This window comes from Deinococcus maricopensis DSM 21211, from assembly GCF_000186385.1.
Classification (GTDB): domain Bacteria; phylum Deinococcota; class Deinococci; order Deinococcales; family Deinococcaceae; genus Deinococcus_B; species Deinococcus_B maricopensis.
On sequence record NC_014958.1, the window covers coordinates 2,844,907 to 3,061,092 of the forward strand.

Sequence of the window (216,186 nt, forward strand, 5' to 3'; positions counted from 1 at the left end):
CGTACGCGGCGTCGGGCGAGCAGCAGGAATCGAAGGTGTCCGTGCGTTTGTTGTCGGGCCAGAAGCGCATCATGGCGCCAATCACGTCATAGCCCTGGTCTTTGAGCAGCTGGGCGCTCACGCTGGAGTCCACGCCGCCAGACATGGCGCACAACACTCGTTTTCCGGTTCCTCCGCTCATGTCGGTCATCGCAACTGCCGAGAGTAGCAGCCGCGGGGCGCGTCAAGGGTGGGGCGGGTCACGAGCGGTGTTCCCTCCTGCGTCACGTGGCGGATCCAGCGGGGTGCGCGGGCCGCCACGTTAACGGGCGTCATGCGCCGACGAACGCTGGTGCCGTACAGCGCCCAGGAAGCGTCCGGCGACGCCTGCGTGGACCGCGAGCTGGTCGCGCTGCTCGGGCGGGGTTCGTGCTGAGCAGCGGCGACCCGGACCGCGCGTGGCGCCGCGCGAAGCGGAGGGACCACGCGCGCTGCGTGGGCGGGACACCTCGCGTGCGACGCCATTCACTTCGCCGGCGGGAACATGGGCTGACACGCCCTGCGCGCGCATGGGCGGACGTCAGCGGGGTGTTCGTCGGCGTGAGCGCCGGTTCGGTGTTGAGCACGCCAACCATCGGCACGGCGTTCCTGGGCGCATACAGCGACACTCCCGGGGCCAGCGACCTCACCAGGCTGGAGCTGGTGGCGTGCGCGCACTTCGACGGCAGGCCCGAACTGCACGTACGGCCTGCCGGTGTACGCCTGCACGGGCGGGTCGGGCTCCTGGTGCAGGGGACGAGGGGCGCCCCATCGGGGAGGGCACGCCCATCCGACCCTGACGGTTCGCGCGCACGCGGAGCCTGAAGTGTGCGCTTCTCGCTTCCGCTGGCCCTGCCGTCGCCGGCACTCGCGGCGTCCCCGTGAGGGGCCGTCCTGAACGCCCGACTTTGGGCTCCGGGTGGACGTCCCCACGCACCTTGTCCGCGCGGCACCGGAGCCGGACAACGGCGATGGTCGCCGCTGGCGCACGCCGGACGGGGAGGTGGAAGTGCGCGCGTTCGCGGCGTACGCACCGTTCGTGCTGGACCGCCTCACCGTCAACGCGAACCTCGCTGACAGTTCGAGGAGACCGGCGGGTTGCACGTCACGTCCGTGCGCAGCGACGCGTCTTCATGCTGTCCGGGTTCCTGCCGGGGGACCGCATCGTGTACCGGAGGACGTTCATAGAGTGCGCATCGCGCGGAGCCTCACGCCCGCCGTACGATAGGGCGGTGATCGCCTCCGACCTGCTGCTCGACGCCGCCGAGCGTTTTGGAACGCCCCTCTACGTGTACGACGCTGCTGAACTCGACGCGGCCGTGGGGCGGGTGCGCGCGGCGTTCGGGCACGCGCGCGTCTCGTACGCGATGAAAGCCAACTCGAATCTCACCGTCCTGCGGCGCCTGCAGGCGCGCGGCATCGGGTTCGAGTGTGTGAGCCTGGGGGAACTGCACCGCGCGCGCGAGGTGGGCGCGCGCGGCGACGACGTTCTCGTGAACGGCCCGGCGAAAAGCGCGGAAGAGTACACGCTCGGCGCGGCGCTCGGCGCGACGTTCATCGTGGACCGCGAGGAGGAGGTGGCGCTCCTCCCGCCGCGCTCCAGGGCGCTGGTGCGCGTGAACCCGGCGCTGGACGTGAGCACGCACGACCACCTCGCGACGGGCGCGGCCATCAGCAAGTTCGGCGTGCGCCTCGACGTGGCCGCGGACGTGCTGGCGGCGCTGCGCGCGGCGGGGCATGACGCGCGCGGCCTGCACGTGCACATTGGGAGTGCCATCCGGGATGCGGCGGATTTCGAGCGGGCGTTCGCGCGCCTCGCGGACCTCGCGCCGCTCACGGGGCCGCTGGAGGTGCTGGACGTGGGCGGCGGCTGGAGCCTCGACGCGGACCTGCACGGCATCGCCGCGCGGGCGCGTGAGGCAGCGTCGGCGTTTGGCGCGCAGGTGTGGGTGGAGCCGGGCCGGTACCTCGTGGCGGGCGCGGGCGCGCTGCTCACGCGCGTGGTCGGCCTGAAACGCACCGGGCGGTCCTTCGCACTCATCGACGCGGGCATGACGGAACTGCTGCGGCCCATGCTGTACGGCGCGCAGCATCCCGTGCAGGCGCTGTGGAGCGGCGCGGACGTGCAGACGTACGACCTGGCTGGCCCGGCGTGTGAGAGCGGCGACCTGCTCGCGCGGGATGTGCGCCTCCCGGAGCCGCACGTGGGCGCGGTCATCGCGGTCGGGGAGGCGGGCGCGTACGGCGCGAGCATGAGCAGCACGTACCTCACGCGCTCGCGCCCCATGGAGGTCCTCTGGGACGGCGAATGGAGCGTCATTCGCCGCCGGGAAACGCCGCAGGACCTCTGGGCGACCGAGGTGTAACCGTCCAGGGCCGAGGCGCGCCCGGTACCTCGGCCGGGCTGCTCAACCAACCTGTCGGCGGCACGGCCGTGTCCCGCTCCTCTAGCGCAAGGCGGCGACGCGGCCCAGAGGGGCGGCCTCGACCGAGGAGGCTCAGGGGCGTGAGATCGAGGTGCCCGCGCAGCAGCTTCGAGCGCCTCGGGTGCGGGCTTCCGGTGGTGCGGCTGGGAGCAGGGTGACGGTGGCCAGCACCGCTCGGAGCGCCAGCCATGCCAACTCGACCAGCACAGAGTCCGGCGATGCTTCCGGCACGTTCAGGCCTCTGTACCCGCCGGGTCTGCCCTGGTTACTTCGCCAGGCCCACGTAATCGGGCTCGGTGAACACGCCTCCCTGCGTCCGCTCGCTGATCGCGTCCTCCGGCCCGTGCAGGGGCTCGACCTCACTCGCGTACGCCTCCGCGTCGTCCTGCGGCACGTACCCCAGGGCGTCCCACCCGTCCGGCGTCATCCACGCGCGCGTGTTCCCGCTGATGCCCGCCACCGTCAGGTACGTGATGCCCGGCGCCGTCAGCCCCCGGTACACCAGTTGCGCCGCGTCACGCGGGCTCAGCCACGTGCTGAGGTGCCGACGGTCCCGCGGCCGCTCCTGGAACGAGCAGATGCGGACGTTCACGACCTCCAGGCCGTGCTTCTCCACGTACATCCGCCCGAGCGCCTCGCCGAACACCTTGCTCACGCCGTAGAACGTGTCTGGGCGCACCGGCACGTCCGGCGTGATGGGTGTGCGCGGGTGGTACCCGACCGTGTGGATGCTCGACGCGAACACCACGCGGCGCGCGCCTGCCTGACGCGCCGCCTCGTACACGTGCTGCGTGCCGTCCATGTTCACGCGGCGGATCATGTCGTACGTGTGCTCGTTCGGGATGCCGCCCAGGTGCACCACGCCGTCCACGCCCCGCAGCACCTCCAGCATCTGCGCGGCGTCCGTCAGGTCCGCCTGCATGACCTCCTCCCCTGCCCCGGCCTCGCCGAGTGGCGCGATGTCCGTGAGGCGCAGGGTGGGGCGCTCGGTGTCGGGAAACAGCGCGGGCAGCTGGGCGCGCAGCGCGCGCCCGATCTCGCCGGCCGCGCCGGTGATCAGGATGCGGTTCATGCGCGCATCATCGCACGGCGGCGTCCCTCATCAGACGGGCGGGGGCGTTCTGCTACCCTGTGGGTGCCCGCTGTTCTGCATGGATAACCAGGGGGCCGCCCGCGTTCCTCATGGAACGACTCGCGCTGAACCATGCGCCGCCCCGCCACGCGCGGGCTCGCGCACGTCAGGCCGGCGGCTTTTGGAGTTCACATGACCAGCACGCACATGCAGGAGGCCGCGCGCCTCGCCCTCGAGAACGTTACCAGCGGCCACGGCGGCCCGTTCGGCGCCGTCATCGTCAAGGACGGTGAAATCATCGCGCGCGGCGCGAACAACGTCACGGCCTCGAATGATCCGACCGCGCACGCGGAAGTCACCGCGATTCGCGCGGCCGCCGCGAAGCTCGGGCGGTTCGACCTGTCCGACTGCGAGATCTACACCAGCTGCGAGCCGTGCCCGATGTGCCTGGGCGCGATCTACTGGGCGCGGCTGCAGCGCGTGCACTACGGATGCACGCAGGCCGACGCGGACGCCATCGGGTTCAGCGACCAGTTTATTTATCAGGAGCTCGACAAACCCAAAGCGGAGCGCGCGCTGCCCATGCTGCCCGAGGGCCGCGAGGAAAGCCTCGAAGCCTTCAGGGCGTGGACGCACAGCACCGAGAAGATCGAGTACTGATCGGGGGTGCGGTCGGGGCGTAACGCCGCGCGGCGTCACGCCCCGACCGCGCTGTTCAGGCGTGAGAAGCCGGGTCGTCGCTCGCGCTGGCCGGCTCGTCCGGCGTGGCGGGCAGGGGCGGGACGGTCCAGCGGACGCTCAGGCCCAGGCCCACGACGATGAGCACCAGCCCGATCACGCCGCCCACCACGCCGGCCGTCATGATGGTCTGCCCGAGGTGCGCGCCGTCAGGATCGCCGTTGTCATTGAAGCCCATCAGGAACAGGCTGGCGCCGAGCACGTACCCTGCGCCGCACACCAGCGCCACGCCCAGCAGGGCCGTGAGACATCCGCCCAGGCGAAACGACGCGCGGGGACCATCAGCGTCTGTCATGCGGCCATTGTGCACGCTGGCCGTGACGCGGCCACGCAGATGTGCCCACCCGCGGGGAGCGCTGTCCCGGCACGCTTATGCTGGGCGCATGACGCAACTGGACGTGGGCGCGGTGTTCCTGGCGGAAACGATCACGCGGATGCAGGCCGTGCGGGACCTGGGCGCGGGGGCACTCGCGCAGCTCCGCGCGGAACAGTGGCACGCGGCCCTCGGCCCGGACGAGAACAGCGCCGCGGTCATCGTGCAGCACCTCGCGGGGAACATGCAGTCCCGCTGGGCGGGCTTCCCGGACGCAGACGGTGAGAGCGCCGCCCGGGACCGCGACGCCGAGTTCGACGATCAGGGCCTGGACGTGTCGGCGCTGCTGGCCCGCTGGGACGCGGGGTGGGCGGTGTTCCTGGCGGCTTTGGAGCGCCTGACGCCCGAGGACCTGACGCGTACGGTCACGATTCGGGGGGAGGCGCACACGGTGCTCGCGGCGGTGCAGCGGCAGGTGGCGCATTACAGCGGGCACGTGTACCAGCTGGTGTTCCTCGCGCGGCACCTGCGCGGCGCGGACTGGCGGACGCTCAGCATTCCGCGCGGCGGCAGCGCCGCGTTCAACGCGCGGATGGCCGAGCGCCACCCCGGGCGTTAGGTCGGGGTTTGCGGGGCCTCCTCGTGCGCTGCGGGGAGGCGCAGGACGCGCGTGGCGACGTTCTGGATGAGGCGGCGGTCGTGCGTGGCGAGCACGACCGTGCCGGGAAAGGCGCGCAGGGTCGCTTCGAGGGCGTCGGTGGCGCGCGCGTCGAGGTGGTTGGTGGGTTCGTCGAGCAGCAGCAGGTGCGCGCGGGTGACGCTGAGGCGCGCGAGGATCAGGCGGGTGCGCTGCCCGCCGGACAGGGCGCTCAGGGGGCGGTCCGGCTGGCCGGGCAGGCCGAGGTGCGCGGCGACCTCGTGCAGTTGGTGGCGGGTGAGGGCGGGGTTCGCGGCGAGGAGCGCGTCGGCGATGGTGGCGTGCCGTTCGAGTTCGTCGGCGTGCTGCCCGAGCGTGGCGACGCGCAGGCCCGCGCCGCGCGTGACGCTGCCCGCGTCGGGCGTGAGGTTGCCCGTGAGGAGGTGCAGCAGGGTGGTTTTGCCGCTGCCGTTCGGGCCGACCAGCGCGAGGCGGTCGCCGCGGCGGACGTGCAGGGTGAGGTCGTGCAGGACGATTTGGTCGGCGCGCGCGAACGTGACACCGCTCAGGGTGGCCACCTCGCTCGGACCGGGCGGCATGGGCGGCAGGTCCAGACGGAGCTCGCGGTGGTCCTCGTAGGGTTTCTCGACGACGTCCATGCGTTCCAGGCGGCGCTCCAGCGTGCGCGCGCGGCTGGCGAGGGTGTTGCTGACGCTCTCGGCCTTGTTCTTGGCGAGGATTTTCGCCTGGTTGCCGGCGCGGGCGGGGTTGAACCGTCCGGCGCTCTCGCCGGCGGAGTGCAGCCGGGACGCTTCCTGCGTGAGCGCGGCGCGTTTGCGTTGGGCGGCGGCGTGGTCGCGGGCCTGAGCGGCGCGCAGCGTGGCTTTGACCTGCATCGCTTCGGTGTACGGGCCGGGGTACGCGGTGAGGGTGCCGCGTTCCAGTTCGAGGGTGCGCGTGCACGTCTCGTCGAGGAACGCGCGGTCGTGGGAGGCGATGAGGCACGCGGCGGGCGTGGCGCGCAGGTACGCGGCGAGCCACGCCTGCGCGGCCGCGTCGAGGTGGTTGGTGGGTTCGTCGAGCAGCAGCAGGTCAGCGTCCGTGAGCAGCAGGCGCGCGAGCAGGGCGCGGCGGGTCTGCCCGCCGGACAGGGCGTGCGCGGGCGCGTCCGGGTCGAGGTGCAGGCCCGTGAGGACGGCACGGGCGCGCGTTTCGGCGTCGTACCCGCCGGCGGCCTGGTACGCGGCCTCAGCGTCGGCGAAGCGCGCGAGGGCGTCCGGGGTGGGGTCGGTGAGGGCCTGCGCGGCGGCGTCGAAGGTGGCGCGCGCGTCGCGGATGGCGCCGGGCAGCGCGGCGTCCAGCAGGGTGGCGCCGCTGAGGTGCTCGGCCTGTTCGAGGTACGCGGCGCGGCCGGTGACGTGCACGGTGCCCGCGTCGGGCGCGTGCAGGCCCGCGATGACGCGCAGCAGCGTGGTCTTGCCGCTGCCGTTCTCGCCGATCAATGCGGCGCGTTCCCCGGCGGGCAGGGTGAAGGTGACGTTCTGGAAGACCGGGTGGTCGCCGTGGCGTGCGGCGACACCCACAAGGTGCAGGGACATGACGGACCTCTCGGACGCGCCCGCCGCGTGCGCGGCGGTCAGAAGGGGGGTTCTGGGGGCAGTCAGAGGGTCAGGTCGGTCACGTCGGGCGGGCTCCTTGAGTGGGGCGACAGGCAACTCCCGGCACTCCGGGCAGTGTCGCCATGGTGCCACCCACGCGGCGGGCGGTCATCGGCCAGATGGCGGAGGTCAGCGGAGGCTGAGCAGCCCGGCACCCACCAGGAGCGGCCCGGCGAGCGCCGTGAGGCCGGCGGCGCTGCAGGCCATGGCGATGCCGGCGGGGAGCAGGGCGCACGCGAGGCGCACGGTGAGGTCCGGCGCGGCCATGCCCGCCCAGTCGGCCGCCCGTAGGGTCAGGGGCACCGCCGCGAGCGGCAGGGCGAGGGCCACCAGCGCGAGCGGCGTGGGCAGCAGCGCGGCGCCGCCCACCCCGGCCAGGAGGGCGCCCATCAGGGCGGCAGGCAGGGCCCGTCCGAGTCGCCCCGCGCGGGCGGGCACCGGGAGCAGCGACGGGGCGGGCCGAGGCGAGCGGCGAGGCCCGCGAGCGGCAGCGCAAGTGGGAAGACCGCCGTGAGCGGGTCGAGGTGCGGCGCGATCATCAGGGCCACCGGGATGAGTGGCGCCCACAGCAGCGGGTGCGGGGCGCGGAGGAGGTGCAAGGTGGCGCGCCACAAGGGCGCCCGCAGCGGGCCCCACTGTGCGGGCGGGGCAGGGGGCGTCCAGGCAAGGCGTGAACGTTGGCCAGGGCGGCGGCGCGGTGGGGCCCGCCGCCCGGTCTACCGGGCGGCCCATTGGGCGGCGCGGTGCGCGCCGAGCGTGAGGGCGCGCGGCACGAGCGTCCATGGCGGGTCCGCCCAGTGGGGGTGGAAGGGGAGCGCCCACGCGATGAGCATGACCGCGCTGGCGGCGACGGCGGGCGGGAGGGCCAGCGTGCCCATCAGGAACACGAGCGCCCCGAGCAGGCCCGGGCGGGCCTGGCCGGGACGTCCGGCGAGCAGGGTCAGGGCCGGTCGGGTGGCGGCCAGGGCGGGCAGGGCCAGGATGGTCCCGGCGAGGGCCGGAAACAGCGCCGCGAGGGCGACCGCGCCAGTCAGGGCGAGCAGCGTGGCGGGCGCGGCGGCCCGCAGGCGCGGCCACAGCAGCGCGGGCGTCCACGGGTGCGGTCAGCAGGTGCGCGGCGTCGCGCTCGTCGAGGTGCAGGGGCGGCCAGGGCGAGGCGGGGGTCGTGGCGAGCCAGGGTGTACCGATCACGACGCCGACCAGCGTGGGGAGGGTCGCCGGCCAGGGCAGCGCAGGTGTGAGCTGCACGGCGCTCACCAGCCCGATCAGCGCGGCCACAGCCAGGCTCAGGCCCGCGCTGACCAGGCCGGTTTCGCGGGCCCAGCGCTACCACGCGCTCGCGCACGCCGGAGGGTCATGGTCCGCACGAACCGCGCGGCGTTCACCGGGCGGCCTCACGCACTCGGCCGTCCTGCAGGTCGAGGGCGCGCACGGGCAGGCCGGTCAGGTCGTCCGTGTGCGTGGTGAGCAGCGCGGCGCGGCCCTCGGCGATCAGCGTGGCGAGGGCGGCGCGCAGGGCGTCACGGGCGGCGTCGAGAGCGTTGAAGGGTTCGTCGAGCAGCGTGACCGGCCGGGCGAGGCCGACGGTGAGTGCCAGCGCCACCTTCTGCCGCTGCCCGCGGGACAGGGCCGCCGGGCAGCGGCAGAAGGTGGTCGTGCAGGCCGAACCGCGCGAGCGCGTCCAGCAGGGGGCCTTCGGGGACGCCGTACGCGAGGGCAGTGAACCGGACGTGTTCCTGGACGGTCAGGTCGTCGTACAGGGGGGCGTCGTCGGGGACGTATGCGAAGCGCGCGCGGGCGGCGAGGGTGTGCGGGGCGTGCCGGTCGAGGGTGATGTCGCCGGCACGTTCGGTCAGGCCGGCGAGGGCGCGCAGCAGCGTGCTTTTGCCAGCGCCGTTCGGCCCGCGCAGGTGTACGAGGTCGCCGCGCTGCACGCTAAAGCTGAGGTCGTCGAGGACCGCGTATCCGTCGAGGGTGACGTGCAGGTGTTGAGCCTGGAGGAGCGCGCCCATGGAGTGCGGTCTGCCTGCTCAGGTGGGGCGGACCGCAACTTTGCCTCCACCTGAGCAGGCAGACCGCTGGAGCCTGAACCGCAGGAACCGGGGTGCCGAACGGCACCCCGGTTCCTGCGGTCGGCTGCTTACGCGCCGGTGTCGCCGAGGTCGACGTCCGCGAGGCCCACGCGGTTCAGGGCGTCCACGAACGCTTCGGGGGTCACGTGCCCGTGCGCGAGCCCGCCGGTCAGCTGGAACGGCTCGAATCGGTCGGTGCCGCGTTCCAGGGTGATCGCCTCGCCGGGCAGGGCGTGCACGTGGAAGCCGGCGCGCACGCCCGCGTCCGCGAGGGCAGCGCCGATGGCCGCCCAGGCGCTCGCCTGCGTTTGGTTGTCGTCCATGCCACGCTCCGCGAGGCGTTGGCGGCGGGCCGTCCAGGTGTGGGGGTTGCGGGCGAGCTCCGGCAGGTCGCGGGCGGTGAGGCCGCGCAGGTGCTCACGGAGGTGCTCGCGCCGCTCACGCCACTGCGGCGCCCACACCTGCGTGCCGATGTCCGCCCATTCGACGGGTTGCAGTTCCTGCCGGTGCTCCATCAGGAACTGCAGGAGCGCGTGCTCGGCGCTTTCGGTGTCCTGCAGGAGCGTGTCAGCGGGCGGGTCGGTGTCGGGCGCGCTGCGTTTCGGGAGGCGAGCGGCGGCGCGCAGGCGCTCGGTGAGGGTCGGGTGCGTGTCGAACGGGTCGCTGCTGGCGGCCTGGGCGCGCTCCTGGTGCGTTTCGAGCCACTGCGCCACGTCCGGCGTCTGCAGGTAGTGCATGAAGCCCAGGCCGAGCGGCGCGCGGTAGCCGCTGCGCAGCACCGGCACCGTTTCGGTCTGCCAGTAGTGCGCGAAGGCGGGTCCGCCGCTGTGGACGCGCTGCAGGCCGTCCATGAGGGCCTGTGGGCTGGTGACGCGCGCGGCGACGCGGTCCGCTTCGAATTCCTGCGCGCGGCTGATGGCGTACGTGAGTTTCAGGAACCCGAGGGTGTACCAGCGGAACGGGTGGCGGAGGATGTGCCCGAATTCGTTGAGTTCGTGCACGGTGCGGGCCATGCTTTTGCGCACGCGGTAGATCCACGCGCCGAGGCGGGTGTCGCCGCCGCTGTAGTGCCCGAATTCGTGCGCGAGGACTGCGCGGAACTGCGAGACCGTGAGGAGGTGCATGAGCGGCAGGCCGATGGCGAGGATGCGGCGGCGGCCGTAGTCGGCGACCCAGGCGTTCACGTCGGGCAGGAGGTACACCTCGTCGGGCATGCGCTGCCCGGTGGCGCTGGCGACGCGGCGCAGCTCCCGGAACAGTTGCGGTTGCGTGGCGGGCGTGACCTGCGGGCCGGGCGCCTGGAAGGTTTCGCGGCGCGGAATGATGCTGTAGAGGACGACGCCGCCGCCGAGCAGGCCGAACAGGGCGAGCTTCAGGTCGACGCGGTGCAGGGTCGTCCATTCCCAGTACGGGATGGACAGCAGCGCGGCGGCAATGCCGAGGGCGAGCAGGTAGAAGAGCACCATCAGCAGCAGCGCGAGGGCAATGCGGAGGCGCAGGGCGGCCGGTCGGGGGGACGAGTTCATCTTCATGCAGGGTAGGGCGTTTCCTCATGCGTCGTGCGCAGATCTGCGGACGCGCTGCAGGGCAGCGGCGCGTCGGGCGCTCACATGTGCACGTGAAAGGTGGACAGGTGACGGAGGTGCTGCGCGAGCCGCGCAGGGGTGGCGTGCGCGAACGCCCGGAACTCCCGCGTGAAGTGCGCCTGGTCCGCGAACCCCAGGTCCACGGCGAGCGCGGCGAGCGGCACGTCCGGCTGCTGCCACAGGCGGTTGTGCGCCTCCTCGAAGCGGATGAGCCGCGCGAGGACCTTGGGCGTCACGCCGACTTCCGCGCGGAACTGCCGTTCCAGGTGGCGGACGCTGACGTTCGCCGTGTCCGCCAGGTCAGTGATGCGCGCGGCGCCGAGCGAGGCGTACAGGTGCGTGGCGGCCTGCACGCCGATGCCGGGCGCGCGGGCGTTCGTGCGGGCGCGCGCGAGCAGCCACGTTTCGACGTGCCCGCGCGCGTCCTCCCACGCGCCGAGCGTGAGGAGCGCGCGGACCTGCGCGCCGAGGCGCGTGAGGGTGGGGTCGCGCGCGGGAGCGAGGGTGGGGTCGTCGCCGTCGGTCCAGCCGAGCAGCTGCTGCGCGCCCCACGGGTAGAGCTCCACGCCCAGCGCGCGCATGAAGCCCACGGACACCACGCGCAGCGGCGTGCGGTGCAGGCCCAGCACGTACGTGGGCGGGAGGCGCGTCAGGTCGTCCGCGCCGGGCGTGCCGACGTGCGCGTCGCCGCTGTAGAACGTGAGGCGCACCGTGCGTTCCGGCATGAAGTGGTGGTCCTGCGTGTGGGGCGTGTGCTGCTCCTCGACCGACCAGTACGTGCGGACGAGCCCGCGCAGGGCGGGGTGGGGCGGCGTCTCGCGGTACGGCATCCCGTTCAGCATGACGGGGGCGCCCGCCGGGCGCATCCGCCAATCCGCCCACCTCGCCCCTGCCGCGCGCTCAGCGGGCGGTGACGGTCCAGATGCCCGCGAACGCCACGAGCTGGTCGTTGCGGTTGAGTTTCGGGGCGTCCATGGCGCTGATGCTGCCGTCGAGGTACAGCGCGTCCGGGCAGCGCAGGCGGTCACGGAAGAACACCGCGAACGCGTAGAAGTTCACGGGCGCGTCGCTGATGACGAACTTCACGGTGCCGTCCGTGCACACGCCGACGCCGCTGCGCACCTTGAAGCTGGTGCTGCGCGCGTTGAATTCGGGGTGCAGGCGTCCGCCCTGCACGAGCAGCGGCCCGGACTGCGTGGCGTACGTCGGTTGCAGGTTCGCACGTTTGAACGCGCCCGTTTCGGTTACGCCCGCGCGGGCGCCCTTGAGCCAAAACACGCCGTTCGGGAGGAGCGCGAAATTCCCGCCGGACCGGGCGTTGTTGATGGGCACGAGCGTCCGGCCGTTCTCGACGTGCAGCCCCAGGGGGCGCAGGCCGGGCGCGTAGATGCCGCTGTTCGTGGCGAACAGCAGCCGTTCCCCGCGGGCCTTCAGGGCGTCACGTACGGCGCCGAAGGTGCCGTACACCTCGCCGTTCGGGCCGCGCCAGTGCAGTTGCAGCCGGTCGCGGCGGGGGTCCACGCCGACGACGGTGTACGGCGTGCCGCGGTAGGTGAGGCTCGTGAAGGTGAGGGCGTCGGCGCGGGGGGCGCAGGCGCTGAGGAGCAGCAGGGCGGGGAGGGCGGCGCGCTTCACGCGCGCATGATGGCGTGCGGGGCGGCATGAAGCGTGAGGGCCGCCCCGCGTGGGCGTTCAGGGCGTGTGGTTCTGCCCGACGGTGGCGGCGAGGAACGCGAGGATGTCCGCCTGCTCCTCGATTTTCAGGTGCGTGGGTTTCCCGGCCCCGTGCCCGGCCTGCCGGCCGACGCGCAGCAGGATGGGCGCGTGGCCCGCCTGCGCGTGCTGGAGGGCCGCCGCGAACTTGTACGAGTGCGCGGGAACGACGCGGTCGTCGTGGTCGCCGGTTGTGATGAGTGTCGGCGGGTACGCGGTGCCCGGCTGGACGTTGTGCAGGGGACTGTAGCGCCGCAGCGTCCGGTAGCCGTCGGGGTCGTCGCTGGTGCCGTAGTCGGACGCCCACGCCCACCCGATGGTGAACTGGTGGTAGCGGAGCATGTCGAGGACGCCCACCATGGGGATGGCCGCGCCGAACAGGTCCGGGCGTTGCGTGAGGCACGCGCCGACCAGCAGGCCGCCGTTGCTGCCGCCGTTGATGGCGAGGCGCGCGGGGGTGGTGACGCCGCGCTCGATCAGGTCCTCGGCGACGGCGATGAAGTCGTTGAAGACGTTCTGTTTGCGTTCGCGGGTGCCCGCCTGATGCCACGCGCGGCCGTACTCGCTGCCGCCGCGCAGGTTCGCGCTCACGTACACGCCGCCGCGTTCCACCCACGCGACGGTCTGCAGGGAGAAGCTGGGGAGCAGGCTGTGGTTGAAGCCGCCGTAGCCGTACAGGAGCGTGGGGTGCGGCGTGCCGGGCGTGAGGTCGCGGCGGCGCACCGTGAAGTACGGGACGCGGGTGCCGTCGCGGCTGCGCGCGAAGTCCTGCCGCACCTCGAACGCGGCCGGGTCGAACGCGAGCGGGATGTCCGCGAGGCCTTCCAGGGCGCCGTCTGGGACGCGCAGGTGGTGCGGGGTGGGCGGCGAGATGAAGCTGGTGAGGGTCAGGAACACGTCCGGGTCGTCGGCGGTGGCGTTGACCTCCAGCACGGACGCGAGGTCCGGGAGGTGCACTTCGCGCAGGGGCGTGCCGCGGCGGTCGTGGATGACGAGGCGGTCGCGCGCGTCGCGCAGGCTCACGGTGACGAGCGCGTCGCGGGCGACGGCGACGGTGTGGAGGGTGTCGGCGCTGGCGGCGATCACGTCGCGCCGCTCGCCGGTGCTGAGGTCCCAGGCGATCAGCCGCCCGGTGGGGGCGTCCTCGTCAGTGAGGACGTACAGCGTGGAGCCGTCCATGCCGACGACGTCGTAGCTCGCGTGGAAGTCCCCGACGAGTTCGTGGAACGCGCCGTCCGCGCCGAGGTCCCGCCACCACAGCAGGTTCTGGCGCAGCGTTCCCTTCCAGACGGACACGATCAGGCGCCCGGTGTCGCGCATGATGCGCGCCTCAAAGCCCCATTCGGGCTGGTCGGGCCGCGCGAGGAGCAGTTCGTCGTCCGCCTGGGGCGTGCCGAGGCGGTGCAGGTACAGCTTCTGGTGGAGGTTCACGCTCACGTACGCCTCGCCGCTCGCGGGCGCGTCGTAAGCGCTGTACAGGAAGCCGCTGCCGTCTGGCAGCCACGCGGCGCCGCTGAACTTGCTCCACTGCACGACGTCCGGGAGGTCCTCGCCGGTGTCGACGTCGCGGACGCGCCAGGTGAGCCAGTCGCTGCCGCCCTGCTGCGTGGCGTACGCGAGGCGCGCGCCGTCGTGGTGCACGTGCACCTGCATGAGCGCGACGGTGCCGTCGTCGCTGAGGGTATTGGCGTCCAGCACAGTGCGCCACGGCCCGCGGGGCGCGTCCGCGACCTGCAGTTCCGGCTGGTTGCGCAGCCCGTCGTTGTGCGTGCGGAAGTACCGCGCGCCGCGCCGCCAGGGCGTGCCGGGCTTCGGGAAGTCCCACAGGTCCGCGAGCCGCTCGCGGAACGCCTCGCGGTCGGGGCTGGCCGACAGGAACGCTTCGGTGTGCGCGTTCTGCGCGTCCACCCACGCGCTGATTTCTGCGTTCTCGGCGTCCTCCAGCCAGCGGTACGGGTCCGGGACGCGCTCTCCGTGGTACTCGTCGACGTGTTCGGTGCGGCGCGCGGCGGGGGCCGCGCCCGTCAGTTCCTGGTTGTTCACGCGCGCAGCATAACAGTCGGGCGCGCGCGGCCAGGGCGCGCATGGTGCCGCAGGGCCCGTTCGGGGCGCGCGGGGGCGGTAGGCTGTGGGCGTGAACAAACTGCTGATGCTGGCCCTTCTGGCCGCCGACGGCGCCCACGCCGCCTGGGTGCCCGTCAAGCCGCTGTCGGACACGCCCGTGCGCACGTTCAAGGCGCCCGCGTGGGTGATCGACCCGGCCCGTAACTACCGCGCGGTTCTGAACACCACGCGCGGGAACGTCACCCTGCAGTTCACGCCGCAGGCCGCGCCGAAGGCCGTGAACAACTTCGTGTTCCTCGCGCTGAACCACTTCTACGACGGCACGCGCTTCCACCGCGTGATCGACGGGTTCATGGCGCAGGGCGGCGACCCGAACAGCGCGGACGCCGCGAAGAAGACCGCGTGGGGTCAGGGCGGCCCGGGGTACGGGTTCTTCGTGGAGCTCGACCCGGCGCTGCGGTTCGACGCGGCGGGCGTGCTGGGCATGGCGCGTTCGCAGAGCTACTTCTCGCAGGGCAGCCAGTTCTTCATCACGCTGGCGCCCGCGACGTTCCTGAACGACCAGTACACGGTGTTCGGCCGCGTCGTGGAGGGCATGGACGTCCTTCAGAAGCTCACGCGTACCGCCACGAGCGGGCAGGGCGGTGAGACGGCCATTCAGGACGCCGTGCCGGACACGCTGAGCGGCGTGACCATCCTGGTTGAGGAGGCGGACAAGTGATCGTCGACCTGCGCAGCGATACGGTCACGACGCCCACGCCGGAGATGCGGCGCGCCATGAGCGAGGCGGTCGTCGGCGACGACGTGTACGGCGAGGACCCGACCGTCAACGAGCTGCAGGCGGAAGCGGCGCGCACCCTGGGGTTCGAGGCGGCGCTGTTCATGCCGAGCGGCAGCATGACGAACCAGGTGGCAATCGCGGTGCACACCGGGCGCGGCGAGGAGGTCATCTGCGCGGAGGGCAGCCACATCTACGAGTGGGAACTCGGGATGATGGCGGCGTTCAGCGGCGTGGTGCCGCGCTTCGTGCCGGCGCCGCTCGGCGTGCCGGACCCGGACGACGTGCGCCTCGCGGTGCGGCACAGCGTGCACCAGTCCCCGTCGGGCCTGATCAGCCTGGAGAACACGCACAACAAGGCGGGCGGGACGGTCATTCCGCTGAACGTGATGCACGCCATTCGCGGCGTTGCGGACGCGGAGGGGCTGCCGCTGCACCTGGACGGCGCGCGCGTGTTCAACGCGGCGGCGGCGCTGAACGTGGACATCGCGGAGGTCGTGCGGCCGTTCCATTCGGTGAGCGTGTGCCTCAGCAAGGGGCTGGGCGCGCCGGTGGGGAGCGTGCTGCTGGGCACGCGCGACTTCATTCGCCGCGCGCACCGTTACCGCAAGATGCTGGGCGGCGGCATGCGCCAGGCGGGGATTCTCGCGGCGGCGGGCCTGATCGCGCTGCGTGAAGGGCCGGCGCGGCTCGCGGAGGACCACCGCCGCACGCGCGAACTGGCGGTGGCGCTGCTGGACGCCGGGTACGACGTGAACCTCGCGGCGGTGCAGACGAACATCATTTACGTGAACATGCCTGAAGCGCAGCTGCAGGTGGGCGCGTGGGAGCAGCAGGGCGTGCGGGCGAGCGCGCTCGGGCCGACGAGCGTGCGGTTCGTGCTGCACCACCAGATTACGGATGAGCACCTCGCGCGCGCGATTGAGGTGCTGACGAAGCAGGTGCCGGTCGCGTGAGTGCGGAGCGTACGCCCGAGGGGTACCTGGTGCCGGACGTGCTCGCGCCGGGCCTGACGCTGGTGCTGGTGGGGACGGCGCCCAGCCAGATCAGCGCCCGGGCGCGCGCGTACTACGCGAATCCCAGCAACAAGTTCTGGGCGTCGCTGTTCCAGGCGGGCATCACGCCGCGGCAGTTCCAGCCGCGTGAGTACCCGGAGCTGCTGGCGCTGGGGGTGGGCCTCACGGACGTCGCGAAGCGGCATTCGGGTGTGGACGCGGCCCTGCCGGACGAGGCGTGGGCACCCACGGAGCTTCAGGAGAAGATCCGGACGTACGCGCCGCGGCTGGTGGCGTTCACCAGCAAGCGCGCGGCGAGCGAGGCGACGGGCGTGCCCACAGGACGCATTCCATACGGCCTGCAGGCAGGGTCGTTCGAGGGGGCGGAGCCGTGGGTGCTGCCTTCCCCCAGTCCGCTGGGGCACAATCACTTCCAGATCGGGCCGTGGGTGGCGCTCGGGGAGCGGTACCGGGCGCTCAGGGGTTCGTGAAGTACAGCTGACGGTGCCCGGCGCGGCAGTGCGCCAGGAAGCGCGCGCCGTCCCGTTCGAGTTTCGCGTCCGCGCCGCAGGCGGGGCAGCGGACCTTGAGCGGGGCGCTGCCGTGGCAGGCGCGGCAGTGCAGGGCGTAGGCGTACTTTCCGGGGGTGATCTCGACGTCCGGGCTGTCGCAGTGGCGGCAGCGGAGCGGCGTGGCGGCGGGGTGCGCCTGCGCGCGCTGCTCCTGTGAGCGGCGGACCACGCCGGTGGTGGGGGCCTCGCCGGGGGGCTGGTCGGGCATGCGTTCAGGCTAGCGCCCCCGGGCCGGGAGGGTCAGTTGTTGGCGCGTGGGCCGCTGCTCTGGGTGCCGGGCGTGAACGGGTCGGCGTCGAAGAAGGGCGCGCCGACGCTGCGGACGATGTCGAAGTAGCTCAGGGCGCCCCAGGAGGTCAGGCCGAAGCCGCGGTTCAGGCATTTCTCGCGGGCGACGCCCTGCGTGCCCGGCTGGTACCACTTGTAGCTGGGGGTGGGGACCTGCTGGCGGCACAGGGTCTGGAGGTCGTTGCGGAATTTCTCGTCGACCTGCAGGCGGCTCCAGCTGCGGAAGTCGATGACGCCGCCGTTGATGCGGTCGTAGACGATGCCGCCGGCGTACCCGGCGTCGTGGAGGTCGCAGGCGGGGCGGAAGTTCACGCCGCGCGTGGGGGCGAGGGCGTTCGTCCAGGAGTCGACGTAGCTCTGGGTGTCGGCGAAGTAGTTGACGAGGCTGCTGATGGCGCCGATGCCGGTGTCGCCGCCGCAGCCGTTGGAGTAGGCGGTGGCTTCGAAGGGGGTGTCGGGGGTGTTGTTGGGGTTGAGGTCGGCGTGGGCGAGGCCGCTGAGGGCGAGGGTGGTGAGCAGGGTGCGTCGTGTGTGCATGGGTTCCCTCCAGGAAGCATGAAGCAATTCACCTTAAACGGCCCTGTCTCCTCAGGCAACACTCATTTGACATGGTTCAGTGCGCGTCTGCCTAACGGGCGTTAGGGTCTGAAACGGGTAGACTGAAGCCGTGACGCTCACCGCCCTCGCCGTACTGCTCGCCTACCTGCTCGGCTCGCTGCCTGTCGGCGCCCTCGTCGCCCGCACGCGCGGCATCGACATCCAGAAGGTCGGCAGCGGCAACCCCGGCGCCACCAACGTCCTGCGCGCCCTCGGGTGGGGCCCCGGCCTGCTCGTCGCCGCGTTCGACATCTTCAAGGGCGCCCTCGCCGTGTACCTCGCCCACGCGCTCGGCCTCAGCGCCCTCACCGCCGCGCTGTGCGGCGTCGCCGCCGTCATCGGGCACAACTACAGCGTGTTCCTGCGCTTCCGCGGCGGCAAGGGCGTCGCCACCAGCTTCGGCACGCTCGCCGTGATCGTCCCGGTCGTCGGCCTGGGCGCGTTCGTCATCGCGATCTTCACCATGTGGCTCACCCGCTACGTCTCCGCCGGCAGCATGGTCGGCGCGGCCAGCGCCATCGTGCTCGCGTGGATCCTGCCGTTCCCGCTGTGGCTGCGCGGCATCGTCACGTTCCTCGCGCTCCTGCTGATCTGGCAGCACCGCCAGAACGTCTCGCGGCTGCACGCCGGCACCGAAAGCCGGCTCGGGCAGCGCGTCGCGTCTCCGCCCGCCGAGAAGGTCCTCCATTAAGCCAACGTCCGTAAGACAGGCCCGTTGACCCCCCACGGCACCGCGGGTAAGGTGGGGGTATGACGCTCGTCTTCACGACCACGTCCTGAGCGGGCCAGCCGACGCTGGACCCGCGCCCGCACTGTAGAGCGCGGGACTTTTTTTTGGAGGTTACACATGCGCGTAGCGATTGTCGGCGCGACCGGCGCGGTCGGCCACGAACTCCTCAGCGTCCTCGAACGCAGCCCCCTGCAGTTCACCGAGCTGCAGCTGTACGCCAGCCCCCGCAGCGCCGGCACCACCCTGCCGTTCCGCGGGCAGGACCTCACGGTGCAGGTCACGCCCGAAGGCGCCATTCCTGCCGACGTGATCCTCGCGTCCGCCGGGGCGAGCATCAGCAAGGCGCTCGCGCCCGCGTGGGTGGCGGGCGGCGCCGTCGTCATCGACAACAGCAGCGCCTTCCGTTACGACGACCACGTCCCGCTGGTCGTACCCGAAGTGAACGGCGAGGCGGCCCTCCAGCACCAGGGCATCATCGCCAACCCGAACTGCACGACCGCCATCGCGGCCGTCGCCGTGTACCCGCTGCACCGGCAGTACGGCGTGCGCCGCATGATCGTCAGCACGTACCAGGCGACGAGCGGCGCCGGCGCCAAAGGCATGGATGAACTGCTCGAAGGTACGCGCGCCGTGCTGGACGGCGCCGAGGCGACCGCGCAGGTGTTTGCGCACCCGATTCCGTTCAACGTGATTCCGCACATCGACGCGTTCCAGGCGAACGGGTACACCAAAGAGGAAATGAAGGTCGTGTGGGAGACCCGCAAGATCTTCGGCGAGCCGGACCTCGTGGTGAGCTGCACCGCGGTGCGCATCCCGACGCTGCGGACGCACAGCGAGGCGATCACGCTGGAACTGGAGCGCCCGGCCACGCCCGACGAGGCCCGCGACCTACTGCGCGGCGCGCCCGGCGTGGAAGTCCGCGACAACCCTGGCGACAAGCTCTACCCCATGCCGCTCACCGCGAGCGGGAAGTACGCCGTGGAAGTCGGCCGCATCCGCGAGAGCCTCGTGTTCCCGGGCGGGCTGGAACTGTTCGTCGCGGGCGACCAGCTGCTCAAGGGCGCAGCCCTGAACGCGGTGCAGATCGCCGAATACCTGCAGCAGCACGGCGCGCTGCCGCAGTAACCGGCCATGAGGCAGGGGGACGGGCACGCGTGCCCGTCCCCCTGCCTCATGGCTGTGCGGGTTTGCCTCGCACCGGGTTCTTCGCTCGTCCGGGTGGGCCACGGGGTACGCCGCTGCGCGTATGCCCGCGCGGGCAGGGGCGTGGTACGCTGCGCGGCATGACCGGGCAGACCTTCCTCCTCGCGCGCCCCCTCGTGCTGCGCCTGCCCGCGGCGGCCCCGCTGCCCTTCGGGGTGTAACAACCTGCGTTGGCTCCGTGCGGCGTGCGTTCACGCGGCCGTTCGTCGTTGTGCCTGAGCTGCGTGCGCGCAGTCGGGCGGGGTTCATGGTGTCACGCGGAGGCCGTACGGGTCGGCCGCCGGGGGTGGATATGCGTTGGAGTGCGTTGTGGGCGTTCACGTCGCGGGCGATGCCGAGTGAGGCGGACGTGGCCAGCCATCAGTGGTTGGTGCGCGCCGGGTTCGTGGAGCGGGTGGGCGCGGGGCTGTACGCGAGCCTGCCGCTGATGAGCCGCGTGGAGGCGCGCCTGGAAGCGCTCGTGCACGCGGAGATGCGGGCGGTGGGCGCGCAGGAGGTGCGGCTGCCGATGTTGCAGCCGGCCGCGTTGTGGGCGGCGAGTGGCCGCTGGGACGCGTACCGCGCCGAGGGGCTGATGTTCTCGCTCGCGGACCGTGCGGGCCGGGCCCTGACGCTCGCGCCGACGCATGAGGAGGCGGTGGCCTTCCTGGCGCGCGGCCTGCGGCGTGAAGCGGACCTGCCGAAGGTGGTGTATCAGGTGGGCCGGAAGTTCCGCGATGAGTTGCGTCCGCGCGGGGGGCTGCTGCGCGCGCGGGAGTTCACGATGAAGGACGCGTACAGCGTGCACGCGGACGAGGTGAGCCTGGCGGGGACGTTCGAGGCGATGAGCGGCGCGTACGCGCGGCTGCTGGGCGCGCTGGGCGTGCCGTGGCGAGCGGTGGAGGCCGACTCGGGCAGCATCGGGGGGGCGGTCAGCCGGGAATTCATGGTGCTGTCGGACATCGGGGAGGACACGGTGCTCACCGCGCCGGACGGCGTGGCGGTGAACGTGGAGCGCGCGGTGAGCCTGCCGGATGCGGCGCCGGGTGTGGGCGCGCGGGTGGACGCGTGGACGGTCACGTTCGCGGATGGGGCCGTGGTGGGCGTGCGCGTGCGCGTGCGGGCGGACCACGCGGTGAACGGCGTGAAGCTCGCGCGCGTGGTGGCGGGCCTGAGCGGGCAGGCCGTGGTGGACGCCCGCGAGGGGATCGCGGCGGTGCAGTTCGAGGTGACGGACGGGGCCTGCCCGGGCGTGGGGGTTGGCGCGGTGGCGGACGTGCGGGTCGCGCGGGCGGGCGAGCGGACAGCGCACGCGCCGCAGCAGCGGTGGGTGGCGGCGCGCGGTATCGAGGTGGGGCACGCGTTTCAGCTGGGCGCGCGGTACACGGAGGCGCTGGGGGCGCGCTTCGTGGGCGCGGACGGGTCGTCGCGGGCGCCGTTGATGGGGTGTTATGGGATCGGCGTGTCGCGGCTGGCGCAGGCGGTGGCGGAGGTGACGTGCGACGGGTGGGGCCTGAACTGGCCGGCCGTTATCGCGCCGTTCGGGGTGGTGGTGACGGTCACGAACAGTGCGGACGCGGCGCAGCGCGAGGCGGGCGAGCGGGTGTACGGGGCGTTGGTGGCGGCGGGCGTGGACGCACTGCTGGATGACCGTGCGGAGCGGGCTGGCGTGAAGTTGCGAGATGCGGAGATGATCGGCGTGCCGCTGCGGGTGACGGTGGGGCGCGACCTAGCGGCAGGAAACGTGGAGTTGTTCACACGACGCTCAAGGAGCTGTGAGGTTTTCCACGTGGACGCGGTGGTGGGGGCCGTGCAACGCTCGCTGTGATGAGCGCCGTGCTGCGGGGGTCAGGGGAGGACCGTTGGCCCGCCCCGGCCCTCCTGGCGGCCCCCGCCACCGCCGAGGCGTACGACGTGATCGGGGACGTACACGGGTGCCTGCCGGAACTGCTCGCGCTCCTGAACCAGCTCGGTTACCGCGTGGACGAGGCGCTGCGGGTGCGCGCGCCGCGCGGGCGACATCTGGTGTTCGCTGGGGACCTGGTGGACCGGGGCGTGAACACGCCCGGCGTGCTGCGGCTGGTGATGGGCGCCGTGCAGGACGGCGTGGCGTCGTGCGTACTCGGCAACCATGACGATCAGCTGCGGCGCGCGCTGGACGGCGAGACGCTGCCGAGCACGCGTGGGCGCGCGGCGGCGCTGGATCAGCTGGCGCGGGAGACCCCAGCGTTTCGGGCGCAGGTGCGCGCGTTCCTGGGTGGGTTGCCGCCGCGCCTGAGGCTGGCGGGCGGTCGATTGCTGGTGGCGCACGCGGGGGACCGCGACACGTTAGGGGAGGAGGCGCGGTCGCGGTCGAACGTGTACGGCCTGAGCCTGCCGGAACGGGACGCGTTCGGGCGGCGCCTGCGGGATGACTGGGTGGCGGCGTACCGGGGGTCGGCGTTGGTGGCGTACGGGCACACGCCGGTGCGGACGCCGCAGTGGCGGGGTCGGACGGTGAACCTGGATACCGGGTGCGCGTTCGGCGGGGCCCTGTCGGCGCTGCGCTTCCCGGAGGGGTTGACGGCCAGCGTGGCGGCGCGTTCCGGCGTGCGGTACGGGCGGCCCTGAGGCGGTGGCCTGCCCTTTGAGCGCGCGTGGCCACAGCTTCAGCCATAGGCTGGAGCCGTGGTTGCCCCTGTTCGGCTGGGCTGCCGGGGTGCGCTCGCCTGTGGTGTGGTCTTCATGCGCACCACCTGTCTAGACCGTGTGTTTGGTTTCCTGGGCGGCTTTTCCTGGTCTGTCCACTGCGGAGCGTCCTTCATCATCAGGGCTCCTCATGGAACGCTCAGCTTTCGTCTCGTAAGCTGGGGCGTCCGTCCAAGAACCTGAAGCTGCGCGTGTCTCACGCGCCGCCGCGTGTTGCCGCGCCCTGGTTCCAGTTCATCGCCCACCCTGGCGCGCGAGCGCCGGGCGGACCGGTCACGCCGCAGTGCGCGACGTGACACACCGGGTGGGTTCCCGGGGGGGAGATATGCACCAGAAAAAAGCCATCCTGTTAAGCCTCTCACTGGTCCTCGCGGCCTGCGGACAGGGCACACCCACCGCCCGCGTGCCCGAGCAGCAGAGCGGCACTGACCAGACCACGGCGAGTGGCGTCGCCACCGCCAGCGAGTGCAACACCTTCAAGCACGCGCCCATGGTCATCACGCGCATCGACTACACCCGCGAACGCGACGCCATCGACATCCTCAAGAGCTTCGAGTCGCTCGCGTTCGACCGGCAGGCGAAATACCTGCTGCTGGACGTCAGCCTCGCGGACTTCGAGCGGCTGCGGCAGACCGGTCAGGAACGCGGCTTCACCGTCCGCATCGACGAGGCGCGCACCGCCGAGCAGACCCGCGCCGCACTCGGGATGAACATGCAGGCGATCAGCAGCCAGTACCCTTGCTACCGCACCGTCGAGGAGACGTACGCAGCGGCACGCCAGATGACCGTCGACTACCCGAACCTCGCGTCGTGGACGGCCATCGGGTCCTCATGGCTCAAAACGCGCGGGCAGGGCGGGTACGACATGTACGTCCTGAAGCTCACCAACAAGAACATCACCGGCACGAAACCGAAAATGGTCGTCACCAGCGCCATCCACGCGCGCGAGTACACCACCGCCGAACTCATGACGCGTTTCGCGGAGAAACTCGTGCAGGGCTACGGCAAAGACCCGGACATCACCTGGATGCTCGACCACCAGGAGGTGCACCTGATCCTGCAGACGAACCCGGACGGCCGCAAGAAGGCCGAGGCGGGCACCCTGTGGCGCAAGAACGTGAACACCACGGCGTGCCCCACCAGCAGCACCAAGCAGGGCGTGGACCTGAACCGCAACTTCGCGTTCGGGTGGGGCGGCCCGGGGGCCGGCACGACCGCGTGCGACGAAACGTACCGCGGCCCGAGCGCCGCCAGCGAACCCGAAGTGCAGGCCGTGCAGAACTACCTCAAGGCGGTGTTCCCGGACCAGAAGGGCCCGAACCGCTCCGACGCGGCGCCCAGCACGACCAGCGGCATCTACATGGACATCCACAGCTACAGCCAGCTGGTGCTGTGGCCGTGGGGGGACACGAGCACCCTGCCGCCCAACGCCACGGCGCTGCAGACGCTCGGGCGCAAGTTCGCGTACTACAACGGCTACACGCCTGAGCAGGCGGTCGGCCTGTACCCCACGAGCGGCACCACCGACGATTACGCGTACGGGGAGCTGGGCGTCGCGGCGTACACCATCGAGCTGGGCAACGCGTTCTTCGAGTCGTGCACGTCGTTCGTGAACGACGTAATCCCGAAGAACATGCCGGCGCTGATGTTCGCGCTGAAGGCGGCGCGCGCGCCGTACCAGCTGGGGGCGGGCCCGGAGCCGCTCAAGGCGACGGCCCCGGCGAACGTGACGGCAGGTTCGTCGTTCACGCTGACGGCGACGCTGAACAACACGCAGTACAACAACAGCAACGGTGCGGAGCCGACGCGGACGGTGTCGGGCGCGTCGTACTTCATCGACACGCCGCCGTGGGCGGGCGGGACGGCGCGCGCCATGACGGCGGCGGACGGGTCGTTCAACAGCGGCGTGGAGGGCGTGACGGCGCAGGTCAGCACGGCGGGGCTCAGCAAGGGTCGGCACACGGTCTTTATTCAGGGCCGCAACACCTCCGGGTATAACGGCGTGGTGAGTGCCGTGTTCGTGAACGTGCAGTAACCGAGCAGCGCGTGGGCGGGGCGACGGGTGGCCGTCGCCCCGCGCGCTTGTGCTGTAGTGGATAGTTTCCCATTGGGGAACGACGGGTGTGCGCGTTGATGCCGGGGCGACACGAGCTACCTCCTGTATACCCTTCGCAAAATCATGCAAATCTATGTATAATTCCTCCCTATGACGCGCGCCAAGAAGGCCAAAGCCCCCGCCACCCCTGCCCTCCTCACGGACGCCACCCTCCCCGCCCCCGCCATGGCCGGACGCGACTTCCTGAGCAACCTCGACATGACCCCGCAGGAACTGCGCGCCGTTCTCGACACCGCCCACAGCATGAAACGCGGCCAGTGGCGCCAGGTGAAACCCCTCGCGGGCCTCACGCTCGCGCTGATCTTCGAGAAGGCCTCCCTGCGCACCCGCACCACCTTCGACGTCGGCATGTACCAGCTCGGCGGGCACGCCATCACCCTCACCAACCAGGAAATCGGCCTCGGCACCCGCGAACGCATCAGCGACGTCGCCCGCAACCTCGAACGCTGGGTGGACGGCGTCATGGGCCGCGTATACCTCCAGCAGACCCTGCAGGAACTCGCGCAGCACGCCCGCATTCCCGTCATCAACGGCCTGAGCGACATGCTCCACCCCGTGCAGCTCCTCGCCGACTACCAGACCATCGAGGAGCACCTCGGCGAGGTGCGCGGCAAACGCATCGTGTACATCGGCGACGGCAACAACCTCGCCAACAGCCACATCCACATGGGCGTCCTGACCGGCGCGGACGTCACCATCGTCACGCCCGTCGGGTACGAACCGAACGGCGCCGTCCTCATGGACGCCGTGAAGCAGGGCGCGCGCATCACCCTCACGAACGACCTCGCCGCCGTCGACGGCGCCGACGTGCTCTACACCGACGTGTGGATCAGCATGGGGCAGGAAGCCGAAGCAGAGCACCGCCGCCGCGCCTTCCGCGGCTACCAGGTGAACGCCGCCATGCTGGACCGCATCGCGCCGAACGGCATCTTCCTGCACTGCCTGCCCGCGCACTACGGCGAGGAGGTCGTCGAGGAAGCCACCGACCACCCCAAGAGCTGCGTGTTCAACCAGGCCGAAAACCGCCTGCACGCGCAAAAAGCGCTGCTCTACCACATCCTCGGCGGCACGCAGCCCCGCTGGTGAAGCGCAACCCTGCGCGCACCCGCGCGGCGCTCGGCGTACACTGCGGACATGCCGAGCGCCGCACGCCAGGGGGATATGCACACCTGCCCGATGGTCACCGGGAACGTCCCGCACGTCGGCGGGCCCATCAACGCCGGAAGTCCTACCGTCATGATCGAACGCCGCCCCGCCGCGCGCGTGGGGGACATGTGCGTGTGCTCCGGCCCGCCGGACACGATCATGCGCGGGAGCGCCACGGTGCGCATCAACGGTCAGCCGGCCGCGCGCATGGGCGACATGACGGCGCACGGCGGCACCATCACCATCGGGGCCGCCACCGTGATGATCGGCGGTTAACTCCGCGCAGCGCGGCGCACGACCAGCAGCGGCGCGCGCCCTGGACCGCAACCCGTGCGCCCGGCTGTGGCCCGAGCGCGTCCGCCTTGCCGCCCCGCTCAGGTTGGGAAGTCGTGCGTGTCCCGGCAATCTGGAACCGGCAATGTCTCTGGTGCCTCAGCCGGACGAGCACGCCCCTTTTTCCGCGGCCTCCCCTTCTGGTGCAGGCTGCGCAGCGCATTACGCCGCGCCCTGAGCCCCGAACAGGCGCCTGCCTCCCAACCAGCTTCCAGAGGCTTGAGCCGCTGGCCCCTACGGACAGTCACGCGCTCTTCAGCGCACACCCCCGCAGCAACCACCGCACCCCCGGGCATCGGGCGACCCCTTCACGAGGAACCATGACCATACCCAACGTTTTTATTGATGGCGAGGCCGGCACGACCGGCCTGCAGATCCGCGCGCGCCTGGAGGGCCGCACGGACCTGAACCTGCTGCGTATCGACCCGGCGCGGCGCAAGGACCCGGACGCGCGGCGCGAGCTCCTGAACGCCGCGGACCTGGCGATCCTGTGCCTGCATGACGACGTGGCCCGCGAGGCCGTGGCGGTGATCGAGAACCCGCGCACGAAGGTGCTGGATGCCAGCACGGCGCACCGCGTGGCGGACGGCTGGGTGTTCGGCTTTCCGGAGCTGACGCCCGGGCAGGCGGACGCGGTGCGCGCCGCGCCGCGCGTGAGCAACCCCGGCTGCTACAGCACGGGCGCGATCGCGCTGCTGCGGCCCCTGACGGACGCGGGGCTGCTGCCAGCGGACCACCCAGTGAGCGTGCAGGGGTTCAGCGGGTACTCCGGGGGCGGGCGGGCACTTGTGGACGCGCACGAGCTGGGCGCCGAGCACCCCATGGCGGGGCCGTTCCGGAGTTATGCGCTGGGGCTGCAGCACAAGCACCTGCCGGAAATGCAGGCGTACGCGAACCTTGCGGAGGCGCCGCTGTTCACGCCGCACGTGGGCGGGTGGCGGCAGGGCATGCTGGTGCAGGTGCCGCTGCATCTGCGGCGGCTGGGGGGCGCGACGGGCGCGGACCTGCATGGGGCGCTGAGCGCGCATTACGCGGGGCAGGCGTATGTGCGGGTCATGCCGTTCGCGGAGGGGGAACCGCCCATCCTGGATCCGGAGGCGCTGAACGACACGAACGACCTGGAGGTGTTCGTGTTCGAGAATGCGCGGCTGGGGCAGGCGCTGCTGGTGGCGCGGCTCGACAACCTGGGGAAGGGCGCGTCGGGCGCGGCGGTGCAGAATCTGGAGTTGATGCTCGGGCTCGCCTGATGCGGGCATGCGTGGGGGATGGCACAGTTGAATGTGAGCCTGAGTGGGCTTCTCAAGGTTCGTTCGACGTTGAGTAAAGGGGCGTGATGGGTCACGGTGTGGGTGCGCGCTGCCCGCACCGTAGCGTGACGGCAGTTGCGACACCTGCCGGCCATGACCGCGTCCGGCGGGTTCCGTCTGCACAGAAGGAGCTCCCTATGCGTCCCCTGAAACCCCTGATGCTCACTGCCGCCCTCCTGACCACGCCCGCCCTCGCGGGCAGCGCGGGCGCCTCGCCCCAACAGGGCCTGCTCGACGTGAACGGCGCGCAGATCCACTACGTCAGCGTCGGGAGTGGCACGCCCATGCTCCTGCTGCACGGCTACCCGCTGAGCGGGGAACTGTTCGCCCGTAACCGCGACGCCCTCGCGAACGCCGGGTACCGCGTGATCACCATCGATCACCGCGGGTACGGGCAGAGCACCGCGCCCGCCAGCGACCCCGGCAGCCTCGCGACGTACGCGCAGGACGCCCTGGCCGTGATGGACCAGCTCAACGTCCAGAAGGCCATTATCGGCGGCATGAGCATGGGCGGGCCCATCGCGTTCGAGATGTACCGCCGCGCGCCCGAGCGCTTCATGGGCCTGATCCTGATGGACACCATCGCCAACCCGGCGAGCGTCGTGGAGCAGCACCTCTGGAAGGGCATGGCGCAGAAGGCCAGCATGTACGGCTCGCAGTCGCTCGCGCCGGAACTGCTGAAGGACATGCTGACCGGCGCGACGCGCATGAACCGCCCGGCGGACGCCGCGTTCCTGACCACCATCGTGAAGGGCGCGTCCGTGGCGGCGGACGTGGCGGGCGCGAACGTGCTCGCCACGCGCCCCGACAGCCTCCCCACGCTCAGGACCATCGCGGTGCCGACGCTGATCATTGAGGGCGTGGAGGACACCGTGTACCCGCCGGAGTTCAGCATGAAGATGCAGCAGAACATCGCGGGCAGCCGCCTCGTGCTGATTCCCGGCGCGGCGCACGCCGCGAACTTCGAGAAGGCGAGCGCCACGAACGCCGCCATCATCAACTGGGCGAAGACCATCCGCTGAACCGAAGTGAGGCGCGCAGGCCCCCACCCGAGGGTGGGGGCCTGCCTGCGGTTCGGGGGTGGGGTCAGCCTTCGTAGTCGAGCGCGGCCGTGCGGTCGGTCGCGTCGAAGCGTCCGGCGGCGCGCAGCGCGAGCGTAACCACGACCGCCACGAGCAGGTTCAGCAGCAGCGCGTACACGGCGGCGTACCCGGGGACGACCGTGCCGAACACCTGCAGCGGGAAAGTGCTGGTCTTGAACCCGAGCGACGCGGCCATCCACGTGCCGCTGATCATCCCGACGGCCCAGCCGGCCAGCAGGGCGCGCGGGTCGAAGAAGCGCGTGAACGCGCCGAACACCACGGCTGGGAGGATCTGGATGATCCACACGCCGCCGAGCAGCTGCAGCTGAATGGCAAAGGTGCTGGGCAGCAGCAGGATGAACAGCAGCGCGCCGAACTTCACGACGAGACTGACGATCTTGGCGACGTTCGTTTCCTGGTGCGGCGTGCAGTTCGGGCGGATGAACTCGCGGTAGATGTTGCGCGTGAACAGGTTGCTCGCGGCGATGCTCATGATCGCGGCGGGCACGAGCGCGCCGATGCCGATGGCGGCGAACGCGACGCCCACGAACCAGTCCGGGAAGTACTGCAGGAACAGCGCGGGCACGCTGAAGTTATTCCCGTACTGCGCGAAGTACTCCGTGAAGCGCGGGTTCGCGGCGACGCCCGCCTTGATGGCCATGAAGCCGAGCAGCGCGAGGAACCCCAGCACGAGGCTGTACGCAGGTAGCAGCGCCATGTTGCGGCGCACGGTGTTGCTGCTGCTGCTGCTCAGCAGCGCCGTAACGCTGTGCGGGTACAGGAACAGCGCGAGGGCGCTGCCGATGGCGAGGGTGAGGTACGCGCTGATGCCGCCGGTGTTGCCGGGCTGCGCGGGCGCGAGCAGCAGGTTCTTGTCGGGCACGGCGTCGAAGATGGCGCCGAACCCGCCGAGTTTCGTGGGGATCACGATGACGGCCACGATGATCGTGAGGTAGATCAGGACGTCCTTGACCACGGCGATCATGGCGGGCGCGCGCAGACCGCTGCTGTACGTGTACGCCGCCAGGATGATGAACGCGATGATCAGCGGCAGTTCCCCGATGAAGCCCTTGGTTTCGAAGCCGAGCGCGCCGATGACCACCTGAATGCCCACGAGTTGCAGCGCGATGTACGGCATGGTCGCGAGGATGCCGGTCAGGGCGATGGCGAGGACCAGCCAGCGGTTCCCGTAGCGGACCTTCGCGAAGTCCGCGAGGGTGACGCTGCCGTGCCGGTGCGCGACGGCCCACAGGCGCGCGAACACCACGAACGCGAACGGGTAGATCAGGATGGTGTAGGGCACGGCGAAGAAGCCGGTGGCGCCTGCACCGAACATCAGGGCGGGCACGGCCACGAAGGTGTAGGCGGTGTACAGGTCGCCGCCCAGCAGGAACCACGTGATGAGCGTGCCGAAGCGGCGTCCGCCGAGGCCCCACTCGTCGAGGTGCGCGAGGTTCCCCCGGCGCCAGTTCGCGGCGAGGAACCCCATGATGGTGACGAGGCCGAACAGCACCAGGAAGACGATGGTGGCGGGCCAGTTCACGCGTGCCCTCCGGGCGCGTCGGTGTACGCGGCGTGGGCGTCGCCGAGGTCGCGGGTGGCGGGCGGTGTGGTGTCGAGCGGGCGGGTCTTCACGTACACGATCCAGGTGATCAGGGACGCGAGCGGCACCCAGAGCAGCTGGTACCAGTAGAAGAACGGGAAGCCGAGCAGGCGCGGCGCGTCCTGGTTGTACAGCGGGACGGGCAGCAGCGCGATCCAGGGCAGGGCGAGCAGCCACAGCCAGGCGCGATGGCGAAGGTGACGGGACGAGGACGGTTGACTCATGACTCTCCCCTTTCATGAGGTGTGGTGCGCGTGGGCGCGCCGGTGAGATTGTGAAGCGCTTTCATCTGAACCGCTGCACGGGCGGAAGTCAAGCGGGCGTGCTCGCCCGCATGCAGCGCGCCGCAAGAAGATGCAAGCGGCGTCTGTTCATCCTCGGACCAGACGCAGAGGGAACGGCGGCGCTTTACACTGCTGTGCATGAAGTTTCCTTCTGGTTTTCGCGCGGCGGCCCGCGCGGCGGGCATCAAACCGAGCGGCAAACCCGACCTGTCCTGCGTCGTGAGCGACCATGACTGCGCGTGGGCGTTCGCGGGCACCCGCAGCACCACCGCCGCCGCGTGCGTGGAACGCAACCGCGCCCGCTACGCGGACACGCAGCCGATCCGCGCGCTGCTGGTGAACGCCGGGAACGCCAACGCCGCCACCGGCGCGCAGGGCGCGCGGGACAACGCCGCCCTCGCCGACGCCCTCGGGGACATCCTGCACGTGCCCGCCGGGTCGGTGCTGACCGCCAGCACCGGCATCATCGGGCACCTGCTACCCATGCCGCGCGTGCTGAGCGGCCTGGAGCACCTGCCGGACGAGCTCAGCGACGACGTGGACGCGTTCGCGAACGCCATCATGACCACCGACACGCATCCGAAGACGGCCGAGGTGACGCTCAGCACGGGCGCGCGCATCGTCGGCTGCGCGAAGGGCAGCGGCATGATCCACCCGGACATGGCGACCATGTTCGCGTTCGCGTTCACGGACGCCCGCGTGGACCAGGGGGCGCTGCGCGCCGCGTTCCCCGCCATCGTCGCGCGGACCTTCAACGCCGTGACGGTGGACGGCGACACCAGCACGAACGACATGGCGGTCGTCCTCGCGGGCGGCGCGGCCGGCGACGTGGACACGGCGGAGTTCCTGACAGCGCTGGAAGGCGTCATGCGGACGCTCGCGCGCATGATCGCCGCGGACGGCGAGGGCGCCACGAAGCTCCTGACGGTGCGCGTGACGGGCGCGCGCACCGAAGCGGAGGCCCTCACCGCGGCGCGGACGTGCTGCGTGTCGCCGCTGCTCAAGAGCGCCGTGCACGGCAACGACCCGAACTGGGGGCGCGTCATCATGGCGGTGGGCCGCAGCGGCGCGGGCGTGGACATCGAGCGCCTCAGCGTCCACGTGCAGGGTGTGCCGGTGTTCCGTGGCGGCCCCCTCGCGTACGACGCGGCGAGTGTGTCCGCGAGCATGCGCGCCGAGGAGGTCGTGTTCGACGTGGACCTCGGCGTGGGGGACGCGCGCGGGGAAGCGTGGGGCTGCGACCTGAGCGCCGAGTACGTCAGCATCAACGCCGACTACACGACCTGAGCACCGACGCGACCCTTCACGGGCCGCTCACGGTGCAGGCGGACGGGGCGGGTACGGTGGGGCATGACGCCCTCTCGCCCCGCCTCGGCCCTCCCGCGTCCCCTGGACCTCACGTTGCCCTCGAACCGCTTCGCGCTGCTGGGCGCGGGCGCGGCGGTGCTCGCGGCGCGCACGCTTGGGCGGCCCTGGGGGCACGCGCTGCGTGCGGGGGCGGGCGCGTTCTGCGCGTGGGCGATCGCGCGGGAACTCGACCCGGACCACCCGGGCAGCGCGGGGGCAGCGCTCACCCTGGCGCTCGCGTCGGGCGTCCGTCAGCCGCCGGACGTCCTGGGGGCGTTCACGCTGCTGAGTGCGCTGCGGTTGACGGTCTGCACCGTCGGGGAGCGCGTCACCGTCGCGGACTCCGTGGCGGTGAGCGCGCAGGGCGCCCTGGCGGGAGCATTCGCGCCCGTCGGCGCGGCCCTCGCCCCCACGCTGGCCCTCGCGGGGAGTGCGGGCGCCCGTGACGCCCTGTCGCCGCCCGCATGGACAGCTGCGGCGGCGCTGGCAGGCGCGGCCCTCGGCAGGGCGGCCCGCCGCTCCCCCCAACCCGCCGGGGTGCTCGCACCGGCCCTGCTGGGCGGGGTCACGCTCGCTGCGGCGCTGCTGCCACCAGAGCAGCCCGCGTGCCGCACCGACAATGAGCAGCACCCTGTGGACGGAGGGCGTCTGCGCCTCACGCGCGCTGTTGCCGTTACCTGCGCCACGCTGGACGTCGCCTCCGGCGGTGCGCGGCGCACTGCGCCGCTGCTCGCGGCCCTGCTGGCGGTGGCGGCGCGCCGCACGGCGTCCCGGTCCTGAGGGGTACCGGAACCGCAGCATCGCGTACGGCTCGCGTGCCTCAGGCCGCCTACCGTGCGGGCATGAGCGGACTGCTGCGTCAATGGACCCTGCTGGCCTCGGCAGTGGCCACCATCGTCATGAACGCCCTCGCGAATGCCCTGCCGCTGTTTGGCCGGAACACCGGGGAGATCAGCGACGACCTGCCGAACGCGTTCACGCCCACGGGCGCGACGTTCGCCGTGTGGGGCGTGATCTTCCTGGGGCTGCTGGTGTTCGCGGTGTACCAGGCGCTTCCCGCGCAGCGTGGCGCGCGGTACGACCAGTTGTGCTGGCCGTTCCTGCTGGGGTGCGCGCTGAACGTCACGTGGCTGTTGGCGTGGCACAGCCTGCACCTGGGGTGGAGCGTCGTGGTCATGCTGGCGTTGCTGGCCGACCTGGTGTGGCTGTACGTGACGCTCGACCGTCTCGCGCTGCGGGGTGCGGAGCGGTGGGCGCTGGGTGTGCCCGGGAGCCTGTACCTCGCGTGGATCACCGTGGCGACCGTCGCGAACATCACGGCGTATCTCGTGAGCGTGGACGCGCCCGCGGCGCTGCTGGGGTGGAGTGCGCCCACATGGTCCGCGGCGCTGGTGGTGGTCGCGTCGCTGGTGGGGGCCTGGCTGCTGGCCCGGCGGCGGGACGTTCCGTTCGCGCTGGTGCTGCTGTGGGCGTTTTACGGCGTGTACGCGGCGCGGCCGGAGGTGACGACCGTACTGATTGGCGTGATCGTCGCGGTGGGCGTGCTCGGGGTGGGGGCCGTGGCGGGCGCGCGCCGCCCCCGGGCCGCGCGGTGAGGCGCGGGGGCGGTCAGTTGGCGAGGTAGCGGACGAAGTCGTTCATGCGGCCCACGCAGTCGCTGGCTTCCAGGGCGGCGGTGCTGCCGGTGATGGTGCGCAGCTTGCCGCTGTTGGACAGGTACAGCTGCATGATGCGGTACTCGCTGCCGCTGGATTTGTGTTCGTAGGCGGCGAGGACACCCCAGGTGCCGGCGCGGTCGATGGGCTGCGCGGTCACGTGGGCCATGCCCTGCGCGCTGAGGCTGTTCTGGAGTTTCACGGCGAACGCCTGCGCGTCGGTGACGTTCGTGAACAGCGGGAAGGCCTGCGTGAGCTGCGATTCCTGCAGCACGCAGGCTTCGTTGGGAGCGAGCCAGGTCTTGCCGTCGGCGCTGGACGTCCAGCCGGCGTACGGGACGAGCAGTGCGTGCGCGGGCGTGCCGAGCAGTGCCGCGAGCAGCAGGGAGCGGGTGAGGCGCATCCTCCTGACCTTAACGGCCAGAACGTGAAGAGTCTATAAAGTCCATGAGAATACCCTAAGAACCCGGGCACAAGCTTTCGGCGGCAAGGTCAGGGGTTCAGCAGGAACCGCACCAGCAGTACGCCGGCCCCCACCCCCAACGCCAGCGCGAACCACTTCAGTGGTCCGGCACTACGTCCGGTCGCGCGCTCCATCCGAAACACCCAGGCGGCCAACACCCCCATCAGCACCATCCCGCCCGCGTACCCCCACGGGGGCGGCAGCAGCAGCGTCAGGATCACCAGGGCGAGATACGCGCCCACGATCAGGGCGGGCCAGACATTCTTCATGCCGCCCACTGTAGCGTCCCTCAGGAGTTCCCCTCGACCGCCACGCGCGCCTGGGCCAGGTGGTGCCGCGCGTGCCAGTCGTGCTTCGCGATCAGCTGCCACAGGTCCTGGCGGCCCTCGGTCGGGTGCGTCAGCTCACGGGTCAGCGTTTGTGGGTTCACGGCGCGCAGCAGCGCCAGCCAGCGGACGTTCGCGACGTGCAGCAGCGCCAGGGCGTCGCGGACTGGCAGGTGCATGTCCGGCAGGGCCATCCACGCTTCCGGATCGAACGGTTGAATCTGGTACTCCTCCTGCGTCAGGCCGTACTTCAGGCGGTTCAGGCCGTGCGCGTGCGCGTCGGCGGTGTGGTGCACCAGCTGCCGGGCGTTCCAGCCGCCCTCACGGTAGGGGCGGTCCAGGCTCGCGTCTGGTGCGCCCTCGATCAGGGCGTGCCACGCCGCTTCGGTGTGCTCGAAGGCGGCAATGAACTGCCGGAGTTGCTGTGGCGTGCGCGCCTCGGCGGGCAGGGTCGGGCGCGGACCGATGGGGTAGCGGACATCCGGCAGTTCAGGCATGCCGCAGCGTACTGCGCCGCGGCCGAAGCTCCGACGGGCAAACCTGCTTTACCTTCCACACAAAAAACTCATAATCGAGCGGTGAATCACGTCTCCCCCGCGCAAGACATGCTGTTCTCCCCTATTCGCACCACCGAAGCCATGATGCACGAAGGCATCGGCTGGCGGCGGGTCTGGCCGATGCTGCTGGGCGTCCCGGCCCTGCTGACGCTGGCAGTCGCGCTCAGCACCCTCCAGGGCGGCCCGAAAGCCTCCATCCTGGGGATACTCCTGATCCTGCTGGCCGCCGTGTGTTACGGCGCCTGGGACGGCTGGAGCTACCCGAAACTCCTGGCCGCGTATGCTCGCCTTTTCGGCCTGACCGTCACCGAAGAGCACGTGCGCTTCGGCATGGCGTGGGGGACCCTGCCGGCGCTGTACGCCGCTGTGCCCTTCCTGATCGCGGCGCTGGCGCTGAGTGCCGGACCGCACGGCGCCGCGCTGTTCCTGCTGGGCGCGGGCCTCACGATCGGCCTGGTGCTGATGGCTTGGTCCGTCCTCACGGTGGTGGGGGCGCTGGCGGGCGCGCTGCAGACGACGGTCCTGCCTACGCTCGGGCTGATCCTGCTGACGAACGTCACGTTCAGCGCGTTCTACAAGCTGCTGATGATGCTGGCCGGGACGCTGCTCCCCTGAGCACACGAACAAGGCGCCCCGGTGTGACCGGGGCGCCTTGTTCATAGGGGGTTTAGAAGTCCATGCCGCCCATGTCGGGGCCGCCGGCGGGCGCGGCGGGGGCGTTCTTCTCGGGCTTGTCGCTGACGATCGCTTCCGTGGTGAGGATCAGCGCGCCGATGCTGGCGGCGTTCTGCAGCGCGGTGCGGGTGACCTTCGCGGGGTCCACGATGCCGGCGGCGACCATGTCCTCGACGAATTCGCCGGTGGCGGCGTTGAAGCCGTAGCGGGCCTTGTCGCTGTTGACGACGGCGTTCACGATGACGCTGCCTTCGAAGCCGGCGTTCGCGGCGATCTGGCGGGCGGGCTCTTCGAGCGCGCGGATCAGGATGCGCGCGCCGGTCGCTTCGTCGCCTTCGAGGCTTTCAGCGGCCTTGCGGACAGCGGGGATGATGCGCAGCAGCGTGGTGCCGCCGCCCGCGACGATGCCTTCCTCAACCGCCGAGCGGGCAGTGCTGAGGGCGTCCTCGTAGCGGTGCTTCTTCTCCTTGAGTTCCGTTTCGGTCGCGGCGCCGACACGGATCACGGCCACGCCGCCGGCGAGCTTGGCGAGACGCTCCTGGAGCTTCTCACGGGCGTAGTCGCTGTCGGTGCTGTCGAGTTCGGCCTTGATGGCGCCGACACGCTGCTCGATTTCGGTCTGGTTGCCGAGACCGTCGATGATGGTGGTGTCGTCCTTGGTGATGCGGATGCGCTTGGCGCGGCCGAGCATCTCCATGGTGGCGTTCTCGAGCTTGTAGCCGAGGTCTTCGGTGATGACGGTCCCGCCGGTGACGGCGGCAATGTCGCGCAGCATTTCCTTGCGGCGGTCGCCGAAGCCGGGGGCTTTCACGGCGGCGATGTTGAGGGTGCCGCGGAGTTTGTTCACGACGAGGGTCGCGAGCGCTTCACCTTCGACGTCTTCGGCGATGATGAGCAGGGGGCGGCCGGTCTGCGCGACCTTCTCGAGGATGGGGAGCAGTTCCTTGAGATTCTGAACCTTCTTCTCGCTGATCAGGATGTAGGGCTCTTCGAGTTGCGCCTCCATCTTGTCGGTGTTGGTCACGAAGTAGGGGTTGATGTAGCCCTTGTCGAACTGCATGCCTTCGACGACGTCAATTTCGGTGTCGAAGCCGCGGCTCTCTTCGATGGTGATGACGCCTTCCTTGCCGACCTTGTCCATCGCGGTGGCGATTTCCTGGCCGACGGCGTCGTCGTTGGCGCTGATGCCGGCGACCTTGCGGATGGCGTCGCTGTCCTCGACGGGCACGCTGAGGCTCTTGATTTCCTCGATGGCGGCCACGACGGCTTTTTCGATGCCGCGCTTCAGGGCGAGGGGGTTGGCGCCGGCGGCGACGTTGCGGAGGCCTTCTTTCACGACGGCCTGGCCGAGGACGGTGGCGGTGGTGGTGCCGTCACCGGTGATGTCGTTGGTTTTGCTGGCGACTTCCTTGAGGAGTTGCGCGCCGATGTTCTCGAGTTTGTCCTCGAGTTCCACTTCCTTGGCGACGGTGACGCCGTCCTTGGTGATGGTGGGGCTGCCGAACTTCTTCTCGATGACGACGTTGCGGCCACGGGGCCCGAGCGTCACTTTGACGGCGTTGGCGACGGCGTTGACGCCGCGTTCCAGGCTGCGGCGGGCGTTTTCATCGAACACGAGTTGTTTCGCCATGATGATGCTCCTTTGAGGTCAGACAGGTTGAGGGACGTTGTGACACGGTGACACGCACGGGTGTGGTGTCACAGGTGTGGGGTGTGGGCTTACTCGACGATCGCGAGGATGTCGCGTTCGCTGAGGATGCTGTAGTTCTTGCCTTCGAGGCTGACTTCGGTGCCGCCGTACTTCGCGAAGTAGACGGTGTCGCCGACGTTCACGTCGAGGGAGACGCGGGTGCCGTTGTCGAGGATTTTGCCGTTGCCGACGGCGACAACTTTGCCGCGCTGGCTTTTTTCTTTGGCGGTGTCGGGAACGTAGAGGCCCCCGGCGGTCTTCTGCTCGGCTTCTTCGACGATCTCCACCAGAACTCGGTCGCCTAACGGTTTCAGCATGGGTGTTCCTCCTTGAGGTTGGGTATGGGCTTGGTGATGGGGCCTGAAGGGGCACCTGCCGCGCTTCAGGTTCATCAACTCCAAGCGCAATGGTAACGGTACGCTCACTAGAGTGTCAATACCGCAAACACAAGATGTGAGTGCGGAGCGCTCAACTCAACACCATATGCGTAGGTGTGTTTTATATCATAGATATTATGTATATATGTAAGCCTAATATATATGCATGCCGCCCTTACCCCTGCTGGACCGTCCTGCCTTTGAAACCGCCCTCGACACCGCCACCCCCGCCACCCTCGCCGTCATGGACCTCGACCACTTCAAGATCCTCAACGACACCCTCGGCCACGCCGAAGGCGACCGGGTCCTGCGCACCATCGAACGCCTGCTGACCGGCAGCCTCCCCCACGGCAGCACCGTCGCCCGACTCGGGGGCGACGAATACGCCGCGCTCTTCCCCGACACCGCCCCCGAAACGGCCCTGATCCTGATGGACGAGGTCATCCGGCACTTCCACGCCAACCGCGACCCGAACTGGCCCAGCACGCTCAGCCTGTCCGTCGGCCTCGCCGCCCGCCCCGCCCACGCCAGCAGCCCCCAGGACCTCCTGCGCGCCGCCGACGCCGCCCTGTACCGCGCCAAGGTCGAAGGCCGCAACCGCGTGGCCATCTACGTCGAAAGCAAGATGGTCCTCAAAAGCAACTACTACCCGCGCCCGCAACTCGACCGCCTCGCCAAACTCGCCGCCGCCCTCGGCCGCACCGAAGCGAGCCTGCTGCGCGAAGCGCTCGACGACCTCATCGACCGCCACCGCGAAGCCCTATGAGCGCCTGAAGCGCCCTCAGCCACACGTGGCAAGCGGCGTTCGAGGAAGCCTGGACGGCGTTCCAGCACGGCAATCGGCCAGTGAGCGCCAGCATCGCGGACGCTGGCGGGCACGTCATCGCGCATGACCGCAACCGTCTTCACGAACCGCGCCGCGTGAACGGCGTCATCAGCGGATATGACCTCAAGCGCGCCGAAGTGAACGCCCTGCTCGCCCTCCGCACCCTGCCCGCAGGGCGCCAGGGCCCGCACGATGAGCAGCCTGCGGCACCTGAGCTTCGCGGCACACGCTCTGGGCAGCGCCGACCTGCACCGCACGCACCGTCAACCGCCGCAAAGCAGGTTCAGGCGACCCGCGCCGAGCCTGCACTGGTCCGCGCATGCACTCACGTCTCCCTGCTGGGGGAACTGGCGCTGAACCTGAACACCCACCACCCGTTCTGGCGCGCTTGAACGGCGCCCCTGTGGGGCTGACGCCGCAGCCACGTAAGGCCCCGCGTGAATTCGGCAACGGCCCCTGGCCGGGCTGGCTACGGTTCGCGGACGCGTGGGCCTGTAGCGTTGCACGACTTGACGAGCGTGGCGCGGGCTGCGTTCGCGTTCGGCGATCCGGGCTTCAGCACGGTCCGGTTGTCGCGCGCATCGGCGGCGGTGATGGTGACCGGCGTGAACCGGCAGCCGCACCTGGAGGCATGGGGCACCACCCCCGCCTGAAGCAGGCACCGCTGACATACGCCAGAACCCCGAGGCATGCCAAGCCGGGGCCACGGCATGCTGGGGGCATGAACCGTTCGCAGCGCGCCCATACCGCCCAGGAAACCCTGCACATTCTGGACACCGGCACGTTCACGCTGGGCGAGCGTACGGTGGATGTACGCGCCGAGCTCGTGGCGGCACGCGCCGGGACGGTCCTGTACCGTCCGCAGGACGAGGCGGTCCTGGCAACCGCGCTGCGGGACGCGCCGCGTGGGCGCACCCTCGTGGAGGTCACGAACGAGACGACGCTGGCGGGCGTCCGCGCGCTGGCGGTGGGTGCGGACGGGGAAGTTGGCGCGCTGAATTTCGCGTCCGCGAAGAACCCCGGCGGGGGCTTCATAGGCGGCAGTCAGGCGCAGGAGGAAAGCCTGGCGCGCGCTACGGGTCTGTATCACGCGCTGACAGGGCCGGTCGCGGAGGCGTACTACACCGCGAACCGAGCGTGCGGGACGGCGTTGTATACGGACCATGTGCTGTACAGCCCGGGCGTGCCGGTGTTCCGGGATGACGCGGACGCCCTGCGCGCGGACGTGGTGCGCGCGGCGTTCGTGACGGCGCCCGCCCCGAACGCCGGTGCCGTGGCGCGCAACGAACCGGAACGCGCTGGGGAGGTCACGGCGGTGCTGCGCGCGCGGGCCGCGCGGGTGCTGGGGGCGTTCGCGCGCCACGGGCACCGCCGCATTGTGCTGGGCGCGTGGGGCTGCGGGGTGTTCCGGAATGACCCGCGCGTGGTCGCCGGGGTATTCCGGGCGTTGCTGGACAACGAGGCGCGCGGCGTGTTCGAGCAGGTGCGTTTCGCGGTGCTGGACGCCGCGCCGGGCGCGCCGACGTGGCGGTCGTTCCAGGAGGTGCTGGACGGCTGAGCGGTGCGGCCCTGTTAGCCTGAGGCATGCAGCACGACGTGACCCTGACGGACGGCGAAGTCACCTTGCGGCCCCTAGTGGAGGCGGACATTCCGGCGTTGCTCGCGCTGGCGGCGCGCACGCCGGACGAGTGGCGGCATATGGGCAGCGCGCCCACCACCGAGGCGTACCACCGCGCAGCGTTGGACGCGCCGGACACCTTTCCGTTCGTGGTGACGCTGGACGGTGAGGTGGTGGGCGCGACGCGGCTTGCCGGGTGGACCGCGCAGCACCGGGGCGTGGAGATCGGGTGGTCGTGGCTAACGCCCGCGCAGATGGGCCGCGGCGTGAACCGCCGCGCGAAGCGGCTGCTGCTGGCGTACGCGTTCGAGGGGCTGGGGGCGGCGCGCGTGCAGATCAAGACGGACGTGCGGAACGCGCGTTCGCAGCGCGCCATTGAGAAGCTGGGGGCGGTGCGGGAGGGGGTGCTGCGTAACCACATGGTCCGCGCGGACGGGTCGTTGCGGGACACGGTGATGTACTCGGTGACGGTCGAGGAGTGGCCGGCAGTACGCGCGCGCCTCGCGTAACGCGGACCGCAGGTGGCCCGGGCGGCTCCGGGTCGCCTTTGTTCGTGTGTAGTGAGGCGTGGGTACGCTGCTCGGCGGCGTTTGGATGTGCGGCATCGTGGCGTTGCCTGCGAACTCAAGCGTCTTCTCATGTGCGCTGGGCGGGCCGCGTGGGACGTGCGGGGCGTGCTGGTCGGCGTGACGGTGGCTTAGCGCATGTGGGGTGGCGTGAGGGTGGCCGCGGCAACCCGCAAGGGGAATGGTGGGATCGTTCAGAAGCTCGCCATGGGGGGGCGGCAAGGTGGAGGCGCGAAAGGAGCACCACCATGACCAAGAAGCTGATGACCGCCCTGAGTGCACTCGCGCTGACTGCTGGTGTCGCCGCCGCTGAGACGAACAGCCGCAGCGGCTCGCTGGACCTGAACGCCGTGACCGGCATCGCGACCGCGCTGAGTGGCAGCGGCCAGACCTCGACTGAGAACGGCAGCAGTGCCGGGTCGCTGACGGGGGCGCTCGCCGCGACGCTGGGCGTCCATGCGAATGCCCGTGGCAGCACGCAGAGCAGCAGTACCGACAGTGGCCGTACCCGCACGTCGCAGGGCAGCCTGAACCTCGGCACTGACGCCCGCTTGAGCGCCCTGCTCGGCGCGAGCGGCCAGAGCAGCAGTCATGAAGGGCGTAGTGCTGGTGGCGTTCTGGGCGTTCTGGACAGCGCGCTTAGCCTGAACGTGAGCGCGAGCGGCCGTACCCAGAGCGGCCAGCACTGAGGTCCGTTCCTCCCTCCCCTTGAGGACCTGAGTGCCGAGCGCGCCCCCACCAACATGAGTGGGGGCGCGCTCGTGGAGCACTTCAAGCAGCGAGCCAGACGCGGGGCGTCTGGCTCGCTTTGTGGCGGAGAGGGTGGGATTCGAACCCACGGTACAGTTGCCCGTACTTCGGTTTTCGAGACCGACCCATTCAACCGCTCTGGCACCTCTCCGCGTGGGTCGCGCCGTGTGGTCACGGCACCCGGGAGTGTAGCACGTGCCCGGCGCGCCGCTCAAGGTCCATGCGGGCAGTATTGTGGCGGGCAGTGTATGCGAGTGGAGCCCCTGAGGAGTGATGTGCCGTGACCAGTGAACCGACCGCCCAGCCGCCCGGCGAGGCGCCCGCGCGCGCCCCGAAATCCACGGCGCGCAACACGCTGATCGTCATGGCGGGCACGCTCGGCTCGCGCCTGTCGGGCATCGTGCGGCAGCAGCTGATCGTGTCGTTCGGCAGCACGCTGTCGGACGCGTTCCTGCTGGCGAGCCGCGTGCCGAACCTGCTGCGTGAACTGCTCGCCGAGGGCGCGCTCGTGAACTCGTTCATTCCGGTGTACAAGTCGCTGGGCACCGAGGAGCGCCGCGCGCTCGCGCGGTCGTTCAGCGGCGCGCTGATCGCCATTAACCTGCTGCTTACGGCCATCGGCATTCTGGCGGCGCCGTGGATCGTGGACCTGCTGCTCAGCAACCACCCGAACGTGGACGTGGCCCTGACTGTGTATATGGTGCGGCTGGTCATGCCGTTCCTGATGCTGATCAGCCTGGCGAGCATCGCCATGGGGCTGCTGAACGCCGACGAGCACTTCCGCGAGTCGAGTTTCGCGCCCATTGCGTTCAACCTGGCGAGCATCGTGGTGCTGCTGCTGCTACCGAAAACGGCGACGTGGCTGGCGCTGGGGTGGCTGGTGGGCGGCCTCGCGCAGCTGGTGGTGCAGCTGCCGGCGCTGATGCGGTTCGGGCTGCTGCCCACGCCGACGCTGGAGGGCCATCCGGCGCTCGGGCGGGTCCTGCGGCAGATGGCGCCGTTCATGCTGACGACCGGCGCGCGGCAGTTCCTGAACATCTACGTGGCACGCCTGCTGTCGAACGGGCAGCTGTTCCAGTCCGGCACGACCACCGGGTATGGGAACGCGGAAACGATGTTCACCATGGCGAACGGCCTGCTGGTCGTCAGTCCGGCGCTGGCGCTGTTCCCGCGCTTCTCGCAGCTCGCCGCGGACCGTCAATGGGACGCGTTCCGGACGCTGACTGTGCAGGCGCTGCGGACCGTGACGTTCCTGAGCGCCCCCGCGAGCGCCCTGATGGTGGTGCTCGCGCCGTACCTGATCCGCATCTTCGACCTGAACGGGCGCATGTCGAGCACGACCTTCGCGGCGGGCAGCGGAATTTTGAACGGCTGGGCGCTGGCGCTGCTGCCGTGGGCGATCAACACGATCCTGCTGCGCACCTTCTACGCGCGCGAACGCACCCGCGACGCCGTCATGGTGAGCGCCGTGGGGTTCGTGGTGGAGGTCGCGCTGTACAGCCTGCTTACGCCGCACCTGAAGTTCCTGGGGTTCGGGGTGAGCACCACCATCAGCGGTGTGCTCATGGCGATCGCGCTGATGGTCCTGTACGGCCGCTTCCCGCTGGGCGCGCTGCTCGTGCACCTCGCGCGGGTCGTGCCGCTCGCCCTGGTGGCGGGCATGGTTACGTGGGCGCTCACGCGCGTGCTGCCCGCCCCCACGGGCCTGCTGCCGTCCCTGGTGACGCTCGCCGTGGCGGGCGCGGCCGGGCTGGGCACGTACCTCGCGCTCGCGGTGGCGCTGCGCGTCCCCGAGGTGAACGGCGTGCTGCGCCGCCTGCGCCGCTGAGCGCCGCAGCGGAGAGGGCGGGCCTGCTCAGGCCCGCCCTCTCCGCTTTCCCTGAACGTTCCCGCAACGCGCGCGGGCGCGGCACTGCGCATCATGCGGGCATGAAACGCGCTTTTTTGCTGGTGGCCACGCTCGCGCTCACGGCGTGCGGCGGCGGTGGAAACAAGGAGATGCAGTCGGCAGTGCTGGGGTACGGGCAGAGCGCGAACCGCAAGGAGAGCGACACGCGCAGCGCCGTGCAGGGCGGCGGGACGCTGTACACCTTCCGGAACACCGAAATCGGCGAGACGGTGCAGACGACGTGGCGCCGCGCGGACGACTGGCGCATGACCGTGCAGCAGCCGAAGTTCGACCTGAAGGCCATCGCGCCGCGCAGTGAGGACGCCGGGGACGGCTGGGTACGCGTGCAGGGTGGCGCGCTCGACGGTGTGTACGCGCAGGTGACGGGCGGCGCGGCGCTGCTGGAGACGCAACGCGCGCACCGTTAGGGCGCGCGGGTGTGATCGAGCGGGCCGAGCAGGGCGTACGCGCCGAGCAGCAGCCATTCCCGCTGGCGGTACTGCGCGCTGGCGTGTGGGGCGGGCGCGGCGTGCACGGTGGCGCGCAGGCCCTCGGCGCGGGCGAGCGCGAGGGCGCGGCGCGCGTGGACGCTATCGGTGACGAGCGTGACGGGGCCGCGCAGCAGCGCGCGGCTCAGGCGCAGGTTCTGCAGGGTGCTGCGGGCGTGCGTCTCGGCGGCGAGGGCGCTTGCGGGCACGCCGTGCGCGCGCAGGTACGCGGCGCCGACTGCCCCTTCGCTGTAACGGTCGCCCGGGCCGGTCCCACCGGACACGACGATGCGGGTGACGCCGCCCGCGCGGTACAGGCGCAGGGCGTGGTCGAGGCGCGCGCGGAACGCGGGGCTGGGTTGGCCGTTGTACTGCGCCGCGCCAAGCACCAGCAGGGTCGGGGCGGGCCGTTCGGGTTGCTGTACGGGCGCGGCGGCGGTGGCGGTCAGGAGGGCGGCAGCAAGCAGCCAGCCGAGCAGCGGCGTGCCCGTGACGCTGCCTCGGCCTCGGTCGCGCATGGTGCGCGCAATCTAGCATGAGGGGTCGCTCAAGGCCGTGTGAAGCGTGAGTGTGGGGGAGTTTCCTGCAGTGGCGTTCTTCAGGGCGTGTGCTACGCTCACGCGAAGTGCAGCCTCCATAGGCGGTGAAGACCTTATGCCCAAGACCCTCGTAATCGTTGAATCTCCCGCCAAGGCCAAGACCATTGAGAAGTACCTCGGGAAGGGGTACGTGGTCGAGTCCAGCATCGGGCACATCCGCGACCTCCCCCGGAGCGCCGCGGAAATCCCCGAGCGCTTCAAGAGCCAGGCCTGGGCGCGACTGGGCCTGAACCCGGACGAGGATTTCCGCGCGCTGTACGTCGTGGCGCCCGAAAAACGCGCGCACGTCGCGAAACTCAAGAAGCTCGCTGCCGACGCCGACGAAGTTGTCCTCGCCACCGACGATGACCGCGAAGGCGAAAGCATCGCGTGGCACCTCCTGCAGGAACTCAAACCCAAAGTCCCGGTGCGGCGCATGGTGTTCCACGAGATCACCAAGGAAGCCATCCTGAAGGCCATTCAGAGCCCGCGCACCATCGACGAGCACCTCGTGGAGGCGCAGGAGGCGCGCCGCGCCCTTGACCGCCTGTACGGGTACGAGGTGAGCCCGGTGCTGTGGCGCAAGGTCGCGCCGAAACTGTCGGCGGGCCGCGTGCAGAGCGTCGCGACGCGCATGCTGGTGGAGCGCGAGCGGGAACGCATGCGCTTCGTGAGCGCCACCTGGTGGGACATCGAGGCGCGCCTGACGACGCAGGCGAGCGAACGCTTCCCCGCGAACCTGCTGGAAGTGGACGGCGTGCGCCTCGCGGGCGGCAAGGACTTCGACGCGCTCACCGGGCAGCTCAAGCGCGGCGCGAACGTCCTGCTGCTGAACGAGGCGGACGCCACGGCGCTGGCGGCCGCCCTCACCGGGCAGCCGTACCGGGTGCTCAGCGCCGAGGAGAAGCCGTTCACGCAGCGTCCGTACCCGCCGTTCATCACGAGCACGCTGCAGCAGGAGGGCGGGCGCAAGCTGGGCTTCAGCGCAAGCCGCACCATGCGCGCCGCGCAGCGCCTGTACGAACAGGGCTTCATTACGTACATGCGCACGGACAGCACGAATCTGAGCGCCGAGGCGACCGAGGCAGCGCGCGATCAGGCCCGCAAGCTGTACGGCCCGGCGTTCGTGCCGGCCGCGCCGCGCGTGTACGCCAAGAAGGCCAAGAACGCGCAGGAGGCGCACGAGGCGATCCGCCCGGCCGGCGCGAGCTTCCGCACGCCCGACAGCGTGCGCGGCGAACTGGGCGGCAGCAGCGACGAGTGGCGCCTGTACGACCTGATCTGGAAACGCACCGTCGCGTCGCAGATGAGTGACGCGCGCGGTCGCCGGCTGCAGGTCCGCCTGGAGGGCCGCAGCGGGGACGGCCGCACGGCGCTGCTCGGCGCGAACGGCCGCACCATCGACTTCCCCGGGTTCCTGCGCGCGTACGTGGAAGGCAGCGACGACCCCGAAGCGCAGCTCGGTGACCGCGAAGTGACCCTGCCGCCCCTCAACCCGGGCGACACCGTGAACGGCGACGCCTTCAAGGCCGCCGGGCACGCCACGCAGCCGCCCGCGCGGTACACCGAGGCGAGCCTCGTGCAGGCGCTGGAGGCCGCGGGCATTGGCCGCCCGAGCACGTACGCGTCGATTCTCACGACCATTCAGGACCGCGGGTACGCCATGAAGAAAGGGCAGGCGCTCGTGCCCACCTGGACAGCGTTCGCGACCAGCGCGCTGCTGGAGGGCCACTTCGGGCGGCTGGTGGACTACGACTTCACCGCGCGCATGGAAGAGGACCTCGACGACATCGCGGGCGGGCGGCAGCAGCGCGCGCCGTACCTGCGCGGCTTCTATTACGGCGAGGGCGGCGGCCTGGGCCTCAAGGGCCTGATCGCCAGCAACATGGAGGCCATCGACCCGCGCGTCGTGGCGACCATAGAGATTCCGAAGCTGGCGGGCAGCGGCATTGAGCTGCGCGTCGGGCGGTACGGGCCGTACCTCGCGCGCGGCGAGCAGAAGGCGAACCTGCCGGACGACCTCGCGCCGGACGAGCTGACGTTCGAGAAGGCCGAGGAGCTGTTCAACCGCCCGAGCGGCGAGCGGCCCCTCGGCGCGGACCCGGACACGGGCCTGACCGTCGTGGCGCGCGCGGGCCGTTTCGGGCCGTACGTGACGCTCGGCGAGGAGAACCCGCCGGTCAAGACGGCGAGCCTGTTCCCCGGCGACGACCTGACCACCATCAACCTGGACCGCGCGCTGGAGCTGCTGAGCCTGCCGCGTCTGGTGGGCGAGAGCGAGGGCGAGGAGGTGTGGGCGCTGAACGGCAAGTTCGGGCCGTACCTGAAGCGCGGCAACGACTCGCGCAGCCTCGCGAACCACGACCAGCTGTTCACGGTGACGCTCGACGAGGCCGAGGAGTTGTTCCGGCAGCCCCGTTACGGCGCGAAACGCGCGGCGGCCGGGCCGCTCAAACGCTATGAGTACGCGGACCGCTCGGCCATCGAGCTGCGCAGCGGGCGCTTCGGGCCGTACCTGACGGACGGGGAGCGCAACGCCACCCTGCGCCGCGACGAGACGCCCGAAAGCCTCACGGACGCCGACGCCCGCTCGATCCTGGAGGAGCGCGGCAAGGAACCGAAAAAGAAACCCGGCAAGGCACCCGCGAAAGCCAAGGCGAAACCTGCCGCGAAGCCAACCAAAGCGGCGGGCAGCAACGCCAAACCCAAAGCGGGCACCGCGAAACCCGCCGCGAAGAACGCCGCCCGGAAGGCCACCGCCAAGGCCGCCGCGGCCTCACCTGCCTGGGCGGACCTGCGCGCGCACCTGGGCGTGCTCGGTGAGCAGGAACGCACGCTCGTAACCGCCACGCGCGACGCGGGCCGCAAGGTCGAGGACGTCGCCCCGGAACTCGGCTTGGACATCAAGAAGGCCAAAGGCATGGCGCTGCAGGCCAGCAAGAAGCTCAACCAGGCGTACCGCGCCGCGCAGGGGGACGCTTGATGCCCGGCACGCCCAGCGGGTCGCTGCACCTCGTGCGTCTCGCGCAGGCCACGCCGGACACGCGCGTGGCCCTGCCGGGCAGCGCGGCGCTCGCGGCGCTGCACGTGACCCGCAAGACGCCGGACGCACCGAGCGGCGCGTGGTACGTGCTGCTGGACGGGGAGCTGGTGCTGGACCTGCCGGGCGGGCAGTTCGCGCACCTGCGCGCCGGGGAGACGTACTTCGTGCCGGACGGCGCGGCGTGCACGCTCACGCCGGTAGGCGCCGCGACGATCCTGACCATCCACGACGCGTAACGTGCGCCGTCCGGCGGACGTCCGCCCCCGCCAGCCTGCGGATGGTCAGCGGGGGCGCGTCGTCTATGCTGCGGGGCATGGAACACGCCTTCAAGGTCGACCTGCGCGGCATGATCGACCTCCTCTCCAACCACCTGTACTCGGACCCGAGTGTGTTCATCCGGGAGCTGCTGCAAAACGGCGTGGACGCCATCACAGCGCGGCGCCAGCGCGGGGACAGCCTTTTCGAGCCGAGCCTGACGGCGCGCGTGCACCACGTGGACGGCGCGCTGCCCACCCTGGAGTTCGCGGACAACGGCGTCGGCCTGACCGAAGCGGAGGTGCACGAGTTCCTCGCAACCATCGGGCGGTCCTCGAAGCGCCTGGATGAGGCGCGCGACAGTTTCCTGGGGCAGTTCGGGATCGGGTTGCTGTCGTGCTTCATGGTGAGCGGCGAGATCGAGGTGCTCACGCAGAGTGCGTCCGGGGGCGCGCCGGTGCGGTGGCTCGCGCAGGCGGACGGCACGTACACCCTGGAGACGCTGCCGTCCGGCGCGGTGGGCACGCCCGGCACGACCGTGCGGCTGCGCGCCCGCGAGGACACCGACTTCTACTTCGAGTACGACGAGCTGCGTGAGGCCCTCGCGAACTACGGCCGCATCCTGCCCTATCCCATTCACGTGACGGACGGCGAACAGTACGACCACGTGAACGCGGAGCGCCTCGCGTGGCTGGACTTCGCGGACGGCGACGCCAGCAAGCGCGAGGAGGTCCTCGCGTACGCCCGCACGGCGCTGAACATGGAGGCGCTGGACGCCGTACCGCTCCGCACCGAGGACGGCAGCGTGCGCGGCGTGGCGTTCGTGCTGCCGTACAGCACGCAGTCCGGGTCGCGGCAGTGGCATCAGGTGTACCTGAAGCGCATGCTGCTCGGCCATGACGCCCGCAACCTCCTGCCGGACTGGGCGTTTTTCGTGCGGTGCCTGCTGAACGTGGACGGCCTGCACCCCACGGCGTCCCGCGAGTCGTTCTACGAGGACGACGCCCTCACGGGCGCGCGCGCGTCGCTGGACGCGCAGCTGCGCGCGTACATTGAGGGGCTCGCGCAGCAGGACCCGGCGCGGCTGGAGGCGCTGATTGCCCTGCATCACCTGCCCATCAAGGCGCTTGCGTCCGAGAACGACGAGTTCTTCCGGCTGCTCGCGCACGCGTTCGAGTTCGAGACGTCCACGGGCCGCATGAAGCTCGGCGCGTACGTGGCGCGCGAGCCGGTGATCCGCATGGTCACGAACCTCGACCAGTTCCGGCAGATCGCGCAGGTGGCAAGCGCGTACGGGCACAGCGTCATCAACGCGGTGTACACGTACGACGTGCCGTTGCTGCGCCGGTACGCGGCGCTGTTCGGGCGGGCGTTGGAGGAGGTGGACGCGCAGTCGTACGCGCTGGCGCTGGAGGACGTGAGCGCGGCGGGCCTGGAGGGTTTCGTGGCGCGCGCGAACGCGGCGCTGGAGGCGTTCGGGTGCGTGGTGAGCGTGAAGCGGTTCGAGCCGGCGGACCTGCCGGCCCTCCTGATCGTGACGGAGGAGCAGCGGCAGCGTGACGACCTCGACGCGGCCCGTGAGGTCGCCGACGAGCTGTTCACGGACCTGCTGGACGAGTACGAGGGGGCGTACGAGGAGGTGCGCGTCACGCGGCTGCACCTGAACCTGAACCACGCGCTCGTGCAGGACCTGCTGCACGTGCAGGACGCGGCGGTGTTCGGGCGGCTCGTGCAGATGCTGTACGTGCAGGCGCACCTGCTGGGGCACCACCCGATGCGCGGTCAGGAACTGGCGCTGCTGGGGGACGGCCTGTCGGACATGATGCGCTGGGGCCTGCGCGCCGCGCAGATGAACATTCTCAACTGACTCTCCGGGCGGGCCGCCTGGCGCGGCCACGCCTCCACAAGGACTTGCATGCAGACGATTGATGAACTGCTCGAACTGGCCGAGCAGCAGACCCCGCCCGAGGCCGCCATTCCCTTTCTGGAGCAGGCGGTCCGGCTCGCGGACGCGCAGCAGGACCGCGACGCCGCCTTCCGCGCGCGCGTGGAACTGGTGCGCGCCGCGAGCTTCAGCGGCTTCCCCGACAAGGCCCTGATTCATTTCGCGTGGCTGATCGGCACGTTCGACCGGCACCGCGCGCAGTTCGAGCGGCACACGTACATCGTCATGTGGATGTACAAGTGGATTCTGGCGGCCGCTATCGACAACCCGGCGTTCCCCCTCGGTCGCCTGCAGCGGCTGGAAGCGGATTTCGAGCGGCGCACCCGCGAGTACGGGTTCGGCGCGCACTATCAGGCGTACCACCGCCTGATGCTGACGAAGCAGATGGGGGACGCGGAGGGCGCGCAGGCGGCGTTCCTGGCGTGGCGGTCCCTGCCGCGCGACATGATCAGCGACTGCGAGGCGTGCGAGCAGAACAAGGTCATGGGGTACTACGCGTGGCGCGGGAACGCGGGCGCCGCCGTGAAGCTCGGGCGGGACATCATCGATCAGGGCATGAGCTGCCACAACGTGCCCACCGTGACGTACGCGAACCTGCTGCTGCCGCTGCTCGCCACGGGTGACGCGGACGGCGCGCGGCACGCGCACCGCGAGGGCCTGCGCCTGGCGCGCTCGGACCGGAACTTCATCGAGACCATCGCGGAGCACCTGCGGTACCTGCTGGTCGTCGGCGAGGTGGACGCGGCCCTGGGGGTGTGGGCGGAGCACCTGCCGCTCGCGCTGGGCGTGCGCAACCGCAATGACCTGTTCGAGTTTCTGGGGGCGAGCGCGGCCCTGTGGCGCGCCCTGGAGGGTGCAGGGACGGTGCGGGTGGCGTTGCCGCCGGCGTTCGCGCTGCGCCGTGCGGATGACACGTACGCGCCTGAGCGCCTGAGCGCGCACTTCCTGCGCGAGGCGGCAACGCTCGCGGGGCTGTTCGACGCGCGCAACGGCACGGGGCGGTACGCCGAGCGCCTGGGGCAGGTGCTCGCCCTGCGCGCCTGAAAGGCGCTCTTGAAGGGGACCTGCCTGGAGGACGGCAGCGGCCGTCCTCCCCGGGCGCGTTAGCACATGAGCGTCGCTGAGCGGACGGCACAGTCGCTTGAGGGCGCCTAGGTTGAGGGCATGACGTTCAAACATCTGCTGATGGCGTCCGCTCTGCTCGTTCCCTCCACGGCGTCCGCCGCTGTGCCCGGCTGGGTGTACCGCTCCGTGATGGTCGCGTCGGACGGAACGTTCCTGGGCACCTGCACGGGGGCGGGCGACGTGCGCAGCTTCGGGAACAGCAGCGGGCCGTACGGCAGCAAATCCAGCGCCACCAGCATCTACAACCCCAGCCCGAACGCTCGGTACGGGGGGACGTTCTCGCGTCTGAGCGCGTACCACCCGGGCACGGCGGAAGCGCCGTACCTGCTGCGTGCAGACAGCCCCCTCGGGCAGATGGTCGCCAACTCCGGGTACCGCGCGTCGGCGAGCGTGGCGGGGCAGTTGCGGACGGCGTCCGGGGTGGCGCGGGTGAGCGTCAGCTCGTTCCTGACCGGGGCGGTCCATCCGGACGAGTTGCGCGCCGCCTGCGACTGAGCGACGCGCGGAAGGCCCCGCGAGTGGGGGCGCTGGTGGACGGCGTTCGGGAACGCCGTCCACGTTGATGTTCGGTGGCCGGTCATGGCGCGGCCCGGAGGCGTCGGTGGGGTCCGTCGTCGCCGATGGGTTCGAGGTGCGGGCGGAACAGCGCGTAGGTTTCGGCGCTGTTCCGCCCGCTGTTGCGCGGGCCTGCACGCGCGCCCAGGCGACGGACGGCGGGACGCTCAGGGCGTACAGCGTGAGTGGTGGGTGCAGGGGGCGCGGCGGTGGTCGCGGTCGTGGCGGGCCCAGAAGCCGTCGTCGAGGATCATGGACAGCTTGGGGGTAGCGGCGAGCTCGACTGGCCTTCGAAGAGCCGCGGCCGGGCCGGGCGGTCCAGGGCTTCGGGGGGTGGCCCTGCTGGGGTTAGAGGGTGCGGGCCACGGTGGTGTTGCCGCGTCGAATGAAGCCGTGCAGCGCGTGGACGTGGCCGGGCATGGTCACGCTTTGGTGTGCAGCCCTGGGGATGATGTCCCTCTACAGGCAAAACATCATGCATATCCCTATTTTGAGTGTTTTACTCATCTGAGTACGTCAATCTGGGAGCACAACCCATCCTGGAGGCCCACCACATGGTTCAGTCGTTTCTGGACGCCCTGCTCGCCGCCCTTCCCTCCCCCGAGGCGTGGCTCCGCGCCCTCGCGGTCCTCGCCCTCACCCTGATCGTCCTGCTGCTGCTGCGCCTGCTCGACCGCCCCCGCTACGAACGCCTGCTGAACCGCGCGCCCGGCGGCGCCCGCACCGGCCTCTGGCTCCTGCCGGCCCTCACGCTGCTCGCCGCGCTGCCGATGTACGCCATCCTGCAACGCGTCGTCACCGCGCGCATCAGCACGGACGTGAACGCCCGCTACCTGAACCGCGCCGACCCGGACGGCGCGCCCACCACGCAGGCGGCGCCCACCGCCACGTACCTGACGACCCGCACGTACACCCGCACCCTCGTCCTGCCACCCCAGCTGGTGCGCCGCATCGGCCAGGACGGCGTGGGCGTACTCGCCCCGTACCTCACGGACCCCACCAGCGAGAACGTCCTGCGCCTCGCGGACCGCTTCCGCCGCAGCGGCAACGACGTGATCTTCACCCGCGAATCGACGCAGCTCACCGAGGAGCCCATCCGCATCGACGCGAGCAAGGTCAACGTGAACCTCGACTTCCAGATGGGTGACCTGTACCGCGCGGCGTTCAACGCCGTGTACACCTTCCAGAACCCCACCCAGGAGGAGGTCACGGCGCGTTTCCGGTTCCCGCCACCGGTGGGGAGCGGCACGCTGTCGGACTTTCGCGTCACCGTGAACGGCCAGGAACTCACGGCCGCGCAGCTCACGGGCGGCACGCAGTGGGAAGGGACGCTCGCGCCCGGTCAGACGGTCGCGGCGCGCGTCACGTACCGGCACGTGGGCGCGCGCGGCTGGAATTACGCCCTGGCGGGCCGACGCGAGCCCGTGCGGAACTTCGACCTGAGCGTCCACACCAACCGCCCCGCGAAGTTCCAGCGTTACAGCCTGTTCCCCACCGGTCAGACGCGCGACCTGGCCGGCAACAGCACCCTGCGCTGGCAGCTGCCGGACGCACTGACCGCGCAGGACGTCGCGGTGGCGTTCAGCGGCAGCAGCACCCGCGAAACGGTCGTGAAACTGTACACGTTCGCGCCGCTCGCCCTGCTGCTCGGCGCGGCGCTGGCCGTCATGACCGCGCGCCTGCGGCGCGTGTTCCTCGCCCCGCGCGCGGCGGCCCTCGCGGTTCTGGGCGTCGTGGTGGGCCTGACGCTCGGCGGCGTCCTGATGAGCTACCTGCTGTTCCCCCTTGCGGGGCTGATCGGCGGGATGGTCGCGGCGCTGCTCGCCCTGCGCGCGCTGGGCCGCGCGTACCTGTGGCCGGTGCTGGTGGCGGCCCTCGCGCCGCTCGCCTTTCTGACCGGCGGCAACGCGGGCCTGATCCTCACGCTGGGCGCGGTCGTCAGTCTGCTGCTGTTCATGGGCCCTCGGGGACGCCCAACCCCAGGGTAAAGGCGAAGCGGGCGACGGTGGTCACCGTCGCCCGCTTCGCTGAGGCGCCTCAGAGGATGTCGAAGTCCTCGGCCTCGTGGTCGAGGTCCTCGGCGCCCCCTTCGAGGTAACGCTGCTCCCACACGAGGTCGCGCAGCACCCAGCCGCTCCCGGCGAAACGCCGGCCCGCACGGATCTCGTCCAGCAGGAACGCGCGCACCGCCGAGATGTTGTTCCCAGCGCCCACGATGTCCCCGAGGTTGCGGTCCCCGTCGAGTTGCTGCGCGATGGGGTGGTTGGCGGTGTCGTCGCCGCGGCGGATGCGCAGCCCGAACCACGCAAAGCGGTCCTCGGTGTGCAGCTTCCCGGCCGCGACGGCTTCGGCGGCGCGCTGCGCCACCTCGAACAGCGGCTCGTCGGTGGTGCGGGCGACGGCGCGCACGCTCCGCGCCTCCTCGAATCCGGGGTGGTCGCCGACCAGCACGCGGCTGGGGCTGCCGATGACCTCGCATACGCGTTCCCACTCGTCCGAGAAGCGCGCCCAGTCGGCGCTGAGCTTCTGGTAGTGCTGGATGGGCGCGCCGGTCACGTCGCGGACGCTGAACGTGAACTGGCCCTGCTCGGGCACGAGCGGGCCGGAGTAGATGGCGTCCAGACCCAGCCAGTCGAGGATGCCGCCCTCGACGACTTCGCCGTTCACGAACGCGAGCGTGTACGGGATTTCCGCGTCGACGTCCAGAACGCCGGTTTTGCGGCTCACGTGAATGAGTTCAAGCACGCCGATGAGCGGCACGTCGCTGATAAGTCCCTGCATGGCTGCCTTCAGCCTACCGGAAATTCAGCCGGGCGCGCGGTCATGAGGTCCGCCCACGCGCCGCCCAGTTCCGCAGCAACGTCCGTGGCGCTCAGGCCGTACCCGTGCGTGACGGCGGCCCGCTCGCCCGCGCGCGCGTGCAGGCGCGCGCCGGCGCGCGTGGCGTCCGGGGCGCTCAGGCCCTGCCCGAGCAGCGCGGCGATCACACCGCCGAGCAGGTCGCCCATGCCGCCGCTCGCCATGCCGGGGTGCCCGCCGCGCACGACCGTGAGGCCGTCCGGGCCCGCGACGACGCTGGGGCCGCCCTTCAGGAGCACGGTGCAGGCGTAGCGTTCCTGCAGGGCGCGCGCCGCGCCGAGCGGATCGCGGGTGATGGCGGGCGTGTCGGTGCCGAGTAGGCGCGCGGCTTCGCCTGGGTGCGGCGTGAGGACCGTGCGGGCGTGCGTGACGCCGGTCAGTTCGGGCTGGAGGGCGTCCGCGTCCAGCACGGTGGGCACGTCCCACGCGAGGGCGGCGCGGGCGACGGTCAGCGCGCGCGAGCCGAGGCCCATGCCGAGCACGACCGCGTCGGGTTTCGCCTGGTCCTGCAGGTCGCGGGTGAGGTCCGCGTGGCGGCGCAGCATCAGTTCGGGCGTGAGCAGTGGCAGGTCCGCTTCGCTGTGCACGGTGATCAGGCCCGCGCCGGCGCGCAGGGCACCGACCCCCGCGATCAGCGGCGCGCCGGTCGTGCCGGGGTGCCCGCCCACCACCCACACGCGCCCGGCAGTGCCCTTGTGCGCGTCCGCGAACCGCACAGGCAGGCGGGCGGCGAGGGCCGCGTCGTCCTCGCGGGTGGCGACGGCGTGCCGCGCGGCGAACGCGGGCGGCACGCGCAGGTCTCCGTGCAGCAGGGTGCCGGCGTGGTGCGCGGCCGGGCCGAACAGCAGGGTCGGCTTGAGGCCCGCGAGGACGACCGTGTACGTGGCGCGCAGCGCGTCATCGTCCGCCTCGGCGGTGTCGGCGTTCACGCCGGTCGGCACATCAATGCTCAGCACGGGCAGGCCGCTCGCGTTCACGCGGGCGGTCAGGGCCGCGAGGGCGGGCTGCAGCGGCGGCACAAAGCCGGTGCCGAGCAGGCCGTCGATGATCAGGTCCGCGCGCCTGAGCGCTCCCGCGAGGGCAGGCGCGCTCAGGCGCGCGGTGGGTACACCCAACGCCGTGAGGCGGCGACGGTTCGCGCGCGTCAGGGGGTGCCGGGCGGGCAGCGCGAGCACGCGGGCGTCCTCGCCGAGCGCGTGCAGGTGCCGGGCGGCCACGAGGGCGTCGCCGCCGTTCGCGCCGCTCCCGGCGAGCAGCAGGACGCGCGCGCCGGGGAAGTGCGCGCGCGCGTGGTCCGCGACGGCGCGGCCCGCGTGTTCCATGGCGAGATCCAGCAGGCCGGCGCGGTCCAGGTCGGCGTCCATCGCGCGGACGCCGCCGGCGGTCAGGACGGGTTCAGGGTGGGGAGGCATGTGCCTATTAGACCGCCCGGTGCGGGCGGGCCGGCAACGAGGAAATCCTCAGGTGACGCCCACGTCGGGTGGGGCTCAGCCTTCAGCCGCCCAGGAGGTTGCGGAGCAGCAGGACGCCCACGACCGCCGCGCCCGCAATCCACACCAGACGGTTCCTGGGCAGCGCCCCGCTGAGTTTCCCGCTCTGCGCCTGCATTTCCACTCGGGTGCGCTCGCGTTCCTGCCGTCCGGCGAGGCGCTGCCCGGTCTTGAAGGACCGCAGGCTCTCCCCCATGCGTTTTTGTTTACGCAGGGCGACGGCGAGGTTGTGGTGTGCGCCCGGGTAGTCCTTGTGCAGCGCGAGGGCCGCGCGGTACTGACGCTCCGCATCGGCGTACGCGCCCGCCTCCAGGTCGAGGTTCCCGAGGTTCGTGAGGGCGCGGTAGTGGCGCGCGTCGAGGTCCAGGGCCGCCTGGAATGCGGCGCGCGCGTCGGTCACGTCGCCGCCGAGGGCGTACAGCACGCCCTGGACGTTCAGCGCTTCCGCGCGCGTCCAGGGGTTCTCGAGGGCCGGGGCGAGCCGCGCCTCGAGGTCGGCGGGGTCGGTGATGCGCGCGCCGTCCACGTCCTGCAGGGCCGTCACGGCGGCGTGCAGGGCGTCCGGGTCGGCGTGGGCCCACAGGGTCGGCGCGTCGGACGTGTCGTCCAGGTCCGCGCGGTAGCGGGTCAGGTGCGCGTGGGCCTGCAGGTACGCGCGGGCGCGCACCGCTTCCTGCAGCGCGACGAGGTCGTCGAGCGCGGCGGTGAGGGCGGCGTCGGCGCCGGCCTGCAGCGCGAGCGCGTGGGCGCGCGGCGCGTCGCGGGTGCTGAGCGGCGCGGTCCAGGCGTCGGGGGTGCTCATGCCCGGAGTATAGGGCGGCGTTCAGGCCCCCGGTTGGGGGACGCGCGGTGGAGGTTTTGCGCGGTGGGGTGGGCGCGGCGTCTGGTAGAGTGGATGCTCATGTGCCCCCGAACGGGGGCCTGGGAGGCATCGATGAGCGAGGAACTGCAGCTGCGCGAGGGCGATTCAGTGGTGTACCCGAACCACGGGGCGGGCGTGGTCCGCGCGCTCACGGAACGCACGGTGCTGGGCGTGAAGCAGGCGTACTACGAGGTGCATCTGTTCGGCAAGGACGCGCAGGTGCTCGTGCCGGTGGCGCGCGCCCGTGATCTGGGCCTGCGGCGCGCAACGCGCCGCGAGGACGTCCCCAACCTGCTCGCGGAACTCAGCACGGACATCCCGCTGCCGGAGAGCTTCCAGGCGCGGTACCGCGCGGAGCAGGAGCTGTTGCAGGCCGCGGACCTCGTGACGCTCACGCGCCTGGTGGGCACGCTGGTGCGCCGCGACGTGACGCGCGGCCTGCCGTCCAGCGAGATGGACGTGCTGATGCACGCCCGCAAGACGCTGGAAGCGGAACTGGAAGTCGCGCTGGGCGGCGGCGGGCGCGTGGCGCTCGAAGCAGCGCTCAGTGAGCTGATGGGCGCCGCGCGGCAGGTCTGACGGCATAACGCGGCGGGACGCACGCGCTCGGGGCGCGCGTCCCGCCGCGTTATGCTACGGTGACTACTTGCTCCGCGTGCCCTTCGCGGCCCTCACGGTGAGGGCCTGATCGCGCACGCCCAGCTTGAGGGTCCCCCATGACTGAAGACGCGCCCGCCCCCCTGTATTCCCCTCGTACCGTCCGTGACCTGATGCAGCGTCACGGCATTCGCGCCACCAAGAGCCTCGGGCAGAATTTCTTGGTGGACGGGAACGTCCTGCGGTCCATAGCCGACGCGGGCGGCGCGGCGTCCGGCGTGAGCGTCCTGGAGGTCGGGCCGGGCTTGGGCGTCCTGACGCGCGAGGTGGCGGAGCGCGGCGCGCACGTCGTGACGCTCGAAAAGGACGAGCGGCTGCGGCCGGTGCTGGCCGAGACGCTCGCAGGCCTGGACGTGGAAGTCGTGTGGGGGGACGCGCTGAAATTCGATTACGACCGCCTGCCGGACGGCACGCGCGTGATCGCGAACCTGCCGTACTACATCAGCACGGCGCTGCTCAGCAAGTTCATGGCTTCGGCGCGTATCGTCTCGGCGACGGTGCTGGTGCAGCGTGAGGTGGCGGAGCGTCTGGCGGCGAAGCCCGGCGAGGACGCGTACGGGTTCATGAGCGCGCTGGCGGCGCTGCATGGCCGCGTGCGGATCGTGCGGGACGTGCCGAAGGGCGCGTTCATTCCCGCGCCGGACGTGACCAGCAGCGTCGTGCGCCTGGACTTCACAGGCTTCGAGGACAGCGGGCAGAAGCCGGACGCGCGCCTGATCCGCCTGATGGAGGCCGCGCTGCATCACCGCCGCAAGACCATGCGCAACAACCTGCGCATGGCGGGGTTCGATGCAGGCGCGGTGGAACAGGCGCTGGAGACTGTGGGGTTGCGCGCGGACGTGCGCGCGGAGGACGTGGCGTTGCGGGACATGCACCGCTTCGCGCAGGCGCTGGGCGTGTTAGCATGAAGCACCTACGCACGCACACTCAGGGCCCGATGTTGGCGGGACCCAGGAGGTTTTGACGTGAAGTTTTTCGTGATTGGCGACGTGACGGTGGACCACCTGTACCACCTGGACCGCCTGCCCCGGGCAGGCGAGGAGGTCGCGCCGACGCACGCGAGCATGCAGCCGGGCGGCGCGGGCGGCACCATCAGCGTGACGCTCGCGCGCCTGGGGCACACCGTGACGCTCGCGGCGCGCGTCGGGCAGGACCCGTTCGCGGAGTACGCGCTCGCGCAGGTGCAGGAGAGCGGCGTGTCCCAGACAGCCGTGCAGCGCGACCCGGACCACCTGACGAGCACCATCACCGTGATGCAGACGCCCGACGGGCGCCGCGCCATGATCAGCAGCGGCGCCGCGAACCGCCAGCTGGACGCCGCGAAGCTCAAGAAAAAGGACGTGGAGGGCGCAAACGCGCTGGTCGTCAGCGCGTACAGCCTGATCAGCGGCCCGCAGCGCGAGTACGCGCTGAAAGCCATCGGGTACGCGAAGAAGGCTGAAGTGCCGGTCTTCATCGATCTGGGCACGGGCGCCGTGAACGCCGCCGGGAAACGCCTGCTGGACAGCGTGCTCAGCGCGGACTACATCCTGCTCAACCAGCATGAGCTGCTCGCCATGACGGAAACCACGTCGATCAGCGCGGCCCTCACGGAACTCGGGCGTCTCGGCGCGCGTCAGGTCGTCGTGAAGGTCGGCGCGATGGGCAGCATCGTGTGGACGCCCGAGGAGACGGACCTCGTGGACGCCGTGAATACCGGCGAGGACGTCGTGGATTCCACGGGCGCCGGGGACACGTTCGTGGCGGCGTTCGCGCACGCCATCCTGGCCGGGGAGCCGCTGGCGAACGCCGCGCGCTTCGCGAACGCCGCCGGGGCGCTCGCCGCGACGACGGTGGGCGCGCAGACGCGGCCGATCACGCAGCAGGACCTCGCGGCCCTGACGCGCTGAACGGCGTCGCGCCTGCTTGGCGGGTTTTTGCTACACTACCGGAGTTGCACGCTGGCGACGCGCGGCGTCATGCCGAGAACGGACGGGCCGGAACACGCCCACCCACACGGCCGCCAGCGCGCCTGCCCGGCCTGAGGATCACCCCAGCGACCGGCGCGCTGCGAAGCACCACGGAGGAAACCACAATGGAACTGAAAGCGATCGCCCGCACGGGCCAAGAGAAGCTGAGCGAGGGCTACATGCCCGCCGTCGCGTACCACCAGGGCACGAACGTCATGTTCGCCATCGAGCGCAAGGCGTTCGACCGTGCGTTCCGCCAGCAGGGCAAGACCGGCCTGTTCGACATCGCCATCGAAGGCGGCGAAACCTTCCCCGCGCTCGTGAAGGCCGTGCAGATGGACAAGCGTAAGCGCGAAGCCATCCACGCGGACTTCCTGATGGTCACGTACGGTGAGCCCGTCCAGGTGGACGTGCCCGTGCACACCACCGGCAAGAGCCAGGGCGAAATCATGGGCGGCCTCGTGGACGTCGTCGTGCACAACCTCAGCGTCATCGCGCCCGGCCCGCGCCGCATCCCCACGGAAATCGCCGTGGACGTGACCAAGCTGAACATCGGTGACCACGTCAAGGCCGGCGACATCGCCCTGCCCGACGGCGTGAAGCTCGCGTCCGACGCGGACCTGACGGTCATCAGCGTGCTGCCCCCGCGCCTCAGCGAAGGCGAAGCGGCCGCCGAGCAGCAGGCCGCCCAGGTGGCGGGCCTCGTCGCCGCCGGCGAAATCAGCGCCGAAGCGGCCGAAGCCGTCCTGGAAGGCGACGCGACCCTCGAAGACGTCAAGCCCACCAGCGAAGAAACCGCCGCGGAGTAAACCTCTGCGCAACGAGGGGCGGGCGCGTGTGCGCCCGCCCCTCGTTCGTCTGTTCAGCGCTGCGGGCCCGCAGCATCAGCGCAGCAGGCCCGCAGCGGCGTTGATGGTAAGCGCCACGAGGACCGTGCCGAACAGGTAACTGACCAGCGCGTGCCGCAGCAGCAGGCGACGCATCGGCCGGGACGTCACGTCCGTGTCGGACACCTGGAAGGTCATCCCGATGGTGAACGCCAGGTACAGGAACTCCAGGTACGTGACGTGCCCGTCCGTGCCGGGAAAATCGATGCCGCCCTCCGGCGCGGTGAAGTACGCGTGCGCGTACCGCAGGGCGTACACCGTGTGCACCAGCGCCCACGAGAGCGCGACCGTGCCGACGCCCGCAGCGGTGAGCAGGGCCGCGAGCGTCGGCGCGCGCGCCTCCAGGGTGCCCGCGCGGGCCAGTGCGAACCCCACACCGACCAGACTCGCCACGCTGCCCGCCACGACCAGCGCCGCCGACACGGCGCGCGAATCGTCCTCGCTCGTGGCGATGGCGCGCGTGAGGGCCGTGTCGGCGCGGCGCATCACGTGCAGCGCGCTCAGCAGGAACGTCAAAGCCAGGGCGTCCCACGCGACCAGTGCGCGTAGCTCCCACGGCACGCGCGGCAGCAGCGCGCACAGCAGCCATGCACCCAGGCCGGCCAGCAGGGCCAGCGCGAGGCGCGTCTTGGCGGGCGCTTCGCCCAGTCGCCAGTGCATGCCGCTCAGCTTAGCGGGCGGCACGCGCATGCGCGTGCCGCCCGCTAAGTTCAGGGCTCAGGTCAGTACTGGCGCCCGAAAATGACGCGCTTGCCGTACGCGCTGGGCTTGCCGGTATGCACGCAGACGCCCTCTTCCGCCTCGCCGAACAGGTCGCCGTCCATGGGGACGTTGCGGATCGTCGCCTTGGTGTCTTCCTTGATCTGGCGTTCGCTGTCGGCGTCGCCGCAGTGGAACGCACGCACCCACTTGCCCGCGTCGATCGCGGCCTTGAAGTCCTCGTACGTGTCCACCGTGACGGTGTGCTCCTGCATGAACGCGCGCGCGCGGTCATACAGGAACTGCTGGATGCCCGAGAGGCGCGCGGCCATGCCGCTGATCGCCTCGTGGCGTGGCAGCGTCTCCTTCTCGTCACCGGTGCGGTTCTTGACGACGACGACGCCGCTCTCAAGGTCGCGCGGGCCGAGCTCCATGCGGACGGGCACGCCCTTGAGTTCCCAGTCGTTGTACTTGAAGCCGTTCGTGACGCCGTCGCGCTTGTCGACCTTTACGCGCACGCCCTGCGCGCGCAGTTCCCCCGCGAGCGCTTCGGCCTCGGCGATCATCTGGTCGACGTTGTCCTTGCGGAACACCGGGATGATGACGACCTGGTGCGGCGCGATTTCCGGCGGGAGCATCAGGCCCTTGTCGTCGCCGTGCGTCATGATGAGCGCGCCGATGATGCGGCTGCTGATGGCCCAGCTGGTCGTGTGCGCGTACTCCTCACGCTGCTCGCGCGTCTGGAATTTCACGTCAAACGCGCGGCTGAAGTTCTGCCCGAGGTAGTGGCTGGTGCCGCTCTGCAGCGCCTTGCCGTCGCGCATCATGCCCTCGATGCTGTACGTGGCGACCGCCCCGGCGAAGCGCTCACTGGCGCTCTTCTCGCCGCGCACCACCGGCAGCGCGAGCACGTCGCGGCAGAAGCGGTGGTAGAGGTTCAGCATCGCCATGACTTCCGCGCGCGCCTCGGCCTCGTCGGCGTGCGCGGTGTGCCCCTCGTGCCAGTAGAACTCGCTGGTGCGCAGGAACGGCTTGGTACGCAGTTCCGCGCGGAACACGCTGCCCCACTGGTAATGCAGGAACGGCAGGTCACGGTAGCTGTTGAGCCACTGCGACCACATGTGCCCGATGATGGTCTCGCTGGTCGGGCGCATGACGTACGGCTCGGCGAGGACTTCGGTGCCGATCTTGTTCACGGTGAACAGTTCCGGCGCGAAGCCTTCCACGTGGTCCGCTTCCTTGGTGATGAAGCTCATGGGGATCAGGGTGGGGAACACGAGGCTCTCGTGGCCGGTCGCCTTGAACTCGTCGTCGAGCCAGCGCTGGATGCGTTCCCAGATGGCGCTGCCGTACGGCTTCATGACCATCGCGCCCGCGACGGGGCTGTGGTCCGCGAGGTCCGCCTTGCGGACGACTTCGTTGTACCACTCGTTGAAATCGACGCTCTGAGGCGTCACGCCGAATTGCTGCGCTTTCTTGTCCTGCGTCATCACGTCAGGATAGCCGTTCGGACTGGGTGCTGCGTGACCGTCTGCCCCCCGACTTCAGGACGCGCGCATGCGCCGCTCAGACGCCGCGCCTACCGTGAGCGCAGGAGGACGAACCATGACGCAGAACAGCGACCAGAACAGCCTGAACCAGATTGACGACCGCCTGATGCAGGAATTGCGCGAACGCATCACCGAGCACCTGCAGGTGAAGGACGTGAACGGCGAGCACGTCGGCACGGTCGACCACCTCGAAGGGGACCGCATCAAGCTGACGCGCACGGACAGCCGCGACGGGCAGCACCACTACATTGACCTGTCGGACGTGCGCAGCGCGGACGACGTGGCCGTGTACCTCGACAAGGCGCGTGACCAGCTTCACCTCGCCTGACCGAACGACCACCTGAAAGGGACCGGGGCGCCCGGTCCCTTTCATCCTGCCGGGGCGGAGGTGCGCCGACGCCCAATGCCCTGCCCGAACAGCGCGACGTTCAGGGTCATCATCACGAACGCGAACACCGGCAACCCCAGCAGCGCCGCGATGCCCACGTGCATGGCGAGCGTGCCCGCCAGCCACACGGGCCTCGTGGCGCGCGGCCAGATGAACAGCACGTACCCGAGTTCCAGCGCCAGGGTCCCCCACGCCACCAGCGTCGCCAGCCACGGCACCTGCGCCAGCCACGTCGTGTCAAGCATCTGCAGCTGCGGCGTCTGCAGCGCGCGCCAGATGGCCTCGCCCGTCCACCACTGCTCCCCCTGCGCCTTGTGCCACCCGGCCGAGAAGTACGTCCACGCCAGCTGCGCCTGCGCGGCGCGCCACACGACCGCCGCGCCCAGCGACGGCCCGTCCGCGCGCGTGAAGGCGCTCAGCGCCGTGTGGAACAGGGCGACTTTCGCGTACAGGTCCACACCGTACGCGTTGAAGGCGCTGCTGTTTACGAGCGCCAGGTGCGTGAGCATCGCCACGGGACCGTTCAGGCGCGGCGCCCAGTTCAGCAGCAGCGCCAGCAGGGCGAGCAGATACGCGCCGTACGTGACGTTCACGAGCGCCTCGGGGGTCACGCCGAGCGGCGCGAGCCGCACCGCGAGGCCACCGAGGCGCGGCAGCCACGCGTCCAGCTGCAGGTCGTTGATGACCCACGGCAGCAGGCCGTGGTTGCCGTACAGCGCCTGAATCTGCGGCAGGTCGATCAGGCCCTTGATGAGCAGCGTTGCCGCGACGATCCGGCGGACGTTCAGGAGCTTGCGTGGAGCGTCGGGCACGTCGAACGCGCGTTCCAGGCGCACACGCAGGGCAGGCAGGTGGGCAGTCAGCGTCATCGGGCGTCTCCTTTGAGGGTGAAGGTCGCGTCGTAGAAGTCGTGCGTGCGGGTGCGGGCACCGGTGCGGGCCGCGCGCATGGACGGCACCAGGTGATCCGTGAGGACCACGCGTACGCGCACGGCGTCCGGCGCGTCGTTCAGGGCGTACGTGGCGAGCGTCCGGGCGAGCAGGTCGTAGGTGCGGAGCTTTTGCGTGGCCAGCATCAGGGTGCTGACGTGACTGTCGAACTCGCTGTGCCCGAACCCGAACGTGCGGGTGCGCGTGCGGCCCTGCGCGTCCGTGACCTGCAGGCGCGCGCTGATCTGGTCCGGGATGCTGGGCGAGAAGAACCCGTACGTTTCCCCGGCGCCGCTCACGTTGCGGTACGCGCCGATCAGGGCGCCGGCGACGTTCGGGGGCGCGGGGACGCCCGTGACGGCCCCGATGGCACTCAGGGTCACGTGGAGGGCGAGGTAGGCGCCCAGCAGGGCGCCCGGGCGGAGCAGGGCAGGCGGGGCGCGGCGGGGCGTGGCAAGCATGCAGACCTCCTGGGTGGGGAGGCCCGCCCACAGGGCGGGCCTGGACGTGTCAGCGGACGTCGAGTCGGTACAGGTTCTGGTCCACGCCGCGCAGGACGTTCTGAATGCGGTCGAAGGCGTCCTTGGAGAAGAAGTTCTTGAGGGTGATGCTCTCGTGCACCGCCGCCGAAATGCCGGGGTTGGTGAGGCTGACGCCGGCGCGGCGCGCCGAGAGCTGCACGTTCGCCATGGACAGGGCGCCGCGCGTGACCATGGCGGTCCGGCCGTTCGCGGCGGGGAGGTTCGCGCTGAACCGGACGCTCTTCTGGTTGCCTTCCTTGAGGATGTCGAGGATTTTCTGCGCGGCGGCGGGGTCCTGGATGCTGAGGAACATCTCGCGTCCGGCGCCCTGCGCGAACGCAGCGAGGCTGCCGGTGGCGGCGAGGGCAAGGAGGGCGGCGGTCAGGGTTTTGTGCGTGCGGTTCATGGTGAGCTCCTTGGTGCCCTGAGGAACGGGTCTGCGTGGAGGCCGGAGTTGGGCGAGCCCCGGGCGGGCGCGGCGGGTGGTTGCGGGCGGCGCGGTCGTGTGCGGTGCGGGCCGGGGGGCGCCCCGGTGATCACCTCCTTTCGTTGTGCGCTTACGGTAGTTGGGGGGGCGTGCCACGCCCGTGACCCGGCGGGCGCGTGGGCGTGACCCGGCATGAACGCGCCCGCAGAAAGGCCGCGCCGGAGCGTCCGGCGCGGCCTTTCTGCGGTGATGTGGTGGGAAGCATGACGGAGGCGCCAGCGGTGGCGCTTCGTGGAGTGCGGCGTGGCTTTTGAAGGTCCGCTTGGTCCGAAGGGACCGCGGCGAGGGCTTATTGCACGCGGCAGATGTAGGTCACGCTGGCGGGTGCGGGCGTGCCGAGCTGGTCGAGGGTGCAGCTGGCGGTGCGGCCTCGCACGCGGTTCAGTGCCGCAGCGCGCGCAGGGAACATGGCGCTCAGGCCGACCGTACTGGTCTTGCCGAATGCCGGGACGACGAAGCTGAGCGTACGGGTGGCGGCGCGCACCTGCCTGACGCTGAGGCCGCGGAAGGTCAGGCGGAACGTCTGGCCGGGGTCAATGGGCACGACGGTGGGGTCGCCGCTCACGCCGCCCTGCGGGACGATGATGGCGCCGTTGCCGCACGGCCCGAAGGGCTTGGCGATTCGGGCGAGGCCGCCGCAGTCCACGTTCAGGGTGGTGGGCGCGGCGTGCACGGGGAGGGTGGCGGCGAGCAGGGTGGCGAGGGCGGCAAGGGTGTGGCGTGCGTTCATGAAGTCCTCCGGTGGGTTGGGACGGCCGTGGCGTGCGGCGGGGCGGGTGGGGTGGTCATGCGGGCGTGCAGTGCGTCGCGCTCGGCGGCGTACGGGCCGCCCGGGTGGGCGGCACTGAGGGCGCGCAGCAGCTGGAGGGCTTCGGGGGCGGGGACGCGTCCGGTGCGCAGCAGCGCCTGCGCGTCCGCGAGGTGCTCGGGGGGGGCATTCTGCGCGCGGAGTTGCCCGGCGAGGTACAGGGCGCGCACGGGGGGGAGGTGCAGGCCGGGGCACTCGCCGGGCGGTACGGCGGGGTGCAGTTCGGCCAAGAGCGTCCAGGCGCGCCCGCGGTCCTCGGCGTCGCCGGCGCTGGGGTCGTCGAGCAGCGCGCGCAGGTGCGCGGCGGCGCGAGTGGTGTGACCGCGCGCGATCTCAAGTTCGGCGTGCTGGACAGTCCATTGGGCGCGCAGGGCCGGGTGCTGCGGGAGGTGCGTCTGGGCGGCGCGCAGGTGCGCTTCGGCGAGGTCGTCGTCAGGGAGCGTGAGGGCCAGGCGGGCGAGCAGCAGATGCGCGAGCGTTTCGAGGTCCGGCAGGGCGTGATGAACGGCGAGCTGGAGCTGTTCGTGCGCGTGCGCGTGCGCGGCGTGCAGGTCGCCGCGCGCCGTATGCAGGAACGCCAGGTGGTGCAGGAAGTGCGCCTCCAGCCGGGGGTTTTGCGGCGCGCGGGCAAGCGCGAGGCCGCCTTGCAGGTACGGTTCGGCGGCGTCCAGGTCGTAGGCGTCCAGGTGGAGTTTGCTGAGGTTCAGCAGGACGCTGCGTTCCAGCAGGCGGTGGCCGGTGTCGCGCGCGAGCGTGAGGGCGCACTCGAGGTGCGCGGCGCAGGCGTCGGGGTCGCCGCGCGCAGCGGCGAGTTGCGAGGCGACGTTGTGCGCCATGAGCAGGCCCGTGCGGGCGCCCGCGCGTTCCAGGTGGGTGAGCGCCTGCCGGACGTGCGCGTGTCCGGTCGGGTGGTCGCCGAGCGCGAGGGCGCACGCGGCCAGGGAGTTGTGCAGGCGGCCCGTGAGTTCCGGGGGGAGGTCGGCGTGGGCGTTCAGCGCGGCGGTGAGGAGCGCGCGGGCGCGTTCGGGGTGGCCGGCGCGCAGGTGGGCGTTGCCGCCGTGCAGGTGCGCCCAGCCCTGTTGTTCAGGGGTGGCGTAGGGGTCGTTCAGGGTGGCGTGGGCGTGCGCGAGGGCGTCGGGGTACGCGGCGCACTGGAAGGCGTATTCGGCGAGGGCGAGGTGCACGGCGGCGGTTTCAGCGGGGGTGGCGTGTGCCTGCGCGGCCTGCAGGTCAGCGTGCCAGGCGGCGCGGTCGTCGAGGGCGAGGTGCACGCGGGCGCGGTGGAGGTGCAGGTGCGTGCGGGTGGTGCCGGTCAGCGGTCCGGTGAGGGCCCGCTCGAAGTGCGTGAGGGCCTGCGGGTACGCAAAGACGTGCAGGGCGGCCTCGGCGGCCTGCATGTGCCAGGGAGCGGCCTGCGCGTCCAGGCCGGCGGCGTCGAGGTGGTGGGCGATGCGGTCGGGGGGGCCACCGTGGTCGGTGAGAGCCTGGGCGGTGCGGCGGTGCAGGAGGCGGGTGCGTTCGGGGGTGAGGCCCTGCTGGATGGCGCGGCGGGTGAGGTCGTGCATGAAGCGGCCCAGGCCGTCGTGGGTGGTGAGGAGCGCGGCAGCCTGGGCGCGTTCGAGGGCGTCGAGGGCGGTCCAGTCGTCGAGGGCGGTGACGTGCTGAATGACGTCCACGGGGAAGGGGTCGCCGTGGGTGGCGGCGGCGTCGAGGACGCGCCGGGTGGCGGCGTCGAGGCGGGCGAGGCGGGCGCGGATGGCTTCGCGCACGCCGGTGGCGAGCGGCAGGGCGCCGGCGTCGGTGCGGGTGAGCGCGCCGCGTTCCTGCAGGTCACGCAGGGTTTCGAGGGTGAACAGGGGGTTCCCGCCGGACGCGGCGTGCAGGGTGTGGGCGAGGTCGTCGGGGAGGTGGGGGGTGAGGGCGTGCAGGAGCGCGCGGGTGCCGCCTTCACTGAGGGGCGTGAGGGGGAGGTGCAGGGTGAGGCCGGCGCGGTCGAGGGTGTGCAGGGCGGCGCGGGCGGGGGCGTTGTCGCTCAGTTCGTCGGGGCGGGCGGTGGCGAGGATGCGGGCGTGGTGCTGGGGGGCGCGGCGGGTGAGGTCGCCGAGCAGTTCGGCGGCGGTGGGGTCGAGGTGGTGGAGGTCGTCGAGCAGGAGGGCGCCGCCGTGCGCGGCGCACAGCAGCGCGCGTGTGACGCCTTCGAGGAAGCGGGCGCGGTCTTCGGGGCGCGGTGGGGCGGGTGGGCGGCCGGGGAACAGGTCCGGGAGCAGGCGCGCGAGTTCGGCGGTCCAGGGTTCCGGCAGGGTGCGCTGCAGGTGGGGGGCGTGGGCGCGGAGGGCGTCGGCGACGGTAGCGAGGGGGGTGGCGGTGCGGGCGGCGTCGCCGTGGATGGTGACGAGGGGGGTGGTGCCGCGCAGGTGCTCGTGGGCGAGACGGGTTTTGCCGATGCCGCCCTCGCCGAGGATCAGGGTGAGGGGAGCGGCGGCGTCAGTGAGGGCGCGCAGTTCGCGTTCACGGCCCACGAGGGGGGCGTTGCGGGGAGTGGGGTGCCGGGCGGGGAGGGTGGGCGCGGCGGTGGGGGCGTCGTCGGTGGCGATGCGCCGGGCAAGGGCGCGCGTTTCGGGGAGGGGTTCGAGGTGCAGTTCCGCGCGGAGGTGCGCACGGAAGCGGTCGTAGTGCGCGAGGGCGGCGGCGCGGTCGCCGAGATGGTGGTGGAGGCGCATGACGTGCCGGTGGTGCGTTTCGGCGAGGGGGTCGTCGTGCAGGGCGGTGAGGTGCGCGTGGAGGGCGCCGCGCAGGTCGCCGTGGTCCTCAAGGGCGTGAGCGTAGGTCTCGAGGAGCGTGGCGCGCTGTTGCTGGAGCAGGGCGCGGCGGGCGTCGAGCCACGCGGCGAATTCCGGTTCGGCGCTGAAGTCGAGGGTGCCGAGCAGCGGGCCGCGGTACAGGGCGAGCGCGGTGGGGGCGTCGGGCGCGGCGCTGAAGGCGTGGACGTCGGTGTGCATGGGCACCTGGAAGGTCACGGGGTCGTCGGCGCCGTGCAGGAGGGGGGCGAGGGGGGTGGCGCGCAGGCGGTAGAGTTCGCGGCGCAGGTTCATGCGGGCGCTGTCCTCGTCGAGATCGCTCCAGAGGAGGCCGGCGAGGTGGGCGCGGCGTTGTGGGCCGTCGAGGGCGATGAGGGTGAGGGCCGCGAGGGCTTTACGGCGGCGCAGGGGCACGGCCTGGTCCGCGATCCGCGCGTGCGGTTCTCCGAGCAGCAGCAGTTCGACCATGGGGTTCCCGGGGTGGAGGTGGGTTTATGGTACGCCTGTGGGGGGCGTGGGTGGAGGGGTGGAAGGTCACGCGAGGGCGGGGCGACTGGCTGGAAGCGTTCCCATCCTGGGGTAGCATGAAGTGTGCTGACCCCGGACTTCCGCGAGGAACTGCGCCTCGCCTTCGACGACGACCGCGACGCCGACGCGTTCCTGCTGCGCCTCGACCGCTACTGGCCGGACCTCACCGCCGCGCTCGGCACCGTCTACCCGGACGCCCTGGCGGACCTGGAACGCACCCTCGCCACCCGCATGGTCATGAGCTACCACGAGCGGCCCGTGGACCTCAAACGCCTCGACCACGCCCGCCTGCTGCAGGGCGACTGGCTGCAGCACCCCAGCACCACCGGGTACGTCGCGTACACCGACCGCTTCGCCGGCACCCTGAAGGGCGTCCACGAGCACCTCGACTATCTCAGCGACTTGGGCGTCACGTACCTGCACCTCATGCCGCTGCTCAAACCCCGGCCGGGTGAGAACGACGGCGGGTACGCCGTCATGGATTACAGGGCGGTGCGCGGCGACCTGGGCACCATGCAGGACCTCGCGGCGCTGACCAGAGCGCTGCGTGAACGCGGCATCAGCCTGTGCCTGGACCTCGTGCTCAACCACGTGGCCCGCGAGCACAGCTGGGCGCAGAAGGCGCGCAGCGGCAACAGGAAGTACCGTCAGTACTTCCACCTCTACGCGGACCGCACCGTGCCCGACCAGTACGAACAGACCCTGCCGGAGGTGTTTCCGGATTTCGCGCCCGGCAACTTCACCTGGGATGACGACGCGCAGTCGTGGGTGTGGACGACCTTCAACGCGTACCAGTGGGATCTGAACTGGGCGAACCCGGACGTGTTCGTGGAGTTCTGCGACATCCTGATGTACCTCGCGAACCGCGGCGTGGAGATCTTCCGGCTGGACGCCATCGCCTTCCTGTGGAAGCGCCTGGGCACCGACTGCCAGAATCAGCCGGAAGTGCACGCGATCACGCAGGCGCTGCGCGCCGTGATGCGCATCGTCGCGCCCGCCGTCGCGTTCAAGGCCGAGGCGATCGTCGCGCCGCACCAGCTCATTCATTACCTGGGGCGCGGCGAGCATTACGGGAAGGTCAGCGACCTCGCCTACCACAACAGCCTGATGGTGCAGATCTGGTCGAGCCTCGCGTCCCGCGACGTGACGCTGCTGGAGCGGGCGCTCGCGCACTTCCCGGAAAAGCCCGCCACGACCACCTGGGCGACGTACCTGCGCTGCCACGACGACATCGGCTGGGCCATCGCGGACGCGGACGCGCTCGCGGTGGGCCTGAGCGGCGACGGGCACCGCCGGTTCCTGTCGGACTTCTACAGCGGCGAGTTCCCGGGCACGTTCGCGCGCGGGCTGGTGTTCCAGCACAACCCGCGCACCGGGGACCGGCGCGTCAGCGGCTCCGCAGCCAGCCTCGCCGGGCTGGAACGCGCCCTGGAGGACGGCGACGCGCGCGAGATGCATCTGAGCCTCGCGCGCCTGCGGCTCGGGCACGCCGTCGTCCTCGGGTTCGGGGGTGTACCGCTGCTGTACATGGGAGACGAACTCGCCATGCTCAACGACTACAGCTTCCAGGACGTGCCGGAGCACGCCGCCGACAACCGCTGGGTGCACCGCCCGCGCATGGACTGGGCGCGCGCGCAGCGCCGCGCGGACCTGGGTACGCCCGAGGGGCGCATGTACACCGCGCTCGCGCACCTGCTGCGCGCGCGGCGCAGCCTCCCGCAGCTGCACGCGGGCGTCGAGTCGCGCGTGCGCCACAACCCGAACCCGCACGTGCTGATCCTCACGCGTGAACATCCGGTGGGGCGGCTGGTGCAGGTGTACAACTTCAGCGAGGCGCCGCAGACGCTCGACGCGCGCGTGTTCGAGCCGTACGGCTGGCCGGTCGCGGTGGACCGCATCACGGGCCTGCGCCTGCCGCTCGGCGCGGACGAGGTGGAAATCGCGCCGTACGCACACCTGTGGCTCACGGCGCCCTGAGCCCTCTCCCCCACCCCGCCGCGCGGGCCTAGCGGAGGGGTTTCAGGGTGAACGGCAGGGCGCGGCCCAGGCGGGGGTAGCGGTCGGCGCGCGCCGGGTTGCCCGGCCCGGTCAGCACCGTGAGCGGCCCGGGTTCGTGCGCGTCCAAGCGCAGCAGCGCGAGGCGGCCGGTGCTGTACGCGCCCAGGTCGAGGTACACCTGCCGGTCCAGCATGGCGGGCGCGTACACCGGGGTGTGCCCGTGCACGCTGTACGCGACGCCTGCGGGGAGCGTGAACGGCCCGTCGAACGGCCGCAGCCACAGCGCCGCCACGGTGGGACTCGGGTAGTCCCGGTGCGCTTTGGGCGGCGTGGCATGCACGACCATGACGCTCGGCCCGGCCGGCACGTCGTCATGAATCTGGCCGTCCGCATCGACGTACACGAGGCGCTTCAGGGCGTCGAGGTACCGAGCGAGACCCTCCGGGAAGTTCTCCAGCCCGAACCCGCCCGCTTCGCGGCGGACGCTTTCGCCGCCGTTCGTCGTCCACCACGACAGGCCTTCCAGCGCGCGGCGGTAGTCGTTCATGTCGCGCGACGCCTGATACGCGCGGTAGTTTTTGAGGCCCGTGAACGCCATCTGCTCGTGGTTGCCCATCAGCAGGGTCGCGCGGCCCTGCGCGTGCAGGTCCAGCAGGAACTCGGCGCATTCGAGGCTGCGCGGGCCGCGGTCGATGGCGTCGCCGAGGCTCACGAGGTGCGCGTCGTCTGGCAGTTCGCGCAGCGCGGCGAGCAGCAGGTCCGCGCGGCCGTGCAGGTCCGGCAGGACGTAGACGGGGCGGGTCATGCGTCCCCGTCGTGTTCGTCGCTGAAGTCGAGCAGCGTCTGCTTGCTGCGCTCGCGCAGCGCCTGCGCGCCGCCGGGCAGCGGCTCGAACTGCACGCCGTTGCCGGTGGGCGTCGCGCGGTACGCGGCGCCGGGGCGGGCGCCGGGCAGCCAGTGCAGGGGGAGTTCGGTGGTGAAGCCGTCTTCGAGTTCCACTTCGGCGAGGTGCGCGTCGGCGTCAATGGCGTCCACGACCAGCAGGGTCGCGCGTCGGGCCGGGTCGGTCATTCGGGCAGTGTAGCGCCCACACGTGAGGCGCGCGGCTGAGCGCGGCGTTCTGAGGTTCGTGAAGAGAGCGGTGAGAGCCATGAGCGTTTTCCTCATGCGCGCGCGCTACCTTGCGCGCATGACGCGGAGCGACGCGCACGAAGCCCAATACACCCGCAAGCTCGCGCTGGCGATCCTGAGCACCCTGCAGCAGAAAGGCGTGCTGAGCGCCGCCGAAGTGGACGCCATTCTGGTCGCGGCCCGCCGCGCCGCCGAGGACGCCACCCGCGCGAGCACGCCGCCCGCCGCGCCCGCACCGGACTTCTCGCAGGCGTGGGCGCAGCGCCGCCCGGCCCGCCCACAGCCTGCCGAGGCGCCCACCAGCACCCGCTCGGCCTCGCCGGTGAACGATCCCGCCGTACCGGAGGCGCCCCGCCCTGCGGCACCGGAAGTGCCCCGCGAGGTCAAGCTCGCCGCGCTGGCCGGGGCGGCGGGCGCCGCCCCGGCCAGCGCGGACGACGCGCCCGCGCCGCCCCTGCTGGACATCACGCTGTAGACGTCAACGTCAGTGGGCCAGCCAGCGGCGGGCGGCGTGCGTGATGCGGGGCATCACCACGTACGTCATTAGCATGACCACCGCCACCGCCAGGATCAGCAGCCGCACCGCCAGCGGCAGGTGCGCGAGCTGCGCGCCGATCAGCAGGTTGAGCAGCAGCTGCAGCGGGTACAGCGCAGCGACCGTCAGGACCACCATCTTCCAGCGGGGCGGCTGGCGCAGCGCGGGCGCGGAGGGCGGCGTGAACCAGAACTCCAGGCCCGGCTGGTGCTCGATGCGCGTCTCGCCGTCGAGCAGCGGGTGCAGGCGCTCCAGCCATTCCGCGCGCGTCGTGCTGGTTTCCCAGTCGGCGGCGTGACGGACATTGTCGAAGCGCACGACGAGGGTGTACTCCCCGTCGGGCGTCTGGGGGCGGATCACGCCGGTCCCCACGTGGCCGGGCGCGCGCGACAGCAGCAAGATGAGTTCCGTGATCATCGTTTCGAACGCCTCCACGCGGCCGGGGCGCACCCGGCGGCGCACGACGATGGTGACAGGATCGCGTTCCGTTTCCGTCATCAGCACGCCCCATAATGGCGCGGTACGCTGCGCTTATGCACCCTGACCTTTCCAGCGCGCTCGCCGGCGCCGTCCACGCGAACATTGCCACGAACGATGCGGTGTGCGCGGCCCTCACGCCCGCCATGATGGACGCCGTCACGCCCGGCGGGGGGTACACCGTCGCGCAGCACCTCGCGCACATGGCAGCGTCCACGAAACACTGGCTGGCGGAACTGGACGACGCGGCGGGCGCGCCCCTGCCGGACCTGTACGACCTCGCGCCGGACGGCACGCCCGTCGTGCACACCGACCCGGTCCGCGCGGGCGTGGTGCTGCGTGAGACGTGGCAGGCCACGCTGGACGCCGTGACACGCGCGCCGGACCGGGGGGCGCTGCCGCACCCGAGCGCCACGCAGTTCCTGATGCACATGCTGGTGCACGACGCGCACCACCGCGGGCAGCTGCTGCTGGCCCTGAAGGCCGCCGGGCACCCCCTGCCGGATGACGCGGCGATGTGGCGCGACTCCTGGCGGGGAGGGGCATGAAGGCCAGCGGCGACGCGTTTCGCGCGCGCGTGCTCGCCGCGGTGCAGGGCATTCCGAGTGGGCGCGTCATGACGTACGGCAGCGTCGCGGTGCTCGCCGGGCATCCCGGCGCGGCCCGGCAGGTCGGGTTCGTGCTGCGCGGCCTGCCGGACGCGGCGGACGCGGACGTGCCCTGGCAACGGGTCGTGAACGCCTCCGGGGGGATCAGCACGTACCGCGTGGGCGCGGGGGAGTTGCAGCGCGCCCTGCTGGAGGCCGAGGGCGTGGCGTTCAGCGCAGCGGGCCGCTGTGACCTGCGCGTGTACGGTTGGTGGCCGCCGGACGCGCCCGGCTGACCCGGTCCGGGCGGCGTGGAGCGCGAAAAGGCAGGCCGGACGCGGTCGCGTCCGGCCTGCTGTGCCGGGAGGGGGCGCGGGGCGCGCGCTGAACCTCGGCCTTTACTTGCTCATCGGGTAGTAGTAGTTGCCGCTGAACAGGGGGTTGTTGATGCGGCCCTTCACCCAGTCGCGCTGCACGGCGTACGAGGTCGTCTGGTACAGGGGCACCAGGACGGCGTCGTCGTAGGCCATCTGCGCGATCTCGTTGTACAGCGTGGTGCGGCGGTCGTTGTCGGTTTCCGCGACGGCCTGCGTGATCAGCTTGTCGAACTCGGCGTTCTTGAAGCCGATGTTCTGGGGGTAGTTGCCGTTGCTTTCGTAGAACGGCTGCGCGAAGTTGTGCGGGTCGGCGTAGTCGGCCTGCCAGCCGCCGAACCACACGGTCATGCGGTGCGCGGCAGCGTCGGCGAGGATGCTGCTGAACTGCGCTTCGCGCACGTCCACGTGGAATTTCGGGTTGATCGCCTCAATGTTGAGCTTGAGGATCTCGGCGGCCTTCTGGCGGTTGGCGTTGCCGCTGTTGTAGAACACCGGCACCGTGAAGCCCGCGTCCCACAGCTTGCCGCCCCACGCCTTCTTGAACAGGTCGGTGGCGGCGTCACGGTCGAACTCGTACTTGAGGGGGCTGTTCTCGTCGTAGGCGGGGAGGCCCTTGACGAGGATGCTGTTCATCTGGATGCCCGCGCCGAGCAGCTGATCCTTGATGTAGCCCTGGTAGTCGAAGCTCTGCGCGAAGGCCTTGCGGACGTTGGCGTCGCTGAAGAAGTTGGCGGGAATGCCCTTCTCGTCCAGCTTGCCGCTGCCGGTGTAGCCGGTGCCCTGGATGTTGAAGTTCATCAGCATCAGGCCGACGTTGAGGGTCGGGATGTTGTCCGTGACGGTGACGTCCTTGAGTTCCTGGAAGCTGGCGAGCTGGTTGCGGGGGTAGGCGCCGACGCTGATCATGTCGGCGTCGCCGGCCTTGAGGGTCTGCACGGCCGTGGACGGCTCGTTGACGCTCTTCACGACGACGGTGGCGAGCTTGGGCTTCTCGCGCCAGTAGTTGTCGTTGCGGGCCATGATGACCTGCTGGCCCTTGTCGTAGCGCTGCACGACGAACGGGCCGCTGCTGACCGGGGGCTTGTCGAGGAACTTGCTGTCGCTGAGGGGCTTGCCGATCCAGGCTTCCCAGTTGTTGCCGGTGCCGTCCCATTCGCCGGCGGCGACGGCGGCCTTCTTGCTGTAGATGGTCGCGGCGGTGTGCGCGAGCACAGACGTGAACGGCGCGAACGGCTTGGGCAGGTTGATGACGACGGTGTCCGCGTCGGGCGTCTGAATGGCCTGATCCAGCTGCTGGAAGCCGACAGGGCCGCCCTTCGTGATGGGCGCGGCGTTGCCGACGATGGGTTCGAGCAGCAGCGCGGCGGGGCCGTCGTCGGCGCTGGTGATCATCTGGCGCATCAGGCTGTATTTGACGTCTTCGCTGGTGACGTCGCTGCCGTCGCTGAATTTCGCGTCGGGGTTGAGCTTGATGGTGTAGGTTTTGCCGCCGTCGCTGATCTGCGGGAGGTCCGCGGCGAGCAGCGGGTCAAAGTCAGTGGCGCTGTCGCCCTGCGGGAAGTACAGGGTTTCCGCGGCGTTCTGCAGGATTTCACCGCAGGCGGTGTCGTAGCAGTGGACGGGGTCGAAGCCGCTCCAGTCACCGATGGTGAGGTTGACGAGCGTATCGGCGTTTTTCACGCCCTGGCCGCAAGCACCGAGCAGCAGGCTCAGGGCGACCGTTCCAAGAAGCAGGGGGGACTTCTTTTGAATTTTCACCGAACCAATATGCAGTAGGGTATGCAGGGAGAAGGTGAATGAGCGTACTTTGCTGTCATTTGTAAAAGTCGTTCATACCCAAATCTCATGAACACGAACTGATCTGACCTGAGGACCGCATGAGGTTCCCACAGCGGGGGCCTGGGCAGGCCCCCGCTGTGGGAACCTCAGACCGGCAGCCGCCGCAGCAGGTTCGCGGTCTCCACCACCGCCAGCACGGCCTCCACGCCCTTGTTCCCGGCTTTGGTGCCTGCGCGCTCAATGGCCTGCTCGATGGTGTCCGTCGTCAGCACACCGAACGCAAGGGGCACCCCCGTTTGCAACATCGCGTTCATGATGCCGTTCGCAGCGCCGCCCGCCACGAAGTCGTAATGGTCCGTCGCCCCGCGAATCACGGCGCCCAGGCACACCACGCCGTCATACGCGCCGCTCTGCGCTAGGCGCTGCGCCACCAGCGGCACCTCGAACGACCCGGGCACGACCACGTGCGTCAGGTCCTCCTCGCGCCCGCCATGCTGAACGAACGCCGTCACAGCGCCCTCCACCAGCCGGTCCACCAGGAAATGGTTCCAGCGGGTGCTGACCACCGCCAGTTTCAGGTCAGTGGCGATCAGGTTCGCTTCAATACGTTTCATGTGACTCCTCCAGAGGTTAAGCGTGCCCGCCGAGCGGGCGCGACCGGGCGCCGACCTTTTCGGCGCCCGCGTTGGCTTTACAGCAGGTGCCCGAGCTTGCGGGCTTTCGTGCCCAGGTACACCGCGTTATGCGCGGAGTGCCCCGCGTGCACCGGCACGCGCTCCACCACCTCCACGCCCGCGGCACGCAGGCCGGACAGCTTGCGCGGGTTGTTCGTCAGCAGGCGCGCGACCGGCACGCCCAGCAGGCGCAGCACCTCTGCGCCCGTCGTGAAGTCCCGCGCGTCCGCAGGGAAGCCGAGGCGTTCGTTGGCCTCCACAGTGTCCGCGCCGGCGTCCTGCAGCGCGTACGCACGGATCTTGTTCAGCAGGCCGATACCGCGTCCCTCCTGCCGCAGGTACACCAACACGCCCCGGCCCTCCGCCGCGATGGCCGCGAGGGCCGCGTCGCGCTGCGCGCCGCAGTCGCACCGCAGGGAGTGCAGCGCGTCGCCCGTCAGGCACTCACTGTGCAGGCGCACCAGGGGCGGCGGCCCCGTGACGTCACCCATGACGAGCGCCACGTGCTCTGCGCCGGTCCGCGCGTCCTCGAAGCCCACCAGGCGGAACTCGCCGTACGCGGTCGGCAGCGCGGCGGACGCGGCCACCCGCAGCGTCAGCGGTGCGTCCGCGTCAACCGCGGGGTCGTGCGCCTCGCGGTACGCGATGAGCTCCGCGATGCTGCCGATCAGCAGGCCGTGCGCCGCCGCGAACCGCTGCAGGTCCGGGAGGCGCTGCATGGTGCCGTCCTCGTGCAGGACCTCGCAGATCACGCCGACCGGCGCGAACCCGGCGAGGCGCGCCAGGTCGCACGCGGCCTCGGTGTGGCCGGGGCGGCGCAGCACGCCGCCGTCGCGCGCCACCAGCGGGAAGATGTGCCCGGGGCGGCGGAAGTCGCCGGGCGTGGCCGCGTCGTCTGCGAGGGCCGCGATGGTCGCCGCGCGGTCGAACGCGCTGATGCCGGTGCTGTTGCTCACGTGATCCACACTCACCGTGAACGCCGTGCCGTGCGGGTCGGTGCCCGCGCGGACCATGGCGGGCAGGCGCAGACGCTCGGCGCGGTCCGCGCCGAGCGTCACGCAGATCAGGCCGCGGCCGTGCCGCGCCATGAAGTTCACCCACGCGGGCGTGCAGGTCTGCGCGGGCATCAGCAGGTCGCCCTCGTTCTCGCGGCCCTCGTCGTCCACGACAATGACGGGGCGGCCCGCGCGGAGTGCCCCGAGCAGGTCCGGGATGCGCGCGAGACTCATGCGCGTCCCCCCGGCGCGTCGGCGTGCAGGCTCGGCGCGAACGCGATGAGCCGCTCGACGTACTTCGCAAGCTGGTCCGCTTCGAGGTTCACGCGTGCGCCCGGCGTCCAGTCCCGCGCGGCCGTGACGTCCAGGGTGTGCGGCACGAGCCACAGCGTGAACTCGTTCGCCTGGAGGTCCGCGCGGCTGCCCGCAGGGCCGCCCACATCCACGACCGTGAGGCTCACGCCGTCCACGGTGACGCTCCCTTTCGGCACGAAGTACCGCGCGAGCCGCTCGGGCGCGCGGACGATCAGGGTGTACGCGCCGGGCTGCGCGTCGAGCGCGCAGATCTCGCCGACGCCGTCTACGTGGCCACTCACGATGTGCCCGCCGAAGCGGGCGTCGGCGCGCATGGCGCGTTCCAGGTTCACGAGCGCGCCTGGCGTCCAGCGCGGCGCGGTCTTCGCGAGGGTTTCTTGGCTGAGGTCGACGGTGAAACCCGCGTCGCTCCAGCCGGTGACGGTCAGGCACGCGCCGTTCACGGCGACGCTCTCCCCCAGCGTCAGGTCCGTCCAGGGGGCGTCCGGGGTGAGGGTGAGGGTCAGGTGGCCTTCGTTGGGTTCGGCGCGCGTGATGCGGCCGGTCGTTTCCACAATGCCAGTGAACATGGTTATTCCTCCGCCCGCGCGTCCACGCGGGGAATGGCCGTCAGGAAGCCTTCGATCAGCACGTCCGTGCCGACGCGTGTGGCCTGCACGTCGTGCAGGGCGCGGGGGGCGTGCGCGGCCGGGCTGGTCAGAGCGGGCAGGCCCGCGCCGAGCAGCGTCGGTGCGATGAACGCGCGCACCTCGTCGATCAGGTCCGCCGCGTAGAGCGCGGACGCGAGGCGCGCGCCGCCCTCCAGCAGCAGACTAGTGACGCCCAGGGCGCCGAGGCCCTGCAGGGCCTCGTGCAGTGTGGGAGCGCGCAGGACGTGCGCGCCCGCCGCCTCGTGCGCGTCGGTGCGGGCGTCCGGGCCGGTCACGAGGACCGTGCCGGGCCGCAGGGCGCGGGCGGTGGTGGGCGTGCGGGCGTGGCGGTCGAACACGATGGGGCGCGGGTCACGCCCGCCGGGCACGCCGCGCGTCGTGAGGTGCGGGTCGTCCGCGAGGACCGTGCCGACGCCGACGGCGATGGCGTCGAATTCGTTGCGCCAGGTGTGCACGAGCGCGCGCGCGTCGGGGCCGCTGACCGGCAGGGGGCGCGCGTCGTCCGCGCTGATTTTGCCGTCGAGGGTGGCGGCGTACTTGTACACCACCCAGGGTCGCCCGCGCGTGATGAGGCTGCGGAAGCCGGCCTGCTGGCGCACGGCGGCGTCCGCGAGCGGCCCGACGTGCACGTCGAGGCCGTGCGTGCGCAGCCGCGCCACGCCGCGCCCGGCCACCACGGGGTTCGGGTCGAGGGCCGCGACGACGACGCGCGCGACGCCCGCGCGAATCAGGGCGTCCGCGCAGGGTGGGGTGCGGCCGGTGTGGCTGCACGGTTCGAGCGTGACGTACGCGGTGGCGCCGCGCGCACGCACACCGGCGTCCTGCAGCGCGAAGACTTCCGCGTGCCCCTGGCCGGCGCGCGGGTGGAAGCCGCGCCCGACGACCTCGCCGCCCGCGACGATGACGCACCCGACGGGCGGGTTGGGGGCGGTGCGGCCCAGGCCGAGCGCGGCCTGCTGGAGCGCCTGGTGCATGAAGTGCACGTCTGGGGGCGCGGCGGGCGGCCCGTGGTGGTCGGGCGCGTGAGGCCCGACTGACCCGGACACGCCCCGGTGGGGAATGTCGAACGGTGGGTACAGTGATGTCGCCGCCCGCTGGGGTGCGGGTCGGCTCCCTCCTTCTTCCATCCGGACTGCGCTCCAGCGGGCGGGCACGCCGCGGAGTGCGGGTGCGCGCGCGTTGTGGCTTCACCGTCGGCCTCAGGGTTTCACTGAGTCGGGCCTGGTCGTGGTGCAGTTTGACCGGGCTTCGCAGGCTGACGCCCGCACGCGGGCGATCACTGCCGGTGGGGAGTTTCACCCCGCCCCGAAAGAGGACTGGCACGTAACGTGCCGCAGAGACGCTACCACGTGGGCGGCGGGGGCATTCGTGATGTTCAGACCAGGTTCACGCTTGGCACCGGTTCCATAACGGCGGCGTAAGATGAGCGCGCAACCATGAAACGATTCGCGACGCTGCTGACGTTCGCGCTGACCGCCCAGGCGGTCGCGCTGACCGGCCCGGCCTTCCCGGCTGTGCCTGCCCTTCCCGCCCTGATCGCTCAGGCCGCCGCGACCCTCACGCCGGCGCTGCCCATCGCGCAAAACGTCCTGCGCGTCCGCTACGTCCGCCCGGACGGGCAATACACCGGCTGGGGCCTGCACGTCTGGGAGGACACCACCGCCGCCGTCGAGTGGGCCAAACCCCTCGCGCCCACCGGCATCGACGCGAACGGCGCGTACTGGGACGTCCCACTCAAAGCAGGTGCCGCGAAGGTCGGCTTCATCGTGCACAACGGCGACGAGAAGGACCCCGGCGCGGACCTGTTCGCGGACCCCGGCCAGGGCCGCGAGGTGCTCGTCCGCAGCGGCGTGGCGGACTTCACGTACGTCACATCGGACGCGCCCGTGCCGGACGGCGTGGCCCGCCTGCACTACCACCGCCCGGACGGGCAGTACGACGGGTGGGGCCTGCACGCCTGGGAGGACACCACCGCCACCGTCGAGTGGAGCAAACCCCTCCCCCCCACCGGCACGGACGCGTTCGGCGCGTACTGGGACGTGCCGCTCAAGGCGGACTGGGCGAAACTTTCATTCATCGTGCACAAGGGCGACGAGAAGGACCCCGGCGCGGACATGCGCCTGGAGCGCACCGCCGGGAACCAGGGGTGGATCGTGAGCGGACAGGACCAGGTGTACACGCAGAAACCCGACGTGACCGTGCGGCAGATCGGCGACCTCACGAAGCAGCAGGCGCACTGGCTCACCCGGGACCTGATCGCCGTGAAACCCGAACTGGTCGCGGATGGCGCCATCGTGAACCTGCATTACAGCCTCACCGGCGACCTGAAGCTCACCGCGGCGGGCGTGCAGGGCGGCCAGACCCTCCCCCTGATTCCCGTGCCGGGCGGCCTGAGCGCCGCCCTCAAGGCGAAGTACCCGCACCTCGCCGCGTACGCGCTCGTGCAGGTCCGCCCGGAAGAGGCCGCGCAGGTCCCCGGCGCGCTGCGCGGCCAGCTGGCCGTGAGCAGCACGCGCCTCGACGACACGCTCGTGGACGCCACCGGCGTGCAGACGTACGGCGCGCTCGACGACCTCGACACGTACACGGGTCCGCTCGGCGCGCAGTGGCAGGGGAACAAGCCGACGTTGCGGTTGTGGGCGCCCACCGCGCAGGCCGTGAAGCTGCACGTGTGGCTGGACGGGCAGGAGCGGGTGCTGCCCATGGTGGCGGGCGCGCAGGGCGTGTGGAGCATCGCCGGGGACGCCACCTGGAACGGCGCGTCGTACGTGTACGAGGTGAAGGTCTTCGCGCCCAGCACCGGCAAGGTCGAGACGAACCTCGTCACGGACCCGTACTCGCTGGCGCTCACGCGCGGCAGCGCCCGCTCGGTCCTCGTGGACCTGAACGACCCGGCGCTGAAACCGCCGGGCTGGGACGCGCTGAGAAAGCCTGCGCTGGCAAGCGCGTCGGACCTGAGCTTCTACGAGCTGCACCTGCGGGACTTCAGCGTGGACGACGCGACCGTACCCGCCGCGCAGCGCGGCACGTACCTCGCGTTCACGCAGGCGGGCAGCGCCGGCATGCGGCACCTGCGGGCCCTCGCGGACGCCGGCCTGAAGGCCGTGCACCTGCTGCCCACCTTCGACATCGCCACCATCAGCGAGGACAAAGCCGCCTGGAAGACCCCCGGTGACCTCAGCCGCCTCGCGCCGAACAGCGACGCGCAGCAGGCCGCCGTGAACGCCGTGAAGGAACAGGATGCGTACAACTGGGGGTACGACCCGTACCACTACATGGTCCCTGAAGGCAGCTACGCCGTGAACCCCGACGCGCGCACGCGGGAGTACCGGCAGATGGTCATGGCGCTGAACGGCGCCGGGCTGCGCGTTGTTCAGGACGTCGTGTTCAACCACACGAACGCGTCCGGGCAGGCGGAACGCAGCGTCCTGGACCGCATCGTGCCCGGCTACTACCATCGCCTCGACCTGAACGGCGCCGTCACGAACAGCACCTGCTGCAGCAACACCGCCACCGAACACAACATGATGCGCAGACTCATGGTCGACACGCTCGTGCTGTACGCCCGGCAGTACAAGATCGACGCCTTCCGCTTCGACCTGATGGGCCACCACATGGTGGAGGACCTGCGCGCCGTGCGCGCGGCCCTCGACGCCCTCACTGTCCAGAAGGACGGCGTGGACGGCCGCAGCGTCTACGTGTACGGCGAAGGCTGGGACTTCGGGGAGGTCGCGCAGAACGCGCGCGGCGCGAACGCCACGCAGCGGAACCTGTACGGCCTGGGCATTGGCACCTTCAACGACCGCATCCGCGACGCGATTCGCGGCGGCAGCCCCTTCGGCGGCCTGCAGGACCAGGGCTTCGCGACGGGCCTCGTGTCGCTCCCGAACGGCCAGCCGCAGAACACCGACAAGGCGCGGCTGCTGCGCCTCACGGACCAGATCAAGGTCGGCCTGAGCGGCAACCTGCGCGACTTCACGTTCACGGACTCCGCCGGGAAGAAGGTCACGGGCGCGGGCGTGGACTACAACGGCCAGCCCACCGGGTACGCCGCCAGCCCCCGCGAGGCAATCAACTACGCCTCCGCGCACGACAACCAGACGTTGTTCGACGGCGTGCTCCTGAAAGCCCCCGTGAACGCCACCACCGCGCAGCGCGTCCGCATGCAGAACCTCGCGCACAGCCTCGTGCTGCTCGGTCAGGGCCTCCCGTTCAGCCAGGCGGGCGACGACCTGCTGCGCAGCAAGAGCTTCGATACGGACAGCTACAACAGCGGCGACTGGTTCAACATGATCGACTGGACCGGCCGCGACAACGGCTTCGGGCGGGGCCTACCACCCGCCGAGAAGAACGCCGCCCAGTGGGACCTGTACCGCCCGCTGCTCGGCAACGCCGCCCTGAAGCCCACCCAGGCGGACGCGCAACGCGCCGCCGACCACTACCGCGAGATGCTCCGCGTGCGCTACAGCACGCCGCTGTTCCGCCTGCCGACCGCGCAGGCCGTGCAGCAGGCCCTGACATTCCTGAACGCCGACCCGGGCGTGATCGTCATGAAGCTCAGCGGCAGCCAGGGCCCGTACCGCAACGTCGTCGTCGTGTTCAACGGCACCGGCACCGCCACGAACGTGCGCGACGCGGCGCTGAACGGCCTGAAGCTCGATCTGCACCCCGCGCTGCAGAAGAGCAGCGACGCCCTCGTGCGGACCAGTAAGGCCTCGAACGGCACCCTGAGCGTACCGGCCCTCACCACAGCCGTGTTCGTCGGGAAGTAACGGACCAGGGGAGCGCAGCGGCCAGCGCTCCCCTTCCCCGCCCGTTGAGGGCTGCGCCACAGCGCCCATCCCAGCGGGGCCCGATTCCCCTGAGACTGGGGCTACTTCACTTTCGGGAGGTGCTGCACGGAGAACCACCCGGTGCCGTCCGCGTCGATGCGGGTCCCCCCTTCCCACCGTTCGCCGTCCTCACTTTCGAAGATCGCGTGAGCGGTAAAGGACGTGTCGCGCTGCAAGCGCTCACAGGGATCCTGCACGCGTCCCGAGGACAGGTCGTCCGCGTCGGGCGTCGGGTGCGCCGCGCCGGTCATGGTCTGGCCGTCCAGCGTCCACGTGCCTTTGATGCCGGTAAGGTCCTTCATGCCCGTGAGTGTAGGCGGCGGCGCGCGCCGGTAACAGGGCGGGCCGCGGATCGCAAGGGCAGATGAAGCCCCGGGCAGCCCAAGAACTTCAGGCGGTCATCACTGGCCTGACGTGGTGGGTCGCGTGCGGAGCACCTGCAGCACCCAGGTGCGCGCGGCGGCGTGCAGGGCGTCCTCGTCGCCGTCCGCGAAGGTGAGGTGCGCGAGCGGCTGCTGGCGTCGCCCCAGAGTGACGTGGTGGACCTTGCCGTGCACGTGCCGCTCGCAGCTGAAGTAATCCTCGGTGCTCAGCAGCACGAGGCGGCATTCGTACCGGTCGCCGGGCAGGGGGCGCGGCACGGAGTGGTTCGCGGGAAAGTCGCACGCCCGCAGCTGCGCGGTGAGGTCCGCGAACAGCGCCGTGACGGCCCGGTCGAGGGCGGCGCGGGCGTCCGCATGCGCGATGTCGTGCCGGGCCTGCTGGCGGTTCAGGGTAAGGGCCGCCTGCTCGCGTTGTTCGCGCAGGGCCCGCAGCTGCCCCTCAAAATCCGTCATGCGCTCAAGCTACCGGACGCTTTCTTGCCATTTCCTGAATGAACGCCGCAGCGCGCTTTACGTTTCGGGGCGGCGCGCGCGACGATGAACGTCACGCATGCGGCCCCTCATGTCCCCTCTTCCCTCTCGCCAGTTCAGGGGGCGCGCGTGGCAGTGAAACGCGACCCGCCGGTGACGCCGCCCGGGTTTCTGGCGACGCATGACCTGAAAGAACGCGGGTGGACGCCGCGCCTGATTCGCGAGTTCCTGGGCGCGCACGACGCGGAGCGCCCGAACGGCCTGAAGATGGGCCGGCGGCGTCTGCCGCCCGTAAAGCTGTACGCGGAGGAGCGCGTGCTGGACGCGGAGCGTGAGGAGGCGTTTCTGGTGGCGCAGGCGCGCGCGATGGACGCGCGCGAGCGGGCGGAGCGGGCCATGCGGACGCGCCGCGCGAACCGCGAGCGCGCACTCGAGGAGGCGGCAGCCTCATGGCACCCGCAGGTGGACGCGCGTCCCCTGCGCAAGGGCGCGGTGCGGCAGGCGCGGGCGGCGCACGCGGACACGCTGGACGCCGCGCAGCGCCGCCTGGAGCGGACGTTGACGCGCGTGACGCCCGCCGAGAGCAAGCAGTTGCGGGCGCTGCTGAGCCGACGGCTGGACGCGGCGCTCGCGGCAGCGTACCCGTGGTTTCCGGTGCCGACGGTGGACACGGGCGCCGCGCGGCCCATCGAGGACCCCTGGGCGGACTGGGACTAAAGTGCGTTTGTTAACGTCGACGAGCAGCTGATATTGAGAGTTTTCCGCAGTAACCTTCGCGCGTGAGTTTACGGTGGATGCCGCTATTGATCAAACCAGACCACGAGTCGGACATGCTGCGGCTGATATGCCTCGGCGAGGGTTGTCATCAGGGCGAACAGAACGTTCCACCCTGAGCGGGCGTTTGCGTCAGGCAAGGGTTGAAGCTGGCATTCATCCCAACGGAACCAGGTCGGCCGCTCTACCTTGACCCACTCCTTCACCTCAGCCGCAACGTGTGGGGAGATATCCTCTGGAAGCCCACGACCAGCAAATGCTGTTGGAGTCCCTATTGACCGAACTCCGAACCACGTGTCGAACAGGGCGTAATCCCGGTCCATGAATGGACTCCCCACAATCACGGCATCCCAGCAGCCGTCGTCGGGGTCATAGACCTCCACCCAACCATGTGCATCAGTGGCCATCATTGACCGCCTGACGGAAGGGTATTCCGGTCCAGCAGGACAGCTGATGCCGACCAGCGAAGAGGTCGGGATTTCAAGGCCAGGAAGCGCTGGGAAAATCTCGCGCCAACCGACGGAGCATCAAGCGAATCATGGCCAGATACACCAACACCTCAGTGGTTGCTGGAAGAGCCTCGTAATCCTTGGACAACCGACGGCATTTTCCGAGCCATGCGAACGTCCGCTCCACCACCCAGCGGCGGGGCAAGACGTGAAACGTCTTGCTGGGATCCACGTCCTCAACCAAGTCTGGTGTGTAGCGTTTGGCCTGTCGCCACCAGGGGTAAACAACTTCGACCAGTAACCCTGCGCTGTCTTTTGCCCATCTGAGAAAGCCGCCGGTCTAACCCTGGTCCGCCCAGATCTTCTCCAGCTTCGGGTACGTCTGCCTGACCCCGTCAAGGAGAAGTTTGCCGCCTTCACGATCCTGGACATCTGCGGGATGCACGACGACCTTGAGCACAAGGCCCAATGTGTCCACCAGGATGTGGCGCTTGCGTCCACTCACCTTCTTGGCGCCATCAAAACCCCGGGTGCCGCCTGCTTCCGTCGTTTTGGCACTTTGACTGTCGATGATCCCTGCGGTGGGCTGTGAATCACGGCCAGCAGCGATGCGAACGTGTTCCCGCAGCACATCGTGGATATGCTTGAATACGCCGCGCAGGCGCCACTTTCGATACTGCGCGTACACCGTGGTCCAGAGCGGAAAGTTGAGCGGCAGAAGTCGCCAGGCACAGCCCGTCTTCAGCACGTACAGCATGGCATTCACGAGCACTCGCGGCGAATGGACGCGCTGGCGTCCGGTGGGTCTTGGGCCAGGCATTAAGGGTTCCAGCAACCCCCATTCCAGGTCCGTCAGATCTGAACTGTACCCCGCACTCGTCATGCCTCACAGTAGGATGAAAAGCACGTCTGACACATGTTTAACACGTTTACACACGCACTTTAGCCCGACGTAACGGACTCTTGCTGTACGAGCGGTATCGATACGCGCCCAACAGGCTTCCCTGTCACCTCAGCAACTCGAAAAAGTATGGGCCTCCTTCAGCTTCTGGGACCCTCCAACCTTTCAGCTGCATCCAGCGCTGGTGAACCGCGAACACGTCGTGTGCAGTCCCTGGCACAAACTCGTGCCAGCGGGCTTCTTGCCGGTGGGGGTAGAAAAGCAGGCTCAGCATCGCGCCATGAAGAGCGATTTCAACGCCTTGTTCATCATCGTCAACTTCGGGGTACGCCGCCCGTACAGCTCGAAGTGCTTCCCAAGAAGCGCCTGACACAGCCTCAAACTCTTCGGCGTCGATGAACACTTCCGATGCGATGGCATTAAGGCAGCCCTTGATGAGTTGACGATCTTCGGGCGAGAGTCGCTCGTGCGCCATAATGCAATCCTACGCAGGGCTTCATAAGTTAGCGAGCGACTGATGTGTTTAAAGAGTGTGAAGCCGGGCGGGGGTCAGGGCGCGCAGGGCGGGCAGCCCGAGGAGCGCGCCGACGCCGAGCAGCGCGAGCGTGATGGGCCAGCCGAGTTCGGTGCGCAGCAGCGGTGTGAGGGCGACGGTGACGGCGGTGAGCAGGAAGCCGAGGGCCATCTGGGCGGTGAGGGCCGTGCCGACGAGCGCGGGGGGGCGTGCTCGCCGACGAGGGCGCTGTACTGCGCGCTGTCCGCGATGATCCAGAAGCCCCAGATGAGCGCGACGATCAGGATGAGTGTGGTGGGGGCGTGCGCGGCGGTGAGCGCGGCGAGGCTCAGGGCGCTCCCGCCGGACAGGGCGAGGCTGAGGGTGATGAGGCGCGCGCGGCCCCAGCGGTCCGCGAGGACGCCGCCGACCACGCAGCCGAACGCGCCCACGCCAATGACGGCGAAGGTGGCGAGCGCGGCGGCGCCGGCGGTCAGGTGGCGGGTTTCGCGGAGGTACACGCCGAACCACGCCCACATGGCGTACAGCTCCCACATGTGCGCGAGGTAGCCGAGCGTGGCGAGGCGCACGGCGCGGGGCCGCAGGGCGCTGAGGGCGTCGCGCGCGGTGACGGGCGCGCCGGGCGTGCGGTGCGGCCCTTCGGGGGTGCGGGCGGCGAGCAGGCCCCCGGCAGCGGCCATGACGGTGGTGGCGAGGATGACGGTGCGGGCATCGGCGCCGCCGAGGGCGTTGACGAGGTGCGGGATGGCGCCGCCGAGCGTGAGGGCGCCCACGAGCGTGCCGAGCGCGAAGCCGCGTCCGCGCGTGGCGTACCAGGCGGTCATGGCTTTGAGCGCGGGCGGGTACACGAGCGCCAGGGCCGCGCCGGTGAGGGCGCGGGCGGTGAACAGCACGGCGGTGTGGTCGCTGAGCAGCAGGGCGTTGCAGGCGGCGGCGCCGAGGGCGCCCAGCAGGATGAGTGTGCGCGGCGCCACGCGGTCCGCGAGGCTCAGGCCGGCGCTGAGGGTCGCGCCGAGCACGAAGCCGAGCTGCACGGCGACGGTGAGCCACGCGCTGGCGGCGTCGCCGAGGGCGTGCTGCGCGCGGAGGTGCGGGAGGATCGCGGCGGCGCTGAACCAGGGGCTGAGGGTGAGGACGATGGCGAGCGCGAGGCGCGCCAGGGCGGACGCCGCCGGGGACATGGGGGTCAGCATACGGCGCCGTTCCGGTCGGAGTTACGTTCGTGGGGCGTGGGCGCGCGGTACGGTGGGCGGCATGACGGATTCCACGATGCGTGCGCTCGTTGTCGAGCAGCTTGGCGGCCCTGAAGTTCTGCAACTCCGTGACGTGCCCGTGCCGCAGCCCGGCGCGGGTCAGGTGCGCGTGAAGGTGGAGGCTGTGGGCATCAACTTCGCGGATGTGCTGGCGGTGCGCGGGGAGTACCTGACGCGCACGCGCCTTCCGATGACGCCCGGCATGGAGTTCGCGGGGTCGGTGGACGCGCTTGGCGAGGGCGTGATGGGCTTCAGCGTGGGGCAGCGCGTGGCGGTGCTGGGCGGCGTGGGCGGCCTGGCGGAGTTCGCGGTGGTGCCGGCGGGCGCGTTGTTGCCGGTGCCGGAGAGCCTGAGCGCGCCGGAGGCGGCGGCGTTCCCGGTGTCGTATCTGACGGCGTTTTTCGCGCTGAGCACCCTCGGGTATAGCCGCGCGGGTGAGTGGGTGGTCGTGCAGGCGGCGGCGGGCGCGCTGGGCACCGCGAGCGTACAGCTCGCCAAGAGCATGGGCCTGAACGTGATCGCGTTGGCGAGCAGCGACGAGAAGCTGCAGGTCGCGCGTGACCTGGGCGCGGACGTGACGTTCACGTCGGACACGGCGGACCTGGTGGACCGCGTGCGCGAGGCGACGGGCGGGCGCGGCGCGAACCTGGTGCTGGAGGTCGTGGGCGGCAAGGGCTTCCAGGGCAGCCTGGATATGCTGGCGCCGCGTGGGCGCGTGATCGTGATCGGCGCGGCGAGCCGTGAGCCGTCCACGCTGCGTCCGGTGGAGCTGATGAAGCGGAACCTGACTGTGACGGGCCTGTGGCTCACGAGCCTGATGCAGGATCCGGAGGCGGCGCGCGAGGCGGTGGCGTTCCTGACGCCGCTGCTGGCGAGCGGGCAGGTGCGCCCGCAGGTGGGGCCGACGTACGCGCTCGCGGAGACGGGGCAGGCGTTCGAGGACCTGCTGGGGCGCCGCACGACCGGCAAGGTGATTATCGAGCCGCAGCGCTGAGCGGCGCCGCGTGAGGCTGGCGCCACCCAACGGTGGCACCGGCCGGTTACGGGTCCGGCCGGCGCGGACTGGAGGCCACGTGGGCTGCGAGGTCCGCAATGACGTGGCGGTGGCTGGGGTGCGGTTCGACGCGGCCAGTCATGACGACGACCAGTTCGAGGTCGGGGAACACCGCGAGGTACTGACCGCCGTAGCCGGTGGCGTAGAGGCCAGGGGGTTCCGGGGGGCCGGGCAGCCACCAGAGCCAGCCGTAGCGCGGCAGGCCCTCCATGAAGGCGTAGCCTTCGACCCACGGGCGGGTCATGTGCTTGATCCAGCGTGCCGGCACGAGGGTGTGGCCCTGCCACTGGCCTTCCTGCAGGACCAGCTGGCCGAGGCGCAGCAGTTCGCGGGGCGTGAGGTGCAGCATGCCCGACGCCCACACGCGGCCCTGCGGGTCCCTGGGCCAGGGCCGTGCGGGGATGCCGAGGGGTGAGAGCAGCGTGTCCTGCAGGACACGTTCGAGCGGCTGTCCGGTCACTCGGGCGAGCAGCGTGCCGAGCAGGTGCACGCCGGCGTTCGAGTAGTGGAATTCGGTGCCGGGCTCTGTTCGGAGCGTCTGCGTGAGCGTGAAGTGCACGGGGTCGGCGTTCAGGAACCAGGCGTCGTCGTAGGCCGGGTTGGTGATTTCCGAGGGGAGGCCGGACGTCATGGTCAGCAGGTGCCGCACCGTCACCGCGTGCCAGCGGGGGTCGGTGAGGGTGCGCTGGGCGTCAGGCCAGTCCTGCAGGATGGGCTGGTCGAGGTGCAGCAGGCCGCGCCGCACGACCACGCCGGTCAGCAGCGACACCAGGCTTTTGGTGATGGACTGCGTGTCCTGCGCCTCGTGCGCCTGGATGCCGAAGTACCGCTCGAAGGCCAGCTGGCCGTGCCGGGCGACGAGCAGGCTGGTGGCGTGCGGCCGTTGCGCCGTGAGGTGCCGTTCGGCCTGCTCCAGCCGTTGGGGGTCCAGGCCCACGGTGTGGGGCGGCACGACGGGCAGGTCATGCGGGTGGCCTTGGTGGGTCATGCGCGCCTCCCTGAATACCGGACGGCCACAGCGCCCGGTGTGCTGGGGGGCGCTGTGGCGTCCTGATGTGGTTCAGCTCTTGAAGCCGTGCGGGTGGGTGCGGTGCCAGTCCCAGGCGGTGCGGATGATTTCGCGCAGGTCCGTGAACTGCGGCGTCCAGTGGAGTTCCTGCTGGATGCGGTGGCTGTCGGCGACGAGGCTGGGGGGGTCGCCGGCGCGGCGGGGGGCGATTTCGCGTTTGAGGGGCGTGCCGAGTACGTCGTCGACGGCGTCGAGGACCTGGCGGACGCTGAAGCCGTGGCCGAGGCCGACGTTGTAGGCGTTGCTGGGGGCGCCGTCCAGCAGGGCTTTCACGGCGAGGACGTGCGCGTCGGCGAGGTCGGCGACGTGGATGTAGTCGCGGATGCAGGTGCCGTCCGGGGTGGGGTAGTCCTCGCCGAAGATCATCATTTTCTCGCGCTGGCCGAGGGCGGTGAGCAGCGCGAGTTCGATCAGGTGCGTTTTGTTGGGGTGGTCCTCGCCGATCTGGCCGCCGGGTTGCGCGCCGCACACGTTGAAGTAGCGGAGTTTGATGTGGCGGATGCCGTGCGCGCGGTCGAAGGCGTTCAGCATGTGTTCGGTCATGAGTTTTGTTTCGCCGTACACGCTGGTGGGCGCCTTGGGGGCGTCTTCGGGGATGGGCGTGCTCTGCGCGTCGCCGTACACGGCGGCGGTGCTGCTGAACACGATGGGGGCCTTGACGGTTTCGGCGTTGGCTTGCAGGAGGTTGAGGCTGCCGGTGACGTTGTTGCGGTAGTAGCGGGCGGGCTCCTTCATGCTCTCGCCGACCTCGATGAGTGCCGCGAAGTGCACGATGGCGTCCGGGCGGACGCGCGCGAGGGTGTCTTTGACGGCGCTGTAGTCGAGCAGGTCGACCTGCGCGAGGGTGGCGCCGTCCGGGAGGGCTTCGGCGTGGCCGCTGCTGAGGTTGTCGAGGACAGTGACGGTGTACCCGGCGCGTTGCAGCGCGCGGACGGTGTGGCTGCCGATGTAGCCGGCGCCGCCGGTCACGAGGAGGTTCATGCGGTCACTTTAACCGCCTGTGCGGGGGGCGGGGCCGGTGGTCAAGCGAAGTTCAAGGTGGGTGGGGAGCGTGGGGGGGCTGGGGGCGGGGTCGCCGTGCAGCAGGGCGAGCAGCAGTTCCCCGGCGGCGCGGCCTTTCGCGGCGTGGTCCTGGTGGACGGTGCTGAGGCCGGCGAGGGCGGCGCCGGGCACGTCGTCGAAGCCGAGGAGGCTGAGGTCCTCGGGGACGCGCAGGCCGAGGGCGCGGGCGGCGCTGAGGGCGCCGAGGGCGATCTGGTCGCTCATGCACAGCAGCGCCGTGGGGCGGTCGGGGGCGCTCAGGAGGGCGTGCGCGGCGGCGGCGCCGCCTTTGGGGGTGTTGCGGGGGGCGCGGTGCACGCCAAGGGGGAGGTGCTGGGCGTAGCCGCGCAGGCGTTCGCGGGTGGGGTGGGAGTCGGTGGCGTCCTCGCCGGGGAAGGCGAGGACGGCGGCGCGGGTGTGCCCGAGGGTGCGGAGGTGGGCGCTGGCGGCGGCGGCGCCGCCGGCGTCGTCGATGCGGACGGTGGGGTGGTCGTCGCCGAGGCCGTCGTGGTCCACGAGGACGAGGGGGGTGGGGCGGTTGAGGGCGGCCTGCATGGCGGGGTCGCCGGCAGCGCAGTACAGGATGAAGCCGTCGACGGCGGCGGTCATAACGGCCCGCGCGTCGTTGGGGGCGGGCAGGAGGGTGAGGTTGAGGCGTTCGGTCTGGACGGCGCCGGCGACGCCCTGGAGGAAGAGACCGGCGGCGGGGTCGGCGAAGGCGTACTGGAGGTCGTCGCCGTACAGGACACCGATGTTGCCGGTGCGGCCGCGGCGGAGGTTGCGGGCGGCGGGGTCCGGGCCGGTGTAGCCGAGGGCGTGGGCGGTGTCGAGGACGCGCTGGCGGGTCTGGGGGTTGATCTGGTCGGGTCGGTTGTAGGCGTTGCTGACGGTGGCGACGCTCACGCCGAGCGTGCGGGCGACATCCTTGAGGGTGGCGCGCTTCGGGCGGGCGGGCGGCATGGGTTCATGCTACGGGATGGGGTGGTGTAGGGAACACTCGTGGGGGTTGTCGCCTCCTACAATCTGAAACGATTCAGTCGTGACCGAGGCCCCCATGACCCACACCACCCACCCAACCCCCGCCCTCCACGCGCACCACGCCACCTGGCTGGTGTTCTTCCTGTGCGGCGTCCTATATGCCTCCTGGGTCGTGCACATCCCCGCCGTGAGCGCCCGCCTGCACCTCACCCCCGCCCTGCTGGGCAGCCTGCTGCTGCTCATCGCTGTCGGCAGCCTGCTCAGCATGACCCTGGCCGGGCACCTCACCGCCCGCCACGGCAGCGCCGCCACCACCCGCGCCTTCGCGCTGATCAGCGCCTTGTTGCTTCTGCCCCCGCTGATCGCCCCGGACGCCGTGACGCTCGGTCTGGCGCTGTTCGCGTTCGGCTTCGCGAACGGCGGGCTGGACGTCGCCATGAACGCACAGGGCGTCACCGTCGAACGCACCCTGCAGCGCCCCACGCTCAGCGGCTACCACGCCGGGTACAGCCTCGGGAACCTGGCAGGCGCCGGCCTCGGCAGTCTCCTGATCAGCGCGGGCGTCACCGCCGTCCCCCACGCGCTCAGCGTGAGCGTCGTCATGCTCGCGCTGGCACTGCTCACCGGCCCTCGCCTGCTGCGCCACGACCAGCGCAGCGCGGACGCCGCCCAGCAAGGCCCGGCCGCGCGCCTCTCCCCCGCCCTGCTGCTCACCGGGCTGCTGTGCCTGCTCGGCATGCTCGGCGAGGGCGCCATGGCCGACTGGAGCGGCCTGTACTACCAGCAGGTCCTGCACGCACCCGCCGCGCTCACGGGCCTGGGCTTCATTGCCTTCACGTGCACCATGACGCTCGGCCGCGTGTTCGGGGATCGCCTGCGCGCGCAGCTCGGCGACCTGACGGTCGTGCGCGGCGGCGCGCTCATCGCCGGGGTGGGCCTCGGCGCGGCCCTGCTGACCCGCGACCCGGTCCTGACCGCCCTGGGCTTCGCGGCGTTCGGGGTGGGCGCCGCGAACGTCGTCCCCGCGCTGTACGGCGCGGCCGGGCACGTCGGCGGCGGGCCGGGCATCGCGCGCGTCGCCACGCTCGGGTACCTGGGGTTCCTGGCGGGCCCGCCGCTGCTGGGCTTCGTGGCGCAGGGGACCAGCCTGCCGGTCGCGCTGGCGCTGGTGGCGGGCGCGGCGCTGATCATCGCGGGCCTGTCGGGCCGCGCCCTGCAACCCGCAGCGTAAACCGAAGGGGCGGGGCGCCAAACTCGGCACCCCGCCCGCCCTGCCCCCGGCCCTCAGCGGGGTTCTTGCGTGCGGAACGCCAGCAGTCCTAGCGCCGTGAAGCCCACGAACGTCACGGCGGTGAGCAGCAGCGCCGGGGTGTGCAGGGTCGGCGCGCCGCTGCCCAGCGCCAGCGGGTAGGACCACGGCAGGAACTTCCACGCGACCGCGTTGCTCAGGGCGTACGCGGCGCCCGCCGAGCCGACCAGCGCCGACCCGATGGTGATGGGCCAGCGGAAACGCCACGAGAGCCCGATGGCGAGCGCCGCCATCGGCAGGGCCCCCAGGCCCGCCCAGCCGGCACTCCGCGCGAACTGCTTGAGGGCGGCGCCGTCCAGGATGCCCGCCAGGCCCGCGACCAGCGCGTACGCGCCGACCAGCACGGCGGTGCCGAGCGCGAGCAGCGCGAGCAGCGCCGCGAGCTTCGACAGGTACACGCTCGCCCGCGACACGGGCTGCGTCAGCACGTGCTTCAGGTGCCCGTCCTCCAGCGCGACCACCTGCGCGCCGAGGATGGCCGTGCCGAGCGGCAGGGCCGTCGCCACCCACAGCCCCAGCATCAGCTGGGACAAGCGCTCCAGCCGCGCGGCGTCCGCCACATGCCCGAGCCGCAGCGCCAGGAACCCCATCACGCCGATCAGCAGCGGCACACCCACGGCGAGCAGCAGCGTCGGCGTGCGCCGCAGCTTCAGCGGTTCGACCATCAGGGCCCTCAGCATGCGCGGGCCTCCGGGGCGCGCACGAGGTTCAGGAACAGCTCCTCCAGGGTGTGCGTGGTGGCGGCCAGTCGGGACACGCGGTGTCCGGCCCGCACCAGCGCCTCGTTCACGTCGGCGCTCACGCGCGGGTCCGGCAGGACCACGTCCGCGCCGTCCACGCGGGCCGCGTGCCCGAGCTGCGCGAGGTGCACGGCCGCCTCGGACGGCTGGTCGGTCGTGACGCGCAGTTCCGGGTGGGCCTGCGCGCGCAGGTCCGCGAGGGTCCCCTCGAAGCGGGTCGTGCCGTCCGCGACGATGCCGACGTGCGTGGCGACCTGCTCGATCTCTGCGAGCAGGTGGCTGGACAGCATGACGGTCAGGCCCCGTTCGGGCAGCGCGCGAATCAGGTCGCGGACCTCGCGGATGCCCTGCGGGTCGAGGCCGTTGGTGGGCTCGTCGAGCAGCAGGAATTCCGGGCGGCCCAGCAGCGCCGCGGCGATGCTCAGGCGACCGCGCATGCCGAGGCTGTACCCGCGGACGGGCCGGTCGGCGGCGTCCGTCAGGCCGACCAGCGCGAGCACCTCCGGGAGTTCGCGGGCGTCCGCGCCGCGCAGGCGCCGCGTGACCTCCAGGTTCTCGCGGCCCGTGAGGTGCGGGTACGCGCTCGGGGCCTCCACGAGCGCGCCCACGCGGGCCAGGGCGGCGCGGTGCAGCGGCTCGCCGAACAGGCGCACCGTGCCGCTGTTCGGGCGGGTCAGGCCCAGCATGGCGCGAATCGCGGTGGTCTTCCCGGCGCCGTTCGGGCCGAGGAAGCCGTAGATCTGGCCGCGCCCGACCGTGAGGGTCAGGTCGCGCAGGGCGTGCACGCGGCCGTAGCGTTTGGTCAGGTGGCTGACCGTGAGGACGTCGTTCATGCCTGCACGGTACGGCGCGGGGGACGCGCGCAGCGTCCCCCTTTGGATGCATGGGCTTTACCGGGTGCCCGGGTCAGTGTTCCACGTGGATGTGCGGGAGGCGGCGGTCCAGCCAGGGGGGCAGCCACCAGTTCCAGCGGCCCGCGAGCTTCAAGAAGGCGGGCACGAGCACGAGGCGCACGACGGTGGCGTCCAGCAGCACCGCGACCGCGAGGCCCAGGCCGATGCTTTTGTTCGCCACGACGCGCCCCACGATGAACGCGCAGAACACGATGAACATGATCAGCGCTGCGGACGTGATGATGCGCGCGGTGCGGCCCACGGCCAGCACGACCGCCTCGTCGTTCGGGACGCCGCGCAGCACCTCCTCATGCACGCGTGAGAGCAGGAAGATCTCGTAGTCCATGCTCAGGCCGAACATCACGGCGAACAGGATGAGTGGCAGGGTGCTGTCGAGCACGCCCACGTCCTGCGGGATGCCGAGCGGCCCGGCAAGCACGCCGCCCTGCACGACGAGCGTCACGACGCCGTACGCCGCGCCGACCGTCAGGGAGTTCATCAGCAGGCTCTTGAGCGGCACCAGCAGGCTGCGGAAGGCGAGCATCAGCAGCACGAACGTCCCAGCGAACACCGTGAGGATCGCGGCGGGAATGGCGTTCGTGATGGCGCGGCTGAATTCGCGCTCGCCGATGGGCGCGCCGCCCAGCAGCGCGCGCACACCCGCGCCCCGCAGGGCCGCGCGGAGCTTCGCTTGGAACGGGTCGATCTGGTCGGCGCGCAGGTACCGCTCGGGCAGGACGGTCACGCGCAGGTAACGGCGGTCGTCGCTGACGGACCGGCGCGTGAGCGTGGCGAGCGCCTCCAGGCTGCTGCCGAGGGTGGTGCCGGTGCGCAGTTGCTCGGGCGTGACGAACGGACTCACGACGGTGTGCACGCCTGGCACGGCCCGCAGGCGGTCCACGGCAGCCCGGAAGGTCGCGCGCGTGTCCGGACCGTACCGCTGGCCCGCGCCGAGGTCGATGATCACCTCGAACGAGGAGAGCACGCCGCCCGCACCGAGCGTCTGCACGTCCTTCAGGGCCGCGCGGGACTCCACGTTCTCCGTGAGGCCCCACGCGCCCGCGTACCCGGTGCGCATGTTCAGGGCGGGCGCGGCCAGCAGCAGCAGCAGCGCGGTGCTGGCCACCACGGCGAGCCACGGGCGGGCCGTGACGCGCCGCGCGAACACCGTCCACGCGGCGCTCACGCCGGCGTGCTGCGCGAAGGGCGCGCGCAGCAGCCGCGGGCTGTTCACGCGCTCCCCCAGCAGGGCCAGCAGGGCGGGCAGCGCGGTCACGCTCGCCAGGACGGTCAGCAGCACTGCGAGCACCCCGCCGATGCCCATGCTGCGCACGAACGCGATGGGCGGCACGATCAGGGCCGCCATGGCCACCGCGACGGTCAGGCCGCTGAACATCACGCTGCGTCCGGCGGTGAGGGCGGTGCGGTACGCGGCGGCGCGCGCGTCGTGGTCACGGGCGAGTTCCTCGCGGTATCGGTTCACCATCAGCAGGGCGTAGTCGATGCCCGCCCCGAGGCCCAGCAGCGTGATGACGCTCTGCGCGAAGGTGCTCACGTCCGTCAGGAACGTCAGGCCGTACAGGCATCCGAGCGCCACGGTGATGCTCAGCACGCCGATCACGAGCGGCAGGCCCGTGGCGACGAGCGCGCCGAACACCAGCAGAAGCACCACGCCCGTGAGTGGCAGCGCCGCGAATTCACTGCGTTTCGTGTCGTTTTCCGCGAGGGCGGTGAAGTCGTCCGCGATGGCCTGACCGCCGGTCACGCGGACGCCCAGCAGCGGGGGGGCGCGCTCGGCGAGCGCGCGAATGCGCGCCAGGGTCTCGCTCGCGCCGTCCCCCACCGGAATGAACGCGACGCTGAGGGTGCGGCGCTGGTCCGGGCTGACGGTCGGGTACACGCTCTGTGCGTCGTACGGCACGACGCGGGCCACGCCCTGCACGCCCTCCACAGCGCGCATGAACGCCGTGTACACGCGCCGGAAAGTGGGGTCGCTGGTGGGCACGGCGCTGCGCGTGACGAGCAGGACGCTGTTGGTGCTGCCCTCGCCGAAGCGCTCGGCGAGCAGGTTCGTCACGCGGGTGCTTTCGGCGTTCGGGAGGCTGCCGGGCGTGGCCGTCAGGCGGGCGGGCGTGCGCGCGGCGAACGGCGCGCTGAGGGCCGCCACGAGCGCCCACAGGATCAGCACGGCCCACGCGTGGCGGGTCACGAACCGGGCCAGGGTCTGCATGCCTGCAGTAGAGCACGCACCCGGACGTGCGCATGTCCCCGCGAAGGTACGCTGAGGGCATGCTGGACCTCGTGCCTGCCGCGCGCGCCTTCGCGCTGCCGTACTACGCCGAGCCGCACCGCGCGTACCACACGGCGGCGCACGTGGAGGCGATGCTCGAAGCCCTGCGCGTCCGGCGCGCCCTTACGCCCACGCTGGAGCTGGCCGCGTGGGGCCACGACCTCATCTACGACCCGCGCGCCACAGACAATGAGGCGCGCAGCGCGGACGTGTTCGGCGCGTGGCTCACCGCGAATGGCGCGCCCGCGCCGCTGGCCGAGGAGGTGCGCGCGCTGATTCTCGCCACGACGCATGACGCGCCGCCGTGTTCGCTCGCGGCGGCATTGTTCGTGGACGCGGACCTGAGTGTGTTCGGCGCGGACGAGCAGGCGTTCTGGGCGTACGAGCGGCACATCCGTCAGGAGTACGTGCAAGTGCCGTGGCTGGTGTACCGCACGGCGCGTATGCGGGTGCTGCGGCAGTTTCTGGACCGCGAGCCGCTGTACCGCACGCCCGCCTTCGCGGACCTGGAGGTGCCCGCGCGGGTGCACCTGCGGGCCGCGCTGGGGGCGCTGCGGCGCCGCTGGCGGGCGTAAACGAAGGCAGGCACCCGTGCGGGGTGCCTGCTGGGGCCGTGCAGGGTCAGTCGGCGGCGGTGCCGTGCTGGCCGAGCGCGGTGGCTTTCTTGGCTTCCTCGGCTTCCGCTTCGAGTTTCGCCTTGATCTTCTTCAGGACGAAGGAGCTTTCGCGTTCGCGCTGGTCGAGGACGCCGCGGATGAAGCGGATGTCTTCCTTCACGCCGGGGATGACGATCTGCTCGAGTGCGTTCACGCGGCGGCTGGTCTTCTTGATTTCCTCGCCGATGCGGCGCAGTTTCGTTTCGGTCGCGGCGACCTTCACGAGCGCCTGCATGACGCGGCCGAAGTCCTCGGCGGCCTGGATGGTGCGCGTGCCGACCGTGATGGGGCTGAAGCTCGCGGTGTTCTCGCGTTCCGGAACCTGAATTTTCGGGACCTTCACGCCGTAGATACTCTCGATCTGCATGTTGACCGCGTACTCGCCGCTCTGCGCGAGGCTGAGGCTCTCGACGGCCTCGGGGGAATCCCAGGCTTTCGCGGAGAACAGGCTCACGTACGCGCCCTTGCTGACGCTCGCGAGTTCCTCGCGGGCGGCGAGGGCGTCGCGGACGAGCGCGAAGAACTCACCGATCAGGGCGTCGCGTTTGCGTTTGAGCAGGTCGGCGCCGCTGTTCGCGGTTTTCAGGTTCGCTTTGCTGGCGAGCAGTGCGGTGCGGGTGGGGCTGATATCTGCCATGTGTTCACCTCCCTGCGGGGTGGGCTGAGGGCCTACCGATTCACGGTACACCCTCGCGGTGCGGCCCGCGTGAGCGGGCCGCGAAGGTCAGATGCGGTTACCGCGCCACATTTCGTCCATCTTCGTACCGTAGTACTTGTCGATGGCGTCGCGGCCGATACGGGTGAGCTGGCTCTGCGGGAGTTTGCTGAGGATGCCCCACGCGACCGTCAGGCTGTCGTCAATGCTGCGGTCCGCGTTGCCCTGGCCGATGAAGTACTGCTCGAAGTCCTCGGCGAAGCGCAGGTACAGCTTGTCGGTTTCGGTGAGGGCGTCCTCACCGGTGATGGCGACGAGCTTGCGCAGCTCCAGGCCGTTCGCGTACGCGGCGAACAGCTGGTCGGAAACGTTCTTGTGGTCCGCGCGGGTCTTGCCCTTGCCGATGCCGTTGCCCTGAAGGCGGCTGAGGCTCGGGAGGGGGTTGATGGGCGGGTTCACGCCTTTGGCGTTCAGCGCGCGGTCCACCACGATCTGACCTTCGGTGATGTAACCGGTCAGGTCGGGGATGGGGTGCGTGATGTCGTCGTCGGGCATGGACAGGATGGGGATCTGCGTGACCGAACCGGGCTTGCCTTCGATGACGCCGGCGCGCTCGTACAGCGACGCCAGGTCGGTGTACATGTAGCCGGGGAAGCCGCGGCGGCCAGGGATCTCTTCGCGCGCGCCGCCGATTTCGCGGAGCGCCTCGCAGTAGTTCGTCAGGTCGGTCAGGATGACCAGCACGTGGTAGCCGTGCTCGAACGCGAGGTACTCGGCGGTGGTGAGCGCCATGCGGGGGGTGAGCAGACGCTCGACGGCGGGGTCGTCGGCCTTGTTCAGGAAGAGGACCGAGCGGGCGAGCGCGCCGGTGCGCTCAAACTCCTGCGTGAAGAAGCTGACTTCACGCTGGGTCAGGCCCATCGCGGCGAACACGACGGCGAAGTCGCCTTCGTGACCGGGCACCTTCGCCTGGCGGGCGATCTGCGCGGCGAGTTCGTTGTGCGGGAGGCCGGAGCCGCTGAAGATCGGGAGTTTCTGGCCGCGGATCAGCGACGTGTTCACGTCGATGGTGCTGATGCCGGTCTGGATGAACTCCTCGGGCTTGGCGCGCGCGGCGGGGTTCATGGCCTGGCCGTTGATGCTGACGCGCTTTTCCGCGACGACGTTGGGGAGGCCGTCGATGGGGCGGCCGAGACCGTCGAAGCGGCGGCCGATCATTTCCTTGCTGACGCCGAGGCGCGCGACGTCCTCGACGAGGCTGACGCTGGCGGTGGCGAGGTCGAGACCGCGGGTTTCTTCGAACACCTGGATGACGGCGTTCTGCTCGCTGACTTCGATGACCTGACCGCCGCGGGTGCGGCCGTTGCCGTCGCGGATTTCGACGATGGCGCCGTACGCGAGGTCGGCGGCGGCGTTCACGAACAGCAGCGGTCCGCTGATGTACGCGACGTCGTTGTATTCCTTCTTGAGGAGGGTCACGCTTTCACGCCCTTAAAGGTGGTGTCGAGTTCGTCCATGACGCCGTTCCCGTAGGCCTCGAATTCCGCTTCGCTGACGTAGCGGGCGCGGCTGAGTTTCTCGATGACGGGGTTCTGGATGATCTCGTCGATGGTCGCGCCGCCACGGAGGGCCGCGTCGGCTTCGTCGTAGAACTTCAGCATCATTTTCATGAGGCCGTAGTTCTTCGGCATGCTGGCGCTGGCGTCGACGGGGTCGAAGCCGTTCTGCTGCAGGAAGTCCTGGCGGAGCATACGGCCCGCTTCGATGATGAGACGCTCGTTGTCCTGCAGGGCGTCGGGGCCGACGAGCTGCACGACTTCCTGCAGGCTCGCTTCCTGCTGGAGGATGTTGCCGATGCGGGCGCGCAGTTCCGGGAAGTCCGGGCCGACGTTCTCGCGGTACCAGCTGTCCAGGATCGGCGTGAACAGGCTGTAGGAGCCGTTCCAGTTGATGGCCGGGAAGTGGCGGCGGCGCGCGAGGCCGGCGTCGAGGCGCCAGAATGCGCCGGTGATGCGCAGCGTGGCCTGCGTGACGGGCTCGGACATGTCGCCGCCGGCGGGGCTGACCGCGCCGATCACGGACACGGCGCCGTCTTCGCCGGCGAGGGTGCGCACGGCACCGGCACGCTCGTAGAACGCCGCGAGTTTCGCCGCGAGGTACGGCGGGTAGCCTTCTTCGGCGGGCATTTCTTCGAGGCGGCTGGAGATTTCGCGGAGCGCTTCGGCCCAGCGGCTGGTGCTGTCCGCCATCAGGGAGACGCTGTAGCCCTGGTCGCGGAAGTACTCGGCGAGGGTGACGCCCGTGTACACCGAAGCTTCACGCGCGGCCACCGGCATGTTGCTGGTGTTGGCGATCAGGATGGTGCGGTGCATCAGGGGGCCGCCGGTCTTGGGGTCCTCGAGTTCCGGGAACTCGACGAGCACGTCCGTCATTTCGTTGCCGCGCTCGCCGCAGCCGACGTACACGACGATGTCGGCGTTGCCGTACTTCGCGACGGACTGCTGCGTCACCGTCTTGCCCGAGCCGAAGGGGCCGGGGATCGCGGCGGCGCCGCCCATCACGAGGGGGAACAGCACGTCGAGGATGCGCATGCCCGTGAGGAACGGGAGGCTGGGGTCCTTCTTGAGCGCCACGGGGCGGGGCGCGCGGACGGGCCAGTAGTGCGCGAGGCGCAGTTTGGTGCCGTCCTCGAGTTCCGCGATGGTGTCGTCGATGGTGTACTGCCCGGCGTCGGCGACCCAGCGGAGCTTGCCGCTCACGTCGGGGGGCGTCAGGATCTTGTGCGTGAAGCTGAACTCGGGCACGGTGCCGAGGATGCTGCTGCCGCTGACGGTGTCGCCGGCGCGGACGCTGGGCGTGAAGGCCCATTTCGCTTCGCGGTTCAGGCTGCTGACTTCGATGCCGCGCGCGATGAAGTCACCGGAGGCCGCGCGGATCTTGTCGAGGGGACGCTGAATGCCGTCGTAGATGCCGTTGAGCATGCCCGGCCCGAGCTCGACGCTCAGGGGCAGGCCGGTGGTTTCGACAGGTTCACCGACGGTGAGGCCGCTGGTGTCTTCGTACACCTGCACGAAGGCCGTGTCGCCGTCGAGGCGAATGATTTCGCCGACGAGGCGCTCGGTGCCTACGCGCACGATGTCGTACATCTTCGCGCCGTACATGCCCTTCGCGATACACGTGGGGCCTGCGATGCGCTCGATGACGCCTTGTTTCGTGGTTTGCGTCATTGCTGCTCCTTGGGGAGTGTTGAGAGAGGTGCGGGGCGGGGGCGTGCAGCCGTGGGGTCGCATGGCCCTCCGCCCCTCATACCTTGTTTACAGCTTGATGTCGAAGCCGATGGTGTCGCGCACCAGCTTGCCCATGTACGCCTTGGCGTCCACGGTGTTGCTGCTGAACGCGTCCGCGAGGCTGGGGATCGGCAGGATGATCGGGAGGTCCCGGCCGCGCATGGCGCGCGCCACGGCGGTCTGGGGGTCGGCGATCAGGCCGGTGTCCACGGCGACGAGGCCGTAACCGCCGCTGGTAACGAGCGTTTCGAGTTCGCGCACGGCGGTTTCGGGAGTCGCTTCGATCACCTGCACGCCGGCCAGGCGGTAGCCGGTGGCGGTTTCGCTGTCGGCCAGCACGGCGACTTTGTGCTGAGGGGCGGTCATGCGCGCTCCAGTTCCGCGCGGATCTGCTCGGTGGGCACGCCGTAGAATTTGGCGCGGCCGATCAGGCGCAGCTTGGCGATTTCCTGTTCCTTGCGGCGCAGGAAGTCGATGGCCACACCCACGCCGAGCGGGTCGCCGGCGGAGGCGTCCGTGGCGGCGCGGTCGAGTACGCGGCGCGCGGCCAGTTCGGAGCCTTCGAGGGTGGGCGCTTCGAGGATGGCGGTCATGTCACCGGCGGCGTTGTCGCCGCCCGCGAGGCGCGCGAAGCCCTGCGTGTCGATGTCGCTGCCGCCGGGCACGAACAGCGCGGGGTTAAGGCTGCCGCCGCGCAGGCTGCGGGCGGTGAGGGCGTTGGTGACGTCCACTTCGCGTGACAGGTAGCGGCGGAGGCTGGTGTTGCGGCTGACGCGCAGCGCGTGCCGGTAGTACCCCTGGTCGAGGGTGACTTCCAGGTCGAGTGAGCGGGAGCCGGCGGCGTACGCGGCCACGGCGTCCTTGAACGCCCGCGCGAGCGGGTGGCCGCTGAGCGCGATGGCCTGCGCGGCGGACGCGAGGTCACCGCTCTGCACGGCGGCCTGCAGGGTGCTGGGCTTGAGGCTGCCGCCGGGCACGAGGCTGCCGAGGATGTCGTCCTGGCTGCGCCCGGCGATGATGCCGCGCGCGACGGTCTTGAGGTTCACCAGGTCCCACTTCATGAGCAGGACGCTGATTTCCGCGCGAGCGTCGCCGTCGGCCATGCGCAGCACCTTGTTGGCGGTCTCGAAGAGGTTGCGGGACAGCGCGGCGTCGAGTTCCGGCAGGCCGGCGTCCGGCGCGGTGGCGCCGACGAGGTCGCCGCTGATGGGCGTCTCGCTGAGCACGCGCAGGAACTCGGCGTAGGTGCCGCTGGCGGCGGCGCTGTCGAGGGCGCGCCCGTCGAGCAACTTGGTGCGCATCACCTTGAGGCGCGCGTTGATGAAGTCGTAGTCGTCGGGCATGGCCGTCCTTACTCCGCCATCATCCGGGCGATTTGCGGGGAGAGGGCGGCGCGCACGCGCTCCAGGCGACCTTCGAGCGTGTTGCTGATGCCGCTCTTGCCACCGCGACCGACGACGCGCACGCCGCCGCGAATGGCGGGGTTCTCGCGCACGTCGATGCCGGGGGCGACCTCGCGGGCGATGTGCGCCTCGGCGGGGTTCACTTCGAGGGCTTCGGCGTCGGGGATGGCCTGGCGGGCTTCGCTGATGAGGCGCGCGAGGATCTCGCGGTACTCGGGCACCTGCGTGACGTTGCGCAGCTCCTGCTGGGCAATGTCGAACGCCTGCGCGAGGCCGCTTTCGTTGGCGTTGAGACGCGCGGCGGCGAGTTCCAGGTCCGCGGCGCTGCGCGCGCGGGTCAGTTCAGCCTGACGCTGCGTTTCGAGGGCGCGGGTGCGGCTCTCGACAAGAGCCTGCGCGCGCTCCTGCGCTTCGCGGAGAATCGCCTGGGCGCGTTCGCGCCCTTCGGCGCGGACGCGCTCGATTTCCGCGCGCGCTTCGTTTTCGAGAAGGGCGTCGAGGGCCATATCAGCGAAGGATGAACAGCGCGAGGAAGCCGAAGATGACGAGCGTTTCGGGGATCAGGAAGTACAGCAGCAGGCTGCCGGCCTTGCTGGGGTCTTCGGCGACGGCGCCGACGAGGCTGCTACCGATGCGCGCCTGGGCGATGCCGGTGCCGACGGCGCCGAGGCCGAGGGCGAGGCCGGCGCCGACGGCGCGGAGGCCCTGGTACAGGGAGTCGTTGTCAGCGGTGGCGGCTTCCTGGGCGAGACCGCTGGTCGCAAGAGCGAAAACGAGGGACGCGAGGACGATCTTGTTGTATTTGGTCATGTCAGGACTCCTTGGACTTATTTACCTTGCCCGCTCACGGGGCTGAGGCGGCGGAGGGGGTTGTAAGCGGGGCTGGTCTCGGCGTTGAAGCCGGTCGGGTTGAGGAACTCGACCATGTGAAGACGCAGCGGTTGGACGATGTGGCCGATCAGGGTCAGGGCGAGCACGAAGAAGTGCAGCAGGACGCCCAGAATGATGCCGATCAGCACGCCGAGAATCCCGAGGCTCTCGCCGAGGCTCCAGCCGAGGTCGGTGCAGAGTTTCGCGAGGATCGCGCTGACCAGACCGACGGCGAAGATACGGGAGTAGCTCATCACGGCGCCGCCCTGGGACAGCAGCTCGATGGGGAGCATCGGGAAGTGCTTGATCACGCGGATCCAGCCGACGATGAACAGCAGGAAGCCGACGTACATCAGCAGGACCAGCGGGTTCCCGAAGTTCGTGAACTGCGAGAAGTCCTTGCCGGCGCGGGTGGCGAACGCCATGGCGATCAGGGCGCCGACGCCGCCGAACAGCGCGAGGCCTTCCCAGGTGTGCACGGGGTCGCGGTGGCGCAGGCCCTGCGCGATGCGGATGCCCCAGCCCCAGAGGACCTGGACGATGCCGAACAGCAGGGAGAACACGAGGGCCACGTTGCTGAAGTAGCTGGTCTCGAGGCGCGGGAAGAGGATGGGGATCACGCCGTGGTGCGCTTCGGCGGCGGCTTCGGCGCGGATGCCGGTCCAGCCCCAGAGGCTGTTGACGATCTCCGGGTTGACGTAGAAGAGCCCGGCGTGTTCGAGGAGGGTGCCGAAGAATTCACCGGTGAGGAGGCCCCACAGGATGGTCCAGGCGGCCATCACGTTGGTGACGAAGCCGAGGTTCCGCAGGGTTTCGGGCGGCACGTACGCGCCGAAGAAGCTGAGGTCCCAGCCTTCGTTGCGCTTGGCCTTGCCGAGCAGCCACATGCCGAACGCGAGGAACAGCAGGCCGTAGCCGATGTCGGCCATGATGATGCCGAAGAACAACGGGAAGAACACGGCGATGACCCAGGTGGGGTCGAAGGTGCCGTACTTCGGGAGGCTCATGAGGCCCATGACAACTTGGAAGGGGCGCACGTAGCTGTTGTTCTTGAGCTGGACGGGCACGCTTTCGCCGTGGTGCTCGTCGGCGTCGCTGAGCTGGTAGCTCACGCCGTTGCCGAACGTGGCGAGCGCGGCCTGCATGTCCTTAACGCGGTCGGCGGGCACGTAGCCCTGGAGGACCATGCTGTACTTGCCGCGGGCGCTGACGGCCTGCACGTCGTGGATGGCGACGCGGTCCGCGAGGGCGTCGCGAATGGCGTACAGGGTGGGGGCGTGCGTGTCGGCGAGGCGAGCGCGTTCGTTGTCGAGGTCGCGCAGCGCGGCCGGCGTTTCGCGTTCGATGCGCTCGAATTCCCGCGCGGCGTCCGCGAGGGTGAGGCGGTCGAAGCGGCCGGGGAGGCGCAGTTCGCCGACGCGGGCCTTGCCGAGCGCGGCGCGGGCACGGTCGCGGTCCGCGAGCGGCACGACGACCAAGCCGACGACGTTGTTGCCAACGGTGCGGGTGTCGAGCGCGTAGCGGTCCTTGAGGTCGGCGTTGAGCGCCGCGTTCAGGTCGTTCAGGCCGGCGTCGCCGACCTGCATGGTGAACGGAATGACGGCGAGTCGGCGGCTGCGGTCCACGCCGCCCGCGAGGGTGGCGAGGGCCTGCGTAACCTGACCGTAGGTGCCGGCAGCGTCGAGGTCGCTCGTCAGTTCCGCGCGGCGTTTCGCGAGGATGCTGGCGGGGCCGGCGACGTTCTCAAGGTGCGTGCCCCAGTCGCGCTCGTCGGGGAGCGCGCCGTGGGGGACGCGGTGCGTGCCGAGTTCCGTGAGGGTCGTTTCGGCGCGGGCAAGGAGGCGTTCGGTGTGCTTGCGCTCGTCGGCCTCGGCGCCCTGGAGGGGGCCGGTGCTGAGGCGCCCCTGCTCCTGCACCTGCACGGGCACAATGTGCAGCACGCCCGCCGCCTGGAGGGCGCTGATGATCGCTTTATCGTCGCGTTTGCGAGCGGCGATCACGACCTGCTGCATTTTGTTGATCACGGAAGCACCGCCCTCAGGATGGTTTCGACGGCCTGCCCGACCTTCTGTTGGTTGCGGGCGGTGGCGGTCTGCACGTCACTCTGGGCTTGCGTCGCGGCCTGCTGGCGGATCTGGGCGGTTTCCTCGCTCAGACGCTGTGCGTGCTGGGCCGTCATCTGTCGGGCCTGTTCTTCGGCGTCGCGCATGATGCGCGCTGCTTCTGCTTCGGCCGCTTCGATCTCGCGTGCCGCTTCCTGACGGGCCTGCTCGATTTGCTGGTCGAGGGCCTGTTCGCGGCTGGCGAGTTCGCTTAACACTCGGCTGGCGTCCAAATTCCTCCTCCTTTCCTCCCCCTCCGTGACACGCGGCACCTCGGGCCTCTGGGGTCTGAGGTGCACATTGGTCTGTCTGGAAGGCTTGATGAAAGCCCGACGTACGTTAGGTCAAGCTCGCGCAAATAGTACCATAGGCGTCCATACGCGCAGGCAGGGACAATTACCCCTGCCGGTGAGGCGTAGATGTCAGGGAACGCGCACCCAGGCGCGCCGCACCGCCCCTTTTTGGGCAGAAAACAACGCCGCCCCGGGCCAGGGGACGGCGTCACGCTCACTTCAAGGAGGGTCAGGTCGGTGCTGTGGGGGTCTCACCTCGCTTTGTGGAATGAGGGCGGATTGGAAACCCGGGTAGGGTACGGAGCGAGGTTGAGTCAGTCGCCGCCGAGCAGCACAGGCGTGCCGAGCGGACTTTCGGCTTCGCGGTAGCCTTCTTCCTGGTGCGCGACCAGGTCGACGCCGAGCGTTTCCTGACGTTCCGTGATGCGCAGGCCGCCCATCAGCGCGCCGACGAGTTTGAGCAGCAGGAAACTGCCGATGCCCGCGAGGGCGACGGTGATGAGCACGCCGAGCGCCTGCACGCCGAGCTGGCTCCAGCGTCCGTCGATGACGCCGCTGCCGAGGTCGTTGACGGTCTTGGTGGCGAACACGCCGGTGAGCAGGGCCCCCACGATGCCGGCCACGCCGTGGCAGGCGAATACGTCGAGGGCGTCGTCGGTGATGAAGCGGTGTTTGAGCTGTACCGCCCAGAAGCTGGCGGTGGCGCCGAGCACGCCGATGAGGATGCTCGCGAGGGGGCTGACGAAGCCGCAGGCGGGGGTGATGGCGACCAGGCCGACGATGGCGCCGGTGGCGGCACCCACGGCGGTGGGACGCTGGCCGCGGATGACTTCCCAGAACAGCCACGCGAGGATCGCGGCGGCGGTGGCGGTGTTGGTGGTGAGCAGGGCGTTCGCGGCGACGCCGTTGGCGCCGAGGGCGCTGCCGGCGTTGAAGCCGAACCAGCCGAACCACAGCAGGCCCGCGCCGAGCAGCACGAACGGGACGTTGTGCGGCACGGTGGCGCGGCGGGTCAGGCCGAGGCGGGGGCCGACGACGATCGCGGCAACGAGGGCGCTGACGCCCGCGGCGATGTGGATGACGGTGCCGCCCGCAAAGTCGAGCGCACCGAGCTTGAAGAGGTAGCCGTCGCTGCTCCACACCATGTGCGCGAGGGGACTGTAGATCAGCAGAGTCCACAGCGCGGCGAACAGCACGAACGCGCCGAACTTCATGCGGTCCACGACGGCACCGCTGATCAGGGCCGGGGCGATGATGGCGAACATCGCCTGGAACGCCACGAACAGCGGGGTGGGGATGGTGCCGGTGAGCTGCCCCAGGGTGCCGTTCAGGCCGACGTTGGCGAAGCTGCCGATGAGGGCATTGCCGCCGGCGCCGAACGCGAGGCTATACCCGAGGAGCACCCACAGCACGCCGACGATGGCGATGGCGACGAAGCTCATCATCATGGTGTTCAGGACGCTTTTGGCGCGCACCAGACCGCCGTAGAAGAACGCGAGGCCGGGCGTCATGAGGAGCACGAGGGCGGCGCTGATGAGCATGAAGGCGGTGTCGCCCGTGTCGAGTTTGGGGGTGCCCTGCGCGGCGGCGGTGGTGGCGGCGGCGAGGACAAGGGTGGCAAGCGGTGCTCTGGTCATGGTGGTCTCCCCTGGGTCCTTCAGGCGGGTGTGAGGCGCGTTTCGTTGACGGGCGTGAGGGCGGCGCTGCCCCGCTCGCCGGTGCGGATGCGGATGACCTCTTCGATGGGGGTGACGAAGATCTTGCCGTCGCCGACCTCGCCGGTGTGGGCGCTGCGCAGGATCGCTTCGATGGCGACGTGCACGAAGGGGTCGCTGACGGCCATCTTGAATTCGACCTTGTCGCGGAATTCGACCATGACGCGCGTGCCCCGGTAGTGCTCGACGACTTCCTGCTCGCCGCCGTGGCCGCTCACGCGGGTGAGGGTGAGGCCGCTGATGCCAGCCTGGAACAGGGCTTCTTTGACCTGTTGGACCCGTTCGGGTCGGACGATGGCGGTGATGAGTTTCAAGACTGCCTCCCTGGTGAGCGGTGCGCGCTGTCCAAGATGAACAGCTCTTGCTGCACACCGTAAGGCCAGATACTCGGGAAGTCAATGCTTTTTGTGCAATTTGTTCATACTTTTTTAGACGCTTTGCAATTTCTGATTTGCGTGGTGATCCAACAGCCCGCCCTGCAGGTCCCGGAACAGCGGAAGGGCGGCCATTTGGCCGCCCTTCCGCTAATTCATGCCAGCTTTCGCCGTCGCCGGCGCGCCCACCACCGTGACGCCCACCACACGAGCGCCACCAGCAGCAGCACCCCCAGCACCGGCACGAACACCGCCAGCACACTCACCAGCAGCGACGACACGTCCTCCAGAAACGACACCACCGGATTCGCGAGGCCGCCCGTCGTCGCCGTCGCCACTGGCCGTACGGCTGTCCGCGTGGCCTGCACGCCGCCCGCCACCATGAACCCGAGCACCATCGACAGCGCCGGCGGCACGTCCACCAGATGGTTCTGCGACGCGAACAGCAACGCGCCCGCCCCGGCATTCACCACGCCGCCCACCAGATGCAGCGCGTGATCCACGCCCGGCACCTTGTCCCCCACGAAATCCAGCGCGCCCAGCACCGCCACGATCAGCAGCACCCACGGGTTCGACAGCCACGCCACCGGATCCTGCAGGTGCACCACATTCAGGCGGTCCAGCAGTCCCATCAGCAGCAACGGCACGTACGCATTCAGGCCCGCTGCGCCCGACAGGCCGAACGCCGACAGCAGATTCGAGATCACCTCCACCAGCCCACCTCCTCTTCCCTCTTCTATGCGAGCCTGGGGTGGAGCGGAGCGCGGGAAGCTTCAGGGAACTTCACGCTCCGCCCCACCCCACGGGCACGCCCGAAGGTCAGGCGGGGTCGACGGGGGCCGCCGGGGCCGGTTCGGGTTTCGGGCGCAGGTCCGTGCCGTTGAACCGCGCCTGCGCCTCCAGCAGCCCCAACGTCGCCCACGCCTCCACCGCGTTCGCGCCGAGACGCACGAGTTCATCGACGGTGGTCCGCTCCTCGTCCCGCCATTTGCTCAGCACCCAGCCCGCCGGGTCCCATCCGGTCGGCGGGCGGGAAATGCCAAGCTTCAGGCGCGGGAAGGCGTCCGTGCCGAGTCGCGTGATGATGTCGCGCACGCCGTTCTGGCCGCCGTGGCGTCCGCCCAGGCGGAACTTCATCAGGCCGAACGGACTGTCGAGGTCATCCTGCACGACCAGCAGGTGCGCGCCGTCCAATTTGTAAAACGTCATGAGCGGCGCGACCGCACGGCCGGAGCTGTTCATGAACGTCTGCGGCTTCACGAGCAGTACCTTCTCCGTGCCGAGCCGCACCTCGGTGACTTCGGCGTCCCGGTCCTTACGCCAGGTCGCGCCCGCGCGGCGCGCCACTTCATCCACGACCAACCAGCCGACGTTGTGGCGCGTGAGAGCGTACTGCGCGCCTGGGTTGCCCAGGCCCACCACCACGCGCACGCTCAGGCCTCCAGCGCGTTCAGCACCTCGCGCCAGCGGGCGTCCGCGTCGCGGACCTTGCTGTCCTCGCGGAAGCGGTCGTACTCGCGGCGGAAGTCCGCGAAGCGCGCGTCCGTCTGCCCGAACAGCAGCCCGAGGGCAGTGCGGACGTCCTGAATGTGCCGGGTGGTGAGCGGTTCCTTGCTGTCGATCACCTCGTCGAGCGTTGCCATCAGGCCCGACAGGGGCCGCAGCCACTGGAAGTGCGGATCGTTCAGCACGAGGTTGTACAGCGTGAACGCCCCATCAATCTTGCCGTTCAGGAACTCGTAGTCGCTTTTCGCGTGTTCGAGCAGCGCGGCGTGCAGGTGGCGCAGCGCCTTGGCGAGGCCGGTGAGGCGCACACGAATCGGGTCGGACGCGGTCATGCGCGCAGTGTAGCGCCCGTCGGGCGTGCGGACGGTGGGCGCGCTACGCTGTGGCGTCATGGAGTACCGCACCTTCCACGAACCGGATTTTGACGCGCTGCAGGCGCTGGAGGCGCGCGTGCTGCGCGCCGAGGACCCGAATTTCGACGCGCTCGCCGAGCGTGAACGCGAGGGGCGCGTGCGCACCAGCCTCGCGGCCCTGAAGTTCTTCGAACGCAGCGAGCACAGTTTCGCCGCAGCCGAAGGCGGCACGCTGCACGGCGTGATCCTGGCGCAGAGCGTGTGGCAGGGCGACCGGCCCATCGTGCTGGTCGCGCGCGCGCTCATCGCGCCGGACGCCCCGGCGGACACCGCCGCGGGCCTGCTGCGCGCCTGCGTGAAAAGTGCGTACGACGCGGCGGTGTACGAGGTGCATTTCCCGCTCACGGACGGCCTGGAGGACGCCGCGCGCGCGGACGGCGCGTACGTGACCGGGCAGTACGCGGTGCGGCACCTGGGCACCCGCGCGGAAACGGCGCCCGGGGCACGCCTGGGCGGCGCACCGAACGCGGGCGCTTGAGGGGACCCTCATCCTCCCGGGCGGAATCGCGCTACGCTGCTGGGCATGAAGGCTTCTCGTGTGTTGATTGGGGTGCGCGGCATGGACCGCGAGGCGGGGCAGCGGGTCGCAGCGGCCCTGGAAGCGATGAACGGCGTGAGCCGCGCCACGCCCGATGACGGGCAGGTCGAGGTGCACTACGACCCCAGTCTGCTGACCGTGATGGACCTGATCCGCGCGGTCCGCAAGCAGGGCTTCCTGGCAGGCATGCTCTAACCGTGGCGCTCGGCTACGTGGGGACCCTGACGCTGCGGCTGGAGATGCCGTGGGTGGGGAGCCTGAAGGAGAAGCGGGCGCTGGTGCGGCCCATCGTGGAGCGCGTGAAAAGCCGCTTTCCGGTGAGTGTCGCGCGCCTGGACGGCCTGGACGCCCATGACTGGGAGGTCGTGGGCGTCGTGACCGTCTCGAACGACGCCGCGTGGGTCGAGGAGACGCTGCGGCACGTCGCGGACTTCTTCGCGGAGCAGGGTGAGTACCGCGTGACCGCCGAGGACACCGACGTGTTCCCGCTCGGACACGACGAAGACTGACCCCACGTCGAGAACGGCGCCCCCGGATCACCCGGGGGCGCCTTCTTGTGTTCGCGGCGTTATTTGTTGAGGGCGCCGAACCCGGCGGGGCGTTGCAGCAGGCGCCAGTTCAGAACGCTGTTGCCGCTGAACTCAATGGCGCTGGGGCTGGGGTTGTCGCAGTTGTACTTCGCGTTGGTTTTGCGCATGATCGGCCACACCACCATGGCGGCGCGCCCGGCGATGTCGCGCAGCGGAATCGGGCCGAAGGTGCGCGAGTCGAGGCTGCCCTGCTCGGTGCGGTTGTCGCCCATCATGAAGTACTGCCCGGCAGGCACCGTGAATTCCTTTTGGGTTTTCATGTACGCGTAGCGGTTGCCGCTCTGCGCGTTGTTGGCGATGTCGCTCTGGGTGTCCCAGCAGCCCTGCGCCTGCCAGTAGTCGGTGGTGAACGACTGGTCGATGCGGGTGTTGTTCACGTACAGGTTGCCGCCGTCCATGCGGACGCGATCGCCGGGCAGGGCCACCAGGCGTTTGATCAGGAACGGCCGGTACTGCCACAGGCCCACGAAGCTGCGCACTTCATCTTCGGCGGCGCGGGGAGGTTTGAAGATCAGGATGTCGCCGCGTTTGAAGTTCCCGACGCCGACCTTGTGCAGCCACGTCTCGTACTTCGGCACGAGGACGCGTTCGCCGTTGCGGAGGTTCGGCATCATGCTGGTGCCGTCCACGCCGACGAGCGTCGCCACGAACTGCGTGATGACGACGGCGAACACGATGGGTTCGAGCAGTTCTTTCCAGAGTCGCTTCAGAAAGGACTGCGGGGGTTTTTGAACTTGGGTCATGACGCTCCTTACGCTCGGCAGCATAGCGTTTCTCCGGGAATGCCCGTGAGGTGGGCGTGGCGAGGGGGCGCGCGCGTGGTATAGGCTGAGGTGATGCCGCTCGCGGGAACGCTCGTGGAAGGACGCTACCGTCTGGTGCGGCCCGTTGGTCATGGCGCGAGCAGCGTCGTGTACTTCGCGGTGGGGACAGACGGGTTGCCGTACGCCGTGAAGGTTTTCCCGGCGGAACTCATGGCGCGTGCGGAGCGGGAGTTGTCGCACAGCCCGGCGCTCACGCACGCGCGGATCACGCCGGTGCTGACGCGCACGGAAGTGCAGGGCCTGCCGGCCCTGGTGCTGGGGTTCGCGCGCGGGCGGGTGCTGTTCGATCGGTACACGCGGCGCCCGGCGCTCACGCAGGAGCGCCGGGCGTTCCTGTTGACGCTCGCGCACGTGCTGGAGGCGCTCGGCCACCTGCACGCGCAGGGCATCGTGCACCGGGACGTGAAGCCGGAAAACATCATCGTGGACACGGACGGCAGCGCGAAGGTGGTGGATTTCGACCTGAGCGGGCCGATCAATGAGGCGTTCAGCACGCCGCTGCGTATCGGCACGGCGGCGTTCCAGTCGCCGGAGGCGGTGCGCGGCGAGCCGCTCGGGCCGGAAAGTGACCTGTACGGCGTGGGGGTGCTGCTGCACTGGGGCATGTACGGCGCGCTGCTGGATGAGGAGGGGGCCGGGCCGCTGCCGGAGACGCGCGATCCGCTCGAGGGGTTGCGGCGGACGCTGCTGGAACCGGACCGGTTCGCGCGGCCATCGCGGGCCCTGGACGTGCGGCGGCAGCTGCTGAGCCTGGCGAGCCTGCCGTACTGAGCGTCCCTGGTGGTTGCGGCAGCAGCGCCGCCCCCACGAGTGGGGGCGGCGCTGCTGTGGGGGTCAGAACGGCGCTTCGGCGGTGGCACGCTCCTGGGCGCGGTCGTTGTTGCGTGCGCCGGTGCCGACGGTGGCTTTGTTGGGGTCGACGTAGGCTTCGATGACTTTGCCGTTGCCGCGGAAGCTGATCAGGGTGACGTACTGCACGCCGCCTTCTTCGCCTTCCTTGAGGTGGGGCGGGTCGGTGGGGCGAGCGCCGCGGCTGTACTTGACGATTTTGGGCAGCTTGAGTTTTTTGGTGTCGACTTCGTCGAGTTCGCGGCGTTTGTAGCTCTGGCCCTTGTACATGACGGCCTGTTCGCCGTCGGCGTTGGTGTAGGGGCGGGCGCCGATGAGGGTCCAGTCGAAGTTGTCGGCCATGGCGAGGGGGAGGCTGAGGCCGCCGGCGGGGATGTCTCCGCTGGTCCAGCCGCCTTTGCCGTATTTGCGTAGGGTGTTGAGGATGTCGCGGTCGTCCTGAACGTCGACGCTGATGCTGGTGCCGAGGGGGCCGGTGAGGTGCAGGGTGGGCATGATGTTCTCCTTTTCTGGGTGGCCGTCTCACCACCCATCGGTTTTACGTAAATAGCGTAACACATTTTGGGGCGGTATGCGTCGCCTCCCCTCCGCCCGGTCTGGCACCACCCCGCGCTCGGTGTTACTGTGGTCAAGGCAGCCCCGCTGCCGCATCCGCCACCACACACGGGCCACGTGAGGCCCGTAAGGACATCCACCGCGTCGCGTGAGACGCGCACCTCCCGCCACGTGCGGCGGGATTGGAGCCCGGACATGATGCATACCCCCCAACGCGCGAGCGCCCACCCCGGCCGCACGCCGTCCACCCACGCCCGCACGGAGCGCGCATGAGCGCCCCCGTCGAGCGCGGCGAACTCCGCTACGAAGGCAAAGCCAAACGCGTCTACGCCACCCCCGACCCGCAACAGTACGTCGTGGAGTACAAGGACGACGCCACCGCCTTCAACGGCCAGAAACGCGACCAGATCCTCGGGAAGGGCAGCGTCAACAACGCCATCACCAGCGCCCTGTACCCGCACCTCGAACGCGCCGGCGTGCCCACGCACTTCATCGCGCAGCTCAGCGAACGCGAACAGCTCGTCCGCGCCGTCGAGATCATCCCCGTCGAAGTCGTGGTCCGCAACGTCGCCGCCGGCAGCTTCAGCAAACGCCTCGGCATCACCGAAGGCACGCTGCTCGCGCGCCCCATCGTCGAGTACTACTACAAGAGCGACGTACTCGGCGACCCCCTCATCAACACCGACACCGCCATCAGCATGGGCTGGGCCACCGACGAGGACCTCAGCACCATCAAGGCCCTCGCCCTCAAGGTGAACGCCTTCCTGACGCCGTACTTCCTCGCGCGGGACATCCGCCTGATCGACTTCAAACTCGAATTCGGCAAGACGCACGACGGTCAGATCGTCCTCGCCGACGAAATCAGCCCCGACACGTGCCGGTTCTGGGACGCCGTCAGCGGTGAGCGCCTCGACAAGGACCGCTTCCGCCGCGACCTCGGCAACGTCGAAGGCGCGTACCAGGAAATGCTCGCGCGCGTCACCCGCGAACAGGCGTAACCCCACCCGGCGGGCGCGCCACCCCGGCACGCCCCCGCCCACCGAAGGCAGGCCCCCATGCAGTACAAGGCGAAAGTCTACGTCACCCTCAAACCCAGCATCCTTGACCCGCAGGGCCGCACCGTCGAACGCGCCCTCACGCACCTGAACCACCAGAACGTCGAGGGCGTGCGCATCGGCAAGTACATCGAACTGACCCTCGAAGGGGAACGCGCCGACGTCGAAGCGCAGCTGCGCGACATCAGCGTGAACGTCCTCAGCAACCCCATCATGGAAGACGTGCGCTTCGAACTCGAAGAGCAAGCGGTGGAGCAGTCCGCGTGAAGACCGCCGTGATTCAGTTCCCGGGCAGCAACTGCGACGCCGACGCGCTGCACGCCGCCGGGAACGTCATCGGGCAGGACGCCACCTTCGTGTGGCACACCGACACGCAACTCCCGGACGTCGACGTCGTCCTCGTACCCGGCGGCTTCAGCTACGGCGACCACCTGCGCAGCGGCGCCATCGCCGCGCGCAGCCCCATCATGACCGCCATCCGCGCCTTCGCGGATGCCGGCGGGTACGTGATCGGCATCTGCAACGGCTTCCAGATCCTCACCGAAGCCGGTCTGCTGCCCGGCGCGCTCACCCGCAACGGCCACCTGCACTTCACGTGCCAGCCCGTGCGCCTGCGCGTCGAACGCACCAACACGCCGTTCACGAGCGCGTACACCAGCGGGCAGACCGTCACGATCCCCGTCGCGCACGGCGAAGGGAACTACTACGCGGACGCCAACACCCTCGACCGCCTCGAAGGCGAAGGGCAGGTCGTGTTCCGCTACGTGGACAACCCCAACGGCAGCCTGAACGACATCGCCGGCATCGTCAACGACCGCCGCAACGTGCTCGGCATGATGCCGCACCCGGAACGCGCCGTGGAGCACCTGCTCGGCAGCGCCGACGGCCTCGGCGTGTTCCAGAGCCTGCTCAGCCGCGTCGGAGCCTGACCACCCGTGAGCGCCGCCACCCGCGACTTCCTGACGTGCCTGCTGCACGCGGAATTCGCGGCGCTCACGGCGGCGCTCTCCGGCGTGCCCGAAGGGCACTTCGGGCACGCTGACGATGGGCCGCGCAGCGCCGCCTGGCACGCCGTAAGCGCCCTGCACAGCGCCCACGCTGCCCTCGCGCTGCTCGGCGCGCCCACCGTCCTCCCACCCACGCCCCACGGGCCCGCCGCCACGCTCGACGCGCTGCAGCGCACCTCAGCGCTGCTGCTCCACGCCCTGCGCGCCGCCGACGACACGCGCTTCGCGCCGGAACGCACCGGCGACGCGCGCACCGTGAACGGCCTCGCGGCGTTCCTGCGCGCGCTCACGCACCACCGAGGGCAAGTGGCCCTCATGCACAAGGAGAACCCCCATGACGCAAGCGACCTCGCTGCGCGATCAGGCCAGCACGTTCGGCCTCACCACTGAAGAATTCGACCTGCTCGTGAGCAGCATCGGGCGCGACCCGAACGCCCTGGAAGCCGCCATCGTCGGCGCCATGTGGAGCGAACACTGCGGGTACAAGAACTCCCGCCCGCTGTTCCGCGTGTTCCCCACCACCGGCCCGCAGGTCCTGCAGGGCCCCGGCGAGAACGCCGGCGTCGTGGACATCGGCGACGGCCTCGCCGTGGCGTTCAAGATGGAAAGCCACAACCACCCGTCAGCGGTCGAGCCGGTGCAGGGCGCCGCGACCGGCGTGGGCGGCATCCTGCGGGACATCTTCGCCATGGGCGCGCGCCCGTTCGCGGTGCTCGACAGCCTCCGCTTCGGGAACCCCGACAGCGCCCGCACGAAATTCCTCGTGCACGGCGTCGTCGAAGGCATCGCGCATTACGGCAACGCCATCGGCGTGCCCACGGTCGGCGGCGAGGTGACGTTCCACCCCAGCTACCAGGAGAACCCGCTCGTGAACGTCATGGCGCTCGGCCTGCTCCGCCACGAGGACCTCGCCAAAGGCACCATGGGCGAGGTCGGCAACAAGATCGTGTACGTCGGCAGCAAAACCGGCCGTGACGGCCTCGGCGGCGCCGTGTTCGCCAGCGCGGACCTCAGCGACGCGTCGCAGGCGGACCGCCCGGCCGTGCAGGTCGGCGACCCGTTCATGGAAAAGCTCCTGCTCGAAGCCACCCTCGAAGCGATCGAGGCGGGCCTCGTCGCGGGCGTGCAGGACATGGGCGCCGCCGGCCTCGTGAGCAGCACCTGCGAGATGGCGTACCGCGCGAACCTCGGCGTCACCATGGACCTCGACGCCGTCCCCACCCGCGAAGCCGGCATGGTCCCCATGGAACTGTGCCTCAGCGAATCGCAGGAACGCATGGTGCTCGTGCCCGTCCCCGGCAAGGAACAGGCCCTGTTCGACCTGCTCGCCAAATGGGAACTGGACGTCGTCGAAATCGGCGAGGTCGAAGCGCACGACCGCTACCGCCTCACGTGGCGCGGCGAGGTCGTATGCGACCTGCCCGTCGCGCTGCTGAACGAAGCGCCCAAGTACACCCGCGAAGGCGTCGAAAGCGAAGAGATCAAAGCCAAACGCGAACAGGACCTCAGCGGCATCCCCATCCCCGAGGACCTCGAAGGCACGCTGCTGCAGCTCCTATCGCACCCCACCATCGCCAGCAAACGCCCCATCTACGAGCGCTTCGACCATCAGGTCATGACGAACACCGTCGTCGTGCCCGGCACCGCCGACGCCGCCGTCCTGCGCGTCAAGGGCACCCGCAAAGGCGTCGCCGCCACCAGCGACTGCAACCCCCGCTACGTGTACCTCGACCCGTACACCGGCGCCGCCGCCGCCGTCGCCGAAGCCGCCCGCAACCTCGCGTGCGTCGGCGCCACCCCCCTCGCCATCACCGACAACCTCAACTTCGGCAACCCCCACCGCCTCGACGTGTACTACCAGCTGCAACAGGCCACGCAGGGCATCGCCGACGCCTGCCGCGCCCTGAACACCCCCGTCACCGGCGGGAACGTCAGCCTCTACAACCAGTACGTCGAAGAAGGCCGCACCGTCGCCATCCACCCCACCCCCACCATCGGCATGGTCGGCGTCCTCCCCGACATCGGCCTGCGCGCCACCCAGGCGCTCGCCGAAGGGCAGGCCATCTACCTGCTCGGCCACCACGCGAACACCATCGGCGCCAGCCAGTACCTCGAAACCATCCACGGCCTCGAAGCGGGCCGCGTCCCCACCCTCGACCTCACCCTCGAACAGAAGGTCATCGACGGCGTCCTCGCGCTCATCCGCGCCGGACACACCAAAACCGCGCACGACTGCGCCGAAGGCGGCCTCGCCGTCGCCCTCGCCGAAATGTGCATCAGCGGCCAGACCGGCGCGACCGTCCTCCTCGAAGACGACGCCCGCCCCGACGCCCTCCTGTACGGCGAAGCGCACGCCCGCATCCTCACCGGCGTCCCCTACGCGCACGCCGACGCCGCCGAAACGCTCCTGAACGAACTCGGCGTGCCCTTCACGCGCCTCGGCGACACCGGTGGTAACACGCTGAACATTGCCGTCACCGCCGACGGTCCACAATTGAGCGTGAACCTCGACACGCTCCAACGCGCCCACGCGGCGCCCCTCCGGGAGATCCTCGCGTGACCGAACTCTGGCCCCTCGAGTCCCTGGAACTCGAAGACAAGCCCCGCGAGGAATGCGGCGTGTTCGGCATGTACAGCGCCACCCCCGTCGACCTCGCCTGGATGACGTACCTCGGCCTGTTCGCCCTGCAGCACCGCGGGCAGGAAGCCGCCGGCATCTGCGTCAGCGACGGCGAGAAATTCCACGTCGAAAAGGACCTCGGACTCGTCACGCAGGTCTTCGACGAACGCAAACTCGACACCGTCCGCCTCGCGAACGCCCGCGTCTCCATCGGCCACGTCCGCTACAGCACCACCGGCAGCAACCTCCGCTTCAACGCGCAACCCCTCACCACCCGCACCAACAAAGGCGTCCTCGGCCTCGCCCACAACGGCAACTTCGTGAACGCCCTCGAAGTCCGCAAAGGCCTCCTCGACGAAGGCGCCCTGTTCCAAACCACCAACGACAGCGAAGTGATGCTCAACCTCATCGCCCGCCAGGCGAAAGAGGACCTCATCACCGCCACCGCCAACGCTATGCGCGAACTGCGCGGCGGGTACGCCTGCGTCCTCATGAGCCGCACGCAACTCGTCGGCTTCCGCGACCCCAACGGCGTGCGCCCCCTCGTCATCGGCCAACGCGACGACGGCGCGTGGGTCATGGCGAGCGAACCGTCCGCACTGTACGCCGTCGGCGCGCGCCTCATCCGCGACGTCCAACCCGGCGAGCTCGTCTGGGCGGACCGCGACGGCCTGCACTCCATGATGGTGCACGCCGCACGCCACACCCCCTGCGCGTTCGAATGGATCTACTTCGCCCGCCCCGACAGCACCCTCGACGGCGTCAGCATCCACGAAAGCCGCGTGCGCATGGGCGAACAACTCGCCCGCGAACGCCCCGTCGAAGCGGACATCGTCGTGCCCGTCCCTGACAGCGGCATCGGCGCCGCCATCGGCTACGCCCGCGCGAGCGGCATCCCCTTCGACTACGGCCTGTACAAGAACCCCTACGCAGGCCGCACCTTCATCGCACCCACCCAGGAAGCGCGCGAACTGAAGGTCAAGATGAAGCTCTCCCCCACCAGCGCCGTGCGCGGCAAACGCGTCATCCTGATCGACGACAGCATCGTGCGCGGCACCACCAGCCGCCAGATCGTGAACCTCCTGCGCGAAGCGGGCGCCACCGAAGTGCACTTCCGCGTGAGCAGCCCGCCCATCACGCAGCCGTGCTTCTACGGCATCGACACGGCCGCCCGCAAGGAACTCGTGGCGAGCACACACACCATCGAGGAGATCCGCGAGCTGATCGGCGCGGACACGCTGAGCTTCATCAGCGAACGCGGCCTGGAAGCCGCCATTCAGGGCCCCGGCGTGTGCCTTGCGTGCTTCAACGGCGACTACCCCGCCGGTACGCCCCTCCTGAACGACGTGGACAAGCTCGCGCTCGAAGTCTGAGCGGCTGTTCCGGGCAGCGCAGGTGTAAAGCCTGCGCTGCTTTGTTGATGCACTTACCGGACTCGCGCGATGTGTTTTTTACTGTTTGCGACTCTTTCGAGCTTTCCTTCACGCATCAATAGGCCAATGAGACTGTACGAAAGGTAATCCTTTGAACCTCCACCATAGTCACTTCTGAGGCCAAGCAAGCTCGCGGCTTCCGCATTGGTCACGCCTTGCTCGTTCGCTTGAGCAAGTTCAAGCAGAGCTTCTTTGAGTAAGGCCAGGCCAATTTGGGCTTTCTCTTTGACGCCTGATGGAACAACGAGTGACCCACGCGCTTTTCTGGCTAAGCCAGAAGGCATGACGGTATTCGTTAATAGGCCGCCAGATGCCTGCGTCCCAAAAGCAGCAATCAATTCCGCTTCAAGCCTGAGCGCCTGCAACTCCGTGAGATCGTCAATGAGGCGGACCACCAGTACCTCTTTTCCCGCCGCTTGAATTTCCTGAATCCGCTGACCTTTAAGTGAGTTATCGACATTCACCAAATGGGCGTAAGATCTCGTCCCTGTGCCTTTACCGATATAAAACGGTAAGGCTGGCGAGCTGGTCGGATCTTTCAACGCGTATACGTAATACCCTTTGGCTTCAGTCATTGCCTCTGCAGCCTAAACCGCTTCAGCATCAGAGCAGCGGGCGTTGCTGTGTCCATTGAGCCAGGAGCGCCACGACCCTTGCCGGATCTGAGAGCCGATAGGCTGCTTTTGTTTCCCCCTCGCCGACTTTGATGGTGGTGCCGTTCATTTCGCGGAGCGCCTTGAAGCCTTCCTCGTCGGTCACATCGTCACCAATGAATACAGGCAGGTGGCTGGGTGCTTCCTGCGCAAGCCTCCGCACGGCTTTGCCTTTGCCGAAGCCGCCAGGACGGAACTCGCGGACTTTTTTGCCGGTCATCATCTCCCAGCCGTCGGGGAGCTTGAGGCGCGCGAGCTGCCGCTCCACGTTCGCCTGCTGCGCCTCGGGGACTTCGCGGTAGTGGACGGCGAGCGTCCAACCTTTGTCCTCCACGCGCACGCCGGTCGTGCCCGGCAGCTGCGCGCGGAGGGCGTCCAGCGCGGCGGTGTCGGGAGGCTGGAGGGACTCGCCGGGCCATTCCATGCCGTGCAGGCCGATGACGGGGAGGTCGGGGAGGTTCAGGAACGCATGGACCTGCTGTGCGCGGCGGCCCGTGACGATGGCGGCGCGGTGCTGTCCGCCGTTCAGGAGGGCGTGGAGGGCTTCGCGCGCGCCGGGTTCCGGCCACGCGTCCTCGGGGCGGGCGACGATGGGCGCGAGGGTACCGTCGTAGTCGAGGATGACGAGCAGGGGGCGCGTGCCGAGCGTGAGGAGGTCGGGGGGGAGGGTCATGCGCCTCCGTGGTCTTGAAGCTTGAGTTCGTGCAGGAAGGTGTCCGTCCAGGCGTGCAGGTCGCTGTCCCGCAGGTGCTCGCGCAGGCGCGTGAGGCGGGCTTTTTTCTCGTCGAGGGGCATCTGGAGGGCGGTGCGCATGGCGTCGGAGAGGTTCTCGGGGCTGTAGGGGTTTACCTGGATGGCTTCGGGCATTTCGTCGGCGGCGCCGGCGAAGCGGGAGAGGATGAGGGCGCCGTCGCGGGCGCACGCGGCGAATTCTTTGGCGACGAGGTTCAGGCCGTCGCGGAGGGGGGTGACGAGCATGGCGTCGGCGGCGCGGTAGTGGGCGACGAGTTCGTCGCGGGGGACGCCGCGGTAGATGTACTGGATGGGGGACCAGCCGCCCTGGGTGTGTTTGCCGTTGATGCGGCCCACGAGGCCTTCGACCTGGTTGCGGAGCTGGCGGTAGGAGTCGACGCGTTCGCGGCTGGGCACGGCGATCTGGAGGAGCGTGACGCGGCCGCGCGTTTCGGGGTGGCGGTCGAGGAACAGGTCGAACGCTTCGAGGCGTTCGGGGATGCCTTTGGTGTAGTCGAGGCGGTCGACGCCGAGGAGGATCTGCGTCTGGAGGGTGCGGCGGATGCGGTCGGCGGTGTCTTCGACTTCGGGGCTGGTGGCGAGGTGTTCGTAGGCGTCGACTTCGATGCCGATGGGGCGGTCGACGATGCGGGCGGCGCGGCCCTTCCAGTGGACGAGGTCGCCGGAGGTGTCGGCGCGCAGGGCGCGGCGGCAGGTGTTCTGGAAGTGCGCGACGTAGTCGGGGGTGTGCATGCCGATGAGGTCGGCGCCGAGGATGCCGTCGAGGATGTCGAGGTCCCAGGGGAGCGTGCGGAACACTTCGACGCTGGGCCAGGGGATGTGCCAGAAGAAGCCGATGCGGGCGTTCGGGAGGGCGTCGCGGATCATGCGGGGCACGAGGGCGAGCTGGTAGTCATGCACCCAGATGAGGTCGCCGTCCTGGTAGGCGGCGATGGCGGCGTCGGCGAAGCGGCGGTTGACGTTCACGTAGGCGCGCCAGGCGCTCGCGTGGTACTGGGTGCGTTCGATGAAGTAGTGACTGATGGGCCAGAGGGCGCGGTTGGAGAAGCCGTAGTAGTAGTCGCGGACTTCGGCGTCGCTGAGGCGGATGCGTTTGAGGCGGTAACGGGGCTGTTCGGTGGGGAGGTCGACGTCGGTGACGTCGGGGTGTTGTTCGCCCCAGGCGATCCAGGTGCCGCCGGCGTGCTGCAGGGCCGGGTCGAGGGCGGCGGTGAGGCCGCCGATGGACGGCGTCCATTGGAGTTCGCCGTTGTCGTTGCGGGTGGGGGCGTAGGGTTCGCGGTTGGAGAGGACGATCAGGCCCATGCGGTGTCCTTTCGTGGGGTGGGGCGTATCCTGCGGGGATGACGCCTTCTCGTTCTCAGGTTCGGCCGGGTCTTACGGTGGACATCGTGCAGAAGCAGGATCAGCCCACCGGGCGCCTCACGCGCGGTGTGGTCGCGCAGTTGCTGACGCGCAGTCCCAGTCATCCGCACGGCATCAAGGTGCGGCTGACGTCCGGTCAGGTGGGGCGCGTGCAGCGCGTGGTGACGAGTGAGGATTCGTCCGCGTGAGGGCGGGGCGGCGCATGTGGCGCCGCCCCGCGTGCCGTGACGTTCAGCGCTCGTCGGTGGGTTCGGTGGGTTGGGTGTCGCCGGTGACGGCGGCGTCGTTGCCTTCGCCGGGTTGGTAGGCGTCGCTGCCGTATCCGTAGCGGTTGTCGTCGGGGGTGCGGCGGTCGTCGTGCGTGTCGGGCCGGGTGTCCTGGGTGTCGTTCGTGTCGGTCATGGTGGGCCTCCTGTGCCCCACAGCGTGCCGCGTTCGGGCGTGGCGTGGGTGATGCGCACCTGAACGTGCGTTAGGACGCGCGTTGGTTGGGCGTTAAGGGCCGCTGGGGGTGCGCTCATGCGGGGTTGGCGCGTGCGGGCCTACGGTGCGGGGTGAAGGAGGCCCTCATGCCGAAAGCCTGGAGCAACAAGGACGAGCGTCAGTACGAGCATGTGCTGCAAAGCGAACTGGACCGCGGGGAGTCCCGGGACCGCGCGGAGGAGATCGCGGGGCGCACGGTGAACAAGCACCGGCGCGAGGAGGGGCGGACGCCGAACGCGCGGACGCAGGGCACCGGGAACCCGAACCTGGCGTTGGAGGACCTCACGCGTGACGAGTTGTACAACCGCGCGCGTGAGCAGGGCATTGGTGGGCGCAGCAAGATGACGAAAGCGGAGCTGGTGCGCGCGCTGCAGTCCTGAAGCGTGCGCGCGAGGAGGGCGGCCCTGGTGGGCCGCCCTCCTGTGGTGGGGTGCTCAGCTGCGGTGGCTGCCGGTGGTCGTGGCGGTGGTGGTGCTGGGTTCGGTGGTGGTGCCGACGCCGGAGGTGACGCCGGTGCTGTTGCTGCCGGTGTCGTCGTGGCGGTTGTCGGTGCTCATGCCGCCCTGGCTGCTCTGGCCGCCCATGGTCATGCTGCCCTGCAGCCCGCCGGATTGGCCCATGCTGCCCATCTGGCTCATGCCCTGCTGCTGGACGCGGATCTGGTTGTGGACGTCGCGGACGCCGCGGACGCGTTCGGCGCAGTCTTCGGCCATGCGTTTCTGCTGGCGGTCGGTGACGGTGCCGGTGAGGGTCACCTCGCCGTTCTGGACCATGACCTCGATGTCGCTGGCGTCGATGCCGTGGTCGTCTTCGAGGGCGTCGCTGACCATTTCGCGGATGCGGTCGTCGCTGCGCTGGTAGCCTTTGGGGCCTTTGCCGCGGTGGCTGATGCCGCTCATGCCCATACCGCCCATGCTGCTCATGCCCGTCTGGCGGTCCTGGCCGTAGCCGCCCATGCCGTACCCGCCGCCCTGCATGCCCATCTGCCGTCCGTCCTGGCTGCCCATCTGGCGGTCGTCGCCGATGCTGGAATAGAAGCCGTCGTGGCTGCTGTAGCCGCCGCCGCCGCCCATGCGGCCCGACATTCGGCTGGGGTTCATGTCGCGGTCGGTGCCCATGCCGAGGTTGCTCTGGCCGTAGGCGAAGCTGCGGTCGTCGCGGTAGCCGGTGTTGCGCTGGTACATGCCGCTGCCGTGCAGGCTGTCGCTCCCCATCTGGCGGTCGTCGCGGCCGTAGCCGTAGGCTTCGCTGCCGCTCATGCCCATGCCGCCGCGCATGCTGCGTTCGTCGTAGCGCTCACGCATGTCGTCGCGGCCGTACCCGCCCTGCTGGGCATAGCCGCCCTGGGGCATGTCCATGCCGCGGCCCTGGCTCATCTGGTCGTGGGCGCGCTCGCCCATGCCCATCATCTGGCGGTCCTGGCCGTACCCGCCGCCTTGCATGCCCATCTGCCGCCCGTCCTGGCCGGTGCTGATGAGGTACCGCTCGTCGCGGCGGTCGTGCTGGTAGCCCTGCATGTAGCGGTCATCGCGTCGGTTGGTCATGGTGGTGCCTCCTTCTTGAATGAACGTACGTTCGTTGGCCGTCTCTCCAGTCATACCGCCGGTGTGCGCGGGTCAGATGATAGGCAGCTTCAAGGCGTGCCGGGCGTCACCTCATGAGGGGTCCGGTACGCTGAGCGGGATGACGAACCTGTACCAGCTGGAAGCGGCGTACCACGAACGCGTGTGGGGCGGGCAGCGCCTGCGCGCGCAACCACACGGCACACCCATCGGGGAGGCGTGGGTGGTGGCCGAGGGCGGACGCGTGGCCGGCACGGACCGGACCGTCGCGGACTTCGCGCGCGACGAAGGCGCGGCGTTCCTCGGGTCGGACGTGGCCGCGCGGTACGGCGCGCGGTTCCCGCTGCTGATCAAGCTGCTGGACTGCGCGGACTGGCTGTCCGTGCAGGTCCACCCGGACGACGAGCAGGCGGCGCGTCTGGTGGGCGAGGGGGCGTTCGGGAAGACCGAGGCGTGGCACTTCCTGGAGGTCGCGCCGGGCGCGCGCATTCTCGCGGGCGTGCGGGAGGGAACCAGCCCGGCGGCGCTCGCGGACGCCATTCGGTCGGGGACGGTGCTGGACGTCGCGCAGGCCGTGGACGTGCGGGCCGGCGACTCGGTGTTCATCCCGGCGGGCACGCTGCACGCGCTCGGGCCGGGCATGCTGCTGTACGAGGTGCAGCAGACGTCAGACACGACGTACCGCGTGTACGACTGGGATCGCCCGGCGAGCGCGGGGCGGGCGCTGCACGTGGAGGAGTCCGTGGCGGTCACGGACGCGGCGGCGCGCGCGCAGGTGACGCCCACCCCGGGGGACGCGCCGGGCGTTCACACGGTCGTGACCTGCCCGTACTTCACGCTGGACGTGCTGCGCGTCCCGGCTGCCGGGCAGTCCGAGGATACGCGCGGCCGCAGCTTCCACGCGCTCACGGTCACGAGCGGCGAGGTGGAGGTGCGCGCGCACGGGGAGACCGTGACGCTGCGCCGCCTGGAGACGGTGCTGGTGGCGGGCGGGGCGGGCGCGTATACGCTGCGCGCGCTGGACGGGACTGCGGAGGTCCTGCGGGCGTTCGTGCCCACGGCCTGCTGAGCGCCGCGCGGGGTCAGGTGCGGCCGCGGGAGTGGCCGGTCGTGACCCCGCCCGCGATCAGGTGCGCGGCGCGCAGCGGCTCCGGAATGTGCCCGTGCACGGTCAGGGCCCGCAGGGCGCCGTCCGCTTCGGCCAGGGTCAGGCCGACGCGCTGCACGTACGCGCCGGCGCACGGCTCCATCGGCCCGAGCGCCTCGATCAGGCGCCACTTGCGCGGCCCACCGGGCACGTGCGTGAGCAGCGCGTCGCGCACGCGTTCCAGGCGGGGCGCGCGGCGCGCGACGATGAGCACGGGCAGGCCCGTCGCGGCGCTCAGGGCGGGCGCGTCAATGACGTTGAATCCGGCGAGGGCCACGCCCTGCAGCAGGATCAGGTGCAGGTGCGCGCGCTGAGGCGTGCCGTTCACGAGGCGCGTGAGTTCGCGGGTGGCGTTCGCGCCGTCGCGGCGGACGCGGCCGCTCAGGACGGCGTGCAGGTGCGTGTGCGCGTACACCGTCCCGATGATGCGGACGTCGCCGCGGTGTTCGGGCGGGAACGGCGCGTCGTCGAACGCGATCGCGTGCGTGAGGGCGCGGGTCATGCTGACGTTCTACTGCGTGCCGCGCGCGCGCCGGACGGCGTGCGCGCCCGGCGGTGTTCCTGCGTGAGGAACAAAGGTGGTTCGCGCCGGGGGTATTCATCAGATACGCGCGGTATGCTATTGGGCGCGATGGACGATTCCCAGCACAGCACGGTGATGTCCGGCGGGAACGCCGCTTTCGTGGAGTCGCTCTACGAAGCGTACCTGTCTGACCCCCAGAGCGTGGACGCCGAGTGGCGCACGTATTTCGACGAGTTGAGAGGCGGCGCGCGCGACACGCCGCACACCCCTGTTCAGCAGGCCTTCCTGGAGATCGGTCGCCGCCGCGCGCCCGTCGTGGTGCAGGCCTCCGGCGGCGTGAACGCCGCGCAGCAAGCCGCGGGCGCGCTGATCACGGCGTACCGCGTGTACGGCCACATCAGCGCGAACACCAACCCCCTGAAATGGCGCGGCCTGCCGGTCGTGCCGGAACTCACCCCCGAGTACTACGGCCTGACGAGCGCCGACCTGAATGAACGCGTTCAGGACGGGCACTTCAAGGGCACGCTCGGTGAGGTCATCGATCAGCTGCGCCGCACGTACTGCGGCGCGATCGGCTTCGAGTACAACTACCTGCCTTCCCGCGAGCGCGAGTGGTTCCAGGAGCGCGTGGAGCGCAACAAGGGCCGTGGGGCGTTCACGGGGCCGGAGCGGCAGCGCATCATGGCGAAGCTGAATGCCGCCGAGGGCCTGGAAACGTACCTGCACAAGCGCTACGTCGGGCAGAAGCGCTTTTCGCTGGAGGGCAGCGAGGCGTTCATTCCGCTGATGGACCGCCTGATTCAGCGCGGCGGCGAACTCGGCGTGAAAGAAACCGTCATCGGCATGGCGCACCGTGGGCGCCTGAACGTGCTGGTCAACATCTTCGGCAAGAAACCCGCGGACCTGTTCGCGGAGTTCGAAGGCAAGAAGGTCCTCAGCGACGATCCGGACATCGCCGGCGACGTGAAGTACCACATGGGCTTCAGCAGTGACGTGCGCACGCCCGGCGGGCCCATGCACCTCGCGCTGGCGTTCAACCCGTCGCACCTCGAGATCGTCTCGCCGGTCGTGCACGGCAGCGTCCGCGCACGCCAGGACCGCCGCGGCGACACGGAGCGCCGTCAGGTGCTGCCCATCACCGTGCACGGCGACGCGGCCGTGAGCGGCCAGGGCGTCGTCATGGAAACGCTGAACCTGTCGCGCCTGCGCGGCTTCACGACGGGCGGCGCGGTGCGCATCGTCATCAACAACCAGATCGGCTTCACCATCAGCGACCCGCGCGACACCCGCAGCAGCCGCTACTGCACGGACGTCGCGAAGATCGCGAACGCGCCGGTGCTGCACGTAAACGGCGACGACCCCGAAGCGGTCGTGTTCGCCGGGGACCTCGCGCTGGAGTACCGCCAGACGTTCGGCAAGGACGTGTTCATCGACCTGATCAGCTACCGCCGTCACGGGCACAACGAGGGCGACGACCCCACCATGACGCAGCCGATCATGTACCGCGAGATCAAGGACCACACGACCACGCGCGCGCTGTACGCCGCGCAACTGGAACGCGAGGGGGTCCTGCCGGCCGGTGAAGGCGACGCGATGGTGTCGCGCTTCCGTGACCGCCTCGACGCGGGCGACACCGTCGTCGAGGAAATGGAGAACCTCGAGCAGAGCAAGCTCGCCGCGGACTGGCGCGCGTACAAGAACACGCACTGGACCGAGGACGCCCCCACCGGCGTGAGCGAGGAGACGCTCACGCAGCTCGGCGCGAAGCTCGCCAGCGTGCCCGAAGGCTTCAAGCTGCACCGCGTGATCGAACGCGTTCTGAAGACGCGCGGCGACATGGCGAGCGGCAACACCCCGCTCGACTGGGGCATGGGCGAAATGCTCGCGTACGCCACGCTGCTCGTCGAGGGGTACCACGTGCGCCTCGTCGGTCAGGACTCCGGCCGTGGGACGTTCGTGCACCGCCACGCCGTCCTGCACGATCAGGCCGCGCAGGACCCCATGAACGAGGAGTACATGGCGCTCGGGCACCTCGCGCCCGAGCAGGGCCGCGTCGAGGTCATCGACAGCACCCTGTCCGAGGAAGCCGTCATGGCGTACGAGTACGGGTACAGCACCAGCGAACCGCTCGCGCTCGTCGCGTGGGAAGCGCAGTTCGGCGACTTCGCGAACGGTGCGCAGGCCGTCATCGACCAGTTCATCAGCGCCGGCGAGAACAAGTGGCAGCGCCTCAGCGGCCTGACGCTGCTCCTCCCGCACGGGTACGAGGGTGCCGGCCCGGAGCACAGCAGCGCCCGCCTGGAGCGCTACCTGCAGCTGTGCGCGCAGGGCAACATGCAGGTGGTCGTGCCGAGCAGCGCCGCGCAGATCTTCCACCTGCTGCGCCGTCAGGTTGTCCGCCCGTACCGCAAGCCCCTGATCGTCATGACACCCAAGAGCCTGCTGCGCAACAAGCTCGCGGCGAGCCCCCTGTCGGAGCTCACGCACGGTAGCTTCCGCGACGTGATCGGCGACGACACCGTGACCGGCGCGCGACGCGTGATCATCAGCAGCGGCAAGCTGCACTGGGAACTGTTCGAGGCGCGCAACGAAGCGGGCCTGGACAACGTCGCCCTGATCCGCCTGGAGCAGCTGTACCCCTTCCCCGCCGACGCGCTGCGCGCGGAACTCGCGCAGCACCCGAGCGCGCAGGTCGTGTGGGCGCAGGAGGAACCCCGCAACCAGGGCGCGTGGCTGATGATTCAGGATGACCTGCGCGGCGTCCTCGCCGACGGCCAGACCCTCACGGTCGCGTCGCGTCCGCGCAGCGCCAGCACCGCCGTCGGATACATGCACCGCCACGTGCAGGAGCAGAAGGCCCTGATTCAGGCGGCGCTCGGCGCGCGTGAACCGCAGGCCGCTCAGGAAGCCGTCACGACCGCCATCAAGAACGCGCAAGCCCAAAGCTGAAGTCCCCGTCGGCCCCGCGCGCACGCGGGGCCGACTCCTGCCCTCTGGAGGAACCTATGCCCGTAGACATCAAAGTGCCCGTGTTCGCCGAATCCGTCAGCGAAGGGACCCTGCTCACTTGGCACAAGAAGCCCGGCGACGCCGTGAAGCGCGATGAGGTCATCGCGGAAATCGAGACGGACAAGGTCGTCCTCGAAGTGACCGTCCCGCAGGACGGCGTGCTCGTCAGCGCCCTGAAGAACGAAGGCGACACCGTTCTCAGCGAGGAAGTGCTCGGCGTGATCGGCGAGGCGGGTGCCGCCCAGGCGACGCCGGCCGCGAGTGTGGACGCGGACCGCACGGGCGGCCCGGTCGCCAGTGCCGAGAGCGGCAGCGCGGTCGCGACGGCCGCGTCGAACGACGCGCTGTCCCCGGCCGTGCGCAAGATCGTCGCCGAGCACAACCTCGACGCCGGCAGCATCCCCGCGACCGGCCCGAAAGGCAACATCACGAAGGCTGACGCGGCCGCGGTCGCCGCGCAGGGCGGCCTGACGTACCAGGGCCCGCAGGCGGCGGCGCAGCCCGCCAGCATGCCCAGCGCGCCCACGCACACCGCCCCGGCGACGCCCGCCCCGGCTGTCAGCGTCCCGCAAGGCGAGCGCCCGGAGCAGCGCGTCCCCATGACGCGCATCCGCCAGCGCATCGCGGAACGCCTGAAGGACGTGCAGAACACCGCCGCGATCCTCACGACGTTCAACGAAGTGAACATGAAACCCGCGATGGACCTGCGCAAGAAGTACCAGGACCAGTTTGTCGCGAAGCACGGCACGAAACTCGGCTTCATGAGCCTGTTCGTGCGCGCCGCCACCGAGGCGCTCAAGCAGTTCCCGGTCGTCAACGCCAGCGTTGAAGGCAAGGACATCATCTACCACGGGTACTACGATCTCGGCATCGCTGTCGCGTCCGACCGTGGCCTGGTGGTGCCGGTCCTGCGCGACACGGACCACATGAGCCTCGCGGACATCGAGAAGGCCATCGCGGGCTTCGCGCAGAAGGCCAAGGCCGGCAAGCTCACCATGGACGACATGAGCGGCGGCACGTTCAGCATCACCAACGGCGGCACCTTCGGCTCCATGATGAGCACGCCCATCATCAACCAGCCGCAGAGCGCCATTCTCGGGATGCACAACATCATCGAGCGGCCCATCGCGCAGAACGGCCAGGTCGTCATCGCGCCGATGATGTACATCGCGCTCAGCTACGACCACCGCATCATCGACGGGAAGGAAGCCGTGCAGTTCCTGGTGACCATCAAGAACCTGCTGGAAGACCCCGCCCGCATGCTGCTCGACATCTGACCACTTGCCCGCGGAAGCGGCCCGCCCCCTGGGGGCGGGCCGCTTCGCCGTTCTGCCGACGCGCCATCACCCCGGAGCCGCTACGGTTGGGGAATGCCGAACGCCCTCCACCTCATGAACGCTGGCGGCCTGCTGGAGGCGCCCCTGGAAGCGGCGCTGCGCGCCGCCGCGACCGAGGCGCTGCACCGACACGCCGAGCACCTCGCCCTTGACGGCGTGGACGTCGCCATGTACGTCAGTGAGCGGACGATTCCCGAGACGGGCGTACTCGGGTACGCCCCCTTTGGTCATTACGTGGAGGTCATGCTCTCCCCCGACAACGCCAACTTCGAGCGCCTCTGGCGCACCGAGGTGCCGGCGACCCTCGCGCACGAACTGCATCATGCGCGGCGCTGGCGCGGCCCCGGGTACGGTCACACCCTCCTGGAGGCGCTGGTGTCCGAAGGACTCGCGCAGCACCACGAAGCCACCGAACGCGGCCACGCGCCCATGTACGCCTGCATCCACGCGGACCTCGAATCCCTGTGGGCGCAGGCGCAGGAAGGCCTGCACCGCCCCCATGACCATGCCGCCTGGTTCTTCGGGACGGCGCACCTCCCCCGCTGGGCCGGGTACGCGCTCGGGTACGAGCTGGTGCGCCGCTACTTCCAGCAGCACGGCGGGAACGCCGTCACGCACGTGGACGCTCCCGCCGGACGCTTCAGTGCCTGCTGGGCTTAGATCTCCTGAAGGGGCCGCTCAGCCAGCCACGCCGGCAGATGACCCGGCTCGTACGTCTCGAAGTACAGGCGCGTCAGCGGCACCAGCGGGTACGACTGCAGCGGCCCTTCCTCCTGGCGGCGGTCCACGATGCAGGCAATCGCCAGGCACCGCGCGCCATACGCCTCGGCGGCCCGCACGGCCTTCAGGACGCTCCCGCCCGTCGTCAGGACGTCCTCCACGGCCACGAACGTCTCCCCGGGCTTCACGGTGAACGCCTCACGGATCTTCATGCCGCCCTGCCCGTCCTTCTCCGCGAAGATCGCGCGGGTGTCCAGGTGGCGGGCCACCTCGTACGCGAGGGTCACGCCGCCCATGGCCGGGCCGATCACGAAGTCCGGCGTGACGCCCGCAGCGCGCAGCGCGTCCGCGAGGCCGCGCCCGAACTGCTCCGTGAACTTCGGGTACTGCATGACGGTCGTGGATTGCAGGAACATTGGCGAGTGACGGCCCGACGCGAGCAGGAAATGCCCCTCGTGCAGCGCGCCCGCCTCCCGGTACAGCGAAAGAACGTCCATGCCCGCAGTCTACCCGCGCCGCCAGATGTTACCGAAACGGGAACGCGCCGCTTTGGCGTCCACGCGCGGGCGGTACACTCGGAACCGTATGGACGCATTCGATGTACTCGTGATCGGTGGTGGCCCGGCGGGCTACGTGGCCGCAATCCGCGCGGCGCAACTCGGCTTCAAAACGGCGTGCGTGGACGCCTTCGAACGAAACGGCAAGGCGTCCCTGGGCGGCACGTGCCTCAACGTCGGCTGCATTCCCAGCAAAGCTATGTTGGACAGCAGCGAGAAATTCGAGATGATCACCCACGAAGCGGACGAACACGGCATCGTCGTCGACGGCGCGCGCGTGGACCTGAACAAGATGCTTGCCCGCAAGGACGCCGTCGTGGACAAGCTCACGGGCGGCATTCAGTTCCTGTTCAAGAAGAACAAGATCAAGAGCTACCACGGGTACGGTCGCCTCGTGCGCCGCGAAGGCGACGCGTGGATCGTGGACGCCGCCGGTGAGGAAGTCAGCGCGAAGAACGTCATCGTCGCGACGGGCAGCAACCCGCGCGCGCTGCCGCTCGCGCCGTTCGGCGGACACATCGTCGAGAACAGCGGCGCGCTCGCCCTCACCGAAGTGCCGCAGCGGCTCGGCGTGATCGGCGCTGGCGTGATCGGCGTGGAGCTCGGCAGCGTCTGGCGCCGCCTGGGCGCGCAGGTCACCGTTCTCGAGGCGCTGCCTGGTTTCCTGCTGCCCGCCGACGACGCGGTCAGCAAGGAAGCCCTCAAGCACCTCAAGAAGCAGGGCCTCGACTTCCACTTCAGCGTGAACGTCAAGGACGTGCAGCAGAGCGACGCGGGCGTCACCGTCACGTACGAGGAGAATGGCCAGAGCGTCACCGCGCAGTTCGACAAGCTCATCGTCTCCATCGGTCGCGTGCCGAACACGCAGGGTCTGGGCGCGCAGGATGTCGGCCTGACGCTCGACGAGCGCGGCTTCGTGAAGATTGACGATCACTATCGCACGAACCTCCCGGGCGTGTATGCCATCGGTGACGTGGTGGGCGGCGCCATGCTCGCCCACAAGGCCGAGGACGAAGGCGTCGCCGTCGCGGAAATCATCGCGGGGCAGGCCGGGCACGTGAACTACGACGCGATCCCCTGGGTGATTTACACCAGCCCGGAAATCGCGTGGGTGGGCCTCACGGAGCAGGGTGCCAAAGCGCAGGGTCTCGAGGTGCGCACCGGGCAGTTCCCGTTCGCCGCGAACGGCCGCGCGCTCGGCCACAACGACTCGCGCGGTTTCGTGAAGGTCGTCGCGGACGCCAAGTCTGACAAGATTCTCGGCGTGCACATGGTGGGCCCGAACGTCAGCGAACTGATCGCCGAGGCCGTGAGTGTCATGGAGTTCGGCGGGAGCGCCGAGGACCTGGCGCGCACCGTGCACGCGCACCCGACGCTCAGCGAGGCCGTCAAGGAAGCGGCGCTCGCGGTGGACAAGCGGGCGCTGCACGCCTAAATGAGTGTCAACAGCGAGGGTATTCTCGGACACTCTCGCTGTTGACACTGTCTTTATGTTCCACTATTATTTCTCGCGTGCCTGAAACACGGCACACCCTGAAAGGGCAGCAAGCGGCGCAAGCCAAACGCTGAAAAGGTGTGGCCCCATCGTCTAACGGTTAGGACACTACCCTTTCAAGGTAGCGATACGGGTTCGAATCCCGTTGGGGTCACCACCGAAACCGCTCAAGCTTTACCGCTTGAGCGGTTCTCTTTTGCCACCTCTGCAGAAGTCTCGTTTTCAAAGGCCAAGAAGTCGAATAAAAAGGCTGATTTTGAACGACTGATTATCAAACGTATCTATTTAAGATTTACAGCAAGAGCGGCTCTTAAATACTCTCGAAATCAAATTCAATATTTAGATTTTATAAACTTTTACACCCGCCTGCCCACTTATGATCGGCCTAGATGAAGGCCATTATTCCAGCGGCTGGTTACGGGACGCGCATGCGTCCCCTCACTTTTACGCGCCCGAAGCCCGTGCTGAACGTGGCGGGCAAACCGATTATCGTGCACGCCATCGAGACGCTCCGGGCCGCCGGCATCACGGACATCGGCATTGTCGTCTCCGACCTCACGCGACCGGCACTCGAGCAGGCCGTCGAAGACATTGCCGGTGTTACGGTCGAGTTTATTGAGCAGCCGGAGATGCTGGGGCTCGGCAATGCCGTGTTCATGGCGCGCGACTGGGTGGCGGGCGACGACGTGTGCGTATACCTCGGGGACAACCTGTTCGAGGATGGCGTGAGTGCGTACGTGAATGCCTTTCACGCGGAGCGGCCGGACGCGGTCATTGCCCTGGTCGAGGTGGAGAACCCCACAGCGTTCGGGGTGGCAGAACTGGATGGAAAGCGCATTACGCGTCTTGTTGAGAAGCCGAAGAACCCGCCGAGCAATCTGGCGGTGGCGGGCGTGTACTGCTTCTCGAGCGCGATTTTTGAGCAGCTGGCGACGCTGAAGCCTTCGGCGCGCGGTGAGTACGAGATCACGGACGCCATCCAGGGGTTGATTGATTCGGGCCAGACGGTGCTGGGGCAGACGGTCGTGGGGTGGTGGAAGGATACAGGGCAGCCGCGTGACCTGATTGACGCGAACCGCCTGTTGCTGGAGAAGCTGGAGGAGCGGATTGAGGGGACCGTGGAGGACTCGCGCGTGAGCGGGCGGGTGTGCATTGCGCCGACGGCGCGGGTGACGCGCTGCAAGATCGTCGGGCCGGCCATGATTGGCGAGGGCGTGGTGCTGGAGGATACGTATGTGGGGCCGTTCACGACGATCGGCGCGAATTCGGTGGTGCGGAGTTCCGAGGTGGAGCACAGCATCATTGAGCAGTCGTGTGTGATCGAGAACGTGGAGACGCGCCTGCAGGATTGCCTGATTGGGTTGCGGGCGGTGGTGCGTGGTGGGCGCCGGGTGCCGCGGACGCTGAAACTGACGCTGTCGGATGCGAGCATTGTGGAGTTGACCTGATGGCCTCTTCACTCGGGAGCGGCTGTTACATTACTTGAGCGTGGTTGTATTAAGCTTGGGGTATGAAGAACCCGTACGCTGAGTGGTTCGAGCAGCTTCGCGCGGAGTACGGGGAGCAGCTCAAGCAGGTGCCGCTCCCGGATGGACTGCCGGAGCACCTCCGCGACCTGATGGCCCGCGACGATCAGGAAGCCATTCAATTCATGCTGAAACTCGCTTGGCAGCTGGGCGCGCAGGTCGGGTACGCCGCCGCGCAACGTCAGGAGCAGACGCAAGCCGTTCCGAAACGCACCACCGCCGTTCAGGCGTGACCCGGGGAGCCCAGGCGGCTCCCCTTTTCGTGCGTGGGAAGTGTGAGGCGAATGGTGCGCGGTGCCGCGCCAGCCGGTATAACCGGGGGACTATGGCCCTTCTGGATCGGCTCGGACGTCCCCTGCGGGATCTGCGCATCAGCGTGACGGACCGCTGCAACCTGCGGTGCACGTACTGCATGCCGCGGGAAGTGTTCGGCGCGGATTACGCCTTCCTTCCGCGCGCGGAGCTGCTGACCTTCGAGGAGATCGAGCGGCTGGCGCGTGTGTTTGTGGAGGCTGGCGTGCGAAAGTTGCGCGTCACCGGCGGGGAGCCCCTGCTGCGCCGGGACCTGCCGGACCTGCTGGAGCGGCTGGTCCGCCTGCCGGGCGTGGAGGACGTGGCCTTGACGACGAACGGGGTGCTGCTGCCGCGGCTGGCGGGGGCCTTGTACCAGGCGGGGTTGCGGCGCGTGACGGTCAGCCTGGACGCCCTGGACCCCGTGGTCTTCGGGCAGATGAACGGTATGGGCACCGCGCCGGAAGCGGTGCTGGCGGGCATCGAGGCGGCGGCGGCGGCCGGGTTGCGCGTGAAGGTGAACACGGTGGTGCAGCGCGGCGTGAACGACGATCAGCTGGAGGCGTTGTGGGCGCACTTCCGGGGGCGGCACGTGCTGCGCTTCATCGAGTTCATGGATGTCGGGAACCACAACGGCTGGGATCTGTCGCAGGTGGTGCCGTCAGCAGAAGTGCTGACGCGGCTGGGGGGTACGTTCACGCCGGTGGCGCCCACGCACCGCGGGGAGGTGGCGTCGCGGTACGCGGACGCGGAAGGCCGGGAGCTGGGCCTGATTTCAAGTGTGACGGGGGCGTTCTGTGGGTCGTGTTCGCGGGTACGCCTGTCGGCGGTGGGGGTGGTGTACACCTGCCTGTTCGCGTCGGGTGGAGTGGATCTGCGGGGACCGCTGCGGGCCGGCGAGGACGACGCGGCCTTGTTGGAGCGCGTCGTGAGCGTGTGGTCGGCGCGCACCGACCGGTATTCGGAGGAGCGCGCCGCGGGCGGCGAACGGACGGGTAAAGTGGAGATGTCGCACATCGGGGGGTGAGGGTGGTGTACTTACACCACGCCCGAAACTGGCGTCCGAAGTACACGAAATGCTTTACGATGCCTTCATCTGGCGGTGGCGGGGCGCGTGAGCCTCGCCGTCAGACCACCGCACGCCACCGCCACAGGCCGCGCAGGACCCCGCCGGAGACGCTCACCGGCGCTGCGCGCGCCGCCCTGGAGGTGCCATGGCCAAGTACCCGCTGATCAAAACGACCCTCAAAGACCGCCTGCTGGGCGGCCACTACCCGGAGGGTCTGCCGCTGCCCAGCGAGCCGCAGCTCGCCCGCGAATTCGAGGTGTCCCGCATGACCGCGCGGCGCGCCATCGACGAACTGGAACGCGAAGGGTACGTGTACCGCGTGCAGGGCGCCGGCACCTTCCCGACCGGCAAACGCTTCCGCCAGGGCATGTTCCGCGTGCGCCCCTTCAAGGAGTGGGCGCGCCACCCGGACCACCGCACCACCGTCCTGCGCGCCATGGAAATTCAGGCGACGCCGGAAATCGGCATTGTCCTGCAGGTGCAGCCGGGCGACCCGGTAGCGTTCGTGCACCGCCTGCGCACCGCCGGGGACGAGCCGCTGGTAATCGAGAAGCGGTACATCAACACGCAGCTCGCGCCGGATCTGCTGGGGCATAACCTCGCGGCCGAAAGCATTCACGAGGTCATGGTCAGCATGGGCGTGGTCCTCACGCGCGTGGAGCAGACGCTGGAAGCCGTGAACCTCCGCCAGGAGGAAGCGGACCTGCTGCGCGTGCCGGTGGGCACCGCGTCGTTCCTGCTGCGCCGCACGACGTACAGCGGCACGAAGCGCGTGTCGTACGTGAACTACTGGGTGCGTGGCGACCGGTACGCCTTCCAGGACAGCTTCGAGCCCTGAGCGCATGATTTTGGGCTCAGTCCAAGTACAATACAGGTCCATGGACTCCACGTCGCAGCGCGAACGTCAGAAGGAGCGGCGCCGCGCCCGCATCTATACCGTCGCCATCGAGCTGTTCAAGAGTGGTGGCTTTCAGGCCACCACCGCCACCGATATCGCCAAGGCCAGCAACGTCTCGCGCGGGACCTTCTTCAACTACTACCCGTACAAGGAAGCGGTGCTGCTCGACTACGGCGCCGAAATCATGGAGCGCCTCCGCGATCATGCCGAGGCGCGGCTCGCGCAGAACGCGCCCTCGCTGACGGTCCTGCAGGAAGTGTGGGACCAGCTGGCGCAGGAAACCGCGCAGGAACGCGACCTGATTCCGCCGCTCGCGTACGAACTGCTCAACCCGGACCCGGAGCGCGCGCGCACCGCGTACCAGGCGCTGCCACTCAGCAAGGTCATCGAGCTGATCCTGCGGCCCATGCAGCAGGGCGGGCAGCTGCGCGCGGACCTGAGCCTGCAACGCATGTGCAACCTGATCGCGGACACATACCTGATGGTGGCGCTGCGCTGGAGTGCATACGGCGCGGAACCGACCGTGCAGAGCCTGCAGGACGACATGCGGCGCACGCTGAGCTTCCTGCTCGAAGGCGTGCTGCGCCGCTGAGTCCCGGCGTGCGGTAGACTCCGGGGCGACACGCGCCGGTGGGCGCGCAGCGAAGGAGTACCGTGGCCCCACGCGAGATTTACGTCAACCAGGGCGGGCACCGCTGGCCGTTCAGCAAGGGCCTGGTGGTGGAAAGTGTCGTTACGGCCGGCGGCACGCCCGAAGCGGCGGCGGCCGTCGCACGCGCCGTCGAGCAGCACCTGCTCGACGTGAACCTGCGGGACGTCACGACGCGGCAACTCAAGGAGGCGATGGTGTCGCAGGCGGGCGCGCTGCTCGGCGACGCCCTCTCGGACCGGTTGCGTGCCCAGACGGCCGCGTTCGAGGACATCATCGTGGAGGGCGAGGCAGGCACCCTGCCGTTCTCGCGCGGCATCCTCGCGCGCAGCCTGGAAGACACCGGCCTGGCACCGCGTGAGGCGTACAGCGTCGCGAGCCGCATCGACCAGCACCTGCGGGAGCGGGGCATCACCCATTTCGCCGCGAGTGACATCGACGACCTGATCGAACGGGCGCTCAGCGAGCGGTACGGGGAGCACCTGCGCCTCACCTACCGGTTCCTGCGACAGAACCGCGGGCGGCTCGGCGTGCTGGAAACGGGCGGCAGCACGCCCGTACCATTCAGCAAAGGCATCCTGACGCAGTCGCTGCTCGCGGCGGGCGTCGCGCCGGACTACGCCCGCAAGGTCGCGCGGGCCGCGCAAGCGAGATTGCGCGGCACCGAGGACCGCCTCGTGACGCGCGCCCATGTGAGCGACGTCACCGAGGAGCTGCTGCGGCAGGAAATCGGCCCGCAAGTCGCAGACCGGTACCGGCTGCTGCGCGTCGTGCGCCGCCCGCCCAAACCCCTGGCGATCCTGCTGGGCGGCGTGAGCGGCACCGGCAAGAGCTTCCTCGCGGCGGAACTGGCGTACCGACTGGGCATCACGCGCATCATCAGCACCGACTCGGTGCGCGAGGTGATGCGCGCCATGGTGAGCCCCGCACTGGTCCCGACACTGCACATGAGCAGCTTCGACGCGTGGGAGGCGCTCCTCGACCCCGCCGAGCCGCACCCGGCGCACCCCAGCAAGGCGCAGCTGCTGGCGGGGTTCCGGGAGCAGGCGCAACAGGTGTCGGTGGGCGTGGGCGCCGTCGTGCGCCGCAGCCTGGAAGAGAACGCCAGCCTGGTGCTGGAAGGCGTGCACCTCGCGCCGGGGTACCTGCGCGCCAGCGACTTCGAGGGCGCCATCGTGATTCCCATGCTGGTGACCGTGCCGGACGAGGCCGAGCACCGACGGCACTTCCAGGCGCGGGACCGGGAGACGACGCAGACGCGCCCGATGAGCCGGTACCTGCGGTACTTCCGGGAGATCCGGCAGATGCAGACGTACCTCACGGACCTCGCCGGGCACGTGGGCGTCCCCACCCTGAACGGCCTGTCGCTCGACGAGGCGGCGGACCAGGCGATGGAAGTCATCATGAGCCGCGTCGTGACAGCCCTCCCGCCCGAGCAGCGCGCGGCCTTCACGAACGTCTGAGTGACCGGGGGCACGCCTGACCGAGGAGTGGCTGGATCTCGTGGATGCCTCGTGGATGCGGGCGACCGCGTGGTGGGCCGGGTCCGAATGGAGGACGCTTAGGCGCAGCCGCGGCCAGTACGGGTCATCAACACGTTCCTGGTGAACGCGCGCGGTGAACAGTGGATTCCTCGCCGCACCCTGCACAAACGCCGCTTTCCGGGGTGCCTGGACGTGAGCGTCGGCGGGCACGTCATGAGCGGCGAGTCGTACGTGGCGGCGTTCTCGCCGTTCGAGCAGACGCTCAGCGCGTTCATGCGGGTGTACGAGGTCCGCTGCGACGAGGCACCGGCCTTCAACCCCGAGGACTTCACGGAGGGGACCTGGCTGACGCCGCAGGCCCTGGTGGCGCGCATTGATGCAGGCGACCCGGCCAAGGGGGACTTGCGGGAGCTCACGCGCCTGCTGTACCTGAACGGCTGAACGTGCCCGTCCGGGAGGGGGCGCTCAGTCGCCGAGGTAGCGGCGCAGTTCGTCGATGCCGTGCGTGTTGCCGATGACGGCGATCTTGTCGTGCGGGAGGACGTCGTGTTCGGCGCGCGGGGTGATTTCGATGTTGCCGGCGCGGTTTAGGGCGATGACCTGCACGCCGAAGCGGTTGGTGAGGTTCAGGTCGCGCAGGGTGCCGCGCAGGCGCTCGTTCGCCTCGATCTCCACGATGGCGTAGTTGCTGCCGAGGTCGAGGGTGTCCACGAGGTTCGGCGTGGCGATCTGCCGCGCGAGGCGCACGCCCATGTCGTGCTCGGGGCGGATGACGAGGTCCGCGCCGAGCTTCTCCAGGACGCGGCGGGCGGTGTCGTCGATGGCTTTGCACACCACGTACGGCGCGCCGAGGCTCTTGGCGTTCAGCGTGGCGAGGATGCTCGACTGGATGTCCGTGCCGATGGCGATGATGACCACGTCGAAGTCGGACACGCCGATGGAGCGCAGTGCGCGCTCGTCGGTGGCGTCGAGGATGGCGGCGTGCGTCACGAGGTTCATGACGCCCTCGACGTGTTCTTCCTCGACGTCCACGGCGACGACTTCATGGCCGATTTCGTAGAGGGTGGTGGCGACGGCGGTGCCGAAGCGGCCCAGGCCGATCACGAGGCATTGTTTGACTTTCACGAGGGGTTCTCCTTGCTTACCCGAGCAGGATGTCCCGTTCGGGCGGGTAGCGGACGGTATCGCGGGACGCGCGGGCGCTCAGGGACGTGGCGAGCATGAGCGGGCCGACGCGCCCGAGGTACATCAGGACGATGAGCAGCAGGTGCCCAGCGGCGTTCAGGTGCGGGGTGGTGTTCATGCTGAGCCCGGCGGTGCTGAGGGCGCTGACCGTTTCGAACAGGGCGTTCATGGGCGGCACGGAGGGGTTCGTGAGCAGCAGCAGGAGCAGCGCGGCGTGCAGCACGCCGATGCCGAGCAGGGCGATGGTCATGGCGCGCGTGATGAGGTCACGGTCGAGGCGGCGGTGATGCGTGACCGGCTCGCCGCGCCCCCGCGCGTAATTCCACACACCCCTCAGGACGACGTAGAAGGTGGTGGTCTTGATGCCGCCGCCGGTCGAGCCGGGGTTCGCGCCGATGAACATCAGCAGGGTGGTGAGGAGCAGCGTGGCGGGCCGCATCGCGTCGTACGGCAGGGTGTGCAGACCGGACGTGCGCGGCGTGACGCCCTGGAAGACGCTGGCGGTGAGCTTCCCGAGGGGGCTGAGGGGACCGAGCGTGCGCGGGTTGGTCCACTCGGTGAGGGCGAACCCGGCGATGCCGACGAGCAGCAGGGCGGCGGTGACGCTCAGGGCGATCTTGACGTGCACGCCGAGGCGGTGCTCGCGTGGGTTGCGCAAGTGCGCGACGACGCTCAGCTGCACCAGGAAGCCGAGGCCGCCGAGGATGATCAAGGCGCTGAGCACCAGCGTGACGAACGGGTCAGTGGCGTACCGCGCGAGGTTATCGGGGTACAGCGCGAACCCGGCGTTGTTGAAGGCGTTGATGGCGTGGAAGGCGGCGCTGTACAGGCCGCGCCCGGCACCCTGTTCGGGCGCGAAGCGCGCCCACAGCAGCAGCGTGCCGAGCAGCTCGATGGCGAGGGTCGTGAGCAGGATGCGCCGGATGAGCGGCAGGACCCCGCCGACGTCCAGGGCGCTGAAGTGCTGCGCGAGGCGCACGCGGTCCGTGAAGTACAGGCGGCGTCCGGCGAGCAGGGCCAGCAGCGTGCCGAACGTGATGATGCCGAGCCCGCCGATCTGCACGAGCAGCAGCAGCACGACCTGCCCGAAGGGGCTGAGGCTGGTGCCGGGGTCGACCACGGCGAGGCCCGTGACGGACAGGGCGCTGGTCGCCATGAACGCGGCCTGCAGGGGCGTGAGGGCGTGGCCGGGCGTGTGCGCGAACGGCAGGCTGAGTAGCAGCGCGCCGATGAGGATGCCCAGCGCGAACGTCGCGGCGACCAGTTGCGGGGCGGTGAGGCGCAGGGGGGGACGTCGGGCCATAGGGAGATCGGTTGATTCTACAGCGGCGCTCATGGCTGTGGGGGGCGCGAGCGGTATACTGGCTGGTCATGCCGAAGCGTCCTTCTGCCAAATCCGCGCCGCGCCGCGCCCCGTCCCGTTCTTCCAGTTCCACTGCCGGGGCGTCCACCGCGGACCGCGAGGGGCAGCTGCGCGCGGAGGCGCACCGAGTGGCGGCGCGTCTGGCACGCGGCGCGCGCCCGCGACGCCCTCACGCCGACGATGACGGCACGGGCGCCGAAGAGCGGCCCGCGCGTGGCCGTGAGCCCGTCGGGAAGCGCAGTGAGCGCCCCAAGCGCCTGTCGCACCTGAAGGCCCGGCAGTACGAGGTGGAGGTGCTGCGCGGCCTGGAGTCGTACGCGGCGGCGGAACTATCGACCGTTCCGGATGTCCGGGACGTGCGCGGCCTGCGCTTCTGGTTTGGCGGGGAAACGGCGCGTCTCACGCGTCTGCGCAGCGCCGTGGCGGTGTATCAGGTGCGGCGCTTCGACGTGCCGCGCCCCAAGGCGCTGCTGGGGCATCAGCAGCTGGTGCAGCTCGCGGAGTACCTCGCGGGCGTGGCGCGCGAGGGGGGCCACGCGAGCTTCCGCTTCAGTGCGGCGGGCCGCGACAGTGAGGTGTTCACGCGCCTCGCTGCGGAACTCAGCACGCTGCTGGCCCTCCCGTACGACGCGAATGAAGGGGAGCTGCTGGTGCGGTTCGTCCGCGCCGAGGACGCCGACGCGTGGGACGTGCTGGCGCGCGTGACGCCCCGCCCGCTGAGCGCCCGGCCGTGGCGCGCGTGCAACCGCGCGGGCGGCCTGAACGCGACCATCGCCCACGCGATGCTGCGCGTGGGCGGCCTGAGTGAACGCGACCGGATCTTCAACCCGATGTGCGGCTCGGGCACGCTGCTGATCGAACGCGCCGGCATGATGCCCGCCGAGGCGCTCGTCGGCGTGGACATCGACGAGGAGGCGGTGGACTGCGCGCGCGAGAACATCCGCGCGGCGCGCCGCGACATCGAGGTGGCGCACGTGGACGCTCTCGCGACGGGCCTGCCGGCGCGCAGCTTCGACCTGATCCTCGTGGACCTGCCGTGGGGTGACGCGATCGGGTCGCACACCAGCAACGAGACGCTGTACCCGGCGTTCCTGGCGGAAATGCACCGCCTGACCAGCAAGCACGGCCGCATGGTGGTACTCACGCACGAGCTGCGGCTGTTTGAGCGGACGCTCGCGGATCAGGACCGCTGGCGGGGCCGCGAGGCGTTCCAGGCGTACAGCGGCGGGCACCACCCGCGCGCGTACCTGCTGTCCCGCGCCTGAGCGGCGCGGCCCACATCCAAACGGCGCGCACGTGCGTATCACTGTGTAGGCCGGGCGCTCCTCGGCCCGGAGGAGGAACTACGCATGCCCAACCTCGGTTTTCCGGAAATTCTGCTGATCCTGGTGATCGCCCTGTTGGTGTTCGGCCCGAAGAAACTCCCGGAGCTCGGCAAGAGCCTCGGGCAGGGCGTCCGCTCGTTCCGTCAGGGCACGCAGGGCCTCAAGGACGAACTCGACGCCAGCTTCAAGGACACCGCTGCGCCGAACGCCACCACGGTCGTGACGGCTGCGCCCGCGGCGGAAGCGAGCGAAACGCGCGCGTGATCGGCGGGGCCCGCGCGTGACGTGGTAGCTTCCCGTGTGAGGGAGGCCACACACGCATGACGCCCACGGACGAGCAGCTGATCGCCGCCATCGCAGCGCGCGACGAGGACGCGCTGCTGGAACTGCACCGAAGGTACGCCCGGTATGTCTACGCCATGGCCCGCCGCATGCTCGGCCCGAACGGTGAGCACGAAGAAGCCGTTCAGGACGTTTTCATGAGCATCTGGCGGGCCGCGGAACGGTTCGACGCACGCCTCGCGAGCGCTAAGACGTGGCTCGTGACCATCGCGCAGCGCCGCATGTTGCAGACGCTGCGCGACCGCAGCCCCGAGACGTACGCCATTGAGGACTGGGACGCGCCGTCCGCGCAACCGGACCTGGAAGACCGGGTGATGCTGGACGGCGCCGTTCAGACCCTCGATGCGGAAAGCCAGCAGTTGATTGACCTGGCGTTCTACCGCGGGTACTCGCACAGTGAAGTGGCGGCCCTGACCGGCAAGCCGCTCGGGACGGTGAAGACGCGTATCCGGCAGGCGCTCACCGCACTCCGCTCGCAGTTGGAGCGTGGCCGGGGAGGTGAAGTGAAGTGAGCGTGGACCGCGATACTCTGGATTTATACGTACTGGGCGCCCTGGATGACGCCGAAACGGCGCGCGTGGAAGCGTACCTGCTGGCGCACCCGGACGTGCTGCGTGAGGTGCGCGCGGAGCGTGAGGCGCTCGCGCAGGCGGCGCTCGTGCAGGCCGCGCCCGTCCCGGCAGGGGCGGAGGAGCGGCTGCTCGCCCGGTTGCGGGCGCAGCCGGGCGTGACAACGCCCGACCCGATCAGGCCGCCGGCCACGGTGCCGGCGGCCCGACCCGCCGCCCCGAGGGCGCGTGCGCCGCGGCGCAGTGCCCCGTGGGGTGCGGTGCTGCTCGCCGTGGCGGCGGTGGGGGTCGGCATTGTGGTGCTGCCGGGCGTCCGCGACTGGAGCGCGGCGCAGACGTACGCTTCGGCGCGGCGCACGCCCGGCGCGCAGAGCGAGGTGCTGCTCGGCGCGAGCGGGACGCGCGTCGGGGAGCTGACGCGCATGCCGGACGGGCGCATTCTGGTGCTGATGGACCGCGCGCCCACCCAGGACCACTCGTACCAGGCGTGGCGTATCGAAGGCACGCAGGTGACGTCGCTCGGGGTATTCGACGGTCGGCTGTTCGCCACGGACGACCGTGTGCAGGGCCGGGCGACGTTCGGCCTGACGGTCGAGCCGCGCGGCGGTCGGCCCACCCCGACCCTGCCGCCACTCAGCACCACCACCCTGTCCTGAGCGGCAAGCGGGGGCGCCTGGCGCCCCCGCTTTGCTTGCAGGCCGCCTCAGCGGGTGTGCTCGTGCGCGTGCAGGGCTGCGCCGACGATGCCCGCCGCATTCTTGAGCGTGGCGGGCTGGACGGGCGTGCGCAGGTCCAGGTGGTCCTGCCACTTGTCGGCCTTCTTGCTGACCCCGCCGCCCACGATGAACAGGTCAGGGCTAAACAGCATCTCCAGATAGCCCATGAACGCCCCGGCGCGTTTCGCCCAGGCCTTCCAGCCGAGTTCGTCTCGTTCGCGCGCGCGGTCCGACGCCCACGCTTCGGCCTCGTGCCCATTGAACTCCATGTGCCCGAATTCCGTGTTGGGCAGCAGGGTGCCGTGCTGGATGACGGCGCTGCCGATGCCGGTGCCGAAGGTCAGCAGGATCACCACGCCGGTCACGTCCTTGCCGGCGCCGAAGCGCGCTTCGGCGAGGCCGGCGGCGTCCGCGTCGTTCAGGACCTGCACGGGCGTGCCGGTCGCGTCCGCGAGGAGTTTCGCGGCGTCGAGACCCACCCAGTCCTTGCTGACGTTCGCGGCGGTGAGGGTCGTGCCGCGGCGAACGACGCCCGGGAAGGTGCAGCCGACCGGGCCGTCCCACCCGAAGTGCCGCTGAATTTCGGTGATGACGCGCGCGACGTCGTCGGGGTCGGCACCTTCGGGGGTGGGGATGCGGTGGCGCTCCGCGAGGAGCTGCCCGGTGGTGACGTCCACGGGCGCGCCCTTGATGCCGCTCCCGCCGATGTCGATACCCAGGATCTGCTGAGGGTCCGTCATGCGCGCATGATACGGGCCGGACCTGTGCGCGCCGCGTTCCCTGAAGCGCCCCTGAAGACCCACAAAAAAACCGGAGCCGAAGCTCCGGTTCCGGGCACAGGGTGCCTTAGGCCGCGTGGGCGCCTTTGGCGGTTTCCACGAGGGTGGCGAACGTTTCGGGTTCGCGCGCGGCGAGGTCCGCGAGGATCTTGCGGTCCAGGCCCACGCCGGCCTTCTTGAGGCCGCTGATGAAGGTGCTGTAGTTCATGCCGTGCAGGCGGGCGCCGGCGTTGATACGCTGGATCCACAGGCGACGGAAGTCACGCTTCTTGTTGCGACGGTCACGGTACTCGTACGTGGCGGCGTTGAGCAGCGTCTGGAAGGCGTTCTTGTACTGCTTGCTGCGTGAGCCCCAGAAGCCCTTGGCGCGCTTGAGGACTTTCTTGTGACGGCGACGACGAACAATCCCGGTTTTGACGCGCGGCATCTTACTTCCCCTTCGGCAGCATGGCCTTCATGCGTGCCCATTCACTCTTGGCGAGAACGAAGCCCTGGCCTTTGCCGCGGATTTCGTCACCGGACTTGCCCGTGTTCTGGTGGCGTTTGCCACTCTTGAACGCCATCACTTTGCCGGTCGCCGTGATCTTGATGCGGCGCGTGGCGCTCTTTTTGGTCTTCTGCTTCGGCATGATGCTCCTTTAGCCCGGCGAACACCCACGCGGGTGGGGTTGCCGTCTGGGGGTTCGGGCCGCACACGCTGGTGCTGTTCACTGCCCGGCCCCGCTTGGCCAAGATAAAAGTGTACAGGATGCAGCGCGCGCACGCTAGGGGTGCATGCAGAAGCGGCCCGCAGGTGCGGGCCGCTCGGGGGCGCTGCCGGTTACGCCTGGGTGGGCGCGGCGTCGACGTCCACGTCGCTGGTGGCCGGGACGCCAGCGGCCGCGTCGGTTTTCTTGATCGCGCCGGGTTTGGGCACCATGATCATGTTCATGTCCATGCCCATCATGCTGGGGGTGCTTTCGGGCGCGCCGATGTCCGCGAGGGTTTCCGCGACGCGGTGCAGGATGCGCTCACCGAGCTCCGGGTGCGTGCGCTCACGGCCGCGGAACATGATGGTGACCTTGACCTTGTGGCCTTCCTGCAGGAAGCGGCGCACGTGGTTCGTCTTGGTCTTGAAGTCGTTGTCGTCGATCTTGACGCGGAACTTGATCGCCTTGACTTCGTGGGCGCGGGCACGCTTGCGGTTTTCCTTCTCGTTCTGCTGCTGCTCGTAGCGGAAGCGACCGTAGTCCATCAGCTTGCAGACCGGGGGGACGGCCGTCGGCCCGACCATGACCAGATCCAGGCTCTTCTGGCGCGCCATCGCCATCGCTTCGCGCGTGTCGATAATGCCAACCTGGCCGCCTTCGTCATCGATAAGGCGGACTTGTCGGACCCGGATCTGCTCGTTGATTTTGAGATCTTTCGCTATGCTCATCACCTCCGCGCGCCCCGGCGCACGCTGGCGCTCGGGACGGCATCGCCACAAAGGGCTTGACAGGTCAGTCTACCACGTGTACGGCCCGTTCCTGAGCGTGTGCGTGTTCGGCATGCCTTTAGACGCGGGACCTGCCGTACGCTTGGGCGCATGACGCTGCCCCTGTCGCCCGTGTTCGGCCCGCAGACCGCCCGTGACCTCGACCGTGAGGTGCTGCTCACCGACGGCCTGGGCGGCTTCTCGATGAGCAGCCTGGCAGGCGCGCCCACCCGCTCGTACAGCGGCCTCGCGGTCAGCCACCAACCGCCCGTGGACCGGCGGGTGATGTTCATCACGCCGCTGGAGACGCTCGACGTGGCAGGCCGCACCGCGACCCTGCACGCGTTCGAGGTGGCGCCCGGCACGCTGGAGGGCGACGGCCTGCACACCCTGGAGAGTGTGGTGCTGCAGGGGCTGCTGCCCCTGCGGACGCAGGTGGCGCACGGTGTGCGGGTGCAGCGGCGCGCCTTTATGCCCCGGCACGCAGGGACGCTGGTGCTGCTGTACGACGTGGACGCCCGCGAGGAGGTGACCCTGACGCTCGGCGGCCTGTTCACGGACCGCGACATGCACGCCGTCTGCCCTCAGGCGCCGACCTTGACGTTCAGCGTGCAGGGCCCCCACGCGACCATCCAGGGCACCCATACCCTCCAGATGCACGTGCACGCGCCGGGCGGAACCGTGACGGCGCTCTTCCCCGCCCCGTACACGCAGCGGCTGCATTACCGGCAGGAGGCGGCACGCGGCGAGGCGGACACGGACCGCGCGCTGGGCGCCACGCTGTTCCAGGTGACCCTGCCCGCCGGCGGGGGCCGCGTGGCCCTCGTCGTGGACGGCCTGGAGGAGGGGGCCCTCGACCCGTGGGGCGCGTGGGAGGCGGAGGTGTCCCGCCGCTCGGGCCTCGTGCGGACCGCGCAGGCCACCACCGGCCTGCGCGACGAGGACACGGCGCACCTGACCCTCGCCGCCGACGCGTACCTCGTGCGCCGCGCGTCGGTGGACAGCGTGTCGGTCATCGCCGGGTACCCGTGGTTCGCGGACTGGGGGCGGGACAGCATGATCGCGCTGAGCGGGCTGCTGCTCACGACCGGGCGCTTCACGGAGGCGCGCGGCCTGCTGGAGACGTTCCTACGCTACGCGCAGCGTGGCCTCGTCCCGAACAACTTCTACGATGACGGAAGTGGCGCCGGGTACAACACCGTAGACGGCTCGCTGTGGCTGTTTCAGGCGTTCGAGCGGTACGTGCACGCAAGCGGCGACGAGGCGTTCGCGCGGGCGCACCTGCCCGCACTGCGGGCCATCTTGCAGCACCACGTGGACGGCACGGACTTCGGGATTGGCGTGGACGCGCGCGACGGGCTGCTGCGGGCAGGGGCGCCGCGCGTGCAGCTCACGTGGATGGACGTACGCATCGAGGACTGGGTGGTGACGCCACGCCACGGTAAGCCGGTGGAAATCAACGCGTTGTGGATCGGCGCGCTGGCCGTGGAGGGGCGCCTGAGTGCCCGGCTCGGGGAGGCGGCGCAGTTCGGGACGGCGCTCACACGGGCGCAGGCGAGTTTCGCGGCGTTCTGGAACGCGGACGCCGGGTTCCCGTACGACGTGCTGCACGATGACGGCACCGCAGACGCCGCGATCCGCCCGAATGCGCTGCTCGCGCTGGCGCTGCCGGACACGCCCGCCACCGCCGAACAGCTGGACGCGGCGCTGCGCGTGGCAGAGACGCACCTGCTGACGCCACTGGGGCTGCGGACACTCTCGCCGGAAGACGCGGCGTACCGCGGCGCGTACGGCGGGCACCGCCTGGTGCGTGACGCCGCATACCACCAGGGAACGGTGTGGCCGTGGCCGCTGGGGGCGTACGTGACCCTGCTGCTCCGGCGTGGTGACGTGGTGCGCGCGCGGTGGGCGCTGGCGGGACTGCGCGCGCACCTGTGGGAGGCGGGCGTGGGCGGCGTGTCGGAGGTGTTCGCGGGCACGACGCTGGCGCCGGGCGGCTGCCCGTTCCAGGCGTGGAGCGTGGCGGAGGTGCTGCGGGCCCACGTGGCGGTGTCCAGACACTAATGTCCGGGAGATGTCTGACGCGGGGCGCCTGGAACCTTTTCCAGGGCGCCCTTATTTGCTTGACGCTCCCCGCTCGCGCTCGTAGCATAAGCGTCATGACTACACTTACCCTGCCGCCTCAGGCCGCCCAGGTCGGCCTCGCCGTGGACGTCGCCGCGTTCGCGATGCACGGCGGGGAACTGCGCGTCCTGCTCGTCCAGCGCGGCACGCTCCCCCACGCCCAAACCTGGGCACTTCCCGGCGGCTTCGTCCACGAAGGCGAAGAACTCCACGACGCAGCCCTGCGCGAACTCCGCGAGGAAACCACCATCAACCTCGAACCGCGCCACCTCGAGCAGTTCTTCACCTTCGGCGCCGTCCAACGCGACCCGCGCGGCCGCATCGTCAGCGTCGCCCACATGGCGGTCCTCCCGCACGGCACCGTCCGCGTCACCAGCGGCGGCAACACCATCGGCGCCGACTGGTTCCCCGCGCACACCCCCCCACCCCTCGCGTTCGACCACGCGGACATCCTCACGCGCGCCCTCAACCGCCTGCGCACCCGCCTGGAGTACGCGCACCTCGCCCTCGAATTCCTCCCGGAAACATTCACCCTTCCGGAACTCCAGGAAGTGCACGAGGCGATCCTGAACCGCAAACTCGACAAGCGGAACTTCCGCAAACGCCTGCTCGCGCAGGGCGTCCTGCTCGCCAGTGGCGAGCGCCGCAACGGCGTCGGACGGCCCGCGCAGCTGTACCGCCGCGCCAAAGGTGTCCGCGTTCCCACGAACCTGTAAGACCGAAGCGCGGGGAGTCCTGACGGGTCAGGACTCCCCGCGGGTTAGAGATTGAGGACACCACGCGCAGCGGTTCGGAGCGTCAGCGTCAACAACAGTCCATTTGGACGCCGCCGACCGTTTGTCCGCAGGCTCTTAGTCCGCCGCGCTCAGCAGGGCGTGCAGTGCCGCGGCGTCTGCCGGGGCGTGCGCGCCGATGTCATTGTCGAAGTACACGTACACGTCCTGCGGACCTCGTGGGGCCTCACCGGTGATGCCCGGCAGGGTGCCGGAGGGCTCCCCGCGCTGCCACGCGCGCAGACGCTGAGCCCACACCGCCAGTTCCTCGGGGGTGTACCCGCTGCTGTACAGCGCTGAGGCGCCGTGCAGGCGCACGTACATGAAGTCGGTTGTGCTCTCCTCCACCAGCGGGTACAGGCCGGCTGCGTCCGCGACGGCGAGCGCGACCCCGTGCCGACGGAGTTGCGCGGTGAACTCCTCGGTCAGGAAGCTCTCGTGCCGCACCTCCAGTGCGTGTCGCAGGGGCCGGTCCTCCGGGGTGGGCGCGTCCGTCGTGTCGAAACGGTCGGCGGTCTGCGAGAGCGCCGCGGCTTGCGTGGTGCGGCGCGGCAGGCGCGTCAGGAACGCCTCGATCACGTCCGGGTGGTACGTGAGCCTTGGCGGGAGCTGCCACACGAACGGCCCGAGTTTCGCGCCGAGCATCAGCACGCCCGACGCGTAGAAGTTCGCGAGGGCGTCCTCGACGTTGCGCAGCTTGCGCATGTGCGTGATGAAGCGGCTGCCTTTCACGGCGAACACGAAGTCGTCCGGCGTTTCCTGCGCCCAGCGCGCGTACGTGGCCGGGGACTGCAGGCGGTAGAAGGACGCGTTGATTTCCAGCGTCCCGAACGTCCGCGCTGCAAACGCAAGTTCCTCGCGCTGGCGCAGGCCCGGCGGGTAGAACGGGCCGCGCCACGAACGGTACGCCCAGCCGGACGTACCGACGTGCACGCGGCCCCGCGGGAGGGTTATGGGCGCTCCGCCGTGTCGGCGGGAACGACGTTCGCGCTGTCCGCCGGGAAGTCCCGGAGGTGCTGCGCGCGGGCGGCTTCGGCCTGCGCCATGTCGCTGAACGTCATGGGCTGGCCCTGCGCGTCGGTGAGGCGGAACTGGTGCGTGGGGCTCTGGGGGTCTTCGGTGGGGCGGCTGACCATCACGACGTAGCTCATGCGCCGAGTGTTCAGGACGGCGCGCGCGGGTGGCTGAGAATTCCCTCAATGTGCCCAGCGGATACCGCGCAGAAGGTGGGCGCTGACGCGCCCACCTTCTGGGAATTCCTGATGGGTTTTACTCGACGGTGACGCTCTTGGCGAGGTTGCGGGGCTTGTCGACGTCCTTGCCGAGCGCGGTGGCGGTGTGGTACGCGAGGAGCTGCATGGCGACGGCGTTCACGATGGGGCTGACCATTTCGTGCGCGTGCGGGACGTAGATGACGTCGTCGGCGTGGCGGGCGTTCTCGGTGTCGCCGTCGCTGAGGATCGCGATGACCTTGCCGCTGCGGGCGCGGACTTCCTGCACGTTGCTGATGGTCTTTTCCAGCAGGAAGCTTTCGGTGGCGACCACGACGACGGGCAGGTGCTCGTCGATGAGGGCGATGGGGCCGTGCTTCATCTCGCCGGCGGCGTACGCCTCGGCGTGGATGTAGCTGATCTCCTTGAGTTTCAGCGCGCCCTCGAAGGCGGTGGGGGCGTTCACGCCGCGCCCGAGGAACAGGTAGTCGCGGGCGCCGCTGTACTTCTCGGCGATCTGCTTGATCTTCTCGACGCGTTCGGGTGCGAGGGCTTCCTCGACGAGGCGCGGGAGTTCGCGGGTGGCGTGCAGCAGCTCACGGCCGAGGTCCTCGCCGAGCGTGCCGCGCGCGCGCCCGAGCCACAGGGCGAGCAGCATGAAAGCGCTGACCATGCTGGTGTACGCCTTGGTGCTGGCCACGCCAATTTCCGGGCCAGCGTGGATGTACAGGGTGTCGTCGAGTTCGCGGGTCATGCTGCTGCCCTTGGCGTTGATGACGCCGAGGGTTTTCGCGCCGAACTTCTTGGCTTCGCGCAGCGCTTCAAGCGTGTCGATGGTCTCGCCGCTCTGGCTGACGACGATGGCGAGGGTGTCCTCGCTGACGAGCGGGGAGCGGTAGCGGTACTCGCTGGCGACGTCCACTTCGACAGGCACGCGCGCGAGCTGCTCGATCAGGTACTCGCCCACCAGGCCGGCATAGTACGCGGTGCCGCACGCGATGATGCTGATGCGCTTGAAGCTGGCGGGGTTGAGGTTGATGTCGAGGTTCACCTCGCCGGTTTCGTCGTGCAGGCGACCGATCAGGGTGTTGGTGAGCGCGACGGGCTGCTCGTAGATCTCCTTGAGCATGTAGGTGTCGTACCCGCCCTTCTCGGCGGCTTCGGCGTCCCAGTCGATGCGTTCCACCTGGCGTTGGACGGCGTTGCCCTGCAGGTCGGTGACGCGGTAGCCGTCGTCGTTGAGGACGACCATGTCGCCGTCGTGCAGGAAGACCATGTTGCGGGTGTAGGCGAGCAGCGCGGGCACGTCGCTGGCGAGGAACATTTCGCCTTCGCCGACGCCCATCACGAGCGGGCTGACGGTGCGGGCCGCGACGATCTCGCGGTGGTCGACGTGCGTGACGACGATGCCGTACGCGCCGCGCACGTCGCCGAGCGCCTGGCGGACCGCTTCGTACAGGTTGCCGCTTAGCTGCGCGTACTTCTCCTCGATGAGGTGCGCGAGGACTTCACTGTCGGTTTCGCTGAGGAAGGTGTGGCCGCGGCTCATCAGGGCTTCTTTGAGCTGCAGGTAGTTCTCGATGATGCCGTTGTGGATGATGACGAGGCGGCCGTCCTCGGTGGCGTGCGGGTGGGCGTTGGTGTCGTTGGGGAGGCCGTGCGTGGCCCAGCGGGTGTGGCCGATGCCGAGCGTGCCGGTGAGCGGCGTGCCTTCCAGTTCGGTGCTGAGGTTGGCGAGCTTGCCGGCCTTCTTGCGCACCTGGATGCCGTTGTCGGTGCAGACGGCGACGCCGGCGCTGTCGTAGCCGCGGTATTCGAGTTTGGCGAGGCCGCTGATCAGGACGTCCTGGGCGTTGCGCTGACCGATGTATCCAACAATTCCGCACATAGTGTTCTCTCCGTGAGCGTGGGGCCGGGGCGGCGCGTGGGAGCGCCGCTCCAGGTGGGGGTGGGCGGAAGGACCTTGCCGCGACGCGACGAGGGCGTGGCGGCGGCCGTGGGGCCTTCAGCCGGGGCTGGACTGTACCCGCGGTGGTCCGCAGGGGAGGGTGGCGGCCCTTAATGGTGTGCCGTGTGGCGCGTTATGCGCGCGTTGCCGCGCGGGTTATGGCGTCACTTGAGCCGTGTGGGCTCGGGGAGGGTCCGGCGTGACCCTGGAGGCATCCGCAGATCGCTTCGCTCACCTCCACCTCGTATCCCGAATGCGCCGCGTGTGGGCGTCGGGCCTTGCGCTCCCCCTGTCTGGTGTTTGTGTGTGCCTGACACCTCCTTGCGTGCCGAGTGTATCACGCTATGCCCGTGAGTACGGTGTGTAACACACTCACTCATCGGGGCCTCATTCATGCTGCCGCACCCACCACACCCCCGCATGAAGCGCGGTTCATGCAACCTTGGCGCTCCTCTCGCGCGCCGCCCGAACAATAGAAGCCCAAGTCCCCACCCCTAGGAGGCACCACCGTGATTACACGCGCCGATATCGACCGCATCAAGGCCCTCCCCGAAGACGCCATGGTCCTCATGGCCGTCATCAACGACAACCCCGCCAACCCCGACAACGCTGCGAACGGCCTCACCACGCGCGTCAAGGTCGAGATGCAGGACGCCGGCGTGCCGCCCACCGTCATGAACCAGATCCTCGAGGACCTCGGGCGTTCCCGCAGCACCTACGGCAAAAGCGCCTTCTACCTCGTCGGCCATGACCAGTTCGAACGCTTCGAACTGCAGGTCGACCTGCCCGAACGCTTCCATTACGGCCGCCCCCTGCTCCCCATGCTCGACGACCTGCTCGAACGCATGCCCAGCGTCGGCGTGCTCGCCGTCGACCGCGAATGGGCGCGCTTCTTCATGGTCCGCCAGGGTGAAATCATCGAAGTGCGCCGCGACGAAAACGTCCGCCTCGACGACGGCGACCGCTGGGACACCATGGTATCCGGCACCCGCCACGTCCCCGGCGCGCCCGGCGCCGGCGGCGCCGGACGTGGCCAGCCCGGCAGCGGCCCGCGCAGCGACAGCGGCACCGACCTGTTCGAAAAACGCGAAAGTGCCGCGCAGCAACGCTTCTACAACCAGATGGCCGACCAGCTCACGCGCCACATGCGCGCCCTCGGCCTTAAGCACCTCGTGCTCGTCGGCCCCGTGCAGCGCCTCGCCGAATTCCGCGCGGAAATCGCCAGCACCGCCCCGTACGAGGTCATCGGCGAAACGAACGTCAGCGGCGGCGCCAGCTGGGCCGACCCGCAGCAGATCCTCGAACGCGTCATGAACATCATCGAGGACCACCAGGTCAAAGAAGAAGCGCGCCTGCTCAGCGACATCCAGGAAAAAGGCATCATGGAAGTCGAAACGGTCCTCGACATGGTCCAGCAATCCCGCCTGCACCTGATCGTCGTCCCGGAAAGCGGCGAGCAGATGCACGTCTACCGCAGCCACAACCGCGAAGTCCCCTACTTCACCAGCAAAAAGGACGTCGCCTCCAGCCCCCTCGACGGCAGCCTCATGGAACGCGTCACCCTTGAGGAAGTCCTCCCGGACCTCGAAACCCTGTACGGCGTCACCGTTCGCCGTGTGCACGGCGACTTCGCCGACCGGCTCGTGCAGGAATACGGCGGTCTCGCCGGCCTTCCCCGCTACTGACCCCTCAGGGAGGCCGCGCGGCTTCCCCGCACGGACCGGCACGCGCCGGTCCGTGCGCCTGCATGTCCCGCCCAGTTACTCCCCTCCGGACGTCCCGCGCGGCCAGTTCGGCGCGCGCTTCTCCAGGAACGCCGCCACGCCCTCTTTCAGGTCGCTGGTGGTCCGCGTCCAGGCGTTCACGCCCACCGCGTACCGCAGGCCCTCCGCGAGGCCCATACCCGGCACGAGCGCCAGCATCTCCTTCGTGGTGGCCAGCGCCGTCGCGCTGTTCGACGCGATTTCCTCCGCGACCTCCAGCGCCCGCGTCAACGCCGCGCCGTCCTCCACCACCTCGTTCACGAGCCCCACCCGCCACGCCTCACGCGCGTCCACCAGCCGGCCGGTCAGCAGCAGCTCGCGCGCGTGCTTCTCGCCGACCACGCGCAGCAGGAACACCATCACGATGGCCGCCACGAACCCCAGCTTCACCTCCGTGTACCCGAACTTCGCGCTCGCCCCCGCAACGACCACGTCACACGCACTCGCGAGGCCCGCGCCGCCCGCCACCGCCGCGCCCTCCACCGCCGCCACCACCGGCTTGCGCGACGTGTACAGCGCGGACAGCAGGTCCGCGAGCGCCTGCGAGTCGGCCTTGTTCGCCTCGCTGCTCGCCGCACCCAGCGTCTGCAGCGCCCGCAGATCCGCACCCGCACTGAACGCCCGCCCCGCTCCGGTCAGCACGACCGCGCGCACATCCGGGTCAGCCTCCGCAGCGCGCACCTCCGCATGCAACGCCGAAACCACGTCGGCACTCAGGGCATTCCGGACGTCCGGGCGGTTCAGGGTCAGCAGCAGCACCGCGCCGCGCCGCGTCACCAGCACAGGAGACATGTCAGCAGTCATGCCGAACACGCTACCCGAACGGACGCCCGTTTGCCGAGCGCCCCCTAAAGAAAACACCGTCCCCACACGCAACCACCCGCCGAATCGACTTTGCTACATTGACCCATTGGAGGAACGCCATGCCGACCTACCTGTACAAGAACCTCGAAACGGGCGAAATCTACGAGCTGCAACAAAGCATGCGGGACGACCCGCACACCACCCACCCCGACACCGGCGCGCCCATCAAACGCGTCCTCGCGCGCCCCGGCATCGCCTTCAAGGGCAGCGGCTTCTACGTGAACGACTCCCGCCCCGCCAAGAGCGACAGCGGCAGCAAAGGCAGCGAGTAGCATGCGCGCGCGCGTCCTGATGCTCACCGCGCTGCTCGGCGCCATCGGCATCGGCGGCTACTACACGGGCCGCGTCACCGCCGCCCGCGCCCTCGTCACCCCCGACGAAATCAACACCGTCGAAGTGACGCAGGCCGCCGTGAAAGCCGTCGTCCGCATCGACGCGCGCAAAGCCAAAGCCCAACTGCAACCCGGCGACGACCCCATCGAAACCGGCACCGGGTTCTTCTACAAAAAAGACCTCATCGTCACCAACTTCCACGTCGTCCAGTACCAGGAAAGCATCACCGTCACCCTGTACGACGGCCGCACCGCCACCGCCAAGATCGAAGGCGTCGACCCGGGCATCGACATCGCCATCCTGCGCGTCAAGGGCATCACCGCGCCCAAAACCCTCCCGTTCGGCGAGAGCGCCAGCCTGATCCCCGGGCAGAAACTCATCGTCATCGGCACACCCCTGCGCTACCAGAACTTCATCAGCACCGGCGTGTACAGCACCAACGCCAACAGCCGCAACGTCCCCCGCAACGACAACCTCGGCGAAGAAGTCGCCCAGTACCTCCTCACCACCGCCAACATCCAGGGCGGCAACAGCGGCGGGCCCGTACTCGACTCGCGCGGCGCCGTCGTGGGCATCGCCGACGCCAACGCCAGCTCCAGCGACCTGGTCATCGGCGTGATCGGCATCGCGCTGCCCGGCGACCTCGTCAAGCAGTCCCTCACGGACCTGGAGCGCGTGGGTGTGCCCCAGCGGGGCACGCTCGGCGTGACCCTCGTGGACCTCGCGGACCTCGACCCGGCCCTGCGGCGCCTCGCCGGCCTCACCAGCAGCGAGGGGGCGCTGGTCGACGAAGTGCCCGCCGGCACCACCGGGGCGCGCGCAGGCCTGCGCGGCAGCCTGCGCAACACCAGCGGGCAGTTCGTGACGCTCGGCGACGTCATCCTCGCGGTGGATGGCAAGCGCGCGCGCAGTCGCTACGACGTCATTCGGTTGATCGCCGCGAAACGCCCTGGGCAGACGGTCACGCTCAAGCTCTGGCGCAACAAGAAAGAAGTCACCATCAAAGCCACGCTGCAAAAACGGACGCTGTAAACCTCTTGAAAATTAGGCCCGCTAAAAAGCGGGCCTAATTTTTCACATATGCATAAACAATATTAAATTTTCCAGATTCACGATTTATATAAATACCTTCATATGTTATATTATCAGCGTCATTATTTTCTCCAGCAAATATATACTCCCCTTGACCAAAATTAATTTTATCTTGGAATCTCTTCAGACCAAAAGGGATTTTTTCAAGATTTTCAGAAGTCAGATAACTATTTTCTGATTTAAACCGAGCAAGCTGAGATTCAGACAGCATGAATATCATAACTGTCGCCAGACCATCCGCGTACTTTTGTTTCACGGGAATATTTTCTGGAACCACCAAAGGGCTACCAGCCTCCTCCAGAAGAGACCGCAAGTCCATATGCGGGCCTGGCGTGTCTTTCATCTGGTTTGAAATTTTACAGGAAGTCACAAGGGTTATAATACCAACCAAATAAAGAGTCTTTTTCATCGTACGCCCCTGACACGCTCTTCAGTATTACCGCGAGTCGTCAAAGTATTAATTCGAGGCCCTTGAAAACTTGTTGCTGGTTTCTGAGAACCTATTTTCCACAACGACATAAAGTCAGCAATGGGTTCACTTTGTCCATAAACTGTGTACTCTCTAGCAATGCCAGCTTTGTGCATCAGACCCATCGACTCATCTGTAATAGTTTTTCCAAAGATGGTTACTGCTTTTCCCTTGTCCCAATTATAAACATCATGAATATGCACCCTGTATTTCACTTTCAGAATATCTTTACCTCTTTGATAGACTTCACCCTGTAGCCAGTAGGTGTAGCCTCCAATCGCATAGAACCAATCTTTGCTGTCACCTGACCCAATGTATGCATCGGTAAACTTCGCACTCGTGAAACTGATGGACGCCCCAGGCTTCATGAACGCGATACGTGGCCCAACAGCCAGAACTTCGGCATCGCGTTTTTCGAGAACAGCGGCCCGAAGGACTTTGCAGTCTTTCATCATTGAACTGACATCAACTTCAAGGGGCTTGCCCGAATTATTCAGATAATGCCGCATATGCCGAGCTGCATTCGGCATACCCATCCCTGCAGCAACGCTCGCAGCCGCGTACCAGCCTTCCTTGGCCAGCCGTAACTTCATAGTTGGCGATTGACTCCCGTAAGCTCCTGACCCATCGGCCTGCCTCTGAATTCCTCCGCCTCCCGCTGAAGGTCCCCTTCCGGGGCGTTGGAGCCCTTGCCTGAACGCTGAGCCATTCGCCGCCAGCTGGGCACCCATGGTCTGGGCTTCCTGTTCAAGCCCCGCGTCTGGGTCGAGGCCGGGCGCGACGCGGCCTTGCGCCTGTTGCACGGTGTGCGTCGCTTCGTGCGCCAGCAGCTCCAGGCCCGAGGGGCTGTGCGGGTCGTACCGCCCGTTCTGGAAGTAGATGTCCTGCCCGCTCGTGAACGCCACCGCGTTCACCGACTTACTCAGTGTGTCCGCTTCCCCGTCCGTGTGCACCCGCACGCGGCTCAGGTCCGCGTTCAGGCCCGCTTCCAGGTGTCGCTGCACGCTCGCCGGCAGCGCCTCCCCGCCCCCGGATCTCGCTTGCACGCGCTGCGTGACGCTCCGGAGATGTGCTTCGGTCTGGCGCTGAATGGCCTGATCCAGGTGGCGTTGCAGCTGCGCGTGCTGCACCAGTCGGGCGTGGTGTTCGAGCGACTGTGCGTGTTTGTGCGCCTGGGCGCGCTGGAGGCTCATGGCGTGCTGGAGTGCGGCGGCGTCCGGGGTGCGCTGCAGGATGTGGGTGTAGGCGGCGTCCGCGTCGGCGCCCTGCTGGGCCGCGCGCTGCAGCACTTCGGCGGCGTGGTGCGCGCGTTCGGTGAGGGGAACGTAGCGGGCGTGGCGTTGCAGGGCGGCCAGGGCGGTGTGCTGGGCCGTTTCGGTGAGCGCCTGGCGCTGAATGGGCGTGAGGGCGGGCGGAGTCGGGTCGGGGGCTGGGGTGCGGCGCTGCAGGGTGGCCAGGGGTTGTGGCGTGAGTCCGTGCGCTGCGAGGGTGGTCATGGACGCGCGCACGGAGGCGCGCTGGACCGCCACGTCGGCGCTGAGGCGTTGGAGGGCCTGCGTGTCGGCCTGAAGCAGGGCGCTGGCGTGCAGGGCGGGTTGCGCGGTCTGGCGCTGTACGGGATGGGTGGTGCGCGCCTCGGTGAGCGTGAGGCGAGCGGGTGCGGGTGCAGGCGCGCTCCATCGGGGGACGTGCGTCTCATGGAGGCGCTGCACGGGGCGGACCGTCAGGGGGGCGGTGGGGGTGGGTTTGCGGCGGTGGTCGTGCACGTTAGCCTCGGCGTTCACAGTAGGGGGTGGTGCGTGCGCACGCGCGCGAAGTTGCGGCACGCGTGAGGTTTCATGGTGCCTTCGGGGTGGGGGCGGGGTATCATGCGCGCTGCATGTACGTGGTCGTCGAGGGGCCCATCGGGGTCGGGAAAACCAGTTTGTCGCGGCGGCTCGCGGCGCGGTACGGTGCGCGCCTGAACCTGGAGATCGTGGAGGAGAATCCGTTCCTGGCGCGGTTTTATGAACAGCCGGACGCGTACGCGTTTCAGGTGCAGGTGTTTTTCTTGTTGTCGCGGTTTAAGCAGCTGGCGGGGATCGCGCAGGGGGAGTTGTTCGCGGAGGACGTTGTCAGCGATTACCTGTTCGACAAGGATTTTATTTTCGCGGCGATGAACCTGCGCGACGATGAGTTCGCGTTGTATCAGGACCTGTACACACACCTGCGGCCGCGGTTGCCGCAGCCGGACCTGGTGGTGTACCTGCGCGCGGATACGGACGTGTTGTTGTCGCGCATTGCGATGCGCGGGCGGCCGTTCGAGGCGGACATGCAGGCGGCGTACCTCGCGGACCTGACGGGGCGGTACGACGAGTACTTCCGGACGTACGGCGGGAAGCTGCTGCAACTGGAGGCCGCGGAGTTCGATTTCGTGGGGAACGCAGAGCATGAGCGGGAGGTGCTCGCGCGGGTGGATGCGGCGCTCGGGATCAGCAGCGCTGCGGATTGAGCGCGGCGTCGGCGGTGGGGTGACGCGTTGCGGGCGCGTGGTGGTGGGGTGCGGGCCGAGCTGGCCCGGTGGTGGTGAGGCATGTACCTGGCAGTGAGCGGCAACATCGGCAGTGGGAAGAGCACCCTTACGGGCATGCTCGCGGAGAAGTACGGCTTGAACGCCGTGTATGAGCCGTTCGAGGAGAACCCGTACCTGCAGGATTTTTATGGGGACATGCGGCGGTTCGCGTTTCACAGTCAGGTGTTCTTCTTGTCGAAGCGGCTGGAGCAGCACCTGCGGGTGGTGAATGGCGCGCCGCACGTGATTCAGGACCGGACGGTGTTCGAGGACGCGAACATTTTCGCGCGGAACCTGCATGCGGGCGGGCACATGGATGACCGGGACTGGCGGACGTACCTGGGGTTGTTCGAGGGGATTTTGCCGGCGCTGCGCACGCCGGACCTGCTGGTGCACATTGATGCGTCGCTGCCGACGTTGCGCGCTCGGATCGGTCGGCGTGGGCGGACGTACGAGCAGGCAATTCCGGACGCGTACCTGGGGGGCCTGAACGATCTGTACGGCCAGTGGGTGGAGGGGTACACGCATTCGCCGGTGGTGCGCGTGCCGGGCGATGAGCTGGATTTCGTGGCGGACGCGGACGCGTTCGCGTGGGTGTGCGAGCGGATCGAGGCGCACGGGTTCGGGACGCCGCTGCTGCGTTGAGCGGCGCTTGACCTGGGTCATGGCGCCGCTCGGGCCGTGCGGGCATGCTCGGCGCATGGCGTATGTGATTACGGATCGGTGTGCGGGCGTGCGGGACGGGGCGTGCCGGGAGGTGTGCCCGAAGGACTGCATTCATGATGCGGGCGCGCAGTTCGTGATTGACCCGGAGGAGTGCATTGATTGCGGGGCGTGCGTGGTGGCCTGTCCGGTGGGGGCGATTGCGCATGAGGATGATCTGGTGGGTGCAGAGGGGGTGTTTGCGCAGGTCAACCGGGCGTTTTTCGGGCGGTGAGGGCGCGTGGCAGGATGAGGCGTGACGACCGAGCGTGCCCGGAATCTGCTGCGGCTGACGGGGGTGTTCGGTTCGGCGGGCGTCGCGGAGCTGGAGGTGCTGGCGGCTGCCGGGCGGTTCCGACGGTTGGGCCGGGGGGAGGCGTTGTTCCGGGAGGGGGACGGCGCCACGGCCCTATACGTGGTGGAGGGCGGTTGGTTGAGCGTGTCGAAGTTCAGTGGGGCGCGGGAGGTGGCGCTGCACGTGGTGGGGCCGCGTCAGGTGGTGTCGGGCGTGAGCGTGTTCGTGCCTGGCGCGACCGTGTCGGCCACGGCGGTGGCGCTGGAGGACGCGGCGGTGTTCGCGGTGGACGCGCAGGTAGTGCGGCGCACGTGTTTCGCGTCGCCGGTGCTGGCGGAGGCGGTCATCGCGTACTTCGCGCGGCGCCACGCGGAGGTGCTGGGGCGGCTGGAGCAGTTGGTGTTTCAGGACCTGAATGCGCGCCTGGCGGGGCATCTGCTGGCGCACGCTCCGGAAGGGGCGGCGTACGCGCTGCCGAGCAATTCGGCGCTCGCGGCACAGTTGGGGACGGTGCCGGAGTTGGTGAGTCGCAAGCTGGGGGAGTTCTACCGGCGGGGGTTCATTGCGTTGCAGCGCCGGAGCGTGCGGGTGGTGGACGCGGACGCGTTGCGGCGCCTGCTCCCTTGACGGGCGGGCGCCCGCTACAGTCAGGGCATGAAGCTGCATGACCTCGCTGCCGAGCTGAACCTCACGCCTCCCGCTGAGAATCCGGATGTGACGGGGGTGACGCATCACGCCGGGTGGGTGAGGCCGGGGTTCGCGTTCGTGGCCGTGCGGGGCGCGCGCGTGGACGGGCACGCGTTCATGGCGGAGGCCGCGGCGAACGGCGCGGTGTGCGTGTTCGGTGAGGGCCTGCCGGACGGCGTGCCGAGCCCGCTGCCGTACGTGCGCGTGCCGGGCGCGCGGGCGGCGCTGGCGGACGCGGCAGCGGCCCTGGCGGGGCACCCGAGCCGCGCGCTGCGCGTGGTGGGCATTACGGGCACGGACGGGAAGACGACGACCAGCTGGATCACGCGGCACCTGCTGCGCGCGGCGGGCGTGCGGACAGGGTTGCTGAGCACCGTGGGGTACGAGCTGCCGGACGGGGCGCTGCGGCACTTCCCGGCGCATTTCACGACGCCGGAGGCGCCGGAGGTGCAGTCGACCCTTTCGGAGATCGGTGCGAGCGGCGGCGAGGCGGTGGTGCTGGAGGCGAGCAGCCACGCGCTTGCGCTGGACCGCGTGCGCGCCGTGGACTGGGACGTGGCGGTCTGGACGCACCTGACGAGCGAGCACCTGGATTTCCACGGGACGGTGGAGCAGTACTTCGCGGACAAGGCGCGGCTGGTGGAGCGCGCGCGCTTCTCGGTGCTGAACGCGGATGACCCGTGGACGGCGCAGCTCCGGCCGCGCGCGGCGGCGTACGTGACGTACGGTGTGGAGGACGTCGCGGACTGGCGGGCGGGCGACATTGAGGAGCGCAGCACGGGCCTGCATTTCCACGTGCTGTCGCCGCTCGGGGAGTTCGACGCGCACCTGCCGATGGTGGGGCGGTTCAACGTGCACAACGCGCTCGCGGCGATGGCGGCGGCGGCGCACCTGGGGTCGGGCGTGGACGCGCTCGTGGCGGGGCTGGCGTCGTTCCGGGGCGTGCCGGGGCGCATGGAGCTGGTGCCGGGCGGGGACGCGGGCGTGCGCGTGGTGGTGGATTTCGCGCATACGCCGCCGAGCCTGGAAAAGGCGTTGGAGGCGTTGCGGTCCACGACGCGGGGGCGCCTGATCGTGCTGCTCGGGTCGGCGGGCGGGCCGCGCGATCCGGGGAAGCGCGCGCCGCTGGGGGAGGTCGCCACGCGCCTGGCGGATACGGCGATCTTTACGGAGGAGGATCACCGGGACACGCCGCTGGACGACATCCTGCAGGAGATGGCGCGGGGCGCGCGCGAGGCGGGGCGGGGGAATTTCGAGCTGGTGCCGGACCGGCGCGACGCGATTCGCCGGGCGGTGGCGTTGGCGCGGCCTGGGGATACGGTGCTGCTGGCCGGGAAGGGCCCGGAGGACACGCTGGAGCGGGGCGCGGAGACGCTGCCGTGGGATGAGGTGGCGGAGGCGCGCGCGGCGCTGGCGGTGCGCGCATGAAGGTGCTGGTGCTGATGGATTTCACGGCGCCGGCGCGGCTGGCGCTGGCGTTCGTGCGGGCGCGGATGCCGCATGCGCGGGTGCGGCTGGTGCACGTGCTGGAGCGCAGTGGGTTGTCGGCGGCGTTCAGTACGCCGTCGGCGGGGATCGGGGGGAGCGGCGAGGCGCTGGACGCGACGTTGAGTGCGCGGCTCGCGGAGGTGCAGGCGGAGTTGCGGCAGTTGGGCGGCGGTGAGGTGATCGAGGGGGAGCCGGTGGAGGTGGCGCTGCGGATGGCGCAGGCGCGCGAGGTGGACCTGATCGTGGTGGGGCGGGATTCGCCGGGGTTGCTGTCGCGGATGGTGGCGCCGAGTGTGGTGGAGCGGCTGGTGAAGGCGTCGCCGGTGCCGGTGCTGGTGATTCCGGGGGAGGGCGCGTGATTTCGCGGGCGTCGGCGGAGCATTACACCTGGGGTGGGGATTGCGACGGGTGGCATCTGGTGCGGACGGCGGCGCTGAGCGTGATTCAGGAGCGGATGCCGCCGGGGCGTGCGGAGGTGCGGCATGCGCACGGGCAGGCGCGGCAGTTCTTTTTCGTGCTGTCGGGGGTGCTGACGCTGGAGGTGGATGGGGTGGTGCACGTGCTGGGGGTGCAGGAGGGGGTGGAGGTGCCGCCGGGGGCGGCGCATCAGGCGCGGAACGTGTCGGCGGGGCCGGTGGAGTTCTTGGTGACGTCGCAGCCGCCGGCGCATGGGGACCGGGTGGTGCTGGCGGAACCGCCTTCATCCTGAATCGTTTCAGATTCTGTTAGGCTGAACAGCATGAGCGAGCTCAAGTGGTGGCAGCGCGGCGTCATCTACCAGATCTACCCCCGGTCCTACCAGGACAGCAACGGCGACGGCGTCGGCGACCTGCGCGGCATCACCGCCCGCCTGGACTACCTCGCCACCCTCGGCATCGAGGCCGTGTGGCTCTCCCCCATCTTCACCAGCCCCATGAAGGACTTCGGCTACGACGTCGCTGACTACTGCAACGTCGACCCGCTGTTCGGCACACTGGACGACTTCGACGACCTCGTCCGCGCCGCCCACGACCGAGGCCTCAAGGTCATGCTCGACTTCGTCCCGAACCACAGCAGCGACGAGCACCCCTGGTTCCTGGAATCCCGCTCGTCCCGCACCAGCGCGCGCCGCGACTGGTACATCTGGCGCGATCCCGCCCCGGACGGCGGCCCGCCCAACAACTGGAAGTCCTTCTTCGGCGGGGACGCCTGGACGTACGACGACACGACCGGGCAGTACTACCTGCACCAGTTCCTGACCGGCCAGCCGGAACTCAACTGGGCCAACCCGGACGTGCGCCGCGCCATGAGCGACGTCCTGCGTTTCTGGATGCGGCGCGGCGTGGACGGTTTCCGCGTGGACGTCATCTGGCTGCTCGCCAAGGACCCCACCTTCGCGAACGAACCCCTCAACCCGGACTGGCAGCCGGGCCAGCTGGACCACGGGCAGCTGGTGCACACCGGCACGCAGGACCTGCCGCTCACGCACGCGTACATCCGCGAACTGCGCGCCGCCCTCGACGAGTTCGAGGACCGCATGATGGTCGGCGAGATCTACCTTCCTATCGAGCGGCTCGTCACGTACTACGGCAGCGGCGAGGGCGCGGAGTGTCACCTGCCGTTCAACTTCCACCTCATCAACACGCCGTGGACGGCGGGCGCGGTGCGGCGCCTCGTGGACGAGTACGACGCGGCCGTGAGCGCCGTGGGCGGCTGGCCCAACTGGGTGCTCGGCAACCACGACCAGCACCGCTTCCGCAGCCGCGTCGGCGACGCGCAGTACCGCGTGGCGCAGACCCTGCTGCTCACGCTGCGCGGCACGCCCACCGTGTACTACGGCGACGAGATCGGCATGCGCGACGTGCCCGTGCCGCTCGAGCAGCAGCGTGACCCGCAGGGCCTGCAGCAGCCGGACGTGCCCGGCGCGAGCCGCGACCCGGAACGCACGCCCATGCAGTGGGACGACCAGCCGAACGCGGGGTTCAGCAGCGCGCAGCCGTGGCTGCCCGTCGCGGAAGACGCGCCCATCGTGAACGTCGCCGCGCAGGCGCAGGCCGAGGGCAGCGACCTGCAGTACTTCCGGGCGCTCACGCGCCTGCGCGCGCAGCGTCCCGCCCTGCACGCGGGCACGTACCGCCCGGTGGACACGCCGTTCGAGGACGTGTTCGCGTACCTGCGCGAGCACGAGGGCGACCGGGTGCTGGTGCTGCTGAACTTCGGCGGGGCGCGCCGCACACTGGACCTCGGCGCGCTCGGCACGGCGCGCACCCTGCTGAGCAGCGACGCCGCCACGGACGTGACGCTCGCGGACCTGGAGCTGCGCCCGCACGAGGCGCGCGTGCTCGACCTGGCCTGAGGGTCCGGGGGTCGGGGCGCGGGACGTCGTTCCCGCGCCCCGACCCCGTTCAGGCGGGCGGGTCGCCGAGTGTGCGGGCGCGCAGGGCCGCCTCGGTGCGGTTGCGGACCTGCAGTTTCGCGAGGACGCTGCTGATGTGGTTCTTGACGGTGCTATCGCTGATGCCGAGCTGCGCGGCAATGCGTTTGTTGCTGTCGCCGCGCGCGATCAGCGCGAGCACCTCGTGCTCGCGGGGCGTGAGCGGTTCCTGCGGCTCCTGCGGGCGCTGCGCGAGCAGCCGCAGGTACTTCGCGGCGACGGTCGGCTGAATGAAGCGCTCGCCGCGCGCGACGAGGCGGATGACGCGCGCGAGTTCGTCGGCATCGACGTCCTTGAGCAGGAACGCGGCGGCGCCCGCGCGCAGCGCGTCAAGCACGTAGTCCTCGCGGTCGAAGGTCGTGAGGATCAGCACGCGCCCGGCGAGGCCGTCGGCGACGAGCGCCTCGGTGACCTGCACGCCGGTCAGGCCGGGCATCTGGATGTCCATGAGGATCACGTCCGGCTGGAGGCGGCGGGCGGCGTCGAGCGCCTCGGGGCCGCTGGCGGCTTCGGCAGTGACGTCCAGGTCGTCTTCGGTGCTGAGCAGGGCGCGCAGGCCCTGACGCATCAGGGGCTGATCCTCGGCGAGCAGGATGCGGATCGGTTCAGGCATGCGGGACCTCCGGGGGTGGGGTGAGGGGCGGGTGGGCGCTGAGCGGCACGCGGGCGGTCACGCGGGTGCCGCCGCCCGGTGCGCCCGCAACGTCGAGGGTGCCGCCGAGGGCGCGCAGGCGCTCGCGCATGCCGGTCAGGCCGTAATGGCCGGCAGGGGCGGGCGTGCCGGTCAGGCCGACGCCATCGTCCTCGACAGTGAGCGTGAGGGTGCCGGCAGTGACGTCCGCGCGGACGGTGACGTGCGTGGCGCGCGCGTGCCGGGCGGCGTTGTGCAGCGCCTCGGCGAGGACGGGACGCAGCGCCGTGATGGTCTGCGGCGCGAGGGGCACGTCCGGGACGTCCACGGTGACGTGCCATCCGGCATGTTCCGCCTGCGTGCGGGCGAGCGCGCCCGCCATGTCGGGCAGGGACGCGTCCGGGGTGCTGCGCAGGTCGTCGAGGGCGTCGCGCAGGTCCCGCATAGCGGTGCGGGTGAGCGTCTGCGCGTCACCGAGCAGGGTGGCGGCGCGCTCCGGGTGACGGGAGGTGAGGCGGCGCGCGGCTTCCAGCTGCACCGTGAGGGTGCTGAGGGCGTGCCCGAGGGTGTCGTGCAGGTCCCGCGCGAGCCGTTCGCGTTCGCGCAGGCGGGACAGTTCGGCGTCCTGCTGCGCGCGTTCGGCGAGCTGCGCGTTCGCGTGCGCGAGCGCGGCTTCGCGCTCCCGCAGGCGCGTGAACGCGAAGCCGGTGCTGAGAATCGCGAAGAAGCCGACGCCGCCGATCAGGTCCGAGAAGCTGATCGGGAAGCGGTAGTGGTCCAGCGCGATGAGCATCAGCGCGGACAGCGGCACCGCCAGGACGCGCAGCCACGCGGGCGGCAGGCGGCCGCCGAGCAGCGCGAGGGCGACCATGACGGCGGCGAGGGCGGCGCTGGCGGCGAGGTGCGCGAGCAGCAGCAGGCACGCGACGCTCAGCGCCACGAACGCGGCGGTGCGCGCGTCTGCGCGGCCGTTCACGCGGGCGAGCGCCGCGAACAGCACGGCGGTCACGGCGAGCAGCGTGAGGGTCGTGCGGACCGGCAGGTCGGGCGTGAGGGCGATGCTGAGGGCCACAGCGGCGCCCAGCAGCCACAAGCGCTGCTGGGCGAAGGGGAGCGGGACGCGCACGTTCCGGAGTTTACGCGGCGCGCAGCTGCTGGACACGGCGGTACATGCTGTAGCCGCGCATGAACAGCACCGTGAGACTGAACGCGAGGAGCGCCGTGGTGGCGTGCGTGAGCAGGCCGGCCGGGTGGTTCAGGACGTACGTGCGCAGGGCGACGCGCACCGCGAGGCTGACGACCAGCACGGCGAGCGTGAGGGGGCTGCCGCGCACCCAGGCGACGTTCAGGCGTTCGGGGTCGAGGCGGACTGTCTGCGTGCGGGCCGTGAGTTCACCGACGACGGCGCCGCCGGCCACGCCGAGCAGCGCCAGCAGCACGGACACCGCCGAGGCGCTCAGGTCGGCCCACAGGGCGTTCACGGTGAGCAGCAGAAGCACGGCGGGCAGCAGCCACCAGCGGTCCACGCGGCGCTGCCGCTCACCGAGGGTGCGGGAGGCGATCAGCAGGCCGATCAGGACGGTGAACACCAGGACTTGCGGGGTGAGTTGGGCGTGGAGTTCGTTCATGCCTTCACGGTAGGCGCGCGACCCACCTGGCCGCGCGGGCCGGGTGGGGGGTGGGCGTCTGGGAAAAAAGGCCTATGCGCGGCCGGGCCGGACGGGGCGCGCGCCGCGCGGGCCGCGCCGGGCACGCTGAGGGCGTTCAGGGCGGCCCGCACGGCGCCGCCAGAGGAGGAACGCATATGGGTCTGATGGAAGCGGCTTTGTTTCTGGCGTTGATGGTGTACATGATCGTGTCGCAGGTGGGGCGTCGCCCGTGGACGACGGCGCGCGCCGTGCGGCCCATGCTGATCGTGGCGGTCCTGGCGGCGTTCACGCTGCACGGCGTGCATCTGGGCGGCGGGAACGGCCTGCTCGCCGCGTGGGGGGTGCTGCTGGGCGCGGTGTTCGGGGTGGGCGCGGCGGCGTGCATGCGCTTGGAAGGGCCGGCAGGGGCGCGGGTGACGGTGGCGGGGTGGCCGTACGCGCTGGTGTGGGTGGTGAGCATGGGTGGCCGGGTGGCGTTCGGGCTGCTCGCGCAGGGCGCGTGGCAGGACGCGGTGGTGCAGTTCAGCGTGGCGCACGGCGTGACGGACGCAGGCGCGTGGCGCACGGCGTTCCTGCTGATGAGCGTCACGGAGATCGTGGTGCGCACGCTGCTGGTGCAGCGGCGGGCCGCGCCGGTGCGGGCCTGGCAGCACGCCTGAACGCGCGGGCCGCGTTATGGTACGGGCCGTGAAGGTGGACGCGCGGACGGACGTACTGATCATCGGCGGGGGCGTGGCGGGGCTGTATGCGGCCCTGCGCGCCCGCGCGCTTGGCCTGCACGTGACGCTCGCGTGCAAGGGGGCCCTGACGGGCGGCAGCACGTACTGGGCGCAGGGTGGCGTGGCCGCGCCGCTCGGCCCGTGGGACGAGGCGGCGCACGCGCGCGACACGCTGGCGGCGGGGCGGGGGCTGTGCGAGCCGCGCGTGGTGGACGTGTTCGTGCGGGAGGCGCAGGCGCACGTGGACGCGGTGCGGGCGCTGGGTGTGCCGTTCGCGGAGGACCTGGCCCGCGAGGGCGGGCACGGTCTCGCGCGGGTGCGGCACGCGTTCGGGGACGGCACGGGCCGGGCGGTGAGTGAGGTGCTGGCCGCGCGGGCGCACGCGGCGGGCGTGGAGGTGCTGGAGGGCGCGTTCGCGCGGGCGTTGCTGCTGGGCGCGTCGGGGCGCGTGGTGGGCGCGGAGTTCCTGGTGGGCGGGGGCGTCCGGGCGGTGCAGGCGGGCGGCGTGCTGCTTGCCACGGGCGGGTTCGGGCGCGTGTACCCGGTGACGACGGCGCCGCCGGAGGGCACGGGGGACGGGGTGGCGCTCGCGGCGCGGGCGGGCGCGCAGGTGCGCGACGTGGAGTTCGTGCAGTTCCACCCGACGGTGGTCGTGTCGGGCGGTGAGGGGCTGCTGGTGACGGAGGCGGCGCGCGGCGCGGGCGGCGTGCTGCGCAACGCGTTCGGGGAGCGGTTCATGCTGGCGTACGACGCGGCGGGCGAGCTGGCGCCGCGGGACGTGGTGGCGCGCGCGATTGCGCGGGAGCGCGCGCGCACGGGGGACGTGACGCTGGACGTGTCGCATCTGGGCGAGGCGGCGGTGCGGGCGCGCTTCCCGGGGGTGCACGCGCGGTTGCTGCGCGAGGGGCTGGATGTGTCGCGCGTGCCGGTGCCGGTGCAGCCGGCGGTGCATTACACGATGGGCGGGGTGCGTACGGACGTGCGGGCGTTTACGGGGGTGCCGGGGTTGTTCGCGGCGGGCGAGGTGGCGTCGAGTGGTCTGCACGGCGCGAATCGCCTGGCGAGCAACAGTTTGTCGGAGGGGCTGGTGTTTGGCGCGCGGGCGGTGGCGGCCATGGCGGGCGACGTGACGTTTGAGGTGCCGGCGCGCCGCACGGACGCGCCGGGCCTGGGGGCGGAGGGGGCCGCGCGGGTGCGGGCGCTGGTGGCGGCGCATGCGGGCCTGGAGCGTTCGGGTGAGGCGTTGCGGGGCGCGCTGGCGGCGCTGCCGGCCGTGGAGGGTGAGGCCGGGGACCGCGCGGCGGCCGAGGGGGGGAACCTGCTGGAGGTGGCGCGGTTCCTGCTGCGTGGGGCGCTGGCACGTGAGGAGTCGCGTGGGGCGCACGTGCGTCTGGAGTTTCCGGCGGCGGACGGGGTGGCGCGGCATGTGGTGCAGGGGACGGCGCGGGTGTGGGCCGAGCCGGTGGAGGGGCTGGCAAGCGCCGTGGAGTGAGCGGCTGGGCGGCCGGCGTGGGGTGGTTTTGGCTGGTGGGTGGGTCGGGCAGATGCGCGTGCGGGCTGGGGGTGAGGGTGCTACGATGCCGTTCGTGTCCACTCAGTTCGTGAAACGATTCACACCCGGAGCAGTGCGGTGCTGAGCCTCGACGACCGGCTGCGCGCCGCCCTCGCCGAAGACCTCGGCCGCGGCGACGCCACCACCCGCGCCACCATCCCCGCCGAGCAGAGCGGTCACGCAACCTTCCTGCTCAAACAGGACGGCGTCCTCAGCGGCCTGCCCGCCGCCGCGCGCGCCTTCACCCTGCTTGACGCGCGCACACAGGTCACCTGGCACGCCCACGAAGGCGAAATGCACCCACGCGGCACCGTCCTCGGCGAAGTGCGCGGCCCGCTCCACGCCCTGCTCGGCGCCGAACGCGTCGCCCTGAACCTCCTGCAGCGCGCGAGCGGCGTCGCCACTTTCACGCGCGCGCACGTCGACGCGCTCGCCGGCACGCGCACCCGCCTGCTCGACACCCGCAAGACCACCCCGCTGTGGCGCGACCTCGAAAAGCAGGCCACGCGGCACGGCGGCGCCGTGAACCACCGCGCCGGCCTCGACGACGGCATCCTGATCAAGGACAACCACATCGCCGCGGTAGGCAGTGTGCGCGCCGCCGTACAGCGCGCCCGCGAAAGCGCGTACCTGCTGAAAGTCGAGTGCGAGGTCACTGACCTGAACGGCCTGCGCGAGGCCCTCGACGCGGGCGCGGACCGCGTCCTGCTCGACAACATGCGTGACGACCTGATCGCGCAGGCCGTGGCTGTCCGTGACGAGTGCGCGCCGCACGTCACCCTGGAAGCCAGCGGCAACATGACCCTGGCGCGCCTGCCGCGCGTCGCCGCCACCGGCGTGGACTACGTCTCGGTCGGGGGCCTCACGCACTCTGCGCCGAGCCTCGACATCAGCCTCGAACTGCACCCCACGGAGGGCCTCGCATGAGCATCATCCCCCCTCAGCAACACGAGCACCTGCTGCAACTCCGCCCGCTCCCCACCGAGGCGGAACTGCTGGACGGCATTGAGCGCCTGCGCCGCGAACGCAACGCCGTGATCCTCGCGCACAACTACCAGCGTCCCGAGGTGCAGCAGATCGCGGATTTCGTGGGTGACAGTCTGGGCCTCGCGCGGCAGGCGGCGCGCACCAGCGCGGACGTGATCGTGTTCGCGGGCGTGCACTTCATGGCGGAAAGCGCCGCGATCCTCAACCCGGGCAAGACGGTGCTGCTGCCGGATCTGCGCGCCGGGTGCAGCCTCGCGGACACCCTGACCGCCCAGGGCGTCCGCGACTGGAAGGCCGCGAACCCGGGCGGGCTGGTGGTCGTGTACGTGAACACCACCGCGGACGTGAAGGCCGAAGCGGACTACTGCGTCACGAGCGGCAACGCCGTGCAGATCGTGCGGTCCCTGCCCGAAGGCGTGCCGGTCCTGTTCGCGCCGGACAAGTACCTCGCGGCGCACGTGGCGCGCGAGACGGGCCGTCCCATGGACATCTGGGACGGGGCGTGCCACGTGCACGCCGCGATCCGACCGGAGGACGTGGCGGCGCAGCAGGCGGCGCACCCGGGCGCGGAACTGCTGGTGCACCCGGAGTGCGGCTGCAGCACGCGCGTGCTGCGGGACGTGCCGGACCTGCAGCTGTACAGCACCGAGGGGATGGTGACGCGCGCGCAGCAGAGCGACGCGGAGACGTTCATCGTCGTGACGGAGTTGGGCATGGTGCACCGCCTTGAGCGCGAGGTGCCGGGCAAGGCGTTCGTGCCGGTGGCGCGCACGGCCTGCTGCGAATACATGAAGATGATCACGCTGGAGAACATTCACGACAGCCTGCGGGACCTGTCGGGGCGCGTGAGCGTGCCGGAGGACGTGCGCGTGCGGGCGCTGCGGCCTATTGAGCGGATGATCGCCATCGGCTGACCGCCGCATGGGAAACGTGTGAATGATCCGTAGCGGCGCGCTCCCGGGGCGCGCCGCTACGCTGAAGCATGTTCCTTGAGGTGGTGCTGGTGTTGGGGTGGCTGCTGTTCTGCGTGCTGGCGGCGGTGGCGCTGGGCGCGTGGTATCGGCGCCAGGAGCGGCTGGACGTGCGTTCGCCGAACCTGACGGGCGCGGCGCGGCAGGAGGACCTGAGCACGCGCGTGCGGTAAGGGCCGTGCGGGAACGGCACCACCGCGCGGCGCTCCGGGGAGTCCGGAGCGCCGCGCGGTGGTGCGGGGTGGGTCAGCGGGGGTGCAGAACGCGGATGCGTCCGCCGTGGCGGGTGAGGGCCTCGTGGAGTGCCTGTTCGTTGGCGTTGCGGCGCACGTCGATGTCGAGCAGCACGGCGTCGGGGTCGGCGCGGGGTTCGCGGGCGCGGCGGGCCCGGTCGAGGGCGGCGCCGAGCAGGCCGCCGAGGGTGCCGCCGAGGAGAGCGGCGAGGGTGACGGTGCGCCCGAGGTGGGCGAGGAGGGTGTCCACGCCCTGGAAGGGGCCGATGCCGAGGAGCATGGCGCCGATCAGGCCGAGCAGGGCGCCGAGCGCCACGCCGAGGGCGGCGTCGGTGCGGGCGGCGTGGTGGACGCGGCACAGCAGACAGAGGTGGGTGCGGGTGACGCCGTGGGCGCGCAGGTCGCGCACGGCAGCTTCGGCGTGTTCCCGGTCGTCGAACACGGCGGCGATGTGCATGCAACTGCCTCCAGTGGTGGATTTTCCATCATTGTTGGCGGCGCGCGCGAGGTTGAAGGTGCATGGGCCACTGAGTGAAGGTGTGCTGATGGTGAGGGCGTCATGTGGCGTTCAGGGGCGTTTTTTGGCGGGCAGGATGGAGGGTTTGGCGCTGGTGCGCTGGTGGTGGAGGGTGGCGAGGGTGGTGGTGAGGCCAGCGCTGATGGTGAAGAGTTCGGGGCTGAGCTGGCCGGTGAGCAGGTAGCGGACGATCAGGGCGGCGCTGCACAGCGCGCTGAGCAGCAGGGCGAGGGGGAGCGGGTCGATTCGGCGCATGGGTGGTCCTCCTGATTACGAATCTATCCGTAATGCAGACCTTCTCCATGAATACTCTCTATGGCATTTCTTGAATTTACGGATGCTAGAGTAAATCGAGCATGCTCTCTACGGACGCACCCCTAACCACCTCGCCTCCACTCACCCCATGATGCCCACCATGCCTCCAACCCCCCGCCCCCGAGGCCGCACCACCACCCGCCCCATCCCCCACTGGGCCAGCGTCCTGCGTGCCCGCCGCACCGCCCTCGGCCTCGCCCAGGACGAACTCGCCGCCCGCAGCGCCGGCCTGCTCTCACAGGGCACCGTCAGCAACCTCGAAGTCGGCAAGGTCCACCTCGGCGACCTCGCCCTCACCCGCGCCGCCGCCCTCGCCCGCGCCCTCGACTGGACGCTCACCGACCTGCAAACCCACACCGGCCTCGACCTCGGCGTCACCCCCATCGCCCCCCTCAGCCGCCGCACCGCCGACGTCTACCCCCTCCAGGCCGCCCTCACCCCGCAACGCCCAGGCCTGCCCCTCACCACCGAATTCATCGAGGACGGCGCCCCCACCCAACTGCTCATCGTGCGCGCCGACACCGACGAACTCGACGGCCTGAGCGGCGCCAGCATCCGCCCCGGCGAACACGCCTACCTCGACCTGCACGACACCGACCCCCGCCCCGGCTACGTCTACGCCATCGAACACGCCGGGCACGCCCACCTGCGCCGCTACCAACGCACCCCCCTCGGGGACGCCTGGACCGCCGAGAACCGCGCCCGCCACGCCGACCTGCCCGCCCACCACGCCCGCGTCATCGGACGCGTCACGCGCGTCACCAGCCGCCGCGAACCCACCGCACAGGAGTAACCCCGCGCATGCACGCTACGCTCACCCACCACCGGCGCGCCGCCCCCAGCACCGCCACCATCCTCGGGTTCATCAGCGCGGGCGTCCCGCTCGACGCCACCCCCTTCGAACGCCTCGGGCGCCTCACCGTGCCCCGCGCGTACCGCCGTCCCGGCATGTTCGCGTTCGCCGTCACCGGCGACAGCATGACCGCGCCCGGCGGCGCCGGCCTCCCGCACGGCGCGTACGTCCTCGTGGACACGCACGACCTCATCACGCAGACCGGCCACGTGTACGCCTTCTGCCTGCCCGGCGGCGAGTACGTCGCCAAGCGCCTGCGCCTGCACCGCGGGCGGCCCGCCATGTACAGCGACAACCCCACCTACCCGCCCGCGCCCCTCACGCCCGACGTGCGCCGCGTGGGCCGCATCTACGCCACCACCCTCGACGGCGACACCTACCAGCCGGTCGGCTACCGCCCCTGGAACGACTGACGCGGGCCGAGGTCGCCCCCGCCCGCGTCCGTTGGGCGGCCCACCACCGCGGGCCGCCCCAGAGGGCTCAGAGCACCAGGTCCGCTTCGGTGGTCAGGAAATCCACCGCGCCCGAACCGATCTCGTAGAAGCCGCCCACCACGCGAATCTGCCCGCGCTTCTCGGCGTCGACGACCACGTCCTGCGTCCGCAGGCGCCCCACCTGATGGCGGACGTTGTTCAGCACCGCCTCGCGCATGCGCGCTTTGGTGTCGCGGATGTCCGGCAGGCCCACCACGCTCGGGCGGATCTGCCCGATCAGGTGCTGCAGCGCCGCCGGTTCACGCGCGATGTCCTCGTCCGGCAGCATCGCGGAGCGCACCGCCCCGCAGCCCTCGTGGCCCAGCACCATCACGAGGTGGATGTTCAGGTGCAGGATCGCGTACTCCAGGCTCGCGAGCGCCGAGTGGTCCACGACGTTCCCGGCGAGGCGCACCACGAACAGGTCCCCGAAGCCCTGGTCGAACACCAGCTCGACCGGGACGCGCGAGTCGCTGCACGCCAGCACCGCCGCGAACGGCGTCTGACCCATGATCTGCGCGCGGCGCTCGTTGGCGCCCAGGTCGGGCCGCACGGACTGCCCGCTGAAGAACCGGGCGTTGCCGGTCTTGAGGGCCCGGATGGCCGCTTCGGTGTTGTCGACAGTGTTCGGGCGGAGGCGGGCGATGTCCTCCATGCTGGCACCGCGGCGGATGGCGTCAAGGACGCGCATTTCGAAATCATGAGGGTCCGTCACGGCGTTCAGCGTACCAAGAGAACCGCCCCGCAGCGTAGCGGGGCGGTTCTCTGTGGGTTCAGCGGACGTCGACGAGTTCGACGTCGAAGATCAGCGTGGCGTTGGGCGGAATCGCGCCGGGCACGCCGCCCGCGCCGTACCCGAGGTGCGGGGGGATCGTGAGGCGGGCGTGGTCGCCGACGCGCAGCTGCGCGATGCCCTGGTCCCAGCCGGGGATGACGTACCCGACGCCGAGCGGGAACTCGATGGGCTCGCCGCGGTCACGGCTGCTGTCGAACTTGGTGCCGTCCTGCAGCATGCCGACGTAGTGCACGCGGACCATCTTGCCTTTTTCGGCCTGGACGCCCTGCCCGTGCTGGGTCTTCTCAACCTGGAGTTCTTGCATGCGCTCAGCGTAGCAGGCGCCGCAAGTTCGCGCGTGCGGGGGGCGTGGGTGTGCAAGAGTGCGCGGCGTGGCGTGGACGGGTCGGTTGTGGCTGGTGGGCGCGGCAGGGTTGAGCCTGCCGCTGCTGGGGAGTGCGGTGGCGGGGTTCGTGCAGCGGACGCCGTGGCTGATGGAGTTCGCACTGGGCGTGGCGCTGCTGGCGCTGGGGCTGACGCTCAGCCGGGCGCCGCGCGCGGTGGCGTGGCGGTACGGGCTGCTGGTCGTGTCGCTCGGTGCGGGGCTGGAAGGCGCGCTGCTGCGTCAGGGATGGGCGCCGCTGCCGCTGCTGGTGGGGGCCCTGGCGGCGGCGTCCATGTGGGTGCCGCCGCGTACCCGCGCGGCGTGAGCGCGCTCAGCGCGCGGGCGTGAGGTCGCGCAACAGTAGGTCCGGGAGGCGCGTGACCTGCCCGTCCCGCACGGTGTCCGTCCACGCCTGATTGCCGACGCGGACCTCGACGCGGCCGACGGGGAGGCGCAGGAACCCGTACTCGCCGTTGCCGTCGGTGCGGGTCGTGGCGATCACGCGGCCGTCCACGAGCGCGCGGACGGTCTGACCGCCGAGCATGGCCGCGCCGACGATGCGGCCCGACAGGGCCCGCACGGCGGGCGGCGTGGCCGTCCAGGGTGTGAACGGCCCGAGCGCGGAGGTAAGAGCGGCCCGGACAGCCTCGAACGGGGCGGGGGCACCGTCGCCGGCACTGGTGTCGGTGGGCGTGCGGTAGCTGTACCCGACCCAGCCGAGCCCGGCCTGCAGGGTCCGTTTTGCCTGCGCGGCGCTCGCGGCGGGCGGGTTGAGGTACAGGGCGGCGCCGGCGGCGGCGAGGGTGTCGGTGTCGCGCGCGACGCGGGCGGTGAAGGTGTTCCAGCCGTCGAACCAGGCCGCGTAGCCGGCACGCGCGTCGGCTTTGTAGTTCATGGGGACGTTGAGGTCCAGTAGGCCGTTCCCCAGCCAGGTGGGCCAGTCCTGCAGGACCTCGGTGTACGCGCGCGTGCGGCGGAAGTCCGCGACGGTGCTGGGCGGCGCGCCGTAGGTGATGGTGGCCGCGCTGACCCAAGCGTTCGGTTTGAGGCTCTTGACGCCGAGGGTGATGCGGCGCACGAGGTTCGTGACCTGCTCGCGGCGCCACGCGGCCCACGCGGAGTCATTGGGGGCGGGCGGGGTGCGCGCGCCGGTTTCGGCGCGGTAGCGGGCGACGCTGGTGGCGTTGTAGCCCCAGCCGGGGCCGTCCGGGGAGCGGATGCGGTCGAGTTGCACGCCGTCCACGTCGTACTGACGCACGAGGCTGACGATGGCGTCGGTCATGAAGGTGGCGGCGTCGGGGTGGGCCGGGTCGAGCCAGGCGTCGTCGCCGGCGCGCCAGGTGCCGTTCTGGCGGTGCTGCAGCCAGTCGTTGCGGCCGGTGGCGGTCGGGCCGTGCTGCGCGAAGACGTGCTGGGGGCTGGTGTTGGGGGTCTGGGCGTGCCAGGCGCCCGTGACGCTGACCCAGGCGATGACTTTGAGGTCGTTGGCGTGCGCGCTGCGGGTGAGGGCGGCGAGCGGGTCGAAGTCAGGGGTGAGGGTGACGTCCGTGACGGTGGGGACGCTGGCGCGGGTGCACAGGCAGTCGGCGCGGCGGATGGCCTGCACGAACAGGGTGTTGACGCCGAGGGCGCGGGCTTGGGTGACGGTGCGTTCGACCTGGGCGGGGGTGCTGAGGCCGGGGCCGAAGGCGTCGATCCAGAGGCCGCGCAGGGTGGGGCTGCCGGGGGGGGTGGGGGTGGCCGCGCCGGCGGGGGTGGCGAGCGCGAGGGCGGCGAGCAGCAGGGGGCGTTTCACGGTTGGCGTTCAGGGTAGCGCAGGTGCCTGACGGGTCGCTGTGAGGAAGGTGGGGGCGCGTGTGGGGTGGGTGGGGTGGGGGCCTCGCTACACTCCTGACATGACGCGTCTGGCAAAGATGTTCGTTTTCAGTTATACTTGGACGAGGTGGTTACGCTGATAGCAGAAATTATGAGTGTGGGCACGGAGCTGCTGCTCGGAGAGATTCTCGACAGCAACGCCGCGTACCTCGCTCAGGAACTCAAGGCCCACGGCGTGACCCTGCACCGCAAAGTCACCGTCGGCGACAACCTCGAGCGCCTGCGCGAAGCCATCCTGACCGCCCTTGACCGCGCGGACCTCGTCATCCTCGGCGGCGGCCTCGGCCCCACCGACGACGACCTCACGCGCGAAGCCATCGCTGCCGCCCTTGGCGAACACCCCACCGAGGACCCGGACCTGCTCGCCTGGCTGCGCGGCCTCTTCGAAAGCCGTGGCCGCATCATGCCGGACCTCAACCGCAAACAGGCCTGGCTCATCCCCTCGAGCGAGGCGCTCCCCAACCCCATCGGCACCGCGCCCGGCTGGTTCGTGCGCGTGCCCGGCCACGCCACGCCCCGCTTCATCGTGGCCATGCCCGGGCCGCCCCGCGAAATGAAACGCATGTGGCGCGAGCAGGTGCTCCCGCGCCTGAACCTGCCTGCACGCGCCCTGTTCCACACCACGCTGCACACCAGCGGCATCGGTGAAGGCAACGTCGCGGAACTGCTCGGCGACCTTACGCGCGCCTCGAACCCCAGCGTCGCCACGTACGCCCGCCGCTTCGGCGTGGACGTCCGCGTCGCCGCCAGCGCCAGTACGACCGAAGCTGCCCGCGCACTCGCGGAGCCCGTGCTGAGCGTCGTGCAAGACAAACTGGCGCGCTTCACGTGGGGCACCGACGACCAGACCCTCGCCGGCGTGCTGCACGCCGCGCTCGGGGAACGCACCGTCGCGGCCATCGAAGCCGGCTCGGGCGGCGCGCTCGCCCTGCACCTCGCCGACACGCCCGCCTTCCGGGGCGGGCTCGTCACCCGGGACCACGCGCAGCTGATCGAAGCGGGCCTCACGCCCGTGACGCTCGGCGAGCACGGCCCCGTCAGCGAGCAGGCCGCGCGCGAGCTCGCGCGGACCGCGCGTGCCCGCTTCGGCAGCAACTTCGGCGTGGCCGTCACGGTCGCCACTGGCAGCAGCGAGGACGGCCCGGCTTGCCCCGGCACCGCCTTCGTCGCCGTGGACACTGAGGGTGACACCCACACGGCCCGCTTCGACTGGCTCGGCGAACCCGACCACCTGCGCGACCGCGCCGCCATCCTCGCCCTCACCACGCTGCTGCGCGCCGCCCGCGCGGAGGTGCCCGCATGACCGGCCGCCCCCGCACCCCCCGCCCGGCCCCTCGCCGACCGAACGGCCCGAACGTGCAGGGCGACGGCACCCTCCGCCTGTTCTTCGGCCTGAAGGTGCCCCGCGAGATCGCCGACGAGCTCGCCCTGGCCCAACGGGACCTGCGCGGCAACTGGCGCGCCGTCCGCCCCGACCAGCTGCACGTCACCCTCGCGTTCCTGCCAAACGTGCCGCCCGAGCGCCTCACGGACCTCAAGCGGCTCGGCACGCACCTCGCCGCGAACCTCCCACCCGTGCAGCTGCGCCTGCGCGGCACCGGGTACTTCCCGAACGAGGGCAGCCCCCGCGTGTGGTTCGTGAAGGTGGACGCCCCGGAACTCACGACGCTCGCCGCGGACCTCCGCACAGGCCTCGCGGACCTTGGCGTGAACACCGACGACCTGCCGTTCAAGGCGCACGTCACGCTCGCGCGCAAAAAAGGCCCCGCGCCGCGCCTCGCCCCGAAAACCTTCGACCTCGCCTGGGACGCCGGCGCGTTCAGCCTCGTGCAGAGCACCCTGCGCAAAACCGGGCCGATCTACGAAACCCTGAGCATCTTCAAATTCCGCGGCGAACCGCCCGCGCCCCACAGCGACCCGGCCCCCACGGAAGTCCCAACGCCCGCCGCAGACCCCGACCCCCCCACGCCAACGGAGGCGAACCATGGATAACGACAAAATGAAGGCCATTCAAACCGCGATGAGCCAGATCGAGAAGCAATTCGGCAAGGGCAGCATCATGAAGCTCGGCGCCGAAAGCAAACTCGACGTGCAGGCCGTCAGCACCGGTAGCCTCTCGCTCGACCTCGCGCTCGGCGTGGGCGGCATCCCCAAGGGCCGCATCACCGAAATCTACGGCCCGGAATCCGGCGGGAAGACCACCCTCGCGCTCAGCATCATCGCGCAGTCCCAGAAGGCCGGCGGCACCTGCGCCTTCATTGACGCCGAACACGCCCTCGACCCCGTGTACGCCCGCGCGCTCGGCGTGAACACCGACGAACTGCTCGTGTCCCAGCCGGACAACGGCGAGCAGGCGCTCGAAATCATGGAACTGCTCGTCCGCAGCGGCGCCATTGACGTCGTCGTCGTCGACAGCGTCGCCGCCCTCACGCCCCGCGCGGAAATCGAAGGCGAAATGGGCGACAGCCTCCCCGGCCTGCAGGCCCGCCTGATGAGCCAGGCGCTGCGCAAACTCACCGCGGTCCTCAGCAAGACCGGCACCGCCGCCATCTTCATCAACCAGGTCCGCGAGAAGATCGGCGTGATGTACGGCAACCCCGAAACCACCACGGGTGGCCGCGCGCTGAAGTTCTACTCCAGCGTCCGCCTGGACGTCCGCAAGATCGGCCAGCCCACCAAGGTCGGCAACGACGCCGTCGCCAACACCGTGAAGGTCAAGACCGTCAAGAACAAGGTCGCCGCGCCCTTCAAGGAAGTCGAACTGGCCCTCGTGTACGGCAAGGGCTTCGACCAGCTCAGCGACCTCGTCACGCTCGCCAGCGACATGGACATCATCAAGAAGGCCGGCAGCTTCTACAGCTACGGTGACGAACGCATCGGCCAGGGCAAGGAAAAAGCCATCGCCTACATCGCCGAACGCCCCGAAATGGAACGCGAAATCCGCGAGCGCGTTCTGAACGCCATCCGCGAAGGCCGCGACAACGCGACCCTCACGAACGCGCCCGCCGCCGAAGCGACCGCCGAAGCCTAAACCCAACCCTTACCGATCGCGCGCGGCCCCCGGCTGCGCGCGGCCTTTTTTCGCCCCGCGAGAGGGCCGGTGTACACTAAGCGTGGGCGCCAACAATCACCAGGCGGCACCCGCAGGACAGCGTTGATTTTCAGGCGCGCTCCGCTGACCGGCGAGCGCGCCGTAACGAACCGAAAGGAGCCTCAATGAGTGCAACGATCTACGTGTTGATCGGGCTCCTGATCGGTGTGGCGGTCGGGGGCTTCGTATTTTTCACGCTGGGCAGACGCCAGCGGGCCGCGCTGGATGACGCCCAGCAGCGGGCCGCGCGCGCGGAAGCGGACCAGATCCGCGCCGACGCCGAAACGCACGCACGCCGCGTGCGCGAAGAAGCGAACAGCGAAGCCGAACGTCTGCGCGAAGTCGCGCAGCGCATGCAACTCGACGCCGCACGCCGCTCTCAGGAAGCCGAACGTCAGGAAGCACACGCGAACGCGCAACGCGACGCCGCCGTGCAACAAACCCAGCGCGAACGCGAGGCGCTGCTCGCCGACCGCGCCGAAACCAAACGCGAACGCGACGAACTCAAACGCGAAATCGAACGCCTCAACCGCCGCGCCGAACAGCTCGACGCGCGCGGCGAGAAACTCGACGCGCTCGAAGAGAAACTCGAACGCGAACAGGAACGCGTCCTCGACGAACTCGCCAGCATCGCCGAACGCGCACGCCAGGTGGACGTGCGTCTCATGGAAGTCGCCGGTCTCACCCCCGAAGCGGCGCGCGACCTGATCCTCGGCCGCCTCGACGCGGAACTCGAAGAGGAAAAGGCCGTGCGCGTGCGCGCCAGCATCGAGAAGGCCAGCGCCGAAGCGAAACGCACCGCGCGCAGCATCATCGCGCAGGCCATCCAGCGCAGCGCCAGCGAAACCAGCGCCGCCATGAGCGTCTCGGTGGTGCCCATCCCCTCCGACGCCATGAAAGGCCGCCTGATCGGCCGCGAAGGCCGCAACATCCGCGCGTTCGAAGCGCTCACCGGCGTGGACCTCATCATTGACGACACGCCCGAAGCGGTGATCCTCAGCAGCTTCAACCCGGTGCGCCGCGAAGTCGCGCGGCACGTCCTCGAAGGCCTCGTCGCGGACGGCCGCATCCACCCCACCCGCATCGAGGAAATGGTCCACAAGGCCCAGGACGACATGAAGGCGTTCATGCACAACCAGGGTGAGGAAGCCGCGCACGAAGCCGGCGTCCTTGGCGTGAAGCCCGGCCTGGTGCAGCTCCTGGGCCGCATGTACTTCCGCACCAGCTACGGCCAGAACGTCCTCAAGCACAGCGTGCAGGTTGCGCACCTCACTGGCATCATGGCCGCCGAACTGGGCCTGGACGACGCCATGGCGCGCCGCGCCGGCCTGATGCACGACGTCGGCAAAAGCATCGACCGCGAGATCGAGGGCACGCACGTTGAGATCGGCGTCAGCCTCGCGAAACGCTTCGGCGAGCCGTTCGAAGTCATTGACGCCATCGCGCACCACCACGACCCGGAAAACGGCGAGACGCTCTACAGCGTCCTCGTGGCCGCCGCGGACGCCATCAGCGCCGCCCGCCCCGGCGCACGCCGCGAGGAACTCGAAAGTTACATCAAACGCCTCGAGCAGCTGGAAAGCATCGCCGTGAGCTTCCCCGGCGTCAACCAGGCGTACGCCATCCAGGCGGGCCGCGAGGTGCGCGTCATCGTGCAGCCGGAAAAGGTCACGGACGCGCAGTCCACGCTGCTCGCCCGCGAAATCGCCGGCCGCATCGAGCAGGACATGGAGTACCCCGGCCAGGTGCAGGTCACGGTCGTGCGCGAAAGCCGCGCCGTCGAATACGCGAAGTAAAACCCGGAGTGACGTGCGCGGGGGCCCTGACGAACGCAGGGCCCCCGCGCACGTCAGGTTCCGCTGGTCTTGAGGCGCTCTTCAGATGCCTGCACAGCGCACACTGCGCAGCGAAACCCGTCAGCGATCCGACAAAGCGGCGAGCGCCCGCCGCGTACAACGGGAGGCAGGAGGTCACTTATGAAAACGTCATCCCTGCTGTACGCCGCTGGTTTCGCGTCCATCCTGCTGTCCGCCGTGAACTTCGCGCGCGGCAAGACCACGTCCGACTCCGGCAACGAACGGAACGGCATCTTCGTGGGGCACTGGGCACCGACCTTCTTCATTCTGGGGAAGGTCATGGAAGACCGCGAGGCGCGCGGCGACGAGCAGCCCCTGCACCTGTAAGGACCGAGGGCAGGGGCGGGGGTTCGGCCCCCGCCCCTGCCCCTTGCTGAGGCACATTGCCGGTGCGCGCAGCAAGGCCAACGCAGGTCTTTGAAGACAAGCCCTTGAGGGTCACAGCCGGGCCGAGCAGCTGCCCGGTTCCTCAACGGGTTAGCGGGCGAGGGCGTGGGCGTCCAGGACGGGCGCAGTGGCGAGTGCCTGCACGGCAGCGGTGAGGAGCGCGTCGTCCCCGCGGGCGAGGCGGGCGTAATCCTCGCTGACCGCCACGTCCGGCGTGAGGCTGGACGGGTACGGCGTGCCGTCGGGTTTCACGTAGTGCTGCACGGTGAGTTGCAGGGCGGCGTCGCCGGGCAGGCGGAACAGGCGGGTGGCGCTGTTGCCAACGCCGGCGGTGCGTTCGCCGATCAGGGTGGCGCGGTGCGCGTACTGGTTCTCGAACGCGAAGAATTCACTGCAGGAGGCGCTGCCTTCGTTCACGGCGATGACGAGCGGCCCGGTCCACAAGGCGGCGTCGTCGACGAGGCGGTCGCGGGCGCGGCCACTGCGGCGCAGGCCGTCGCTGACGGTGATGCTGGTGTCGCCGTCAGGCGTGCGGGTCACGCGCGTGAAGGTGGGCACGAAAGCGCTGACGGCGCCGTCGCATTCGCCGAGGTCGCCGCCGCCGTTGCCGCGCAGGTCCACGATCATGCCGGTGGCGTTGCGCGTCTGCGCGTCGCGGACGAGGTCGTGGACGGTCTGGGCGACGCTGCCGCCACTGAGGAAGGTGGGGATGCGCAGGACAGCGACGCTGCCGCGCCACTCGAGGTGCGGGAGGTCGACGGTGCTGCTTTCGCGGGCGCGCAGCGTGACGGTGAAGTTCCGCGCGAGACGGCGCACGCCGAGGGTGATGGTGGCGGCGCTGGAACGGGCTTCGCGCAGGGCGTCGTAGGTGTACCCGTTGCCGTTGATGGTGGTGAGCACGTCGCCGCGTTGCAGGCCGGCGTCGGCGGCGGCGCTGCCGGGGATGACTTCGAGGACGAGGCGGCTCTGCCCTTCAAGGGGGGCGAGTTTCACGCCGTACTGCAAGCGGTCCCCGCCGGTGGCGCTGGCAATGAAGTCGCGGTAGTCGTCGGGGTCCTGGAAGGCGCTGTGTTCGTCGCCGAGCGCGATGAGTTCGCGGTCGAGGATGGGGTAGGCGGTGCTGGCGGGGCAGGTGTCGGGGGTGGGGGCACACGCGCGGGCCAGATCGTCGTCAGCGGCGCGTGCGAGGGCGCTGCGGTCGGCGGTGCTGAGCCCGCCGTAGTCGCGGGCGAGGTGGTCGTGGGCGGCGTCAAGAAGGTCCTGCGCAGGCGAGGCGTGGGCCACGGCGAACGTCAGGAGCGCGACCAGAATCATGGGGGCGCGTCGCATATGGGTGCTCTTTATTGTGCGCCTCGTGGGTGGGAGAACGGTGTGATGACGCGCGCATTGCCGGGCGCGCCCGAGGCCGGAAAGGGCGGAGGCCGCCCCGTGTGGGGCGGCCTCCGCTGCGGTGGAGCGTTAGCGGCTGCGCGGGTCGATGGCGTCGCGCAGGCTGTCGCCGATGAGGTTCCAGCTGAGGCTGAACAGGATCAGGGCGACGCCGGGGTACAGGTACGTGAAGGCGTACTCCGGGCGGGTGATCCAGTTCTTGCTGAGGTTGATCAGCTGCCCCCAGTCGGGGAAGCCGGACGGCGCACCGACGCCGATGAAGCTGAGCGCGGCGAAGCTCACGACGATGCTGCCGATGTCGTTGGTGACGACGACGAGCAGGCTGCCGAGGCTGTTGGGGATGACGTGCTTCATGATCAGGCGCAGGTCGCGCGCGCCGATCGCGCGGGCCGCTTCGACGTACTCGAGGCGTTTGATTTTGAGGATTTCGGAGCGGATCAGGCGGGCGTACGTGCCCCAACCGACAGCGGCGAAGGCGAGCATCAGCACCCACAGTTCACGGCCGAGGACGGTGGCGAGCACGATCAGCAGCAGGATGCTGGGGAACGAGAAGATGATGTCCGTGAAGCGCATCATGATGGTGTCCACCCAGCCGCCGTAGAAGCCGGCGATGGTGCCGACGAGCAGGCCGACGATCAGGCTGATGGCGACGATCACGATGCTGATGACGAACGCGGTGCGCGCGCCCCAGACGACACCGAACTTGATGTCGTAGCCGTTTTCGCTGAGGCCGAACTTGTGGGTGGCGTTGGGTTTGGTGGGTTCGCTGCTGTACCCTTCGCTGGCCATGCGTTCGGGGATCGTGAAGGTGGTGCGGACGTTGCCCTGGTCTTTGGGCATGGGGGCCAGCACGGGCGCGAACAGGGCCATCAGGGCGAACAGCACCGCGAGGACCAGGCCGAACACGCCGAGGGGGTTGCGGGAGAACTTCTTCCAGACTTTCATCAGTCGTACCTCACGCGCGGGTCGACCAGGCCGTACAGCAGGTCCACGATGGTGTTGCTGATGACCGTGATGGCCGCGATGATCAGCGCGTACCCGATGACGCCGTTCGTGTCGAGGAGTTGCGCGGCGCGGGCACTCCAGGCGCCCACGCCGGGGTAGTTGAACACCGTTTCGGTGATGGTGACGCCGCCGAGCAGCGAGAAGAACAGGATGCCCGCCAGGGTGATGACGGGAATCAGGACGTTGCGCAGCGCGTGCTTGTTGATGACGCGGCGGTCCGCGAGGCCTTTGGCGCGCGCGGTGCGGACGTAGTCCTGGCTGAGCTGCTCGATCATGTTGGCGCGGGTGACGCGCACCAGCTGGGCGCTGCTGATCAGGGTGAGCACCGCGACGGGCATGATCATGTGCTTCAGGAGGTCGCCGACGACGTTCCACTGGCCCTGGCCGATGCTGCGGAACAGCAGGAAGCCGTCCACGCTGGGCAGGGAGTAGCTGAGGGCGTCGCTGATGCGGCCGGGCGGGAACCACTGCAGCGTGCCGTAGAAGTACGCGAGCATGAAGATGCCGAGCACGAAGCTGGGCAGCGCCGAGCCGAGGATGGCGAGCAGGCGCGCGAGCTGGTCCGGCCAGCGGTTGCGGTACACGCCGGCGAGGATGCCGAGCACCACGCCGAACAGCACGATGGGGATGATGGCCACCACCACGAGTTCCACGGTGGCGGGGAAGTACTGCCCGAGCGCGGCCGTGACGGGTTCGCGGGCGCTGGTGCTGTAGCCCAGGTCGCCGTGCAGCACCTTACCGAACCACTGGATGAACTGCACGTAGAACGGTGCGTCGAGGTGGTAGCGCTGGACAATCTCGGGAATCTGGTTGAGCTGCTTTTCGTTGGTGATGTAGGCGGTCGCGCGCTGATCGGGTTTGAGCAGCATCGTGAGCGCGAAAACCAGGAGGCTGATGCCCGCCAGGGTGACGGGCAGTTGCAGCAACCTGCGCAAGATGAACGTGAACATGACCTCCTCCAGAGGCGTCAGGACGGGCCCCCGTCGGGGGCCAGTTTGAGACGCTGTACGTGCGAAGTCTAAACGCTTCACACGACGCCTGTATGAACCTATCCGCTTCGGGAGGTTTCAGCAAGCAGGCGGGGGGGTGGGGCCCGCTCGGGGCCCTCAGGGGCGCGGGGACGACGCCGCTTGGCGTCGTCCCCGCGCGCGGGACCGCAAGGTTTACTTGCTGGTGTAGTAGTAGTAGTCGCCGCTGTACAGGGGGTTCAGGACGCGGCCCTTCACCCAGTCACGCTGCACGGTGTAGCTGATGCCCTGCCAGAGGGGCACTTCGGCGACGTCGTTGAAGCCGATCTGCTCGATCTGCTTGTACAGCGCGGTGCGCTTGGCCGGGTCGGTGGTGGCGACGGCCTGGTTGATGAGGGCGTCCACGCGGGCGTTCTTGTACCCGGTGTTCTGCGGGTAGTTGCCGGTGCTCGCGAGGAACGGCTGCGCGAAGTTGTGCGGGTCGGCGTAGTCGGCCTGCCAGCCGAGCATCCACACGGTCATGCGCTTGGCGGCGGCGTCGGCGAGGATGCTGCTGAACTGCGCTTCACGCACGTCCACGTGGAATTTCGGGTTGATCGCCTCGATGTTGCGCTTGAGGATCTCGGCCGCCTTCTGGCGGTTGGCGTTGCCGCTGTTGTAGAACACCGGCACCGTGAAGCCCGCGTCCCACAGCTTGCCGCCCCACGCCTTCTTGAAGTAGTTCGTCGCGGCGGTGCGGTCGAACTTGTACTTCAGGCTGTTGGTGTAGCCGGCGAGGCCCTTGACGAGCACGGTGTTGGTCTGCGTGCCGGCGCCGAGCAGCTGGTCCTTGATGAAGGTCTGGTAGTCGAAGCTGGCGGCGAAGCCGCGGCGGACGTTGACGTCGCTGAAGAAGTTGGCGGGGATGCCCTTCTCGTCCATCTTGGCGCTGCCGAGGTAGTTGGTGCCCTTGATGTTGAAGTTCATGAACATCGCCTGGAGCACGAGGGTGCTGACGTTGTCGATGACCTTCACGCCGGGGAGGCCCTGGAAGTTCTTGATCTGGTTGCGGGGGTACGCGCCCACGCCGATCTGGTCGGCGTCGCCGGTGCGCAGCATCTGGACCGCCGTGGCGGGCTCATCGACGCGCTTCAGGACGACGACGTTGAGCTTCGCGGGGGCGCGCCAGTACTTCGCGTTCTTGGCGAGCACGACCTGCTGGCCCTTGTCGTAGCGCTGCAGGACGAACGGGCCGCTGCCGAGCGGGGTGACGTTCGCGTATTTGCTCTCGCCGAGGGGAGCGTTGTTGAACTTCGCCCAGCTGGCCTTGGTGCCGTCCCATTCGCCGGCGGCCACAGCGGCTTTCTTGCTGTAGATGCTGGCGGCGTTGTGCGCGAGGGCGCTCACGAACGGCGCGAAGGGCTTGGCGAGGTTGAAGATGACGGTGTCGTTGCCGCGCGTCTGGATGGCTTTGTCGACGCGGTCGAACGCGGCCGCGTCGTCCTTCTTGAGGGGGGCGGCGTCGCCGAGGAGCGGCTCGAGCAGCAGCGCGGCGGGGCCGTCGTCGGTGCTCATGAGGACCTGGCGGGCGATGCTGTACTTCACGTCGGCGGCGGTGACGGGGCTGCCGTCGCTGAAGCGCGCCTTGGTGTTCAGCTTGATGGTGTAGGTCTTGCCACCGTTGCTGATGGTGGGCATGCTCGCGGCCAGCAGGGGGGCAAACTGGGTGGAGCTGGTGCCTTTCGGGAAGTACAGGGTTTCTAGGGTGTTCTGGAGGACCTCGGCGCAGGCCGTGTCGTAGCAGTGCGCGGGGTCGAAGCTGCTCCAGTCACTGATGCTGACGTTGATCAGCGTCCCGGGGTTCTTGGTCTGGGCCATGGCGGCGCCGGCGAGCATCAGACCGACGAGAAGGGCGGTTTTCTTCATGCATTCCTCCTGGGGTACTGCACTTGAGTTATAGACAGGCTGAATATTAACACAGCCTTGGTGTAATTCCAGTGGTTTTCCGATGAGGATTAACGCGGATGAAGGTGGGCGCGGTCCAGCGCGGCATGCGGCATACTGCGGCGCGTGAGTGACGGCGCGAAAGTACGGATTCTGCTGCTTGCGGGTGGGCAGAGCGGCGAGCATGAAGTGAGCCTGTCGAGCGCGCGCGGCGTGCTGGCGGCCCTGCCCAAGGACCGGTTCGAGGTGACGCCGCTGGTGATCAGCAAGGAGGGGCGCTGGCTGCCGCCCGCCGACACGACCCGCGCGCTCGAGGCGGGCGTCGCCGAGACCGGCGGGGACCTGATGCTGCGCGGCGTGGCGGACGCCGCGTCGTTCGACGTGGTGTTCCCGCTGCTGCACGGCCCGAACGGCGAGGACGGCACCGTGCAGGGCCTGCTGACGCTCGCGGGCATTCCGTTCGTCGGGTCGGGCGTGCTGGGCAGCGCGGCGAGCATGGACAAGGCCATGACGAAGCAGGTGCTGGCCGCGCACGGCATCCCGCAGGTGCCGTGGCGTCTGCTGACGCGCGCGCAGGTCCGCCGCGACCCCGCTGCGGCGCTTACCGCCGCGCGCGAACTGGGTTTCCCGCTGTTCGTGAAGCCCGCGAACATGGGCTCCAGCGTCGGCATCAGCAAGGTCCGCGGCGAGGACGAACTGGACGGCGCGCTGCGCGAGGCGTTCGCGCACGACCGCCGGGTGGTGCTGGAAGCCATGACGCAGGGCAAACCGCGCGAGCTGGAAGTCGGCATCCTCGGGAACGACGCGCCCATGGCGAGCCCCGTGGGCGAGTTGCGCTTCGACGCGGATTTTTATGACTACGAAACGAAATACACCGAGGGCCGCGCGACCATGCACATCCCCGCGGACGTGCCGCACGCCGTGGCGGAACAGGTCCGCACGTACGCCCTCGCGGCGTTCCGCGCGCTGGACTGCGCGGGCCTGGCGCGCATCGACTTCTTCTACGAGGCGGCGACGGGGCAGGTGTACCTGAACGAGGTGAACACCATGCCGGGCTTCACGCCGACCAGCATGTACCCGAACCTGTGGGCGGCAGCGGGCCTCAGCTACGCGGACCTCGTGACGCGCCTCGTGGAACTCGCCACCGAGGACCGCTGAGCGCCGGGACATTCTCACGGGCCGCGGGGCGGTAGAACAACAGGCGTGACTGCCACGCCTCCCGCCCCGACCGCCCCACGCACCCTGCCGACGTTCCTGATGGGGTTCGCGCTGGGCGTGGCGGTGTTCCTGCTCATCCGCCTGCTGGGCGGCCTGAACCCCGACCTGTGCCGGGGGCGCACCACGACCGCACTGCTCGCGCCGCTGCTGCTCGGCCCAGGCGGGCTGGGATTCACGGCGACCGTCTGGAACCGGCCGCGCTGGCGCGCGGTGGGTCTGGGCGTGGTCGTCGCGAGCCTGTTCCCCGCGTTGTTCTTCAGCGCGCGGGACCTGTCGTCGCTGCGCGGCGCGGGCTGCGCGGGCGGGTACGTCGTGTACGCCGAGGGGGGTGGGCGCGGCACCGGCGAGATCACGATGCGCGCCGGTGAGACGCGCACCCTCACCGTGCGCGCGTCCGGCCTGAACGTCCCGGCGGGCACGCTGCTCACCCGCGCCGAGCGCCTCACGCCCGGCGGGGACGTGACGCTCAACACGCCCGCGCCGGGCCGCACCCGCCCGAACGAGCCGCTGACGTTCACGCTGCGCGCCGCGCCGAACGCGCAACTGCAGACGCACACGCTCACGTTCACGTTCACCGCGCCGGGCGGCCGCGCCGCGACCGGGGACCTCACCGTGAACGTCGACGCGGCGGGCCGCTGAACGCGGGACGCTTCGCCCACGGGCGGGCCGCTATGCTGCGCGCATGAGCGTGTCCCAGCCGCCCGTGGGCGATCAGGTGGAGAAGTCCGCGCAGGTCCGCGCGATGTTCGCGAGCATCGCCGGACGGTACGACCTGCTGAACCGCGTCCTGAGCCTCGGCGTGGACCGCGCGTGGCGCCGCGCGGCCACGCACGAGGCGCTGCTGCACACGCCGAGCCGCATTCTGGACGTGGCGACCGGCACGGCAGACTTCGCGCTGGAGCTCAAGCGCGGCGCGCCCGGCGCCGAGGTGGTCGGCTGCGACTTCGTGCCGGAGATGCTCGCCATCGGGCGGGAGAAGGCGCGCGCGCAGCACCTCGACGTCCGCCTGGAGGAAGGCGACGCGCTGAACCTCCCCTATGCGGACGCGAGCTTCGACGTGGTCACGTGCGCGTTCGGGTTCCGGAACTTCTCGGATTACGGGCGGGGCCTCGCGGAGTTCTGGCGGGTGCTGCGGCCCGGCGGGCGCCTGGTGCTGCTGGAGTTCCCGCCGCCCGGGCGTGGGCTGTTCGGGGCGTTGTTCCGCTTCTATTTCCGTCAGGTGCTGCCGCGCATCGGTGGGCTCGTGAGCGGCAATGCCGGCGCGTACACGTACCTGCCGGAGAGCGTACTGGCGTTCCCCGCGCCCGCGCAGCTGGCCCTGATGATGCACGCGGCGGGCTTCCGCACGCGTTACCGCACCCTCACGTTCGGCATTGCGGCGCTGCACGTCGGCGACAAGCGCTAGGGCGGGTACGATGCGGGCATGACCGATGCCCTTCCCCTCCCCTTCTCGCCACTGGTGAGCGCCGACTGGCTGGTGGCGCACCTGAACGACCCGCGCGTGCGGGTGCTGGACGCCCGCTTCGAGCTGATGAACCCCGAGGCGGGCGCCGCCGCGTACCGTGCCGGGCACCTCCCAGGCGCCGTGTACGCCGGGCTGAGCGATGTGCTGAGCGGCCCGAAGACGCCCAGCGGGGCGGGCGGACGGCACCCCCTGCCGGATCCGGAGGTGCTCGCCGCGTGGCTGGGCGCGCACTGTGTCCGCAACGACAGCGTCGTGGTCGCGTACGACGATCCGACCAGCGGGCACGGGTTCTACGCGGCGCGCGCGTGGTGGTTGCTGCGCTGGCTCGGGCACGACCGCGTGTTCGTGCTGGACGGCGGCCTGCCCGCGTACCTCCGCGCGGGCGGCCCCCTGACCACCGAGGTGCCCTCGCCCGCGCCGACCACCTTCACGCCGCACGTCCGTGCCGACCTGGTCGCGTCCGCCGACGAGGTCGGCGCGCGCGGTGCCGGTGCGCTGCTGGTCGACTCGCGCGCGCCCGCCCGCTACCGCGGCGACACGGAACCCCTTGACCGCCGCGCGGGGCACATCCCCGGCGCCCTCAACCGTGACTGGAGCGGCGCGCTCCGCGAAGACGGCACCTGGCGCACGCCCGAGGAGCAGGCGGCGCGCCTGGACGTGGGTGACGCGCCCGTGACCTTCTACTGCGGCAGCGGCGTGAGCGCCACCCCGAACCTGCTCGCGCTGGAACTCGCAGGGCGTCCGCTCGGGCCGGGGAACCGCCTGTACAGCGGCTCGTGGAGCGACTGGGTGAGCGATGAGGGGCGTCCCGTCGAAACGGGCGGGTGAGACGCTAGACTCGCCCTTGATGTTTGGACCTACCACACCGAGGTCGCGCCCGCAGCCGGGCCACGTGTACGACGTGGCCGTGGTCGGCGCGGGCCTTGCGGGCACGGAACTGACGTGGCGCCTCGCGCGCGCGGGCGCGGACGTGCTGCTCGTCTCGCAGGCCCTCGACCACCTCGGGAACCTGTACCAGCCGACGGTGGACGCGGCGCTGTTCCCACCGGAAAGCGTGTTCGCGCAGGTGGCGCGCCGCCTCGCCCCGGACGCGGACGGCGCGCCCCTGGACGGCTGGCACTTCCACCGCGTCCTGAAAGCGGAACTTGAGGCGACGAGCGGCATTCACCTGCTGCAGTCCTGCGTGCGCGGCGTGACCTGCACGGACGCCGGCTTCACGCTCGCCACGTGGGAAGGGCCGAGCCTGCATGCGCGCACGCTGGTGCTCGCCGCCGGGTCGTTCCTGCGCGCGCGCCTCAGGCTCGGCGCGTTCGAGGAGGAGGCCGGGCGGCTCAGCGAGGTCGCGTACGATTTCCTCGCGGACGACCTCACGGCGCAGGGCGTGCCACTGGCCGAACGCGAGGACGCCGCCCACAGCGCCAGCGGAGCGCCCGCGTACACCGTGCGCTACTCGACGTTCACCGCCGGTGACCTCGACGGGTTCGCGTTCACCCGCTGGCCGGGCGCGTTCGCGGTGGGCCGCTGTACGCCCGGCGAACACACGTACGCCTCCGTCCTCACCGACGCCGCCCGCCTCGCGGATCACCTCACGAAGGAGCGCGCATGATCCTCCGCCTCAGTGACTTTCAATTCCCGGACGCACCCGCACGCCTCTACCCCGACACGCCGGACCGCGACTGGTACCTGGAGGTGGGCTTCGGGGACGGGCGCTTCTGGCCGCACCTCGCGCCCACCCTCGACTTCCCGAACTACCTCGGCGTGGAGATCAGCGGCGTCAGCCTGCTGAAGGCGCACCGCCGCCTGCGCGACGCGCGCATCGAGAACGCGCACGTCACGAAGCTGCTCGCACTGCCGCTCGTGCAGGGCGTCATCCCTCCGGAGAGCCTCACGGGCATCATCGTGAATTTTCCCGACCCGTGGCCGAAAGCCGGGCACGAGGAGCACCGCCTGCTGCGCGCGCCGTTCCTGACGCTCGCCGCGAACCGCCTGAAGCTGGGCGGCGCGGTGTGGTTCACGACGGACCACGACGAGTACTTCGAGTTCGCGTGCGCGCAGGCGCGCGACACGGGCCTGTTCGAGTTGGACTTCACGGCGCCGCCCGCGAGCGCGCTCGAAACGAAATACGCGCTGAAGTGGCGTGAGCTGGGGCTGGGCGTGAACCACGTCCGCTTCCGGAAGATCAAGCACCCGGACGCGCCCGCGTTCGACATTCACCCCTACCCGGCCGAGGAGGCCCACGTGCCGCACGCCATCCTGACCCTGCCCGACACCCTGGACCTGAACGCCTTCGAGAAGTTCACCGCCCGCGACCCGCGCGGCGCGTACACCGTGATCCTGCTGGAGGCGTACCGCAGCGTGCGCCGCGACGAGTTCACGTTCCTCGCGCACGTCGTCGAGGACGAGCTGACGCAGGAGGTGCTCGTGAACGTGACGCGCCGCGCGGACGGCTCGTCGCTGGTGCGGCTGGGGCGGTTCGGCGGGCCGATCATCACGACGGGCGTGAAGGCCGCCGTGGCGACCGTGACGGCGTGGCTGGAGGAGCGCGGCGGCGTGGTGACGCACCGAGGCTACTGAAACTGCGAATGCCTGGAGGGGAGGCGACCCGCACGGGTCGCCTCCCCTCTTTGGGGATTGGGGGGGCGCGCGTTCAGGGCGGGCCTTCAGGCCACGCCGGGCGAGCGTGTAAGGCCACCCTCTGGGTACTGTGCGGTTGAGGCTCGCGCGGCTGACGTGCGCGCAGGGCTCCGGCGGGGTTGAGCGCGCGGGCCATAGGACCCGCGTCCTCACGTGAGCAAAGGGATGTGAGATTTCCCCTTTCATGAGAGAAACCCTGGGCGCGCATCTGGCTAGGCGTCGTCCAGGGCGTAAGCCAGGCTGCCCAGGGATCGCGGGCGGCGCATAGTCCTCATCTGGGCTTCAGGTTCTGTTGATCTGCCCTGCTGGCACGCGATCTACGGTGAACGCACCATCACGCCCTTCACCCCCTCACGTCCAGGAGACTTTCATGCGCCGAACCCTGCTGTGCCTTGCTCTCGCCTGCGCCGCGCCTGCGGCCGCGCAGGACGCGTTCCTGAATATGTTCAACAGTGCCAGTCAGGCGGCGCTGAAGGGCGTGGGGGGCAGCATCACGGCGGCGCCCAAAGCGCCTGCCGCGCCCGCCACAGTCAAGACGCTGGACTTCAAGTCGTCGCCGCAGGTGAGCCAGCAGGTCCGGGAGTTGTTCATCAAGACGCTCGTGGACGCCGGCAAGAAGAACGGCAAGGTCACGCCGCAACTCGAAGCGCAGCTGCGCGCGGAGTTCAACAAGATCGACATCGTGAAAACGTACGCGCAGGCGCTGGAGCCCAAGGGGTTCCGCATGAACAACCTCGCCACCGGCGTCGCGGTGTGGCTCATCACGAGCTTCGAGATCCTGAATGACGGGCGGGAGTACACGGACGCGCAGAACCGCAAGGTGTACGACCAGCTCGCGTCGGCCATGAGCGCGTCGCCGGACGTGGCGCGCATGAAGGACGCCGACAAGCAGAAGATGACCGAGTTGCTGCTGTGGATGACGGCGTTCCAGCTCAATGACCTCGCGCAGGCGCAGGCGGGCGTGGAGGGGTACTCCGTGGAGGCCGTGCAGGCGCAGGCGCGCGACCTGCTGCAGACGTTCCGCCTTGACCCGGCGCAACTGGCGATCACGGATCAGGGGCTCACGCGCCGGGGGCAGTGAGGGCATGCGGGGCGGGCGCGCGCTCGGACTGATCCTGCTGTGTTCGGCGGCGCTGGCCGCGTCGGACGTGACGGTGCCGAGCGGGTGGCAGCGGCAGCTGCAGGGGCAGGCGACGCTCCTGAAGCCGGCGGACCTGCGGAACGGCGAGGTGTACACCGTGCTGGTGTTCCCGCCGCAGCCGCTGAACGGTCAGGGCGTGCAGGAGTGGACGCAGCGCGTCATCAACGCGGGCCTGCCGCAGTACGGGAAACTGCTGGAGCCGGGCGCGCTTACGTACCAGGCGCCGCTGTGGGTCAGCACGAACATCGTGTCGTACAACGGGCAGACGCTCGCCGTGTCGTTCGTGGCGTTTCCGGCCGGGCAGGACCAGGGGCAGCTCGTGACGCTCCTGTCCAGCGTGAATACGGAACTCACGGGCCGCTACAGCAAGGCGGTCGGGCAGGTCATCGGGACTCTCGCGGCCAGCACCCGGGCGGTGCAGGCGGACGCGCCGAGCCTCCCGGCGGGCGCGCGTCCGGGCGGCTCGTTGCAGCTGGGCACGTACGCGTGCACGGTGGGCATTCGCGGCGAAAGCAAACGCGACACGTACAGCCTGAGTCTGTACGGCAACCAGGAGTGGCGGCAGGAAGTGGGCGGGAAGGAGCAGCGCGCGAACGCGTACCGGTACGACGCGGCAAGCGGCCGGCTGGACGTAGACTCCAGCTTGTGGATGTACAACGCGCAGTACGACGATGACTTCTCGGTGTTCTACCGGGACGCGGGGGGGCGGGGCGTCATTTACGCGGAGGATGATTACGGCCTGGGCGTGCGGGTGACGACGTGCCAGTACGTGGGCGAGAACAAGCGGCCCTCCCCGGCGGACGTGAAGGCGAAAGCGGAGGCCGCAGCGGCGGAGGCGGCGCGCTTCAAGTGGGTGACGGCGCCGGGCAAAGGCGTGCAGGGATCGCAGATTGAGGGGCTCCTGCATACGGGCCGCAACGAGTACACCGCGATGGGGCTGCAGTTCAAGGAGTCGTGGACGCTGCTGCTGAAGGACGGCTGGGCGTACGACGGGTTGCGGGTGCCGCCGGCGGACCTGGACGTGGCGGCGTCGCGGAAGAACGAGCCGGGCCGCTGGCGGAAGTGGCGGCGGCAGGGCAAGGACGTGGTGGCCCTGGACGCCCGGACGAACAAGTGGCTCCCCGTGGAGGGCTCGCGGGTGCTGCCGGCCACGCCGGGGGAGCGCCTGGAGCGCCGCGTGGAGTACACGAGCGCGTACACGCTGGGCGGTGGAGGGTTCGGGAGTTACATCTCGTCGGACGCGTTTCACTTCTCCCGGGATGGCACGTTCGAGCGCAGCCGGTCCTCGTTCGGGGGGACGGGCGTGGTGCAGGCCACGAACGGGTTCGTGGGGAGCGCCAGTGCGACCAGCGGCAAGACGGGCTGCAGCGCGTCGAGCGGGTTCAGCAGCCAGACGAACGGCGCGGGCGTGGCGGGCGGCAGCGCGCGCGAGGACGCGAGTTGCGGCAGTGATTTCGAGGGGACGTACAGCCTGAACGGGTACACGGCGGAGTTCCGGTACCGCAGCGGCCGCGTGGAGCGGAAGCTGTTCTTCTTCTGGGACGTGAAGAAGACGTACATGTTGATCGGCGAGCGGTCGTACAGCGCCGGGGACGATTAACGCAGGGGGGCGCGGCGTGGCCGTGCCCCCCTGCCGTGCCGGGGTGTTACAGGCGGGTGCTGGCGTACGCGCTGGCGATGAGCGCGGCGGCGCGGGCGTTGTTCTTGACGAGGGCGATGTTCGCTTCGAGGCTGCGACCGCCGGTGATTTCGACGATGCGGCCGAGCAGGTACGGGGTGGTGTCCTTGCCGGTGACGCCCTGGGCGTCCATGTCACGCAGGGCCTGCTCAATGTGGGGGTTGATGTCCGAGGCGGGAATTTCGGCGCCTTCGGGGATGGGGTTGGCGACAAGCATCCCGCCGGGCAGGCCGAGGGCCTGCTGGGCGTGCATGGCGCGCGCGACCTCTTCGGGGGTGGCGAGCGTGAGCGGCGACGCGTAACCGCTGGCGCGGGAGTAGAACGCAGGGAATTCGCGCGCGCCGAGCGTGATGACGGGGACGCCCTGCGTTTCGAGGTACTCGAGGGTGAGGGGAATGTCGAGGATGCTCTTCACGCCGGCGCTCACGACCGTGACGGCGGTGCGGGCGAGTTCGGTGAGGTCGGCGCTGATGTCGAAGGTCTGCGAGGCGCCCCGGTGGACGCCGCCGGTGCCGCCGGTGGCGAACACGCGGATGCCGGCGAGGTGCGCGAGGCGCATGGTGGTGGCGACGGTGGTGGCGCCGTGCGCGCGGGTGGCGACGGTGACGGGCAGGTCGCGGGTGCTGATTTTGGTGACGGTCTTGTCGGTGCCGAGCAGTTCGAGTTCGCGGTCGTTCAGGCCGGCCTTGAGTTCGCCGGCGATGACGGCGATGGTGGCGGGGACGGCGCCGGCGTCGCGGATGACCTGCTCGACTTCGCGGGCGGTCTGGACGTTCTGCGGGTACGGCATGCCGTGGCTGATGATGGTGCTTTCGAGCGCCACGACGGGGCGGCCGGTCTGGAGGGCGTCGAGCACTTCGGGGGTGTACTGGACGAGGGGGTTGGCGGTCGTGGTCATGCGGTCTCCTGGGTGTGCGCGTCGAGCAGGTCGGCGGTGAGGTCGGGGCGGACGGTGTGGTCGGACTGGATGGTGAGGGCCGCGAGGGCGTGGCCGGCGCGGGCGGCGGTGTGTGGATCGTCGCCGCGCAGGGTGGCGTACAGGTACCCGGCGAGCATGGCGTCGCCGGCGCCGGTCACGTCGCGCACCTGGGTGGGGGTGGCGGCGTGGTGGCGGGCGTCGCCGTCGGCGCTGAGCAGGCTGCCGGCTTCGCCGAGGCGGACCCACACGACGCGCACGCCGCGGGCGTGCAGGTCCTGCACGGCGGCGTGCAGGCCGTCGTCGGTGCGGGTGTCGCGGTCGGTGAGCGCGGCGAGTTCGTCGCGGTTGGGGGTGACGGCGTGCACGGGCAGCCCTTCGGCGAGGAGGGCGCGCAGGCGCGCGGCTTTGGGCACGCTGACCGGTTCAACGTACAGCGGCGTGTGACTGGCCTGCGCGGTGCGGGCGGCGTGCAGGAGGGTGTCCTGGGGGACGTTGCAGTCGACGATGACGGCGGAGGCGCGGTCGATGAGGGCGCGTCGGGTGCGGATCACGTCGGGGGTGAGGGCGTCGACGGCGCGCATGGAGGCGACGGCGAGGATCAGTTCGCCGTGCGGGTCGAGGATGGCGCTGTAGGTGCCGGTGGGGTCGTCGGTGCGGACGATGGGGCTGACGTCGACGCCGCTGGCGCGGGTGGCGTCAAGGAGACGGGCGCCGGTGTCGTCGTGGCCGATGGCGCTGAGCAGGCCGGTGGGGACGCCGAGGCGCGCGAGGTTCTCGGCGATGTTGCGGGCGACGCCGCCGGGCGCGGCGGTGGTGGTGCCGGGGTTGCTGGTGCCGGGCACGGCGGGGGCGTGGAGGCGGCTTTTGAGGTCGAGGTTCGCGCCGCCGATGACGAGGACGCTGCCTTCGGGGCGCAGGACGTAACCGCGACCGAGGATGTGGCCTTTTTCGCGCAGGCGGGTGAGGTGGACGTTGACGGCCGCGCGGGTGTTGCCGGTGAGGCGCGCGAGGTCTTCGGGCGTGGCGAGGGGGTGCTCGCGCAGGAGGCGCAGCAGTTCCCGTTCGCGGTCAGTCAGGCTCATCTGTTAATTAGAGTAAGCTGACGTTGCTGGAATTACAAGACCTGTTCCTCAGTCCACCGCGCGAGCGTCTCCTCCGCCGTCCGCGCATGCAACTCCTCGATCAGCTGCCCGGCGTGCGTCGTCACGCCCAACCCCGCCGCGCGCGCCTCCGCCCACGTCGCCAGCAGCGCCCGCGCCGCCTCCGCCTCCTGGGCGCTCACACCGAACGCCGCATTCGCGGCCCGCACCTGCTCCGGGTGAATGACCGTCTTCCCATCAAACCCCAGGTCCCGGCCCTGCACGCACTCCCGCGCGAACCCCGCTGCGTCCCGCACATCGTTGAACACGGCGTCCAGCGCCACCACACCGTTCGCGCGCGCCGCCAGCACCACCTGCGACAGTGCGTGCAGCAGCGGCCAGCGGTCCGGGTGTGGACGCGTCCGCAGGTCCCGCGCCAGGTCGTTCGCGCCCGCCAGCAGACCCGCCACGCCCGGCACGCCCGCAAGCGCGTCAGCATTCAGCACGCCGCGCGGCGTCTCGATCATCAGCCATAGCGGCAGGCCCAGGTGCAGGGACCGCACGCTCGCCGCGTCCTCCGCTTTCGGCAGCACGATGCCCGCCGGGGCGCACTTCAGGGCCGTTTCGAAGTCCGCGTCGAAGTGCCGCGACGTCAGGCCGTTCACGCGCAGCAGCACCGGCGCCCGCCACGCCCCCACGCGCAGGGCGTCCACGGCGTTCATGCGCGCTTCCGCCTTGCGGTCCTCGGCGACCGCGTCCTCCAGGTCCAGGATGATCAGGTCCGCCGGCAGCGTCCGCGCCTTCTCCAGCGCCCGTGGCTTGTCGGCGGGGACGTACAGGGCACTGCGGGCCCGCATCACGCGCGCCTCCGGCGGGCAGCACTCGACGCGAACAGGAACGGCAGCAACACAAGCAGGAACTTCAGGACGCGTTTCATGCGCTCAGGCTAAACCACGCCAAGAGGCCCGCGCGGGGCGGGCCTCCTGTGGACGGGGTGCGGACGGCGCCGCTCACGGCAGGGTCAGGCGCAGTTCGTCCCGGCTCAGGCGGGGTTTCGCCTCGCCGGTGCGCGCGCGCTTCTGCACTTCGCGCAGCGTGTCGTTCGGCGTGGCACGGATGCCGTGGCGCGCGAAGCTCTGCGCGAGGCTCGCGGCGTCACGCGCGAGAAGCTGCGCGAAGTTCGGGTTGCTGCGGTCGGACGTTTGCGGGAAGTCGATGATAATCACGGTGTTCTCCCACCAAAGGAGGTTGTAGGTGCTGTAGTCGCCGTGCACGAGGCCGAGGCGCAGGAGGTCGGCGAGGCCGTCCAGGCTCTGGTTCCAGGCGTCGCGGGCCTGATCCGGGGTGAGGTGCGCCTCGCTGAGGCGCGGAGCGGGCGCGTCTTCATTGCCGATGAAGCGCATAACGACGCAACTTCCGGCTTCGGCGTACGCCGTCGGGTCCGGGCCGATCATGGGTTCGGGCACGTTCACGCCACTCGCCCACAGGTGCCACAGCATGCCCCACTCGCCCATGACCCACATGCCCTGCTGCGCTTCGAGGCCGCGCACGCTGCGCTGCTGAATCGCCTTTTCGATGCGGGCGTCACCGATGTAACGGCCCGCGCGGTAGATGCCGTCGTTCTTGAACGACCGCGCCTGAAGGTCCCGGTAACGCTTCACGGCCACGAGACCGCCCGGTCCGCGCCCGAGGTACACGGTCGCCTCCTTGCCGCTCTTCAGCTCGCCGAGCAGCTCGGTGACGTACCCGCGCGCCTGCAGGTTCGCGATGGACGGGTCAACGGACGCGTCATCGCTGTCCGGGTCCACGTTGAGGTCAGTGAACCGGACGCGGCCCTGCGGTTTCCGGCGCTCCTTGCGGGCGCGGCGCGGCGCGGGGCCGCCGTCGTCATGGTCATCTAGATAGTGGTGGGCGCTCAGAGGGCACCCGCCAATCCGGGGTGATCAACTACTGGTCCGAGAATCTCGGAGGGATGGTGCATGAACACTCCTGTATGCGAGAGACGAAACGGGAAGGGCGTTCAGGTGGTTCTCAATCACGTTTTTGGTCATGCTCCATCACCTCCTCAGGTGCCCGCAGCGTAGCAGCTTCCGTGCTGCGGTGCACAAACATGAAGCCTCTTAGGCCAACATGCCTACGCAAAACCACAGGTAGGGGCCGCGCAACGCCAAAGCTGCGCGGCCCCCATCCACACCCGTTACTTCACGGTTTTGCTGAGCAGGCTGTTCGTGTAGAAGTCCGTGGCCTTCACGCCCGCCGGCACCTGCTTACTCTTCTGCAGGAACGCGATGGCTTTCGTCCACGTAGCCGGGTCACTGAACCCCACCGCGTTCGCGCGCGTAAACGCGCTCGTCATCAGCGGCGTGCTCGCCTTCAACACGTCCAGCGTGCCGCCGCCCGACCCGATGAAGCTCGCACTGTCGCGGAACGCCCGCGCCGGGTCGCGCACCGTCAACGCCACCCCCTGCTGCGCGGCGCGCGTCACCTTGCGGCCCAGAAACCCCTGCAGGTTCTTCTCGGTGGTGATCAGCCCCACACCCACCATCGGGTACGCCGCGTTCACGCTCAGCGTGTTCACCTTCTGCCCGTTCGCGCGCAACTGCAGCGGCTCGTTGTTCACGAACCCCACCGCCGCGTCCACACGCCCGGAACGGACCGCGTCCAGCTGCGTGAACCCGATCTGCGCCAGCTTCACGTCCCGCTCCGTCAGGTTGTTCGCGTCCAGCAGCGCCTGGAACGCGAAGTAGCTGCTGCCGAACGCGCCAGGAATGCCGACCGTCTTCCCGCGCAGGTCGGCAGGCTTCGTGATGCCTTTCGCGCCCAGGCTGAACACCGTGACGGGCACGCGCTGGTACATTGCCATCACGTACTTCACGGGCGCGCCCTGCGCGTGCGCCAGAATCGCGTCCTCCGCGTCCCCCACCACGAAATCGATCTTGCCCTGCAGCAGCAGCGGCATCAGTTCGGACACGTACCCGTGCTTGAAGGTGACGTTCAGGCCCTCACGCCGGAAATACCCTTCCTTCTGCGCGGCGTAGAACGGCGCGAACTGGACGTTCGGGAGGTACCCCAGGCCGATGGTGACGTTCTGCTGCGCGCTTGCCGTCCCGGCGAGCAGCGCGGCAAGAAGAAGCGTGCGTTTCATGCGCTCAGGATAGGGGGCGCGCCCGCACCCAAGTGCAAGGCCTCTCCTGTTTGCTGCCGGCCCCGTCCTCACCACCCCTCAAGGCGCCGCGCCGCTTCGTACGCCGCGATGCCCGCCGCCACCGACAGGTTCAGGCTCCGCCCACCCGCCGGCTGCGGAATGCGCGCCGCCTGCAGCCCCGAAAGCAGCCAGTCCGGCAGGCCCCGCGACTCCGGCCCGAACAGCAGGTACATGCCGCGCGACACGGGCGCCGTCGTGTGAATGTGCGTCGCGCGCGTGCTGAACGCCGTCACGTGCGCGCCCGCCGGGAGGGACGCCTGGAAGTGCGTCCAGCTGGCGTGCTCGTGCAACGTCACGCCACTGAGGTAATCCATCACGGCGCGGCGGAACTCCCGGTCCTGCAGGTGAAAGCCGTACGGACGGATCAGGTGCAGGTGCGCGCCCAGCACCGCGCACGTCCGCGCGACGTTCCCGACGTTCCCGGCCTTCTCGGGCGTGTACAGCACGAGGTGCAGCAACGGAGCGGCCTCAGCGGGCGGGGCACCCTCAGGCATCGTCGCCCTGCACGCGCGTCAGCAGCACCGTTACGCGCACCTGCACGTGATCCGGCGCGAGCCCCTCACTCGTCTTGAAGCTCACGCCCACCTCCGAGAACGCCAGCCCCAGCAGCTCCGCCACGCGCCGCGCGATCTCCGTGCGGCGCGACCCGAGCTTCGGGCGGTCCAGCGTCACGACCAATGCGACGTTCGCCGGGACGTACCCCCGCTCGCGCACCAGCGTCAGGCAGCGCGCCAGAATCACCCGTGAATCCAGGTCGCGGTTCTCCTCGCTGGTGTCTGGGAAGTACTGCCCGATGTCTCCCAACGCCACCGCCGACAGCAACGCGTCCGCGACGGCGTGCAGCACGGCGTCGCCGTCGCTGTGCGCGACCGCGCCGCGCGGCGCGTCCTCAATCTCGACGCCTCCCAGAATGAGCGGACGCCCGCCCTCCAGGCGGTGCGCGTCTTCCCCGAATCCAATGCGATACGGCAACATGCCCGCAGGATACGCAACTCGACCCTCGCCGACAGGACCGCCGACCCCGCACCAACCTGGTCGGCGCTGCGGCAGGACGCCGGCCACCCCTACCGCGCGGCCGTCACTCGCCCTCCTGCGCCTGAACGCGCCGCACTTCCCCTTCGGGAATGGCCCGCTCCTCGTGGTCCTTCTCGAACAGCTCCCGCCGCGCGCGCAGTCGCGTTTCCGGCGGCAGGCTCCCCATGTCCTCCCGGCCCGCACTGAACCGCTGGAACAGCACCAGCGCGCCTGCCACGAGCGCGAGCGCTCCCCCGAACATCAGCGTGTCGAGCGGCTTCTCCCACGTCACGAAATGCTCCAGGAACGTCACGCCCAGAATCACGATCACGACGCTCACGACCTTGTGCTCCAGGTCGCTCAGGCTCTCCACGCCCAGCGCCGACGTGAGGTTCAGCGGCGCGATAAACAGGCTGTACAGCCCCACGCCAATCAGGTAGAACACCACGGCCTTGAGCATGATGCTCACGATCTCCAGCGACTGCACCGCCACCGCCTGCCCACCCAGGTCCCCACGCAGCACGTCCGACCACGTCTCGTAGATGGTGTACGCCGCTTGCAACGTGCCCTGCAGGAACAGACTCAGGGCCACCAGCAGCACCGACACCACCGCGAGAAGCACGATGAACCGCGTCCGCCCGATCGCCTGACTGAGCACGGTGCCAGTGGCGGGCGAGCGCGCGTCCCGCGCGGGATCCTTGGGGTCAGGCATGCGCCCATGATGGACGGCGCGCGCCCGCAGGCGCCTTCACGGTTTCTGTCAGGACGCCGTGCCCGCCCCGCCCGCCTGCACCTGAAAGTGCGCGGGGCGGGCGCGCGCCGCGTAATGCAGGCGCGCGCCCGCCAGGGCAATCAGCGCCGCCGGACTGGCATGCACCGTGACACTCCCGAACGTGTACGACGCGTCCCCCGGCTGAGCCGTGACGGGCGCGCACGCGAGGTGCAGTTCATCCGACGTGCGTTCCGACCGGAGTTCCGCATGGACACGCAGTCGCCCCCCGAGCGCGCGAATGCACGCACGCGCCGCAGGCGTGAGCAGGAATGGAGGCATGCCGCTGAGCATACGGCCCGCCCCGCGCGCCCGCGTTAAACAAACCTCAACGCAGCGCCACTCAGAACCACGGCTTCTTGCCGACCAGGTACTCCCGCTGGAAGTCCGCATCGGACTTCGTGAGGTACAGCACGCCCTCCACCAGACCGATCACCGCAATGGCCGTGGACACCAGCCCCATCAGCGGCACCAGCAGAATCGCCCCGAACCCCAGCGTGAGCAGCGACAGGAAGAACGTCACGAACCACCCACCGAGGTTCACGAGCAGCATGATCAGGCCCGCGGTGTTCGCGCCGATAAAGAACTTGTGCACGCCGAAGCTGCCCAGGATGATGCCCAGCACGCCCGCAATGACCCGCTTGTTCGCCACGTCATTCACAACCACCGGGTCATGCGTGGGCTCACCAGGCTGCACGTTCGCCCAGGTCACGCCCGGCGGGGGCGTACCCGGCGCGCCGGCGCTGCGGCTGGCACGCGCGGCAGCGTCCGCCCAGGTGTCCGCCGGGGCCTTGCCGAGATGCACACGGTTCGGCTCGTGCGCCTGGGGTTCCGGGGTGAAATCGCGTTCGGGATCGTTCGTCATCTGAGGGTCTCCTTGACAGGCGAGGAAGAAAAGGGCTTACCAGGGAGTACGCACGTGAGCGCGTCCTGGTTCCCCGCGCATACCCGCAGTGTGCGCCACGCCGCGCGCGGGCGCATCCACCAAAAGAAGCGGGCGGCGCCCGGCGCCGCCCGTCTCCCCCGCCGCGCATCACTGCGTCTGGATGTTCACCTGTTTGTTCGCGTTCAGCTGCACGTTCGCTTCCCCGCGGTACGTCTTCCCCGCGCCCGTGATGGTCGCGCGCAGCGTGTACGTGCCAGCCGGCAGGTTCAGGGTGTATGGCAGGCGCTTGTCGCCGGACTTCAATTGCCCCTTGAAGGTGTTCACGACCGTGCTGCCGCTGAAGGCCTGCACCGTGACGTCGTACGTGTTGGGGACGGGGTCCGGCGCAGGGGTTGCCGTCGCAGCCGCACGGACAGCGGCGCCTGCGTTCAGGAGCGCGCCGCCCGATACGGTGGTCGCGGTGCTTTTCAGGAGCTGCCGGGTCTGGGTGGCGGTGAGGTTCGGGTTGATGCCGCGCATCAGCGCCGCAACGCCGCTGACCAGCGGTGCGGACTCGCTGGTGCCCGCCCAGTAGGCGTAGCCGCCGCCGGTGGTGAGCGACACGATCAGGTCATCCGACTCGCCCTGGCACGTGCCGACGGTGCTGTTCCCGCCGGGCGCAATCAGGTCCAGCTGGCGTGGCCGGGTGGCGGTCGGCCGCGCACTGAAGCAGGAGAGGGTGCCGTTCCGTGCAGCAGCACCGACCGCGATGACCTCAGGATACGCAGCGGGGTAGTACACGCCGTCACCAGGCGTATTTCCGGCAGACGCGACCACCGTGACGTTCGCCGCCACTGCCGCCTGAATGGCCTGGTGCATCAGGGGGTCTGGGTCACTCGCCCCAGGGCCACCCAGGCTCATGTTGATGACTTTTGCGCCCTGCTGCACCGCGTACTCAATCCCCTGCCGAACGGTGACTGTGGAGGCGTCCGCGCCGCCGAACACCTTGACCGGAAGGATGTTGCGTCCTGTCCAGGTGAGGCCTGCCATGCCGCGCGCGTTGTTGGTGGCCGCGCCGATCAGGCCGACGCTGGCGGTGCCGTGACCGCCCGTGTCTTCGGGGGTGTTGTCGATGGTGCAGTTGCTGAGGTCGTTGCTCCCACAGAAGTCCCGTCCGGGCAGGAGGCGTCCTGTGAGGTCCGGGTGGGTGGCGTCAACGCCGGTGTCCAGAACGGCCACGATCGGCCCGGTGGGGGCCTGCCCCTTCGCGTCGAAGGCGTCCCAGGCGTTCTGCGCGTTGATGCGCAGCAGGTACGGCTGATCGTCCGGGTACCCCGGGTCGTTGGGGACCGCGAGGGCGTGGTAGAGGTAGTTCGGCTGGGTCTGGAGGCCAGCGGCGGTGAGGCGCGCGGCGAAGGCCGGGTCGGTTTCGCCGCCGGGCGTGAAGGCGAGCGTGAGGGTGTCGTCGAGGCGTTGTGTCCGCACACCACTCAGGACGGTCAACGACTGGGCACCCAGCGTGCTGCCCGTCGTGACGAGCACCTGACCGGGGACGTGCGGCGCGTCCCAGTTGGCGCTGCTCGCGAGCCCCAGGGTCGTGAGGGCCACGCCGCCGGGCGCGATGACCTCACCGCTGACGGTGTACGTGGGCGCGGGGCCGGGCCCGGGCGTGGGGACTCCGCCGCCGTTGTCACAGGCGGCGAGCAGGGCGGTCAGGGCCAGCAGGGGCAGCGCGCGCTTCATAGCACACTTGTAGCGCATGAGGCTGACGCGCACCTGAGGGAACGAGTGGCACCTGAGCAGCGACCTTCATGAGGAATAACGGGCGGGCCCTTGTGAGCCCGCCCGCGCCGGGGAGGAATTTACTTGAGCAGGAGTTCGCCGAGGTCGCGGGTGCCCGCGTTGGGGTCGAGGGTGAATTCCGTTTCGACGGTAGGGCCTTCGTCCACCTCTCCGATGATGCGGTTGCCGTTGCGGTCGTGGCCGACGAGCGCGCGGTACGTCCCTTCGGGCAGGTAGGCGGTGAAGCGCCCGGCGTCGTCGAGAACGGGGGTGTAGGCGTGGCCGTCCGCGCGGGTGAAGCGCACCCCGAAGGTGTTGCTGACGATGGGCGCGCCGAGCGCGGCGGCGGCGTTGATGACGCCGTACCCGTACTGATCGTCGTGGCCTTTGGGGCCGAGGTCGGTGGCGGTGCTCTTCAGGCGCGCGAGGGTGTCGTCGCGGCCGGTGGTGACGCCTTTGCTGAGCAGCAGGGCGGCGAGGGCGCTGACCTGCGGCGTGGCCTGGCTGGTGCCAGACTCGGCCTCGTAGGAGGGGAGATTATCGCGGTAGTTCCAGGAGGTGCTGAAGACGCTGTCGATGAACGGCTGGCCGTTCAGGGTGCCGCCGTTGTAGGTGGTGGGGTTGAGGATGGGGTCGGTGCCGCCGGGGGCGCTGAGCTGCACCTGCGGGTAGGCGTTGCTGTACGAGGCGCGTTCGAGGACGTTGCCGGCCGTGAGGGTGACGCTGGCGACGGCGATGGCGCCGTCGCAGGCGGCGGGGTAGTAGGCGCTGGTGTTGCCGTCATTGCCGCTGGCGGCGAACACGAGTACGCCGCGCGCGGCGGCGGCGCTGACGGCCTCGCACATGGGGCGGGCGTTTTCGGCGCTGATGGGCCCGCCGAGCGACAGGTTGATGACCTGCGCGGGGTGCGGGTTGGTGTACGTCTGGCCGTTCAGGGTGACGCTTTCACCGGCGGCGTAGCGGATGCCGAGGGCGACGTCCGCTTCGGTGCCGTCGCCGCGGGAGTCGAGGACGCGCACGGGGAGGACCTTCACGGGGGCGGTGCCGGTGGCGCCGGCGACGCCGCTGTCGCTGCAGGTGGCGCAAGGTTTCTGGAAGGTGCCCCAGCGTGCGGCAATGATGCCGGTGACGTGCGTGCCGTGGCTGCCGCTGGTGCGGTTGGTGTCGCCGGCGTCGGTAGGGTCGGTGTCGGGGCCGTCGCCGTCGCCGTTGTCGTAGGTGACGTTGCCGTCCTTGTCGGTGGTGTAGTTGAGGACGTCGAGGGCGCCTTCGCCGGGGCCGTACTGGCGGCCCACGAGGTCCGGGTGGTTGAAGTGCGTGCCGCTGTCGAGGACGGCGACGGTGACGTCATGGCTGTACGGCGTGGTGTCCATGTCGCGCCAGACGGCGCCGTAACCGACCGCGCGGTACGCCCATTGCAGCGGCGCGTACTGGTCGGTGGGGATGACGGGCTGCGCGACATTGAGGGCGTGCAGGACGGCGTTCGGGACGGCGTACTCGACGTTGGGGTCGGCGCGCAGGGCCTTGAGGGTGGCGTTCACGTCGCTCACGCGCAGGACGGCGAGGCGGCCGGCGCCGCTGGCGTTCCGGCCGGCCGCCTGGATGGCCTGCGCGGCGAGGGCGCTGGTCCGGTACTTCACGATGATGCCGCGCGCGCTGGCTGGCTGGCCGGCGTTGACGGTCCGGGTGACGCGCGCGTCAGGGGCAGTGACGTTCAGGGGGGCGCTCGTCTGGTCGGTGGCGCGGCCAGTGACTTTCAGGAGGTCCGCGTTGACCTTGACGGTGACGGTGCCTTCCTGCGTGCCGTTCTGCCAGTGCACGTCGAAGCTGCCGGTGAGGTTCGGCTGGTTCGCGAGGGTGGGCGTCATGGCGGCGCGGTCCACGTCGAGTTTGAACTGTACGTAGCCGGTGCCGCTCGTGGGCGTGAAGTGCAGCCACGCGGGGGCGTCCTCGACGTTCCAGGTGCCGCGGTTCAGGCGCAGGAAGTCCACGCTGCTGCGCGTGCCGAGATTGAGAGTTTCGTTCTGGAGGGCGGCGCCGGGCGTGCTGCCAGGCGCGCCGCACGCGGCCAGTGACAATCCCAGGCCGAGGGACAACAAAGCGCGTTTCATGTGCTCTCAGCATGCCGTATTCGCATGGAGAATCTGTGAGGGGGATGAACGCGCGCGGGCGCTCGGGCGTGTGCTGCGTCACGGGCCCGAGCGGGAACGCTGCCAGAATGGAGCGTGCCGAGCGGAAACGTCCATAACCTCATCAACACTGCCGCCTACGCCGCCCTGTTCGCCGCCACGGCGCTCGCCCAGCATGCCGGGTACGTGCACGTGACGCCCGTGCAGGGCCTCGCATTCACCGCCGGGTACGCCGCCGGAACGTTCCTGCTCTCTCCGGACCTGGACCTCGCCGAAGGGCGCGTGAACAGCAAGCGGTACTGGGGCATCCTGGGGTTCTTGTGGGTGCCGTACGGGATGCTGTTCAGTCACCGCGGCCTGAGTCACACGTGGCTGATCGGGCCGCTCACGCGCCTCGCGTACCTCGGGGTCATCGTGGCGCTGGTGGTGGGCCTCGTGGCGTTCCTGGTGCCGGACCTGCGCCTGCCGGGCCTGCCGTCGTCGCTGGACTGGAAGGGCCTGCTGCCGCTGCTGGCCGGGTACTACCTGAGCCAGTGGATGCACCTGATCGCGGACGGCGTGCGCCCAGACCATGACCTGCGGCACGCGCGCAAAACGGCCCGCAGGACCTTCAAGCGCCTACGTTGACGTTCACACGGCGTTCACAGACGCTCCCCGCGCGCTTCACGCGTGCGGGCCTACCTTCAGGGCGTGCCCGACACCGTGCGGGCCGACCAGGAGGAACTGTATGGACGTCATCATCAACAACCCCGCGGATGCCGCCACGCCCGTGTATACGCCCTACGCTGCGGCGCCCGCCCCGTACGGGTATGGTGGGCCCACCGGTCCCGGCTGGGGCCATCACGGCGGTGGGGGCTTCTGGGTGGTGTTCGCCGTGATTGCCGTGGTCGTGATCGCGCGTGCCCGTCGCCGCGCGTGGATGGGCGGGGGCGGGCCGGGCCGGGACCGTGGCGCGCCGTGGCGCCGCGCGGCGCGCCACATGCCGGGTGCGCTGTTCGGGGAGCACGCGCTGAACATCGCTCGGGAGCGCCTGGCGCGCGGGGAGATCAGCGCGAGCGAGTACGCGACCATCCGGGACACCCTGCGGCAGGAGGAGCCCGAGCGGCCTGCGGACGTCGACACGGACCGCGCCTGAGCGCCCGCAGGCCGCATCATGAACGCATGACGCACACGGTCCTGATTGTCGAGGACGAGGTCCGCCTCGCGGACACGCTCGAAGCGTACCTGCGCCGCGACGGGTACCGCACCGAGCGGGCCACGAACGGCCGCGCCGCGCTGGAGCTCTGGCGGGCGGCGCGGCCGGACCTGATCCTGCTGGACCTGATGCTGCCGGAAGTGAGCGGCCTGGACGTCGCCCGCCAGGTGCGCGCGGCGGGCGACACGCCCATCATCATGCTCACCGCCCTCGACGAGGAGGTGGACCGCCTGGTCGGCTTGGGCCTCGGGGCGGACGATTACGTCGTGAAGCCGTACAGTCCGCGTGAGGTGGTCGCGCGGGTTCGAGCGGTGCTGCGCCGCGCGGGCGGCGCGCCGGCCACGCCGACCGTGCTGCGCGCCGGACCACTCACGCTGGACCTCGCGGCGTTCGAGGCGCACTGCGACGGCGTGCGCCTCGACGTGACGGCCGCGGAGCTGCGCCTGCTCGCGGCGCTCGCGCAGCCGCCCGGCGTGGTGCGGACGCGCGCAGAGCTGCTCGCCGCGCTCGGCGCGTGGGAGCGCGGCACGGACGAACGCACCGTGGACGCGCACATCAAAAACGTGCGCCGCAAACTCGGCGCGTGCGGCGCGGCGCTCGAAACGGTCCGCAGCGTCGGCTACCGCCTGCGGGACGCGCATGAGTGAGCGCCGCGCGCGGCGCCGCGCCGCGCTGAGGGCCGCGCGCGCCCGCTGGGGTGACGACCTGCCCCGGCACCGGCGCCGGGGGTTGCGCGCGCGCCTCACGCGGCAATTCGCGTTCGTGGCGTTCGTGGCGGTGATGCTCACGTCCTTCCTGACCGTGAACACGACCCTGCGCGTGCTGGAACGCACCGAGGCGAGCGCCAGCACCGCGCCGCTGACGGGCAGCGTGAGCGGCCACGCGCACGGCACGTCAATGATGCGGCTGGATCAGGGGGTCGTTCGCGCCGCGCGCCGTGAGGTGACGCGCAGCGCGGCCGTCGCCGCCGTGCTGTGCGCGGTGCTCGCGTCCCTCGCGGCGCGCGGCGTCACGCGGTCCCTCACGCGGCCCCTGCAGCGCCTGGGCGACGCGGCGGCGCGCGTGGAGGCGGGTGAACGGGACGTGACGCTCCCCGTGCCGTTCGCCCGGGATGAGTTGCGGGACGTGACGGTCGCGTTCAACCACCTGACCGCGGGGCTGGCGCGGCAGGAGGCGTGGCGCCGCGCGCTCGTCGCGGACATCGCGCACGACCTGCGCACGCCGCTCGCGGTGCTCCGCGCGGACATCGAGGCGATGCAGGACGGCGTGACGCCCACGGACGCGGCGGGCCTCGCGCGCCTGCACGGGGAGGTGCTGCACCTCGCCCGGCTCGTCACGGACCTGCGCACGCTGACGCTCGCGGAAGGCGGCGCGCTCAGTCTGCAGGTGGCGCCGCTCGACGCCGCCGCGCTGACGACAGACGTCGCCGCGGCGTACAGCGCGCGGGCGCACGCGGCGGGCCTGGACCTGCACGTGGACGCGCCCGCGCCCGCGTTCGTCCGCGCGGACCCGGATCGCCTGCGGCAGATCCTGCATAACCTCCTCGACAATGCCGCGCGGTACGCCGCGCCCGGCCGGGTGGACCTGCGCGTGCGCGCACTCGACCTGCGCGCGCACCTGCACGTGCGCGACCACGGTCCGGGCTTCCGGGAGGAGGACCTCGCGCGGGCGTTCGAGCGCTTCTACCGTGCGGACGCCAGCCGGACGCGCAGCGCGGACGGCCACGCCGGCAGCGGCCTGGGCCTCGCCATCGCGCGCGCGCTCGCGCAGGCGCAGGGCGGTACGCTCGACGCGCGCAACCACCCAGATGGCGGCGCGGAATTCACCGTGACGTTCCCTCTGACCGCCGCGCCCCGCTGAAGGGCCTCGGGGTGCCGCCCGAGCCCCGAGGGCGTGACGCTCAGGCGGGCCCTTTGGCGGTGACGACCATCACGCGGCTGTCGTTCGTGAACGGTCCGCCCTCGAAGCTGCCGGCCACGCGAATCTGCGTGAAGCCGGTGGCGCGCAGCATCCACTCCACCTCGTACCGCGTGTAGTACCGCTGCGTGAGCGTGCGGTGCGTGCGGCGCACCACGCCGTCCGCGCCGGTCGTGTCCACGAAGTACTGCGTGGTCACGTGCTGCTGCGCCTCATGCACCTGCTGGTACACCAGCACGTCCGTCCGCGCGTCCCCGACCGTGAAGGTCTCCCCTTCGTGCCGCACGACGCCCTGCGGGCCGAAGTGCGGCGTATACAGGTCGAACGCGAACGTCCCGCCCGGCTGCACGTGGCGGGCGATGGCGTTCAGGGCATCCGCCTGCTCCTGGACGCTGTACAGGTGCATCAGGGCGTTGAAGGGGGCGATGACCAGCGGGAACCGCGCGCCCAGGTCGAAGTCGCGCATGTCGCCGGGCACGAGCGTCACGTCCACGCGGGAGCGCTGCGCCCGTTCCTGCGCGCGCCGCCGCATGGCGTCGCTGGGTTCCAGGCCGGTGACGTTCACGCCGCGCCGCGCGAGGTACACGCTCACGCGGCCGGTGCCCGCGCCCAGCTCCAGCACCGGGCCGCCGCTGGCGTCCGCCAGGCGGGCGTAATGGTGCAGGTCGTCGCGGTACAGGTCGTACTGGTGGTCGTACAGGTCGGCGAGGTCGTCGTAGTTCACGCGTTCACCTCGGCGCCGTAGCGGCGGCGGACTTCGTCGAGGCTGATGACGCTGAGTTTCGGCTGGGGCGCTTTCGCGCGCGTCGTGCCGTACGCGCCGCGCAGCACGCGCGCCCACGCGCCGAGGCGGCGCTCCATGCCCTGCGGCACGTCCACCGTCTCGAAGCCGACGCCGCGCAGGACCGGGTGCAGGGCGCTCAGGCAGTACAGCGCGTCCGCGCGCGCCCAGGTGGGGTTCACTTCGAGGGCGCGCGCAAGCTCCCGCAGGGCCTCGCGCGTCTGGGTGCCGGCGCGGCGCAGGCCGGCGTCCACGAGGCGGGCGTTGTGCACATGGAACTCGAGCTGCGGTGAGCCGGACGGCACGCGCGTGCCGTCCGGGAGGGTCACGTCCGGCAGAGGGAAGGAGCTCACGCCAACGCGCAGGAAGCTGTCGCGGTGCCCGGTGATGGGGCGCGCGCCGCTCACGCGGTCGTACGCGCGGTCCAGGGCGCGCGCGGCGCGGCGCAGCAGATCGGGGCCGCGCAGCACGCGCGCGCCCGGCAGGTCCCGCAGGGCCATGAGGGTGTACCCACGTTCGCGCAGCGCGGCCAGCAGGCCCGGCAAGGCCGGCACGGTCGTGCGCGCGCCCGGACCGGCGTCGTGCAGGACGATGACGCCGCCGTGGTCGATGCGGCGCAGGACGCGGCGCTGCACGTCTTCGGGGGTGGTACGGTCATCCCAGTCGTAGGCCGTGACGGTCCAGTGCGCGCCCCGCAGGCCGGCGCGGCGCATGCCGATGACGGTGGCGAGCGTGTACGCGCCGTGCGGCGGGCGGTAATGCACGGGCGCGCTGCCGGTGACGCGGGCGATGCGCGCGGCGGCGCGGGCCGGGTCGAGCATCATGTTCCAGGGCGTGCGCAGCCACGCGTGCCGGTGGCGTCCACCGTGGACGGCCACCTCGTGCCCTTCAGCCTGCATGCGCTCGATCAGGTCCGGGTGCGCTTCGGCGCACCCGTCCAGCACGAAGAACGTGGCGTGCGCGCCGGCGTCCCGGAGCGCGTCGAGCACCTGCGGGGTGGTGGCGGGGTCGGGCCCGTCATCGAAGGTGAGGGCAGCCGTGCGGCGCGCGGCGCTGCCATGACGGACCACGCCGAGGTTGAGCCACTGCACCAGCAGGTACGGCAGGCCGATGTACGCCAGCAGCGCGGCGGCGAGTTTGGGGGAGCGTCTGAGCAAGGCGGGACCTCCGGGCGCGTACCCTCAGGGCATGCGCGAACCCCTCCAAGATACCGTCTCGGCCCTGCGCGACCTGCTGCCTTTGCCCGTGCGCGCCGAGCGCGCGCAGGTGTGAAACGGCGAGCCCTGCAAGGCGGACCCGTGGAGCGCGCACTGGACCACGTGCAGGTCGCGGCCGCGCGCATCCTTGGGGGCGCGCGGCCGGTGCGCTGGCGGACGGCGCGCGGGTGCTGCAGGGGTGGGGCTGGCCGAACTGACCTCGTGGGGCATTCAGCCAAGGTGACGTTTCAGGCCGTCGAGCAGGACGCGCGCGGCGGCCTGCGCGGCGTCAGGCTGCGCGATGCGGCGCGCGCAGTGGCCCATGTGCGCCCGCGCGGCCGGGTCGTGCACGAGCGTGGACAGGGCCGCGTGCAGCTGCGTTTCGCTGCGCGCCCACACGCCCGCGCCGTGCTGCTCCAGCAGGCGCGCGTTGTGTTCCTCCTGGCCGGGAATCGGCTCGAACACGACGGTGGGCTTGCCGAGCGCGAGGGTTTCCGCGACCGTCAGGCCGCCCGCCTTGCCGACAACGATGTCGGACGCGGCGAGCAACTCCGGGAAGTTCGGGGTGTACGGCAGGTGGTGGATGGTGGCGCCGCCGATGCGTTCCACGCCGGGCCGGTCGTTGCTGGCGAGAATTAGGGCCTGCACGCGCGTGCCGAGGTTCCCGAACACGCGCGCGAGCGTCTGAAACGCGCGGTACGTGCCGGTCGCGCCGCCGCTCACCAGGATCAGCGGCTGGTCCGGGTGCAGGCCGAACTGGGCGCGCAGGGCGCGCGGGTCGTGGCCGTACAGCGCCCCGAAGCGCGGCAGGATCGGAATGCCCGTGACGAAGATGCGCTCCTCGGGGACGCCCCAGTGCATGAGTTCGGCCTTGCCGCTGTCGCGGGCGACGAGCAGCAGGTCCGCTTCGGTGCGCGCCCAGTGGTGGTGCGCGCGGTAGTCGGTGACGATCAGGGCGTTCAGGTACGTGCGTCCGGTGCGGCGCCGTGCGGTGTCGCTAAGCGCAGCGGTGGTCGGGAAGCTGCACACCACGAGGTGCGGTTCGATGCGCGCGAGGTCGCGTTTCATGCCGCCGAGGCCCAGCCAGTGGAAGGTGTTCGTGATGGCTTTCGGTTCGCGTTCGCTGTCGGTCCAGTTGTAGAACCGGCGGTACGTTTCGGGGCTGTGCTTGAGCCAGTAGCTGTAGAGTCCAAGCGTGATCAGGCGCTCGTGCGGGCGCATGTACGCGATGAAGTCGCCGCTTTCCGGGTGGACGCGCGGGTCGAGGGCGCGCATCGCGTCGGCGATGGCGCGGTTCGCCTGGTGGTGCCCGCCGCCGAAGCTCGCGCCGAGCATGAGCGTGCGGAGTTCCGGCAGGTCGGCGTACGTCATGCGCGGCGCAGCAGCGTGAGGCCGAGCGCGGCGAACACGAGGTTCGCGAGCCACACGCCGAGTTCCGGCAGGGCCGGGAGCATGTTGGCGACGGCGATGCCCACGAAGAACAGCAGGTAGTACGCGACGGCGATCAGCAGGGCGATGCCGAGGCTGGTGCCGAGCGTGCGTCCGTACCGCAGCGCGAACGGGAGCGCGGCGAGGACCAGCACGAGGTTCCCGATGGGCAGCGCGAGCTTGCGGTTCAGGTCCACGCGCGCGGCCTGCCGGTCGGCGGCCTTCACACCCGGCGCGGTGAGTTTCGTGATGAGCTGCGGCCAGCCTTCGCTGTCCGCGCCGATGGCGTCCGCGTACCGCGCGAGCGTCTCCTTGCGGGACAGGCCGGTGTCGAGCGTCAGGGTGGCGTCCTTGTTGGGGGGGGTGTTCACGGCGGTGAAGACGTCCCCGATGGCGCTACGCAGTTTGCTGGGGTCGTCGCTGACCGCTTCGAGGTCGCGGACGGCGGCGAAGTTCACGCGGTACACGGCGTAATCGCGCAGTTGCAGCTGGTTGTTCTCGAAGGTGCCGTCGCGCGCGAACACGAGCGTGCCCAGTTCGGCGTTGTCCTTGTCCCACTGCTGCACGCGCACGCCGGTCATGCGGCGCGTGGCGCTGTCGTACCCGCCGAGGTACAGGGTGAGGCCGCCGCCGAGGTCGGTGGTGCGTCCGCTCAGGGTGGTGAGGCCGCCGCCGGTGAGGGTATCCCAGTACAGGCCGCGCGCCTCGACGTTCAGGCGCGGCGCGACCCACAGGCTCAGCCACACGGCGAGCACCGCAACGAGCGCGGCGATGACGGTGGCGGGACGTGCGACGCGGCCCAGGCTGATGCCGCCGGACTGCACGGCGATCAGTTCCCGTTCGGTGGCGAGGCGCCCGAACGCCACGACGACCATCAGGACGACGCCCATCGGCAGGACCTTCACGAGCGTGTCCGGCACCTGCGCGCCGATCCACTGCAGGATCAGGCCGGGCGGGACGTTCTTCAACCACTGGCTGCTCACGAAGAAGTACCCGAAGCTCAGGATGGCCGTGAACAGGGCGGTACCAGCCAGCAGGGGCGGCAGCAGTTCACGCGTGACGTACCGGGTGAGGATCAAGCCGCTCAGCCTTTCGCGACGGCGAACAGGATCTGCGCTTCCGCGGCGACCTCGCCGTCCACTTCGGCGCGCACGGTCGCCTTGCCGAGGCCGCGGCGCAGGAACTCCAGTTTCGCGTGCAGGTGCAGCGTGTCGCCGGGCACGACCTTGCGTTTGAAGCGCGCGCCCTCAATGCCGGCGAGGTACCCGACCGTGCCGGGTTCCAGCTGCTCGTGCAGGGTGAACATGCTGGCCTGCGCGAGCGCCTCGATGATCAGCACGCCGGGCATCACGGGCTCGCCGGGGAAGTGCCCGACGAAGAACGGCTCGTTCATGGTGACGTTCTTGATGGCGTGCGCCTCGCCGCCGCCGCTGCTGAGCACGCGGTCCACCAGCAGGAACGGGGGGCGGTGCGGGAGGATCTTCAGGACGTCTTGGATGTTCAGGGTTCCGCTCATGGGGGGCCTCCGGTGTGACGCAGGCCGGGCGTGAGCACCCGGCCTGCGCGCGTTCGCTGCGCTCAGCGGCGCAGGTAGTTGTCGCTGCTGATCAGGTGGTGGCGCAGCACGTGAATCATTTCGAGCGCCATGCCGGTGCCGATGGCCACCGCTTCCGTGGCGTTCTCCGCGACGGCGACGGGAATGCCGGTCGCCTGGCGGAGCGTCTCGTCGAAGTTGCGCAGCAGGCTGCCGCCGCCGGTCATGACGACGCCGCGGTCCATGATGTCGCTCACGAGTTCCGGCGGCGTGGCTTCCAGCACGCGCTTGACGCCCTCCACGATCTTGGACAGCGGCTCGGCGAGGGCGTCCACGATCTCCTGCGTCTGCAGCGTGATGGTT

The 216,186-nt window shown here is 70.1% G+C and carries 230 protein-coding genes, 2 tRNA genes, 1 pseudogene and 1 riboswitch (2 of these 234 cut by a window edge); of the genes and pseudogenes, 115 read left to right on the plus strand and 118 right to left on the minus strand.

Going from position 1 to position 216,186, the window contains the following annotated elements:
• Positions 1-190, minus strand: the start of a protein-coding gene (gene mnmA, locus DEIMA_RS13350) for a tRNA 2-thiouridine(34) synthase MnmA (RefSeq protein WP_013557795.1). The gene continues 971 nt to the left of window position 1, outside the view; the window shows 190 of its 1,161 coding nt (coding positions 1-190); its start codon is at positions 188-190; its stop codon lies beyond the left edge, outside the window.
• 961 nt (positions 191-1,151) lie between these two features.
• Here mnmA and lysA point away from each other — a divergent pair.
• Positions 1,152-2,384, plus strand: a complete 1,233-nt coding sequence (gene lysA / locus DEIMA_RS13355; RefSeq protein WP_013557797.1) for a diaminopimelate decarboxylase — start codon at positions 1,152-1,154, stop codon at positions 2,382-2,384.
• Between the two features lie 325 nt (positions 2,385-2,709).
• Here the strand turns inward: lysA and DEIMA_RS13360 are convergent, their stop codons facing one another.
• Positions 2,710-3,516: an NAD-dependent epimerase/dehydratase family protein gene (locus DEIMA_RS13360; RefSeq protein ID WP_013557798.1), complete on the minus strand. Its 807-nt coding sequence runs from the start codon at positions 3,514-3,516 to the stop codon at positions 2,710-2,712.
• Positions 3,517-3,708: 192 nt separating this feature from the next.
• Between DEIMA_RS13360 and DEIMA_RS13365 the strand changes: the two genes are divergently transcribed.
• A complete protein-coding gene (locus tag DEIMA_RS13365; RefSeq protein WP_013557799.1) occupies positions 3,709-4,176 on the plus strand; it encodes a nucleoside deaminase in 468 nt (155 codons plus the stop codon).
• A 55-nt stretch (positions 4,177-4,231) separates the two neighbouring features.
• On the opposite strand, the gene DEIMA_RS13370 is transcribed toward DEIMA_RS13365, so the two are convergent.
• Positions 4,232-4,549 carry a hypothetical protein gene (locus DEIMA_RS13370; protein WP_013557800.1) on the minus strand — a complete coding sequence of 106 codons (318 nt, stop codon included), beginning with the start codon at positions 4,547-4,549 and terminating at the stop codon, positions 4,232-4,234.
• Positions 4,550-4,637: 88 nt separating this feature from the next.
• On the opposite strand from DEIMA_RS13370, the gene DEIMA_RS13375 reads away from it, so the two are divergent.
• Positions 4,638-5,186, plus strand: a complete 549-nt coding sequence (locus DEIMA_RS13375) for a DUF1572 family protein (RefSeq protein ID WP_013557801.1) — start codon at positions 4,638-4,640, stop codon at positions 5,184-5,186.
• Here DEIMA_RS13375 and DEIMA_RS13380 read toward each other — a convergent pair.
• The 10 genes from DEIMA_RS13380 to DEIMA_RS13415 form a co-directional block, all read right to left on the minus strand.
• Entirely contained in the window at positions 5,183-6,802 is a 1,620-nt protein-coding gene (locus DEIMA_RS13380) for an ABC-F family ATP-binding cassette domain-containing protein (protein ID WP_013557802.1), read from the minus strand. The two genes, DEIMA_RS13375 and DEIMA_RS13380, sit on opposite strands and share 4 nt — an antisense overlap.
• A gap of 189 nt (positions 6,803-6,991) precedes the next feature.
• Positions 6,992-7,252 carry a hypothetical protein gene (locus DEIMA_RS13385; RefSeq protein WP_013557803.1) on the minus strand — a complete coding sequence of 87 codons (261 nt, stop codon included), beginning with the start codon at positions 7,250-7,252 and terminating at the stop codon, positions 6,992-6,994.
• Positions 7,252-7,461, minus strand: coding sequence for a hypothetical protein (locus tag DEIMA_RS13390; RefSeq protein WP_148234965.1), 210 nt, complete (start codon positions 7,459-7,461; stop codon positions 7,252-7,254). The genes DEIMA_RS13385 and DEIMA_RS13390 overlap by 1 nt, the downstream gene beginning before the upstream one ends.
• Positions 7,462-7,578: 117 nt before the next feature.
• Positions 7,579-7,749, minus strand: a complete 171-nt coding sequence (locus DEIMA_RS18315) for a hypothetical protein (RefSeq protein ID WP_169311943.1) — start codon at positions 7,747-7,749, stop codon at positions 7,579-7,581.
• Positions 7,750-8,243: 494 nt separating this feature from the next.
• A complete protein-coding gene (locus DEIMA_RS18425) occupies positions 8,244-8,465 on the minus strand; it encodes a hypothetical protein (protein ID WP_052303318.1) in 222 nt (73 codons plus the stop codon).
• Positions 8,383-8,874: an ATP-binding cassette domain-containing protein gene (locus DEIMA_RS18970; RefSeq protein WP_076736888.1), complete on the minus strand. Its 492-nt coding sequence runs from the start codon at positions 8,872-8,874 to the stop codon at positions 8,383-8,385. The genes DEIMA_RS18425 and DEIMA_RS18970 overlap by 83 nt, the downstream gene beginning before the upstream one ends.
• A gap of 128 nt (positions 8,875-9,002) precedes the next feature.
• The gene (locus DEIMA_RS13400) at positions 9,003-10,460 is read right to left on the minus strand and encodes a M48 family metallopeptidase (RefSeq protein ID WP_043816769.1); all 1,458 of its coding nucleotides are present in this window, start codon (positions 10,458-10,460) and stop codon (positions 9,003-9,005) included.
• A gap of 80 nt (positions 10,461-10,540) precedes the next feature.
• Positions 10,541-11,362 (minus strand): AraC family transcriptional regulator, encoded by an 822-nt coding sequence (locus DEIMA_RS13405; RefSeq protein WP_169311944.1) that lies wholly within the window; start codon positions 11,360-11,362, stop codon positions 10,541-10,543.
• Positions 11,363-11,420: 58 nt separating this feature from the next.
• On the minus strand, positions 11,421-12,155 hold the full coding sequence (locus DEIMA_RS13410) for a phosphodiester glycosidase family protein (protein WP_013557808.1): 735 nt from the start codon (positions 12,153-12,155) through the stop codon (positions 11,421-11,423).
• Between the two features lie 57 nt (positions 12,156-12,212).
• Positions 12,213-14,276: a prolyl oligopeptidase family serine peptidase gene (locus DEIMA_RS13415; protein ID WP_013557809.1), complete on the minus strand. Its 2,064-nt coding sequence runs from the start codon at positions 14,274-14,276 to the stop codon at positions 12,213-12,215.
• 91 nt (positions 14,277-14,367) lie between these two features.
• Between DEIMA_RS13415 and DEIMA_RS13420 the strand changes: the two genes are divergently transcribed.
• Genes DEIMA_RS13420 through DEIMA_RS13430 form a run of 3 tightly spaced genes read left to right on the plus strand, consistent with a single transcriptional unit; the run spans position 14,368 to position 16,561 of the window.
• The gene (locus DEIMA_RS13420; RefSeq protein WP_342622107.1) at positions 14,368-15,018 is read left to right on the plus strand and encodes a peptidylprolyl isomerase; all 651 of its coding nucleotides are present in this window, start codon (positions 14,368-14,370) and stop codon (positions 15,016-15,018) included.
• Positions 15,015-16,031 carry a threonine aldolase family protein gene (locus tag DEIMA_RS13425; protein ID WP_013557811.1) on the plus strand — a complete coding sequence of 339 codons (1,017 nt, stop codon included), beginning with the start codon at positions 15,015-15,017 and terminating at the stop codon, positions 16,029-16,031. Before DEIMA_RS13420 ends, DEIMA_RS13425 begins: the two co-directional genes overlap by 4 nt.
• Positions 16,028-16,561, plus strand: coding sequence for a mismatch-specific DNA-glycosylase (locus tag DEIMA_RS13430; protein ID WP_013557812.1), 534 nt, complete (start codon positions 16,028-16,030; stop codon positions 16,559-16,561). Before DEIMA_RS13425 ends, DEIMA_RS13430 begins: the two co-directional genes overlap by 4 nt.
• Here DEIMA_RS13430 and DEIMA_RS13435 read toward each other — a convergent pair.
• The gene (locus DEIMA_RS13435; protein ID WP_043816773.1) at positions 16,548-16,850 is read right to left on the minus strand and encodes a eukaryotic translation initiation factor eIF-2-beta/eIF-5 family protein; all 303 of its coding nucleotides are present in this window, start codon (positions 16,848-16,850) and stop codon (positions 16,548-16,550) included. The genes DEIMA_RS13430 and DEIMA_RS13435 overlap by 14 nt on opposite strands.
• Before the next feature lie 32 nt (positions 16,851-16,882).
• Positions 16,883-17,467, minus strand: coding sequence for a hypothetical protein (locus DEIMA_RS13440; protein ID WP_013557813.1), 585 nt, complete (start codon positions 17,465-17,467; stop codon positions 16,883-16,885).
• Between the two features lie 130 nt (positions 17,468-17,597).
• On the opposite strand from DEIMA_RS13440, the gene plsY reads away from it, so the two are divergent.
• The 9 genes from plsY to DEIMA_RS13485 all read left to right on the plus strand — a co-directional run bounded on the left by plsY (position 17,598) and on the right by DEIMA_RS13485 (position 28,051).
• Positions 17,598-18,218 carry a glycerol-3-phosphate 1-O-acyltransferase PlsY gene (gene plsY / locus DEIMA_RS13445; RefSeq protein WP_013557814.1) on the plus strand — a complete coding sequence of 207 codons (621 nt, stop codon included), beginning with the start codon at positions 17,598-17,600 and terminating at the stop codon, positions 18,216-18,218.
• Positions 18,219-18,374: 156 nt separating this feature from the next.
• A complete protein-coding gene (locus tag DEIMA_RS13450; protein WP_013557815.1) occupies positions 18,375-19,382 on the plus strand; it encodes an aspartate-semialdehyde dehydrogenase in 1,008 nt (335 codons plus the stop codon).
• 370 nt (positions 19,383-19,752) lie between these two features.
• Positions 19,753-21,267 (plus strand): aminoacyl--tRNA ligase-related protein, encoded by a 1,515-nt coding sequence (locus DEIMA_RS13455; RefSeq protein WP_013557816.1) that lies wholly within the window; start codon positions 19,753-19,755, stop codon positions 21,265-21,267.
• Positions 21,267-22,049: a metallophosphoesterase gene (locus DEIMA_RS13460; RefSeq protein WP_013557817.1), complete on the plus strand. Its 783-nt coding sequence runs from the start codon at positions 21,267-21,269 to the stop codon at positions 22,047-22,049. Before DEIMA_RS13455 ends, DEIMA_RS13460 begins: the two co-directional genes overlap by 1 nt.
• Positions 22,050-22,452: 403 nt before the next feature.
• A complete protein-coding gene (locus tag DEIMA_RS13465) occupies positions 22,453-24,162 on the plus strand; it encodes a M14 family metallopeptidase (protein WP_013557818.1) in 1,710 nt (569 codons plus the stop codon).
• 171 nt (positions 24,163-24,333) lie between these two features.
• Positions 24,334-25,329, plus strand: a complete 996-nt coding sequence (gene argF, locus DEIMA_RS13470) for an ornithine carbamoyltransferase (RefSeq protein ID WP_013557819.1) — start codon at positions 24,334-24,336, stop codon at positions 25,327-25,329.
• Positions 25,330-25,377: 48 nt separating this feature from the next.
• A complete protein-coding gene (locus tag DEIMA_RS13475) occupies positions 25,378-25,665 on the plus strand; it encodes a PAAR domain-containing protein (protein WP_013557820.1) in 288 nt (95 codons plus the stop codon).
• Between the two features lie 377 nt (positions 25,666-26,042).
• On the plus strand, positions 26,043-26,969 hold the full coding sequence (gene argC, locus DEIMA_RS13480) for an N-acetyl-gamma-glutamyl-phosphate reductase (protein WP_013557821.1): 927 nt from the start codon (positions 26,043-26,045) through the stop codon (positions 26,967-26,969).
• A 197-nt stretch (positions 26,970-27,166) separates the two neighbouring features.
• Positions 27,167-28,051: an alpha/beta fold hydrolase gene (locus DEIMA_RS13485; protein WP_013557822.1), complete on the plus strand. Its 885-nt coding sequence runs from the start codon at positions 27,167-27,169 to the stop codon at positions 28,049-28,051.
• A 64-nt stretch (positions 28,052-28,115) separates the two neighbouring features.
• Here the strand turns inward: DEIMA_RS13485 and mctP are convergent, their stop codons facing one another.
• Together mctP and DEIMA_RS13495 are read right to left on the minus strand one after the other, a co-directional pair.
• Positions 28,116-29,654 (minus strand): monocarboxylate uptake permease MctP, encoded by a 1,539-nt coding sequence (mctP, locus tag DEIMA_RS13490; protein WP_013557823.1) that lies wholly within the window; start codon positions 29,652-29,654, stop codon positions 28,116-28,118.
• Positions 29,651-29,938 (minus strand): DUF3311 domain-containing protein, encoded by a 288-nt coding sequence (locus DEIMA_RS13495; protein ID WP_013557824.1) that lies wholly within the window; start codon positions 29,936-29,938, stop codon positions 29,651-29,653. The genes mctP and DEIMA_RS13495 overlap by 4 nt, the downstream gene beginning before the upstream one ends.
• 198 nt (positions 29,939-30,136) lie before the next feature.
• On the opposite strand from DEIMA_RS13495, the gene argJ reads away from it, so the two are divergent.
• The 3 genes from argJ to DEIMA_RS13510 all read left to right on the plus strand — a co-directional run bounded on the left by argJ (position 30,137) and on the right by DEIMA_RS13510 (position 32,940).
• Positions 30,137-31,285, plus strand: a complete 1,149-nt coding sequence (gene argJ / locus DEIMA_RS13500; protein ID WP_013557825.1) for a bifunctional glutamate N-acetyltransferase/amino-acid acetyltransferase ArgJ — start codon at positions 30,137-30,139, stop codon at positions 31,283-31,285.
• 63 nt (positions 31,286-31,348) lie between these two features.
• Positions 31,349-32,125 carry a hypothetical protein gene (locus tag DEIMA_RS13505; RefSeq protein ID WP_013557826.1) on the plus strand — a complete coding sequence of 259 codons (777 nt, stop codon included), beginning with the start codon at positions 31,349-31,351 and terminating at the stop codon, positions 32,123-32,125.
• A 62-nt stretch (positions 32,126-32,187) separates the two neighbouring features.
• Positions 32,188-32,940: a hypothetical protein gene (locus tag DEIMA_RS13510; protein WP_013557827.1), complete on the plus strand. Its 753-nt coding sequence runs from the start codon at positions 32,188-32,190 to the stop codon at positions 32,938-32,940.
• 13 nt (positions 32,941-32,953) lie between these two features.
• On the opposite strand, the gene DEIMA_RS13515 is transcribed toward DEIMA_RS13510, so the two are convergent.
• The 3 genes from DEIMA_RS13515 to DEIMA_RS13525 all read right to left on the minus strand — a co-directional run bounded on the left by DEIMA_RS13515 (position 32,954) and on the right by DEIMA_RS13525 (position 34,286).
• On the minus strand, positions 32,954-33,403 hold the full coding sequence (locus DEIMA_RS13515; RefSeq protein ID WP_013557828.1) for a hypothetical protein: 450 nt from the start codon (positions 33,401-33,403) through the stop codon (positions 32,954-32,956).
• An 89-nt stretch (positions 33,404-33,492) separates the two neighbouring features.
• Positions 33,493-33,732 carry a hypothetical protein gene (locus DEIMA_RS13520; RefSeq protein WP_013557829.1) on the minus strand — a complete coding sequence of 80 codons (240 nt, stop codon included), beginning with the start codon at positions 33,730-33,732 and terminating at the stop codon, positions 33,493-33,495.
• A 20-nt stretch (positions 33,733-33,752) separates the two neighbouring features.
• On the minus strand, positions 33,753-34,286 hold the full coding sequence (locus DEIMA_RS13525; RefSeq protein ID WP_013557830.1) for a DinB family protein: 534 nt from the start codon (positions 34,284-34,286) through the stop codon (positions 33,753-33,755).
• Between the two features lie 81 nt (positions 34,287-34,367).
• Between DEIMA_RS13525 and DEIMA_RS13530 the strand changes: the two genes are divergently transcribed.
• Positions 34,368-34,961 (plus strand): hypothetical protein, encoded by a 594-nt coding sequence (locus DEIMA_RS13530; protein WP_148234967.1) that lies wholly within the window; start codon positions 34,368-34,370, stop codon positions 34,959-34,961.
• A 52-nt stretch (positions 34,962-35,013) separates the two neighbouring features.
• Here DEIMA_RS13530 and groL read toward each other — a convergent pair whose 3' ends face one another.
• Both groL and groES read right to left on the minus strand, forming a co-directional pair.
• On the minus strand, positions 35,014-36,651 hold the full coding sequence (groL, locus tag DEIMA_RS13535) for a chaperonin GroEL (protein ID WP_013557832.1): 1,638 nt from the start codon (positions 36,649-36,651) through the stop codon (positions 35,014-35,016).
• A gap of 89 nt (positions 36,652-36,740) precedes the next feature.
• Positions 36,741-37,028 (minus strand): co-chaperone GroES, encoded by a 288-nt coding sequence (gene groES, locus DEIMA_RS13540; RefSeq protein WP_013557833.1) that lies wholly within the window; start codon positions 37,026-37,028, stop codon positions 36,741-36,743.
• Positions 37,029-37,254: 226 nt separating this feature from the next.
• Here groES and DEIMA_RS13545 point away from each other — a divergent pair, with 226 nt between their 5' ends.
• From DEIMA_RS13545 to DEIMA_RS13565, 6 genes are all read left to right on the plus strand, one after another.
• Positions 37,255-37,854 (plus strand): GGDEF domain-containing protein, encoded by a 600-nt coding sequence (locus tag DEIMA_RS13545; protein ID WP_013557834.1) that lies wholly within the window; start codon positions 37,255-37,257, stop codon positions 37,852-37,854.
• Between the two features lie 80 nt (positions 37,855-37,934).
• Complete coding sequence (locus DEIMA_RS13550) at positions 37,935-38,306, plus strand: hypothetical protein (protein WP_043816775.1); 372 nt, start codon at positions 37,935-37,937, stop codon at positions 38,304-38,306.
• A 108-nt stretch (positions 38,307-38,414) separates the two neighbouring features.
• On the plus strand, positions 38,415-38,567 hold the full coding sequence (locus DEIMA_RS18330; protein ID WP_169311945.1) for a hypothetical protein: 153 nt from the start codon (positions 38,415-38,417) through the stop codon (positions 38,565-38,567).
• 68 nt (positions 38,568-38,635) lie between these two features.
• Positions 38,636-39,472, plus strand: a complete 837-nt coding sequence (locus DEIMA_RS13555) for a TIGR02452 family protein (RefSeq protein WP_013557835.1) — start codon at positions 38,636-38,638, stop codon at positions 39,470-39,472.
• A 26-nt stretch (positions 39,473-39,498) separates the two neighbouring features.
• A complete protein-coding gene (locus tag DEIMA_RS13560) occupies positions 39,499-40,041 on the plus strand; it encodes a GNAT family N-acetyltransferase (RefSeq protein WP_013557836.1) in 543 nt (180 codons plus the stop codon).
• A gap of 305 nt (positions 40,042-40,346) precedes the next feature.
• Positions 40,347-40,787, plus strand: coding sequence for a hypothetical protein (locus DEIMA_RS13565; protein WP_013557837.1), 441 nt, complete (start codon positions 40,347-40,349; stop codon positions 40,785-40,787).
• Positions 40,788-40,909: 122 nt separating this feature from the next.
• On the opposite strand, the gene DEIMA_RS13570 is transcribed toward DEIMA_RS13565, so the two are convergent.
• A tRNA-Ser gene (locus DEIMA_RS13570) sits at positions 40,910-40,999 on the minus strand.
• 129 nt (positions 41,000-41,128) lie between these two features.
• Between DEIMA_RS13570 and murJ the strand changes: the two genes are divergently transcribed.
• Together murJ and DEIMA_RS13580 are read left to right on the plus strand one after the other, a co-directional pair.
• On the plus strand, positions 41,129-42,676 hold the full coding sequence (murJ, locus tag DEIMA_RS13575; RefSeq protein ID WP_013557838.1) for a murein biosynthesis integral membrane protein MurJ: 1,548 nt from the start codon (positions 41,129-41,131) through the stop codon (positions 42,674-42,676).
• A 101-nt stretch (positions 42,677-42,777) separates the two neighbouring features.
• A complete protein-coding gene (locus DEIMA_RS13580; protein WP_013557839.1) occupies positions 42,778-43,164 on the plus strand; it encodes a hypothetical protein in 387 nt (128 codons plus the stop codon).
• Here DEIMA_RS13580 and DEIMA_RS13585 read toward each other — a convergent pair.
• Positions 43,161-43,742, minus strand: a complete 582-nt coding sequence (locus DEIMA_RS13585; RefSeq protein WP_013557840.1) for a YdcF family protein — start codon at positions 43,740-43,742, stop codon at positions 43,161-43,163. The genes DEIMA_RS13580 and DEIMA_RS13585 overlap by 4 nt on opposite strands.
• Positions 43,743-43,878: 136 nt before the next feature.
• On the opposite strand from DEIMA_RS13585, the gene topA reads away from it, so the two are divergent.
• The 6 genes from topA to DEIMA_RS13615 all read left to right on the plus strand — a co-directional run bounded on the left by topA (position 43,879) and on the right by DEIMA_RS13615 (position 52,713).
• The gene (gene topA, locus DEIMA_RS13590; RefSeq protein WP_013557841.1) at positions 43,879-46,785 is read left to right on the plus strand and encodes a type I DNA topoisomerase; all 2,907 of its coding nucleotides are present in this window, start codon (positions 43,879-43,881) and stop codon (positions 46,783-46,785) included.
• Entirely contained in the window at positions 46,785-47,081 is a 297-nt protein-coding gene (locus tag DEIMA_RS13595; protein ID WP_013557842.1) for a cupin domain-containing protein, read from the plus strand. The genes topA and DEIMA_RS13595 overlap by 1 nt, the downstream gene beginning before the upstream one ends.
• Before the next feature lie 77 nt (positions 47,082-47,158).
• Positions 47,159-48,967, plus strand: a complete 1,809-nt coding sequence (locus DEIMA_RS13600; protein WP_043816778.1) for an HSP90 family protein — start codon at positions 47,159-47,161, stop codon at positions 48,965-48,967.
• Between the two features lie 48 nt (positions 48,968-49,015).
• Positions 49,016-50,089, plus strand: a complete 1,074-nt coding sequence (locus tag DEIMA_RS13605) for a hypothetical protein (protein ID WP_013557844.1) — start codon at positions 49,016-49,018, stop codon at positions 50,087-50,089.
• Positions 50,090-50,209: 120 nt separating this feature from the next.
• Positions 50,210-50,665 carry a hypothetical protein gene (locus DEIMA_RS13610; protein WP_013557845.1) on the plus strand — a complete coding sequence of 152 codons (456 nt, stop codon included), beginning with the start codon at positions 50,210-50,212 and terminating at the stop codon, positions 50,663-50,665.
• A gap of 614 nt (positions 50,666-51,279) precedes the next feature.
• Positions 51,280-52,713 carry a hypothetical protein gene (locus tag DEIMA_RS13615; protein WP_013557846.1) on the plus strand — a complete coding sequence of 478 codons (1,434 nt, stop codon included), beginning with the start codon at positions 51,280-51,282 and terminating at the stop codon, positions 52,711-52,713.
• Positions 52,714-52,762: 49 nt separating this feature from the next.
• On the opposite strand, the gene DEIMA_RS13620 is transcribed toward DEIMA_RS13615, so the two are convergent.
• The 3 genes from DEIMA_RS13620 to DEIMA_RS13630 all read right to left on the minus strand — a co-directional run bounded on the left by DEIMA_RS13620 (position 52,763) and on the right by DEIMA_RS13630 (position 55,876).
• A complete protein-coding gene (locus tag DEIMA_RS13620; RefSeq protein WP_013557847.1) occupies positions 52,763-53,506 on the minus strand; it encodes a DUF4388 domain-containing protein in 744 nt (247 codons plus the stop codon).
• Positions 53,507-53,514: 8 nt separating this feature from the next.
• Positions 53,515-54,996 carry a bifunctional ADP-dependent NAD(P)H-hydrate dehydratase/NAD(P)H-hydrate epimerase gene (locus DEIMA_RS13625; protein ID WP_013557848.1) on the minus strand — a complete coding sequence of 494 codons (1,482 nt, stop codon included), beginning with the start codon at positions 54,994-54,996 and terminating at the stop codon, positions 53,515-53,517.
• 82 nt (positions 54,997-55,078) lie between these two features.
• Positions 55,079-55,876, minus strand: a complete 798-nt coding sequence (locus DEIMA_RS13630; RefSeq protein ID WP_013557849.1) for a tetratricopeptide repeat protein — start codon at positions 55,874-55,876, stop codon at positions 55,079-55,081.
• Between the two features lie 132 nt (positions 55,877-56,008).
• Between DEIMA_RS13630 and DEIMA_RS13635 the strand changes: the two genes are divergently transcribed.
• From DEIMA_RS13635 to DEIMA_RS13650, 4 genes are all read left to right on the plus strand, one after another.
• On the plus strand, positions 56,009-56,515 hold the full coding sequence (locus tag DEIMA_RS13635) for a CarD family transcriptional regulator (protein ID WP_013557850.1): 507 nt from the start codon (positions 56,009-56,011) through the stop codon (positions 56,513-56,515).
• A 137-nt stretch (positions 56,516-56,652) separates the two neighbouring features.
• Entirely contained in the window at positions 56,653-57,501 is an 849-nt protein-coding gene (rsmA, locus tag DEIMA_RS13640) for a 16S rRNA (adenine(1518)-N(6)/adenine(1519)-N(6))-dimethyltransferase RsmA (RefSeq protein ID WP_013557851.1), read from the plus strand.
• A gap of 57 nt (positions 57,502-57,558) precedes the next feature.
• Positions 57,559-58,482 carry a carbohydrate kinase family protein gene (locus DEIMA_RS13645; protein ID WP_013557852.1) on the plus strand — a complete coding sequence of 308 codons (924 nt, stop codon included), beginning with the start codon at positions 57,559-57,561 and terminating at the stop codon, positions 58,480-58,482.
• A gap of 185 nt (positions 58,483-58,667) precedes the next feature.
• The gene (locus tag DEIMA_RS13650; RefSeq protein ID WP_013557853.1) at positions 58,668-59,351 is read left to right on the plus strand and encodes a 50S ribosomal protein L25/general stress protein Ctc; all 684 of its coding nucleotides are present in this window, start codon (positions 58,668-58,670) and stop codon (positions 59,349-59,351) included.
• 75 nt (positions 59,352-59,426) lie between these two features.
• On the opposite strand, the gene DEIMA_RS13655 is transcribed toward DEIMA_RS13650, so the two are convergent.
• Positions 59,427-60,089 carry a DUF1345 domain-containing protein gene (locus DEIMA_RS13655; protein WP_043816779.1) on the minus strand — a complete coding sequence of 221 codons (663 nt, stop codon included), beginning with the start codon at positions 60,087-60,089 and terminating at the stop codon, positions 59,427-59,429.
• 62 nt (positions 60,090-60,151) lie between these two features.
• A complete protein-coding gene (gene proS, locus DEIMA_RS13660; protein ID WP_013557855.1) occupies positions 60,152-61,618 on the minus strand; it encodes a proline--tRNA ligase in 1,467 nt (488 codons plus the stop codon).
• Between the two features lie 115 nt (positions 61,619-61,733).
• On the opposite strand from proS, the gene DEIMA_RS13665 reads away from it, so the two are divergent.
• A complete protein-coding gene (locus DEIMA_RS13665) occupies positions 61,734-62,006 on the plus strand; it encodes a DUF2171 domain-containing protein (protein ID WP_013557856.1) in 273 nt (90 codons plus the stop codon).
• Between the two features lie 41 nt (positions 62,007-62,047).
• On the opposite strand, the gene DEIMA_RS13670 is transcribed toward DEIMA_RS13665, so the two are convergent.
• The 5 genes from DEIMA_RS13670 to DEIMA_RS18335 form a co-directional block, all read right to left on the minus strand.
• Positions 62,048-62,935 carry an HTTM domain-containing protein gene (locus DEIMA_RS13670; RefSeq protein WP_013557857.1) on the minus strand — a complete coding sequence of 296 codons (888 nt, stop codon included), beginning with the start codon at positions 62,933-62,935 and terminating at the stop codon, positions 62,048-62,050.
• Positions 62,932-63,456, minus strand: coding sequence for a hypothetical protein (locus DEIMA_RS13675; protein ID WP_013557858.1), 525 nt, complete (start codon positions 63,454-63,456; stop codon positions 62,932-62,934). Before DEIMA_RS13675 ends, DEIMA_RS13670 begins: the two co-directional genes overlap by 4 nt.
• 49 nt (positions 63,457-63,505) lie before the next feature.
• The gene (locus DEIMA_RS13680) at positions 63,506-63,922 is read right to left on the minus strand and encodes a hypothetical protein (protein WP_013557859.1); all 417 of its coding nucleotides are present in this window, start codon (positions 63,920-63,922) and stop codon (positions 63,506-63,508) included.
• A gap of 370 nt (positions 63,923-64,292) precedes the next feature.
• On the minus strand, positions 64,293-64,733 hold the full coding sequence (locus tag DEIMA_RS13685) for a hypothetical protein (RefSeq protein WP_013557860.1): 441 nt from the start codon (positions 64,731-64,733) through the stop codon (positions 64,293-64,295).
• Positions 64,730-68,077 (minus strand): ATP-binding protein, encoded by a 3,348-nt coding sequence (locus tag DEIMA_RS18335; protein ID WP_013557861.1) that lies wholly within the window; start codon positions 68,075-68,077, stop codon positions 64,730-64,732. Before DEIMA_RS18335 ends, DEIMA_RS13685 begins: the two co-directional genes overlap by 4 nt.
• Positions 68,078-68,200: 123 nt before the next feature.
• On the opposite strand from DEIMA_RS18335, the gene DEIMA_RS13695 reads away from it, so the two are divergent.
• Positions 68,201-70,114 (plus strand): amylosucrase, encoded by a 1,914-nt coding sequence (locus DEIMA_RS13695; protein ID WP_013557862.1) that lies wholly within the window; start codon positions 68,201-68,203, stop codon positions 70,112-70,114.
• A gap of 28 nt (positions 70,115-70,142) precedes the next feature.
• Here the strand turns inward: DEIMA_RS13695 and DEIMA_RS13700 are convergent, their stop codons facing one another.
• Positions 70,143-70,940, minus strand: a complete 798-nt coding sequence (locus DEIMA_RS13700) for a metallophosphoesterase (protein WP_013557863.1) — start codon at positions 70,938-70,940, stop codon at positions 70,143-70,145.
• Positions 70,937-71,206, minus strand: coding sequence for a hypothetical protein (locus tag DEIMA_RS13705; RefSeq protein ID WP_013557864.1), 270 nt, complete (start codon positions 71,204-71,206; stop codon positions 70,937-70,939). The genes DEIMA_RS13700 and DEIMA_RS13705 overlap by 4 nt, the downstream gene beginning before the upstream one ends.
• A 118-nt stretch (positions 71,207-71,324) precedes the next feature.
• Between DEIMA_RS13705 and DEIMA_RS17995 the strand changes: the two genes are divergently transcribed.
• Entirely contained in the window at positions 71,325-71,741 is a 417-nt protein-coding gene (locus DEIMA_RS17995) for a hypothetical protein (RefSeq protein WP_043816780.1), read from the plus strand.
• Positions 71,742-71,750: 9 nt separating this feature from the next.
• Here DEIMA_RS17995 and DEIMA_RS13715 read toward each other — a convergent pair whose 3' ends face one another.
• Positions 71,751-72,299 (minus strand): antibiotic biosynthesis monooxygenase, encoded by a 549-nt coding sequence (locus tag DEIMA_RS13715; RefSeq protein WP_013557866.1) that lies wholly within the window; start codon positions 72,297-72,299, stop codon positions 71,751-71,753.
• A 35-nt stretch (positions 72,300-72,334) separates the two neighbouring features.
• On the opposite strand from DEIMA_RS13715, the gene DEIMA_RS13720 reads away from it, so the two are divergent.
• Complete coding sequence (locus DEIMA_RS13720; RefSeq protein WP_013557867.1) at positions 72,335-72,826, plus strand: DinB family protein; 492 nt, start codon at positions 72,335-72,337, stop codon at positions 72,824-72,826.
• Entirely contained in the window at positions 72,823-73,161 is a 339-nt protein-coding gene (locus tag DEIMA_RS13725) for an MGMT family protein (RefSeq protein ID WP_013557868.1), read from the plus strand. Before DEIMA_RS13720 ends, DEIMA_RS13725 begins: the two co-directional genes overlap by 4 nt.
• Before the next feature lie 102 nt (positions 73,162-73,263).
• Here DEIMA_RS13725 and DEIMA_RS13730 read toward each other — a convergent pair whose 3' ends face one another.
• The 5 genes from DEIMA_RS13730 to ribD form a co-directional block, all read right to left on the minus strand.
• Positions 73,264-75,000, minus strand: a complete 1,737-nt coding sequence (locus DEIMA_RS13730; protein ID WP_013557869.1) for an ABC transporter substrate-binding protein — start codon at positions 74,998-75,000, stop codon at positions 73,264-73,266.
• Between the two features lie 167 nt (positions 75,001-75,167).
• The gene (gene ribH, locus DEIMA_RS13735; RefSeq protein ID WP_013557870.1) at positions 75,168-75,635 is read right to left on the minus strand and encodes a 6,7-dimethyl-8-ribityllumazine synthase; all 468 of its coding nucleotides are present in this window, start codon (positions 75,633-75,635) and stop codon (positions 75,168-75,170) included.
• 77 nt (positions 75,636-75,712) lie between these two features.
• Positions 75,713-76,924 carry a bifunctional 3,4-dihydroxy-2-butanone-4-phosphate synthase/GTP cyclohydrolase II gene (locus DEIMA_RS13740; protein ID WP_013557871.1) on the minus strand — a complete coding sequence of 404 codons (1,212 nt, stop codon included), beginning with the start codon at positions 76,922-76,924 and terminating at the stop codon, positions 75,713-75,715.
• On the minus strand, positions 76,921-77,574 hold the full coding sequence (locus DEIMA_RS13745) for a riboflavin synthase (protein ID WP_013557872.1): 654 nt from the start codon (positions 77,572-77,574) through the stop codon (positions 76,921-76,923). The genes DEIMA_RS13740 and DEIMA_RS13745 overlap by 4 nt, the downstream gene beginning before the upstream one ends.
• Before the next feature lie 2 nt (positions 77,575-77,576).
• Positions 77,577-78,629, minus strand: coding sequence for a bifunctional diaminohydroxyphosphoribosylaminopyrimidine deaminase/5-amino-6-(5-phosphoribosylamino)uracil reductase RibD (gene ribD / locus DEIMA_RS13750; RefSeq protein ID WP_043816783.1), 1,053 nt, complete (start codon positions 78,627-78,629; stop codon positions 77,577-77,579).
• A 137-nt stretch (positions 78,630-78,766) separates the two neighbouring features.
• A riboswitch (FMN riboswitch) is annotated at positions 78,767-78,972 on the minus strand.
• Positions 78,973-79,091: 119 nt separating this feature from the next.
• Between ribD and pulA the strand changes: the two genes are divergently transcribed.
• On the plus strand, positions 79,092-82,427 hold the full coding sequence (gene pulA / locus DEIMA_RS13755; protein WP_013557874.1) for a pullulanase-type alpha-1,6-glucosidase: 3,336 nt from the start codon (positions 79,092-79,094) through the stop codon (positions 82,425-82,427).
• Positions 82,428-82,528: 101 nt separating this feature from the next.
• Here pulA and DEIMA_RS13760 read toward each other — a convergent pair whose 3' ends face one another.
• On the minus strand, positions 82,529-82,789 hold the full coding sequence (locus DEIMA_RS13760) for a hypothetical protein (protein WP_013557875.1): 261 nt from the start codon (positions 82,787-82,789) through the stop codon (positions 82,529-82,531).
• A gap of 99 nt (positions 82,790-82,888) precedes the next feature.
• Complete coding sequence (locus tag DEIMA_RS13765) at positions 82,889-83,323, minus strand: hypothetical protein (RefSeq protein ID WP_013557876.1); 435 nt, start codon at positions 83,321-83,323, stop codon at positions 82,889-82,891.
• A gap of 147 nt (positions 83,324-83,470) precedes the next feature.
• Between DEIMA_RS13765 and DEIMA_RS13770 the strand changes: the two genes are divergently transcribed.
• Positions 83,471-84,058: a hypothetical protein gene (locus DEIMA_RS13770; protein WP_013557877.1), complete on the plus strand. Its 588-nt coding sequence runs from the start codon at positions 83,471-83,473 to the stop codon at positions 84,056-84,058.
• A 537-nt stretch (positions 84,059-84,595) separates the two neighbouring features.
• Here the strand turns inward: DEIMA_RS13770 and DEIMA_RS13775 are convergent.
• The 3 genes and pseudogenes from DEIMA_RS13775 to DEIMA_RS13780 form a co-directional block, all read right to left on the minus strand.
• Positions 84,596-85,447, minus strand: a pseudogene (locus DEIMA_RS13775) (IS5 family transposase).
• Between the two features lie 124 nt (positions 85,448-85,571).
• A complete protein-coding gene (locus DEIMA_RS18000; protein WP_148234968.1) occupies positions 85,572-85,940 on the minus strand; it encodes a hypothetical protein in 369 nt (122 codons plus the stop codon).
• A 74-nt stretch (positions 85,941-86,014) separates the two neighbouring features.
• Positions 86,015-87,160: an MFS transporter gene (locus DEIMA_RS13780; protein ID WP_169311946.1), complete on the minus strand. Its 1,146-nt coding sequence runs from the start codon at positions 87,158-87,160 to the stop codon at positions 86,015-86,017.
• A gap of 73 nt (positions 87,161-87,233) precedes the next feature.
• Between DEIMA_RS13780 and DEIMA_RS13785 the strand changes: the two genes are divergently transcribed.
• Positions 87,234-88,226, plus strand: coding sequence for an NADPH:quinone oxidoreductase family protein (locus DEIMA_RS13785; protein ID WP_013557879.1), 993 nt, complete (start codon positions 87,234-87,236; stop codon positions 88,224-88,226).
• Between the two features lie 46 nt (positions 88,227-88,272).
• Here the strand turns inward: DEIMA_RS13785 and DEIMA_RS13790 are convergent, their stop codons facing one another.
• From DEIMA_RS13790 to DEIMA_RS13800, 3 genes are all read right to left on the minus strand, one after another.
• On the minus strand, positions 88,273-89,274 hold the full coding sequence (locus DEIMA_RS13790; RefSeq protein WP_013557880.1) for a serine hydrolase domain-containing protein: 1,002 nt from the start codon (positions 89,272-89,274) through the stop codon (positions 88,273-88,275).
• A 72-nt stretch (positions 89,275-89,346) separates the two neighbouring features.
• Positions 89,347-90,336: a UDP-glucose 4-epimerase GalE gene (gene galE, locus DEIMA_RS13795; RefSeq protein WP_013557881.1), complete on the minus strand. Its 990-nt coding sequence runs from the start codon at positions 90,334-90,336 to the stop codon at positions 89,347-89,349.
• A 9-nt stretch (positions 90,337-90,345) separates the two neighbouring features.
• The gene (locus DEIMA_RS13800; protein ID WP_013557882.1) at positions 90,346-91,356 is read right to left on the minus strand and encodes a LacI family DNA-binding transcriptional regulator; all 1,011 of its coding nucleotides are present in this window, start codon (positions 91,354-91,356) and stop codon (positions 90,346-90,348) included.
• A gap of 94 nt (positions 91,357-91,450) precedes the next feature.
• On the opposite strand from DEIMA_RS13800, the gene DEIMA_RS13805 reads away from it, so the two are divergent.
• Positions 91,451-92,605, plus strand: coding sequence for an MFS transporter (locus tag DEIMA_RS13805; protein ID WP_013557883.1), 1,155 nt, complete (start codon positions 91,451-91,453; stop codon positions 92,603-92,605).
• Positions 92,606-92,658: 53 nt separating this feature from the next.
• On the opposite strand, the gene DEIMA_RS17040 is transcribed toward DEIMA_RS13805, so the two are convergent.
• From DEIMA_RS17040 to DEIMA_RS13820, 3 genes are all read right to left on the minus strand, one after another.
• Positions 92,659-93,363, minus strand: coding sequence for an ABC transporter permease (locus DEIMA_RS17040; RefSeq protein WP_013557884.1), 705 nt, complete (start codon positions 93,361-93,363; stop codon positions 92,659-92,661).
• Complete coding sequence (locus tag DEIMA_RS13815) at positions 93,357-94,256, minus strand: ABC transporter ATP-binding protein (RefSeq protein WP_013557885.1); 900 nt, start codon at positions 94,254-94,256, stop codon at positions 93,357-93,359. Before DEIMA_RS13815 ends, DEIMA_RS17040 begins: the two co-directional genes overlap by 7 nt.
• A gap of 73 nt (positions 94,257-94,329) precedes the next feature.
• Positions 94,330-96,546 (minus strand): MMPL family transporter, encoded by a 2,217-nt coding sequence (locus DEIMA_RS13820; protein WP_013557886.1) that lies wholly within the window; start codon positions 96,544-96,546, stop codon positions 94,330-94,332.
• A gap of 59 nt (positions 96,547-96,605) precedes the next feature.
• On the opposite strand from DEIMA_RS13820, the gene DEIMA_RS13825 reads away from it, so the two are divergent.
• Positions 96,606-97,181 carry an HD domain-containing protein gene (locus DEIMA_RS13825; protein WP_013557887.1) on the plus strand — a complete coding sequence of 192 codons (576 nt, stop codon included), beginning with the start codon at positions 96,606-96,608 and terminating at the stop codon, positions 97,179-97,181.
• A 46-nt stretch (positions 97,182-97,227) separates the two neighbouring features.
• Here the strand turns inward: DEIMA_RS13825 and DEIMA_RS13830 are convergent, their stop codons facing one another.
• The 14 genes from DEIMA_RS13830 to DEIMA_RS13895 all read right to left on the minus strand — a co-directional run bounded on the left by DEIMA_RS13830 (position 97,228) and on the right by DEIMA_RS13895 (position 109,799).
• Positions 97,228-97,899 (minus strand): V-type ATP synthase subunit D, encoded by a 672-nt coding sequence (locus DEIMA_RS13830; protein WP_013557888.1) that lies wholly within the window; start codon positions 97,897-97,899, stop codon positions 97,228-97,230.
• An 87-nt stretch (positions 97,900-97,986) separates the two neighbouring features.
• Positions 97,987-99,396 carry a V-type ATP synthase subunit B gene (locus DEIMA_RS13835; protein ID WP_013557889.1) on the minus strand — a complete coding sequence of 470 codons (1,410 nt, stop codon included), beginning with the start codon at positions 99,394-99,396 and terminating at the stop codon, positions 97,987-97,989.
• Entirely contained in the window at positions 99,393-101,144 is a 1,752-nt protein-coding gene (locus DEIMA_RS13840; RefSeq protein ID WP_013557890.1) for a V-type ATP synthase subunit A, read from the minus strand. Before DEIMA_RS13840 ends, DEIMA_RS13835 begins: the two co-directional genes overlap by 4 nt.
• Positions 101,145-101,231: 87 nt before the next feature.
• Entirely contained in the window at positions 101,232-101,570 is a 339-nt protein-coding gene (locus tag DEIMA_RS13845; RefSeq protein ID WP_013557891.1) for a V-type ATP synthase subunit F, read from the minus strand.
• Positions 101,567-102,547 (minus strand): V0D/AC39 family V-type ATPase subunit, encoded by a 981-nt coding sequence (locus DEIMA_RS13850; protein ID WP_013557892.1) that lies wholly within the window; start codon positions 102,545-102,547, stop codon positions 101,567-101,569. The genes DEIMA_RS13845 and DEIMA_RS13850 overlap by 4 nt, the downstream gene beginning before the upstream one ends.
• Positions 102,548-102,555: 8 nt before the next feature.
• Positions 102,556-103,113, minus strand: a complete 558-nt coding sequence (locus DEIMA_RS13855) for a V-type ATP synthase subunit E (RefSeq protein ID WP_013557893.1) — start codon at positions 103,111-103,113, stop codon at positions 102,556-102,558.
• 1 nt (position 103,114) lies between these two features.
• Positions 103,115-103,417, minus strand: a complete 303-nt coding sequence (locus DEIMA_RS13860) for an ATP synthase subunit K (RefSeq protein WP_013557894.1) — start codon at positions 103,415-103,417, stop codon at positions 103,115-103,117.
• Between the two features lie 17 nt (positions 103,418-103,434).
• Entirely contained in the window at positions 103,435-105,489 is a 2,055-nt protein-coding gene (locus tag DEIMA_RS13865; RefSeq protein WP_013557895.1) for a V-type ATP synthase subunit I, read from the minus strand.
• A gap of 8 nt (positions 105,490-105,497) precedes the next feature.
• The gene (locus tag DEIMA_RS13870) at positions 105,498-105,812 is read right to left on the minus strand and encodes a V-type ATPase subunit subunit G family protein (protein ID WP_013557896.1); all 315 of its coding nucleotides are present in this window, start codon (positions 105,810-105,812) and stop codon (positions 105,498-105,500) included.
• Between the two features lie 374 nt (positions 105,813-106,186).
• Positions 106,187-107,509, minus strand: coding sequence for an ammonium transporter (locus tag DEIMA_RS13875; protein WP_013557897.1), 1,323 nt, complete (start codon positions 107,507-107,509; stop codon positions 106,187-106,189).
• A gap of 20 nt (positions 107,510-107,529) precedes the next feature.
• A complete protein-coding gene (locus DEIMA_RS13880; RefSeq protein WP_013557898.1) occupies positions 107,530-107,901 on the minus strand; it encodes a P-II family nitrogen regulator in 372 nt (123 codons plus the stop codon).
• Between the two features lie 215 nt (positions 107,902-108,116).
• A complete protein-coding gene (locus tag DEIMA_RS13885) occupies positions 108,117-108,674 on the minus strand; it encodes a DUF4126 domain-containing protein (protein WP_013557899.1) in 558 nt (185 codons plus the stop codon).
• Positions 108,675-108,780: 106 nt separating this feature from the next.
• Positions 108,781-109,392 carry an aminoacyl-tRNA hydrolase gene (gene pth, locus DEIMA_RS13890; RefSeq protein ID WP_013557900.1) on the minus strand — a complete coding sequence of 204 codons (612 nt, stop codon included), beginning with the start codon at positions 109,390-109,392 and terminating at the stop codon, positions 108,781-108,783.
• Positions 109,393-109,394: 2 nt separating this feature from the next.
• Positions 109,395-109,799 carry a hypothetical protein gene (locus DEIMA_RS13895; RefSeq protein ID WP_013557901.1) on the minus strand — a complete coding sequence of 135 codons (405 nt, stop codon included), beginning with the start codon at positions 109,797-109,799 and terminating at the stop codon, positions 109,395-109,397.
• Between the two features lie 58 nt (positions 109,800-109,857).
• Here DEIMA_RS13895 and DEIMA_RS13900 point away from each other — a divergent pair, with 58 nt between their 5' ends.
• Genes DEIMA_RS13900 through DEIMA_RS13910 form a run of 3 tightly spaced genes read left to right on the plus strand, consistent with a single transcriptional unit; the run spans position 109,858 to position 110,927 of the window.
• Positions 109,858-110,358 (plus strand): DUF1999 domain-containing protein, encoded by a 501-nt coding sequence (locus DEIMA_RS13900; RefSeq protein WP_013557902.1) that lies wholly within the window; start codon positions 109,858-109,860, stop codon positions 110,356-110,358.
• Positions 110,359-110,403: 45 nt separating this feature from the next.
• On the plus strand, positions 110,404-110,613 hold the full coding sequence (locus DEIMA_RS13905; RefSeq protein WP_013557903.1) for a heavy-metal-associated domain-containing protein: 210 nt from the start codon (positions 110,404-110,406) through the stop codon (positions 110,611-110,613).
• Between the two features lie 2 nt (positions 110,614-110,615).
• Positions 110,616-110,927 (plus strand): DUF503 domain-containing protein, encoded by a 312-nt coding sequence (locus DEIMA_RS13910; protein ID WP_013557904.1) that lies wholly within the window; start codon positions 110,616-110,618, stop codon positions 110,925-110,927.
• A gap of 59 nt (positions 110,928-110,986) precedes the next feature.
• Here DEIMA_RS13910 and lepB read toward each other — a convergent pair whose 3' ends face one another.
• Positions 110,987-111,751, minus strand: a complete 765-nt coding sequence (lepB, locus tag DEIMA_RS13915) for a signal peptidase I (RefSeq protein WP_013557905.1) — start codon at positions 111,749-111,751, stop codon at positions 110,987-110,989.
• 93 nt (positions 111,752-111,844) lie between these two features.
• Here lepB and DEIMA_RS13920 point away from each other — a divergent pair, with 93 nt between their 5' ends.
• On the plus strand, positions 111,845-112,603 hold the full coding sequence (locus tag DEIMA_RS13920; RefSeq protein ID WP_013557906.1) for a serine/threonine-protein kinase: 759 nt from the start codon (positions 111,845-111,847) through the stop codon (positions 112,601-112,603).
• Between the two features lie 63 nt (positions 112,604-112,666).
• On the opposite strand, the gene DEIMA_RS13925 is transcribed toward DEIMA_RS13920, so the two are convergent.
• Positions 112,667-113,176, minus strand: coding sequence for a single-stranded DNA-binding protein (locus DEIMA_RS13925; RefSeq protein ID WP_013557907.1), 510 nt, complete (start codon positions 113,174-113,176; stop codon positions 112,667-112,669).
• A 329-nt stretch (positions 113,177-113,505) separates the two neighbouring features.
• On the opposite strand from DEIMA_RS13925, the gene purC reads away from it, so the two are divergent.
• The 6 genes from purC to purF are packed head-to-tail and all read left to right on the plus strand — an operon-like array spanning position 113,506 to position 119,291.
• A complete protein-coding gene (gene purC, locus DEIMA_RS13930) occupies positions 113,506-114,234 on the plus strand; it encodes a phosphoribosylaminoimidazolesuccinocarboxamide synthase (RefSeq protein ID WP_013557908.1) in 729 nt (242 codons plus the stop codon).
• Between the two features lie 57 nt (positions 114,235-114,291).
• Positions 114,292-114,558 (plus strand): phosphoribosylformylglycinamidine synthase subunit PurS, encoded by a 267-nt coding sequence (gene purS, locus DEIMA_RS13935; RefSeq protein ID WP_013557909.1) that lies wholly within the window; start codon positions 114,292-114,294, stop codon positions 114,556-114,558.
• Positions 114,555-115,220: a phosphoribosylformylglycinamidine synthase subunit PurQ gene (gene purQ / locus DEIMA_RS13940; protein WP_013557910.1), complete on the plus strand. Its 666-nt coding sequence runs from the start codon at positions 114,555-114,557 to the stop codon at positions 115,218-115,220. The genes purS and purQ overlap by 4 nt, the downstream gene beginning before the upstream one ends.
• Positions 115,221-115,226: 6 nt before the next feature.
• A complete protein-coding gene (locus tag DEIMA_RS13945) occupies positions 115,227-115,688 on the plus strand; it encodes a hypothetical protein (protein ID WP_013557911.1) in 462 nt (153 codons plus the stop codon).
• The gene (purL, locus tag DEIMA_RS13950; RefSeq protein WP_013557912.1) at positions 115,633-117,858 is read left to right on the plus strand and encodes a phosphoribosylformylglycinamidine synthase subunit PurL; all 2,226 of its coding nucleotides are present in this window, start codon (positions 115,633-115,635) and stop codon (positions 117,856-117,858) included. The genes DEIMA_RS13945 and purL overlap by 56 nt, the downstream gene beginning before the upstream one ends.
• Positions 117,855-119,291 carry an amidophosphoribosyltransferase gene (purF, locus tag DEIMA_RS13955; RefSeq protein ID WP_013557913.1) on the plus strand — a complete coding sequence of 479 codons (1,437 nt, stop codon included), beginning with the start codon at positions 117,855-117,857 and terminating at the stop codon, positions 119,289-119,291. Before purL ends, purF begins: the two co-directional genes overlap by 4 nt.
• Positions 119,292-119,344: 53 nt before the next feature.
• Here purF and DEIMA_RS17390 read toward each other — a convergent pair whose 3' ends face one another.
• Genes DEIMA_RS17390 through DEIMA_RS13965 form a run of 3 tightly spaced genes read right to left on the minus strand, consistent with a single transcriptional unit; the run spans position 119,345 to position 122,062 of the window.
• The gene (locus tag DEIMA_RS17390) at positions 119,345-119,926 is read right to left on the minus strand and encodes a GIY-YIG nuclease family protein (RefSeq protein WP_076736889.1); all 582 of its coding nucleotides are present in this window, start codon (positions 119,924-119,926) and stop codon (positions 119,345-119,347) included.
• 28 nt (positions 119,927-119,954) lie between these two features.
• On the minus strand, positions 119,955-120,677 hold the full coding sequence (gene otsB / locus DEIMA_RS13960; RefSeq protein ID WP_013557914.1) for a trehalose-phosphatase: 723 nt from the start codon (positions 120,675-120,677) through the stop codon (positions 119,955-119,957).
• Complete coding sequence (locus DEIMA_RS13965) at positions 120,674-122,062, minus strand: alpha,alpha-trehalose-phosphate synthase (UDP-forming) (RefSeq protein WP_013557915.1); 1,389 nt, start codon at positions 122,060-122,062, stop codon at positions 120,674-120,676. Before DEIMA_RS13965 ends, otsB begins: the two co-directional genes overlap by 4 nt.
• 38 nt (positions 122,063-122,100) lie before the next feature.
• Here DEIMA_RS13965 and DEIMA_RS13970 point away from each other — a divergent pair, with 38 nt between their 5' ends.
• Positions 122,101-122,310, plus strand: coding sequence for a YwbE family protein (locus DEIMA_RS13970; protein ID WP_013557916.1), 210 nt, complete (start codon positions 122,101-122,103; stop codon positions 122,308-122,310).
• A 43-nt stretch (positions 122,311-122,353) separates the two neighbouring features.
• Here the strand turns inward: DEIMA_RS13970 and DEIMA_RS18340 are convergent, their stop codons facing one another.
• Complete coding sequence (locus tag DEIMA_RS18340) at positions 122,354-122,524, minus strand: hypothetical protein (protein ID WP_013557917.1); 171 nt, start codon at positions 122,522-122,524, stop codon at positions 122,354-122,356.
• Positions 122,525-122,691: 167 nt separating this feature from the next.
• Between DEIMA_RS18340 and DEIMA_RS13975 the strand changes: the two genes are divergently transcribed.
• Positions 122,692-122,985, plus strand: a complete 294-nt coding sequence (locus tag DEIMA_RS13975; protein WP_013557918.1) for a hypothetical protein — start codon at positions 122,692-122,694, stop codon at positions 122,983-122,985.
• Between the two features lie 54 nt (positions 122,986-123,039).
• Here DEIMA_RS13975 and DEIMA_RS13980 read toward each other — a convergent pair whose 3' ends face one another.
• Positions 123,040-124,149, minus strand: a complete 1,110-nt coding sequence (locus DEIMA_RS13980; protein ID WP_013557919.1) for a BON domain-containing protein — start codon at positions 124,147-124,149, stop codon at positions 123,040-123,042.
• Positions 124,150-124,288: 139 nt separating this feature from the next.
• On the opposite strand from DEIMA_RS13980, the gene DEIMA_RS13985 reads away from it, so the two are divergent.
• A complete protein-coding gene (locus DEIMA_RS13985; RefSeq protein ID WP_013557920.1) occupies positions 124,289-125,236 on the plus strand; it encodes a type I phosphomannose isomerase catalytic subunit in 948 nt (315 codons plus the stop codon).
• Positions 125,237-125,249: 13 nt separating this feature from the next.
• Here DEIMA_RS13985 and DEIMA_RS13990 read toward each other — a convergent pair whose 3' ends face one another.
• Entirely contained in the window at positions 125,250-125,816 is a 567-nt protein-coding gene (locus DEIMA_RS13990) for an endonuclease dU (RefSeq protein WP_013557921.1), read from the minus strand.
• Between the two features lie 129 nt (positions 125,817-125,945).
• Here DEIMA_RS13990 and DEIMA_RS13995 point away from each other — a divergent pair, with 129 nt between their 5' ends.
• The 3 genes from DEIMA_RS13995 to DEIMA_RS14005 all read left to right on the plus strand — a co-directional run bounded on the left by DEIMA_RS13995 (position 125,946) and on the right by DEIMA_RS14005 (position 130,843).
• Positions 125,946-128,786, plus strand: a complete 2,841-nt coding sequence (locus tag DEIMA_RS13995; RefSeq protein ID WP_148234971.1) for a 2-oxoglutarate dehydrogenase E1 component — start codon at positions 125,946-125,948, stop codon at positions 128,784-128,786.
• A gap of 56 nt (positions 128,787-128,842) precedes the next feature.
• Positions 128,843-130,123, plus strand: a complete 1,281-nt coding sequence (gene odhB / locus DEIMA_RS14000; protein WP_013557923.1) for a 2-oxoglutarate dehydrogenase complex dihydrolipoyllysine-residue succinyltransferase — start codon at positions 128,843-128,845, stop codon at positions 130,121-130,123.
• A gap of 93 nt (positions 130,124-130,216) precedes the next feature.
• On the plus strand, positions 130,217-130,843 hold the full coding sequence (locus DEIMA_RS14005) for a DUF2268 domain-containing putative Zn-dependent protease (protein ID WP_013557924.1): 627 nt from the start codon (positions 130,217-130,219) through the stop codon (positions 130,841-130,843).
• On the opposite strand, the gene pyrE is transcribed toward DEIMA_RS14005, so the two are convergent.
• A complete protein-coding gene (gene pyrE / locus DEIMA_RS14010) occupies positions 130,840-131,400 on the minus strand; it encodes an orotate phosphoribosyltransferase (protein ID WP_013557925.1) in 561 nt (186 codons plus the stop codon). The two genes, DEIMA_RS14005 and pyrE, sit on opposite strands and share 4 nt — an antisense overlap.
• Positions 131,401-131,488: 88 nt before the next feature.
• Here pyrE and lpdA point away from each other — a divergent pair, with 88 nt between their 5' ends.
• The 9 genes from lpdA (at position 131,489) to DEIMA_RS14055 (ending at position 139,313) form a co-directional block, all read left to right on the plus strand.
• A complete protein-coding gene (gene lpdA / locus DEIMA_RS14015; protein ID WP_013557926.1) occupies positions 131,489-132,895 on the plus strand; it encodes a dihydrolipoyl dehydrogenase in 1,407 nt (468 codons plus the stop codon).
• A gap of 142 nt (positions 132,896-133,037) precedes the next feature.
• Positions 133,038-133,112: transfer RNA gene (locus DEIMA_RS14020), tRNA-Glu, on the plus strand.
• Between the two features lie 232 nt (positions 133,113-133,344).
• Positions 133,345-134,403, plus strand: coding sequence for a glucose-1-phosphate thymidylyltransferase (locus DEIMA_RS14025; protein ID WP_013557927.1), 1,059 nt, complete (start codon positions 133,345-133,347; stop codon positions 134,401-134,403).
• A 62-nt stretch (positions 134,404-134,465) separates the two neighbouring features.
• Positions 134,466-134,714 (plus strand): hypothetical protein, encoded by a 249-nt coding sequence (locus DEIMA_RS14030; RefSeq protein WP_013557928.1) that lies wholly within the window; start codon positions 134,466-134,468, stop codon positions 134,712-134,714.
• 92 nt (positions 134,715-134,806) lie between these two features.
• Positions 134,807-135,799, plus strand: coding sequence for a GTP 3',8-cyclase MoaA (gene moaA / locus DEIMA_RS14035; protein WP_013557929.1), 993 nt, complete (start codon positions 134,807-134,809; stop codon positions 135,797-135,799).
• Between the two features lie 187 nt (positions 135,800-135,986).
• Positions 135,987-136,679, plus strand: a complete 693-nt coding sequence (locus DEIMA_RS14040) for a GntR family transcriptional regulator (protein WP_013557930.1) — start codon at positions 135,987-135,989, stop codon at positions 136,677-136,679.
• A gap of 40 nt (positions 136,680-136,719) precedes the next feature.
• A complete protein-coding gene (locus DEIMA_RS14045; RefSeq protein ID WP_013557931.1) occupies positions 136,720-137,331 on the plus strand; it encodes a TetR/AcrR family transcriptional regulator in 612 nt (203 codons plus the stop codon).
• A 62-nt stretch (positions 137,332-137,393) separates the two neighbouring features.
• On the plus strand, positions 137,394-138,851 hold the full coding sequence (locus tag DEIMA_RS14050) for a 2-phosphoglycerate kinase (protein ID WP_013557932.1): 1,458 nt from the start codon (positions 137,394-137,396) through the stop codon (positions 138,849-138,851).
• A 141-nt stretch (positions 138,852-138,992) separates the two neighbouring features.
• A complete protein-coding gene (locus DEIMA_RS14055; protein WP_013557933.1) occupies positions 138,993-139,313 on the plus strand; it encodes an NUDIX hydrolase in 321 nt (106 codons plus the stop codon).
• A 24-nt stretch (positions 139,314-139,337) separates the two neighbouring features.
• Here the strand turns inward: DEIMA_RS14055 and DEIMA_RS14060 are convergent, their stop codons facing one another.
• Together DEIMA_RS14060 and DEIMA_RS14065 are read right to left on the minus strand one after the other, a co-directional pair.
• Complete coding sequence (locus DEIMA_RS14060; protein WP_013557934.1) at positions 139,338-139,997, minus strand: potassium channel family protein; 660 nt, start codon at positions 139,995-139,997, stop codon at positions 139,338-139,340.
• Positions 139,998-140,013: 16 nt separating this feature from the next.
• Entirely contained in the window at positions 140,014-141,360 is a 1,347-nt protein-coding gene (locus DEIMA_RS14065; protein ID WP_013557935.1) for a TrkH family potassium uptake protein, read from the minus strand.
• A 188-nt stretch (positions 141,361-141,548) separates the two neighbouring features.
• Here DEIMA_RS14065 and DEIMA_RS14070 point away from each other — a divergent pair, with 188 nt between their 5' ends.
• From DEIMA_RS14070 to DEIMA_RS17045, 4 genes are all read left to right on the plus strand, one after another.
• Positions 141,549-142,685 (plus strand): methyltransferase domain-containing protein, encoded by a 1,137-nt coding sequence (locus DEIMA_RS14070; protein WP_013557936.1) that lies wholly within the window; start codon positions 141,549-141,551, stop codon positions 142,683-142,685.
• A gap of 84 nt (positions 142,686-142,769) precedes the next feature.
• Positions 142,770-143,009, plus strand: coding sequence for a twin-arginine translocase TatA/TatE family subunit (gene tatA, locus DEIMA_RS14075; protein ID WP_013557937.1), 240 nt, complete (start codon positions 142,770-142,772; stop codon positions 143,007-143,009).
• 56 nt (positions 143,010-143,065) lie between these two features.
• On the plus strand, positions 143,066-143,599 hold the full coding sequence (locus DEIMA_RS14080; RefSeq protein WP_013557938.1) for an RNA polymerase sigma factor: 534 nt from the start codon (positions 143,066-143,068) through the stop codon (positions 143,597-143,599).
• A gap of 2 nt (positions 143,600-143,601) precedes the next feature.
• Entirely contained in the window at positions 143,602-144,312 is a 711-nt protein-coding gene (locus tag DEIMA_RS17045) for an anti-sigma factor (protein ID WP_169311947.1), read from the plus strand.
• A gap of 47 nt (positions 144,313-144,359) precedes the next feature.
• Here DEIMA_RS17045 and ppgK read toward each other — a convergent pair whose 3' ends face one another.
• From ppgK to infC, 4 genes are all read right to left on the minus strand, one after another.
• Positions 144,360-145,112 (minus strand): polyphosphate--glucose phosphotransferase, encoded by a 753-nt coding sequence (gene ppgK, locus DEIMA_RS14090; RefSeq protein ID WP_013557940.1) that lies wholly within the window; start codon positions 145,110-145,112, stop codon positions 144,360-144,362.
• Positions 145,113-145,218: 106 nt separating this feature from the next.
• The gene (gene rplT / locus DEIMA_RS14095; protein ID WP_013557941.1) at positions 145,219-145,578 is read right to left on the minus strand and encodes a 50S ribosomal protein L20; all 360 of its coding nucleotides are present in this window, start codon (positions 145,576-145,578) and stop codon (positions 145,219-145,221) included.
• A gap of 1 nt (position 145,579) precedes the next feature.
• Positions 145,580-145,780: a 50S ribosomal protein L35 gene (rpmI, locus tag DEIMA_RS14100; protein ID WP_013557942.1), complete on the minus strand. Its 201-nt coding sequence runs from the start codon at positions 145,778-145,780 to the stop codon at positions 145,580-145,582.
• A gap of 191 nt (positions 145,781-145,971) precedes the next feature.
• Entirely contained in the window at positions 145,972-146,571 is a 600-nt protein-coding gene (gene infC, locus DEIMA_RS14105; protein ID WP_043816788.1) for a translation initiation factor IF-3, read from the minus strand.
• A gap of 147 nt (positions 146,572-146,718) precedes the next feature.
• On the opposite strand from infC, the gene DEIMA_RS14110 reads away from it, so the two are divergent.
• On the plus strand, positions 146,719-148,671 hold the full coding sequence (locus DEIMA_RS14110) for an amylo-alpha-1,6-glucosidase (protein WP_013557944.1): 1,953 nt from the start codon (positions 146,719-146,721) through the stop codon (positions 148,669-148,671).
• 95 nt (positions 148,672-148,766) lie between these two features.
• On the plus strand, positions 148,767-149,447 hold the full coding sequence (locus DEIMA_RS14115) for an NUDIX hydrolase (RefSeq protein WP_013557945.1): 681 nt from the start codon (positions 148,767-148,769) through the stop codon (positions 149,445-149,447).
• Positions 149,448-149,582: 135 nt separating this feature from the next.
• Here the strand turns inward: DEIMA_RS14115 and DEIMA_RS14120 are convergent, their stop codons facing one another.
• From DEIMA_RS14120 to glmS, 3 genes are all read right to left on the minus strand, one after another.
• Positions 149,583-150,437, minus strand: coding sequence for a DUF72 domain-containing protein (locus tag DEIMA_RS14120; protein WP_013557946.1), 855 nt, complete (start codon positions 150,435-150,437; stop codon positions 149,583-149,585).
• Between the two features lie 17 nt (positions 150,438-150,454).
• Entirely contained in the window at positions 150,455-150,655 is a 201-nt protein-coding gene (locus DEIMA_RS18345; RefSeq protein ID WP_013557947.1) for a hypothetical protein, read from the minus strand.
• A gap of 118 nt (positions 150,656-150,773) precedes the next feature.
• Positions 150,774-152,603 (minus strand): glutamine--fructose-6-phosphate transaminase (isomerizing), encoded by a 1,830-nt coding sequence (gene glmS, locus DEIMA_RS14125; protein WP_013557948.1) that lies wholly within the window; start codon positions 152,601-152,603, stop codon positions 150,774-150,776.
• A 569-nt stretch (positions 152,604-153,172) separates the two neighbouring features.
• Between glmS and DEIMA_RS14130 the strand changes: the two genes are divergently transcribed.
• On the plus strand, positions 153,173-154,348 hold the full coding sequence (locus DEIMA_RS14130; RefSeq protein WP_013557949.1) for a VLRF1 family aeRF1-type release factor: 1,176 nt from the start codon (positions 153,173-153,175) through the stop codon (positions 154,346-154,348).
• A 75-nt stretch (positions 154,349-154,423) separates the two neighbouring features.
• Here DEIMA_RS14130 and DEIMA_RS14135 read toward each other — a convergent pair whose 3' ends face one another.
• The gene (locus DEIMA_RS14135) at positions 154,424-155,230 is read right to left on the minus strand and encodes an enoyl-CoA hydratase/isomerase family protein (RefSeq protein ID WP_013557950.1); all 807 of its coding nucleotides are present in this window, start codon (positions 155,228-155,230) and stop codon (positions 154,424-154,426) included.
• Between the two features lie 119 nt (positions 155,231-155,349).
• Between DEIMA_RS14135 and DEIMA_RS14140 the strand changes: the two genes are divergently transcribed.
• Positions 155,350-155,562, plus strand: coding sequence for an FmdB family zinc ribbon protein (locus DEIMA_RS14140; protein ID WP_013557951.1), 213 nt, complete (start codon positions 155,350-155,352; stop codon positions 155,560-155,562).
• 1 nt (position 155,563) lies between these two features.
• Positions 155,564-156,655: a S1C family serine protease gene (locus tag DEIMA_RS14145; RefSeq protein ID WP_013557952.1), complete on the plus strand. Its 1,092-nt coding sequence runs from the start codon at positions 155,564-155,566 to the stop codon at positions 156,653-156,655.
• A 34-nt stretch (positions 156,656-156,689) separates the two neighbouring features.
• On the opposite strand, the gene DEIMA_RS18005 is transcribed toward DEIMA_RS14145, so the two are convergent.
• Entirely contained in the window at positions 156,690-157,058 is a 369-nt protein-coding gene (locus DEIMA_RS18005; RefSeq protein WP_148234974.1) for a hypothetical protein, read from the minus strand.
• A 62-nt stretch (positions 157,059-157,120) separates the two neighbouring features.
• A complete protein-coding gene (locus DEIMA_RS17395; protein WP_425358183.1) occupies positions 157,121-158,314 on the minus strand; it encodes an eCIS core domain-containing protein in 1,194 nt (397 codons plus the stop codon).
• On the opposite strand from DEIMA_RS17395, the gene DEIMA_RS18730 reads away from it, so the two are divergent.
• The 9 genes from DEIMA_RS18730 (at position 158,252) to DEIMA_RS14190 (ending at position 165,242) form a co-directional block, all read left to right on the plus strand.
• On the plus strand, positions 158,252-159,016 hold the full coding sequence (locus DEIMA_RS18730; RefSeq protein WP_245528326.1) for a hypothetical protein: 765 nt from the start codon (positions 158,252-158,254) through the stop codon (positions 159,014-159,016). The two genes, DEIMA_RS17395 and DEIMA_RS18730, sit on opposite strands and share 63 nt — an antisense overlap.
• A 47-nt stretch (positions 159,017-159,063) precedes the next feature.
• On the plus strand, positions 159,064-159,675 hold the full coding sequence (locus tag DEIMA_RS14155) for a deoxynucleoside kinase (RefSeq protein ID WP_013557954.1): 612 nt from the start codon (positions 159,064-159,066) through the stop codon (positions 159,673-159,675).
• An 81-nt stretch (positions 159,676-159,756) separates the two neighbouring features.
• The gene (locus DEIMA_RS14160; protein ID WP_013557955.1) at positions 159,757-160,380 is read left to right on the plus strand and encodes a deoxynucleoside kinase; all 624 of its coding nucleotides are present in this window, start codon (positions 159,757-159,759) and stop codon (positions 160,378-160,380) included.
• A 55-nt stretch (positions 160,381-160,435) separates the two neighbouring features.
• Entirely contained in the window at positions 160,436-160,672 is a 237-nt protein-coding gene (locus tag DEIMA_RS14165) for a 4Fe-4S dicluster domain-containing protein (RefSeq protein ID WP_013557956.1), read from the plus strand.
• A 21-nt stretch (positions 160,673-160,693) separates the two neighbouring features.
• Positions 160,694-161,359 (plus strand): Crp/Fnr family transcriptional regulator, encoded by a 666-nt coding sequence (locus DEIMA_RS14170; protein WP_013557957.1) that lies wholly within the window; start codon positions 160,694-160,696, stop codon positions 161,357-161,359.
• A 27-nt stretch (positions 161,360-161,386) separates the two neighbouring features.
• The gene (locus tag DEIMA_RS14175; RefSeq protein WP_013557958.1) at positions 161,387-162,847 is read left to right on the plus strand and encodes a UDP-N-acetylmuramoyl-L-alanyl-D-glutamate--2,6-diaminopimelate ligase; all 1,461 of its coding nucleotides are present in this window, start codon (positions 161,387-161,389) and stop codon (positions 162,845-162,847) included.
• Entirely contained in the window at positions 162,844-163,266 is a 423-nt protein-coding gene (locus tag DEIMA_RS14180) for a universal stress protein (RefSeq protein WP_013557959.1), read from the plus strand. The genes DEIMA_RS14175 and DEIMA_RS14180 overlap by 4 nt, the downstream gene beginning before the upstream one ends.
• Positions 163,263-163,616, plus strand: coding sequence for a cupin domain-containing protein (locus DEIMA_RS14185; protein ID WP_013557960.1), 354 nt, complete (start codon positions 163,263-163,265; stop codon positions 163,614-163,616). Before DEIMA_RS14180 ends, DEIMA_RS14185 begins: the two co-directional genes overlap by 4 nt.
• Before the next feature lie 30 nt (positions 163,617-163,646).
• The gene (locus tag DEIMA_RS14190) at positions 163,647-165,242 is read left to right on the plus strand and encodes an alpha-amylase family glycosyl hydrolase (RefSeq protein ID WP_013557961.1); all 1,596 of its coding nucleotides are present in this window, start codon (positions 163,647-163,649) and stop codon (positions 165,240-165,242) included.
• 49 nt (positions 165,243-165,291) lie between these two features.
• Here DEIMA_RS14190 and DEIMA_RS14195 read toward each other — a convergent pair whose 3' ends face one another.
• The 3 genes from DEIMA_RS14195 to DEIMA_RS14205 are packed head-to-tail and all read right to left on the minus strand — an operon-like array spanning position 165,292 to position 167,579.
• Positions 165,292-165,933, minus strand: a complete 642-nt coding sequence (locus tag DEIMA_RS14195) for a response regulator (RefSeq protein ID WP_013557962.1) — start codon at positions 165,931-165,933, stop codon at positions 165,292-165,294.
• The gene (locus tag DEIMA_RS17050) at positions 165,926-167,077 is read right to left on the minus strand and encodes a sensor histidine kinase (RefSeq protein ID WP_013557963.1); all 1,152 of its coding nucleotides are present in this window, start codon (positions 167,075-167,077) and stop codon (positions 165,926-165,928) included. The genes DEIMA_RS14195 and DEIMA_RS17050 overlap by 8 nt, the downstream gene beginning before the upstream one ends.
• Positions 167,078-167,087: 10 nt before the next feature.
• Complete coding sequence (locus DEIMA_RS14205) at positions 167,088-167,579, minus strand: DUF1453 family protein (protein WP_013557964.1); 492 nt, start codon at positions 167,577-167,579, stop codon at positions 167,088-167,090.
• Between the two features lie 176 nt (positions 167,580-167,755).
• On the opposite strand from DEIMA_RS14205, the gene DEIMA_RS17055 reads away from it, so the two are divergent.
• The 5 genes from DEIMA_RS17055 (at position 167,756) to DEIMA_RS18350 (ending at position 172,002) form a co-directional block, all read left to right on the plus strand.
• Positions 167,756-168,259, plus strand: a complete 504-nt coding sequence (locus tag DEIMA_RS17055) for a hypothetical protein (protein WP_013557965.1) — start codon at positions 167,756-167,758, stop codon at positions 168,257-168,259.
• Positions 168,260-168,287: 28 nt separating this feature from the next.
• The gene (locus DEIMA_RS14215; RefSeq protein ID WP_280985073.1) at positions 168,288-169,811 is read left to right on the plus strand and encodes an L-aspartate oxidase; all 1,524 of its coding nucleotides are present in this window, start codon (positions 168,288-168,290) and stop codon (positions 169,809-169,811) included.
• 138 nt (positions 169,812-169,949) lie between these two features.
• Complete coding sequence (gene nadC, locus DEIMA_RS14220; RefSeq protein WP_013557967.1) at positions 169,950-170,798, plus strand: carboxylating nicotinate-nucleotide diphosphorylase; 849 nt, start codon at positions 169,950-169,952, stop codon at positions 170,796-170,798.
• Complete coding sequence (nadA, locus tag DEIMA_RS14225; protein ID WP_013557968.1) at positions 170,795-171,772, plus strand: quinolinate synthase NadA; 978 nt, start codon at positions 170,795-170,797, stop codon at positions 171,770-171,772. Before nadC ends, nadA begins: the two co-directional genes overlap by 4 nt.
• 68 nt (positions 171,773-171,840) lie before the next feature.
• Positions 171,841-172,002 (plus strand): hypothetical protein, encoded by a 162-nt coding sequence (locus DEIMA_RS18350; RefSeq protein WP_013557969.1) that lies wholly within the window; start codon positions 171,841-171,843, stop codon positions 172,000-172,002.
• Positions 172,003-172,075: 73 nt separating this feature from the next.
• On the opposite strand, the gene DEIMA_RS18355 is transcribed toward DEIMA_RS18350, so the two are convergent.
• Together DEIMA_RS18355 and DEIMA_RS14235 are read right to left on the minus strand one after the other, a co-directional pair.
• Complete coding sequence (locus DEIMA_RS18355) at positions 172,076-172,519, minus strand: hypothetical protein (RefSeq protein WP_013557970.1); 444 nt, start codon at positions 172,517-172,519, stop codon at positions 172,076-172,078.
• A 111-nt stretch (positions 172,520-172,630) separates the two neighbouring features.
• Positions 172,631-172,834 carry a hypothetical protein gene (locus DEIMA_RS14235; protein WP_013557971.1) on the minus strand — a complete coding sequence of 68 codons (204 nt, stop codon included), beginning with the start codon at positions 172,832-172,834 and terminating at the stop codon, positions 172,631-172,633.
• Positions 172,835-172,994: 160 nt separating this feature from the next.
• On the opposite strand from DEIMA_RS14235, the gene DEIMA_RS14240 reads away from it, so the two are divergent.
• Both DEIMA_RS14240 and DEIMA_RS17060 read left to right on the plus strand, forming a co-directional pair.
• Positions 172,995-173,687: a helix-turn-helix domain-containing protein gene (locus tag DEIMA_RS14240; RefSeq protein ID WP_169311948.1), complete on the plus strand. Its 693-nt coding sequence runs from the start codon at positions 172,995-172,997 to the stop codon at positions 173,685-173,687.
• Positions 173,688-173,695: 8 nt separating this feature from the next.
• Entirely contained in the window at positions 173,696-174,160 is a 465-nt protein-coding gene (locus tag DEIMA_RS17060) for a S24 family peptidase (RefSeq protein WP_013557973.1), read from the plus strand.
• A gap of 67 nt (positions 174,161-174,227) precedes the next feature.
• Here DEIMA_RS17060 and DEIMA_RS14250 read toward each other — a convergent pair whose 3' ends face one another.
• The gene (locus DEIMA_RS14250; RefSeq protein WP_013557974.1) at positions 174,228-174,911 is read right to left on the minus strand and encodes a carbonic anhydrase; all 684 of its coding nucleotides are present in this window, start codon (positions 174,909-174,911) and stop codon (positions 174,228-174,230) included.
• Positions 174,912-174,993: 82 nt separating this feature from the next.
• Positions 174,994-175,320 (minus strand): FKBP-type peptidyl-prolyl cis-trans isomerase, encoded by a 327-nt coding sequence (locus DEIMA_RS14255; RefSeq protein ID WP_013557975.1) that lies wholly within the window; start codon positions 175,318-175,320, stop codon positions 174,994-174,996.
• Between the two features lie 67 nt (positions 175,321-175,387).
• Here DEIMA_RS14255 and DEIMA_RS14260 point away from each other — a divergent pair, with 67 nt between their 5' ends.
• Entirely contained in the window at positions 175,388-175,705 is a 318-nt protein-coding gene (locus tag DEIMA_RS14260; RefSeq protein ID WP_013557976.1) for a hypothetical protein, read from the plus strand.
• 6 nt (positions 175,706-175,711) lie between these two features.
• Here DEIMA_RS14260 and DEIMA_RS14265 read toward each other — a convergent pair whose 3' ends face one another.
• Positions 175,712-177,175 carry a glycoside hydrolase family 10-like protein gene (locus tag DEIMA_RS14265; RefSeq protein WP_013557977.1) on the minus strand — a complete coding sequence of 488 codons (1,464 nt, stop codon included), beginning with the start codon at positions 177,173-177,175 and terminating at the stop codon, positions 175,712-175,714.
• A gap of 171 nt (positions 177,176-177,346) precedes the next feature.
• Here DEIMA_RS14265 and DEIMA_RS14270 point away from each other — a divergent pair, with 171 nt between their 5' ends.
• The 5 genes from DEIMA_RS14270 to DEIMA_RS14290 all read left to right on the plus strand — a co-directional run bounded on the left by DEIMA_RS14270 (position 177,347) and on the right by DEIMA_RS14290 (position 182,529).
• Complete coding sequence (locus tag DEIMA_RS14270; RefSeq protein WP_013557978.1) at positions 177,347-178,558, plus strand: CinA family nicotinamide mononucleotide deamidase-related protein; 1,212 nt, start codon at positions 177,347-177,349, stop codon at positions 178,556-178,558.
• The gene (gene thpR, locus DEIMA_RS14275; RefSeq protein ID WP_013557979.1) at positions 178,555-179,247 is read left to right on the plus strand and encodes an RNA 2',3'-cyclic phosphodiesterase; all 693 of its coding nucleotides are present in this window, start codon (positions 178,555-178,557) and stop codon (positions 179,245-179,247) included. Before DEIMA_RS14270 ends, thpR begins: the two co-directional genes overlap by 4 nt.
• Positions 179,240-180,286, plus strand: a complete 1,047-nt coding sequence (gene recA / locus DEIMA_RS14280) for a recombinase RecA (RefSeq protein WP_013557980.1) — start codon at positions 179,240-179,242, stop codon at positions 180,284-180,286. Before thpR ends, recA begins: the two co-directional genes overlap by 8 nt.
• Before the next feature lie 185 nt (positions 180,287-180,471).
• Complete coding sequence (gene rny / locus DEIMA_RS14285; protein ID WP_013557981.1) at positions 180,472-182,142, plus strand: ribonuclease Y; 1,671 nt, start codon at positions 180,472-180,474, stop codon at positions 182,140-182,142.
• A gap of 180 nt (positions 182,143-182,322) precedes the next feature.
• Positions 182,323-182,529 (plus strand): hypothetical protein, encoded by a 207-nt coding sequence (locus DEIMA_RS14290; protein ID WP_013557982.1) that lies wholly within the window; start codon positions 182,323-182,325, stop codon positions 182,527-182,529.
• A 150-nt stretch (positions 182,530-182,679) separates the two neighbouring features.
• Here the strand turns inward: DEIMA_RS14290 and DEIMA_RS14295 are convergent, their stop codons facing one another.
• From DEIMA_RS14295 to DEIMA_RS14310, 4 genes are all read right to left on the minus strand, one after another.
• Positions 182,680-183,918, minus strand: coding sequence for a S41 family peptidase (locus DEIMA_RS14295; protein WP_013557983.1), 1,239 nt, complete (start codon positions 183,916-183,918; stop codon positions 182,680-182,682).
• A gap of 129 nt (positions 183,919-184,047) precedes the next feature.
• Positions 184,048-184,923 (minus strand): ABC transporter permease, encoded by an 876-nt coding sequence (locus DEIMA_RS14300; protein ID WP_013557984.1) that lies wholly within the window; start codon positions 184,921-184,923, stop codon positions 184,048-184,050.
• Entirely contained in the window at positions 184,923-185,933 is a 1,011-nt protein-coding gene (locus DEIMA_RS14305) for an ABC transporter permease (RefSeq protein ID WP_013557985.1), read from the minus strand. Before DEIMA_RS14305 ends, DEIMA_RS14300 begins: the two co-directional genes overlap by 1 nt.
• Before the next feature lie 213 nt (positions 185,934-186,146).
• A complete protein-coding gene (locus DEIMA_RS14310) occupies positions 186,147-187,856 on the minus strand; it encodes an ABC transporter substrate-binding protein (protein ID WP_013557986.1) in 1,710 nt (569 codons plus the stop codon).
• A gap of 144 nt (positions 187,857-188,000) precedes the next feature.
• Here DEIMA_RS14310 and DEIMA_RS14315 point away from each other — a divergent pair, with 144 nt between their 5' ends.
• The 8 genes from DEIMA_RS14315 to DEIMA_RS14350 all read left to right on the plus strand — a co-directional run bounded on the left by DEIMA_RS14315 (position 188,001) and on the right by DEIMA_RS14350 (position 195,932).
• Positions 188,001-189,032 (plus strand): D-alanine--D-alanine ligase family protein, encoded by a 1,032-nt coding sequence (locus DEIMA_RS14315; RefSeq protein ID WP_013557987.1) that lies wholly within the window; start codon positions 188,001-188,003, stop codon positions 189,030-189,032.
• Between the two features lie 45 nt (positions 189,033-189,077).
• Positions 189,078-189,731: a hypothetical protein gene (locus DEIMA_RS17065; RefSeq protein WP_148234975.1), complete on the plus strand. Its 654-nt coding sequence runs from the start codon at positions 189,078-189,080 to the stop codon at positions 189,729-189,731.
• 43 nt (positions 189,732-189,774) lie between these two features.
• A complete protein-coding gene (gene ubiE / locus DEIMA_RS14325) occupies positions 189,775-190,497 on the plus strand; it encodes a bifunctional demethylmenaquinone methyltransferase/2-methoxy-6-polyprenyl-1,4-benzoquinol methylase UbiE (protein WP_013557989.1) in 723 nt (240 codons plus the stop codon).
• Positions 190,498-190,515: 18 nt separating this feature from the next.
• Positions 190,516-191,385: a sulfurtransferase gene (locus DEIMA_RS14330; RefSeq protein WP_013557990.1), complete on the plus strand. Its 870-nt coding sequence runs from the start codon at positions 190,516-190,518 to the stop codon at positions 191,383-191,385.
• Positions 191,386-191,404: 19 nt separating this feature from the next.
• Positions 191,405-192,163, plus strand: coding sequence for an FAD-dependent oxidoreductase (locus tag DEIMA_RS14335; RefSeq protein WP_013557991.1), 759 nt, complete (start codon positions 191,405-191,407; stop codon positions 192,161-192,163).
• Complete coding sequence (gene trmB / locus DEIMA_RS14340) at positions 192,160-193,131, plus strand: tRNA (guanine(46)-N(7))-methyltransferase TrmB (protein WP_013557992.1); 972 nt, start codon at positions 192,160-192,162, stop codon at positions 193,129-193,131. The genes DEIMA_RS14335 and trmB overlap by 4 nt, the downstream gene beginning before the upstream one ends.
• A 430-nt stretch (positions 193,132-193,561) precedes the next feature.
• Complete coding sequence (locus DEIMA_RS14345; protein ID WP_013557993.1) at positions 193,562-194,272, plus strand: DUF6683 family protein; 711 nt, start codon at positions 193,562-193,564, stop codon at positions 194,270-194,272.
• A 4-nt stretch (positions 194,273-194,276) separates the two neighbouring features.
• Positions 194,277-195,932 (plus strand): hypothetical protein, encoded by a 1,656-nt coding sequence (locus tag DEIMA_RS14350; RefSeq protein WP_013557994.1) that lies wholly within the window; start codon positions 194,277-194,279, stop codon positions 195,930-195,932.
• 46 nt (positions 195,933-195,978) lie between these two features.
• Here DEIMA_RS14350 and DEIMA_RS14355 read toward each other — a convergent pair whose 3' ends face one another.
• The 12 genes from DEIMA_RS14355 to DEIMA_RS14410 form a co-directional block, all read right to left on the minus strand.
• The gene (locus tag DEIMA_RS14355) at positions 195,979-196,908 is read right to left on the minus strand and encodes a pseudouridine-5'-phosphate glycosidase (RefSeq protein WP_013557995.1); all 930 of its coding nucleotides are present in this window, start codon (positions 196,906-196,908) and stop codon (positions 195,979-195,981) included.
• A complete protein-coding gene (locus DEIMA_RS14360; protein ID WP_013557996.1) occupies positions 196,905-198,011 on the minus strand; it encodes a PfkB family carbohydrate kinase in 1,107 nt (368 codons plus the stop codon). The genes DEIMA_RS14355 and DEIMA_RS14360 overlap by 4 nt, the downstream gene beginning before the upstream one ends.
• Positions 198,012-198,043: 32 nt before the next feature.
• On the minus strand, positions 198,044-198,865 hold the full coding sequence (locus DEIMA_RS14365; protein WP_013557997.1) for an HpcH/HpaI aldolase/citrate lyase family protein: 822 nt from the start codon (positions 198,863-198,865) through the stop codon (positions 198,044-198,046).
• Between the two features lie 153 nt (positions 198,866-199,018).
• Positions 199,019-199,816, minus strand: coding sequence for an RIO1 family regulatory kinase/ATPase domain-containing protein (locus tag DEIMA_RS14370; RefSeq protein ID WP_013557998.1), 798 nt, complete (start codon positions 199,814-199,816; stop codon positions 199,019-199,021).
• 389 nt (positions 199,817-200,205) lie between these two features.
• A complete protein-coding gene (locus tag DEIMA_RS14375; RefSeq protein ID WP_013557999.1) occupies positions 200,206-201,153 on the minus strand; it encodes an ABC transporter substrate-binding protein in 948 nt (315 codons plus the stop codon).
• 68 nt (positions 201,154-201,221) lie between these two features.
• Positions 201,222-201,707, minus strand: coding sequence for a TrmH family RNA methyltransferase (locus DEIMA_RS14380; RefSeq protein ID WP_043816798.1), 486 nt, complete (start codon positions 201,705-201,707; stop codon positions 201,222-201,224).
• Complete coding sequence (ispF, locus tag DEIMA_RS14385; protein WP_013558001.1) at positions 201,700-202,188, minus strand: 2-C-methyl-D-erythritol 2,4-cyclodiphosphate synthase; 489 nt, start codon at positions 202,186-202,188, stop codon at positions 201,700-201,702. The genes DEIMA_RS14380 and ispF overlap by 8 nt, the downstream gene beginning before the upstream one ends.
• Before the next feature lie 103 nt (positions 202,189-202,291).
• Positions 202,292-202,939, minus strand: coding sequence for a YqhA family protein (locus tag DEIMA_RS14390; protein WP_013558002.1), 648 nt, complete (start codon positions 202,937-202,939; stop codon positions 202,292-202,294).
• 48 nt (positions 202,940-202,987) lie between these two features.
• Complete coding sequence (locus DEIMA_RS14395; RefSeq protein WP_043816800.1) at positions 202,988-203,278, minus strand: hypothetical protein; 291 nt, start codon at positions 203,276-203,278, stop codon at positions 202,988-202,990.
• Between the two features lie 61 nt (positions 203,279-203,339).
• Positions 203,340-203,861, minus strand: a complete 522-nt coding sequence (locus DEIMA_RS17600; RefSeq protein WP_013558004.1) for a TM2 domain-containing protein — start codon at positions 203,859-203,861, stop codon at positions 203,340-203,342.
• 168 nt (positions 203,862-204,029) lie between these two features.
• A complete protein-coding gene (locus DEIMA_RS14405; RefSeq protein WP_076736892.1) occupies positions 204,030-205,604 on the minus strand; it encodes a S8 family serine peptidase in 1,575 nt (524 codons plus the stop codon).
• A 119-nt stretch (positions 205,605-205,723) separates the two neighbouring features.
• The gene (locus DEIMA_RS14410) at positions 205,724-207,754 is read right to left on the minus strand and encodes a S8 family serine peptidase (RefSeq protein ID WP_013558006.1); all 2,031 of its coding nucleotides are present in this window, start codon (positions 207,752-207,754) and stop codon (positions 205,724-205,726) included.
• Between the two features lie 114 nt (positions 207,755-207,868).
• On the opposite strand from DEIMA_RS14410, the gene DEIMA_RS14415 reads away from it, so the two are divergent.
• From DEIMA_RS14415 to DEIMA_RS14430, 4 genes are all read left to right on the plus strand, one after another.
• A complete protein-coding gene (locus tag DEIMA_RS14415; protein ID WP_013558007.1) occupies positions 207,869-208,399 on the plus strand; it encodes a metal-binding protein in 531 nt (176 codons plus the stop codon).
• A gap of 100 nt (positions 208,400-208,499) precedes the next feature.
• On the plus strand, positions 208,500-208,907 hold the full coding sequence (locus DEIMA_RS14420) for an SHOCT domain-containing protein (RefSeq protein ID WP_013558008.1): 408 nt from the start codon (positions 208,500-208,502) through the stop codon (positions 208,905-208,907).
• Between the two features lie 26 nt (positions 208,908-208,933).
• Positions 208,934-209,614, plus strand: a complete 681-nt coding sequence (locus tag DEIMA_RS14425; protein WP_013558009.1) for a response regulator transcription factor — start codon at positions 208,934-208,936, stop codon at positions 209,612-209,614.
• Positions 209,607-210,827: a sensor histidine kinase gene (locus DEIMA_RS14430; RefSeq protein WP_013558010.1), complete on the plus strand. Its 1,221-nt coding sequence runs from the start codon at positions 209,607-209,609 to the stop codon at positions 210,825-210,827. The genes DEIMA_RS14425 and DEIMA_RS14430 overlap by 8 nt, the downstream gene beginning before the upstream one ends.
• Positions 210,828-210,867: 40 nt before the next feature.
• On the opposite strand, the gene DEIMA_RS14435 is transcribed toward DEIMA_RS14430, so the two are convergent.
• The 6 genes from DEIMA_RS14435 to mreB all read right to left on the minus strand — a co-directional run.
• A complete protein-coding gene (locus DEIMA_RS14435; RefSeq protein WP_013558011.1) occupies positions 210,868-211,608 on the minus strand; it encodes a class I SAM-dependent methyltransferase in 741 nt (246 codons plus the stop codon).
• The gene (locus DEIMA_RS14440) at positions 211,605-212,822 is read right to left on the minus strand and encodes a polysaccharide deacetylase family protein (protein ID WP_013558012.1); all 1,218 of its coding nucleotides are present in this window, start codon (positions 212,820-212,822) and stop codon (positions 211,605-211,607) included. The genes DEIMA_RS14435 and DEIMA_RS14440 overlap by 4 nt, the downstream gene beginning before the upstream one ends.
• A gap of 270 nt (positions 212,823-213,092) precedes the next feature.
• Positions 213,093-214,232: an MGDG synthase family glycosyltransferase gene (locus DEIMA_RS14445; protein WP_013558013.1), complete on the minus strand. Its 1,140-nt coding sequence runs from the start codon at positions 214,230-214,232 to the stop codon at positions 213,093-213,095.
• A complete protein-coding gene (locus DEIMA_RS14450; protein ID WP_013558014.1) occupies positions 214,229-215,368 on the minus strand; it encodes an LptF/LptG family permease in 1,140 nt (379 codons plus the stop codon). Before DEIMA_RS14450 ends, DEIMA_RS14445 begins: the two co-directional genes overlap by 4 nt.
• 5 nt (positions 215,369-215,373) lie before the next feature.
• Complete coding sequence (fabZ, locus tag DEIMA_RS14455) at positions 215,374-215,805, minus strand: 3-hydroxyacyl-ACP dehydratase FabZ (RefSeq protein ID WP_013558015.1); 432 nt, start codon at positions 215,803-215,805, stop codon at positions 215,374-215,376.
• 62 nt (positions 215,806-215,867) lie between these two features.
• On the minus strand, positions 215,868-216,186 hold the 3' portion of the coding sequence (mreB, locus tag DEIMA_RS14460; protein ID WP_425358184.1) for a rod shape-determining protein. It continues 731 nt past the right edge of the window; the window shows 319 of its 1,050 coding nt (coding positions 732-1,050); its start codon lies beyond the right edge, outside the window; its stop codon occupies positions 215,868-215,870.

What these genes read in the sequence shown, in the direction of transcription:
- lysA (WP_013557797.1), top strand. Translation starts at nt 1,152, where the DNA reads ATGCTGTCCGGGTTCCTGCCGGGGGACCGCATCGTGTACCGGAGGACG.
- DEIMA_RS13360 (WP_013557798.1), bottom strand. Translation starts at nt 3,516, where the DNA reads ATGAACCGCATCCTGATCACCGGCGCGGCCGGCGAGATCGGGCGCGCG.
- DEIMA_RS13365 (WP_013557799.1), top strand. Translation starts at nt 3,709, where the DNA reads ATGACCAGCACGCACATGCAGGAGGCCGCGCGCCTCGCCCTCGAGAAC.
- DEIMA_RS13370 (WP_013557800.1), bottom strand. Translation starts at nt 4,549, where the DNA reads ATGACAGACGCTGATGGTCCCCGCGCGTCGTTTCGCCTGGGCGGATGT.
- DEIMA_RS13375 (WP_013557801.1), top strand. Translation starts at nt 4,638, where the DNA reads ATGACGCAACTGGACGTGGGCGCGGTGTTCCTGGCGGAAACGATCACG.
- DEIMA_RS13380 (WP_013557802.1), bottom strand. Translation starts at nt 6,802, where the DNA reads ATGTCCCTGCACCTTGTGGGTGTCGCCGCACGCCACGGCGACCACCCG.
- DEIMA_RS13385 (WP_013557803.1), bottom strand. Translation starts at nt 7,252, where the DNA reads ATGGGCGCCCTCCTGGCCGGGGTGGGCGGCGCCGCGCTGCTGCCCACG.
- DEIMA_RS18970 (WP_076736888.1), bottom strand. Translation starts at nt 8,874, where the DNA reads ATGGGCGCGCTCCTCCAGGCTCAACACCTGCACGTCACCCTCGACGGA.
- DEIMA_RS13400 (WP_043816769.1), bottom strand. Translation starts at nt 10,460, where the DNA reads ATGAACTCGTCCCCCCGACCGGCCGCCCTGCGCCTCCGCATTGCCCTC.
- DEIMA_RS13405 (WP_169311944.1), bottom strand. Translation starts at nt 11,362, where the DNA reads ATGCTGAACGGGATGCCGTACCGCGAGACGCCGCCCCACCCCGCCCTG.
- DEIMA_RS13435 (WP_043816773.1), bottom strand. Translation starts at nt 16,850, where the DNA reads ATGCCCGACCAGCCCCCCGGCGAGGCCCCCACCACCGGCGTGGTCCGC.
- DEIMA_RS13440 (WP_013557813.1), bottom strand. Translation starts at nt 17,467, where the DNA reads ATGCACACACGACGCACCCTGCTCACCACCCTCGCCCTCAGCGGCCTC.
- DEIMA_RS13450 (WP_013557815.1), top strand. Translation starts at nt 18,375, where the DNA reads ATGCGCGTAGCGATTGTCGGCGCGACCGGCGCGGTCGGCCACGAACTC.
- DEIMA_RS13455 (WP_013557816.1), top strand. Translation starts at nt 19,753, where the DNA reads ATGCGTTGGAGTGCGTTGTGGGCGTTCACGTCGCGGGCGATGCCGAGT.
- DEIMA_RS13460 (WP_013557817.1), top strand. Translation starts at nt 21,267, where the DNA reads ATGAGCGCCGTGCTGCGGGGGTCAGGGGAGGACCGTTGGCCCGCCCCG.
- DEIMA_RS13465 (WP_013557818.1), top strand. Translation starts at nt 22,453, where the DNA reads ATGCACCAGAAAAAAGCCATCCTGTTAAGCCTCTCACTGGTCCTCGCG.
- argF (WP_013557819.1), top strand. Translation starts at nt 24,334, where the DNA reads ATGACGCGCGCCAAGAAGGCCAAAGCCCCCGCCACCCCTGCCCTCCTC.
- DEIMA_RS13475 (WP_013557820.1), top strand. Translation starts at nt 25,378, where the DNA reads ATGCCGAGCGCCGCACGCCAGGGGGATATGCACACCTGCCCGATGGTC.
- argC (WP_013557821.1), top strand. Translation starts at nt 26,043, where the DNA reads ATGACCATACCCAACGTTTTTATTGATGGCGAGGCCGGCACGACCGGC.
- DEIMA_RS13485 (WP_013557822.1), top strand. Translation starts at nt 27,167, where the DNA reads ATGCGTCCCCTGAAACCCCTGATGCTCACTGCCGCCCTCCTGACCACG.
- DEIMA_RS13495 (WP_013557824.1), bottom strand. Translation starts at nt 29,938, where the DNA reads ATGAGTCAACCGTCCTCGTCCCGTCACCTTCGCCATCGCGCCTGGCTG.
- argJ (WP_013557825.1), top strand. Translation starts at nt 30,137, where the DNA reads ATGAAGTTTCCTTCTGGTTTTCGCGCGGCGGCCCGCGCGGCGGGCATC.
- DEIMA_RS13505 (WP_013557826.1), top strand. Translation starts at nt 31,349, where the DNA reads ATGACGCCCTCTCGCCCCGCCTCGGCCCTCCCGCGTCCCCTGGACCTC.
- DEIMA_RS13510 (WP_013557827.1), top strand. Translation starts at nt 32,188, where the DNA reads ATGAGCGGACTGCTGCGTCAATGGACCCTGCTGGCCTCGGCAGTGGCC.
- DEIMA_RS13515 (WP_013557828.1), bottom strand. Translation starts at nt 33,403, where the DNA reads ATGCGCCTCACCCGCTCCCTGCTGCTCGCGGCACTGCTCGGCACGCCC.
- DEIMA_RS13520 (WP_013557829.1), bottom strand. Translation starts at nt 33,732, where the DNA reads ATGAAGAATGTCTGGCCCGCCCTGATCGTGGGCGCGTATCTCGCCCTG.
- DEIMA_RS13525 (WP_013557830.1), bottom strand. Translation starts at nt 34,286, where the DNA reads ATGCCTGAACTGCCGGATGTCCGCTACCCCATCGGTCCGCGCCCGACC.
- groL (WP_013557832.1), bottom strand. Translation starts at nt 36,651, where the DNA reads ATGGCGAAACAACTCGTGTTCGATGAAAACGCCCGCCGCAGCCTGGAA.
- groES (WP_013557833.1), bottom strand. Translation starts at nt 37,028, where the DNA reads ATGCTGAAACCGTTAGGCGACCGAGTTCTGGTGGAGATCGTCGAAGAA.
- DEIMA_RS13545 (WP_013557834.1), top strand. Translation starts at nt 37,255, where the DNA reads ATGCCGCCCTTACCCCTGCTGGACCGTCCTGCCTTTGAAACCGCCCTC.
- DEIMA_RS13555 (WP_013557835.1), top strand. Translation starts at nt 38,636, where the DNA reads ATGAACCGTTCGCAGCGCGCCCATACCGCCCAGGAAACCCTGCACATT.
- DEIMA_RS13560 (WP_013557836.1), top strand. Translation starts at nt 39,499, where the DNA reads ATGCAGCACGACGTGACCCTGACGGACGGCGAAGTCACCTTGCGGCCC.
- DEIMA_RS13565 (WP_013557837.1), top strand. Translation starts at nt 40,347, where the DNA reads ATGACCAAGAAGCTGATGACCGCCCTGAGTGCACTCGCGCTGACTGCT.
- DEIMA_RS13580 (WP_013557839.1), top strand. Translation starts at nt 42,778, where the DNA reads ATGAAACGCGCTTTTTTGCTGGTGGCCACGCTCGCGCTCACGGCGTGC.
- DEIMA_RS13585 (WP_013557840.1), bottom strand. Translation starts at nt 43,742, where the DNA reads ATGCGCGACCGAGGCCGAGGCAGCGTCACGGGCACGCCGCTGCTCGGC.
- topA (WP_013557841.1), top strand. Translation starts at nt 43,879, where the DNA reads ATGCCCAAGACCCTCGTAATCGTTGAATCTCCCGCCAAGGCCAAGACC.
- DEIMA_RS13595 (WP_013557842.1), top strand. Translation starts at nt 46,785, where the DNA reads ATGCCCGGCACGCCCAGCGGGTCGCTGCACCTCGTGCGTCTCGCGCAG.
- DEIMA_RS13600 (WP_043816778.1), top strand. Translation starts at nt 47,159, where the DNA reads ATGGAACACGCCTTCAAGGTCGACCTGCGCGGCATGATCGACCTCCTC.
- DEIMA_RS13605 (WP_013557844.1), top strand. Translation starts at nt 49,016, where the DNA reads ATGCAGACGATTGATGAACTGCTCGAACTGGCCGAGCAGCAGACCCCG.
- DEIMA_RS13610 (WP_013557845.1), top strand. Translation starts at nt 50,210, where the DNA reads ATGACGTTCAAACATCTGCTGATGGCGTCCGCTCTGCTCGTTCCCTCC.
- DEIMA_RS13615 (WP_013557846.1), top strand. Translation starts at nt 51,280, where the DNA reads ATGGTTCAGTCGTTTCTGGACGCCCTGCTCGCCGCCCTTCCCTCCCCC.
- DEIMA_RS13620 (WP_013557847.1), bottom strand. Translation starts at nt 53,506, where the DNA reads ATGCAGGGACTTATCAGCGACGTGCCGCTCATCGGCGTGCTTGAACTC.
- DEIMA_RS13625 (WP_013557848.1), bottom strand. Translation starts at nt 54,996, where the DNA reads ATGCCTCCCCACCCTGAACCCGTCCTGACCGCCGGCGGCGTCCGCGCG.
- DEIMA_RS13630 (WP_013557849.1), bottom strand. Translation starts at nt 55,876, where the DNA reads ATGAGCACCCCCGACGCCTGGACCGCGCCGCTCAGCACCCGCGACGCG.
- DEIMA_RS13635 (WP_013557850.1), top strand. Translation starts at nt 56,009, where the DNA reads ATGAGCGAGGAACTGCAGCTGCGCGAGGGCGATTCAGTGGTGTACCCG.
- rsmA (WP_013557851.1), top strand. Translation starts at nt 56,653, where the DNA reads ATGACTGAAGACGCGCCCGCCCCCCTGTATTCCCCTCGTACCGTCCGT.
- DEIMA_RS13650 (WP_013557853.1), top strand. Translation starts at nt 58,668, where the DNA reads ATGGAACTGAAAGCGATCGCCCGCACGGGCCAAGAGAAGCTGAGCGAG.
- DEIMA_RS13655 (WP_043816779.1), bottom strand. Translation starts at nt 60,089, where the DNA reads ATGCACTGGCGACTGGGCGAAGCGCCCGCCAAGACGCGCCTCGCGCTG.
- proS (WP_013557855.1), bottom strand. Translation starts at nt 61,618, where the DNA reads ATGACGCAGGACAAGAAAGCGCAGCAATTCGGCGTGACGCCTCAGAGC.
- DEIMA_RS13665 (WP_013557856.1), top strand. Translation starts at nt 61,734, where the DNA reads ATGACGCAGAACAGCGACCAGAACAGCCTGAACCAGATTGACGACCGC.
- DEIMA_RS13670 (WP_013557857.1), bottom strand. Translation starts at nt 62,935, where the DNA reads ATGACGCTGACTGCCCACCTGCCTGCCCTGCGTGTGCGCCTGGAACGC.
- DEIMA_RS13675 (WP_013557858.1), bottom strand. Translation starts at nt 63,456, where the DNA reads ATGCTTGCCACGCCCCGCCGCGCCCCGCCTGCCCTGCTCCGCCCGGGC.
- DEIMA_RS13680 (WP_013557859.1), bottom strand. Translation starts at nt 63,922, where the DNA reads ATGAACCGCACGCACAAAACCCTGACCGCCGCCCTCCTTGCCCTCGCC.
- DEIMA_RS13685 (WP_013557860.1), bottom strand. Translation starts at nt 64,733, where the DNA reads ATGAACGCACGCCACACCCTTGCCGCCCTCGCCACCCTGCTCGCCGCC.
- DEIMA_RS18335 (WP_013557861.1), bottom strand. Translation starts at nt 68,077, where the DNA reads ATGGTCGAACTGCTGCTGCTCGGAGAACCGCACGCGCGGATCGCGGAC.
- DEIMA_RS13700 (WP_013557863.1), bottom strand. Translation starts at nt 70,940, where the DNA reads ATGACCCGCCCCGTCTACGTCCTGCCGGACCTGCACGGCCGCGCGGAC.
- DEIMA_RS13705 (WP_013557864.1), bottom strand. Translation starts at nt 71,206, where the DNA reads ATGACCGACCCGGCCCGACGCGCGACCCTGCTGGTCGTGGACGCCATT.
- DEIMA_RS17995 (WP_043816780.1), top strand. Translation starts at nt 71,325, where the DNA reads ATGACGCGGAGCGACGCGCACGAAGCCCAATACACCCGCAAGCTCGCG.
- DEIMA_RS13715 (WP_013557866.1), bottom strand. Translation starts at nt 72,299, where the DNA reads ATGACGGAAACGGAACGCGATCCTGTCACCATCGTCGTGCGCCGCCGG.
- DEIMA_RS13720 (WP_013557867.1), top strand. Translation starts at nt 72,335, where the DNA reads ATGCACCCTGACCTTTCCAGCGCGCTCGCCGGCGCCGTCCACGCGAAC.
- DEIMA_RS13725 (WP_013557868.1), top strand. Translation starts at nt 72,823, where the DNA reads ATGAAGGCCAGCGGCGACGCGTTTCGCGCGCGCGTGCTCGCCGCGGTG.
- ribH (WP_013557870.1), bottom strand. Translation starts at nt 75,635, where the DNA reads ATGAAACGTATTGAAGCGAACCTGATCGCCACTGACCTGAAACTGGCG.
- DEIMA_RS13740 (WP_013557871.1), bottom strand. Translation starts at nt 76,924, where the DNA reads ATGAGTCTCGCGCGCATCCCGGACCTGCTCGGGGCACTCCGCGCGGGC.
- DEIMA_RS13745 (WP_013557872.1), bottom strand. Translation starts at nt 77,574, where the DNA reads ATGTTCACTGGCATTGTGGAAACGACCGGCCGCATCACGCGCGCCGAA.
- ribD (WP_043816783.1), bottom strand. Translation starts at nt 78,629, where the DNA reads ATGCACCAGGCGCTCCAGCAGGCCGCGCTCGGCCTGGGCCGCACCGCC.
- pulA (WP_013557874.1), top strand. Translation starts at nt 79,092, where the DNA reads ATGAAACGATTCGCGACGCTGCTGACGTTCGCGCTGACCGCCCAGGCG.
- DEIMA_RS13760 (WP_013557875.1), bottom strand. Translation starts at nt 82,789, where the DNA reads ATGAAGGACCTTACCGGCATCAAAGGCACGTGGACGCTGGACGGCCAG.
- DEIMA_RS13765 (WP_013557876.1), bottom strand. Translation starts at nt 83,323, where the DNA reads ATGACGGATTTTGAGGGGCAGCTGCGGGCCCTGCGCGAACAACGCGAG.
- DEIMA_RS18000 (WP_148234968.1), bottom strand. Translation starts at nt 85,940, where the DNA reads ATGGCGCACGAGCGACTCTCGCCCGAAGATCGTCAACTCATCAAGGGC.
- DEIMA_RS13780 (WP_169311946.1), bottom strand. Translation starts at nt 87,160, where the DNA reads ATGTCCCCGGCGGCGTCCGCCCTGGCGCGCCTCGCGCTCGCCATCGTC.
- DEIMA_RS13785 (WP_013557879.1), top strand. Translation starts at nt 87,234, where the DNA reads ATGACGGATTCCACGATGCGTGCGCTCGTTGTCGAGCAGCTTGGCGGC.
- DEIMA_RS13790 (WP_013557880.1), bottom strand. Translation starts at nt 89,274, where the DNA reads ATGACCCACCAAGGCCACCCGCATGACCTGCCCGTCGTGCCGCCCCAC.
- galE (WP_013557881.1), bottom strand. Translation starts at nt 90,336, where the DNA reads ATGAACCTCCTCGTGACCGGCGGCGCCGGCTACATCGGCAGCCACACC.
- DEIMA_RS13800 (WP_013557882.1), bottom strand. Translation starts at nt 91,356, where the DNA reads ATGCCGCCCGCCCGCCCGAAGCGCGCCACCCTCAAGGATGTCGCCCGC.
- DEIMA_RS13805 (WP_013557883.1), top strand. Translation starts at nt 91,451, where the DNA reads ATGACCCACACCACCCACCCAACCCCCGCCCTCCACGCGCACCACGCC.
- DEIMA_RS17040 (WP_013557884.1), bottom strand. Translation starts at nt 93,363, where the DNA reads ATGCTGAGGGCCCTGATGGTCGAACCGCTGAAGCTGCGGCGCACGCCG.
- DEIMA_RS13815 (WP_013557885.1), bottom strand. Translation starts at nt 94,256, where the DNA reads ATGAACGACGTCCTCACGGTCAGCCACCTGACCAAACGCTACGGCCGC.
- DEIMA_RS13820 (WP_013557886.1), bottom strand. Translation starts at nt 96,546, where the DNA reads ATGCAGACCCTGGCCCGGTTCGTGACCCGCCACGCGTGGGCCGTGCTG.
- DEIMA_RS13825 (WP_013557887.1), top strand. Translation starts at nt 96,606, where the DNA reads ATGCTGGACCTCGTGCCTGCCGCGCGCGCCTTCGCGCTGCCGTACTAC.
- DEIMA_RS13830 (WP_013557888.1), bottom strand. Translation starts at nt 97,899, where the DNA reads ATGGCAGATATCAGCCCCACCCGCACCGCACTGCTCGCCAGCAAAGCG.
- DEIMA_RS13840 (WP_013557890.1), bottom strand. Translation starts at nt 101,144, where the DNA reads ATGACGCAAACCACGAAACAAGGCGTCATCGAGCGCATCGCAGGCCCC.
- DEIMA_RS13845 (WP_013557891.1), bottom strand. Translation starts at nt 101,570, where the DNA reads ATGACCGCCCCTCAGCACAAAGTCGCCGTGCTGGCCGACAGCGAAACC.
- DEIMA_RS13850 (WP_013557892.1), bottom strand. Translation starts at nt 102,547, where the DNA reads ATGCCCGACGACTACGACTTCATCAACGCGCGCCTCAAGGTGATGCGC.
- DEIMA_RS13855 (WP_013557893.1), bottom strand. Translation starts at nt 103,113, where the DNA reads ATGGCCCTCGACGCCCTTCTCGAAAACGAAGCGCGCGCGGAAATCGAG.
- DEIMA_RS13860 (WP_013557894.1), bottom strand. Translation starts at nt 103,417, where the DNA reads ATGACCAAATACAACAAGATCGTCCTCGCGTCCCTCGTTTTCGCTCTT.
- DEIMA_RS13865 (WP_013557895.1), bottom strand. Translation starts at nt 105,489, where the DNA reads ATGCAGCAGGTCGTGATCGCCGCTCGCAAACGCGACGATAAAGCGATC.
- DEIMA_RS13875 (WP_013557897.1), bottom strand. Translation starts at nt 107,509, where the DNA reads ATGACCAGAGCACCGCTTGCCACCCTTGTCCTCGCCGCCGCCACCACC.
- DEIMA_RS13895 (WP_013557901.1), bottom strand. Translation starts at nt 109,799, where the DNA reads ATGACCGCGTCCGACCCGATTCGTGTGCGCCTCACCGGCCTCGCCAAG.
- DEIMA_RS13900 (WP_013557902.1), top strand. Translation starts at nt 109,858, where the DNA reads ATGGAGTACCGCACCTTCCACGAACCGGATTTTGACGCGCTGCAGGCG.
- DEIMA_RS13905 (WP_013557903.1), top strand. Translation starts at nt 110,404, where the DNA reads ATGAAGGCTTCTCGTGTGTTGATTGGGGTGCGCGGCATGGACCGCGAG.
- lepB (WP_013557905.1), bottom strand. Translation starts at nt 111,751, where the DNA reads ATGACCCAAGTTCAAAAACCCCCGCAGTCCTTTCTGAAGCGACTCTGG.
- DEIMA_RS13920 (WP_013557906.1), top strand. Translation starts at nt 111,845, where the DNA reads ATGCCGCTCGCGGGAACGCTCGTGGAAGGACGCTACCGTCTGGTGCGG.
- DEIMA_RS13925 (WP_013557907.1), bottom strand. Translation starts at nt 113,176, where the DNA reads ATGCCCACCCTGCACCTCACCGGCCCCCTCGGCACCAGCATCAGCGTC.
- purC (WP_013557908.1), top strand. Translation starts at nt 113,506, where the DNA reads ATGAGCGCCCCCGTCGAGCGCGGCGAACTCCGCTACGAAGGCAAAGCC.
- purS (WP_013557909.1), top strand. Translation starts at nt 114,292, where the DNA reads ATGCAGTACAAGGCGAAAGTCTACGTCACCCTCAAACCCAGCATCCTT.
- purL (WP_013557912.1), top strand. Translation starts at nt 115,633, where the DNA reads ATGACGCAAGCGACCTCGCTGCGCGATCAGGCCAGCACGTTCGGCCTC.
- DEIMA_RS17390 (WP_076736889.1), bottom strand. Translation starts at nt 119,926, where the DNA reads ATGACTGAAGCCAAAGGGTATTACGTATACGCGTTGAAAGATCCGACC.
- otsB (WP_013557914.1), bottom strand. Translation starts at nt 120,677, where the DNA reads ATGACCCTCCCCCCCGACCTCCTCACGCTCGGCACGCGCCCCCTGCTC.
- DEIMA_RS13965 (WP_013557915.1), bottom strand. Translation starts at nt 122,062, where the DNA reads ATGGGCCTGATCGTCCTCTCCAACCGCGAACCCTACGCCCCCACCCGC.
- DEIMA_RS13970 (WP_013557916.1), top strand. Translation starts at nt 122,101, where the DNA reads ATGACGCCTTCTCGTTCTCAGGTTCGGCCGGGTCTTACGGTGGACATC.
- DEIMA_RS18340 (WP_013557917.1), bottom strand. Translation starts at nt 122,524, where the DNA reads ATGACCGACACGAACGACACCCAGGACACCCGGCCCGACACGCACGAC.
- DEIMA_RS13975 (WP_013557918.1), top strand. Translation starts at nt 122,692, where the DNA reads ATGCCGAAAGCCTGGAGCAACAAGGACGAGCGTCAGTACGAGCATGTG.
- DEIMA_RS13980 (WP_013557919.1), bottom strand. Translation starts at nt 124,149, where the DNA reads ATGACCAACCGACGCGATGACCGCTACATGCAGGGCTACCAGCACGAC.
- DEIMA_RS13985 (WP_013557920.1), top strand. Translation starts at nt 124,289, where the DNA reads ATGACGAACCTGTACCAGCTGGAAGCGGCGTACCACGAACGCGTGTGG.
- DEIMA_RS13990 (WP_013557921.1), bottom strand. Translation starts at nt 125,816, where the DNA reads ATGACCCGCGCCCTCACGCACGCGATCGCGTTCGACGACGCGCCGTTC.
- DEIMA_RS13995 (WP_148234971.1), top strand. Translation starts at nt 125,946, where the DNA reads ATGGACGATTCCCAGCACAGCACGGTGATGTCCGGCGGGAACGCCGCT.
- odhB (WP_013557923.1), top strand. Translation starts at nt 128,843, where the DNA reads ATGCCCGTAGACATCAAAGTGCCCGTGTTCGCCGAATCCGTCAGCGAA.
- DEIMA_RS14005 (WP_013557924.1), top strand. Translation starts at nt 130,217, where the DNA reads ATGCCGAACGCCCTCCACCTCATGAACGCTGGCGGCCTGCTGGAGGCG.
- pyrE (WP_013557925.1), bottom strand. Translation starts at nt 131,400, where the DNA reads ATGGACGTTCTTTCGCTGTACCGGGAGGCGGGCGCGCTGCACGAGGGG.
- lpdA (WP_013557926.1), top strand. Translation starts at nt 131,489, where the DNA reads ATGGACGCATTCGATGTACTCGTGATCGGTGGTGGCCCGGCGGGCTAC.
- DEIMA_RS14025 (WP_013557927.1), top strand. Translation starts at nt 133,345, where the DNA reads ATGAAGGCCATTATTCCAGCGGCTGGTTACGGGACGCGCATGCGTCCC.
- DEIMA_RS14030 (WP_013557928.1), top strand. Translation starts at nt 134,466, where the DNA reads ATGAAGAACCCGTACGCTGAGTGGTTCGAGCAGCTTCGCGCGGAGTAC.
- moaA (WP_013557929.1), top strand. Translation starts at nt 134,807, where the DNA reads ATGGCCCTTCTGGATCGGCTCGGACGTCCCCTGCGGGATCTGCGCATC.
- DEIMA_RS14040 (WP_013557930.1), top strand. Translation starts at nt 135,987, where the DNA reads ATGGCCAAGTACCCGCTGATCAAAACGACCCTCAAAGACCGCCTGCTG.
- DEIMA_RS14045 (WP_013557931.1), top strand. Translation starts at nt 136,720, where the DNA reads ATGGACTCCACGTCGCAGCGCGAACGTCAGAAGGAGCGGCGCCGCGCC.
- DEIMA_RS14065 (WP_013557935.1), bottom strand. Translation starts at nt 141,360, where the DNA reads ATGGCCCGACGTCCCCCCCTGCGCCTCACCGCCCCGCAACTGGTCGCC.
- tatA (WP_013557937.1), top strand. Translation starts at nt 142,770, where the DNA reads ATGCCCAACCTCGGTTTTCCGGAAATTCTGCTGATCCTGGTGATCGCC.
- DEIMA_RS14080 (WP_013557938.1), top strand. Translation starts at nt 143,066, where the DNA reads ATGACGCCCACGGACGAGCAGCTGATCGCCGCCATCGCAGCGCGCGAC.
- ppgK (WP_013557940.1), bottom strand. Translation starts at nt 145,112, where the DNA reads ATGACGGACCCTCAGCAGATCCTGGGTATCGACATCGGCGGGAGCGGC.
- rplT (WP_013557941.1), bottom strand. Translation starts at nt 145,578, where the DNA reads ATGCCGCGCGTCAAAACCGGGATTGTTCGTCGTCGCCGTCACAAGAAA.
- rpmI (WP_013557942.1), bottom strand. Translation starts at nt 145,780, where the DNA reads ATGCCGAAGCAGAAGACCAAAAAGAGCGCCACGCGCCGCATCAAGATC.
- DEIMA_RS14110 (WP_013557944.1), top strand. Translation starts at nt 146,719, where the DNA reads ATGACGCTGCCCCTGTCGCCCGTGTTCGGCCCGCAGACCGCCCGTGAC.
- DEIMA_RS14115 (WP_013557945.1), top strand. Translation starts at nt 148,767, where the DNA reads ATGACTACACTTACCCTGCCGCCTCAGGCCGCCCAGGTCGGCCTCGCC.
- DEIMA_RS18345 (WP_013557947.1), bottom strand. Translation starts at nt 150,655, where the DNA reads ATGAGCTACGTCGTGATGGTCAGCCGCCCCACCGAAGACCCCCAGAGC.
- glmS (WP_013557948.1), bottom strand. Translation starts at nt 152,603, where the DNA reads ATGTGCGGAATTGTTGGATACATCGGTCAGCGCAACGCCCAGGACGTC.
- DEIMA_RS14135 (WP_013557950.1), bottom strand. Translation starts at nt 155,230, where the DNA reads ATGACTGCTGACATGTCTCCTGTGCTGGTGACGCGGCGCGGCGCGGTG.
- DEIMA_RS14140 (WP_013557951.1), top strand. Translation starts at nt 155,350, where the DNA reads ATGCCGACCTACCTGTACAAGAACCTCGAAACGGGCGAAATCTACGAG.
- DEIMA_RS14145 (WP_013557952.1), top strand. Translation starts at nt 155,564, where the DNA reads ATGCGCGCGCGCGTCCTGATGCTCACCGCGCTGCTCGGCGCCATCGGC.
- DEIMA_RS18005 (WP_148234974.1), bottom strand. Translation starts at nt 157,058, where the DNA reads ATGAAAGACACGCCAGGCCCGCATATGGACTTGCGGTCTCTTCTGGAG.
- DEIMA_RS18730 (WP_245528326.1), top strand. Translation starts at nt 158,252, where the DNA reads ATGTGCTTCGGTCTGGCGCTGAATGGCCTGATCCAGGTGGCGTTGCAG.
- DEIMA_RS14155 (WP_013557954.1), top strand. Translation starts at nt 159,064, where the DNA reads ATGTACGTGGTCGTCGAGGGGCCCATCGGGGTCGGGAAAACCAGTTTG.
- DEIMA_RS14160 (WP_013557955.1), top strand. Translation starts at nt 159,757, where the DNA reads ATGTACCTGGCAGTGAGCGGCAACATCGGCAGTGGGAAGAGCACCCTT.
- DEIMA_RS14165 (WP_013557956.1), top strand. Translation starts at nt 160,436, where the DNA reads ATGGCGTATGTGATTACGGATCGGTGTGCGGGCGTGCGGGACGGGGCG.
- DEIMA_RS14175 (WP_013557958.1), top strand. Translation starts at nt 161,387, where the DNA reads ATGAAGCTGCATGACCTCGCTGCCGAGCTGAACCTCACGCCTCCCGCT.
- DEIMA_RS14180 (WP_013557959.1), top strand. Translation starts at nt 162,844, where the DNA reads ATGAAGGTGCTGGTGCTGATGGATTTCACGGCGCCGGCGCGGCTGGCG.
- DEIMA_RS14190 (WP_013557961.1), top strand. Translation starts at nt 163,647, where the DNA reads ATGAGCGAGCTCAAGTGGTGGCAGCGCGGCGTCATCTACCAGATCTAC.
- DEIMA_RS14195 (WP_013557962.1), bottom strand. Translation starts at nt 165,933, where the DNA reads ATGCCTGAACCGATCCGCATCCTGCTCGCCGAGGATCAGCCCCTGATG.
- DEIMA_RS14205 (WP_013557964.1), bottom strand. Translation starts at nt 167,579, where the DNA reads ATGAACGAACTCCACGCCCAACTCACCCCGCAAGTCCTGGTGTTCACC.
- DEIMA_RS17055 (WP_013557965.1), top strand. Translation starts at nt 167,756, where the DNA reads ATGGGTCTGATGGAAGCGGCTTTGTTTCTGGCGTTGATGGTGTACATG.
- nadA (WP_013557968.1), top strand. Translation starts at nt 170,795, where the DNA reads ATGAGCATCATCCCCCCTCAGCAACACGAGCACCTGCTGCAACTCCGC.
- DEIMA_RS18350 (WP_013557969.1), top strand. Translation starts at nt 171,841, where the DNA reads ATGTTCCTTGAGGTGGTGCTGGTGTTGGGGTGGCTGCTGTTCTGCGTG.
- DEIMA_RS18355 (WP_013557970.1), bottom strand. Translation starts at nt 172,519, where the DNA reads ATGCACATCGCCGCCGTGTTCGACGACCGGGAACACGCCGAAGCTGCC.
- DEIMA_RS14235 (WP_013557971.1), bottom strand. Translation starts at nt 172,834, where the DNA reads ATGCGCCGAATCGACCCGCTCCCCCTCGCCCTGCTGCTCAGCGCGCTG.
- DEIMA_RS14240 (WP_169311948.1), top strand. Translation starts at nt 172,995, where the DNA reads ATGCCTCCAACCCCCCGCCCCCGAGGCCGCACCACCACCCGCCCCATC.
- DEIMA_RS17060 (WP_013557973.1), top strand. Translation starts at nt 173,696, where the DNA reads ATGCACGCTACGCTCACCCACCACCGGCGCGCCGCCCCCAGCACCGCC.
- DEIMA_RS14250 (WP_013557974.1), bottom strand. Translation starts at nt 174,911, where the DNA reads ATGCGCGTCCTTGACGCCATCCGCCGCGGTGCCAGCATGGAGGACATC.
- DEIMA_RS14255 (WP_013557975.1), bottom strand. Translation starts at nt 175,320, where the DNA reads ATGCAAGAACTCCAGGTTGAGAAGACCCAGCACGGGCAGGGCGTCCAG.
- DEIMA_RS14270 (WP_013557978.1), top strand. Translation starts at nt 177,347, where the DNA reads ATGAGTGTGGGCACGGAGCTGCTGCTCGGAGAGATTCTCGACAGCAAC.
- thpR (WP_013557979.1), top strand. Translation starts at nt 178,555, where the DNA reads ATGACCGGCCGCCCCCGCACCCCCCGCCCGGCCCCTCGCCGACCGAAC.
- recA (WP_013557980.1), top strand. Translation starts at nt 179,240, where the DNA reads ATGGATAACGACAAAATGAAGGCCATTCAAACCGCGATGAGCCAGATC.
- rny (WP_013557981.1), top strand. Translation starts at nt 180,472, where the DNA reads ATGAGTGCAACGATCTACGTGTTGATCGGGCTCCTGATCGGTGTGGCG.
- DEIMA_RS14290 (WP_013557982.1), top strand. Translation starts at nt 182,323, where the DNA reads ATGAAAACGTCATCCCTGCTGTACGCCGCTGGTTTCGCGTCCATCCTG.
- DEIMA_RS14295 (WP_013557983.1), bottom strand. Translation starts at nt 183,918, where the DNA reads ATGCGACGCGCCCCCATGATTCTGGTCGCGCTCCTGACGTTCGCCGTG.
- DEIMA_RS14300 (WP_013557984.1), bottom strand. Translation starts at nt 184,923, where the DNA reads ATGAAAGTCTGGAAGAAGTTCTCCCGCAACCCCCTCGGCGTGTTCGGC.
- DEIMA_RS14305 (WP_013557985.1), bottom strand. Translation starts at nt 185,933, where the DNA reads ATGTTCACGTTCATCTTGCGCAGGTTGCTGCAACTGCCCGTCACCCTG.
- DEIMA_RS14310 (WP_013557986.1), bottom strand. Translation starts at nt 187,856, where the DNA reads ATGAAGAAAACCGCCCTTCTCGTCGGTCTGATGCTCGCCGGCGCCGCC.
- ubiE (WP_013557989.1), top strand. Translation starts at nt 189,775, where the DNA reads ATGAGCGTGTCCCAGCCGCCCGTGGGCGATCAGGTGGAGAAGTCCGCG.
- DEIMA_RS14330 (WP_013557990.1), top strand. Translation starts at nt 190,516, where the DNA reads ATGACCGATGCCCTTCCCCTCCCCTTCTCGCCACTGGTGAGCGCCGAC.
- DEIMA_RS14335 (WP_013557991.1), top strand. Translation starts at nt 191,405, where the DNA reads ATGTTTGGACCTACCACACCGAGGTCGCGCCCGCAGCCGGGCCACGTG.
- trmB (WP_013557992.1), top strand. Translation starts at nt 192,160, where the DNA reads ATGATCCTCCGCCTCAGTGACTTTCAATTCCCGGACGCACCCGCACGC.
- DEIMA_RS14345 (WP_013557993.1), top strand. Translation starts at nt 193,562, where the DNA reads ATGCGCCGAACCCTGCTGTGCCTTGCTCTCGCCTGCGCCGCGCCTGCG.
- DEIMA_RS14350 (WP_013557994.1), top strand. Translation starts at nt 194,277, where the DNA reads ATGCGGGGCGGGCGCGCGCTCGGACTGATCCTGCTGTGTTCGGCGGCG.
- DEIMA_RS14355 (WP_013557995.1), bottom strand. Translation starts at nt 196,908, where the DNA reads ATGACCACGACCGCCAACCCCCTCGTCCAGTACACCCCCGAAGTGCTC.
- DEIMA_RS14360 (WP_013557996.1), bottom strand. Translation starts at nt 198,011, where the DNA reads ATGAGCCTGACTGACCGCGAACGGGAACTGCTGCGCCTCCTGCGCGAG.
- DEIMA_RS14365 (WP_013557997.1), bottom strand. Translation starts at nt 198,865, where the DNA reads ATGCGGGCCCGCAGTGCCCTGTACGTCCCCGCCGACAAGCCACGGGCG.
- DEIMA_RS14375 (WP_013557999.1), bottom strand. Translation starts at nt 201,153, where the DNA reads ATGAAACGCACGCTTCTTCTTGCCGCGCTGCTCGCCGGGACGGCAAGC.
- DEIMA_RS14380 (WP_043816798.1), bottom strand. Translation starts at nt 201,707, where the DNA reads ATGCCTGAGGGTGCCCCGCCCGCTGAGGCCGCTCCGTTGCTGCACCTC.
- ispF (WP_013558001.1), bottom strand. Translation starts at nt 202,188, where the DNA reads ATGTTGCCGTATCGCATTGGATTCGGGGAAGACGCGCACCGCCTGGAG.
- DEIMA_RS14390 (WP_013558002.1), bottom strand. Translation starts at nt 202,939, where the DNA reads ATGCCTGACCCCAAGGATCCCGCGCGGGACGCGCGCTCGCCCGCCACT.
- DEIMA_RS14395 (WP_043816800.1), bottom strand. Translation starts at nt 203,278, where the DNA reads ATGCCTCCATTCCTGCTCACGCCTGCGGCGCGTGCGTGCATTCGCGCG.
- DEIMA_RS17600 (WP_013558004.1), bottom strand. Translation starts at nt 203,861, where the DNA reads ATGACGAACGATCCCGAACGCGATTTCACCCCGGAACCCCAGGCGCAC.
- DEIMA_RS14405 (WP_076736892.1), bottom strand. Translation starts at nt 205,604, where the DNA reads ATGAAGCGCGCGCTGCCCCTGCTGGCCCTGACCGCCCTGCTCGCCGCC.
- DEIMA_RS14410 (WP_013558006.1), bottom strand. Translation starts at nt 207,754, where the DNA reads ATGAAACGCGCTTTGTTGTCCCTCGGCCTGGGATTGTCACTGGCCGCG.
- DEIMA_RS14420 (WP_013558008.1), top strand. Translation starts at nt 208,500, where the DNA reads ATGGACGTCATCATCAACAACCCCGCGGATGCCGCCACGCCCGTGTAT.
- DEIMA_RS14425 (WP_013558009.1), top strand. Translation starts at nt 208,934, where the DNA reads ATGACGCACACGGTCCTGATTGTCGAGGACGAGGTCCGCCTCGCGGAC.
- DEIMA_RS14430 (WP_013558010.1), top strand. Translation starts at nt 209,607, where the DNA reads ATGAGTGAGCGCCGCGCGCGGCGCCGCGCCGCGCTGAGGGCCGCGCGC.
- DEIMA_RS14445 (WP_013558013.1), bottom strand. Translation starts at nt 214,232, where the DNA reads ATGACGTACGCCGACCTGCCGGAACTCCGCACGCTCATGCTCGGCGCG.
- fabZ (WP_013558015.1), bottom strand. Translation starts at nt 215,805, where the DNA reads ATGAGCGGAACCCTGAACATCCAAGACGTCCTGAAGATCCTCCCGCAC.